A 226,517-nucleotide genomic window follows, 5' to 3' on the forward strand; every position below is an offset into this window, starting at 1 on the left:
CAGTTGCGTCGTGGCATAGCCGAATACATCCGGTACTACAATCACGACCGCATCAAGCTCAAGCTAAAAGGGCTGAGTCCTGTGCAATACAGGACCCAGCCCTTGGCCGCGGCCTAACTTACCCGTCCAACTTTAGGGGGTCAGTTCAGAGTAGCATTTCACCGGCACCTTTCTCAGTGCTACGTAGCGTCACCATCCTTGGGAGACGGCCATGGCGAAGTGCGATGCTTGCTTTTCGATCGTCCCGGACAGGCGCGGCGAACGGGGTCACGACGCCCTTGTTGAAACCGGCAGTGAGAAAATCCGTCCATTCGGGAAGGCGCCCGCCATCAAGACGTCGTTCACTTGCTCGACGTGCGGGACGAAATGGACGTACGAGAACAATATGAACGACAGCTACGCCGGTTGGCATGAGGTTGAGAACTGAGGTCATGTCGAAGCCTCCAGCAACAGCCCCGGCTGCCGCGTCCGTTCCGCCTGGAGCGCGATGTAGTCCGGGTTGAGTTCGGCGCCGAGCCACCGGCGGCCGAGTCGCTGAGCGACGCTGGCCACGGTCCCGGAGCCCATGAACGGGTCGAAGACGATATCGCCGGGCCGGCTGCCGGCGAGGATGCACGGCTCGACCAGCGCCTCCGGGAACGTGGCGAAGTGGGCACCGCTGTACGACTGCGTCGCGATAGTCCAGACGCTGCGCTGTTGCGGGTCTCGCTGTAATCGACATCCTCGCGCCCGGCGCGATGCTGCGCCTTCTGACAGTGGTCCGCTGAAGAGTACTTCGTCTCGCGCGCAAAGCTGTTTCGCTTGCTGCCGCGCGCCGCGCCGTCCCGGTGAAATGCGCCGTGCGCGCCATTGCCGATGCTTGTGTCCCAGCCAGCAGGCACAACGCGCGGCTTTGGCTGCCTGTCGTAGCCGCAGGCGAGCGCCAAGTAGCCGTCTACCGCACGGCCGCCGGCCACGCGCCTCAGAACTGGGCCGAGGGCAGCTGGACACTGGTGCCCGACTACCGCGGCGTGCCGCTGTTCCGCACCGCCGACGGATCGGGCTTCCAACTGGGCGACGAGTATTCGGGACTGGGGGACCTGCCGTCGTTCCTTACGGACGAGCCGCGCCCGTCGCCGGCCCATGTGTGGCAGGCGGACGAATGGACGCTGGACGCAGCGCTCGAGACGCAGCATCTGGCGTCGGCGGCCACCGCCCAACGCGACGCGCTGCTTGCCGAGGCTGACCAGCTGATCGCGCCGCTGATGGACGGCTTCGTGCTGGACGAGCTGACCGAAGAGGACTCGCTGCGTCTCAAGGCCCTGAGCCAGTACCGCAAGGCGCTGCGCGCTGTGACCAGTCAGGGCGGCTTCCCTCGCACCATCAACTGGCCGGTGAAGCCGGCGTAGCACCCGCCGCGTTCTGTACCGGCCGCCTTCGGGCGGCTTCTTCATTTTCAGGGGTTCACCATGACGATCGGTATGTCCACCGCCCTGCGGTGCAGCCGGCGCTGCCTAGTCCAGACTGAAGTCAGTGGCCTGGTCTAGGCTCCCACTTCAATTGGATGCGCCGAGCTGGCTCGCCGCCTTTTGATCAGGCGATCGGCGAGCCAATCAGCAAGGCGAACCGCTCTTGCGTCAACGTTGCGGTAGAAGACCTCGGACAAGGCGACTACTAGCAACAGCGTTGCCAAGTAGGCGCACAAACATGCGACCAAATAGGGGGCATCCATCTTCACGGCGCTTTTGATAGTCCAGATGGAGAATGAGAACAAGAGCGGCCAATGAAGGATGTACAGCGAGAATGATATGCGGCCGAAGTACGCGCAAATTTTATGGCTAAAGAACCGTGTTAGTTGCCTAGAGCCGATTGTGCCTGCGAGAACAAAGCTGGCAGCGAAGAGATACCAGAATGCGCGGCGATTGTATCCGGGCGGTACAACCGCCGCCATCAATTTAAATGTCTCGCTATAGTCAAATAGCCCGATGGCCAAGCCTGCCACGAAGAGTGCGGCGGAAACTTTCTGGTGAGATTTCAGCCACTTGGTGGCGCCGTTGAGGGAGGCGCCAATAGCGAAGGCGGCAAAGTACAGCGGCATGCCAGCGGCGAAGCCAAGCGCGACGAGTGCCAAGCCTGCCAGCAGCTTGCGGTCGCCAAACACGAAGTAGACCGCGAACAAGGAGATCGACGCGAGCAACTCGATGTTGATGCTCCAGAGAGGAGAGTTCCACCTTGAGAGGGTTGCATCGTCATGCAGCGAAAGAACGCTGATGAACGTGGCTCGCAACGCCGTCAAAGCATCCGGAGCATGGCTGTACTGCTGGCGCCAGAACACGTCGACATTTGATGACAGTAATGCGTACTGCTGGCTCCAAGAAGGGAAGTCTTGCAAGGCTCGGGCATCCATCAGGCCAGCTTTCATGAGTGCCAGTGCAAACAACACACTGCCCGCAACAGGCAAGACGAGGCGTGGGTAGCGCTTTAACGCGCCCGTCAGGAGGGAAATTCGATCACCTGTCTGCCAGTGTTTGCGCATGAGCACAAAGCCGCTGAGGACGAAAAACACAAGTACCGCGAGGTCGCCGTTGTAGATCAAGGTGAATGGGGCGCGCCCAAACCACACCTCCCAAGGCCAAGCTGGTTGGAATATTGACTGATCGATCCATCGCGCTCGCTGTAAGTATGGAAACGCGAGATAGAAGAAGTGGGACGAAAATACAACGAGGCACGCTATCCCTCGCAGTCCATCAAGGGAGCCGTCTTTTTTTGTAATGCTCATCGTGGGGAAAATCTTTTACTTATCACTTTTGCCTGAACCGAAACTATCCAGGGGTCACGCAGCAGAGCCGAGGCGCCGCGAAGAGCGCAACCAAGTTCGTGGCTTGGGCTTGGCTGGGTCTAGCCACTAGTTTCGGCTTGTGCCCGCAGACATTTGCATTGCGTTTGCCCTATTTATGTGTCGCGGATTCTAACCGTGTTTGTCAGATCCGACACAAATGACCCTCCCCGCCTTGAGCGGGGTTTTTTTGGGGAGTCAACTCATGAACTTGCAGATCTTCCAGGCTGCTGCTGGCCTGTGGCCGGTGCTGGCCGACCGCTGGTGGCCACACGTCAGCGTGGCGTGGCAGGAGTTCGACATTCAGACGGTGGAGCGGCAGGCGCATGGCTTGCGCAGGTCGGCCACGAGTCCGGCGGCTTCATCTACACGCGTGAGCTGTGGGGCCCGACGCCGGCGCAAGTCCGCTACGAGGGTCGCGCCGATCTGGGGAACACCCAGCCGGGGGACGGCAAGCGCTTCATGGGCCGTGGGCTGATCCAGATCACCGGCCGCGCCAACTACCGCGAGTGCGGGACCGCCCTCGGCATCGACCTTGAAGCCAACCCGGTGCAGCTGCAGGGCGACGCGCTGGCGGCGCGCTCGGCGGGCTGGTTCTGGCAGAAGAGGAACCTGAACGCGCTGGCCGATGCCGGCGAGTTTGTGCTGCTCACCCGCCGGATCAACGGCGGCACCAACGGCCTGCCCGACGCTGCCCACCCTGAAGCCCGGCGCCGGCCGAGCCGACATGCTCGACCACATCCGCGTCACGGCGGACCTTTACGCGCGCTGCGCGGCGACACCATGATCCACCTATCCAACGTCCTGCGAGAGATCGCCCCAGGGCAGCTCGCCTTCTGGTGTCCGGGTTGCAAAACCTCCCACACCATCCAGCACGGGGAGGGATCCGGGCCGCGTTGGGGCTGGAACGGCAATGCAGAGCGGCCGACCTTCACGCCGTCTGTGTTGGTGCGATCCGGTCACCACGTGCAAGGGTATGACGGTGGCGGATGCTGGTGCGACTTCAATGCGGAATTGAAGGCCAACGGCGAAGAGCCGAGCGGCTTCAACTGCGAGGTCTGCCATACGTTCGTGACCGACGGACAGATCCAGTTCCTCGGTGACTGCACCCACGCGCTGGCGGGTCAGACGGTGCCGATGGTCGACTTCCCGGAGGGTTCGGGATGCTGATGATGCTCAGGGCAATGCCATGGCGCGCGATCGGCGCGGCGCTGGTGGCCGCCGGTATTTTCGCCGCCGGCTGGGCCGCCAACGGCTGGCGCAAGGACGCGGAGATCGGCCGCATGACGACGGCCAGTTCCCAGGCGGATCTGGCCAGCGCCAACCAGGCCCTCGGCGATCTGTGCACCGCGGGCGAGACCATCCGCGCCAAGGCCGACGAGTTCGCCGGCATCAAGACCACCCTCGGCGCCAAGCTCGACGCCATCCGGAAGCACCTGAAGAATGCTCCGAAGCTGCCTGCTGATTGCCGCCCTGACGCTGGCCGGGTGCGCCTCATGTCCGACGCCGTCGACGCGGCCAAGCAAGCCGCCGCCGCTCGATAGCGCGCTGGCCGCGCCGTGCACAGTTCCCGACGCGCCGGCCATGGCCGACTATGACGCATGGCAGGAATGGGTGATGAAGGACTTGCTGGGCGCGCTTGGCGAATTGCGGCGCGGCACAGGAAGACCGTGGAAGCGTGGTCGCAGTGACTAAAGGCTGCGGAAGAGATAGAAGCCGCCCGCGACGTCAAATCCCAATCCCACCCACGCCAGCGATGTCACAAGAGGCGCAAGGTTTCTCGAAACGCAGTTCAGGCGCAGATACCGGGACGTGTCAGTGGATTCATCCTTCAAGATTTCCTCGGCTTCGAGGTGAATTTCGAGTACCGCTTCACGTTGAAAATATCCAGCGGCCATAGCGGCTACAGCGGAGATCGTGCCTCCCGCGAAAAGGATGGCGGGAAGCCAAGAGGCTTTAGCAGCAACAGGATCGGTCCCTGCCCTTATTGCGAAGCATGCCGCTGCGCCAGCACTGCCACCTATCGCTATATGTTTTAGCGTCTCGAGTCCCCAGAGGTCTGCGCTGTTAAATACTCCCAGCCGCTGCTGAAAGACCTCTTGCAGCTTTTGCTGCTTCTTTTCCTTGTCCATCGTCATTTGGGAGTGGTCCGCGCGGGATGAGGTGCTTCGATCAAAAAGAGGCCCGCTCATTGGCGGGCCAGCCGAAACAGAATTTCCGACGCATTCGCGGTAGCGCCGGGATGGAAAGCCTACGAAAGAGGGGGGGCGCGTGAATATCCCTCGGAAGAGGGGCGGAGGCCGGCGCGGCTACTTCGTGGCCCGGCCAGCCTTGCGCGGGCCCACACGCCGCACTTGCTGATCTAGAGCCCTCAGGATCGAGCCGCCACGCGCGCGGCGCTGGCCGGCAGAGTATCGGTTCAATCCGCCGCCAAAGCGCGCGGCATGGGCCTTAGCCCTTAACGTTGCGCGGGTCATGGCCGAAGGAGTTCCTCTCCCGTATCTGCCCGTCGCGGCCATGGATGAGCAGCTCGACCTTGTCACGCTTCGCGCGCTCGGTGCCCGCCTTGATCGCTTCCTCCTGGCTGAAGTACATGGTGCGGTCGCCGCCGCCCGCTGCCTCCACCGCCCATTCGTTGCCCGCCGGCACCACGTGGATGCTCGCTGCCATGACTGTCTCCTGAAGTTGGTCACGACAGTCTCACGCTGCCGCAGGGCAGAGCGGTATCCGGCTGGCGCCTACAAAGAAAAGCGCCGCGACCTGATCCAAGGGCGCGGCGCAACGATGCAAAAGGGTTGCCGATGCCGGCACAGTCACCTTAGCGAAAAGCCGGCAAAACAGGGGCAGATTCTGACAGCGCACTTTTTCGCGCCGAGGGAGTCAGGCCAGGTCGTCAGGCCTGACCGGCTCGGCCCGATAGGCTGACCAGAACTAGTGGGAGTGCCGGTGGTGGCGAACGCGCTTCTTTTCGATGAAGAGTCGGACCTTGCCGGCGGGGCCGGCGTCAATCTCCACCTCATGGTGGGCTGTCGCGTCGGCGGTAGCCGGGGAAGGGTGGCCAGGCCGGCTGCGATGTAGTCGCCTTGGACGCGGCCGAGAATCCCGTGTGCTTGGTTAGGCGCCTCCGAAGATGCCGCTGACCGCAGGTGGCACTTGGCCGCAAGCTTGCTGTTGCCCATGATCGAGGGTGAAAATACTGTATGAATATACAGTGTACCGCCTGCCGTTGAGGACGTGATGCCGGCGACGCCGGGTGAGAGCAGCCAGCGCTCGCATGGCAGCGCAACCGGCCTCCCTCACGAGACCGGTCGACCCCCCCCTCAATTCAACGGAAAGCGCTTCGCCAATGCCGTGAATCGCTCATCTTCCTTGCGCACCTGTGCCGCGAATTCCTCTGGCGTATTGACCAGCGGCTCGGCGCCGACTGCCGTGATCGCTTTTTGCAGCTCGGCATGGCGCATGGCTTCGCGCACGGCGGCGTAGATGCTCTGCGTGACGGCCGGCGGCGTGCCTTTCGGTGCGAACAGGCCAAACCACGTGGTGTACTCGTACTGCGGCATACCGGTCTCCACCACGGTGCGCACATCCGGTGCCTCGTTGAAGCGGTGGTTGCCCTGGTTGGCGACGATCTTCAGCGTGCCGGCCTTCTGGTGCGGCAGCGCCGAGGCCACGCCGGTCACGGCGAAGTTCACGTTGTTGGCGATCATGTCGGTGATGATGGCCGCGGTTCCCTTGTAGTTGACCACGATCAGGTTGGGCAGCGCTTCCGCCTTCAATTGCTGGCCGAAGAGCTTGGCCACGTTTTCGCCCGTGCCCATTGAGCAGGGCGTGACGGCCGTCTTGCAGTACTTGATCAGCTCGGGCAGGGAGGTGGCGGGGAATTTGCCGTTGGCGACGATCACGCCCGGCGATTGCGCGATGTTGGTTACCGGTACCAGGCTGGCCAGCGGGTCGGTGCCCGTGAAAGAGGGCGCGTGCTTGGTGAGGACGATGGCCGGCGTCTGCAGCAGCAGCGTGTAGCCGTCGGGCTTGGCCTCGGCGACCTTGCGCGTACCGATCAGGCCGTCGGCGCCAGGCAGGTTGACCACCAGCACGGGCTGGCCCCATTGTTCGCCGAGTAGCTTGGCCGTCGCGCGCGCCGAGGCGTCGGTGCCACCGCCCGGTACGTAGGGCACGACAATGGTGACGGGGCGATTGGGCTTCCACGCCGTCTGCGCCAGCGCGGGGGTGACAGCGCCCCAGGTGGCGGCGGCCAGGACAATGGCGCGGAGCAGCGGGCCCTGACAGGCGTGGCGGCGGCGTGTGGAGTGGGGCGTGGGGTGGGTGATCGGCATGTTGGGTCTCCTCCTATGATTTTTTTATCTCGATGGACGGGTCAGCGCGCCCAGCGCTTCTCGAAGTCCCAGACTTCTTCGAAGCCGATCAGCTTGCAGAACTCGTTGAAGTCCGCCATGGGAATCTCGGGCGACAGGCTGGTGCCCGCATCCTTGAGGTGGCGCAGGGACTTCTCCATCGCCGCAGCGGCGACCAGGCTGGTCATGGCGGGGAAGATGGCGAGCGAGTAGCCGATCTCCTTGAGCACGTGGGCCGGCAGGATGGGCGTCTTCCCGCCGTCAGCCATATTGGCCATCATGGGCAGGTCGAAAGCTTCGCAGGCGCGGCGCATTTCTTCCTCGGACTGGGGCGCCTCGAAGAACAGGATGTCGGCGCCGGCCTTCGCGTAGGCCTCCATGCGGCGCATGGCATCGTCCACGCCCAGGCTGGCACGGGCATCGGTACGGGCGATGATGAGGAAGTTCTCCTTGTCCTGGCGGGCCTCCGACGCGACCTTGATCTTCTCGACCATGTCCTCGATCGGCACGCAGCGCTTGTAGGGCGTGTGGCCGCACTTCTTGGGAAATTCCTGATCCTCGATCTGGATGGCGGTGACCCCGGCTTCCTCATAGCCGCGCACGGTGTGATGCACGTTGAGCAGGCCGCCGTAGCCGGTATCCGCATCGGCGATCAGGGCGGCCTTTGAGGTGCGGGTGATGGTGCGCATGCGGTCCACCATCTGGGTATAGGTGGCAATGCCGGCATCGGGCAGCCCCAGGCTGGAGGCGGTGAGCCAGTAGCCGGAGCCGTAGATGATATCGAAGCCGACCTTGTTGGTCATCACGGTGGCGATCATGTCCTGCACGCCGGGAATGACGATGAACTCGCCGGCGGCAAGTTTCTCTCGAAGAATGGGATTGGCCATGGCGGCTCCAGTAGGCAAGAAATGGAAGGGAAGTGCGGCTTAGTCCATCGAGGCCAGCCACGGCTGGTCGCGCTGCACACGCGTCTCGTAGGCGCGCAGCGCGGCGTCATGACGCAGGGTGCGGTCTACCTCGTCCTCGGCGGAAAGCAGTTGCTCGGCGTGCCCATCGGCGAGCGTGACGGGGATGACACTGCCATCGGGAAGCCGCAGGCTGCGTTCGGCCACCCGCAGGTGCAGCGGCGCGTCTCCTGCCTGGGCGAGTGCCTGCAGGAGTCGTGCGTGGTCGGCTGGCGTCACGGTGGCGGCCACCACGCCGTTCTTCACGCAGTTGTTACGGAAAATGTCGCCAAACGACAGCGCCACCACCGCTTTCACGCCGTAGTCGGACAAGGCCCAGACGGCATGTTCGCGCGACGATCCACAACCAAAATTCTGCAGTGCGACCAGCACCTGCGGTGGCGATGGTTGGGCCATGAAAGCGACTTCCGGGCGGCCTTCGGCCAGCCAGTCGGCAAACAGGTGCGCCCCCATGCCGGTGCGCTGTACCAGGCGCAGGAAGCGTCCCGGGAAGATGGCATCGGTGTCGATGTCGTCGCGCTGCATGACCGCGGCGCGGCCTTGGACTTCTGCAATCACGGTCTTCATGCGAGGTACTCCCGGGGGTCGGTCAAGCGTCCTTGCAGGGCGGATGCCGCGACGGCGGCGGGGCTCATCAGGTGGGTACGGCCGCCTTGTCCCTGCCGGTTCTCGAAGTTCCGGTTGGAGGTGGAAGCGCAGCGTTCACCCGGCGCGAGGCTGTCGCCGTTCATGCCGATGCACATGGAACAGCCCGATTCGCGCCACTCGAAACCTGCATCGACAAAGATTTTCGCCAGGCCCTCTGATTCGGCCGCGCGCTTGACGCTGCCCGAGCCCGGGACCACGAGCGCGCGTACGCCCTTGGCCACGTGGCGGCCGCGCACCACGTCGGCGGCGGCGCGCAGGTCTTCCAGTCGGCCATTGGTGCAGGAGCCGATAAAGGCCACATCGATCGGCACCGACGACAGCGCCTGGCCGATCTTGAGCCCCATGTAGGCAAGGTTCTCTTCCAGGCGGTTGCGCTCGGCTTCCTCGCCAAGCATGGCGCCGTCGCCCACGTAGCCGGAGAACGCAGCGCTGTCGGCAGGGGTGGTGCCCCAGGTCACGAGTGGCGCGACGGTTGCGGCGTCGAACTCGACGCAGCGGTCGTAGTCGCCCGCCGCATCGGTGCGCAGGGCGCTCCAGGCCTGCGCGGCCTGCGCGAAATGCTCGCGCGCGGCGCCCTGCACGCGGTCGCGCAGGTAGGCCAGCGTGGTCGCATCCGGTGCGATCAGGCCAAAGCGTGAGCCGGCCTCGATGGTCATGTTGCAAAGCGTGAGCCGCGCCTCCATCGACAGCGCTTCTACCAGGGGGCCGGAGTACTCGACGCCGTAGCCATTGCCGCCGCTGGTGCCGATGTGGTGGATGATGGCCAGCGCCAGGTCCTTGGCGTAGACGCCCTTCGCCAGCGCCCCCGAGATGGCGATGCCCATCGTACGCGGCTTGCGCATCCACAGGCTTTGGGTGCTCATCACATGCGCGACTTCCGAGGTCCCGATGCCCCAGGCCAGCGCGCCCAAGGCGCCCAGCGTGGCACTGTGCGAGTCGCCGCAGACCACGGTGCTGCCCGGCAGCACGTAGCCAAGTTCCGGCGCGATGACATGGACGATGCCCTGCAACGGGTGGTTCAGATCGAACAGGCGCATGCCGGTGGCCTGCGCATTGCGCCGCAAGGTGGCAATCTGCTCGCGGCTTTCGGCGTTGGGGATGTGCGTCAGGCGGTCTGCCGTGGTCGGTACGTTGTGATCCTGTACGGCGATGTGGCGCGGCGACGAGCGCAGCGTGTGACCGGCCTCGGCCATGCTGGCGAAGGCCTGCGGGCTCGATACCTCCTGCACCAGGTGCCGGTCGATATAGATCAGGTCCTCGCCGGCATCGTTACGGGCAACCGCATGGGCCGCCCAGATCTTGTCGAATAAGGTTGTCATGGTGTGGGGTCACTCTGCATGGGCGGTGGTGGTGCCACCGCCCAAAGTCAATCGAGCTTGATGTGGGCAGCCTTGACGATCGCCTTGTTCTTGTCCAGGTCACGCACGATCTCGCGGCCATAGGCATCGGGCGTGCCCGGCGTGGCGACGATGCCGAGCGATGCCAGGCGCTCACGCATGGCGGGGTCGTTCAACACCTTCTGCAGCGCAGCGCTGAGCTTGTCGATCACAGGCTTCGGCGTGCGGGCGGGGGCCATCAGGCCAACCCAGGAACTGATCTCGAAGTCCTTCATGCCGGCTTCGATCAGTGTCGGTACGTTCGGCAACGAGGGCGCGCGTTCGCGCGACGTCACGGCCACCGCGTCGACCTGGCCGCTCTTGACGAAGGGCATGGCGCCGGTGACCGCTGCGAACGTCACGGGCAGGTTGCCCCCGACCACATCCAGCAAGGCCTGGCCGCCACCCTTGTACGGCACATGAGTCATCGGGATGCCGGTGCGCTGGTGGAACATCTCGCCGGCCAGGTGGGTGGTGCTGCCATTGCCCGCGCTGCCGTAGGACATGCCCCCAGCCACCGTCTTGGCGTAGTGCTGCAAGTCCGCAATGTTCTTGATGCCCAGCTTCGGGTTGGCGGCGATCATCAGCACGGCGTCACCGATCTTGCCGATGGGCGTGAAGTCCTTGACCGGGTCGAAGGGCACCTTGGCATAGACATTGGGGTTGATCACCAGCGTGCCGTCATAGCCGAGCAGCAGCGTGTAGCCATCGGGATCCGCCTTCGCCACCATCTGCGTGCCGATATTGCCGCCAGCGCCGGGCTTGTTATCCACCACGATCTGCTGGCCAAGCTGCTGGCCGAGCTTCTCCGCCACGATGCGGGCGCTGGTGTCGGTCACGCCGGCATTGGCGAAGGGCACGATCAGGCGGATCGGCTTGGTGGGGTAGTCGGTCTGCGCGTGCGCGGCAGGCAGGCCGCAAGCGGCCAAGGCGAGGGTTGCGCCGAGCAAGCGGCGGCGAGTTTGGGCGGACAGGCTGAGAGGCTGTTTCACGATGGGTTGTCTCCGGTTTTGTTGGGGGAAGGCATCGACGTGCCGTTGCTGTGGCGATTGCAGTGGAACTTCGGACAGGGTGTGGCTCAGGCTCGCGGGTCGCGGGCGCGACGGGTGGCGGCAAGCGCCATCAGGTGTTCATCGCGCCAGGCCCGTCGCGATTCCAGGTCGGCCTGTGACAGGTGCTCGCGGCGTTGTGTCTCCACGTCCCGGATCAGCGCCGGCTCCCAGGGTGCCTCGTGGCCGCGTGATTGCGCGATGCGCTGGTACAGCGGGCCCAGCCGCACCGCATAGTCGGCGACGCCGCCCGGCGCATTCAGGTCGATGGTTTCGAACGGCCCCATGAATGACCAGCGCCAGCCCAGGCCGTCGCGTATGGTTTTGTCGATGTCCTCGCAACTGGCCACGCCTTCCTGCGCCAGCGCCCACGCTTCGCGCAACAGCACGGCCTGCAGCCGGTTCAGCACGAAGCCTTCCACTTCCTTGCGCACGTGGACCACGGTCTGGCCCACGGCCCGCATCAGCGCGTCGGCAAAGCTGACCGTGCCCGACGCCGTCTCCGGCGAAGGCACCAGTTCAACCACCGGGACCAGGTATGGCGGATTGACCGGATGGGCGATCAGCACGCGCGGGGAGATGGACAGGCCCAGCGCGAAAGCCGACCCCGGGATGCCGGACGTGGAGCTGCCGACGACCATATCGGGCGAGGCCAGCGCGTCGAGATCCACTATCAGTTGGCGTTTCACCTCCACCCGTTCGAGCACCGACTCCTGCACATAGGCCACGCCGTCCACGGCCTCGGCCAGCGTGGCAACCGGCGTGATGCGGGCCAGCACCGTGGCGGCGTCCTCGTCGATCAACCCGTGCCGCTGCAAACCGGACAGTTGTGCTGCGATAAGCGGCACGGCCTTGCGCGTGGTCTCGGGATTGGCGTCGAACATCTTGACGTTCAGGCCGGCACGGGCAAAGACGATGGCCCAGCCGGCGCCTACCAGACCGGCACCGACGATTGCTACAGGGCGGCCGGCGCATAGCGCCTGGATGTCAGGGGAATCGGTCATGTTGTCTTGCGTCTCCTGTTATGTGGCGTCGCGCCTGCGTACGGTGCCGCGCTCAACCAGCACGCAGGGCACATCCACGCTGCTCGCCATGACTTGTCCGCCGATCTGCTCGAACAGCAGGGTCCGCGTGGCGTCCACCATCTGTTCCACGTTCTGCTGCACGGTGGTCAGGTCGAATGACGGCCACGCGGCCTGCGGCACGTTGTCGAAACCCACCACGGAAACATCGCGCGGCACTTGCATGCCTAGCTCGGCACGCAGGGTCTCCAGCGCAGCGATGGCCATGTGGTCATTGGCGGCGAACAGCGCGTCCGGGCGGTTGTCCGGGTCTCGGAACAGCGCAAGCACCGCGCGCCGCGCCTCGCCGAAGTCGTAGTGGCCGACGCCGCGGGCATGCAGCGGCAGGCCGGCCGCGGCGAGGGCATCGCACAGCCCGGCCTCGCGGTCGCGGCTGGTCGATGCGTTCTCCGATCCGGCCAGCCAGGCAATGCGGCGGTGGCCGGTGCGCACCAGCAGTTCTCCGACCAGCCGGCCGCCCGCGCGGTTCTGCGAGGTGACCGAACTGGTCGAGTAGCCGCCCATCGGCCCCACCTGTGCCACCCGGTTGAACAGCACCACGGGAATGCCGGCGTTGATACAGTCATTGGCGAGCGCCGATGACAGCGTCGTAGAGGCCATCACGATGCCATCGACCTGGTACTGCAGGATGTCCGCCAGGACATTGTCGGCTTCTTCCGTCTCGCTGATAAACAGCAGTACGTGATAGCCATCCTGCTGTAGCGCCTGGCACAGGCGTTCGATGACCACCGGGTAGAACTGGTTCTCCAGGTAGCTCATGACCAGCCCGATGATCCGGCTGCGGCGGGTGATCAAGCTGCGGGCGATGGCATTCGGCCGGTAGCCCAGCTTGCGGGCGGCGGTCTCGATCCGTTCACGGGTCTCGGGCGCTACGCTGGCGCCGGGCGTGAACGTGCGACTGACGGCGGACTGCGAGACCTCCGCCAGGCGGGCCACATCGTGGGCGGTGACTTTTTTCATGCCGCGGTCCATCCCCCATCCAGCATCAGCGCGCTGCCCGTCATCAGGCTGGAGGCGTCGCTGGCGAGGAACACCACCGGGCCCATGACCTCGTCGATCCGGCCCAGCCGGCCCAGCGCGATCTTGTCGAGCACAAAGCGGCGGAACGATGCGTCCTCGAACATCGGCGCGGTGAGCGTGGTCTCGATAAAGGTGGGGCATAGCGTATTGACGCGGATGCCCGCCGGCCCCAGCTCCCAGGCCAGGGCCTTGCTCATGCCCTCGACCGCATGCTTGCTGGCGCAGTAGAGCGTGCGGCGCGGGCTGCCCACGTGCCCCATCTGCGACGAGACATTGATGAAGGAGCCGGGCAGGCCGGCTGCCTGCAAGCTGCGCGCCACTTCACGGGAGACATAGAAGGTAGCTTTCACATTCAACGCAAAGACCGCGTCGATATCTTCGTCGGGCGTCTCCGTCAGCAACTTGGGGCGGTTCATGCCCGCGTTGTTGACGAGGATCTGGAAGGGTGGGCGGCTGCTGATCGCGCGCTTGACCGCAGCGGGGTCCGTGACGTCCAGCACCATGAAGTCGGCGCGGGCCCCTTGCGCGCGAATGGCGGCGCAAGCGGCTTCCAGTTCGGCACCCGACCGGGCCGCCAGGGTGACCTCGGCACCGGCCTGCGCCAGTGCCACGGCCGCCGCCAGCCCCAGGCCCCGGCCTCCGCCGGTGACGAGGGCGCGCTTGCCGTCGAGACGAAAGCCGGTGAATGCCGGCAGTGGCGTCATGGCTGTCACCCCTGCAAGGCCGGCACCGGCGCGTACCACGGCACGTCCGGACGCTCGCCGTAGCGGCGCACGCGGATATTGGCCTGCTCGCCATGGCCGGCAAAGTTCTCCATATGGCACAGGCGCGAGCAGTATTCGCCGATCTCGGCGCTGGCGGCGTCCGTCGTCACGCGCTGGAACGTGCAGGTCTTCAGGAACTTGCCGACCCACAGGCCACCGGTATAACGGGCCGCCTTGTTGGTGGGCAGCGTGTGATTGGTACCGATGACCTTGTCGCCAAAGGCGACGTTGGTACGCGGCCCCAGGAACAGCGCGCCGTAGTTGGACATATGGTCCAGGAACCAGTCGGGATCGCGGGTCATGACCTGCACATGCTCGGAGGCGATCTCATCCGCCTTCTGCAGCATCTCTTCCCGCGTATCGCAGACGATCACCTCGCCGAAGTCGGCCCAGGCCTTGCCGGCGATCTCCGCCGTCGGCAGGATCTTGAGCTGCCGCTCGATTTCGGCCATGGTGGCGTGCGCCAGCGCTTCGCTATCGGTCAGCAGCACGGCCGGGGAGGTCAGACCGTGCTCGGCCTGGCCCAGCAGGTCGACCGCGCAGATTTCGCCGTCTACCGAGTCGTCGGCGATGACCAGGGTTTCGGTGGGGCCGGCAAACAGGTCGATGCCGACACGGCCGAACAGTTGACGCTTGGCTTCCGCCACGAACATATTGCCCGGGCCGACCAGCATGTCCACGGGCGCGATGCTGGAGGTGCCGACGGCCATTGCTACCACCGCCTGCACGCCGCCCAGCACCAGGATCTCGTCCGCGCCCGCCATGTGCATGGCGGCGACGATCGCCGGATGGGGCTCACCGTGGAAGGGGGGCGCCGTCGCCACCACGCGCTTGACGCCGGCGACCTTGGCGGTCAGCACGCTCATGTGGGCGGAGGCCAGCAGCGGATACTTGCCACCCGGGATGTAGCAGCCGACCGCATTGACCGGCACATGGCGGTGCCCCAGGAACACACCGGGGCGGGTTTCCACCTCAACGTCCAGCATGGAGTCGCGCTGGATCTGTGCGAAGTTGCGAACCTGAGCTTGCGCAAACCGGATGTCCTCCAACTCGCGTGCTGACAGGCTGTTCATCGCCTTCTCGATGGCGGCCTGCGGCAGACGGAAATCCTCGGGATCCCAGTTATCGAATTTCTTGCTGTACTCGCGCACGGCCGTATCGCCGCGCGCCTCGATGTCGCGGATGATGCCTTCAACGGTATTGCGGACGGCGGTGTCGTCATGGGCACGCGCCTGGACGTCACGTCCACGCTTGAGGTAACGAATCATGGGGAGTTCCGGGGTGGGTTGTGCATACGTATGCAGACTAACTTTCTTGCATTCGTATGCAAACTCGGTGTTTTCCCTAGCGATGTCCGCGTGACGGGTAAGGCTCAAGTATTCTCCGAACCTGCCGTTAGCCGTAGATCGCCCGAGGTCCTAACACTAATAACATGCTCGAAAAATCCTATTCCCCCCGACTGCTCGCCGGCCTCCTCGCAGCGAGCCTGGCGTTGTGCGGCGCCGGTGCCTGGGCCAGTACCGATCCGAAGGCAGCCGAAGTGCCGGCTGTGGAGGCGGACCGGTTGTCGGACGCCTCGCCGGCGCGTCTTGTGGCGGAGCTTCAGCAGCGCATCCGGGACAAGTCCGTTCGTGAGTTGCGGGCAAGCGCCAATGGCGAATACGCCACGACCCTGATGCTGGCGGAAGACGAAGTGGTGTGCTACGTGGGGCTGCTCTACCAGAACAAGCTGTGGCGCGTGTCGCGTTTCAGCTCGCTGGCGAGCGCCGAGTCGGCGTACCGCAAGGCCACCGCGCAGAGCGCGGCCCTGGCCGATCAGGCGATCCGGCGGCAGGTCTTGGCCACGGAGCAGCGCCAGGTCGAGCGTGCGATCCAGAGTGCGGAAGCTCAGGCCGATGCCCTGGCCACGGAATTGCGTGCCGAACAGACGCAGCGTGAGCAGTTCAACGAAGACCAGAAGATGGTTCGCGCCGAGAACGAATCCCGGGAGGCGGACAACCGCAGTGCGCGCAGCCAGCTGGCGAAGCTGCGGCAGGAAATTCGCCGTCTGGAGGCATCCCTGGCGGATTCCGGCCAGAAGCTGCCGGTGCCCGAGAAAACGCGGCGCTAGCGTCATCGCCCGGCCCGGGACGACAGCTCCCAGGCCGGGCCGGATGCATCCACGGAGGGGGGAGGGGCGCAAGCCGCTCCCCCCTCATGCCATACCGCCATACCAGTCAGGGATTGAACGTATCCCCGAGGACCACCCCCTCGCGGCGCGGATCCGTGCCGCCCATCCACACCGCCGCGCCGCCAGACTGGCTGCGCAGGACCGTATTGACCCCGCTCGATTGCGCGCCTATCGATACCGTATGACCCAGGGCGCGCAGGCCCGTGACCAGCGGATCGTTGGCGCCGTTGTTCGTGGCGTCGATATTCGGATGCTCGCCGCCGACGGTGGTGCTTGGGTTGTTGCTGGCGCCGAAGTCAACGAGTCCCGAGGACTGTTGGGCGTTGAGCCCCCAGTCGAGCACGCCCACGAGCGTCTTCACGACGTATTGCGGGATCGTGCCGCCGCCCGGCGAGCCGGTGGCCATCAGGAAGTCGCCAATCGACCCATCGGCGGCTTGACGGAACACCATCGTCGGCGCCATCGAGCTGCGCGGCCGCTTGCCCGGCTGCACCCGGTTGGCCACCGGTACACCGCCGCTGTCAGTCGGCTGGGCCGAGAAGTCGGTCAGCTGGTTGTTGAGCAGGAAGCCATTGGTCATGTGGAACGAGCCCATGCTCGATTCGACCGAGGTGGTCGCGCTGACCACGCTGCCATCAGCATCGACGATGGTGAACTGGTTCGTGCCATGCTCGATCAGCGACGCCACGCCGAGTGGCACCGAGCCGAGGTTCCCGGCCGTGGCCGTGCCCATGCTGACGGTTGGCGAGATCAACGCCGCGCGGGAAGCCAGATACGGCTTGTTCAGCATGGTGTTGGCCGAGCCGCCGGGCAGGGGAACGAAGTCGGTATCGGCCACGTATTTGTCACGGTCGGCGTAGGCCAGCCGTTCGGCTTCGCTGACGAAGTGCACGCCGAGCACGGTGGGCTTGCCGCCTTCGCCGTCGATGGCGCTCGGCTTCAGTGCGGCGAGGTCGAAGTTCTCCAGAATCCCCATCGCCGACAGCACCGTGATGCCGCCCGACGTCGGCGGCGGCGCCCCGCAGATCCAGTAGGCGCGGTACGTGATGCAGACCGGGTCGCGCTGCTTGGCCTGATAGTTGGCCAGATCGGCCAGCGTGGTCTTGCCCGGGGTGATCGGCGAGCCGTCCGTGGCGGCAGTCGTGCCGATCTTGGCGATGATGTCGCTGGCGATCTGGCCCGTGTAGATCGCATTGGCGCCGTTGGCGGCCATCTGCGTCAGGGTGTTGGCGTAGGCCGGATTCTTGAGCACCGTGCCGAGCGCCTTGGGCGTGCTGTCGGCGTTGAAGAAGTAGGCGAGCGCCTCCGGGTCGCGCCTGAGTGAGGTGGCATTGCTCTGGATGGCGGCGGCCAGGCGTCCGCCGATCGGAAATCCGTTGGTGGCCAGCGTGATGGCGTCGCCGAACAGGTCCTTCCACGCGAGCTTGCCGTGCTCCTTCTGCACGCGTTCGATCAGGCGTGGGATGCCGACCGTGCCGATCGAACGGCCGCTGGCCCGGGCGCTCGGCACGGGCGGGTTCGTGTTGGTGGCGTCGTCGATATAGCGCAGATAGTTCTCGGTGGCGGCGGCGGGCGCCGACTCCCGGCCATCGTAGGCCTGCACGGCGCGCGTGCGGGCGTCGTAGTAGAGCATGAAGCCGCCCGAGCCCATGCCGGTGGCTTCCGGCACGGTCAGCCCCAGCACGGACTGCACGGCCACCGCGGCATCCGCCGCGCTGCCGCCTTTCTTGAGCACCGCGCAGCCGGCCGCGCTGGCATAGGCGTTGGACGACGACACCATGTAGGTCTTCGCGTAGACCGGCTTGAGCCCCGTGCGATAGCCGGACGCTGGCTCGGGCAGGGACGGGTCGCCGGGCTGGCTCGATCCCACCACGACCGTGCTGCCGTCGCTGGCCAGTACCTGGCAACTGGTGTCGGCCTGTGGGGTGGTTGGGGTGGTGGGGGGTGTGGCGGGACTGTCGTCGCTGCCGCCGCACGAGGCGATCAGCAGGGTACTGGCAATGGCAATGGCGGTGGCCAGCGCCAGCGGGGTTTTCTGAATGCGCAACACGATCTTTCCTCCGAAACTACGACGTGAAAGAACAAGCCCGAGGGCTCGGACTGCGGTGCTGCTAGCTGGTTGGGCGTTGGCATGTCGTCGCGCACGGGCGTGCCCTGGCCCTGGCGGCGCGTGATTGGCTGCGATGTGAAACAACGCGAAAAGCGACCCCGTCCCCCGACGGGGCGACCTGTCGGGGGGATGCGGATTGGAGAACCGGATGGGGGGAGGGTGGCGCTACGACGAGTCGGTGTCAGTCATGACGCGCTAGACACTTTTTATGGGGGAAGTGTCTAGCGTAGTACACAACTATCGATATGCAAGTGCGCCAAGCCACGTTTCGTGGGCGGTCAGTCGGGCGCGCCTGCCATGACCTCGCCGTAGCGCTCCATGTGGAAGTCCGTATCGCCGAACAATACGTCCACCATGGCGAGCTGCTTGAAGTAGTCGCCGACCTCCAGTTCGTCGGTCATGCCCATGCCGCCGTGGAGTTGCACGGCTTGCTGGCCGACGAAACGCGCCGCCCGGGCCACCACCACCTTGGCGCCGGCGAGCATGCGCCTGCGCGCGGCGGCATCGGTCTCGTCGAGCGCCTGCGCCGCCACGTACGCCATCGACAAGGCGAGCTCCTTGTGCACCAGCATCTCGGCCATGCGGTGCTGCAAGGCCTGGAACGTGGCGAGCGGCGTACCGAACTGCCTGCGCGTGCGAAGGTATTCGCCCGTCAGTTCGATCAGGCGCTCCATCGCGCCCACCGCTGCGGCGCATTGTGCCGCGATGCCGTGGTCGAGACCATGTTCGAGCGCGGCCAGACCAGCATCCTCGTTGCCTACCCGCGCACTGGCTGGCACCGTCACGCCCTGCAGCCGCAGGTCGGCGCCGCGCAGGCCGTCCATGGTCGGATAGCTGGTGACGTGCAGCCCTTCGGCATCGCGTGGCACCAGGAACAGCGCGAGATCGCCCTCGGGCGACGGGAGCCGTGCGCTGACCAGATAGGTGTCCGCCGCATCGCCATGCCAGACCAGCGACTTGACGCCATCGAGCCGGTAGCCGTCGCCGTCATGCACGGCCGTGGCCTGGGCGGCGTCCGGTCGGTAGCGCGTGCCCGGTTCGAGATAGGCGAGGGCGAGCACGCGCTCGCCGCTGGCAAGCGCCGGCAGCCATGCCGCCTGTTGCGCCGCGCTGCCATGCTTGCCGAGCACGGCCGTGCCGACCACCGCGCTCGGGATCACGGGTTCGGACACCAGCCCGCGCCCCAGTTCCCGGTGCACCACCAACTGGCTGGCCGGGCCTTCGCCAAAGCCGCCGAAGTCGGCCGGCACGGTGAGGCCCAGCACACCCATCTCCGCCAGCGCCGCCCAGATGCCCCGATCGAACGCGCCGCCGTGGCGGGCGATCTCCCGGCGCCGGGAGAAGGGATATTCGGCCTCGACGAAACGCCGCAGGCTGTCCGCCAGCATCTGCTGTTCTTCGCTGTAGTGGAAGTCCATGACTGTGTCTCCCTTCAGAATCCGATGATCATCTTGGCGATGATGTTCTTCTGCACCTCGTTGGCGCCGCCGTAGATCGACGTCTTGCGCATATCGAAGTAGGTGGCCGCAGCCGGCGATGCCCAGTCAGGCCCGCTGAGCGGCTGCACGACACCCGCCTCGCGCCACGCCGGCGCGTACGGCCACGCATTCGGGCCCGCAACTTCCAGTTGCAGCATGGCGATGTCCTGTTGCAGCTCGGAGCCGCGGATCTTCAGGATCGAGGCTTCCGGACCGGGGCCACGGCCACCTTCCTGCGTGGCCACGCGCAGCAGGAGCATCTCCATGGCCATCAGGTCTATCTCGAGCCGGGCGATCTTGTCGCGCATGCGTACATCGTCGATCATCCGCCGGCCCTTGCCGTCGGTAGCCTGGGTGGCGTAGTGCTTGAGCAGGCGCATCTCGCGATGGCAATGGCCGATCCCCGCGATGGACGTGCGCTCATGGCCCAGCAGGTACTTGGCGTAGGTCCAGCCACGGTTCTCCTCGCCCACCAGGTTCTCGACCGGCACCTCCACGTCTTCGAACCACGTTTCGTTGACGTCGTGGCCGCCGTCGAGGGTGGTAATCGGGCGGATCGTCACCCCGGGGCTCTTCATGTCGATCAACAGCATCGAGATCCCGTCCTGGGGCTTCGCCTCGCCATCGGTGCGAACGAGGCAGAAGATCCAGTCGGCGTATTGTGCATACGACGTCCACGTCTTCTGGCCGGTCACGATATAGCGGTCGCCCTGGCGCACGGCGCGCATCTTCAGCGAGGCGAGGTCGGACCCCGCGCCGGGCTCCGAGTAGCCCTGGCACCAGAAGTCCTCCATGGTCGGAATGCGCGGCAGGAAGTGGGCCTTCTGTGCGGCGTTTCCGTACTTCTGCAGCACCGGCCCGATCATGGCCAGGCCGGTCGGCAGCAGACGCGGGGCGTCGGCGTTAAAGGTCTCGATCTCGAAGATCAGCCGTTGCAGGGCGTTCCAACCCGTGCCGCCGTACTCGACCGGCCAGTTCGGCGCGCCCCAGCCATGCGCCTGGAGGATGCGATGCCACCGCACGAAGTCGTCCTTGCCCAGACGTTGGTGGTTGCGGACCTTGTCGGCGATGTCGGCGGGCAGGTGGCTCCGCACGAAGGCGCGGACTTCCTCGCGGAAATCCAGTTCGGCTCGGGTGAATCGCAAGTCCATGCACGGCTCCCTGCTGGCTGTTGGTCGGATCAGGGGGACGAGCATAGCGGCCGGACCCCTTCCGCCACCCTCCCCGACATGGGTAGGGGCGAGGTCGAGGTGACCGATATGAAGCAGGTATCGGGGATACGGCAGGCGTTCGACGCAGCCGGCGACTGAGGCGGTCAGTCAGCTGGCCGCCACGGGCCGCCACTGGCCGGAGTCGTGGCGGACATCGACCTTTTCGCCATGCAGCCGCACTTGCTCGTCGTTCACCGTCGCGGCGGTGGCCGGGTCAATATCGAACTTCACGTGGAGCGCCTGTTCGACATGGGCACTTTCGACCGGAAGCTCCCAGGTTAGAAATAGCTGTGTCCAATCCTGGTCCGCGGGAAAGTCGGCCAGATCGAAGCCATGGCTGCCGCGCCGAATCACGCCATGCGGCTGGCAGGTATCGAAGATCATTACCGTCCCCCGGCGCAGGGGGATGCGAAGATCCAGCGCTGGAAAATGGACGTCCAGCCCTTTGTCCTCGCTCAGGAAGAGATTGCAGAAGGCGAGGCCGCCATATTGCTCTCCATCATGGTGATACCGCGCGCCGCGGCAAGCCATGAGTGCGATGTCGTTCGACAAAGGCATGCCGAACCTGCTCGCCCAATCTGAAACCGCCTGTACACAGTCCGGGTAATCGGGCCAGCGCATGCGGGCTCGTGGCAGGGACATCGGCTCGACGTCACCGGTTTCCAGCGACATATTGGACGCGATTTCCCGCGCCCAATCCGCGCGCAGGCGGGCGGGCGGCTCGGGAATCTCGACCGTACCGGATAACACGACGTTACTCACACTCCGGCTGCGGATGGCATCGTCACTCCAGAAATAGGAAATGAGGGGGACTGGAGAGGGGCGGGAGATGGGGTGCATGGCCAAGAGTGTAATGCGGCGCCTCTATTCTGCAGGGCAGCGCTTCATCGGTATTCCCGAGGATGTATTTTCATTGACGATTCAACGAAAATGGTACTTCCGGCCTGCACGCAGGCCGCTAATAACAAGAGCCCCCGCATGTCCCGTCTCGCCTCGCTGCGTCCCGCCCTGCCAATCCTGATTGGTGCCTCGGTCATGCTGTCGCTCGCCATGGGGCTGCGGCAGAGCCTGGGCATTTTCGTGCCGCCGCTGACGCGCGACATCGGGATTTCCGTGGGCGATTTCACGATCGCCGTGGCGGTACAGAACCTTACCTGGGGCGTGTTGCAGCCGTTTGCCGGCGCGCTGGCGGTAAGAACCGGATTCCGCCCCCTGATGGTCGGCGGCGCGTTGCTGTACCTGATCGGGCTGGTGCTGCTTGCCACGTCCCACGACCTCTGGGCGGTCGTACTGGGCGCCGGCGTGCTGATCGGCATGGCGATGGCTTCCACGGGCACGGCGATGGCCATGGCTGCGGCATCGAGCGCCGTGAGCCTTCAGGTGCGCAGCCTGGTGCTCGGTTGCGTGTCGGCCTGCGGCTCGCTCGGGGCGATGATCGCTGCGCCGCTGGGGCAAAGCATCGCCAGCGAATGGGGCTGGCGCATGGGCGTGGCGGCCTTTGTGCTGCTGGCGCTGGTGATGTTGCCCGCCGCCTGGTTTGCTGGCCGCACTGACACATCGCGCCAGGCGCCCGCACGGGCACAGCCGGAGCTGAGCGGCCGTCAGGCCCTGATGGGCGCGCTGCGGCATCCGCCATTCGTAGTCATGGCGCTGGCCTACACCGTCTGCGGGATGCAGCTGGTGTTCCTGACGACGCACCTTCCCGCGTACCTCGATGTCTGCGGCATGGACCCGATGCTGTCTGCCAAGGCGCTCGGCATGATCGGCGGATTCAACGTACTGGGCAGCCTGTTCTTCGGATGGGCGGGTGGGCGGGTCAACAAGCTGCTGTTGCTCGGCGGCATCTATATCTGCCGGTCCCTCGGTTTCATCTGGTTCTTCCACACGCTGCCCACCCCGGAAAGCACGCTGGTGTTTGCCGGGGTCATGGGGTTTCTCTGGCTAGGCGTATCGCCGCTGGTGCAAGGGTGGATCGCTCAGACGTTCGGCCTGCGCTGGCAGGCGATGATCGCCGGGGTGGCGTTCTTCAGCCACCAGATCGGCAGCTTTGTTGGCGCCTTTGGGGGCGGCTGGCTCTACGACCTGATGCACAACTATGCTCTCGCGTGGAAGGTGGGCGCTGGCCTGGGATTGACCGTGGGGCTGATGCAGATCGCCTTCGCGCTGCTTCCGAGAACGCCGTCCCCACATCTGGTACCCCAGGCGGAATAGGCTGGAATAGGCGGCCATGGGCGGCCATGGGCGGGCCGCCTGTTCCGTCGCCTTAGTCCAGCGCGCGATTCTTCGACTCCACGTTGACGGCGCCGATGGCGAATGCACCGGCGAGCAGCATGCTGGAGATCAGGGCCAGCGCCAGCGTGAAATGCGTGGCCATTACCGGGGCGATGATCGCGGGCGCGAACAGTCCGCCGAAGCGCGCCACGGCGCCGCAGGTGCCCATGCCCGTCGCCCGCAGGTCGGTGGGATAGACCTCGGGGGTGAAGGCATAGAGGGCGCCCCACGTACCCAGCAGCGAGAAACTCATGAGCAGGGTTGAGCCGACCACCACGATGGGATCGGTGCCAAAGCTGTACAGCATGCAGCCGGCCGCACTGAGCAGCAGGAATCCGATCAGGGTGGGCTTGCGGCCCCAGCGCTCGACGCCGTAAGCGGACAACGCGAAGCCGGGAAGCTGGACGATGGCGAGAACCACCAGGAACACCTGCCCGCGCATGAAGGCGAACCCTTCGGCGCCGAGCTTGATCGGCAGGTAGACGAACACACCGTAGTACGCAATCGAGATGAGCGCCCACGCCGCGAGCAGGGCGAGGCTGCGACGGCGCAGACCGCCGGAGAACAGCGCGAAGACCGACTTGGGCTCGACGTGCTCCGCCTGCAGCGGCGGGATGTCTACCTGCCTGCCGTTCACCTTCGCCACACGCTCCAGCACCTTGCGCGCCTGGTCGGACTTGCCGCTCCGGTTGAGGAACATCGGCGATTCCGGAATATAGAAGCGCAGGATGACGCCAATCAGCGCAGGCACGCCGGTGACGAGGAAGATCACGCGCCACGCCTGATCGCCATAAGCCAGGGCCGCGAGCGCCAGCAGGGCCAGGCAGATGGTGCCGAGCGCCCAGAAGGACTCCAGCAGGACCAGCCAGCGGCCACGGCGATCACGCGGCAGGAATTCCGCCATCATGGTGTAGTCGACAGGCAGCGTACCGCCGACGCCAATCCCTGTGAGCAGGCGCAGCACCAGCAGCCAGGTCATGTGCGGTGCGAAGGCGGAGGCGACGCCGCACAGCGCGTCGATGACCACCGCCATCATCAGCACTGGCCGCCGGCCGATACGGTCTGCCAGGCGCCCGAAGAAGAACGCCCCCACCAGCATGCCGACGAAGAAGAACGTGCCGGTTTGCAGCGCCTGGGGCACGGTGATGCCGAAGGTCTTGGCAATCGACGGGGCGCTGAAGCCGATGGACAGCACCTGCATGGCGTCGGCCAGCCATACCAGCCCGAAGATGACGAACAGTCGATACTGGAACTTGCCCACGCCAGCCGCCTCGATGCCGTTCTCCAGGGACACAGCGGCAGCCGAGGTGTGGCCAGCGGATCGATCGGAAGTGTCGCCCATGGGGTGAGCCTTGCGGTACGTAGCGGATGTCGGGGCCGCCACGGGGGGCAGGGCAGCCTCGGTGTCTTGATACGGGGATTGCATTGTCGCTCCTTATGGCGTCTTCGCCGTGCTTTGTCTACCCGGGATCTGGCCGCCGGGCGGCTCTGCGTTGTCGCAAAGTCCGCGCCAGCCGTCATGTGATCGATTTGGCATCGATTCTGTGTGCTGCTTGTGCTTCTCTACGGCCTGCATCAATGCGAGGACTTGCGGATCCTCGCGACGGTGTCTTCCACCCCATCCCAGCGGGGCTGGTCCGGTGCAAATCGTTCCCGCAGGTAGTGCACGAGCGCACTTACCTGGGCATCGTCGAGGCTGTCTGCAAAGCCGGGCATATAGCCGATGCCGGCGTGCGGCGGTGCCGAGGCACCATGCAGCACGACCTGGATCACGTTGTCCGGGCGCGCGCTGTGCAGATTGCTGTTCAGGGCCAGTGAAGGCTTCTCGCCGAACTGCGGCACGCCGGCGTTGCCCTGGTGGCATACCGCGCACGCATTCTGGTACAGCCGGTCCGTCGTGCCGGAGAGCCGCAGGGCGGCTGCGGCGCTGCGGGCCTCTACTGCCGCCACCTGCGCCGCCGCGACCTGCGGCGTGGCCGCCTGCGTGGGCGAGGCCGGGTTGAGCGATGCAACGTAGTGGGCGATTGCGCGCACATCGCCTTCCGGCAGTTCACGCAGGCTCTCCACCACCGGGGCCATCGGGCCCGCCGCGGCACCGTGTCGGGCGGCGAAGCCAGTGCGCAAGTACTGGAACAGGTCGTCCTCGGTCCACGGCACCGGTGCCTTCGAGAGTGCCGTCAAGGCCGGCGCTTCCCAACCCTCCGCTTCGCCGCCGGTCAGATAGGCCTTGCCACCCCGCTCGCCGCCCAGGGCGTTGCGCGGCGAGTGGCACGCGCTGCAGTGGCCCAGGCCGTCGGCCAGATACGCGCCGCGATTCCATTGTGCGGAGCGCGAGGTGTCCGGTACGTACTGCTCGTTGCGGTGGAACAGCATGTTCCATCCAGCCAGCAGCGGCCGGGCGTTGAACGGGAACGCCAGTTGCGTTTCGGGCGGGCGCGCTACCACTGGTTCGGCGGCCATCAGGTAGGCGTAGAGCGCTTGCATGTCGGCATCGCTGACCTTGGCAAACGCCGTGTACGGGAAGGCCGGATAGAGCCGGCGGCCGTCACGATGGATGCCTTCGCGCATGGCGCGCTCGAACGCCGCGTAGGACCAGTTGCCGATGCCGGTCTCGGCGTCGGGCGTGATGTTGGTGGTATAGACGGTGCCGAACGGCGTTTCGAGCGCCAGCCCACCGGCATTGCGCGTGCCGCCTGGTGCCGTATGGCACACCGCGCAGTCGCCGGCGGCGGCCACCAGCCGGCCGCGCTCGATGGTCGCCGCCGAATACAGGCCGGGCCCGGCCGGCGCCACCGGGGCGATGGGCGCGCGCCACGGCAGGACCGTGGCACACAGGCCGGCCAGCGCCGTCAGCGGCGCCAGGGTGGCCAGCAGCCAGGCGCGCTTGCGCGGCGACTTGTTCGCGCTGGGCTTGTGCGCGAGCGCCTGGCGGATCTGCCCGGCGCTGAACGGTGGCTCCAGCAGGCGCACGCCGGTGGCGTCGTGAATGGCATTGGCCACGGCGGCGGCGGCCGGCAGGGTAGCGGCGGCACCACCCGCCAGCGTGCCGACGATGTCGACACGGGTCTGCGGGGCAAGGTCGTGGCCGGCCCCGTCAGCCGCCAGGGCGGGCGAGGTCTCGGCGGGCGCACCATCGCCCCAGTCGTCGTAGCGTTGGCCGCCGGTGGTCAGTTGCCGCGTGGCGGTGGCAATGTCGTCGGGCAGCGTCGCGGCCGGCGCCTTGGCGCGCGACGCGATGTCTTCCCGCTCATGCCCGACGGTGACGCGCGTGACATGGATATCGCCGGTCCGGCTGTCGACCTCGACATCGGCCACCCAGGCCGACCACGTACGCGCGGGCCGGCCGTCTTCCATGTCGATCACGCTGGCATAGGCAAAGCCGCGCCCGCGCCGCACGCCTGCCGTGGCGTCCTTGTGGCCTTTCAGCGGGCCTTGCCAGCCAGATTGCTCGGCCACCCGCGTGATCAGGCCGCTGCCCGTGCGGTCATCGAGCCATTGCAGGCGCAGCGCCACGGGGTCGATGCCGGCCTGGGCCGCCAGTCCGTCGAGATGGGATTCATGCGCGAAGACCTGCCCGCGCGCGGCGATGTCCGGGGGCACGCCCAGCGGCTGCGCGGCCGATACGTCGAGGTGTTCCACGGCATACGGCGGCACCAGGCCCGGATCCACGCCGGACGCTTCGGTGTAGGGCGCGGCGCGGCCTGTCTGCGTGAGGGCGAGCGGGCTGCCCGCCCCGGGCGTGGCGGTCGCGGCGATCGTATAGGCCGACGCCGGGGCGAGGGTGGCGCTGACGTCGAGCCTCAGCTTCGGGCCGTCATTGCCCAGCTCGGCGGCACGAAACGTTGTACGTACCGGGCGGCCGATGGCGTGCGCCATCAGCGCCGCGTCGGCGGCGGCCTGACGGGCGCAGAAGGCGTCGTGCCAGGCCGGTGGGTCAGGGTCGCAGAGGATGAGGATGGACTCGGCGGCAATGTCGAGCAATGCGGCCAGCTCCAGCCGCAACGCGGCGGGCTGCGTGCAGGCGACCCACACATGCAGCGCGCCGTGCTGCCAGTCGGCGACGGCGCTGCCGCAGGCATCCGCCCGCGGGCTGGCCAGCGGCCAGCGATAGGTGGCATCGACGCGCCCGGCGCCTTGCGCCAGCACTTGCGTGGCGTTTCCGTGCGAGGTGACGGCACGCATCTGCGGCGGGGTGGTGAGGGCGTCGCGCGGTGTCTCCCAGCGGGCTTGCAGCGCCACGGCTCCGGCATGCGCCTGCTCCGGCATCGCCGCGACAACGGCCAGAAAGTTGCCACGCACCACCACATCGACCACACCCGCACAGCGGCGCGCGGCGTCCGCATCGAAGCCGGTCAGTCGGCCCATGCCCGCCGCCGGCCGCACGGCATGGCCGTGGAGCATGCCAGTTGGCGCCGCAATGTCCATCGGCTCGCCTGCGGAGGCGTTCATCCGGGCATTCATCGGATGCCCTCGATTTCCGCGTGCGCGTGGGCCTCGCGCTGCAGCACGGCGGCGCGTTGCACCGCGCGCAGGATTTCTACGTGCGTGCCGCAACGGCACAGGTTGAAGCGCAGCGCCTCGCGAATCTCGTTCTCGGACGGATCGGGATTGGCAGCCAGCAGCGCCTTGGCGCTCATGATCATGCCGTTGAGGCAATAGCCGCACTGGGCGGCCTGTTCCTCGATAAAGGCCTGCTGCACCGGGTCCGGTGCCGCGCGCGTGCCCAGTCCTTCGAGCGTGGTCACGGCCCGGCCCACGGCGGCGCTGGCCGGCACGATGCATGACCGGGCGGCCAGACCGTCGATCAGTACCGTGCACGCCCCGCACTGGCCCAGCCCGCAGCCGTACTTCGGGCCATTGCAGGCAAGGTCATTGCGCAGGACGTATAGCAACGGCGTTGCCGGGTCTACGCAGACTTCCTGCGTATCCCGGTTCACGCGCAACACGATCGGGCGGGGCGTGGCCATCAAGTGTCTGGGGGCGTTAGTGTTGCAATTCGTGCCGGCGCCGCTCGTCCCTGAAGGGATCTGCGCGGCGCCGCTACCAGGGGCGAAACTCAGGCTGCCGCGGCAACCGTCCGGGCCGCCGGCTCGCGCAGCGGTACGGAGAATACATCGTAGCCGAAGCACCAGTCGGGGTTCTCGTTGGTACGCAGCCACGTATTGTCGTGCGATACCTTCTGAACCTTGCTGGCGCGCTCGGCACGGTTGGCCTCATAGAGCGCGAACGTATAGGCGTGGTCCTGCAGGCCGGCCTCGACGAAGCAGCGCGTGAGCATGGCGGCGTCCTCGATCGCCATGGCCGCACCCTGCGCCATATGCGGCTTCATCGGGTGGCAGGCGTCGCCCAGGAGCACCAGGCGGCCACGGCTCCAGAGCGGTAGCGGGTCGCGTTCGAGCAGCGGCCACTTGGTGACTTCCACGGTGCCTTCGATCAGCGACTGCACCCCCTGGTGCCAGCCGTCGAAGGCCGCGCGCATCTCCTCGATGCTGCTCGGCACCCAGCTCCGGCTCATGTCCCACTCGGGCTCGGGCACGCCGGTCACGTAGTAGATCTCGTCGAGCTTGCTGGTGTCGAAGTACACCATCATGTGGCGGTCGTCAGACCACCACTTGGTGCAGCGGTCGTGCGTGAAGCCCTTGACGCGCGAGATCGGGAACACGGCGCGGTGCGCCACGTAGCCGGTGTACTTGGGCGGCTCGGCGCCCAGCAGGTGCTCGCGGATGCGGGAATTGACGCCGTCCGCGCCGATCACGATGTCGGCTTCCTCGACCGTGCCGTCCGTGAACGTCAGCTTCACCACGTCGCCAAGGTCTTCCACGCGTTCCAGCTTCTTGTTGAAGGCCAGGCGGGCCGGCTCCACGGCGTCGGTCATCAGGGCGTGGAAGTCGCCACGATGCACGGTCAGGTAGCTCGCGCCGTAGTGCGACAGCGCGTAGTCGCCCAAGGGGATCTGGGCGATCACCTCGCCGGTGTTCCAGTCGCGGCTGTACCAGTAGTCCGGGTGGCAGCCCATCTGGTTCATTGCGTCCTCGATGCCGATGCGCCGCAGGATCTTCATGACATTCGGCCCCACGTGAATGCCGGCGCCCAGCCGGGAGAAGCCTGGCGCCTGCTCATACAGCTTCACGTTGAACCCAGCACGCTGGAGCAGGGCGGCCGCTGCCGTCCCGCCCAGGCCTGCACCAATAACCGCGATCCGAGTATTGCCTTGCACGACGTCTCTCCTGAAGTTGGTCTGTCACCGTGAAATCGAGTGTACACACCATAAAAATCCAAGTAAAGATGACTTTCACCGTGCCTATGGAAAACCCTGATGCAAGTTCGTCATATTTAATTGAATGCCCACGAATGGCGAAATAATGCGCCAATAGCGGGATTCATTCATTCAGCAGGCACTGAATGAGTGCGTGTTTCGAGGCGATAAGTCTTGTTGTAAAAATAAGGTGTGTACACTAGAATTTCCTGAAAGGCGCCAAGGCGTGCGCCATAGGTCCCGCCCAGCAGAGGCGGATGGGTAGACAGACAACACAGTCGATGGAGTCACAAGTGCAGAAAGTTTTCCGGATCGGTCAGATCGTCCCGAGTTCCAACACCACCATGGAAACCGAGATCCCCGCCATGCTGGCCGCCCGCCAGCTGGTGCGCCCGGAACGTTTCACGTTCCATTCCAGCCGCATGCGCATGAAGACGGTCAAGAAGGAAGAGCTGGCCGCCATGGATGCCGAATCGGACCGTTGCGCGCTGGAGCTCAGCGATGCCCGCGTCGATGTGCTCGGCTATGCCTGTCTGGTCGCCATCATGTCGATGGGCCGTGGCTACCACCGCCAGTCGGAGGTGCGTCTGAAGTCCCGCACGGAAGAGAATGGCGGCCTGGCGCCGGTGGTGACCAGTGCCGGGGCGCTGGTCAATGCCCTGAAGGTGATCGGCGCCAAGCGGATCGCGCTGGTCGCCCCCTATATGAAGCCGCTGACCGAACTGGTGGTCGACTACATCGAGCATGAGGGCTTCGAAGTGGTGGAGTGGCGTGCACTCGAGATCCCGGACAACCTGGAGGTCGGCCGCCATGACCCGTCCCGCCTGCCGGGCATCGTGGCGGAGATGAATACGAAGGATGTGGACGCCGTGGTGCTGTCCGCCTGCGTGCAGATGCCGTCGCTGCCGGTGGTGGAGAAGGTCGAGGCGATGACCGGCAAGCCCGTGATCACGGCCGCGATTGCCACCACCTATGCGCTGCTCAAGGAACTGGACCTCGAGGCGGTGGTGCCGGGCGGCGGCACGCTGCTGTCGGGCGCCTACTAGGAAGGGGCGCGGCATGAGCACTTTCCTGTACGGCGGCAACGTCCACGCGAACGGCATCCGCCAGCACTACCTGCGCTACGGCGGCGCCGGCGCTGGGCGCGATGGGCGCGACGCGGTGATCATCATCCCGGGCATCACCAGCCCGGCCATTACCTGGGGTTTCGTCGGTGAGCGTTTTGGCGAGCGATTCGATACCTATGTGCTCGATGTGCGCGGACGGGGCCTGTCGTCGGCTGGGGATTCGCTCGACTACAGCCTCGATGCACAGGCGGCGGACGTGGTGGCATTCGCCCAGGCGCTGGGCCTTGCGCGCTACCAGATCGTCGGCCATTCGATGGGTGGCCGCATCGGCATCCGGGCGGCACGTGCCCGCCCGGCCGGGCTGACGCGGCTGGTGATGGTCGATCCGCCCGTTTCGGGGCCGGGGCGGCGCCCCTATCCGGCGCAACTGCCGTGGTATGTCGATTCGATCCGCCTGGCCGTGCAGGGCACCGATGCCGAAGGCATGCGGGCCTTTTGCCCCACCTGGGCCGAGGCGCAGCGCCAGTTGCGCGCCGAGTGGCTGCATACCTGCGACGAACGCGCGATGCTGGCCAGCTTCGAAGGGTTCCACGTCGATGACATCCACGCCGACCTGCCACACGTCGCGGTACCGACGCTGCTGATCACCGCCGCGCGCGGCGACGTGGTGCTGCCGGCTGACGTCGAGGAGTTGCGCACGCTGCGCCCGGGCCTGCTCGAGGTACGGGTGCCGGACGCGGGTCACATGATCCCGTGGGACAACGAAGCCGGCTTCTACTCGGCATTCGGCGATTTTCTTGGTGCATCGCTCGCAGGCTGAGCACAACCCGCAAGGAGCCAAGCATGGCTGTCAGTGACTATGACCTGACCTGCGCGTGGAAGCAGGTCCTTACGTTGTCGAAGCTGGAACCGGGGCAGACCGTGACGGTGCTGACCGGCGCCGACACGCATCCGCAGACGCTGCGCACCGCGCTGGTGGCCGCCGCCTCGATGGGCGCGATCGTCAACCGGCTCGACCTGCCGCCCGTCAATGGCGAGAAGGCGCTGAGCCGCGATGCGCTCGCTTATCTCGGCACCACGCCGTTGACCGGCAATCCGGCGGCAATTGCTGCGCTGAAGGCGAGCGATCTGGTGCTGGACCTGATGACACTGCTGTTCTCGCCCGAGCAGCACGACATCCTGTCTACCGGCACGAAGATCCTGCTGGCAGTGGAACCGCCCGAGGTGCTGGCGCGGCTGGTGCCCACGGAAGCCGACCGGTCGCGCGTGAAAGCCGCGACCGAGCGCCTGTCGCGCGCCCGGACGATGCACATCACGTCCGAAGCCGGCACCGACCTGCATTGCGTGCTGGGCGAGTTCCCGGCCATCAGCGAGTACGGCTTTGTCGACGAGCCGGGCCGCTGGGACCACTGGCCAAGCGGCTTCGTCCTTACCTGGCCGAACGAAGGCGGTACGAGCGGCCATCTGGTGCTCGATCGGGGCGACATCCTGCTGCCGATGAAGTCCTATGTGCAGGAGCCGATTCACGTGACCGTGAAGGACGGCTACGTCACGCACATCGAAGGCGGCCTGGACGCGGAATTGCTGGCGGACTACATGGCGTCGTTCAACGATCCCGAGTCGTACGCGATGTCGCATATTGGCTGGGGCCTGCAGCCGCGCGCGCGCTGGTCGACGCTGGCGATGTACGACCGCGAGGCCACCATCGGCATGGATGCGCGGGCGTACGAAGGCAACTTCCTGTGCTCGTTTGGCCCGAACAACGAGGCGGGCGGCAGCCGGACCACCGCTTGCCATATCGACATGCCGCTGCGCCATTGCACCGTCAGCCTCGACGGCGAGCCCGTGGTGGCCGCCGGCAAGGTGCTGGACGGCGCGCCACGAACCGAGAAGGAGTTTGCCCATGCATGAGGAAGTCCAGACCTACCGCCGCCAGGGCTTTGGCACGGCGATGGCACCGAAGGCCCCGTACGGCCTGCTGATTATCGATTTCGTGAACGGCTTTGCCGACCCGGCCGTGTTCGGTGGCGGCAATATCCCGGAAGCCATCGCCAACACGCAGCCGCTGCTGGCTACCGCGCGCGCCATGGGCTGGCCGGTGGCCCACAGCCGGATCGTGTTTGCCGACGATGACGCCGATCACAACATCTTCACGCTGAAGGTGCCGGGCATGCTGACGCTGAAGGAAGACGGTCCGGCCAGCCAGATCGTGCCGTCCCTGGCGCCGGCGCCCGGCGAGCTGGTCGTGCGCAAGACGGTGCCGTCGGCATTCTTCGGCACGTCGCTGGCCGCGTGGCTGGCGCAGCGTGGCGTGCAGACGCTGCTGGTGGCCGGCTGTGTGACCAGCGGATGCGTGCGCGCCAGCGTGGTCGACGCGATGTCGCACGGCTTCCGCCCGCTGGTACTGTCCGACTGCGTGGGCGACCGCGCCATCGGTCCGCACGATGCCAACCTGTTCGACATGGAGCAGAAGTACGCCACGGTGATGCCGCGTGACGCCGCACTCGCGGCGATCGGCGCACTCGGCGCAATCGGCGCAATCGGCGCAATCGGCACCACGGTGCAGGCGGCCGCCTAGGCGGTGCGACGCGGGCGCCCGCGCGGCCGGCGCGGCGTCTGCGTGGTGCTGACGGCGGGCACTTCCACGGCGTGGCACACGGCGTTGAGCACGGTGCGCTGGATCACATCGCGCCAGTGGGTCACCGCCGGCGCGCTCATGATCGGCTCGCCAAGGAAGGCGCTGAGCGTATGATGGTTCGAGTTGTAGAAGTAGCCGAGCGACGCGATGATCAGGTACACATCGCGCGCGGTGAGGCCGGGCTGGAATACGCCAGCATCGAGGCCACGCGCCAGAATGCCGTCGAGCACCGACAACGCGTATCCCGAGATCTCGTTGAGCCGGCCGGACTTCCTGGCATGGCGGGCGCGGCTCAGGTTCTCGCTGTTCAGGATGGCGACGAACTCGGGGTGATCGAGGTAGTAGCGCCAGACGAAGTCGACCAGCTGCGTGAGGGCGCGCACCGGGTCATCGGGGTCCAGCTCCAGGGCCTGCTCGGCTTGGTTGAGTTGCAGGTAGATGGTCTCCAGCACTTCGATGAACAGCTTTTCCTTGCTGCCGAAGTAGTAGTAGATCATCCGGTCATAGGTCTTGGCCAGCGACGAGATGGTCTCGATGCGTCCACCGTCGAAGCCGCTCTGGGCAAAGACCTTGATGGCGGCCTTGAGGATTTTGGCGCGCGTATCCTGAGCCTGGCGGGCACGGGTGCCCGGTCGGGCAGGCGCGGGGGCGATGTCGTTTGGCATGCTTGCCGTAGTCTGGAGAAACCAGCAGTGCGCTGGCGAAATGGCGTGGTTGCAAGTATAGCCGTGTGGTTCCTTGCCCCCGCCCGTTCCGCCGGCCGTGTATGCCGCCCGGCGCGGCAAGGACGAATGATCGATGCAAAAGACTTCGCGGACTCCGCGCGCATTGCGTGAGGCACTGTTCCAGGAACGTGGCGTGCTGCTGGTCACGCGGCCCGCCGCGGCCGCGCCGCGGCCATCGCCGGGACAGCCGGGTGCCGCCTCCGATTTCGTATCCGATCTGCCGGATATCTTTATCGCCATCCGCGCCAACGGCGAGATTCTTGCCTTCAACGGCCACGTCGACCTCGGCACGGGCATCCGGACCTCACTGGCGCAGATCGTGGCCGAGGAACTGGAGGTCGAGCCTGCGCAGGTGACAATGGTGCTGGGCCATACCGAGGCCACGCCCAATCAGGGGCCGACGATTGCCAGCGCCTCGATCCAGATTTCAGCCCTGCCGCTGCGGCGTGCAGCGGCCCAGGCGCGCGCATGGCTGGTGGCACGCGCCGGCGACGCCGCGCAAGTGGACGTGGCGAGCCTGCTGGCCGGAGAACAAGTGCAACTGACGCTGGCCGATGACGTCAAGACCAAGCCCGTCGAGCAATACCGGGTGGTGGGGCGGAGCGCGCCACGCGTCGACATTCCCGCCAAGGCCACCGGCGAACTGACCTTCGTCCACGACGTGCGCGTGCCGGGTATGCTGCACGGCCGGGTGGTGCGTCCGCCCTATGCGGGCCGCGACAGCGGCGACTTCGTCGGCACCAGCCTGATCGCGGTGGATGAATCGTCGATCGCCAACGTGGCTGGTGTGGTGCGTGTGGTGGTGGAGGGCGACTTCATCGGCGTGGTGGCGGAGCGCGAAGAACAGGCCATCGAGGCGGCCCGGCGGCTCAAGGTGCGCTGGCAGCCGGTGCCGGCATTGCCGGATCTCAACGCGCCGGAAGCCGCCTTGCGTGCCGCCCCGGCCCAGCGGCGGGAATTGCTCGGCACTGGCGACGTGCGGGCGGCGCTGGCGGAAGGCACCCATCGCCTGACCCGTACCTACGTGTGGCCATATCAGATGCATGGGTCCATCGGCCCGTCCTGCGCCGTGGCGGACTGGCACGACAACCGTCTGACCGTGTGGTCCGGTACACAGAACCCGCATGTGCTGCGGATTGACATGGCGCGGCTCAGCGGCCTTGACGAAGGGGCCATCGAGATCGTCCGGATGGAAGCCGCCGGCTGCTATGGCCGTAACTGCGCCGACGATGTCTGCGCCGATGCGGTGTTGCTGTCGCGCGCGGTCGGCCGCCCCGTGCGCGTGCAACTGACCCGCGAGCAGGAACATCTGTGGGAGCCGAAGGGCGCCGCGCAGCTGATGGACGTGGAGGGTGGCGCCACTGCCGATGGCACGCTGACCGCCTATGACTTCGTGTCACGCTATCCATCGAACGATGCCCCCATCCTGGCGCTGCTGCTGACGGGGCGTGTTTCGTCGGCGCCGCGCACGCTGGAGATGGGCGATCGTACGGCGGTGCCCGCGTACGGCTATGGGGCACTTCATATTGCCTGTGACGACACCCCGGCGATTGCGCGGGCCTCCTGGCTGCGCGGCGTGTCGGCGCTGCCCAACACTTTCGCGCACGAATCCTTTATCGATGAACTGGCGCACGCGTGCGGCGCCGATCCGCTGGCCTTCCGGCTGCGCCATCTGCCCGACACGCGCGCGCAGGAACTGCTCGTGGCGCTGGCGCAGGCTGCCGAATGGCGGGAAGGTGCGCGCGGCTCGCGCGGCAAGCCCGATGCCAATGGCCTGCTGCACGGCCGGGGTATCGCCTATGCCCGCTATATCCACAGTAAGTTCCCCGGCTTCGGCGCGGCATGGGCGGCATGGATCGTCGATGTGGAAGTCGATCCGCAGACCGGTAATGTGCGCGTGACGCGGCTGCATGTGGGGCAGGACACCGGCATGATGGTGAATCCTGACGGCGTGCGCCATCAGATCCACGGCAATGTGGTGCAGAGCCTGAGCCGCGTGCTGCGCGAGCAAGTACGTTTCGATGGCACCGGCGTGGCCAGCCGGGAGTGGGGCAGCTATCCGATTGCGGCATTTCCCGACCTGCCGGCCATCCAGGTGCTGCTGATGCCGCACCAGTCGGAGAGCCCGCTTGGGGCCGGCGAATCGGCCTCCTTGCCCGGTGCGCCGGCGATTGCCAATGCCCTGTTCGATGCCACGGGCCTGCGCCTGACGCACGCGCCATTTACGCCGGAAGTGGTGCGCCAGGCGTGCGCCGCTGCGCGGGTACCGGCATGACATTGCGCACCCCGTGACCACGGGGTGCGGTCCCTCCCTGACGTCAGAACTTGTGCCGGATGCCCATCACGGCGCCGAACTGGTTCGTGCCGGCGGCGCCGATGGCAGACGACGCGCCATTGAGGCCGATGCGCGAGCCATCGTCATTGTTGATGTACGCCACCTGAGCATACACATCCGTGCGCTTCGAGAACGCGTAGTCGAGCAGCAGCGATGCGCTCCATGCGTCGCCATTGCCGCGCCGGTCGTTCAGCAGGTAGCCGGCACCGCTGAGCGATAGCGCAGGGGTGAGCTGGTAGCCGGCGCCGATCCAGAACAGGTCCGCACGCCGGGCCGGCACGGCTGCTGTGGCACCGATGTCGCCGTTGAGCCAGCGGTAGCCCGCATAGACCTTGGCATTGGCAAACCGATAGCTGCCTGCCACGGCCAGGCGACGATCCTTCTGCGACGGGTTCTGGCCGGTGATGCCGGAGGTGCCCTGTTGCTCGTCATAGATCACCGTGACGCCGGCATTGCCGACGTTGTACTCGAGGCCGCCGCTGATCGCCCGATCGCTCTTCGGGTCGCCCGGCACTTCGGATGCCACAGCGCCGCCAGCCAGCGACGTGCCACGCGCGAACGCGTAGAGCCCCGTTACCGTCAGTCCGCCGAACTTGCCAACGTACTTGGCCGTGTTGTCGTAGCGGCCCGCCGTCATGGCATCCATCATGAAGATCGAGTAGCGCGGCGAGACCGCCATGGCGTCGTAGTTGATCAGGATGTCATAGAGGATGTTGTTCTGCCGGCCCAGCGTTACGCGACCGCACTGCGAGGACAACCCCGTGAAGGCCTGGCGCCCGAACAGGCGCCCGCCCTGGGCAGCGGTGCCGGCGTCGAGGTCGAAGCCGTTCTCGAGCACGAACAGGGCCTGCAGGCCGTTGCCAAGGTCCTCGGTGCCCCGGATGCCCCAGCGCGAGCCAGACAGGTTGCCCGATGTCATGCGGGTCAGGCTATGGTTGCTCGCGTCGGCATGGGTCAGGAACTCGATGCCGGCATCGGCAACGCCATACAAGGTGACCGATGACTGCGCCTGCGCGGCGCCGCTGACGCCAAGGGCCAGAAGGATGGCCGCCAGCGCGGTGTGGCGGAAGGTGGATTGTGGTTGGCTCATATTGGTTGGATGTTCTCGCGCGGTTGCCGCCAATCCCCGATCGACAGCGCGCAGGTAGCCAACGCCTGACGGCGGGCGTCAGGACGCAGGGACGAACGCGCTCTCACGGGGGCTGGCTTGCGCCCGTGTGGCAACGAAGGACTACGGGAAAGGTTCGGGGAATCTGCCTGCTGAAGTCCAGGCGGTGCCCCGGAAGGTCAGTCGACGAGCAGGTTGATCTTCGTCGCGAATTTCTGCCAGCGGTCGATGTCGGCCGTCACCAGCTTCTGGAATTCGGCAGGCGTGCTGGTGGTGGTGGCAAAGCCGAGCTGCGCCAGGGAAGCCTTGATCTCCGGCTTGGCCATCGCCTTGGCAATTTCGGCGTTGAGTTTCTGCACGATCTCGGGCGGGGTGTGCGCGGGGGCGAGGATGCCGAACCACTGGTCCACATCGTAGCCGGGCACGCCGAGCTCGCTGACCGTGGGCACGTCGGGCAGGAACGGCGAACGGGTCTTCGACGTCACGGCCAGCGCGCGCAGCTTGTTGCTCTTGAGGTAGGGCACGGTGTTGGTCAGCGTATTGACGCTGACGTCGGCCTGTCCGCCGAGCACATCGGCCATGGCGGGGGCGCAACCCTTGTACGGCACGTGGAGCATCTCGACCTTGGCCGAGACCTTCAGCAACTCACCCGCCAGATGTTGGGGCGTACCGTTGCCACAGGACGCGTAGCTGGGCGGGGCGCCGCTCTTGCCGGCCGCCAGCAGGTCATTGAACGTGCGGATCTTCGAGGTGTACGGCACCGCGATCACCGAGGGCACCGAGGCGAAGGTGATGACGGCGCTGAAATCGGCCTTCGGGTCGAACTGCAGCTTCTTGAACACGCTCGGATTGATGGCGAAGCTGCTGTTGACGATCAGCAGGGTGTAGCCATCGGCGGGGCTCTTGGCCACGAATTCGGCGCCGATATTGCCGCTGGCGCCGGGCCGGTTGTCCACCACCACGGGTTGGCCCATCGACTTGCCGATGTCGGTGCCGATCAGCCGCGCCAGGGCGTCAGTGCCGCCTCCGGCCGGGAATGTCACCACGATGCGGATGGGTTTCTGCGGGAAGGTACTCGCCATGTTGGCCTCGGCGCGCCCGGGCAGGGTGCCCAGGCTGCCTGCGACAAACAGGAGCGATGCCAGACTGCTGACGACGGATAGGGGTCTCATGGGGATTTTGCCTCGTCGGTTAGGGTGAAGGAAGGAAGAAAGCAGGTCAATCGGGATCGATACGGACCGCGTCGCGGCACACGCCGTCGTCGCGCGCCGCCACTACGGCCGCCGCAAGTGCGTCCGGCGTCTCGGCGTGGATGCGATACAGAGGCTGGCCCGGCACCACAGGCGTGCCGATCGTGCACAGCAGATCGACCCCTGCACCAGCACTACGCGGGGCACCTGCCGCGCGCGCCACGCCGGAGATGCCCAGGCCGTCGATGCCGGTCACACGGCCGGGCCGTTCGGCATGAATCACTTCGGTATGCGCACCCGGTGTCACCGGATCCGCCCGGCGGCCCTGCGCCGCCGCGATGCGCTCGAATGCCGCCTTCGCCTTGCCTTCGCTCAGGAGCTGCCTCGCAATTCGCATGCCTTCGTCGGGCGTGCCCACGCGCGGGTCGAAGGCAATGATTTCGGCGGCAAAGCGCAGGGCCTTGGCGCGCAGGTCAGCCGGGGCGTCGGGATCGTTGTCGAGCACCTGCAGCACATCGCGCACCTCCAGCGCCGGCCCGATGCCGCGGCCGATGGGGCGGCTGCCGTCGGTGGCCAATGCGTGCACGTGCATGCCCATGCCTTTGCCGACGAGCGCGAACAGCGCGCCCAGCGCCTCGGCATCGGCGCGCGAGGCCAGCTTGGTCTGCGGCCCGTACGGCAGGTCCACCATCACATGGGTGGCGCCGGCCGTGTACTTCTTGGAGAGGATCGAGGCCACGGACCAGCGGCGGGAATCGATGCCGAGGGGGCGGGTGATCGCATTCATGACGTCGTCCACCACGGAGTGGTTCAGGCGCCCGTTCCAGGCAATGCAGGCGGATGCCTGCGTCACGCAGCGGCGGACGTCGTCCTGTGTCAGGTCCACGCGGGCGACGGTCTCCATGGCGTCCGCCGTGCCGGCGGCGGAGGTGATCGCGCGGGAAGAGGTCTTCGGCATCGCCAGCCCGTAGGCCGCGACGATCGGCACCACAATCAGCGTGATGCGGCTGCCGGGCACGCCGCCCATCGAATGCTTGTCGACGACGAGTGGCCGGTCCCATTCGATGCGCGGCGTGAAGGCGGCGCGTGCCCGCGCCAGCGCCACGACTTCGTCATCGGTCAGGTTGCCGGCCGTGGTGACCAGGAATTCGGTCAGCGCTGCCTCGGTATAGCGTCCGGCGATGGCGTCGCGCAGGATCGCCACGTAGGCGGCCTCGTCGAGCGCTTCCCCGCGCAGCTTGGCCATCAAGCTGGGGTGGCTGGCAGGCGGCTCGGCGCCGATTTCCGGCCCTTGCCGCAGCGCCTCCACAAAGCGCGCCATGCCCACTTCGAGCGTGCAGTCGTTGGAGACGGTGATGCAAGGCACATCGGCGGGCAGGGGCGCCGCCTGGCGCGCCACGCGCCGCGCCACCTGTTCACCCGACTCCCGGCCGCGCCGGGCAATGCGCTGCGCGAGGATCTCCTGCGGCGCCGTCACCAGCACGACCACGAACCGCGGCAGCCGTGCCGCCAGAGCGGCGATGACGCTGCGCGAGCCGTTGGCCACGACGTGCATGCCGCGCGACAACGCATCGGTCAACGACGCCGGCAAGCCATAACGCAACTCGTGCGCGTCCCATGTCACCAGGAACTCGCCGGCTTCCTGACGTCGTGTGAACTCCATATCGGACACGCCTTCATGGTCCTCGCCCGGAGACCCTGTGGGCCGCGTGATCACACGTCGCGCAAACAGGTAGTTGTCGCCGAGGACCGCGCGTGCGCCGTCGATCAGGGAATCCTTGCCCGCGCCGCTGGGCCCCACCACAAGGAAGAAGATGCCGGTATTGTTCATCATTAACTTAGATGTCGAAGTTTGTAGGGCTATGCTAGCACCGGCTTGTCCACTGTCAAGATAAGTTCGATGTCTAAGTTAATGCAAGGGTCGGGCCAGCTCCCGCAAATCCAGTGTGTACGCGGGATTCCCGGCTTCCTCAGGGAAAACGCGAAGGTGGGCGATGCGCGGGGACGGTGCCCCATGCATCGTCGTTGCGCACGCCGCACTGATGTAGTGAGGGCACCATGCAAGGTGCGGACGGCGGCATGGCAGAGGCGCTATCATGTGCGCTGCCGCGCGCCCGCCGTGCTGTGCGGCGCCTGCGCATGCATTCCTCTGTCACGACTATGACCACGAAAAAGCCGGAGACCCCGGCCACGCTCACGCCTGCCGATGAGGCCGAAGAAGAACGTCTCGCCCACCTGGTGAAGGACGCCGCGCGCGCCTATATCCGCGCGCTTCAGTTGCGTCTGGCGGAGCATTCGGTGTCGTATGGCCACTGGACCATCCTGCGCATTCTCTGGCGCCGCGATGGCTTGTCGCAGCGCGAGCTTAGCGAACGGGCGGGCGTGACCGAGCCCACCACGTTTGCGGCGGTGAAGGCGCTGGAAGCGCTTGGCTACGTCGAGCGCACGCACCTGCCCGGCAACAAGAAGAAGGTGCACGTGTTCCTGAGCAAGACCGGGCGCGCGCTGCGCCGCAAGCTGGAGCCGCTGGCCACCGAGGTCAATGAACTGAGCGTGGCGGGGCTGAGCGAAGAGGACGTCCTCACCACGCGCCGCGTGCTGATCACGATTGCGCAACGCCTCGTGGCGGACGAGGTGGCGTCGGCCGAGCATGGCCGCCGCGTGCCGTCGACTCAGGAAGTCGGACGGTTGCTGTCCGATCTCTGACCGGCACGCCCGGACGGGGCAGCCAATGCAAAAGCCCCCCGCCGGATAAACCGGGGAGGGTGAAGCCCTCGGGTAGGAAGGCGCGAATCGTCAGGCGGGGCCTGGCCCCGCGACACATGCCGGACCGGCTCAGGCCTCGTCGAGGCCGATATCCACTGCCGGTGCCGATTGCGTGATCTTGCTCGTGGAGATGTAGTCCACCCCCGTTTCCGCCACGGCGCGGATCGTCTCCAGGCGGATGCCGCCTGACGCCTCGACCTTGGTGCGGCCATTGACGATCTGCACGGCTTCCTTCATGTCAGGCACCGACATGTTGTCCAGCATGATCACATCGACGCCGGCCGCGAGTGCCTCGTGCACCTGCTCCAGGCGGTCGCACTCCACCTCCAGCTTGGTCAGCACCGGCAGCTTGCGGCGTACACGCGCCACGGCGGCGGCAATGCTGCCGCAGACCGCGATATGGTTGTCCTTGATCATTACGCCGTTGTCGAGGCTCAGGCGATGGTTGAGGCCGCCGCCGCACGTGACGGCGTGCTTCTCCAGCGCGCGCAGGCCCGGCGTGGTTTTGCGGCTGTCGATCAGGCGGGCCTTGGTATGGGCGATTGCCGCGGCATAAGTCGCGGTGTGATTCGCAATGCCGCACAGGCGTTGCATGATGTTCAGCGCGGTGCGCTCGGCAGTCAGCACGCTGCGTGCGTTGCCGCTCACGTTGAGCAGCACGGCGCCTTTTTCCACCTTGTCGCCATCGGCGACGCGCACGTCCAGGGTCAGCGTCGGGTCATAGCGGGCAAAAATGCGCGCGGCGACGTCGATGCCGGCGATCAGCATGGGCTCGCGGGCATTCATGCAGAACGTACCGGTTTCTCCCGGCTCGATCATCGTATGGACTGTCAGGTCGCAGATGCCAATGTCCTCGGTCAGCCAGAGATCGATCAGTTTGTCGGTGGAAAAGATGTCATACATGGGAAGCGCTCCTGAGTAGTGGTTGCCGTACCAAGAATCTTAGAGATCGAAGTACATGGCGTAATACTAGCGCATGGCGCCCCCATGTCAATAAATATTCGAGATCTAAGTTATTGCGCGTGACCGGGTACCTGAGCGTGTGAGACGCGGCAGGGCGAAGGGGAGGGGAAGGGAGGTGAGGGGCGCTACGGCCCTGCCGGGCAGGGTGCCGCGTGGCGCCTAGATCGGGCTGTCGGTGTCGGCGGTATCCGGGGTATCGTCGCCCAGTTCGCTCATTTTCCTGAGCAGGTAGAGCAGTGCCACCCGTTCGGCCGGGTTCAGGCCGCCCATGGTGCGCTCGGTGATGTCCTGCGCGAAAGGCACCACCTCGTTGATCAGGGCCTCGCCGGCGGGGGCGAGTAGCACCACGACCTTGCGGCGGTCGCGCGCGTCGTGGGAGACCGCAATCAGTTCACGAGACTTCAACCGCTCGATAATGCCGCGCACGGTCGCCTGGTCGATGGCGGTGGCGCGCGCAATCTCGCTCAACGAGCATGGCCCCTGGGCCTGGATGGCGCACATGACGACGAACTGGCCGGCCGTCAGCTGCGAGTCTGGAATGGTCTGCTGGAAGATGGCGACGTGCCGTTGGTAGGCACGGCGCAGCAGATGTCCAACCTGCTCGGTGAATTCATAGTGAGCGGCGTGGGCTGACGCGTGGTCGGGCGGACTTTTCACGGTAGGAGATCAAAAGGAGCTGACCGGCGAAGTATAGCCGGCGTTACAAATAGAGGCGTGGAGCATCCGGGCGTCATTTCAGCGGGCGCCTGGACCGCGCGCATCCCTGCTCAGCCGCCGAACCGCCTGCGGCGGTTGCCCGGTAGTCCGGACAAAGGCGCGCCGCATTCGCTCCCGGTCAGTAAAGCCGACTTCCTGCGCGATCACGTCCAGCGAGAGGCGGCCTTTCTCCAGCAAAAGCCTCGCCGCCTCCACGCGCAGGTGTTCCACGGCCTTTGCGGGCGATTGGCCCGTCTCCGCGCTGAAGGCCCGGCTGAACTGGCGCGGGCTGAGCCCGGCGACATCGGCAAGTTCATCGACGGTCAGGGCTTCGCGCAAGTTGGCGTTCGCGTGGTCAATGGCTTTCTGGATCCGGTCCGACTTTGGGTCGAGGTCGAGCAATGTGGAGAACTGCGACTGGCCGCCAGCGCGCCGATGGTAGATGACCAGCTTGCGCGCGACCGTGCGCGAGACCTCCGGGCCGTGATCCTTCTCGATCATGGCAAGGGCCATGTCGATGGTGGCCGTCATGCCTGCGGAGGTCCAGATTGGCCCGTCCACGATGAAGATCTGGTCCTCCTCGACCGTGATCTTGGGGAACCGGCGCTGCAGATCATGCGCGAACCGCCAATGGGTGGTCGCACGCCGGCCATCCAGGACACCGGCTTGCGCCAGGATGAAGGCCCCCGTGCAGGGCGCGGCAATCCGCCTTGACGTCTTCAGCGAACGGCTGACGAACGCGGTCAACGCTGCGGACGTGATGTCAATCTCGACGCCCGAGCCGAACATGACCGTGTCATAGGCGTTGTTGCCGAAGGGCAGCGAATCGACCCGAATGCCTGCCGACGAGATCACCAGTCCGCCGCTCTCCGACAGCACTGTCACGTCGTACGCCCGCTCTTCGAGCACGACGTTGGCCAGCTCGAACGCGGTGACGGCCGCCAGGCCCATCAGATAGAAGTTCGGAAAGACGACAAAGCCGATCGTGTGCATGGATATACCCCGGGATCATGTCCTGAATTGACGGTATATATGACATTTGAGACACGGTCAACGGCGAATATGATCGACTCAACTGCATTTCACCGAGTGGGTCATATGGATCGTCGATTACTGATACTGGCGCTGGGCATGTTCGCAATGGGGACCGACAATTTCGTCGTCGCCGGCATCCTTCCCGGCGTCGCGGCATCGTTGCACACCTCCATCAGCATGGCAGGCTTGATGGTGACGTGTTACGCGCTGACCTACGCGGTGGCGGCGCCGGTGATGGCCGCAGTGGCGGGAAACCTGCCTAGAAAACGGCTGCTCGTTACCGCGTTGGGCATTTTCGTCGTCGGCAACGCCGTCAGCGCGCTCGCCACCGACCTCCAATGGGTGCTGCTGAGCCGGGCGCTGGCCGGCTTTGGCGCCGCGCTCTTTTCCCCCACCGCGCTGGGCGTCGCCGCGGCACTCGCGGCCCCTGAGAAGCGCGGCCGTGCGCTGGCTGCCGTCACGGCCGGCCTGACGGGCGCCACGGCCCTGGGGTCGCCGCTCGGCACGTTTATCGGCGGATTCGGCAGTTGGCGTTCGACGCTCTGGTTCGTCACAGCGCTCGGCATCGTCGCCATGATCGGCGTGTGGACGATGCTGCCATCCGTCCCGCTACCTGCAGCCGTCCGGTTGCGGGAGCGGCTTGCCCCCTTGCGCGACAGGCGGGTGGCGCTGACCTTGCTCACTTCGCTCTTCGCGTTCGGCGGGTTTCTGATGGTCTACACCTACGCAGGCGTGGTGCTGGCGCGGGTCACAGGCGGCGACGAACGCATCCTCGCCGGGATGTTGCTGGTGTGGGGCCTCGCTGCGACGGCGGGGAACCTCATGGCCGGCCGCCTCGTGGACCGGTTCGAGAGCCGCCACATCATTCACGCGATGCTCTGGGTGGCGATCCTCAACTTCTGTGCACTCCCGTGGACGTCCGGGCACATGGCCACCGCCCTGGTCGCGCTGGTAATTTGGGGAATCTGCGGGTGGGGACTCATCGTTCCGCAACAGCATCGGCTTGTCCATCTATCGCCGCCGACAGCACCGCTGGTGCTTGCCCTGAACAATACGGCTACCTACACAGGGCTTGCCTGCTCCGGCCTGCTTGGCGGAATCGTGATCCGATCGACAGGCGGGCAGTACCTGAGCCTGGTCGCGGCCGTGTTGATTGCCATGGCTTTCGGCTTTGCCGTGGCCGCGCACCGTTGCATGACGCGTCAGCGCCCGGCCATCATCCCAGCGGCAGTCTCCTGACCGCTCACGACATCCCGCCCCGGGAACGCCCGCAGCCCCTGCGGATTTCGTGATCCTCTCTGCATTCCTGCCGTCGCGGCGCACGCCAGCGACGGCTTTCGCACGTCCGCTCCCGCCTGAAAATTAAAGATTCGTCGATTTAACGGACGGGCAGTCCTCCCTATTATTCGCCCCATTGCAGCGAGTCGTTCCCGGCCAGGGCAACACGTCCTGCAAACAGGCTGGTCAGATCCGTACGCATGTTCGCGATGTCCAGATTTTCAGTCGTTTTACTTCTGCATAGATTCATACATGAAAAGCAAACTCCTCTCCGCCTTGATCATTGGTGGCACCTCGATGGCTTCGCAAATCGCATCAGCCGCGGATGGCACGATTACCTTCACCGGCAACGTCACGGCTCAGACCTGTGCCATCAACGGTGGTACGAGCAATTTCGTGGTTGCCCTGCCGACCGTGTCGGCGTCCTCGCTCTCCGCAGCCGGCAAGACCGCCGGCCGCACGCCGTTCAGCATTGCGCTGACGGGCTGCACGCCCACCTCAGGCAATGTGCGCACGTTCTTTGAAGCGGGGCCGACCACCGACGTCACCACAGGTCGCCTGAACCTCACTGCAGGCGGTGCCCAGCGCGTGCAGATCGGCCTGCAAAACGCCTCGGACGAAACCAATATCAACGTCGGTTTCGCCAATGCCCTGCAGAACTCGAAGTCGGTTCCCCTGGTTTCTGGTGCCGCCACGCTGCGCTACTACGCCCAGTACGTTGCCACCGGCGTAGCAGCTGCCGGCGCGGCCAATACCAGCGTGATGTACTCCATCGCCTATCAGTAAAGGCGCATCGGGTGGCGCGATGTCGCGCCACCTTTCACCCCTGTTTCCTGAAAATCGCGTGCAATGATGATGACCAACCAGAAGATCCGTTCCGTTCTGACCGCAGCCTTGCTCGTGCTGAGCCTGCCTGCCGCGTGGAGCGCTCACGCCTCGGTGGTGATCGGCGGCACGCGTGTGGTGTACAACGCCAGCGAGAAAGAAGCGACGATCAAGCTTTCCAATCAGGGAAATGCACCGGCGCTGACCCAGGCCTGGCTCGACAATGGCGACCCCAAGGCCACGCCATCCGCCGTGGAGGTGCCCTTCCTTGTCACCCCACCCGTGATGCGCATCGATCCGAAGAAGGCGCAGACCCTGCGCATCCTCCATACCGGCGAGCCGCTTCCACAAGACAAGGAGTCGGTGTTCTGGCTCAACGTGCTGGAGATTCCGCCCAAGCCGGAAGCCGGTGGCGCCAACGCCAACCATTTGCAGCTCGCTTTCCGCTCGCGCATCAAGATGTTCTATCGCCCCGCAAGCCTGAAGGGGAGCTCACTGGAGGCTCCGGGGCAGGTGGCATGGCGGGTGGTGGGATCCGGCAATCAGTTGAGCCTGGAAGCCCGTAATCCGACGCCTTACCACGTTTCCTTTACCGCGCTGGAAGTGAAAGGCAGCGACGGCAAGGTTGCCAGTTTCGATGACGGCGGCATGGTGAACCCGGGCGAAACCCAGGTGTTCCCGCTCAAGGGCGAGGTCAGCCCGTCAGCCGCCCTGAAGGTGGATTACACCGCCCTCAACGACCATGGTGGATCCATCTCCGGCGAAGCCGTCGCGACCCACTGATTAACGGCGTTTGCCGGCGACGCTGTCGCCGCGCAAGACGCCTCCGACGTATCCCCTATCCAGCTTTTTGCGATGCCGCTATGCGGCAGGGGATCGACTTGCCTGAGTTTTGTGATGAAGGTCCCCGTGTCCCGCCGAAAAAAACCCCTCGCCTCCCGCTTTCGCCTGCGTCCGACCATGGTCTCGCTCGCGCTGTTCACCAGCGCATCGGCGTGGGCGGATGCATCGACGGCGCCCAGTTCGGGCGAGGTCGCTTTCAACGACATCTTCCTGCACCAGTCCGGTCACGGGCAGGTGGATATCAGTCGCTTCAGCAAAGGAAATGCGGCCGTAGCGGGCACGTACCGGGTGGATCTGCATGTCAACGAAGTCTGGCTGGGCCGGACCGAGGTGGTCTTGCGCCAGGTGGGCGCAAGCCAGGAGGTGCATCCGTGTTTCGACCGTGCACTGCTTGAGCGCATCGGCGTGGACCTTGCCGCGTTGACCCCGGAAGCCAATGCGCTGCTGGCCGATGCCGATGCCTGCCCGACGCTTGCGCGGCTTGTGCCGGACGCCGTCGCGCACTTCGACAACAGCGAGCAGCGCCTCGACCTGAGCCTGCCGCAGGTTGCCATGAGCCGTCAGCCGCGTGGCTACATCGACCCGAAGTATTGGGATGACGGGGTGACCGCAGGACGTCTGCTCTACAACGCCAGTGTTTATCACAACGCCGGGCAGGGCTTTTCCTCCACGCAGGGCTTTGTCGGGCTGAATGGCGGCGTGAACGCCGGTGCGTGGCGTTTTCGGCACAACGGCAGCCTGACGCACCACGAGCGCACCGGTACCCGCTACCAGGCGACCCAGACGTTTGTTCAGCGCTCGATTGCCTCTATCAAGAGCCAGCTGGTCTTTGGTGATGCCTACACGGACGGCACCATGTTTGACAGTGTGGGCTTTCGGGGTGTGCAACTGTCGAGCGACGACCGGATGTATCCGGAGTCGCAGCGCGGCTATGCACCGGTGGTGCACGGCATCGCCGGCAGCAATGCCCACGTGGAGATTCGCCAGAACGGCAACACAATCTACGAAACCAACGTCGCGGCCGGCGCCTTCGAGATCAACGACCTGTATCCCACCGGGTATGGCGGCGACCTGGAAGTGCGGGTGACCGAGGCCGACGGCAGCGTGCACATCTCGAAGGTGCCCTATGCCGGCGCGGTGAACGCGCTGCGGCCGGGCGTGACCCGCTATGGCGTGGCCGCCGGCCAGTACCGAAGTGCCACGGGCAACAACAAGCCGCTGATGCTGCAAGCCACCGTGCAGCGTGGCTTCACCAACCTGATCACGGGATTTGGCGGGGTCACGGTTGCGCAGGACTATGCGGCCGGGGTGATTGGCGCCGCGGTCAACACCAGCTTCGGCGCGCTGGGTGCGGACGTTACCCATGCCTCCACACGTCTGCGCAATGAGCCGGACCGTCATGGGCAGAGCTTGCGCCTGAGTTTCAGCAAGCTTGTGGAGCCCACCAACACCAACCTGACCGTCGCCGCTTATCGGTACTCCACGGGGGGCTACCTCAGCCTCGCGGATGCCGTCGCACTGGGCGATCTGGATCGGAAAGACATGGGCGTGGCCTTGTACGGCACCCCGCGTGGCCGGCTGCAACTGGTGCTGAACCAGGCGTTGCCGGGCAACTACGGCAATTTCTACGTGAGTGGTTCTACTCAGGACTACTGGCGGCGCAACGGCCGCGATACGCAGTTCCAGCTTGGCTATAACAACACCTTCCGGCGGATGAACTACGGCGTCTCCGCGGCACGGCAGTTCGATGTGAACACCGCCAAGTGGAACAGCCGCGTGATGCTGAGCGTGGGCATTCCGCTGGGGAAGGCCCCGCAAGCACCGTACTCGACGACCAGCGTTCAGACCGGCTCGTCGGGGCCTACCTCGGTGAACCAGTCGGTGACAGGCTCGTATGGCGTCGACAACGCGTTCAGCTATGGCTTGAACGCAGGGTACACCGGTGGCGGAGGCGCGAGCCATGCGACCAGCTTTGGTGCGAATGCATCGTATCTGTCGACGCTGGCGGCATTCACGGGCAGTGCCAGCAAGAGCAACACCTATACCCAGGCGTCCGCAGGGATGTCGGGCGGCATCGTTGCCTATAGCGGCGGCGTCGTCCTGACGCCGAATCTGGGCGATACCCTGGCGATCGTCGAAGCGAAGGGCGCCGCCGGTGCGCGCGTCGGCGGTGGCAGTGGCTTGCGGGTGGATCCCTGGGGGCGTGCAGTGGTGTCGAGCCTGATGCCGTTTGCCCGCAACGAGGTGGAAATCGATCCCAAGGGCCTGCCGCTGGACGTCGAACTCAAGTCGACGCTGCAACAACTGGCACCTACCGCCGGGGCCATCGTGAAGGTCTTGTTCGAGACCGCGAATCCCGGCCGGGCCGCCATCCTGCGCGTGCGGACCGCGGATGGCAAGCCGCTGCCGTTCGGTGGAGAAGTGTTCGATGCCGCCGGGAAATCGGTCGGTATGGTCGGCCAGGGCGGGCGCCTCATCGTCCGCGGCCTGAAAGAGGATGGCGGCGAACTGACGGTGGCTTCGGCCGATGGCGCGGGGCAGGCCTGCCGGCTCAGCTATCGACTCCCGGCGTTGTCGGAGGCGCGCAAGTCGATTGGCGTTGCCTCAGTCGATGCGCAATGCCTGTAGCCGCGCGGCATTGGTCCGCAAGCGCCGCCGGGATGCCGGCGGCACATGCCAACAACGGAGAATTCATGATGTCAGTGATGACAGTAGCAAAGCTTGGGCGGACGATGGCGATCACGGCAGTGGCGTGGCTTGCGCTCGCCCAGGGACAAGCCCAGGCCCAGGCGATCAGGTGTGACGCGCCGAATCCCTCCGTGCTCAATTTCCAGTTGCCCTTGGGGAACTTCGCGGTGCCTAGGGATGCGCCGGTTGGCACCCGCATTTCTCCATGGACCAGCCGACAAACTGCGGGCAGGGAGGTGTGGCGATGCACGATCCCGGCAGACGTGAATGTCGGGCCCGCTTATCGGGCCACACTGCCGCGGGCCGGGGTGGGCTATTCGGAGGGCGGAGAGAACTATGCCGTCTTCAATACCAATGTCCCGGGCGTTGGGCTGGCAATCGGGGTCAATTCCGGGACGAAAGACGGCTGGTATGGCGGCGAGAACGCGAGGCTGCACGGCGTCCCGTCAAACTGGGAAGTGGCGGTCGGCACAGTAAGCAGTGGCAGCATTTCCATCAACTTTGGCACCCGAATGAGCTTCGCATTCGTCAAAACCGGGCCGATTACGGCCGGCGCCGTGAATCTTCCGGGCGCAGTCCTCCAGGTGGGTATCGACCAGTTCTATAACGCGAGTCCATTAGCTATCGTGGATGTGAGGGTAGGTGGCCAGCCCAGCTTTTCGGAAGTGGGTTGTATCACGCCCAATATCGCTGTGAATATGGGCACGCGGTCGCACACCGATTTCCGGGGAGTGGGATCTTCCGCGCCCCCCACTTCGTTCACCATCGATGTCAACAATTGTGCCGGGCGTTTGAATGGCATCCAGTATCGGGTGGACGCGGTGACCCAGGTGCTCCACAGCGCCAACTCGGTGGTGGCGCTCGATGGGAACTCGACCGCGCAGGGGATCGGTGTCCAGTTGCTGGACGGCGCCGGCGCGGTGCTGCCCCTTGGGGTGGACAAGCCAGTCAACGGCTATAACCGGTTGTCTGGCGGAAGCTTCAAGATTCCGCTAAAGGCCCGCTATTACCAGTCTGGCGAAGTGATAAGGGGAGGCACCGCGAATACGGCGATGACTTTCACCATGACTTACCAATAGTGCGGGGCGGGGAATGTGTGGCGCGCCACGCAGCCAGGCGCATGCATGCTGTTATTCTCTGGCGTAGTCATTATGTCGATGAAAACCGCCCAGTCCTCGTGCCGCGCCTGACCCCCACCCAATACCGACGGCTGTTCTCGATCTGCGCAGTGGCCGTGCTGGTCCTGTCGCTGCTGCCGACCTCGGTGCCGCAACCGACCACCGGCTGGGACAAATCCAACCATTTCCTTGCTTTTGGGGCGCTCGCGCTACTCGGCGTGCGCGCCTGGAGCGGCCGCGTGGCGGCCGTGCTGGCTGGCCTGATGGCCTATGGCGTGCTGATCGAATGGTTGCAGGGCATGACGCCCACCCGCTCGTCCGACTGGCATGACCTGATCGCCGATGCGGTGGGGCTGGCGCTCGGCCTGCTTGCGCATGCCGCACTGACGCGGGTCTGGCCCGGTCTGTCCGGCCATCGGAAAGAGCCCCGGGCCTGACGCGCCCGGCTCAGTTGTCGAGCGATTCCAGCGTGTAGCCTGCGCCAGCATCCTGGCCGAGCAAGTCCACCAGCAGCGGCATCGCTTCCTCGATCGTTTCCTTGAGCCGCCACGGCGGGTTGACGATGAACATCCCGCTGCCATGCAGGCCGAGTCCGCCTTCCACCGGGTGCTTCACGGTCAGCGTCACATGCAGCCAGCTCTTCAGCGGCAGGCGCATCAGTTGCGCCGGCAGTTGGGTCGATTCCCGCCGCTGCACCTGCGGATACCAGATGGCATAAACGCCAGTTGCGAACCGTTCAAGGCTGTCTTCCAGAGCCTGCACGGTTCGCGCGTAGTCCTGCTTGTCTTCGTACGACGGGTCGATCAGCACCAGCGCGCGACGCGGCGGGGGCGGCAGGATGGCCTTGATGCCATTGAACCCGTCACCGTCATAGAGCATGACCTTGCGGCCCGCACCGCGGAAATTGTCGCGCAGCACCTGGATCTCGGTGCTGTGCAGCTCGAACAGCCGCAGGCGGTCCTGATCGCGCAGCATCTGCCATGCCAGCCATGGTGAACCGGGGTAGTGGCGCAGAATGCCGTCCGGGTTCTGGGCGCGTACCTGGTCCAGGAACTCGTCCAGAAAGGGGGGCAGGGTCTGGCCATCGGCGGCGGCTTGCCAGATGCGCGAAATGCCGGTTTCGAACTCGGCCTTCTTCTGTGCATAGGCGTGGTCCAGGGCGTAGAGGCCGGCGCCGGCGTGGGTGTCGATGTACCAGAACGCCTTGTCCTTCTGCGTCAGGTGCTCCAGCAACTGGACCACGACGGCGTGCTTGAGGACATCGGCATGGTTGCCGGCATGGAAGGCGTGGCGATAACTGAGCATGATGAGGCGGGATAAAGCGGGATGACGGCGCGCAAGCGCCAGCGAAAAAGGCGCCGGCGGGCGCGTGGCGCGAAGGGCGCTATGCTACCATCCGCCGCCCCCGGAAGCCCGTTTTACGGCCCGTTCCTGCGGCTGTTGCCGTCCGAAGTGTCCCGTCCGCCGATGCCTGCCATGCCGCGTGCCCTCGAGTCCGCCGAGCCGATCGTTCCCCCCGACGGCATTCCCTTTTCGCCGCGTTACGACGACGTCTACCACAGCGCGGAAGGGGGGCTGGCGCAGGCCCATCACGTGTTCCTGGGCGGTAATGGCCTGCCCGGCAACTGGGCCGGGCGCGACCAGTTCGTGATCGTGGAAACCGGCTTCGGGCAGGGGCTGAACTTCCTCGCCACCTGGCAGGCGTGGCGCCAAGACCCGCACCGCTGCCGTCGGCTTCACTTCGTTTCCGTTGAAAAACATCCATTTACGCGCGATGGACTGGCGACGCTGCACGCCGGCCTCGGCGAGCTGCTGCCGCTCGCCGAACCCCTGCAGGCGGCCTGGCCCGATGCGCTGCCGGGCTTGCATCGACTCGAATTCGAAGGCGGCGCGGTTACCTTGACGCTGGCGCTGGGCGATATCGACGCGATGCTGCCCAAGCTCGCACTTGGCGCCGATGCGTTCTATCTCGATGGCTTCTCCCCGTCCCGCAACGCGGACATGTGGTCCCAAACCGTCTTCCGGGGTCTGTCGCGGCTCGCCCGACCCGGCGCCACGCTCGCTACGTATACAGCAGCTGGCTTTGTGCGGCGTGGCTTGCAGGCGGTCGGGTTCGAGGTCACCAAAGCGCCCGGTTTCGGCGGCAAGCGCGATATGACCGTGGCGCGCTTCGCGCCGGCCTGGAAGAACAGGCGATACGCCCCCGTACCCGCCGCAGAGTGGCGAGAAAGGCATGCGATCGTCATTGGCGCAGGGTTGGCCGGCTGCGCGGTCACCGAACGGCTGGCCGCACGCGATTGGCGCGTGACGTTGTTCGACGCCCACGACGGCCCGGCGCGCCAGACCTCCAGCCATCGCGCGGCGGCCATGCACGCGCATGTTTCGTCCGATGAAAGCCTGCTGTCCCGGCTCTCGCGCGCCGGCAATCTCCATGCGCTGCGCGCGTGGTCGGCCCTCGCGGCGGCGGGGCACCCGGTGAACTGGCATGGCTGCGGCGTGCTCCAGATCGGGGAGGACGATGCCGACAACGCGGCCCAGCAGGCGGCGCTGGCCGCCCTGGGCTTCCCGGAATCGTTCGTCAGGTGGATGGACCCCGCCGAGGCGGCCGCGCGCCACGGCGCCACGGTGGCGCGCGGCGGGCTCTGGTTTCCGCGTGGCGGCTGGGTCGCGCCGCCCGAAATCTGCCGCGCCCAGCTCGACAAGGCCGGCGCGGCCCTGGATGCGCGGTTCAACTGCCGCGTTGCCGCCATCGAACATGTGGATGGGGTCTGGCAGGCGAGGGCGGCCGATGGCAGCGTGCTGGCTGCGGCGCCGGTCCTGGTGCTGGCCAATGCCCATGAGGCCGAGCGCCTCGTCTCCAACCGCTTTCTGGCCCTGCGCCGGGTGCGCGGGCAACTGACCGATCTCACCCCGGCGCAGGTCGCGGCGATGGGGGGCTGGCCCGACTGCGTGGTGACCGGCGCCGGCTACCTGCTGCCGAAAGCCCCGGATGGCGGCGCGCGCATCGGCTCGAGCTACGACGCCGACGAAGGCCCGCTGGCCGAGCGTCCCGAGGTCCACGCCGCCAACCTGGAGCGCCTCGCCACGCTGCTGCCGGACCGTGCCGCCGACGTCGCGCATCTCGATCCCGCGCAGCTGACCGGCTACGTCGGCGTGCGCACGGTGACGCACAACCGCCTGCCGCTGATCGGGCCCCTTGCGGACGAGGCGCAGGCGCTGGCCCGGTCCGGCCCGCTGCGCGGCGCCCACCTGCGGGACCTGCCCCGGCTGCCGGGGCTCTACGCGGCACTTGCGTATGCGTCGCGCGGCCTCACATGGGCGGCACTGGGCGCGGAGTTGATCGCCAGCCAGATCGAGGGCGAACCGCTGCCCGTCGAATCGGACCTGGCCGATGCCGTCGACCCGGCCCGGCTACTATTGCGGGCGCTGCGCCATGGCGACACGGCGGCAGCACCGGCTATCGATCCCGGGGCGGCCTCGGACGCGTCAGGGTAAAAACTGCCGGAAGCGAACAAAAACCGTGCGATAATCCCCGTTTTCCGTTTGCGCGGAAGCCCTTCGTTCGCGTCGGGAATCCGTAGGTTTCACTGGCCACGGCCAGGCCGGTGCGCAGGCGGTTGCGCTTAAAACTACATTTCTGGATTGGATTAACGACCATGTCGAACGTCATTGAAAACCTCGGCAAGCTGGACCGTAAGGTAACCCTGGCTATTCCCAAGGCCGAAGTGCAGAAGGAAACCCAGGAACGCCTGGTGCGCCTGTCGAAGACGGTGAAGATGTCCGGCTTCCGCCCGGGCAAGGTGCCGATGAAGATGGTCGAGAAGCAATATGGCCAGCAGGTCGAGTTCGAAGTGCGCTTCGACAAGGCCGCCCGCAAGTTCTTCGACATCACGCAGGCCCAGGACGTGAAGGTTGCGGGCCAGCCCAAGTTCGACCTGAAGACCGACGGCGTGTCGGAAGACGAAGTGGCGTTCGAAGCCACCTTCGAGGTGTACCCGGAAGTCAAGCTGGGCGACCTGGCCACGGCTGAAGTGACCCGCACCAAGACGGAAATCGGCGACGCCGAGATCGACAAGACCATCGACATCCTGCGCAAGCAGCGCGTGCACTACCACGTGCGCGGCGAGGCCGGCGCCCATGGCGACGGTGGCGCAGATGAGGCTGCCAAGAACGGCGACCGCGTGACGCTGGACTTCGTCGGCAAGATCGACGGTGTGGAATTCCCCGGCGGCAAGGCCGATGACTTCGCATTCGTGCTGGGCGAAGGCCGCATGCTGCCCGAATTCGAGCAAGCCGCGCTGGGTCTGAAGCTGGGCGAGAGCAAGACGTTCCCGCTGGCCTTCCCCGCTGACTACCACGGCAAGGAAGTGGCCGGCAAGACCGCCGAGTTCACGATCACGCTGAAGAAGGTGGAGTGGGCGCACCTGCCGGAAGTGGACGATGGCTTCGCGAAGTCGCTCGGCATCGCCGACGGCAGCGTCGAGAAGATGCGCGCCGACATCCGCGAAAACCTGGAGCGCGAAGTCAAGCGCCGCACGCACGCCATGCTGAAGGACCAGGTCATGGAAGCGCTGCTGAAGGTGAGCGAGCTGGACGTGCCCAAGGCCCTGATCGAACAGGATCAGGAACGCCTGGTGGAAATGGCCCGCCGTGACCTCGAGCAACGGGGCATGCCGAACGCCAAGGACATGCCGATTCCGGCCGAGATGTTCACCCAGCAGGCCGAGCGCCGCGTGAAGCTGGGCCTGATCCTGGCCGAGATCGTCAAGGCACACGGCCTGCAGGCCAAGCCGGAGCAGATCAAGGCCGAAATCGAGGACTTCGCGAAGAGCTACGAAGACCCGAAGGAAGTCATGCGCTGGTACTACGGCGACCAGCAGCGCCTGGCCGAAATGGAAGCCTACGTGCTCGAAAACAACGTGGTAAATTTCGTGTGCGACAAGGCCAAGGTCACGGACAAGTCGGTGTCGTTCGAGGAACTCACCGCCGAGACCAACGCGCAGCAAGCCTGAGCGTTCGCATGACCGGATCGCGCCGCCTGAATGGCGCGGCGCGCCCCGGTTGCGCGGCATCCGGCTTGGCGCGCAAGCGCTGGCCGGGGCCGATTGGCGCATTCCCTGAATACCTGGAGAACCTGCATGACCCGCAATGATTTGCTTGACCGTCTCGCCACGACGCAGGCCTCTGCTCTGGAAACCCAGGGTCTTGGGCTGGTGCCGATGGTTGTCGAGCAGTCCGGCCGGGGCGAGCGCGCGTATGACATCTACTCGCGCCTGCTCAAGGAGCGCGTGGTGTTCATGGTCGGCGAAGTGAACGACCAGACCGCAAACCTGGTCGTGGCCCAGCTGCTGTTCCTCGAGAGCGAGAATCCGGACAAGGACGTGTCGCTGTACATCAACTCGCCCGGCGGCTCGGTATCCGCCGGCCTGGCGATCTACGACACGATGCAGTTCATCAAGCCGGACGTGACCACGCTTTGCATGGGCATGGCGGCGAGCATGGGCGCCTTCCTGCTGGCGGCCGGTGCCAAGGGCAAGCGCAGCGCGCTGCCGAACTCGCGCATCATGATCCACCAGCCGCTGGGCGGTGCGCGTGGCCAGGCCTCGGACATCGAGATCCAGGCACGCGAGATCCTGTACCTGCGCGAGCGCCTGAACAGCATCCTGTCGGAAGTGACCGGCCAGCCCGTCGAGAAGATTGCCCGCGACACCGATCGCGACAACTTCATGAGCGGCGACCAGGCCGTGGACTACGGTCTGATCGACAAGGTCATCACGCGCCGCGGTTGATCCGACGCCGGTGTGTCGGAGCGGGCAGCCCACGGCCCGGCGCCGGGGCTCCCGCCACCCAGCCTGTGCCAAATGACGCAGGCTACACCGGAACGAGGCTGTGCGCCTCGTTTTTGCGTTTTGCCCCACACGCCGGGGAAGCCGCCGACTGCGCCAATTGTTTTGGCGTATGATGCGTTTAATGCGTTTCCCGTGGGGCTCTCCCGCCGTGCGGGGACCACACTGCTAATGTGACTGATTCCTATGGCGGACAAAAAAGGTTCATCCAGCGAGAAGCTTCTGTATTGCTCGTTCTGCGGCAAGAGCCAGCACGAGGTCAAGAAGCTCATCGCGGGCCCGTCGGTGTTCATTTGCGACGAATGCATCGACCTGTGCAATGAAATCATCCGTGACGAGGCCGCCGCGACCGACAAGGACGCCACAGCCGCCACGCGCTCGGACCTGCCCACGCCCCACGAAATCCGCGAAAGCCTGGATCAGTATGTGATCGGGCAGGAGCAAGCCAAGAAGATTCTGGCGGTAGCGGTGTACAACCACTACAAGCGCCTCAAGCATCTCGGCAAGAAGGATGACGTCGAACTCTCCAAGAGCAATATCCTGCTGATCGGGCCGACTGGCTCGGGCAAGACATTGCTTGCGCAGACGCTGGCCCGGCTGCTGAACGTGCCGTTCGTGATCGCCGACGCCACCACGCTGACCGAAGCCGGGTACGTGGGCGAGGATGTCGAGAACATCATTCAGAAGCTGCTCCAGAACTGCAACTACGAGGTCGAGAAGGCCCAGCGCGGCATCGTCTACATCGACGAAATCGACAAGATCTCGCGCAAGTCTGACAACCCGTCCATCACGCGTGACGTGTCGGGCGAGGGCGTGCAGCAGGCCCTGCTGAAGCTGATCGAGGGCACGATGGCCTCGGTGCCGCCGCAGGGCGGGCGCAAGCACCCGAACCAGGACTTCCTGCAGGTGGATACCACCAACATCCTGTTCATCTGCGGCGGCGCGTTTGACGGCCTGGAAAAGGTCATCATGCAGCGTTCGGACAAGACCGGCATCGGTTTTGCGGCCCAGGTGCAGAGCAAGGAAGAACGTGACGCCAGCGAGGTGCTGCCCCAGACCGAGCCGGAAGACCTGATCAAGTTCGGCCTGATTCCGGAACTGATCGGCCGCCTGCCGGTGGTGGCCACGCTGGCCAAGCTGGATGAGGCCGCGCTGATGCAGATCCTGGTCGAGCCGAAGAACGCATTGGTCAAGCAGTACCAGAAGCTGCTGGCGATGGAAGGCGTGGAGCTGGAGATTCGCCCAGCCGCACTGTCCGCCATCGCGCGCAAGGCCATCCGCCGCAAGACGGGGGCACGCGGTTTGCGTTCCATCCTGGAACAGTCGCTGATGGACGTCATGTACGACCTCCCGAACTACAAGGGGGTGCAAAAAGTGGTGATCGATGAAAATACGATTACTGGCGATGCACCGCCGCTGCTCATGTACGAGGAGCAGCAGCCCAAGGTTGCGGGGTCCAACTGACGAACGCGCCGGACCACGTGGTGCATGCCACACCGGCTAAAAAATCAAGCGGCCGTTCGCGTGAAAGCGAACGGCTTTTTTTCTTCAATTCGACGATACGAACGGGAGGAAACGCGGGTATGCTGTTTCAGAGTGGGTCACAGGTGCTTTGCGCGGCACTTTTTTGCGCGGCCTGACGGCACAAAGAATCGGGGGCGGTACCTTGCAATCGATTCCCGTGACCCTATTTACGCCTTAAATGACTGACTGGGGAAAATGATGTCCGGAACACAACTCCTCCCGGCTGAGCCGATTCGCCTCCCACTGTTGCCGCTGCGCGACGTGGTGGTGTTTCCGCACATGGTGATCCCGCTGTTCGTGGGTCGCCCGAAGTCCATCAAGGCGCTTGAGACTGCGATGGAGTCGGGCAAGAGCATCATGCTCGTGGCCCAGAAGACGGCTGCCAAGGACGAGCCGACGGCTGACGACCTGTACGAGGTCGGCTGCATCGCCAATATCCTGCAAATGCTGAAGCTGCCCGACGGCACCGTGAAGGTGCTCGTGGAAGGCACGCAACGCGCGAATATCACCGAGGTGAGCGAGGACGATTCGCACTTCATGTGCGAAGCCGTGCCTGTGCCGCCTGCGCCGGTCGAATCCGCCGAGACCGAGGCCCTGCGCCGCGCCATCGTGTCGCAGTTCGACCAGTATGTGAAGCTGAACAAGAAGATCCCGCCCGAGATCCTGACGTCGCTGTCGGGCATCGACGAGGCCGGCCGCCTGGCCGATACGATCGCCGCGCATCTGCCGATCAAGCTCGAGCAGAAGCAGAAGATCCTCGAGATGGTCAACGTGACCGAGCGTCTCGAGAGCCTGCTGTCGCAGCTCGAGGGCGAGATCGACATCCTTCAGGTGGAAAAGCGCATCCGTGGCCGCGTGAAGCGCCAGATGGAGAAGAGCCAGCGCGAGTACTACCTGAACGAACAGGTCAAGGCGATTCAGAAGGAACTGGGCGAGGGCGAGGAAGGCGCAGACCTTGAGGAGCTGGACAAGCGCATCAAGGCCGCACGCATGCCCAAGGAGGCCAAGAAGAAGGCCGACGCCGAGTTCAAGAAGCTCAAGCTGATGTCGCCGATGTCGGCCGAGGCGACCGTCGTGCGCAACTACATCGACACGCTGGTCAACCTGCCGTGGCGCAAGAAGAGCAAGGTCAACAATGACCTCGCCAATGCCGAACGTGTGCTCGACGAAGACCACTATGGCCTGGAGAAGGTCAAGGAACGGATTCTCGAGTACCTCGCGGTGCAACAGCGCGTGGACAAGGTGAAGGCGCCGATCCTGTGCCTGGTTGGCCCTCCCGGCGTGGGCAAGACCTCGCTCGGCCAGTCGGTGGCGCGCGCCACGAACCGCAAGTTCGTGCGCATGGCACTGGGCGGCGTGCGTGACGAGGCCGAGATCCGCGGCCACCGCAGGACCTATATCGGCTCGATGCCGGGCAAGATCCTGCAGAGCCTGTCGAAGGTTGGCGTGCGCAATCCGCTGTTCCTGCTCGACGAGATCGACAAGATGGGCATGGACTTCCGCGGCGATCCGTCGTCGGCGCTGCTCGAGGTGCTGGACCCGGAACAGAACCACACGTTCCAGGACCACTACATCGAGGTGGACTTCGACCTGTCGGACGTGATGTTCGTGGCGACGTCGAACTCGCTGAACATCCCGCCGCCGCTGCTGGACCGCATGGAAGTGATTCGCCTCTCGGGCTACACCGAAGACGAGAAGGTGAACATCGCCACGCGTTACCTGCTGCCCAAGCAGATCAAGAACAATGGTCTGAAGGCTGGCGAGATCGAGGTCACCGAAGCGGCCATCCGCGACATCATCCGCTACTACACCCGGGAAGCCGGTGTGCGGTCGCTGGAACGCGAGGTGTCGAAGATCGCGCGCAAGGTGGTCAAGCTGCTGCTCCTGAAGAAGGAATCGGGCGCGGTGAAGGTCGATTCGGAGAACCTGGACAAGTTCCTGGGCGTGCGCAAGTACGACTTCGGCCTGGCCGGCAAGGAAAACCAGGTGGGCCAGGTGACCGGCCTCGCGTGGACCGAGGTGGGCGGCGATCTGCTGACCATCGAGGCCGCGATCATGCCGGGCAAGGGCAACATCACGCGTACCGGCTCGCTGGGCGATGTGATGAAGGAATCGGTCGAGGCTGCGCGTTCGGTGGTGCGTTCGCGGGCACGTCGCCTGGGGATCACGGATGAGATGTTCGAGAAGCGCGACATCCACATCCACGTACCCGAAGGCGCCACGCCAAAGGATGGTCCGTCGGCCGGTGGGGCGATGACGACTGCACTCGTGTCGGTGCTGACCGGCATCCCGGTGCGGGCGGACGTGGCCATGACCGGTGAGATCACGCTGCGCGGGGAGGTGCTGCCGATCGGCGGGCTCAAGGAGAAGCTGCTGGCGGCCCATCGTGGCGGCATCAAGCTGGTGCTGATCCCCGAGGAGAACGTCAAGGATCTCGCCGAGATTCCGGACAACGTGAAGAACGCCATCGAGATCGTGCCGGTTCGCTGGATCGACAAGGTGCTGGAGCTGGCACTCGAGCGCAAGCCCGAGCCGCTGCCAGAGGAAGAGGCCAAGCCCGCCGAGGTGGCGGACAAGGCCAAGGCCCAGGTCGAGATGATTCATCACTGATTGACCGAGTGCTGTCAGGAAGATGCCGCGGGTATTCCCCGCGGCATTTTTTTTTGCGCCGCCGGGGTTGGCAAAGCGAAAAGTCTCGTATTACAATCGCGGCCTCGCAACGCAAACAGCGGCAGCCAGGCAGTAACCGCCGAGTCGTGCGAAGCGAGATTACCCAGCGGGCGCGCAAGTCCGCGATGGTCTAGTGGGTGCTTAGCTCAGCTGGTAGAGCGGCGCCCTTACAAGGCGTAGGTCGGGGGTTCGAGCCCCTCAGCACCCACCACTTCACCATCCCAAGGGAACCCACGCAGGAGTGGTAGTTCAGTTGGTTAGAATACCGGCCTGTCACGCCGGGGGTCGCGGGTTCGAGCCCCGTCCACTCCGCCAAGCAAAATCGCCCGCGCAAGCGGGTTTTTTTGTATCTGTTGTCTTCCCAGCCATTCCCCTCACGTGACGCTGCCGCATCAGCAAATGACGGTTTCGTGCCCGGCACCTGATAGAATCGCGGAGTTTGTCTTCGTGCCAACCCCTTACCAGAATCAGCATGCTTGATTTCGTACGCAACAACCGGCGCCTGATGCTTTTGCTGCTGCTGGTGCTTGTCTTCCCGTCGTTCGTATTCTTCGGCGTGGAAAGCTATTCGCGCTTCATGGACACCTCGCACGACGTCGCCAAGGTCGATGGCCGCGCGATCACCGTGCAGGAAGTGGACAATGTGGTGCGCGACCAGAGCGAGCGCATGCGCCAGATGCTGGGCAATCAGTACGATCCGCGCATGTTCGAAGGCGCCGCAGCGCGCCAGTCCGTGGTGAACCAGCTGATCCTGCAGCGCGTGGTGTCCGACGCCACCGCCAAGAAGAATCTGACGGTGTCCGACGCCCAGGTGGCGGCAGCCATCCAGAACATTCCGGCCATCGCCCAGTTGAAGACGGCGGACGGCAAGTTTGACGACAAGGCCTACATCCAGTTGCTGGCAACGCAGGGCATGACGCCCGAGCAGTTCGATGCGCGCTTGCGCTTCGAGCTGGCCACACAGCAGCTTGGCGGCGCCGTGGGCACCACGGCGTTCGTGCCGAAGTCGCTGCTGGACCGCCTGATCGCCGTGCGCGACCAGCAGCGCGACGTGCAGACGCTGACGATCAAGCCGGCCGAGTTCACGGCCAAGGTCACGGCTGATGCCGCCGCGCTGAAGGCCTACTACGACGCACATGTGTCGGCCTACACCACGCCGGAGCAGGCGAAGGTGGAGTACGTGGTGCTGTCGGGCGATGCGCTGGCCGCCAGCCAGACCGTGACGCCGGAAGAACTCAAGTCCTACTACGAGAGCAACATCGCCCGTTTCCGGACGGACGAGCAACGCCGTGCGAGCCACATCCTGATCGCCGCGCCCAAGGACGGCAAGGACGCCGACCGCAAGGCCGCGAAGGACAAGGCCACCAAGCTGCTGGAAGACCTGCGCAAGCATCCCGAGACGTTCGCCGATGTGGCGAAGAAGCAGTCGCAAGACCCGGGTTCGGCGGAGAAGGGCGGCGACCTTGGCTTCATGGGCCGCGGCGCGCTGGTCAAGCCGTTCGAGGACGCCATGTACGCGCTCAAGGACGGCCAGATCAGCGACGTGGTGGAAACCGACTACGGCTACCACATCATCAAGCTGACCGGTATCAAGCCCGCCGAGACGCAGCCGCTCGAGGCCGTGCGCCCCGAACTGGAAGCCGAACTCAAGAAGCAGCTGGCGAGCAAGAAGTACACCGAGCTGGCCGATGCCTTCGGCAATACCGTCTACGAACAGTCCGAAAGCCTCAAGCCCGCCGCCGACAAGTTCAAGCTGACGATCCAGACCGCCGACAACGTCACCCGCACGCCGAACCTGGCGCTGGGCGCGCAGAACCCGCTCAACAACGAGAAGGTGCTCAAGGCCCTGTTCAGCGACGATGTGCTCAAGAACAAGCGCAACACCGAAGCGGTGCAGGTGGGCCCGACCACGCTGGTGGCGGCACGAATCGTCGACTACCGCCCGGCCACCGCGCGCAAGTTCGAGGACGTGGAAGCCCAGGTGCGCCAGGCCTACGTCGCCCAGCAGGCTGCCGAACTGGCCCGCAAGGATGGCGAAGCCAAGCTCGAGGCGCTGAAGAAGGCCGACAGCGCCGCCGGCTTCGGCCAGACTGTGACGGTCTCGCGTGCCAAGGCAGACGGCCTGTCGCCGAAGGCGGTCGAGGCCATCATGCGTGCCGACGCAACCAAGCTGCCCGCCGTGGTCGGCGTGGACCTTGGTGCAGATGGCTATGCGATCTATCGCATCGCCAAGGTCAGCTCGCCGACCACGGCGAACCCGGGCCAGCGCGATGCCGAGGCGCAGCAGCTGGCCCAACTGGCCGGCCAGACCGAGCTCGCCGCCTACTATGAGTCCCTGAAGGCGCGGGCGAAGGTCAAGATCCTGCGTCCGATCACGGCCACCGACGTACCGGCCAGCGAAGGCGCGGCGCAGTAACCGGCGCACCTTCTCAGGCAAAAAACCCCTGCGGTCATCGACCAGCAGGGGTTTTTTGTTTTTGGGCGCGGTGACGACTGCCGATGTCGGCCGGCCTCAGCGCTTCTTCGCAGGTGACTTCAGCAGCGGCTGCAATTGGGGCCAGACGTTGTCGAGCAGCGTGGCCTGGGCAGCCGAGGTGGGGTGGATACGATCTTCCTGGAACCACTCGGGCCGGGCGATCACCTTGTCGAGGAAGAACGGCACCAGATTCACGCGGTACTCGCCGGCCAGCTTGCCATAGAGCGCGAAGAAGCGCTCGGTATAGTCGGGGCCATAATTTGGCGGAATCCGCATGCCGACCAGCACCACACCCGCGCCAGCCTGGCGCGCCGCCGTCAGTATGCCGCGCAGGTTGGTTTCGGTAGCTTGCAGGGACAGGCCGCGCAGGGCATCGTTGGCGCCAAGCTCCACCACCACGACGGCCGGCTTGTGTCGGGCGAGCAGGTCCGGCAGGCGCGTCTTGCCGCCCGAGGTGGTCTCGCCGCTGATGCTGGCATTGACGACGCTATAATCGAGGCGCTCTTTGTGCAGGCGGTTCTGCAGCAGGCTGACCCAGCCCGTGCCCCGCGCGATGCCATACTCGGCCGACAGGCTGTCACCAAGCACCAGCACCGCGGGTGCGGCAGTCGCAGCCGGTTTCGCCGCCGTTGGCGTTGTCTGGGCCTGAGCCTGGGCACCAGCCGGCAGCGCCACCATCAACATCGCCGCGCCCAGCATCGCACCGCACGCCGCCAGCGCCCGGGGGCGCCAACCGTATCCAATCCTCTCGCTCATGTCCTCTTCCATTCTCGCTGTCGAGTCACTCGGAAAGACCGTTGCCGACACGACGGGTTCGCTGACGATTTTGCACGACGTCTCGTTTTCCGTCACGCCGGGCGAAACGCTGGCCATCGTCGGCGCGTCCGGCTCGGGAAAATCCACGCTGCTGGGGCTGCTGGCGGGCCTGGACCTGCCCAGCACGGGTTCGGTGCGGCTGCACGGGCAGGACCTGTTCACGCTCGATGAAGACCAGCGCGCCGCGCTGCGCGGCCGGCACGTGGGCTTCGTGTTCCAGTCGTTCCAGTTGGTGGGCCACCTGACCGCGCTCGAGAACGTGATGCTGCCGCTCGAGCTGCGCGGCGAGACCGACCGCGTGCGCGAACGCGCCACGGAAATGCTCGAGCGCGTAGGCCTGGGCAAGCGCCTCACCCACTATCCGCGCACGCTCTCCGGCGGGGAGCAGCAGCGCGTGGCGCTGGCGCGGGCGTTCGTCGCCCGGCCGGACATCCTGTTCGCCGATGAGCCGACCGGCAGCCTCGACACGAGCACCGGCGAGGCCGTGATCGCGCTGATGTTCGAGTTGAACCGCAACGCCGGGTCCACGCTGGTGCTGGTCACGCACGACCGCTCCGTGGCGGCGCGCTGCGCCCGCATCCTGACCATCGACGCCGGCCGTGTGGCCAGCGACGAGTGGATAGGCACCGAAGTCTGACGCGCCGGCGGGCGCGGCGTCAGCCGCGCGCCAGCACGCGGCGCGCGCGGGCGATCAGCGCCGCCGTGGACGCATCGTGGGTGGCGTGGGCGCTGCCATTGAGTTCGGCCTCGATCGGGCGCGCGAGGATCTTGCCCAGCTCCACGCCCCACTGGTCGAACGAATTGATGTTCCACACAACGCCCTGCACGAAGGTGCGGTGCTCGTAGAGCGCGATCAGCGCGCCGAGCACATGCGGCGTCAGGTCTTCCATCAGCAGCGTGTTGCTCGGGCGGTTGCCCTCGAACACCATGTGGGGCAGGCGGTCCTCATCGGTCATGCCGGCCGCCCGCAACTCTTCCGCGCTGCGTCCGCGCATCAGCGCCTCGGCCTGCGCGAAGCAGTTGGCCAGCAGCTTGGCATGGTGGCCGGGCAGGCTGCGCGGGGGCACCAGCGGGGCCACGAAGTCGACCGGCACGATCTGCGAGCCCTGGTGAATCATCTGGAAGTAGGCGTGCTGGCCGTTGGTGCCGGCCGTGCCCCAGACCACGGGCGAGGTCTGCACGTGCGCCGGCTGGCCGTCCAGTTGCACCGACTTGCCGTTGCTCTCCATCTCCAGCTGCTGCAGGAAGGCCGGGAACAGTTCGAGCGAGGTCGAGTACGGCGCCATGCAGCTGGTTGGCATGCCGAAGAAATTCCGATACCAGATGCCCAGCATCGCCATCACCACGGGCATGTTGCGCGCCAGCGGGGCGGTGCGGAAGTGGTCGTCCATGGCGCGCGCGCCGAGCAGCAGGTCGTCGAAGGCATCGAAGCCCACGGCCAGCGCAATCGACAGGCCCACCGAGGACCACAGCGAGAAGCGGCCGCCAATCCAGTCCCAGAATTCGAACATGTTGGCGGGGTCGATGCCGAACTCGGTCACCGCCTCGCGGTTGGTGGACACCGCCACGAAATGCCGCGCGAGCTGGTTCTCGGCCACGCCATTGCGCAGGAACCAGTCGCGCATGCTGCGCGCGTTGGCCATGGTTTCGAGCGTGGTGAACGTCTTGGAGCAGATGATGACCAGCGTGCGGGCCGGGTTGAGGCGGAGGAGCGTTTCGGCCAGCTCGGTGCCATCCACATTCGAGACGAAGTGGATGCGCGGCCCGGTCTGGTCGCCCAGATGCGCCAGCGCGCGGCAGACCATGCGCGGGCCGAGGTCGGAACCGCCGATGCCGATGTTGACGACGTCGGTGATGGTCTGGCCGGTGGAGCCTGTCCAGGCGCCGCCGCGCACGCGTTCGGAGAAGTCCTGCATGCGGCAGCGCACGTCGTGGATGGCTGGCATCACGGAGACGCCATCCACCTTGAACGGCGCATCGGGCAGCGCGCGCAGCGCCACATGCAGGGCGGCGCGGTCTTCGGTGGTGTTGATGTGTTCGCCCGCGAACATGGCGTCCCGGCGCTGCGTCACGCCGGCTTCCTCGGCCAGCTTCATCAGCAGCGCAAAGGTTTCGAACGTGATGCGATTCTTGGAGTAGTCCAGGTACAGGCCGGCGGCTTCCAGCGAGAAGTCCTCGACCCGTCGGGCAGCTTCCGCTTCGGCAAACCAGTCCTGCATCGGCGTGTGGCGGATGGCGTCGTGGTGTTGGCGAAGGGCGGTCCAGGCGTGGAGTTCAGTCGGCATGCGGTGTTCGGTTTGTCAGGGAGGGCAAACGCCCGGCGCGGCGGGCAGCGCTAGTATATCGCCGGAATTTGGCGGCACATGCGCGGTAACGGACGGATATTTCCCGTCTTTTGTTTCGATTGCGTCACCAAGGGCAGATGGGCGGACGCACAAGCTACCTTAGCAGCGATGGCGCCCGTGTTTTATCGGACATTGTCCGACGTGGTGCGTTCCCCCGGCGCCTCTCAAGTGCGCGGACGGGCGCGTGCCGCGAGCCGGCCCGCCACACGGCGCAGCAACGGCTCCCCGCCGGCCACGCAGACGCCGCCCGCGCAGATGACTGCAATGCCGAGCGCGGTGGTCCAGTCCGGCAACTGGCCGAAGGCGAAGTACCCGACCACGGTGGCCGAGAAGATCTGCAGGTACAGGAAGGGGCTCAGGAACGAGGCATCGGCGTACTGGAACGCCCGGATCACGAAGTAATGCCCGAGTGACCCGGTGATGCCGGCGGACAGCAGCAGCGCGGCCTGCGCCGGCGTGGGCACTGCCTCGAACCAGAAGAACGGCACGATGAGCGTGGTCAGCACCGCGCCGGTCACGCCGCTCTGGATCAGCGTGGTCATCGGTGCGTCATGGGCGGCAATGTGGCGCGTCAGCATTTGCAGCAGCGCAAACAACATCGCAGAGAGCAACCCGAGCCCCACGCCGAGCGCGCTCAACTCGCCGCCGGGCCGCACCACCACCAGCATGCCGGCGAAGCCGATGCCGACGCCTATCCAGCGCGTCCAGCGCGCGTGCGCGCCCGGGCGCTCGCCGAGCAGCCACGGCGACAGCGCCACCACGAACAGCGGCGCGCAGAAGTTGAGCGCGGTGGCCTGCGCTAGCGGCATCAGGCGCAGCACGCTGAAGAACACCAGCGTCGAGGCCAGCATCAGCACGCCGCGCAGCCACTGGAGGCGCGGCCGCGAGGGCCGATATTGCAGGCGCCAGCGCGCCGGCCCCAGCAACAGGAAGATGGCCACCACGTGGCCGAGGTAGCGCACCCATGCCACCGCGGCCACGGGCAGCCCCTGCTGGGTCAGCGTCTTGCCGGTGGCGTCGAGCAGGCTCAGGATCCATTGGCCGAGCACCAGCAGCGCGATGCCGGTCAGCAGGCGGCGGCGTGGATCGTCGCCCGTGGCGAGACTGGCGGCCTGGGTCATGCCGGCTGGCCCTGGATCAGCGCATTGAGGATGGCCCGGGCGGGCAGGTAGAGTTCGCTCGCGGTCATGCCGGCCGGACCGGTACCGCTGCCGACGAGCCGGTCGGCGGCGCGCCCATGGATCCAGACCGCCGCGCAGGCGGCGTCCGTCGGCGCCATGCCTTGCGCCAGCAGCGCGCCGATCATGCCGGCCAGCACATCGCCCGTACCTGCCGTGGCCAGCGCGGCGTTGCCGGTTGGATTGATGGCGATGCTGTCCGCGCCAGCCGCCGCGATGAGCGTGCCGGAGCCCTTCAGCACAATCGTGGCCTGCCATGCGGCGGCCAGCGCCCGCGCGGCACTGAGCCGGTCGCGCTGGATCTCGGCCACGGTGCAGCCGAGCAGCCGCGCCGCTTCCAGCGGATGCGGCGTCATCACGTGCGGCACGCCGCTGGCGCGCAGGGCATCAGCCAGCGTCTTGTCGCCAGCCAGCAGGTTCAGCGCATCGGCATCAAGCACGAGCGGCGGGGGAGAGCCCACCTGGGCGCAGGTGTCGATCCAATGCCCCAGCAGCTTGCCCGCCGCGCCGCCGGTGCCCATGCCCGGCCCGATGACCAGCGCGGACATGGTCTCGATGGCCAAGTCGGCCACTTCGTGCAGCATCAGTTCGGGCTGGACCGGGTCCATCAACGGCGCCGGCTGGGCGAGGAAGCCTACGTGCACGCGCCCCGCGCCCAGATGCAGCGCGGCGCGCGCGCCGAGCAGCGGCGCCCCGGCCATGCCGTGGTTGCCGCCGAGTACCGCCAGCGAGCCGAAGGTACCCTTGTTCACCGCATGCGGCCGCCCCGGCAGCGCATCGCGGAATGCGCCCGGCAGGTTCACATGGGCGATGGCGGCCTGCGTGGGCGGATAGGGCAGGCCGAGCGGGGCGATGTCGATCTCGCCTGCGCAGTCGCGGCCGTCTAGCGTCAGCAGGCCCGGCTTGGCGGCGATGAAAGTCAGCGTGCGGCGCGCGCGGATGGCCGGCCGGCCCGCGCCGGTATCGGCAAACAACCCGCTCGGGATGTCCAGCGCGTACACCGGCAGTCCGGCGGCGTTTACATGGTCGATCCAGCGCGCCACGTTGCCATCCGCCGGGCGATTCAGGCCGATGCCGAGCAGGCCGTCGACCAGGGCCGTGCAGCCCGCCGGCCAGGGCGGCAGGGCGGCGGTGGCGTTGGATGGGGCGGCCGGCACGGCCAGTAGCGGCACGCCGGCCGTGCGGGCCTCGGTCCATGCCCGCGAGGCATCGGGCGGGAGCCGGTCGGTCTCGGCAGTCAGCCAGACTTCGACCTGCCGCCCCGACTGGTGCAGCCGCGTGGCCGCGACCAGCGCATCGCCGCCATTGTTGCCGGCGCCGGCGAGCAGGACGATGCGGCCGTCCGGCACCTGCTGCGCCAGCCAGTCGGCGGCGGCATGGCCGGCGCGCGTCATCAGCGTGAAGGCGGGCAGGGCCGCCAGCGCGGCGTGCTCGATCTCGCGGATCGTGGCTACGTTATGGAGCGGCGTGGCATCGGTGCCAGCGGGGTCGAGCGGCAGCCAGTCGTGCGGTGAGGAAGACGCGGAAGGCGGGGAGGACGGGGAGGGGGAGGCGGTCATGGTCGGCATCCAGCCAGTATCGGGGCCAGTATCAGGCGGGGGCCAGGCCGTAGCGCGCGGGGGTGAGGCCGTCCATGTCGATGGCGGGCCCGTCGCCTTGTCCCGCGCTCGCGGCAATCTGGTCCGCCGCGATTTTGCCCGATCCGCAGCCCATCGCCCAGCCCGTGGAGCCGTGGCCGAGGTTCAGGAACAGGCCGGGCACGCGGGTGGCGCCGATCAGCGGCGGGCCGTCCGGCAGCATCGGCCGGGCGCCGGCCCACAGCGTGGCCTCGTTGTAGTGGCCGGCCACCGGGAACCAGTCGCGCGCCACCTTGATCAGCGTGTCGAGCGCGGCGGGGCGCGGGTCCAGCCGGCGCGAGCCGAGTTCCGCCGTGCCCGCCACGCGCAGCCGGTTGCCCATGCGCGTGATGGCTACCTTGTACGACTCGTCCATCAGGGCGGCGAGCGGCGCCTGCAATTCGTCGCGCACCATGACCGTGGCCGAGTAGCCCTTTACCGGATAGAGCGGCACGCGCAGCCCAAGCGGGCGCAGCAGCGCGGCGCTGCCGACGCCGGCGGCCACCAGCACGCGGTCCGCACGGAGCGTCTCGGGCGTGGCGCCGCGCGGGGCGGCCAGTTCGACGATCAGGCCGCCATTGTCGGCGGCGCGCAGCCGGGCCACGTCGGTATCGAGCCGGAATTGCACGCCCGCCGCCTCGGCATGCTGGTGCAGCCGTCGCACGAACATCGGGCAGTTGCCCGATTCGTCCTCGGGAAGGTGCAGGCCGCCAGCCAGCGCCGTGTCGGCGGCCAGGCCGGGTTCGATCCGCCGGCACCCGGCGGCATCCACCAGTTGATGGGGTACGTGGTTCTCGCGCAGCACGGCCAGCGCCGGCGCGGCGAGGTCAAGATCCCGCTGGGTGCGGAACAATTGCAGATAGCCGCGCGACTGCTCGTACTCGATCTCGAGTTCCGCGCGCAGCCCGTGCAGGCAGTCGCGGCTGTAGAACGCCAGGCGCTGCATGCGCAGCTTGTTGGCGCGATAGCGCTCCGGCTGGCACTCGCGCAGCCAGCGGCCGATCCAGCGCCACATGGCCGGATCGGCGCTGGGCCGGAAGACAACGGGGGATTCGCGCTGGCACAGCGTCCGCAGGATCTTGCCCGGCATGCCCGGCGCGGCCCACGGCGTGACATAGCCCGGCGCGATCACGCCGGCGTTGCCGAAGCTGGCCTCCTGCGCCGGCGCGCCGCGCCGTTCGATCACCGTCACGGAGAAACCGGCCTGGCGCAGGTACCAGGCGGAGCACACGCCGATCACGCCGGCACCGATCACGATCACATGCATCTTGGCGGTCTGTCCCTGTGTCGATGAATCCCGTCGATGGCGCCTCCGCTACTTCAGCTCCTTCGCCATCACCACGTCCGGCAGCCACGTGACCACGGCCGGCCAGACCGTCACGATGGCGATGGCAAGCACCATCATCATGAAGAATGGCAGCGATACCCGGGCGATGTAGTTGCTGTCCTTGCCGGTCATGCTCTGCAACACGAACAGGTTGAACCCGACCGGCGGCGTGACCTCGGCAATCTCCACCAGCAGCACGATGAAGATGCCGAACCATACCAGATCGAAGCCGGCCTGTTGCACCATCGGCAGCACCGTGGCGGTGGTCAGGGCGATCATCGAGATCCCGTCCAGGGCGGTGCCGAGGATGATGTAGATGATCGTCAGCACCCCGATCAGCGCCCACGGAGACAGGTGCAGCGCCGCCACCCACTCCGCCAGCGCGCGCGGAATGCCCGTGAAGCTCATGGTCACCGAGAGGAACGACGTGGCGCCCAGCACGAACATGATCATCGCCGTGAGCCGCGTGGCCGACATCAGGCTGTCCCAGAACGCGCGGCGCGTGAGCGAGCCGCCCACCCAGGCCAGCGCCAGCGACGCCACCACGCCATAGGCCGCGGCCTCGGTGGCGGTGGAGTAGCCGGCCATCATGATCCAGGTGATGAAAGCGATCAGCACGATGCACGGCATCAACTGGCGGATGGAGGCCAGCCGCGAGCGCCAGCCGAAGGTCTCGGCGGGCGGCACGCGCTTCGGGTTCATCAGCGCCCAAACCACGATGTAGCCCGAGAACAGCAGCATCAGCAGCAGCCCGGGCAGGAAGCCGGCCAGGAATACGCGGATGATCGACACATCGGCGGACACCGCGTACACCACCATGGTGATCGACGGCGGAATCAGGATGCCCAGCGTGCCGGCCGTGGCGAGCGAGCCGAGCGTGATGCGCTCGTCGTAGCCGCGCCGGGTCAGCTCGGGCAGCGCCGACTTGGCGATGGTCGCGCAGGTAGCCGCCGACGAGCCCGACACCGAGCCGAAGATGCCGCAGCCCAGGATGTTCACGTGCATCAGCCGGCCCGGCAGCCAGTTGAGCCAGGGCGAGAGCCCCGAGAACATCTGCTCGGACAGCTTGGTCCGGAACAGGATCTCGCCCATCCAGACGAACAGCGGCAGCGAGGCCAGCGTGTAGGAGGCGCTCGACGACCACCACGCGTTGGCCAGGTTGACCAGCGCGTCGTGGTCCGAGAACACCACCAGCCCCACCCACGATGTGACCGCGATGGCCACCGGAATCCACGCCCCCACCGCCAGGAAGACCACCAGCACCACCAGCAGGATCAATGCGACCAGAACGGTACTCATCAGATCGTCTCCCCGAAGTCGCCCGACGCCAGCTTGGCCTCCTGCGCCAGCTGGTAGCGCGGCTTCTGGCGCCGCACCACGCGCAGCCATTCGTCGGCCACGGCCAGCAGGAAGCCCACCGCGCCGATCACGGCGAAACTCTGCGGAATCCAGAGCGGAATCACGATCTGCCCCTGCGACACATCGCCAATGTCCCAACTCTGCCAGGCGAAGGTACCCAGCGCCCAGGACGCGTAGCCGGCGAACAGCAGGCAGATGGAGAGCGAGAGCAGCTCCAGCATCCAGCGGCGGCGCGGCCCGGCGGCCTCGAGCAGCATCTCCACGCGCACGATGCCGCCGTGCTGGAAGGTCTGCCCGAGGACGAGGAAGGCCGAGGCGGCGCAGAGCCAGGCGACGATGTCGTCGCCGCCCTTGAGCGTGATGGTGGTCTCGCGCGAGATCGACATCGCAATCATGACGATGCACACGGCAAGGATGCAGAGCGCGCCCAGCACGGCGCAGAAGTCCAGCCAGCGGTCCAGCCAGCGCTTGTCAGGCAACGGAGTGGTCATGGGGGTTACTTCTTGTAGGCGCCGAGGATAGCCTTGCCGTCGTCGCCGGCGCTCTTGGCCCATTCGTCGACCATGACCTGGCCCACCTTCTGCATGTCGCTCTTCAGCTGGGGCGAGGGCGGCGCGACGGTCATGCCGTTCTTCGCCAGCGTGGCGAGGTAGTCGCGCGTCTTCTGCTCGGAGACCTGCCAGCCGCGCTTCTCGGCATCGGCCACGGCCTTGAGCAGGGCGTCCTGCGTGGGCTTGTCCAGTGCGGCGAAGGCCTTCTTGCTGACCACCAGCATGTTCTTGGGCAGCCAGGCATCCACGGTGTAGAAGTACTTGACCGATTCCCAGACCTTGGTGTCCACGCCGGTGGCGCCGGAGGACATGAACGAGTTGACCGTGCCGGTGGCCAGCGCCTGGGCGAGGTCGGCCGCCTGGATCGTCACGGGCTGGGCGCTGACCAGTTCGGCGATCTTCGACGTGGCCGGGTTATAGGCGCGCCATTTCAGGCCCTTCATGTCGCCGGCGCTGTTGATTGGCTTGTTGGCGTAGATGCCCTGCGGCGGCCAGGCCACGGCGTAGAGCAGCTTCATGCCCTGGCGGTCCAGCACCTTCTCGGTGACGGGCTTGGAGGCCTCCCAGAGCTTGAACGAATCGGCGTAGCTGGTGGCCAGGAACGGCACGGCATCCACGCCGAAGACCGGGTTCTCGTTGGCCAGCGTCGACATCAGGATTTCGCCCATCTGCACCTGGCCGGTCTGCACGCCGCGCTTGATTTCGTTGGCCTTGAGCAGCGAGCCATTAGGATGGAGCAGGATCTTGAGCTTGCCGCCGGTGGCCTTCTCCACGTCGTTGGCCATCTGCTGCAGGTTCTCGGTGTGCAGGTTGGTGGCCGGATAGCCGGTGGGCAGGTCCCACTTGGTGTCCGCCCATGCTGCCGTGCTGCCCAGCAGCAGGGCTGCCGCCGCAACTGCCATTGCCTTGACTCGCATCTCGATCTCTCCTGGTGTTGCGCGTGGGCGCCTGCCCGACTGCGCGGGTTGGAACTCTTCCGGGCGTGCGTCAGGTGTCAGACATCAGGCAATACAGGGTTCGATTGTCTGAGACATGGCGCACGCCGCGATCACGCGCGCGGCTTCTGGCTCGGTCGCCGCACGGTGAACATTGCACGATGGCTTCGAATGCAAGGGCCGTGCCCAGTGGCTGCGCACCGGGCATGGCTTCGGGAATCCACAGGGTAGCAAGAAGCGTCCGGCGCCGACAGATAGGGTTCGTCTGGATGTGGCGGGCGCGCCGCGCGGGTCAGGGCGCGGCCGGCTCGCGGGCGGGCGGGGGGAATTGCATCGCGAAACGGGTGGTGCCGGGCTGGGAGTGCACCGAGATGCTGCCGCCGTGCGCGGCGACGATGGCGCGGGTGATCGACAGGCCCAGCCCCACCGTCTCGGATTCCGGCCGCGCGCGCGACTTGTCGCCCCGGAAGAAGCGGTCGAACAAGGCGGGCAGCAGGTCCGGCGCGATGCCGGGGCCGTCGTTCTCCACGGCGACTTCCACCTCGCCCGCCCGCTGCGTGACGGTGACTACCACGCTGCCGCGCTCGGGGGTGTACCGCAGCGCGTTCGACAGGAGATTGCTGAGCGCGCGCCGCAGCATCAGGCGGTCGCCGTCGATGCGCGCATCGCCCACCAGCCGCAGGGCGATGCCCTGGTCCTCGGCCAGCGCCTCGTAGAATTCGAACAGCGCCAGCACTTCGGTGCCGATCGAGATCGATTCCTTGTGAGGGAGGTCGAGCCCGTGCTCCATCTTGGCCAGGTAGAGCATGTCGGACACCATGCGCGACAGGCGCTGCAGTTCCTCGACATTGGAGGCCAGCACGTCGCGGTAGCGGGCGGCGTCGCGCGGCTGAGAGAGCGCCACCTGGGTCTGCGTCATCAGGTTGGTCAGCGGCGTGCGCAGTTCGTGGGCAAGGTCCGAGGAGAATTCGGACAGCCGGCGGAAGTCGTCCTGCAGGCGGGCCAGCATCGCGTTCAGGTCGGCGGCCAGCGCGGCCATCTCGACGGGCACGGCCTCCACGGGCATGCGCTGGTCGAGCTTGTCGCCGGTAACGGCCTTGGCGCGCGAGGCCATCGCACGCAGCGGCGACAGCCCGCGCCGCGCCGCCCACCAGCCGAAGAGCCCGCTCGCCAGCACCGCCAGCGCCACGTAGAGCACCAGCGAGCGGCGGAACGCGCGCAGGAAATGCTCGTGGATATCGGTGTCCATCGCCAGGATCACGCCGATGGGCTGGGCGGCATCGCCAGCCGGCACCGCTGCGCGCAGGCCCCGGTAGCGCTTGCCGGCCTGCTGCCAGGCGATGCGGTCTTCGCCGTCCTCGCGGACTGGCCGGGCGGCCAGCGCTGCCGTGAAGTCGAAATCCGGCGTGGCGTAGCGGGTGCGGCCATCGGCCTCGCGCAGGTGGAGCAGCACGCCGGCGTGGTGCGCGTAGGGGTCGCCGGAATGGCTGGATTGGCTGCTCTGGCCGAAATGGGGCGAGGCGCCCGGCGCCAGCGACTTTTGGATGACGCGGAGGTTGTCCCGCAGCAGCGCATAGTCTTCATCGGCGAAATGGCTGTCCATGGCCGAGAGGATCAGCCCGGCGAGCCCGAGCAGCACCACTGCCGACGACAGCGAGAACAGCACCGTCAGCCGCGTGGTGAGCGAGTAACGGCGCCTCACGCCTGGTCCTCCGGCACTTCGAGCACATAGCCCATGCCGCGCACGGTCTGGATCAGCTTGGGCTCGAAGTCATCGTCGATCTTGGCGCGCAGCCGGCGGATGGCCACGTCGATCACGTTGCTGTCGCTGTCGAAATTCATGTCCCAGACCTGCGAGGCGATCAGCGAGCGCGGCAGCACTTCGCCGCGGCGGCGGGCCAGCAACTCCAGCAGGGCGAATTCCTTGCCGGTCAGCACGATGCGGCGGCCGGCGCGCGTGGCCCGGCGGCGGGCGAGGTCGAGCACGAGGTCGCCGATCTCGATGCGGTCCAGCTGCACAATGGCCGTGCCGCGCCGGAGCAGGGTCCGCACCCGGGCCAGCAACTCGGAAAAGGCAAAAGGCTTGACGAGGTAGTCGTCGGCGCCCAGCTCCAGCCCCTTGACCCGGTCGGCCACGCTGTCACGCGCGGTCAGGAACAGCACGGGTACGGGGTTGCCGGCGGCGCGCAGGGTCTGGAGGATGCGCCAGCCATCCATGCCGGGCAGCATCACGTCGAGGATCAGGAGGTCATAGGCTTCGGTCATCGCCAGATGGCCGCCGTCCTGGCCGTTGACGGCCAGATCCACGACAAAGCCGGCCTCGGTGAGGCCCTGCCTCAGGTATTCGCCGGTTTTCGGCTCGTCTTCCACCACCAGCAGCTTCATGCCCACTCCCCATCCGCGCGAGGCGACAGTGTATGTCGCCCCATGAACATGACATAAAGATTACCGGAATGTAATGTTCGGGTCATTCGACGGTTACTGCGAAGTCCCTAAGCTGGCGTCGCCTATATAAGAGACACCAAGGATTCACTCCAATGCGACCCACATCTCCGGCGGGGCTTTTGCTGCCATCGCCGCGCGGCCTGTCAAGGCGTCGATTCGTTCAGGGCCTGGCGGCAGGCGGCGTGCTGGGGGCGGTTGGCGCCGTGCCGGCATGGGCGCAGGCGTCCGCCGGGCCGGCCCGCGCCGGTAGCGGCACCGCGCCGGTGCTGCGCGGCACCGAGTTCGATCTGGTCATCCAGGACGCCGTGGTCGACTTCACGGGCCGCAAGAGCATCGCCCCGACCATCAACGGCATGCTGCCCGGCCCCACGCTGCGCTGGCGCAAGGGCGACACGGTGACGATCCGCGTGACCAATCGGCTGAACGAGCCCACGTCGCTCCATTGGCACGGCATCCTGCTGCCCTATCAGATGGACGGCGTGCCCGGCATCAGCTTCCCGGGCATCGCGCCCGGCGAGACGTTCACCTACCGCTTCAAGGTGGCGCAGAGCGGTAGCTACTGGTACCACTCGCATTCCGGCTTCCAGGAGATGACCGGCGTCTACGGTGCGATTGTGATCGACGGCGATGACGACACGATCCGCGCGGATCGCGACTATTCAGTGCTGCTGTCAGACTGGACGGACGAAGACCCGATGCGCATCCTGTCCAAGCTCAAGACCCAGAGCGACTACTACAACTACCACCGTCCCACGGTGGGCGACTTCTTCCGCGATGTGTCGCAGGACGGCCTGGGCGCCGCGCTGGAGAAGCGCAAGATGTGGAACCAGATGCGGATGAATCCGACCGATCTGGCCGACCTCTCGGGCGCCACGCTGACCTACCTGATGAACGGCGTCACGCCGGCCGGTAACTGGACCGGCTTGTTCCGCGCCGGCGAGACGGTGCGGCTGCGCTTTGTCAACGGCGCCGGCAACACCTTCTACGACGTGCGGATCCCAGGGCTGAAGCTCAAGGTGGTGCAGGTGGACGGGCAGGGCATCGACCCGGTTTCCGTCGATGAATTCCGCTTCGGCCCGGGGGAGACCTGCGACGTGCTCGTGACGCCAACCGACGACGCCCACACGGTCTTCGCCCAGTCGATGGACCGGAGCGGCTACGCGCGCGGCACGCTGGCCGTGCGGGACGGCATCGAGGCGCCCGTGCCGCCGCTGGACCAGGCCGAGTGGCTCACCCCGGTCGACATGATGGGCAGCATGGACCATGGGACGATGGATCATGGGGCGATGGACCACGGCGCGATGGATCAGGGGACTATGGACCACGCGACCATGGACCACAGCCAGCATGGCGCGGCCGCCCCGGACCCGCTCCGGGTGCCCAGCACCAAGGCGCGCCACGCGCGTACCGAGTACGGGCCGAGCACCGACATGCGTGTCGACATGGCCCGCACCAACCTCGACGACCCCGGCATCGGCCTGCGCAACAACGGCCGGCGCGTGCTGACCCTCTCGGACATGTATACGATTGGCGGCCCCATGGACCCGCGCGGCCCGGGGCGTGAAGTCGAGCTGCACCTGACCGGCAATATGGAACGCTACACGTGGTCGTTCGATGGGGTCGAGTTCGGCAAATCCACGCCGGTGCGCTTCCGCCACGGCGAGCGGCTGCGGGTGATCCTGCACAACGACACGATGATGACCCACCCGATGCACCTGCACGGCCTGTGGAGCGAACTGGAGGCGCCGGACGGCTCCTTCCAGGCACGGCGGCACACCATCCCGGTCCAGCCGGCGCAGCGCATCAGCTTCCTCGTCACCGCCGATGCGCTCGGCCGCTGGGCCTGGCATTGCCACCTGATGATGCATATGGACGCCGGCATGTTCCGCGAAGTGGTGGTGGCATGATGACGCTGCAATTTAGGAAGACACTGATTGTCGCGGCGCTGTTTTCCGGGCTGGGCACGAGCGCCGCGCTGGCCCAGCACGATGCGATGCAGGGCGGCAGCGCGCCCGCCGATGCGCGCGATCCGCATGCGTATTCGGATGGCTACCTGCTGGGCGTCGGCGAGTACGCGCTGGGCGGGCATCGTTCCTTGCACATGGCGGACGAGCACCCCTTTGGCTCGGTGCTGATCGACCGGCTTGAATGGGCGCACGGCAACGGCAGCAACGCCGCCGCCTATGAGGCCCAGGCGTGGTTCGGCGGCACCTACAACCGGCTGGTGATCAAGGCCGAAGGCGAGGCCGCACAGGGCAGGGTGCACGACGCGCGCACGGAATTGCTCTGGGGCCATGCGGTCGGCACGTACTGGGACACCCAGCTCGGCTTCCGGAACGATGTGGGCCATGGCCGGCCTGCCCGGAACTGGCTGGCGATGGGTATCCAGGGGCTGGCGCCGTACTGGTTCGAGGTGGACGCGACGGCCTATGTCGGCACGGAAGGGCGCACCGCGCTGCGCCTGGCCGCGGAATACGAGCTGCTGCTGACCCAGCGGTGGATCCTCCAGCCTCGCATCGAGGCCAATCTGTACGGGAAGAACGATCCGGAGACCGGCGTCGGCAGCGGGTTGTCGAGCGGGACGGTCGGCATCCGGCTGCGGTACGAGATCAGCCGGCAGTTCGCGCCCTATATCGGCGTGGAGCGCTACCAGTCATTCGGCAATACCGCCGACATGGTCCGCACGGCAGGCGGCCGCAGCGGCGAGACCCGCTTCGTGGCCGGCATTCGTGCCTGGTTCTGAGCTGGTTTTTTGACTCTGGCGGACTTCACCTCGATAATTCGTCGACAATCTGTCGTGATTCGACGAAATTTATTCATCTTCGAAGGGGAGACCTGCTTCATGGCACGCAAGCCAGTCCAGGCCAGCGCGTCCGACGACGCGCCATCGGCCGCCGTCCGGCCTCCCGCCACGCTGGGCCGCGCCGCCGGCGTCAATATCGTCTCGTCCTCGCACCTCGTTTCGGTGCGGAGCCCTGAATTGTCCGAATTCGAGTTCGGCCTGAACACGGCCTACAACGCCTACAGCCGCTGGGTGGTGCGCTGCATGGGCGCGGCGGGCGTGCGCGACCTGACCTTCCTGGACGTGCTGGTGCTTCACCACGTCAACCACCGCGGCCGGGCCAAGCGGCTGGCCGACATCTGCTTCGTGCTGAATGTGGAAGATACCCATCTCGTCACCTACGCGCTGAAGAAGCTGGCGGGGCTGGGGCTGGTCGCCGGCGAGCGGGTGGGCAAGGAGGCCACCTACGCCACCACGCAGGCCGGGGCCGAGGCCTGCGCCCGTTATCGCGAGATCCGCGAGCAATGCCTGACCAGCAATTTCACCGAAGGTAGCGAGGAAAACGTCGAGATCGGCGAACTTGCGCGCCTTTTGCGGGTGTTGACCGGTCTGTACGAGCAGGCGGCGCGATCGGCGACGTCGCTCTGAGCCTCGTTTTCGCATGAAGTGACTCAGGGGGCACTAAAAGGGTGCGCCCGCTGCACTTGCCGGCGTCGCAGCCGATTTGGACGTTCATGTCCGCCTCTGTCCCATTGCGCAATGCAAAAAGCGGGCGCCGGCAAGGTACAATAGCGGTTTCCCGCCAGCCGGCTCCCCACTCAGCGGTGCCGGCGGCCGCCAGCCCCGACCTCCCTACGCCTCCCGACCGCTACGATCATGGCGCATTTCTCGTGCTTCCCCGGCGCTTTGGCGCTTTCCGCCTTCCGCCAGCAACGCCTGCTTGCCACGCTCAAACAGATCGATGCCGATATTGAATCGGTGCATGGCCAGTTTCTGCATTTCGTCGACACCGACACCCCGCTCTCTGCCGAAGACCAGTCACGCATTGCCGCGTTGCTGACCTACGGCACGCCGTTCACGGCCCAGTCCGAGGGCGACCGCTTCGTGGTGATTCCGCGTTTCGGCACGATCTCGCCATGGGCCAGCAAGGCCACGGACATCGCGCATAACTGCGGGTTGTCCCACGTGCACCGCATCGAGCGTGGCATCGAGATCACCGTGATCTGCAAGAAGGGCCTGCTGCGCGGCCGCAAGACGCTGGACGCCGACGTGCGCGCCGCCGTGGCCGCGCACCTGTTCGACCGCATGACCGAAACCGTGATCGCCTCGCGCGAGGACGCCGCCGGGCTGTTCCAGGAGCTGCCGGCCAAGCCGCTGCGCTTCGTGGACATCGCCACCGGCCGTGCCGCGCTGGAGGAGGCCAACACGTCGATGGGGCTCGCGCTGTCCGAGGACGAGATCGACTACCTGCTCGACGCCTACGCCAAGCTCGGCCGCAACCCGACCGACGTGGAACTGATGATGTTCGCGCAGGCCAACAGCGAGCACTGCCGCCACAAGATCTTCAACGCCACGTGGACGATCGACGGCGTGAGTCAGGACAAGTCGCTGTTCGCGATGATCCGCAATACGCACCAGCTGAACCCGCAGGGCTCGATCGTCGCGTATTCGGACAACTCGGCCGTGATGGAAGGCGACATGGCCGAGCGCTGGTTCCCACGCGGCGCGGACCAGCAGTACGGCCGCCACGAGGCGCTGACCCACACGCTGATGAAGGTGGAAACCCATAACCATCCGACCGCGATTTCCCCGTTCCCGGGCGCTTCCACTGGCGCCGGCGGTGAAATCCGCGACGAGGGTGCCACGGGCCGGGGCGCCAAGCCCAAGGCGGGCCTGACCGGCTTCACGGTGTCGAACCTGATGCTGCCGGACGCCATCGAGGCCTGGGAAAACGACCGCGATGCCGCCCAGCCGGTGGCCCACCGCAATCCGGACGACAAGGCCGGCGTGACCGGCAAGCCGGACCGCATCGCCTCGCCGCTCCAGATCATGATCGAAGGCCCGCTCGGCGGCGCCGCGTTCAACAACGAGTTCGGCCGCGCCAACCTGGGCGGCTACTTCCGCGTCTACGAGCAGAACGTGGCCGGCACGGTGCGCGGCTATCACAAGCCGATCATGATTGCCGGCGGCATCGGCAACATCGACGCCAGCCATACCCACAAGGACCCGCTGCCGGCCGGCACGCTGCTGATCCAGCTTGGCGGCCCGGGCATGCGCATCGGCATGGGCGGCGGTGCCGCCAGCTCGATGGCCACCGGTACGAACACGGCCGACCTCGATTTCGACTCCGTGCAGCGTGGCAACCCCGAGATGGAACGCCGCGCGCAGGAAGTCATCAATGCCTGCTGGCAGCTTGGTGAGGACAACCCGATCCTGTCGATCCACGATGTGGGCGCGGGCGGCATCTCGAACGCCTTCCCCGAACTCGTGGACGGCGCCGGCCGTGGCGCGCGCTTCGACCTGCGCCAGGTGCACCTGGAGGAGTCGGGCCTGTCGCCGGCGGAAATCTGGTGCAATGAGTCGCAGGAACGCTATGTCATGGCGATTGCGCCGGACAGCTTCCCGCGCTTCCAGGCCATGTGCGAGCGCGAGCGCGCCCCGTTTGCCGTGGTTGGCGTGGCCACCGAGGAGCAGCAGCTGCAACTGGTGGATGCCCACGTGGACGCCGCGCTCAAGGAGCACTTCGCGGTGGACATGCCGATGGACGTGCTGCTGGGCAAGCCGCCGCGCATGCACCGCGACGTGACCCGCGTGACCCGGGAACTGCCGCCGGTGGACGTGACCGGCATCGCGCTGGAGCAGGCTGTGCGCGACGTGCTGCGCCACCCCACCGTGGCCAGCAAGTCGTTCCTGATCACCATCGGTGACCGTACCGTGGGCGGCATGAACGCGCGCGACCAGATGGTCGGTCCGTGGCAGGTGCCGGTGGCCGACGTGGCCGTGACCACGCTCGACTACAAGGGCAAGGCGGGCGAGGCGATGACCATGGGCGAGCGCACGCCGCTGGCCGTGATCGACGCACCGGCCTCCGGCCGCATGGCGATTGGCGAGGCGCTGACGAACCTGGCGGCCGCGCCGGTCAAGGACCTCGGCAAGGTCAAGCTGTCGGCCAACTGGATGGCCGCCTGCGGCGTGGCGGGCGAAGATGCCAAGCTGTACGACACCGTGCATGCTGTCGGCATGGAACTGTGCCCGGCGCTGGGCATCAGCATTCCAGTCGGCAAGGATTCGCTGTCCATGCGCACCAAGTGGCAGGACGCCGATGGCGACAAGGAAGTGGTGGCGCCGGTGTCGCTGATCATCTCGGCGTTTGCCGCGGTGGATGACGTCGACAATACCCTGACGCCGCAGCTTCGCACGGACCTGGGCGACAGCGTGCTGATCGCCATCGACCTGGGCCGCGGCAAGAATCGCATGGGTGGCAGCATCCTGGCGCAGGTGACGCAGCAGGTGGGCGACCGCGCGCCGGACGTCGACAACGCCGACGACCTGAAGAACTTCTTCAACGTGATCCAGCGCCTGAACCGCGAAGGCAAGCTGTTGGCTTACCACGACCGCTCGGACGGCGGTTTCATGGCTGCCGTGGCCGAAATGGCGTTCGCGGGGCACTGCGGCGTGTCCCTGAACGTGGACATGCTCACGCTCGACCCGACGCAGGAGCAGGACTACGGCGACGCCAAGAACTGGGCGCAGCAGGTGGCGGAGCGCCGCAACGACCAGACGCTGCGCGCGCTGTTTGCCGAAGAACTGGGCGCCGTGATCCAGGTGCGACTCGACGAGCGCGACGCCGTGTTTGGCGTGCTCCGCGAAGCTGGCCTGTCGGCCTGCAGCCACGTGATCGGCAAGCCGAACACGACGGATCAGGTCGAGGTGTACCGCGACGCGAAGAAGGTGTTCGGCGCCGCCCGTGCCGAACTCCAGCGCAACTGGTCGGAAGTCAGCTGGCGCATCGCGCGCCTGCGCGACAACCCGGCCTGCGCGGACAGCGAGTACCAGCTGCTCCAGGACGCTACCGACCCCGGTATCAGCCCGGTACTGACGTTCGATCCGGCTGAAGACATCGCCGCGCCGTTCATCGCCACCGGCAACCGTCCGCGCGTCGCCATCCTGCGTGAGCAAGGCGTCAACTCGCACCTCGAAATGGCGTACAGCATGGACCGCGCTGGTTTCGACACGCACGACGTTCATATGAGCGACCTGATCGCCGGCCGGGCAAGCCTGGCCGACTTCAAGGGCTTCGTGGCGTGCGGCGGCTTCAGCTACGGCGACGTGCTGGGCGCCGGCGAAGGCTGGGCCAAGACCATCCTGTTCAACGCGCAGATGGCCGAGCAGTTCGCGGCCTTCTTCAACCGCCAGGACACCTTCGCGCTGGGCGTTTGCAACGGTTGCCAGATGCTGAGCAACCTCGCCCCGATCATCCCGGGTGCCAATGCCTGGCCGAAGTTCACCCGCAACCAGTCGGAACAGTACGAAGCGCGCTTCGTGACCGTGCAGGTCGAGCAGTCGCCGTCGATCTTCTTCGCCGGCATGGAAGGCAGCCGCATTCCGATCGTCGTGGCGCACGGCGAAGGGTTTGCCGACTTCTCGCAGCAGGGTGACATCCAGGCCGCCAAGGTGGCGCTGCGCTTCGTCGACAACAAGGGCGCGGTGACGCAGGCCTATCCGCTGAACCCGAACGGCTCGCCGGACGGTATCACCTCGGTCACAACCGTGGACGGCCGCTTCACGGCCCTGATGCCCCACCCGGAGCGCGTGTTCCGCGCAGCCACCATGAGCTGGGCCCCGGATGCCTGGAAGCAGGCCGCAGACGGCGGCAGCCCGTGGATGCGCATGTTCCGCAACGCCCGGAAGTGGGTCGGTTGATCGCTGCACGGCGCTTGACAGACTGAAGCCCCAGGAAAGCCCGCGCAAGCGGGCTTTTCCTATTTGAGGCCGCCTCTGGTCAGCACCGTGTAGGCCAGCGCGGACAGCCAGCAGAGGCCCGTGCTCCCGTACACAAGGATGACCACCATCTCGAACTTCCTTGCAAAGCGTTTGTCATCGCGCAGCCGGTTCAGGAATTTTTCCATGAGCGTTTCCTTAAGGTTGATAGCTATGAACCCAATGCGCGCACGGCCGAGCAACTGACCGCGGCCAGCATGGCCAGGACGACCGACAGCCGCAGGATATGGTTAGGTTGCAAGTCGGCGCCGCGCCGCGCGGGATGCGCGTCCATGGCGCCCACGAGGACGAGTCCGGACGCGCCAACAATCATGCCCACATGCCACGTGATGCCGAGCCAGACCAGCCGCTGTGGACCGGGCGGTAGGTCGACGTTGAATTGCCCTGCCAGTGCATGGCATGCGCTGGCGCTCATCGCAATCACGGTCCAGAGCAGTTGCCCGTCCTGGACGGCCCGTACGACAATGCCTCTGCTGTGCCGCCGATAGAAGCGGGGCACACGCGCAATTGGCAACAATGCCACCGGTGCCAGCAACGGTACGGCGATATTGATGAAGAGCCAGCCGAGCAGGTCGAGCGTCGCGGTCATGGGGCAGTGCCTTAGCCGCGCAGCGACCTCTGGTTCGGAAAGCGCCTGCCGATGGCGAAGGGCAGTGCAATGATTGGCATGATGGATGCTCCAGATCGAGGAATTCGGGCAGCCCATCCTAAGTCCACCTCACGCCGTCGCCAATCAGACAGACGTGAACATTTGTTGCCGATCCCTGCTGTCGCTACTGACTTTGCGCCAGATCAAACTGGCGTGGCTGGTGCGCCTCGGTCTTTGCTGATGCTGCTCTGGAAGTCGGGTGGCAAGAATGGGCGCGACCGGCCTGGCAATGACTCAATTCGGTGCATTCAGCCCAGCGCATACTGGGCCAGCAGGCCGGTGTAGGCCTTCGGCAGCGGCCGCGCCAAGTCTCCGCGCTTGCTGGTGGAGAGCCGCAGCGAGACCAGTGCCTCGGCCATCTTGACGGCGCATGAGACGCCGTCGATCACCGGGGCGCCAATCGCGTCGGAGATCTCCGCGCACAGGTCGGTCATGCCAGCGCAGCCCAGGACGATGCAGTCGCTTTCGTCCTCGGCCAGCGCCACGCGGCAGGTTTCGGCGATGATGCGGCGCGCATCCGAGCCGGGCCGCTCCAGCTCCAGTACGGGCAGGTCGCTGGCGCGCACGTTGCGGCAGAACCGCTTCATGCCGTAGCGCTCGGCCAGGTGCCAGGCGATATTGCAGGTGCGGGCCAGCGTGGTGACCACGCTGAAGCTCGTGCCGATCATACTGGCCGCGTGCATGGCGGCCTCGGCGATGCCGATCACTGGGCCGCGCGCTACCTCGCGCGCTGCGTAGAGGCCCGGATCGCCGAAACAGGCAATCACGTAGCCGTCCACGTGCTCCTGCTCACCAACCAGGACCTCGTCGAGAATGCCCGGCACGCTCAGCGCCTCATCGTAATGGCTCTCGATGGAGGCTGGCCCCATGCGTGGGCTGACTGCCACGATCTGCGTGTCCGGCAAGGCCACCGCACGGGCGCACTGGCCGATCTTGTCGGTCATGCTCTGGGTGGTATTGGGGTTGATGATCTTTAGCTTCATGACAACTCTCGGTGACAGGAATCAGGCGTTGTGGTCGCAGGGGGTAGCGGACCCAAGCAATGCCCATGCCGAAGACCTGGCTTCGCTGACAGGATCGTCAGCAATACCCGGGTTGTATGTGACGCTAGAATAACTTTTTGTGGGAATGGGGAAGGGGCAAAGCTAAGCCGTCGCCGGGTTCACAGTGGGATCGATGGGCGCCATATCCGCCTGGAGGCGGGCGCTCCAGGGCAGGTAGCGCGAGTACAGCAGGCGCATGCGGTCGGCGTCGGGCGGCACGGGCAGCTCGCCGTGCATCTCCATATAGGCAATGGTCGCCTGGAGCAGCTTGGTCTGCGCGTAACGGTCGCGCTCGGGCAGGTGAGGGTGCAGGTGGCGCCAGCGCATGCCCGTGCAATCGATATGCGGCATGCCCAGCGCACAATAGACGATGCCGCGCGAGTAGAGGTGCCACAGGTGCCAGTAGCCGCTTGTCACGCCCATGCTTGCGATGCGCTCCCAGGATGCCGGATGCCGGTCCGGAACGGCCCGGCGGCCCGTGGGAAACATCTTACCGAGCGCACGGTGCCGGGGAAACGTCGAAATCTTCCCAAAGTGTGCGCCAGCGCGCCCGGAAAACAAAAACCGGCGCCTGGGCGCCGGTTTCGGTATCGGGAAACGCCGGGATCCTTACTGGATCTTGGCCTTTTCCTTGATCGACTTCATCATTGCCTGGAACTGCTCGCGCTGCCAGGCCTGGTCGCCCATCAGCATCTGTTGCAGCTGCGGCTTCACTTCCTCGAATGACGGGATCTTGGCGTCGCGCGTGTCCACCAGTTCGATGATGTGCCAGCCAAACTGGGTCTTGACCGGCGTGTCGGTCATCTGGCCCTTCTTCAGCCCGGTCATCGCGGCCGAGAACTCGGGCACGTAGCTGGTGCTGTTGGCCCAGTCCAGGTCGCCGCCGTTGACGGCCGAGCCGGTGTCCTTCGACGAAGCCTTGGCCACGTCCTCGAACTTGGCGCCGCCCTTGATCTTGGCGATCAGTGCCTTGGCGTCGGCTTCCTTCTCCACCAGGATGTGGCGGGCGTGGTACTCCTTGCCGTTGCCGAACTGCGCCTTGATCTTGTCGTACTGCTTGCGCAGTTCGTCGTCGCTGGCGCCGTTGGTGCGCACGTAGTCCTCGAACACCGCGCCGGCCAGCACGTTGAGCTTGGCCTGCTCGAGCTGTTCCTGCACGTCGTCGCGCTGGGTGATGCCGCGCTTGTTGGCTTCCTGCAGCAGCAGTTCCCGGTCGATCAGCATGGTGCGGGCCCGGTCGCGCAGCTCGGGGCTGGCGGGCTGGCCGGTGCCGGCGATCAGCTTGTCCAGCTTGGCCGAGGGGATGGGCTTGCCATTCACAACGGCGGCGTTCTGGGCGATTGCGGGCAGGCTGCCAGCAGCAAGCACAGCCGCCAGGCTGAACGAGAGGACGGTGGTCTTCATGGAATCAGGTCTGAGAGTTGCGGGTAGCGTCGCGTGAAGCTTCGCGGGATTGATATTCTTGGTCGGTGTAGGCGCTGACGGCCAGCGCATGAATCTGCGCCGGGAACAGGGCGCGCAGCGCATCATACACCATGCGATGGCGGGCAACCCGCGAGTGGCCCGCAAACAACTCGCTGACGATCAGCACATCGTAATGCCCTCCGCCGGAGGCCGCGCCGGCATGGCCGGCATGGGCCGCGCTGTCGTCGCGCACGGTCAGGCGGGAGGGGGCGAGGGCCGCGCGCAGCAGCGCCTCGATGGTGGCAGGGTCGGCAGCCATCCGGGTTCCTTGTAGCGTGGCGTCCGGCTTATTCGGACGGAGTTTCCTGGATATGGCGCGACATCCAGATGCTCTGGAGCACGATGAACACCAGCATCAGCCCCATGCTGCCGAACAGCTTGAAGTTGACCCAGGTATCGGTGGAGAACGTGTACGCCACGTAGAGGTTCAGCAGGCCCATGGCGGCGAAGAAGCCTGCCCAGGCCGCATTCAGGCGGCCCCACATGGCGTCCGGCAGGGTGACCTGCTTTTCCATCATGGCGCGGATCAGGTTCTTGCGCCAGCCGATGACCGAGCCCACCAGCGTCACCGCGAACAGCCAGTAGAGCACCGTCGGCTTCCACTTGATGAAGGTCTCGTTGTGCAACAGGATGGTGGCACCGCCAAACACGCCGATGATCAGCAGGCTGACCCATTGCATCGGTTCCACCTTGCCGTGGCGGAAGCGCACCCAGGCAATCTGGAGCACCGTGGCAATCATCGCGACGGCCGTGGCCGGGTAGATGCCGAACAGCTTGAAGGCGATGAAAAACAGGATGACCGGGAACAGGTCGAAAAGAAATTTCATGCGGACGATGGTTGATTGGCGGGCTTGCCTGACGCAGAGGCCCGCGGCCGCGCCATTGTACTTGGGGAATGGCGCGTGGCGGGCGTCCCGGGCAACGATTACGTCACCCGGTGCATCACCCGCGATCGGAAGGATCGCGATCGTCGAATTTTAGCGCAGCCGAGTTGATGCAATAGCGCAGGCCGGTGGGGGCCGGGCCATCCTCGAACACGTGGCCCAGGTGGCTGCCGCATTCCTTGCAGCGCACTTCCACGCGCGTCATGCCGTGGCTGTGGTCCGTGTGCTCGGCGATCACCTCGCCGTTGATCGGCTTGAAATAGCTGGGCCAGCCGCAGCCGGCGTCGAACTTCGTGGCCGATTCGAACAGCGGCGTGCCGCACCCCACGCAGTGGTAGATGCCCTGGTTCCAGTGGTCCCAGTAGCGGCCGGTGAACGGGCGCTCGGTGGCGGCTTCGCGCGCGACGCGGTACTCGATATCGGAGAGTTGCTCACGCCATTCGGCGTCGGTCTTCTTGATGGTCATCTTGCGTCCTTCTCGTTGGGCGGTGGCGCGGGGCCCCGGTCTTGCTTGGTCGGACTCGCGCCGCAATCCTTACAGATTCAGAAATTCACGATTCTTCGATGTCACGACGAGCAGCTGACCTCGAGCCCGGACGCCCAGTCCGGCGGCAGGGCGGCATAGGCTTCCGCCTCGGGCTGCTCGTCGAATGGCCGGGACAGCACGGCCAGCAGGCGGTCCACCTCGGAGAAGTCCTTGTCGCGCGCGGCGCGGATCGCGGTTTCTGCGAGGTGATTGCGCAGGATGTACTTCGGGTTCACGGCGAGCATGCCGGCGGCGCGCGTGGCGTCGTCGGACTGCTCGGCCTGCAGCCGGGCGCGGTACTCGGCGGCCCAGGCGTCCCAGGCGGCGCGGTCCAGGAACAGGTCGCGCACCGGGGCGTCCGCGCTGGCATCCTTCCCCGAGATGCGGGCGAGGTTGCGCCAGAACAAGGTGTAGTCCACGCGGTTGGCGTGCAGCACCCGGAACAGGTTGGTCAGCAGCGCCTCGTCCTCGTTTTCCTGCCCGCCCAGCGGGCGCAGGCCCAGCTTGGCGCGATAGTGGCGGAAGAAGGCGGCGGCGTAGCGGTCGCGGAACGGGTCGAGTGCCTCACGCGCAGCGGCCACTGCGGCTTCCTTGGCGGCCTCGGGATCGGCTGCATCGGCCGCATCGGTGTCGCGCCAGAGCGGGAGCAGCGCCTGCGCCAGGCAATGCAGGTTCCAGAACGCCACCTGAGGCTGCTGGCTATAGGCGTAGCGGCCCTGCTGGTCGGAATGGTTGCAGATATGGTTGGCGTCGAAGGCGTCCAGGAAGCCGAACGGGCCGTAGTCGATGGTCAGGCCCAGGATCGACATATTGTCGGTGTTCATCACCCCGTGGCAGAACCCGACGGCCTGCCAGTGCGCCACCATGTCCGCGGTGCGCAGCGAGACCTCGCGCAACAGCGCCTGGTAGGGGTTGCCGGCGGCATCGCGGCAGGCGGGGTAGAAACGGTCGATGACGAAATCGGCCAGCTCGCGCAGCGCGGCATGGTCCTCGCGCGCGGCGAAGTGCTCGAAATGCCCAAAGCGGATAAAGCTCGGCGCCAGGCGCGTGACCACGGCGGCGGTCTCGATGGTCTCGCGGCGCACCGGGGCGTCCGAGCCGACGATGGCCAGCGCCCGCGTCGTCGGCACGCCCAGCGCGTACATGGCCTCGGAGCACAGGTATTCGCGGATCGACGAGCGCAGTACCGCGCGGCCATCGGCCATGCGCGAGTAGGGCGTCAGGCCGCCCCCTTTTAGCTGGATTTCCCACGGGCCGTCGTCGCGCGCTGCCTCGGCGAGGCGGATGGCCCGGCCATCGCCCAGTTGCCCGGCCCAGACGCCGAACTGGTGGCCCGAGTAGACCGTGGCCAGCGGGTCGGCCCAGTCGGGCACGCGGTTGCCGATAAAGGTGTCGAGGAAGTCCGGCTGGCTGGCTTCGGCGCCGATCGTCTCAGGGTTCCAGCCCAGCAGCGCGGCAGCGGCCGGGGCCACGCTGACCAGGTACGGCGAGGGCAGCGGCGTGGGCTGCAGGCGCGTGAAGAAGCGCTCGCCCAGCGCGGCGAAGCCGGGCGCGGTGCGGAACGGTACAGGGGACTCAGGGGGCATCGACGTTCTGCTTTGCGGTCTGCGGGGGTGAATGGGGGGTGCCGAAGTGCGCTTGCAGGCTAGGGGAAAACGACATATTGAGACGCATCAGGGCACGCAGTATTGTACTTGCACCGGTTTTCCCCTGTCGGCCGAGGGGGTGTCCACCGGGGCGCCATGCCTTATCGATAGCGGACATCAATCTCGTGCATGACGTGGACGCGCATGCGGCGAGGAGCACGGGAACATTCCGCCAAAAATAAGCACGGTTGTTCGTTTTTCTCAGGCCGACCACGACAAGACTGGAGACATTCCATGGCATTGATGGGTCAAATGATGAGCGCGCCGCTGCTCATTTCCTCCATCATCAAGCACGCTGCGCGGTATTACGCCAGCACAGAAATCGTCTCGCGGCGGACCGAGGGCGACCTCCACCGCTACACCTACCGCGACTGCGAGCTGCGGGCCCGCAAGCTGGCCCAGGCGCTCGGCGCGCTGGGCGTGCAGCAGGGTGAACGAGTCGGCACGCTGGCGTGGAACGGCTATCGCCACCTGGAGATCTACTACGGCGTCTCCGGCATGGGCGCCGTCTGCCACACCATCAATCCCCGCCTGTTCCCGGAACAGATCGCCTATATCGTCAATCACGCCGAAGACCGCTACGTGTTCTTCGACGCCACCTTCCTGCCGCTGGTGGAAGGCGTGGCGCCGCATTGCCCGAACGTAAGGGGCTGGGTGATGATGACCGACCGCGCCCACATGCCGGCCGATGCCAAGGTGCCGCTGCTCTGCTACGAGGACCTGATCGACGCGCAGGATGGCGACTACACCTGGCCGGAATTTGACGAAAACCTGGCCTCCAGCCTTTGCTACACCTCGGGTACCACCGGCAATCCGAAGGGCGCGCTGTACTCGCACCGGTCCACGGTGCTGCACTCGTACGCATCGGCGCTGCCCGACGCGCTCGGCTGCTCCGCGCGGGACGTGATCCTGCCGGTCGTGCCGATGTTCCACGTCAATGCCTGGGGCCTGCCGTACTCGGTGCCGCTGGTCGGCGCCAAGCTGGTGCTGCCGGGGGCCAAGCTGGATGGCGCCTCGCTCTACGAACTGTTCGAGCAGGAAAAGGTGACCTTTTCCGCTGGCGTGCCGACGGTCTGGCTGGGTTTGCTCCAGCATGTCAATGCGAATAATCTGAAATTCTCGACTTTCCGTCGCACCGTGATCGGCGGTTCGGCGGCGCCGCCGGCCATGATCCGCGCGCTGGAGGCGCTGGACGTGGAGGTGATCCACGCCTGGGGCATGACCGAGATGTCGCCGCTGGGCACCTCGTGCAAGCTGCTGGCCCGTCACGAGGACCTCCCCGAGGACGCGCGCCACAAGATCCTGGAGAAGCAGGGCCGGGTGATCTTTGGCGTCGACATGAAGATCGTCGATGGCGAAGGCGCCGAGCTACCGTGGGACGGCAAGGCCTTCGGCGACCTGTATGTGCGCGGTCCATGGGTGATTTCCACCTACTTCCGCAACGACAATTCGCCGCTGGTCGATGGCTGGTTCCCCACCGGGGACGTGGCGACCATCGACGAAGAGGGCTATATGCAGATCACGGACCGCAGCAAGGACGTGATCAAGTCCGGCGGCGAGTGGATTTCGTCCATCGACATCGAGAACGTGGCCGCCGCCCACCCGGCGGTGCATATGGCCGCGTGTATTTCCGCCTTTCACCCCAAGTGGGACGAGCGCCCGCTGCTGGTGGTGGTCAGGCGGCCCGGCATGGACATCACGCGTGAAGAGCTGCTGGCCTTCTTCGAGGGCAAGGTGGCCAAGTGGTGGATTCCGGACGACGTGGCATTCGTCACCGAGATTCCGCTCACGGCCACCGGCAAGATGCAGAAGCTCAAGCTGCGCGACCAGTTCAAGGATTACAAGCTGCCAACCGCCTGAGCCAGCCGGCGTAGACCGGGGCCGGGTGCAATTCCCATCCATAACAGGCAGCAACAGGCAGGCGGCAACCCCGCCCGCGGCGGTTCCAATCGCCATTCGATAACGAGAGTGAAGGAGACAGGTATGACGAAGATGCGTCCGCTGGTGGCTGGTGTGGCGGTATTTGCGGCACTGGGTTCCACGCTGGTTTCGGGCATGGCGGCGGCGGATACGGTGAAGATTGCCTTCATCGATCCGCTGTCTGGGCTGATGGCCCCGGTGGGGCAGAACCAGCTCAAGAGCTGGCAGTACGTGGCCGAGGTGGCCAACCAGAAGAACTGGGCCGGCGCGCACAAGTTCGAGGTGGTGGGGTTTGACAACAAGCTGTCGCCGCAGGAAAGCCTGACCATCCTCAAGCAGGCCGTGGACCAGAACATCCGCTATATCGTGCAGGGCAACGGCTCCTCGGTGGGGCTGGCGCTCGAAGACGCGGTGGCCAAGCACAACGAACGCAATCCGGGCAAGGAAATCGTCTACCTGAACTACGCGGCGGTGGACCCGGACATGACCAACAGCAAGTGCAATTACTGGCACTTCCGGCTGGACGCCAACTCCGATATGAAGATGGAGGCCCTGACCACGTTCCTGGCCAAGGATCAGAACGTCAAGAAGGTCTACCTGATCAACCAGAACTACTCGTTCGGGCACCAGGTGGCGCGCGCCGCCAAGGAGTACCTGAAGCGCAAGCGTCCGGACATCCAGATCGTGGGCGAGGATCTGCACCCGCTGGCGCAGGTCAAGGACTTCGCGCCGTATGCGGCCAAGATCAAGGCTTCGGGCGCCGATACGGTCATCACCGGCAACTGGGGTAGCGACCTGGCCCTGCTGATCAAGGCCGGCAAGGACGCCGGGCTGACCACGAACTATTACACCTACTACGCCGGCACCACGGGCGTGGCCACGGCCATGGGCGCTGCCGGCGCCGAGCACGTGAAGTACGTGGGCTACTACAACCCGAACAACAAGGGGTTCAAGGGTTCGGAGATCATCGAGGGCTTCAAGAAGAAGTACAACGACGATTTCTACGTGATGGCGTCCTATACGGGCATCGCCATGCTGAGCCAGGCCATGAAGAAGGCCAACTCCACCGATCCGGTGAAGGTGGCCCAGGCGCTCGAGGGCCTCAAGGTGGAAAGCATGAACGGCACCGTCGAGATGCGTAACACCGACCACCAGGCGCAGCAGCCGCTCGTGGTGGCCACGTGGACCAAGGTGGACGGCAAGGAAGTCAAGTACGACGCCGAGAACACCGGTTACGGTTGGAAGACGAACGCGGAGCTCGACCAGTTCGTCGCTGCCCAGCCCACGTCCTGCCAGATGAAGCGCCCGGGCTGACCCGGCGCGCCACCGGCATCTGAGCGGTCCGGCGCCGACGGGTTTCCGTCCGCGCCGGATCGGCGGACAATCACGCTTTTGCGCTGGGCGCCACACGTCCCACCGAAGGACCCGCCGTGGAATTTTTCGTCATTTCGCTATTGAACGGCATCAGCTATGGGCTGCTGCTGTTCATGCTGTCATCGGGGCTCACGCTCATCTTCAGCATGATGGGCGTGCTCAATTTCGCGCATGCCAGCTTCTATATGCTGGGCGCGTACTTTGCCTACACCATCGCCAGCAAGATCGGCTTCTGGCCGGCGCTGATCCTGGCCCCGCTGCTGGTGGCCGGGGCCGGCGCCCTGGTCGAGCGCTTCGGGCTGCGCACCGTGCACAAATTCGGTCACGTAGCCGAATTGCTATTCACCTTCGGCCTGGCCTACCTGATCGAGGAGGGGGTGAAGCTGGTCTGGGGGCTGGCCGCGGTGCCGTACCGGATTCCGCCGGAGCTGGACGGGCCGCTGTTCACGGTGTTCACCTCGTCCTTCCCCACCTACCGGGCATTCATGATGCTGGTGTCGCTGGGCATGCTGGTGGCGATCTTCCTCGTGCTGACCCGCACCCGCATCGGGCTGGTGATCCAGGCCGCGCTGACGCACCCCGAGATGGTCGAGGCCCTCGGCCACAACGTGCCGCGCGTGTTCATGATGGTCTTCGGCGGCGGCGCCGCGCTGGCGGGGCTGGCGGGGGTGATCGGCGGCAATGCCTTCGTGACCGAGCCGTCGATGGCGGCGGCGGTGGGCTCCATCGTCTTCGTGGTGGCCGTGGTGGGGGGCATGGGGTCGCTGGTGGGGGCGTTCATCGCCTCGATCCTGATTGGCGTGCTGCAAACCTTCGCGGTGACGATCGACGCCTCGCTGGCCGGCCTGTTCGGCAGCCTGGGGCTCAACGTCAGCGACGCCACGCCACTGAGTTCGGTCTGGAAGCTCACTGTGGCCCAGGTGGCGCCGGTGCTGCCGTACCTGCTGCTGGTGGTGATGCTGATTTTCCGCCCGCGCGGGCTCATGGGCACCCGGGAGAGTTGAGCGATGGAGACCACGACCATGCAACAGACTCCCAACGCGGTAGTGACCGGCCGCACCATGCGCTACCGCCCGCTCAACCTGGCCCGCTGGATCATCTGGGGCGCCACCGCGCTGCTGATGCTGGTGATGCCGATGATCTTCACGGGCGGCTTCGCCGTGACGCTGATGTCCCAGATGGGCATCATGATCATCTTCGCGTTGTCGTACAACATGCTGCTCGGGCAGACCGGCATGCTGTCCTTCGGCCATGCGGTTTACGCGGGCCTCGGGGCGTTCATCGCCGTGCACGTGCTGAACATGATCGGCGCCGGCAAGGTCTGGCTGCCGGTGTCGATGCTGCCGCTGGTGGGCGGGCTGGCCGGCGCGTTCTTCGGCGTGCTGTTCGGCTACGTAACGACCAAGAAGTCCGGCACGACCTTCGCCATGATCACCATGGGCATCGGCGAGATGGTGTTCGCCAGCTCGCTGATGTTCCCGGACTTCTTCGGCGGCGAGGGCGGCATTTCCACGAACCGGGTGGTTGGCGACCCCTTCCTGGGCATCACCTTCGGCCCGGGCCGGCATGTCTACTACCTGATTGCCCTCTGGTGCCTGGCCTCCATGGCGGCGATGTACGCCTGGACCCAGACCCCGCTCGGGCGCATCGCCAACGCCGTGCGCGACAACCCCGAGCGCGTGGAATTCATCGGCTACAACACCCAGCGGGTGCGGTTCCTGGTTGTGATTCTTTCGGCATTTTTTGCCGGCATCGCCGGGGCCTTGTCGGCCATCAACTTCGAGATCGTGTCCGCCGAGAACGTCAGCGCGGTGCGCTCGGGCGGCGTGCTGCTGGCCGCCTTCATCGGTGGCGCGGGGGTGTTCTTCGGCCCGGTGATCGGTGCCGTGGTCTTCGTGCTGTTCGCGGTGGCGCTGTCGGACCTGACCAAGGCCTGGCTGCTCTACCTCGGCCTGTTCTTCGTGATGATGGTGATGTTCGTGCCGGGCGGCATCGCCAGCCTGCTGCTGATGCAGGTGCCGCTGCTGGCGAAGAAGCGCCTCGGGCGGATGCTGCCCAGCTACGGGCAGGCGGCCGTGGCCGGGCTGGTGCTGCTGGCGGCGCTGATCCTGACCGTGGAACTGGTCTACAAGGTGCAGGTGGATAGCGCCAACGGCACCGCGATGCGGCTGTTCGGCGTGGCCTTCGACGCGGGCACGGTAGCACCGTGGATCGTCGCCGCGGCGCTCTGGGCCGTGGGCTACGTGGCGTGGCGCTGGGCGGCGGGCCGTGTGCGCGCCGAACTCGACAAGATCCAGGCGGAATTCGGAGGTCAGGCATGACGGCGGCCATGGCAGGCGGGGGCACGCCCGCGCTGGAACTTATCGACGTGCGCAAGAAGTTCGGCCAGACCGAGATCATCCGTGGCGTGACGCTGGCCATCGGGCGCGGCGAGCGCCACGCGATGATCGGGCCGAACGGGGCGGGCAAGTCCACCACGTTCAACCTGATCTCGGGGCGGTTCGCGCCCAGTTCGGGCACGGTGAAGTTGAATGGCGAGCCCATCAGCGGGCTGCGGCCGTTCGAGATCAACCGGATGGGGCTGTCGCGCAGCTTCCAGATCACCAATATCTTTCACCGGCTGTCGGTGTTCGAGAACCTGCGCTGCGCGGTGCTGTGGTCGCTCGGCTACAAGTATTCGTTCTGGCACCGGCTGTCCGAGTTGCGCGATGCGCGCGAGCGGGCCGAGGAGGTGCTGGAACTGATCGGCATGCAGCATCGGCGCCACTCGCAGGCCGGGCTGCTGACCTATGCGGAGCAGCGCGCGCTGGAGATCGGCATCACCATCGCGGGCGGCGCCGAGGTGATCCTGCTGGACGAGCCCACGGCCGGTATGAGCCGGTCGGAATCGGACCACGCGGTGGAGCTGATCCGCAAGGTCACGGTCGGCAAGACGCTGGTGATGGTGGAGCACGACATGAGCGTGGTCTTCGGCCTGGCGGACCGGATCTCGGTGCTGGTCTACGGCGAAGTCATCGCCACGGACACCCCCGAGGCCATCCGCAACAACCGCAAGGTCAAGGAAGCCTACCTGGGCACGAGCCTCGACGAACCCGTGCCGGAAGGAGCGCACTGATGGCCAAGCGCATGCTGGACGTTACCGGGCTGCACGCCTACTACGGCAAGAGCCACATCCTGCACGGCGTGGATGCCCATATCGACGAGGGCGAGATCGTGGCGCTGCTCGGCCGCAACGGGGTGGGGCGCTCGACCATGGCCAAGGCGATCCTCGGCATGGTCAAGGCCGAAGGGTCGGTGCGCTTCCGCGACGAGGAAATCCTGGGCCGCCGCACCTTCGAGATCGCCCATGCGGGCATCGGCTACGTGCCGGAGAACCGCGACATCTTCCCAAGCCTGACCGTGCGCCAGAACCTGCTGCTGGGCGAGAAGCGCAACCCGCGCCAGTCGTCGCCGCGCTGGTCGGTGAACGATATGTATCAAATGTTCCCGAGGCTGAAGGAGCGCGAGAACACGTCAGCCGGCGTGCTCTCGGGCGGCGAGCAGCAGATGCTGACCCTGTGCCGCACGCTGATGGGCGACCCCGACCTGATCCTGATCGACGAACCCACCGAAGGCCTGGCGCCCATGATCGTGGCGCTGGTCGGCGACTTCCTGAAGACACTGAAGGAGCGCGGCGTGTCAGTGCTGCTGATCGAGCAGAAACTGGCGATTGCGCTGGACATCTCCCAGCGCGTCTACGTCATGGGCCACGGCCACATCGTCTTCGAGGGCACGCCGACCGAGCTGAAGGCGAACGGGCAGGTGCGGAAGGAATGGCTGGAGGTTTGAGGGGGCTTTTTGCTGAAGGCGGTCGGCGTTAGCCGAAAAGGGAGGCCGCCACGATGAAGGCTAAGAGAGGTGCGGGCCAAAGCCACCGGCGCCCCGTATTCGTTCGCCTGAGCCAGAATCCGTAGAGCGCCAATCCGCAGAGAGTGAGGCACAGCAATATGTGCCAGAGGTATTGGAACTGCCCATCCAGCAGATGGCGGCACATGGCAATTACGATGAAGCCAATCACGGCTGTCGTCATCGTACGGCACGAAAGCTCAATACTTGACCACGACATCCATGTTCCTTCCATATTTGACGAAGGCGTCTACGAAGGACGGCATACCCGAGGTCAGGTCTATGCAGCCTGCGGATTGGGGGTCTGATCCACCGTGAATGCTAAAGCCGCTTCTGTTCAATGTGTTCGTCCCGACCGCAGGGTGTAGCCATACGCGGCGGTTACCCCAGGCACTTCGACAGCCGGGCCATTGACCACCGAGGTCCTCGTCGACGGCGCGGAGGACGCACAATCGACGATTCCAGAACGGTGTATTTTCCCATCGATCAAGCCTGTCCTGTCGCGCGATATAGCGGCCTTCAGGGATTGGGCCTTTTCCAGGTTGATCTTGATGCTGCGGCCCCATAGACCCGCGCCTCCCGGAGACCGCCCGCCAGTATCGTGACGGTTCTCCGCGCTCGACCCATTTCAACTGGCTCCCGTCAAATGTCAGATATGCGCTACGGGATTCCATTCGGCGAATGGTTTCGTCAACGCCAAGCAGCCTGACCACATCCACGGTGTGCTGCGCCGCCGAGCCGCTGTATCCCAGCCGGCGCATGGCGACAAGACGAAGCCGATCACGAAATAAGTCGTCTCCGTCAATCTCCCGGGCAATCTCTCTGGCGTCCATTTTGGCTCCCGCACAAATGAACGCCCAATCTACTGGCCTCATTGCCGGCCGCTTTGTGCCGGGTCAACCGCTCCAACACTGTCTCAAACCGCAACAACCTACTTCCGCCGCCCCGCGCCCGGGCGGCTTTTGGCTTTAGCGCGCTTCTTCGCGGGAGCCGCCGGAGTGAGGGCCGCCAGCCAGGCGTCGGTTGTGGCTTTCATCATGGCGGATGTGGCCAGCGTGGTCTGGCGTTTGGCTTCGGCGGTCGCCCGGCCCCGGGCGGCGCCCGCCGCGGCGTTGGCGCCGCTTAGCCACATGCTCAGCATGGGGTTTTTCTTCAGCCAGGGGTTTTTCATCGTCGGCTCCTTGGGTTGCGTCGATCAATAGTCGATCAATGGTCGATCAACAGGGAGCCGGGGCGCACGATGCGTGCCAGTGCCAGAAGCCCCCGGGCACGGCGGGGGCCGGGATGATGTTGCAGAATCGCCCGACCGTTCCGGCCACGCCTTGTAATGATGGCGGCAGCCTTACTGCTTTTCCGCGTTCGGCAGGTCGAACGGCATGTCCTCGTAGTCGATCAGCCGGGTCTTCCTGACGAGCCGGTAGCCGATCCACAGCGCCAGGAACATCGGCACGCCGATATAGGTTGCCAGGATCTCCGGCCAGCGGTTGGGGATATCGGCGAACGCCTGGTAATTCTGGCCGGCCACGATGACCACGCACAGCACGCCGGCGAAGATCGGGCCGAAGGGGTAGAGCGGGGACCGATATGCGAGGTCGCTGACGCTGTAGCCCTGGTAGACCAGACCACGCCGGAAGCGGTAGTGGCTCAGGGCAATGCCGAGCCAGGCGAAGAAGCCGGTCATGGCCGAGGTATTGAGCAGCCACAGGTACACCGCCTTGTCGCCAAACAGCGAACTGAAGAAGCACAGCGCGCCGATGCCGGTGGTGATCAGCAGTGCGTTGAACGGCACGCCGCTCGGCGTCAGCCGGGCGAACATGCGCGGGGCGCGGCCGCTGACGGCCAGGCCGTACAGGATGCGGGTGGAGACATACATGCTGGAGGTGCCCGCCGATAGCAGCGCCGTCAGCACCACCGCGTTCATCAGCCCGGCCGCGAAAGCCAGCCCGGCGTGGCGGAACACCAGCGCGAACGGGCTCACGCCCACGTCGGTCACGTCGTTGCGGAGCAGGCTCGGGTCGGTGTAGGGAATCAGCACGCCGATGATCAGGATCGCCAGTACATAGAACAGCAGGATGCGCCAGAAGGTCTGGCGGATGGCACGCGGCAGCGTGCGGGCCGGGTCGGTGGCCTCGCCGGCGGCCACGCCCACGGTCTCGGTGCCCTGGAACGAGAACCCGGCGATCATCGCTACCGCGAACATCCCCGGCACCCCGCCGACGAACGGCGCCTCGCCCGTGGTGAAGTTGTGCCAGCCCGACTGTGGCCCGCCGTTCATGATGCCGAAGATCATCAGCACGCCCACGCCGAGGAAGACCACCACCGTGACCACCTTGATCAGCGCGAACCAGTATTCGGCCTCGCCGAAGCCGCGCACGGAAAACGCGTTGAGCGCGAACATCAGCGCCAGGAAGCCGGCGCTCCAGGCCACGCCCGGCACGTCCGGGAACCAGTACTGCATGACGAGCTGGGCGGCGGTCAGCTCCACGGCAATCGTTACGGCCAGGCTGAACCAGTAGTTCCAGCCGAGCGCGAAGCCGAAGCCTTCCTCGACGTAGACCGCGCTATAGGTGACAAACGAGCCCGCCACGGGCATGTGCACGGCCAGTTCGCCCAGGCTGGTCATCAGGCAATAGACCATCAGGCCGATCAGGCAGTAGGCGAGCAGGGCGCCGCCGGGGCCGGACTGGGCGATCGAGGCCCCGGAGGCCACGAACAGCCCCGTGCCGATGGCCCCGCCGAGGGCGATCATGGTCAGGTGGCGCGCCTTGAGCTTGCGGCGCAGGTCGTCGTGCTCGACGACGGGATGTTGATGCGGATGTGGGTGCGAATGAGAGGAAGACATCAGGTAGACACAGGGTCGCTGCAACGTCAGGGAATACCGGCGGCCTCGTAAGCCGGCCGGGGCGCGCGGGGACGCCATACCCGTAAAAACGAAAAGGCGCGAGTCTAACCTGTCCTTTTTAGTGGATTCGAGTGCGGCGTCAAATAAAGTCGAGCCCGGGCGGCAGGGTGGGTGAAAAGTGCCTCTGCCGCCATGACGGCCATCAAGCCGGCCGATTCCCTACGGGTTCCCCCTGAGGGTTTCGGCACGCTGCGAGGGCCACCATGAACGCCGGATGGAGCGGCCATGAAGGCCGCGCATGACACGCAATCCATCGCAGAAAATTGAAATTGAACGACCGTGCTATTTTGTGTATGCTTGATCCGCTTTCGGGTCCGACAGCCCGTGGAGCAAGGGATTGCGGGGTGAGGAGACATTTCACGACACCGCCGCGCAAGGCCCCGGCAGTTACCAAAATTCGAGAATTCGAATCCCGAGATAACCAAAGACCAAAGGAACCAGCATGACAGCGCAGTATCAGGTTCAGGACGGCGTTGCCGTCATCACGCTCGACAATCCCCCCGTCAACGGCCTGGGTCACAGCACCCGGCTGGGCATCGTCGAAGGCTTGACCCGTGCGCTGGACGATGCGGCCGTCAAGGCCGTCGTCATCACCGGCGCCGGCAAGGCTTTCTCGGGCGGCGCCGACATCCGCGAATTCAACACGCCGAAGGCCACGCAGGAGCCGACGCTGCATTCGGTGATCCGCGCCGTGGAGGCCTCCGCCAAGCCGGTCGTGGCCGCGATCCACTCGGTTGCCATGGGCGGCGGGCTGGAACTGGCCCTGGGCTGCAACTACCGCGTGGCTGCCAAGGGCGCGCAGATCGCGCTGCCCGAAGTCAAGCTGGGCCTGCTGCCCGGCGCTGGCGGCACGCAGCGCCTGCCGCGCGTGATCGGCCTGGAGCATGCGCTGAACATGATTGTCTCGGGCACGGCCATCCCGTCCGAGAAGTTTGCCGGTTCGAAGCTGTTCGATGAAATCGTCGACGGTGACGTGCTGCCCGCCGCCATCAAGTTCGCCCAGAACGTTGGCGCGGCCCCCGGCCCGTACCCGAAGGTGCGCGACCTCAAGGTCCGCCACGAGAACGCCGAGGGCTTCCTGGCCTTCGCCAAGAACACCGTGGCTGCCGTGGCCAAGAACTTCCCCGCGCCGCTGAAGTGCGTGGAGGCCGTGGCGGCGTCGCTCAAGCCGTTCGAGCAGGGCCTGAAGGCCGAGCGCGAAGGCTTCATGTACCTGGTCGGCACGCCGGAATCGCGCGCGCTGCGCCATGCCTTCTTCGGCGAGCGCGCCGCCAGCAAGATCCCCGATGTGTCCAGCGACACGCCGGTGCGCAAGATCGAACGCGTGGCCGTGATCGGCGCCGGCACCATGGGCGGCGGCATCACCATGAACTTCCTGAACGCGGGTATTCCGGTGACCATGCTGGAAACCAAGCAGGAAGCGCTGGACCGTGGCGTGACCACGATCCGCAAGAACTACGAGAACAGCGCCAAGAAGGGCAAGCTCACGCAGGAGAAGGTCGAGCAGCGCATGGGCCTGCTGAACACCACGCTGTCCTATGACGACATCAAGGACGCCGACATGGTCATCGAGGCCGTGTTCGAGGAAATGGGCGTCAAGGAAATCGTGTTCAAGAAGCTGGACGAAGTGATGAAGCCCGGCGCGATCCTGGCCTCCAACACCTCCACGCTGGACGTGAACAAGATTGCCTCGTTCACCAAGCGTCCGCAGGACGTGGTGGGCATGCACTTCTTCAGCCCGGCCAACGTCATGAAGCTGCTGGAAGTGGTGCGTGGCGCCCAAACCGGCAAGGACGTGCTGGCCACGGTGATGCAGATCGCCAAGAAGATCAAGAAGACGGCCGTGGTGTCCGGCGTCTGCGACGGCTTCATCGGCAACCGCATGATCGAGCAGTACAGCCGCCAGGCCGGCTACCTGCTGGACGAAGGCGCGCTGCCCGAGCAGGTGGACAAGGCCATCGAGAAGTTCGGCTTTGCCATGGGCCCGTTCCGCATGGGCGACCTGGCCGGCAACGACATCGGCTGGGCTATCCGCAAGCGCCGCGCCGTGGACAAGCCGGACATCCAGTACTCGAAGACCGCCGACAAGCTCTGCGAGCTGGGCCGCTTCGGCCAGAAGACCGGCGCCGGCTGGTACGACTACAAGCCGGGCGACCGCAAGCCGTACCCGAACCAGCAGGTCAACGACATGATCGTCGAGCACTCGAAGTCGCTCGGACTCACGCGCCGCAAGATTTCCGACGAGGAGATCGTGGAGCGCCTGGTGTTCGCGCTGGTCAACGAGGGCGCCAAGATCCTGGACGAGGGCATTGCCTCGAAGGCGTCCGACATCGACATGGTCTACTTGACCGGCTACGGCTTCCCGCTGTTCCGCGGCGGCCCGATGCTGTACGCAGACCAGGTCGGCCTGTTCAACGTGGTCCAGGCCATGCAGCGCTACGCCAAGGGTTACCACGGCGAAGCCTGGAAACCCGCCGCGCTGCTGACCAAGCTGGCCGACGAGGGCAAGGGCTTCAACGGCTGACCAGCCATCCATATAGATCGTAGATGGCGTGAGGAAACGGATCGGACCATGACCTACGGCGCGCAGGACTGCCTGCTGGTGATCGACGTGCAGAACGACTTCATGCCCGATGGCGCGCTGGCCGTGCCCCGTGGCGATGAAGTGGTGCCCGTCATCAACCGGCTGGCGCAGGCGTTCGGCCATGTGGTGATGACGCAGGACTGGCATCCCGCCGGGCATGCGTCATTCGCCAGCAGCCACGCCGGCCGCGCGCCGTTCCAGACCACCACGCTGGCCTATGGCGAGCAGGTGCTCTGGCCGGACCACTGCGTGCAGGAGACCCCGGGCGCCGCGCTGCATGCGGACCTGTGCATCCCGCACGCCCGGCTGGTGCTGCGCAAGGGCCACCATGCGAACGTGGACAGCTATTCCGCGTTCCTGGAGGCCGACCGCACCACCCGCACCGGGCTGGCCGGCTACCTGCGCGAGCATGGCGTCACCCGCATTTTCTGCGCCGGGCTGGCCACGGACTACTGCGTGGCCTGGAGCGCGCTCGATGCGCGCGCCGCCGGCTTCGAGGTTGTGGTGATCGAGGACGCCTGCCGCGCCATCGACCTGAACGGCTCGCTGGAACAGGCCTGGGCGGACATGACCGCCGCCGGCGTGGTCCGGGCGACGGCCGCGCAGGTGCTGGAAGGCCATCCCGCCGCCCCACGCTGAACACACTGAACAACTCGCAAGAGACACCAAGATACCGAGGAGCAAGACATGAACGAGGCAGTCATCGTATCCACGGCCCGCACCGGGCTGGCCAAGAGCTGGAAGGGCGCATTCAACATGACCCACGGCGCGACCCTGGGCGGTCACGCGGTCCAGCACGCCATCGCGCGCGCCAAGATCGAGGCGGGTGAAGTGGAAGACGTGCTGATGGGCTGTGCCAACCCGGAGGGCGCCACCGGTGCCAACATCGCGCGCCAGATCGCCCTGCGTGCCGGCTGCCCGGTGACCGTGCCCGGCGCCACCGTGAACCGCTTCTGCTCGTCCGGCCTGCAAACCATCGCCATGGCCGCGCAGCGCGTGATTGCCGATGAAGGCGACATCTTCGTGGCCGGCGGCGTGGAGTCCATCTCGTGCGTGCAGCAGGAGATGAACCGCCACATGATTCAGGAAAGCTGGCTCAACAAGAACAAGCCGGAAATCTACTGGAGCATGCTCCAGACCGCCGAGAACGTGGCCAAGCGCTACAACATCTCGAAGGAGCGCCAGGACGAATACGGCGTGCGCAGCCAGCAACGTGCCGCCGCCGCGCTGGAAGCCGGCAAGTTCAAGGACGAAATCGTGCCGATGACGGTCCTGGCGGGCGTGGCAGACAAGGCCACCGGCCAGCTGATGACCAAGGAAGTGACCATCGACGCCGACGAGGGCATCCGCGCCGACACCACGCTGGAAGGCGTGGCGAAGATCCGCACCGCCATGCCCGGCGGCGTGGTCACGGCTGGCAATGCGTCGCAGTTCTCCGACGGCGCCTCGGCCGTGGTGGTGATGAACGCGAGCGTGGCGGCAGCCCGCGGCCTGCAGCCGCTGGGCGTGTTCCGCGGCTTTGCCGTGGCCGGCTGCGAGCCTGACGAAATGGGCATCGGCCCGGTGTTCGCGGTGCCCAAGCTGCTGAAGAAGGCTGGCCTGAAGGTGGACGACATCGGCCTGTGGGAACTGAACGAGGCCTTCGCGGTGCAGGTGCTGTATTGCGCCGACACCCTCGGCATTCCGATGGATCGCCTGAACGTGAACGGCGGCGCCATCGCCGTGGGCCACCCGTACGGCGTCTCCGGCGCCCGCCTGGTCGGCCATGCCCTGATTGAAGGCAAGCGCCGTGGTGTGAAGTATGTGGTCGTGACGATGTGCATCGGCGGCGGCCAGGGCGCTGCCGGGCTGTTCGAAGTTCTGTAAGGCGCGCTGCGCGCTGCCTCACCCCTCTCCCGCTCGGGAGAGGGGCGTCCCCTTCCCAAGAATTTTCAGCCCGGAGCCTCGCATTCCATGTCGCTGATTCTTTCCCGCCGTGACCTCAATTTTGTGCTCTATGAGTGGCTCAAGGCGGAGGACCTCACCCAGATTCCCCGTTACGCCGACCACTCCCGCGAGACCTTCGACGCCGCGCTGGACACCTGCGAGAAGATCGCCACGGACCTGTTCGCGCCGCACAACAAGAAGAGCGATGCCAACGAGCCGCATTTCGACGGCGAGACGGTCAGCATCATTCCCGAGGTCAGCACCGCGCTGCGCGCCTTCTGCGACGCCGGCCTGATGGCCGCCGGGCAGGACTACGAATACGGCGGCATGCAGCTGCCGGTCACGCTCGAGAAGGCCGCGTTCGCCTACTTCAAGGCGGCCAACGTCGGCACCAGTTCGTACCCGTTCCTGACCATCGGCAACGCCAACCTGCTGCTCACGCACGGTACGCCGGCGCAGATCGACACCTTTGTCCGCCCCGAACTCGAAGGCCGCTTCTTCGGCACGATGTGCCTGTCGGAGCCGCAGGCGGGCTCGTCGCTGTCGGACATCACCACGCGGGCCGACTACGAAGGCGAATCGCTGCTCGGCCAGCAATACCGGCTGCGCGGCAACAAGATGTGGATCTCGGCCGGCGAACATGAGCTGTCGGAGAACATCGTCCACCTCGTGCTGGCCAAGATCCCCGGCCCGGACGGCAAGCTGATTCCCGGCGTCAAGGGCATCTCGCTGTTCATCGTGCCGAAGTACCTGGTCAATGCCGATGGCTCGCTTGGCGAGCACAACGACGTGGTGCTGGCCGGCCTGAATCACAAGATGGGCTATCGCGGCACCACCAACTGCCTGCTGAACTTCGGCGAAGGCATGAAATATCGCCCGGACGGCAAGGCTGGCGCCATTGGCTACCTCGTGGGCGAGCCCCACAAGGGCCTGGCGTGCATGTTCCACATGATGAACGAGGCCCGCATCGGCGTGGGTCTGGGCGCGGTGACGCTGGGCTACACCGGCTACCTCCATGCGCTGGACTACGCGCGCAACCGTCCGCAGGGCCGGCCGGTGGGCCCGGGCGGCAAGGATCCGGCGAGCCCCCAGGTGAAGCTGGTGGAGCACGCCGACATCCGCCGCATGCTGCTGGCGCAGAAAAGCTATGTCGAAGGCGGGCTGGCGCTGAACCTGTACTGCGCACGGCTGGTGGACGAGGAACACGCCGCCAAGGCTGCCGGCGAGGCCGAGCGGCACCGCGAACTGTCGCTGCTGCTTGACATCCTGACCCCGATCGCCAAGAGCTGGCCCTCGCAATGGTGTCTGGAGGCGAACAACCTCGCCATCCAGGTGCATGGCGGCTACGGCTACACGCGCGAATACAACGTCGAACAGTTTTACCGCGATAACCGCCTGAACCCGATCCACGAAGGCACCCACGGCATTCAGGGCCTGGACCTGCTGGGCCGCAAGGTGGTGATGCAGGACGGCGCGGCGCTCCGGCTGGTGGGCGAGCGCCTGCGCGCCACGTGCGAGCGCGCCGTCGCCACCGGCGACAAGACGCTGGCGGCGCAGGCCGCCGCGCTCGGCAAGGCGTCGCAGCGGCTGGCGGAAGTCACTGCCACGCTGTGGTCGGCAGGGGACCCCAACGTCACGCTCGCCAATGCCTCGGTCTACCTGGAGGCGTTCGGCCACGTGGTGGTGGCGTGGATCTGGCTGGAGCAGGCGCTGGTGGCGCAGGCCGCGCTGCCGCAGGCGCAGGGCGAGGGAGAAGGCAACGACGCCGATTTCTATCGCGGCAAGCTGGCGGCGGCGGCGTTCTTCTTCCGCTTCGAGCTGCCGAAGGTGTACCCGCAGCTCGATCTGCTGGCCACGCTGGACCGCACGACGCTGGACATGCAGGACGCCTGGTTCTGAGCGCCACGGCCGCCGCATCCACAAGATAACAAGGAGACAAGCATGCATACCATCCAGCAACTGTTCGACCTCAAGGGCCAGACCGCGCTGATCACCGGCGGCTCGCGCGGGCTCGGGCTGCAGATTGCCGAGGCGCTGGGCGAGCAGGGCGCACGCATCGTGCTGTCCGCCCGCAAGGCCGACGAACTGCAGGCTGCGCAGGCCCATCTTCAGTCGCGCGGCATCGAGGCCGACTGGATCGCCGCCGATGGCGCGCGTGACGACGAGATCGCCCGCCTGGCCGACGAATCGCTGGCCCGGCTTGGCCACATCGACATCCTGGTCAACAACGCCGGCGCCACCTGGGGCGCCCCGGCCGAAGACCACCCCGTGGAAGCGTGGGACAAGGTGATGAACCTGAACATCCGCGGCCTGTTCCTGCTGACGCAGCGCGTGGGCAAGCTGTCGATGATCCCGCGCCGCCATGGCCGCGTGATCAACGTGGCGTCCATCGCCGGGCTGGCCGGCAACCCGCCGGGCAGCATGGAGACGATTGCCTACAACACCTCCAAGGGCGCCGTGGTCAACTTCACGCGCACGCTGGCGGCCGAGTGGGGCGAGCACAACATCACCGTCAACGCGCTGGCGCCGGGCTTCTTCCCGTCGAAGATGACCAAGGGCTCGCTGGAGCGGCTGGGCGTGGAGGCGATGTGCGCCGGCGTGCCGCTGCACCGCCTGGGCGACGACGAAGACCTCAAGGGCGCCGCGCTGCTGTTCGCCACGGCGGCGGGCAAGCACATCACCGGCCAGATCCTGGCCGTTGACGGTGGCGTGAGCGCGGTTTGAGCGCAGTCCGAGTACGATCCTAACCATGACGCAAGACAACGGCTTTAAGCTCCAGATCCCGTTCCTGGCCGACCTCGGCGTGCGCTGCAACTTCATGGAGGGCGGCCGCAGCGAGATCGAACTCGACCTGCGCGAACGCCACCAGAACAGCTGGGACATGGCCCACGGCGGCGTGCTGATGACGCTGCTGGACGTGGCCATGGCCGTCGCCGGCCGGTCGATGGACACCGATGGCCGGGGCGTGGTCACCATCGAGATGAAAACCAGCTTCATGGCGCCGGGGCGTGGCAAGCTTCGCGCGCGCGGGCTGGCCGTGCATCGCACCTCGACCATGGTGTTCTGCGAGGGCGAGATCGTCGATGAAGCCGGGGCGATCGTCTCCAAGGCATCCGGCACCTTCAAGTACATCAAGCGCACGCCGCCCCAGCGCAAGCCCGGCTCGCCTGACTCCGGCGCTGACGGCTGACGGCTGACCGTTGCGCCACGTTTTCACGTATTTTTCCTAACGTATCTCCTGATCGAGCGAAGGAACCCAATCATGTCGAAGCAAACCTATCAGCGCATCGTCCTGGCCTCGCGCCCCACGGCAGCCGTCACGCCCGACAACTTCCGCCTGGAGCAGGCGCCCGTGCCGGAACTGGCCGATGGCCAGGTGCTCGTACGCAACCATTACCTGTCGCTGGACCCGTACATGCGCGGCCGCATGAGCGAGGGCAAGTCGTACGCCAACCCCCAGCCGCTGGGCGAGGTGATGATCGGCGGCACCGTGGGCGAGGTGGCGGCGAGCAAGAATCCGAAGTGGAACGTGGGCGACAAGGTTGTCGGCATGTTCGGCTGGCAGGAATACGGCGTGAGCGACGGCGGCGGCATCCAGAAGGTCGACACCACGCATATCCCGCTGTCGGCCTACCTTGGCTCGGTGGGCATGCCCGGCGTGACGGCCTGGTACGGCCTGAACAAGATCATCGCGCCGAAAGCGGGCGAGACCATCGTGGTCAGCGCCGCGTCCGGCGCGGTGGGCAGCGTGGTGGGCCAACTGGCGAAGCTGGCCGGCTGCCGCGTGATCGGCGTGGCCGGCGGACGCGACAAGTGCGACTACGTGGTCAAGGAACTCGGCTTCGACGCCTGCGTGGACTACAAGGCCGCCAAGGACGCCAAGGAACTCTACGCGATGGTCAAGGACGTCACCCCGGACGGCATCGACGGTTACTTCGAGAACGTGGGCGGCGACATCCTCGACGTGGTGCTGGCCCGCCTGAACGCCTTCGCACGCGTGGCAGTGTGCGGCCTGATTGCCGGCTACGACGGCCAGGACATGCCGATCCGCAACCCGCGCGCGATCCTTGTATCGCGTGCACGCATCGAGGGCTTTATCGTCTCCGAGCACATGGACGTCTGGCCGCAGGCGCTCAAGGAACTGGGCACCTACGTGGCGCAGGGCAAGATCAAGTTCCGCGAGAGCATTGCCGAGGGGCTGGCCAGCGCGCCGGAAGCCTTCATCGGCCTGCTGAAGGGCAAGAACTTCGGCAAGCAGCTCGTGAAGCTGGTCTGACGCCAGCCGCCACTCGCCACACGTATACCTATATAGAGGGAGACACCCCATGAACGCCCCGCAATCCGCACCCCGCCCCGACGACATGGCCGAGGGCCTGTCCGAGGAGGTCAAGGCCCGCTATCGCAACCTGCCGCGCCCGCCGAAGTTCGACACCCCGGCACAGGAGCGGCTGCACCGCAAGCAGCGGCTGGCGGCGGCGTTCCGGCTGTTCTCGAAATTCGGGTTCGATGAAGGCGTGGCCGGCCATATCACCGCGCGCGACCCCGAGTTCGAGGACACCTTCTGGGTCAATCCGTTCGGCGTCCATTTCAGCCAGGTGACGGTGTCCAACCTGATCCGCTGCGATCACCACGGCAACGTGGTGGAGGGCGACTACCCGGTCAACGCGGCGGCGTTCGCCATCCACTCGCGCGTGCACCAGACCCGGCCGGACGCCGTGGCGGCGGCGCACTCGCACAGCACCCATGGCCGCGCGTGGTCCACGCTGGGCCGCAAGCTCGATCCGCTGACCCAGGATGTCTGCGCCTTCTACGACGACCACGCGCTGTACGACGACTTCGGCGGCGTGGTGGTGGAACTCGACGAAGGCCAGCGCATTGCCAACGCGCTGGGCGGCAACAAGGCCGCCATCCTCCAGAACCACGGCCTGCTGACCGTGGGCAAGACCGTGGACGAGGCGGCCTGGTGGTTCATCACGATGGAGCGCTCGTGCCAGGTGCAGCTGCTGGCCGAGGCCGCGGCGGCGCGTACCAACGCCCCGCTCAAGACGATTGGCGAAGCGGCGGCGCGGCAGGCATACTCCATCGTCGGTACCGCACAGGCGGGCTGGTTCCAGTTCCAGCCGCTGTACGCGCGCATCGTGCGCGAGCAGCCCGACCTGCTGGAATAAGCCCCCATCGATCCAACCCGACCTGACCGGACCCGCATCGCATGCCTGACATCATCCTGCATCAGTACGCCACCTCGCCGTTTTCCGAGAAAATTCGCCTCGTACTCGGCGCCAAGGGCTTGACCTGGAGCGCGGTGGAGATCCCGCCCATCCTGCCCAAGCCCGACCTGCTGGCACTGACCGGCGGCTACCGCCGCACCCCGGTGATGCAGATTGGTGCGGACATTTATTGCGATACGGCGCTGATCTGCGACGTGCTGGACCGGCTGTCCCCCCAGCCGCCGCTGTATCCGGCCATCCAGGCTGCCTCGGCGCGGCTGGCGGCGGCGTGGATGGACAGCGCGCTGTTCACGGCCTCGGTCACCTACACCATGCAGCCGGCCGGCGTGCAGGCGATGCTGGCGCACCTGACGCCGGGCCAGGTGCAGGCGTTCATCGCCGACCGCAAGGCCATGCGCGGCGATACCAACGCGCTGCGCATGCCGCTGCCCGAGGCCGCCGCCATGCTGCACGACACGCTGGGCCGCCTGCAGGAGCAGTTCGCGGCAGGGGTGCCGCATGTGGCGGGCCCGGAGTTGTCGATCGCCGATTTCTCGCTGTTCCACAACCTCTGGTTCATCCGCCGCGCCACGCCGCTGGCGGCGATCCTCGACGGCTACCCGCTGGTCAAGACCTGGTTCGCGCGGATGCAGGCGTATGGCCACGGCAAGCTGCGCGTGGTGCCCTCCGAGACCGCCATCGCCGATGCGCTGAACCACGACCCGCTGCCGCACGACACCACTATCCTGCCCGGCAGCGGCTTGTCGGCGGGCGACCCGGTCACGGTCACGCCCACCGATTATGCGAAGGACCCCGTCGCCGGCGTGCTGCTGACGCTGACCGGTCACGTGGTCACCATCCGCCGGCAGGACCCGCGTGCCGGCGCCGTCAACGTCCATTTCCCGCGGCAGGGCTACCACGTGCAGTCCGCCGCCTGACACCCCTATATAAGAAGGCATCTGCCGGAGGAGACGATATGAAGCAGTTCGAGAGCAAGGTGGCGGTGATCACCGGCGGCGCGTCCGGTTTCGGCAAGGAATTCGCCCGGATCGGCGCCTCGCTGGGCATGAAGCTGGTATTGGCGGATGTGCAGGAAGACGCACTCGATGCAACCGTCGCCGAATTCAAGGCGCAGGGCGTGCCGGTTATCGGCCTGCGTGCCGATGTGTCGCGCGCCGAAGACGTGCAGGCGCTGGCGGACGCGGCGATGACCGCGTTCGGCGAAGTCCACCTGCTGTTCAACAACGCCGGCGTCGGCGCGGGTGGGCTGCTCTGGGAGAACACCCAGAAGGACTGGGACTGGGTGCTCGGCGTGAACCTCTACGGCGTGATCCACGGCGTGCGGATCTTCACCCCGCTGATGCTGGCCGCCGCGGCGAAAGACCCGGCGTACCAGGGCCATATCGTCAATACGGCATCGATGGCGGGGCTGCTGAACCCGCCGGCGATGGGGGTCTACAACGTGTCCAAGCACGCGGTGGTGTCGCTGTCGGAATCGCTCTACCAGGATTTGAGCCTGGTCACGGAGCAGGTGCATTGCTCGGTGCTGTGCCCGTACTTCGTGCCGACCGGCATCAGCCAGTCGCAGCGCAACCGCCCGGCCGGGCTGGCCAATGACGCACCGCCCACGCGTTCGCAGCTGGTGTCGCAGGCGTTGTCGGACAAGGCCGTCCATTCGGGCAAGGTGACAGCGGCCGACGTGGCGCAGCTGACTTTCGACGCCATCCGCGACCAAAGCTTCTATATTTACTCCCACCCGCAGGCGCTGGAGACGGTGCGGCAACGCATGGAGGACATCGTCGGCCAGCGCAATCCGGGCGATCCGTTCGGCGACAAGAAGGAAGTGCGCGCCGGCCTGATCGCCGCGCTGCGCGGCTGAACCGAGCCACCCCACTGCAAAGGAGTGGCGATGGAGACCGCGATGACCGCACCCGCCGTGATTCAGCACCTGCAATTTGCCAACCTGCCCAACGGCACCCGGCTCCATTACGCGAGCGCCGGGGAGCAGGGCAGGCCGCTCATCCTGTTCGTGCATGGCTTCCCCGAGTTCTGGTACGCCTGGGAGCACCAGCTGGCGCAGTTCGGCCAGACCCATTTCGCCGTGGCGCCAGACCTGCGTGGATTCAACCTGTCCAGCAAGCCGGCCGAGCCGGAAGCCTACAAGCCGAAGCATCTGGTCGAAGACCTCGTGCAGTTCGTGCGCGCGCTGGGCTACCAGCGCTGCGTGGTGGTGTCGCACGACTGGGGCGGGGCAATCTGCTGGAACCTCGCCATCCAGCATCCGGATCTGGTCGAGCGGTTGATCATCATCAACTCGCCCCATCCGTACGTGTTTGCCCGGGCGCTGTCGGCCGATGCGGCGCAGCAAAAGGCGTCGGGCTACATGAACTGGCTGCGCAAGCCGGGGTCCGAGCAAGCGCTGGCCGCCGACGAATTCGCGCTGCTGGAAAAGATGCTGACGGGCGACGCAGACCGGCTGCCGGCCTGGTTCAACGGCGAGACCCGCACGCGCTACCACGCGGCGTGGTCGCAGCCGGGTGATGCGGGGAGCCATCCGCTCACGGGGGGCGTGAACTACTACCGCGCCTCGCCGATGCACCCGCCCGGGCCGGGCGAGGCCGCGCCGGACATCTCGCGGCTCGATCCGGCGGCCTTCGTCGTGCGCGTGCCCACGCTGGTGATCTGGGGCGAGAACGACCGCGCGCTACCGAAGGCGCTCGCGGACGGGCTGGAGGACTTCGTCCCCGAACTGCGCCTGGAGCGGATTCCGGAAGGCACGCACTGGATCATCCACGAGCAGCCCGAGCGGATCAACCTGCTGATCCGCAGCGCGCTGCCGTGATCGATGATGGAGAGGGGAGAAGGGTGATCAGGTGAGCCGCTCGCGATACAGGCGGTAGTTCTCGTCATCGAAGCAGACAAAGGTCACCTGCTCCAGGCTTGGCGCCTTGGGCAGGGCCTCCCGCACGGCGCGGATGGCGATGTCCACGGCGCGCTCGCGCGGGAAGCCGTAGATGCCGGTGCTGATGTTCGGGAAGGCGAGGGTGCGCAGGCCCTGCTCGCCGGCCAGCCGCACGCTGTTGCGGTAGGCGCTGGCCAGCAGGGCGTCCTCGTCCTGGCTCCCGCCCTTCCAGACCGGGCCCACTGCATGGATGACATAGGGCGCCGGCAGCAAGCCGCCCGTGGTGATCACCGCTTCGCCGGTCGGGCAGCCGCCCTGTGCATCGCGGATCGCCCGGCACGCGTTCATGATGGCCGGTCCGCCCGCGCCGTGGATGGCGCCGTCCACGCCCCCGCCGCCCAACAGGCCGCTGTTCGCGGCATTGACGATGGCATCGACCTCCATCCGCGTAATATCCCCGTGTACAACCTGCAAGTGCTCGCCTGTCATGGTGTCTCCCGATGGAATACGCTCTCAGCATAGCCGCTGATGTGGTCGATGATCGCGCAAAAGCGTCGCCAAAACACATCGCCACAGTGATTTCGTCATGCTGCAACCGCAAAACGCTGGCATGATACGGAAAACGAACGATCGTTCACTATTCGAACCTCGACAATATTCAGAGACAGCTTCCTCGGGTCAGTCCATGTCCGCCAAGCCTTTGCCGACCGATTCCGCGTCTGGCGTTCCTCCTGGCAAGTCCTCCCAGCCGCTCGACCCGCAGGTTGCGCAGTTGCTGGACCTGATCGCGCGCGCCAAGCGCCCGCCGATCCACGCGCTGGAGGTGGCGGACGCCAAGATTGCCTACGAGAAAAGCGCCCCGATCCTCGATATTTCGCCGCCGCCCGTCCATGACGTGGAGAACTTTGCCATTCCGGCGCGCGACGGCCATCCCATCCCGGTGCGGCTCTATGCACCGCGTGAGGCAAGCTGGGCCGATCCGCTGCCGTTGCTGGTGTATTTCCACGGCGGCGGGTTTACAGTGGGGAGTGTTAATTCGCACGATGCGCTGTGCCGCACGTTCTGCCTCGGCGCGGAATGCCTGGTGTTGTCGGTGGACTACCGGCTCGGGCCGGACTGGCAATTCCCGACGGCCGCCCACGATGCCTTCGACGCGCTCCACTGGGTCTTCGCCGAAGCCGAGCGGCTGGGCGCCGACCCGGCCCGGATCGCGCTCGGCGGCGACAGCGCTGGCGGCACGCTGGCCGCGGCCAGCGCCGTGGCCGCCCGCAACGCCGGCCTGGCGCCGGTGCTGCAACTGCTGATCTATCCGGGCACGAGCGCGCGGCAGGACACGCCCTCGCACCGCGCGCTGGCCGACGGCTACCTGCTGACCGCCGACATGATCCAGTGGTTCTTTTCGCACTACCTGGGACAGGACGCCGACCGCGACGACTGGCGCTTCGCGCCGCTGGACGGCGGCGGTACCGGGGCCGATGTGCGCGGGGTGTGCCCGGCCTGGATCGCCGTAGCCGGCTACGACCCCCTGCATGACGAGGGCGTGGCCTACGCAGCCAAGCTCCAGGCGGCGGGTGTGCCGGCCACGCTGGTCGACTATCCGTCGATGATTCACGATTTTTTCAAGCTCGGCCGCTTCGTGCCGGCTGTATTACAGGCGCACGCCGACGCCAACGGCGCGCTCCGTCAAGCATTCAAGACCTGAAGTCGCAATATTGCAGAACTGCAGCAGAAGAAGGAGACATAGACTTATGCAACGCCGCCATTTCATCGCCCGTGCGGGCATGCTCGCCGCCACGGCCGCGATTGGTTTCGCAGCCCTGCCGGCCCACGCGCAGGCGGACAAATTCCCCAGCCGGCCGATCCGCCTGATCATCGGCTATACGGCGGGCGGTTCCACCGACATCCCGTTCCGCGTGCTGGCCGATAACGCCTCGAAGATCCTCGGCCAGCCGGTGATCGTCGAGAACAAGCCGGGTGCCGGCGGCGTGCTGCCGGCCCAGTTGATGCAATCCACCGCGCCGGACGGCTACACGCTGGCCCAGGTGGCCATGCCGGTCTACCGCCTGCCGTACACCACCAAGATCAACTGGGACCCGGTGAAGGACCTGTCGTACGTCATCAACCTGGCCGGCTACTCGTTCGGTCTGGTGGTGCCGGCCGATTCGCCGATCAAGACCATGCAGGAGTACGTGACCTACGCCAAGGCCAATCCGGGCAAGCTGACCTATGGCTCGCCGGGCTCGATGACCACGCTGCACCTGACCATGGAAGAACTGGCCCTGCGCCAGGGCGTGCAGTTCTCGCACATTCCTTACAAAGGCAACTCGGAATCGATGCAGGCCCTGCTGGGCGGCCACGTGATGTCGGTGGCGGACACGCCGGCGTGGGCGCCGTATGTGGAGCAGGGCAAGCTTCGCCTGCTCTCCACCTGGGGCGAGAAGCGCTCGGCGCGCTTCCCGAACGTGCCCACGCTGAAGGAACTCGGCATGGGCATCGTGCAGACGTCGCCGTTCGGGCTGGTGGTGCCGAAGGGCACGGACCCGAAGATCGTGCAGAAGCTGCATGACGCGTTCAAGAAAGCGATGGAAATGCCGAACTACCGCGAGTCGCTCGCCAAGTTCGACATGGAGCCGTTCTACATGAGCAGCGAGCAGTACGCGGCCTTCGCGGCCGAGACGGTCAAGAAGGAAAAGGCCATCATCGAGAAGCTGGGCCTGGCCAAGACGCAGTAACTCGCTGAAATACGATGACATGCGGGCGCCTTCGAGGCGCCCGTATTTGCTTGGGGAGTATGAAACATGGCGAAAGAGGATTTCCGCCACAGCGTGCCGCTGCGCGTGCGCTGGGCCGAGGTGGACCCGCAGTCCATCGTCTTCAACGCGCACTACCTGACCTATTGCGATATCTGCGTGACCGAGTATTGGCGCGCGGTGGGCATCCGCTATCCCGAAGACGTGCTTCACGCGCACGGCGTGGACATCTTCGTGGTGAAGTCGACCCTGGAATACCACGCCTCGGCGCGGTTCGACGACATGCTGGAGATTCGCGGCCGCATGGCCCGGCTGGGCCGCTCCAGCATGCTGTTCCGCGTGGAAATGTATCGCGGCGACGAACACCTGATCACCGGGGAGGTGATCTACGTCTGCGCAGACCCCGCCACGCAAAAATCGGCCCCGATTCCCGCCCAGGTCAGGGAGACAATCGAGGCCTATGAGGTGGTGAAGCCGGAGCGGTAGGGCGGCGGCGTTCGGGGACGAAATCCTCCGCGGTCGGGCTGCAATCGAACGGCTTAGCGCCCGATCCCCGCGTCTTCGATATAGCCGCGGATCACGTCGTCGAAGCTTGCGTCGCTCTGGAAGCCCAGTTCCACGGCGCGGGTGACGTCCCATGCTGCCGGCCAGGTGCCGACGATATTCTCGATGCGCGCCTCGCGTTGCCAGGTGACGCGGTCGGCCACGGTGTCGCCGGCCACGCGCCGGAGCGCTTCGACCATCTGCTTGGCAGTCACCGACAGGCCCGGCAGGTTCACCACGCGGCGGTTGCCGAAGCGCGCGCCATCCAGTTCCAGGCCGTTGACCAGCGCCGTGATGGCGCCGCGCGGCGACAGCAGCCACAGCGACGTCTCGGGCGCCACCGGGCAGTTGGCGGCTTCGCCGGCCAGCGGTTCGCGGATGATGCCGCTGGCGAACGACGACGCCGCCGCGTTGGGCTTGCCCGGGCGCACGCTGATGGTCGGCAGGCGCAGCACGCGGCCATCGACGAAGCCGCGTCGGCTGTAGTCGGACAGCAGCAGCTCGCCGATGGCTTTCTGCGCGCCGTACGACGACTGGGGGTTCAGCGCGGTGTCGTCCTGCACCACAGCCGGCAGCTTGCCGCCATAGACGGCCACCGAACTCGTGAACACCACGCGCGGGCGGTGGCCCAGCTGGCGGCAGGTTTCGAGCAGCGCGCGCGAGGCATCCAGGTTTACGCGCATGCCGAGGTCGAAGTCAGCCTCGGCTTGCCCGCTGACCACGGCCGCCAGGTGGAACACGGCGCCGGTATCGGCGTCCATCGCGCGGGCCAGCACGGCCGGGTCGGAGAGGTCGCCGGTGACCACGCGCACGCGCGCATCGTCGATCTGCGGCGCTACCACGTCCAGTAGCGTCAGGCGGTCGATCGTGACGGCCTTGCCGTCGAGGTTCAGGCTGCCGCGCTTGAGCAGCAGGCGGGCCAGTTGCAGGCCGAGGAAGCCGGCGCCGCCGGTAATCAGTACATTCATGGTTGCAGCTCAGTCGGTGTAGACGATCAATTCAGCGATTGAGGTACGGCTTGAGCCAGCCGAGACCCGCCGAGGTGCCCGCGCGCGGGCGGTACTCGCAGCCGATCCAGCCGTCGTAGCCGAGTTCGTCGATCACATTGAACAGGTAGGGGTAGTTCAGTTCGCCCAGGTCCGGCTCGTGGCGGTCCGGCACGCCGGCGATCTGGATATGGCCGATGCCCGCGAAGTCGCGCTTGAGCTTGACCGTGAGGTCGCCTTCGACGATCTGGCAGTGGTAGCAGTCGAACTGCACCTTCAGGTTGGCAGCGCCCACCTGCTGGCAGATGGTCTGGCCGTCGTCCTGGCGGTTCAGGAAGTAGCCGGGCATGTCGCGCGTGTTGATCGGCTCGATCAGCACCGTCACGCCCTGCGCGGCGGCCGAGGCGGCGGCATAGGCCAGGTTCTCGAGATACGTGGCGCGCGCCCGGGCGCGGTCCGCATCGGCTGGCACCAGGCCGGCCATCACATGGACTCGGTCGTTGCCGATCACGCCGGCGTACTCGAGCGCCCGCGCGAACGCGGTGCGGAACTCGGTTTCGCGGCCGGGCAGGGCGGCAATGCCGCGCTCGCCCGCGCCCCAGTCGCCCGGCGGCGCATTGAACAGCGCCTGGGTCAGCCCGTTGTCATCGAGCCGCTTGCGGATCTCGGCGGCCGGATGATCGTAGGGGAACAGGTATTCCACCGCCTGGAAACCGTCCGCCGCCGCGGCGGCGAACCGGTCCAGAAAATCGTGCTCGGTGTACATCATCGAGAGGTTCGCGGCAAAGCGCGGCATGGCGGTCTCCTAGGAGGAATGGAATCAGCGGTTGACCATCTTCGCGGGCGTCAGCCACACCAGCAGCGCGCCCACCACCAGGATGCCGGACAGCACATACATCGGCAGCTGCGTGCTGTGGGTCAGGTCCTTCAGCGTGCCCACCATGTACGGCGAGACAAAGCCGGCGAGGTTGCCCACCGAGTTGACCACGGCGATGCCCGATGCGGCGGCGATGCCCGAGAGGAACGCGGTCGGCAGCGACCAGAACAGCGGTGCGCACGTCAGCACCCCGGCGGCTGCCAGGGACAGCGCGGCGATGGCTACCACGGTATTGTCGGTGAACGAGGCTGCGATGGCAAAGCCCGTGGCACCCATCAGGGCCGGCACGATCAGGTGCCAGCGGCGTTCCCGGCGGGCATCGGCGCTGTGGCCGAGGATGTTCATGACGACGATGGCGCAGATGAACGGGATGGCCGAGAGCAGGCCGATCTTCAGGTTGCCGCTCACGCCGCTGGCCTTGACCAGCGTCGGCATCCAGAACGTCAGCGCGTACTGGCCGGTCACGAAGCAGAAGTAGATCAGGCACATCCACCACACGCGGCGGTCGCTGAACACGGCGCCCAGCGAGTGCACGCCGCGCTGGCCGTTTGCCGTGGCCGCCGCGGTGGCGTTGCGCTCATCTTCCTCGATATTGCGCTTGAGCACGCGCTTTTCGTCGGCGTCGAGCCACGGGGCCTTGTCGATGCCGTCGCGCAGCACGAAGACCGTGACGACACCGATCAGGAATGCCGGCAGGGCCTCGATGAAGAACATCCACTGCCAGCCGGCCCAGCCGTGCGTGTCGTGGAAGGCGTCCATGATCCAGCCCGAGAGCGGGTTGCCGAACATGCCGGCCACCGGAATGCCCGACATGAACAGCGCGATCATCTTGGCGCGGCGGTCGGCCGGGAACCAGTAGGTCAGGTACAGGATCACGCCGGGATAGAAGCCCGCCTCGGCCAGGCCGAGCAGGAAGCGCATGATGTAGAACGTGGTCGGCGTCTTCACGAACACGAAGAGCGCCGAGATGATGCCCCACGTGATCATGATCCGCGCGATCCAGATGCGCGCGCCGATGCGGTGCATCAGCAGGTTGCTGGGCACCTCGAACAGGAAGTAGCCAATGAAGAACAGCCCGGCGCCGAGGCCGAACACGGTTTCCGAGAATTGCAGGTCCTGGGCCATCTGCAGCTTGGCGAAGCCCACGTTCACGCGATCGAGGTAGGCGATCACGTAGCAGAGCATCAGGAACGGCATGATGCGCCAGAACACCTTCTTGTAGGCGCGTTTCTCGATCACGGCGTCGGCGTCGAGCCGGCCGCTGGCGGAAATGGCGGACGGGCTGGCCGCCGCATGGGAAGTATTCACGTTTGAAGTCTCCAGATTCATGGCCGTCGGATGACGGCCGGCAATCGTTGGCGCGCACGCATCCCGCGCGGTGCTGGCGGCACCACGCAGCTTGCGTCGCGAAAATCGTCGCGTTTTGTCCTAGGGGGGCGTTCTACTGATCGACGTCGGGCCTGCCCGGCGCTACCAGCGCGCCTTGAAGGCGTCGCGGAGCTCGGTCAACGCAGCCTCATCGAGGCTTGCGCGGTCGGCAAAGCCGGCCTGGTCCTTGAGCATCATCCATAACTTGGCGGTCTCCTCCAGTTCTTCCAGCGCGTACGCCGCGCGCGAGACACTGTCTTCCCACACCACCGGGCCGAGGCGCGCCAGCAGCACGCCGCGCACGTCGTTGGCCAGCGTGGCCACGCGCGCGGCCACGGCCGGGTCGCCGGGACGGTGATAGGAAATCAGCGGTATATGACCCACCTTCATCACGTGGTACGGCGTGAGAGGGGGCAGGACATCGTCGGGCTGCCAGACGCCAGCCAGCGTCAGCGCCACCAGGTGCGTGGAGTGGGTATGGACCACGCCATGCACGTTCGGATTGTTGTCGTAGACGGCGCGGTGCAGCGTCAGCGTCTTGGACGGCTTGTCGCCGGATACCCAGCTGCCGTCCAGGCCGACCTTGGCCACGGCAGCCGGGTCGAGCGTGCCGAGGCAGGCATCGGTCGGCGTGATCAGCCAGCCGTCGGCCAGCCGGGCGCTGATGTTGCCCGCCGTGCCGACCGTGTAGCCACGCTGGTAGAGGCTGGCGCCGACGCGGCAGACCTCCTCGCGCAGCGCGGATTCCGTCTTGCCGCTCATTGCCCCGCTCCCAGCGCTTGCAGCGCCTCGTCGAAGAAGTTCTCGCCGCCGAAGTTGCCCGATTTCAGGGCCAGCGCCAGCGGCGCGGCGTCCAGCGTGACCGTGGCCGGCACGCCCGGCGCGATCTGCGTGCCGATGCGCAGCGCCTGCACGGCGAGCGACTGGACCACGGCGCCGGAGGTCTCGCCGCCGGCCACCACGAAGCGGCGCGTGCCCGAGGCCTTGAGCGCGGCGGCGATGCCGGCCAGCGCGGCCTCCACCAGATGGCCGGCGCGCTCCACGCCCAGTTCGGCCTGCACGGCCTTGACCTGATCCGGGGTGGCGGTGGCGTAGATCAGCACGGGTTCGGCGTGATCGGCGGCAAAGGCCAGCGCCTCGTCCACCACCGGCTCGCCACGGGCCAGCCGCAGCGGGTCGATGCGCAGCGCGGGGCGCTTCTGGGCAATCCAGTGGGCCACCTGTCCATTGGTGGCGCGCGACGCGCTGCCAGCCAGCACCACACCGTGCCCATCGACGGACGGCACCTCGGCGGCATCCACGCGTTGCGGCAGCAGGCCGGCGCGGCGGAAGTTCTCGGGCAGGCCCAGCGCGATGCCGGAGCCGCCGGTAATCAGTTGCAGGTCCGCACAGGCCTGGCCGAGCGTGAACAGGTCGGCATCGGAAATCGCATCGGCAATCGCCAGCCGCGCGCCTTCGGCACGCAGTGCGCCGATGCGCGCGCGGGCCTCGTCGGCGCCGCGCGCCACGCTGTCGTAGCGCAGCAGGCCCACCTTGCCCTGGCTCTGGCGTTGCAGTACGCGCACCAGGTTTGCGTCGGTCATCGGCGTGAGCGGGTGGTGCTCCATGCCCGATTCGTTCAGCAGCGTATCGGCCACGAACAGATGACCGCGGAAGATGGTGCGGCCGTTCTCGGGGAAGGCCGGGCAGGCGATGGTGAAGTCGCTGCCCAGTGCATCGAGCAGCGCCTCGGCCACGGGACCGATGTTGCCGGCGTCGGTGGAGTCGAAGGTCGAGCAGTACTTGAAGACGAACTGGCGGCAGCCCTGGGCGCGCAGCCAGGCCAGCGCGGCCAGCGATTGCGCGACGGCATCGGCAGCCGGGATGGTGCGGGACTTCAGTGCCACGACGATGGCGTCTGCCTGCACGGCGTCATTGGCGGTGCCGGCCGCCGGCACGCCAATCGCCTGCACGGTGCGCATGCCATTGCGGACCAGGGTGTTGGCGAGGTCGGTGGCGCCAGTGAAGTCGTCGGCAATGCAGCCGAGCAGGGGCGTGTGGCTTGATGCGGTCATCGTCGCGCTCCCTTACTTCGCCTTGGCCGCCGGCAGTTCGATGCCGGGGAAGATCTTGATCACGGCCGAGTCGTCCTCGCCGCCGTGGCCGGCGGTGGAGGCCATCATGAACATCTGGTGCGCGGCGGCGGACAGCGGCAGCGGGAATTTGCTGGTGCGGGCGGTGTCGAGCACCATCCCCAGATCCTTGACGAAGATGTCAACGGCGGACAGCGGGGTGTAGTCGCCCGAGAGGATGTGCGGCACGCGATTTTCGAACATCCACGAGTTGCCGGCGCTGTGCGTGATGACGTCGTAGAGCGCGTCGGGGTCCACGCCTTCGCGCAGGCCGAGTGCCATGGCTTCGGCAGCGGCAGCGATATGCACGCCGGCCAGCAGCTGGTTGATGATCTTGACCTTGGAGCCCGCGCCATGCGCGTCGCCCAGGCGGTAGACCTTGCCTGCCATCGCGGCCAGCACGTCCTCGGCCAGCGCGTAGGCTTCGGCCGGGCCGGAGGTCATCATGGTCATCTCACCGCTGGCGGCGCGGGCTGCGCCGCCGGAGACCGGCGCGTCCAGCAGCAGCAGGCCGCGTTCGGCCAGGCGCTTGCCCAGCGTCTCGGCAAAAACGGGCGGCACCGTGGCGCTGGCGATGACCAGCTTGCCGGCGGACATGGCCGGCACGGCGCCGTTGTCACCAAACAGCACGGCTTCAGTCTGCGCGGCGTTTACCACCAGCGTGATGACCACGTCGCAACGCTCGCCCAGTTCGGCCGGATTGGCGCACGGCACACCGCCGGCATCGGCAAAGCGTTGCAGCACCTCGGGGCGCAGGTCGCAGGCGTGGACCTTGAAACCGGCACGCAGCAGCGACTGCGCGACACCATTGCCCATTGCGCCCAAACCGATGACGCCGACATTGCGGGACATATTGAATCTCCTACGGAAGTGTTTCAGTGCGAGCGGAGGCCGTCGCGTTCGGCCGGCGTGTCCTCGCCCAGTTGGGAGAGACGGCGCGCGGCGTTGTACATGTGGGTCTGCGCGGCGTTGCGCGCGGCATCGGGGTCGCCGGCACGGATGGCCGCGACGATGGCCTGGTGTTCCTCGCGCACCTGGCGCGAGAAGTCCTCGCGGCGGGCTTCATTGGTGCGGGTCACGCGCGTGGCCGTTTCGAGGTACTGGCTCAGGAAGGCCAGCGTCTTCAGGAAATAGGGATTGCCGGTGGCTTCGGCGATGGCGCGGTGGAACGCCACGTCGGCCTGCACGCCATCGCCGCCTTCGGCCACGGTGGCATCGAGGTGCGCCAGCGCGGCGTCGATATTGGCCATGGCCGTATCGGTGCGGCGGCGCGCGGCCTGGGCGGCCACCTCGGCTTCGATCGATCGGCGCAATTCCACGATCTGGAGCACCGAATCGAGCGTGCCAGTATCGGTGTAGTCAATGCGCAGCGGCCGGATACCCGCCTGGTCAGTGACAAATACGCCACTTCCCTGGCGTGATTCCACCAGCCCCTCGTACTTCAACCGGGCAATCGCCTCGCGGATCACGGTGCGACTGACGCCGAATTCCTCGGACAGCACGGCCTCCGTCGGCAACTTGGCGCCGCGCGGGAACGCGCCACCCTCGATCTTCTCGAGCAGTTGTTCGGCAACGCTGTCGGTCAGGGCGCGGGCGGGAATTTTCTGGAAGACGGGCACGGCGAGGGAGGGTAGTGATCAGGTAGTCAGGTCATCATACAAATTTTCGGCGCGCCTGCCGACCGGGGAAACCCTAGGATGATTGGTGCATTGCGTTACGATTTGCCCGGCGCGCAGCGTATGATTGCGCCTTTCTACAGACTTCCTAGCTGGATCGAATCATGTCCGAGACCGTCATCGTCTGCGCCTGGGCCGAAGCCCGAGAGCGCGCCCGCGCCATCCGCTACAGCGTTTTCGTCGAGGAGCAGGGCGTGCCGGTGGAACTGGAATGGGACGACATGGACGAGCCCAGCTGGCACGCGCTGGCCTTCGCCGCCGATGGCACGCCCGTGGCCACGGGCCGGCTGCTGCCGGACGGCCATATCGGCCGCATGGCTGTGCTGAAGGTGGCGCGCGGCACCGGCATGGGCGCGAAAGTGCTGGACGCGCTGATGGCCAAGGCCGCCACACTCGGCTATTCCGAGCTGATCCTCAATGCGCAGACCCACGCGGCGCCGTTCTACGCGCGCGTGGGGTTCGAGCAGGTGGGGGAGGAATTCGAGGAAGCCGGCATTCCGCACGTGGAAATGCACAAGCGGATCTGAATCCCGGTAATCGTGCGATTACCGCACGATTACCGGGGCGCCGGCACGGTGCCCGGGTCGCGCGCCACGTTGAGCCGGCCGCGATACATGACCTCGCCGGTCGGTCCATTCGCGTCAAAGCTGCGCTCGCTGAAGTCGAAACGGCCATCGTGCCGCACGCGCAGCAGCGTGCTGGCGCGCGTGCCGTAGTTCGGTGAGCGGATGAACGACGACGACAGCAGCTTTTCCCATTCCGGCGCCACGCCCGTGCGCGGCAGTTCCCAGTCGGGCGCCTGACGGTCGTCGGCCAGCAGTTGCAGGTACGGTTCCGCGCTGGCGCTTGCCTGGCCGCTATCCGCCGCCAGCACTTCGCACAGCGCGCCCACGCGGCTGCGCACCTTGGGCCATGGCGTATCGAGCAGCGCGTTGGACAAACCATAGAGGCCCGGCTTGAGCCGTTGCGGCTGGCGCGACGGCGAACGGTTGCTGTACCACCAGAGGTCGTGCAGATCGCTCGCAAGCAGGTTGAAGCCGTTGTAGGCGCCGTGGTCGCCCGCCAGCGCATGCAGGTATTCCTCGGCGCTCTGGTCGCCGCGCAGGAATTGGGACACCAGTTCGCCGCGCGAGCGCGCATCGGTGCGCTTCTCGGACGGCGCGCGGTAATTGGTCAGCGCGGCAAAGCGCGCGCCGGCATGACCGTGACCCGCATGGCCGGCATGCTGGGCGTCGGCGCCCGCAATCCCCATCCACGTGCCGGGTTCGCCAATCACTTCCGCGAGGTCGCGGCCGCCCAGCACCTGGGGGGCATCCTGCCACCAGTGCGCAGCCGCCGCCGGGCGGGCGTAGAACTCGTCGCGGTTGCCGGCAACCACCAGGGCATAGTCTGGGTGCGATTGCCAGGCCACCAGAATCAGGCACATAGCACTTCCTTTACAACTTGATCGATCGATGTCTTCACGCAGCACACGACAAGACACCTACAAGACATCGAGATCCACGAACCGTTCCGCCATCCGCTCGCCGCTGACCCACTGCGACAGCCCGCTCTGGTGCCACAGGCCCGCGAGCGTGGCCTCGAAGGCGGGTGGGACATCGGCATAGCATTCCATCCAGGTTTGCAGGCCGGCGCGGGTCTCGGGCCTGCGCATGAGCGTACCACCAATCCCGGTAGCTTCCGCCACCGTTTCCATCCAGCGGTGCCAGTGGGGCAGGGCCTCGACGGCCCGCTCGTCCGGTACCTTGAAGTAGACGTACAGATGATCGCTCATGTCGGCGCTCCGGGGGGATTCAGCCGGCCGCCTCGGCCGCATTCGGCAGCGGCACTTCGTACGGGAGCGCACGCGTGGCCACGGCGGGGCCATCGGCGGCGCCCAGCCGTAGCGCGCCCGCCGCTGCATCGATCTTCAGTTCCGCCAGCGCGTCCCAGCCGCCCTCGGGCGACGGCGCCGCGTTGACGATCATCCCGCAAGGCTGTTCCGGGTCTTCCGGGCGGAAGATCTCGGCGGCGGCGGCCGGTACCTCGCCCTCGCCGTGCAGGCGCCACATGCGCCGCTTGAGCGTGCCGCGATACTGGCTGCGCGCCACCACTTCCTGGCCCGGATAGCAGCCCTTGCGGAAGTTCACGCCGCCAATCAGCTCGAAATTGATCATTTGCGGTACGAACTGCTCCTGCGTCGGCGTGCTGATGCGCGGCACACCGGACAGCACGTCGAGCCAGTCCCAGAACGCCGGCGCGGCGGCGTCGAGGTTGCCGGACAGCGTCTGTTGCAGGGCGGCGATGCGATCCGCCGGGGCTACGATCTGCCAGCGCGGGGCGCCATCGGCATCGGCCAGACGAATCACGGTGACGCCTTCGGCACTCGCCGCCTGGAGCGGACCCTGCGGCGCGGGCAGGCCCGCCACGGCGAGCGCGCCGGCGGCGGCCGGGCCGGCCACGCCCAGCATGCCATGCGTGGCGGAAAGATCAGACAGCTTGGCCTTGGCGCGCAGCACGAACATGGTCAGGCGCTTCTGGATGGCCGGCTGGATATCGGCCGAGATCTGCAGGACGATGCCGTCGGCATCGCGCCACATCAGGAAGCTGGCTTGCAGGCGGCCCTTGGGCGAGCAGTAGCCGGCCAGCCGCGCGGTGTCCGGGGACAGATCCTCGACGGCGTTGGTCAGCTGCGTGTGCAGGAAGGTGGCGGCATCGTCGCCGGCCACGCGGATCAGCCCGACGCCGGCAGGCGCGGCAATCACGCCGGTGCGGCGCAGCGATTCAAGGCTCGAAGCCAGGGTGGGAGTTGCGTTGGACATGCAATCAGGCCGGTTGGCGAACAGGTGATGGGGCGCGGCGGCACGCCTCAAGGGGTGCCGCCGCCTCCTCTATATAGGGACGCTTGCCGCCAGGGCAAATCGGCAACGTGACGATGCGGGCTCGTGGCGGCGCGGGGCTCCCGGTATTATATGGGGCTGTCGCCATTCCGGCCCGCCGCCTTGCCGATCCCGACCTGACGTTGGGGGCATGGCGTTGGCATCACCCTGGCGTCGCCATTTCACCCATCCTCCATGAAACGTATTGTTCTGCGTCTGGTCGGGGTCCTGCTGGTCTTTGCCCTGGCAGCCGCCGGCGGCTTTGCCTGGTGGGCACACCAGCCGGTCGGCCTGTCTGCCTCGCCCGTCGAGGTCATCATCAAGCCCAGCTCGGGCGTCGCCAGCGTCGGCCGCCAGATCCAGCGCGGTGGCGTGGCGATGGACCCGCGCCTGTTCCAGCTGCTGGCCCGCCTCACCGGCCACGGCGCCGACCTCAAGGCCGGCGGCTACCAGTTCGAAACCGGCATCACGCCGCTCGACATCATCGAGAAGATGGTGAAGGGCGAGGTCACGCACTATGTGGTCACCGTGATCGAAGGCTGGGAGTTCCGCAAGATGCGGGCGGTGGTCGATGCCAACCCGGCGCTCAAGCACGACACGGCGGGCATGTCCGACGCCGACCTGATGAAGGCGATCGGTGCGGCGGAACCGTCACCCGAAGGGCTGTTCTTCCCCGATACTTACCTGTTCGCGCGCGGCAGCAGCGACGTCGAGTTGTATCGCCACGCCTACCGCGCCATGCAGAAGCGCCTGAACGAAGCCTGGAACGCGCGCGCGCCAGATCTCCCGTACAAGACGCCGTACGAGGCGCTGGTCATGGCGTCCATCGTCGAGAAGGAAACCGGGCAGGCCGTGGAGCGGCCGATGATCGCTGCCGTGTTCATCAACCGGCTGCGCAAGAACATGATGCTGCAGACCGATCCGACCGTGATCTACGGCGTGGGCGAGTCGTTCGACGGCAACCTGCGCAAGAAGGACCTGCAGACGGACACCCCGTACAATACGTACACCCGCACCGGCCTGCCGCCCACGCCGATCGCGCTGCCGGGCATCGCCTCGCTGGCCGCGGCCACCACGCCGGCGCCGTCCGATGCGCTGTACTTCGTGGCGCGTGGCGACGGCAGCAGCCATTTTTCCAATTCGCTTCCCGAACACAATCGCGCGGTAGATAAATACCAGCGCGGCAAATAAGCCTTTCATGCACGGAAAATTCATTACCTTCGAAGGCATCGACGGCGCCGGCAAGAGCACCCATATCGACTGGGTGGCCGAGCGCCTGCGCGCACGGGCCGATACGGGCCGCGTGGTCACCACGCGCGAGCCGGGCGGCACGCCGCTGGGCGAGGACCTGCGCCAGTTGCTGCTGCACCGGCCGATGCATCTGGAAACCGAGGCGCTGTTGATGTTCGCGGCACGCCGCGAGCATATCGCCGAGGTGATCGAGCCGGCCCTGGCGCGCGGCGACTGGGTGATCTCGGACCGCTTCACCGACGCCACGTTCGCCTACCAGGGCGGCGGGCGGGGCCTGCCCACCGCGCGGCTGGAAGTGCTCGAGACCTGGGTGCAGGGCGGCCTGCAACCCGACCTGACCCTGCTGTTCGACGTGCCGCTGGAGACCGCCAGCGCACGGCTGGCCGGCGCACGTTCCCCGGACAAGTTCGAGGCCGAATCGCGCGCCTTCTTCCAGCGCACGCGTGACGAATACCTGCGCCGCGCGGCAGCGGCCCCGGAGCGCTTCCGCGTCATTGACGCCACGCGCTCCATCGACGAGATTCGCGTAATGCTTGAGGGAATCATCGCAAGCCTTTGATTTGGATGGCGTATATGGCAGCGATGATGTCCGCTGGTCACCCTCCGACAATACATGAGCGACCCCCGCTAACTAACTGAATCGGCATGCTTTATCCCTGGCAACGAGAAGACTGGCAACGACTGGCCGCGCTGCGCCCCCGGCTGCCGCACGCGATGCTGCTGCATGGCCAGCAAGGCATAGGCAAGCGGGACCTGGCGCTGCATTTCGCCCAGGGCCTGCTGTGCGAGTCGCCGCTTGCCGATGGCCAGCCGTGCAATACCTGCGGGGCCTGCCACTGGTTCAGCCAGGGCAACCATCCCGACTTCACGGTGGTGCGCCCCGAGGCGCTCGATGCGAGCGGCGAGGCGGACGGCGAGGCCGAGGGCGGCGCCAAGAAAAAGGCGCCAAGCAAGATCATCCGCATGGAGCAGGTGCGCGCCCTGATCGAGGCCGTGGGCGTGGGCACGCACCGCGCCGGGCTGCGCGTGGTGGTGGTCTATCCGCTGGATGCCCTGCAGACCGAAGGCGCGAACGCGCTGCTGAAGACGCTCGAGGAGCCGCCGCCGTCTACCGTGTTCCTGCTCGTGACCGACCGGCTGGATCGCGTGCTGCCGACCATCCTGTCCCGCTGCCGCCAGTTTTCCGTGGAGCGCCCCACGGCAGGCGCCGCGCTCGACTGGCTGCGCAGCCAGGGCGTGGCCGATGCCGAGGCGCAACTGGCGCTGGCCGGCGGATCGCCGCTGACGGCGCTTCACGCCGCCGAGGCCGAGGAGCAGCCGATGCAGCGCTGGCTGGTTTCGCAACTGGGCACGGGCGCCGCGTTCGACGCGCTGGCGGCAGCCGAGCAGCTCCAGAAGCTGCCGGTGCCGGCCGTGCTCGGCACGCTCCAGCGCTGGACCTATGACCTGCTGGCGCTCTGCGTCGGCACCGGCGCAGTCCGCTATTTCCCGAAGGAGCAGGCAGCGCTGGCGCGTTGTGCCGGCGCCACCGATGCCCACCGCCTCCAGGCGTTCGGCGCGCGGCTGGTCGGCCACCGGCGCAACGAGAACCATCCGTTGGCTGCGCGCCTCGTCATGGAGTCCGTTTTCCTCGATTACCGGCATTTGTTCCAGGGAAGTGCCGCCGGACGATAGGAATCGGGCGCTGCCCGTGGTAAAAGCTAACGCAGTCAAGCTGTCGATTTGTCAAACGCGCCAAATAGCGCCGCACCAAGCGGCCAGGGCGCCACGCAAAACAGGGGTCAAACCATGAATGCACCAGTCACCGGGGCGCCCGTGCGTCCGGCCGCACCCGCCGCACCCGCCACCGTGCCGGGCCAACCTGCCACGGCAGGCGCGGCGCAGCGGCCGAACGTGCTGTCGCTGTCTATCAAGGACCAGGCCGGGCTGTACGCGGCCTACATGCCATTCCTGACGCGCGGCGGTATCTTCGTGCCGTCCAACCGGCCGTTCCGGATTGGCGAGCAGGTGTTCCTGGTGCTGTCCCTGCTGGACCGCCCGCAGAAATACCAGGTGCAGGGCACGGTGGCGTGGATCACGCCGGCCGGTACGCCGATGAAGACCCCCGGCGTGGGGGTGCATCTGCCCGAGGACGACAACGGGCGTAACCTGCGCCGTGCCGTCGAGGAAATCCTGGGCAAGGCCATCGATTCCGGACGGCCGACCCAGACCTTGTAGCAATCTAATCATCTACGCGAAGTCTGCTTCGCAAGTATTTGTAATTCATGCGTATTTCCGATTTCACCCTGCGCCTGGCCACGCCGGCCGACCTGCCTGGCATCGTCGAGATCTATAACAGTACGGTGCCATCGCGCATGGTCACGGCGGATACGGAGCCGGTGAGCGTGGCGTCCCGCCAGGCGTGGTTCGATGCCCATCAGCCGGCGCGCCGCCCGCTGTGGGTGTGCGAGGATGCCGAGGGGCGCATGGCCGGCTGGCTCAGCTACTCGGACTTCTATGGCCGTCCGGCCTATGGGGCGACAGCCGAGCTGTCGATCTACCTGCACGCGGACCGCCGCGGGCAGGGGCTGGGGCGCCATCTGCTGGAGCAGGCCATCGCCCATGCCCCGAAGGTGGGCGTGACCACGCTGCTCGGTTTCATCTTCGGCCACAACACGCCGAGCCTGGCACTGTTCGAGCGCCATGGCTTTGCGCGCTGGGGCGACCTGCCGCGCGTGGCAGTGCTGGATGGCGTTGAGCGCGATCTCGTGATCGTCGGCCGCCGGCTCGACTGACCCGCATCCAGAGACTGACGATGTTCGTTGATTCCCACTGCCATATCGATTTCCCCGAACTGTCCGAGCGGCTGCCGCAGCTGCTCGAGAACATGAAGGCCAACCAGGTCACCCATGCGCTGTGCATTTCGGTGACGCTGGAGGACTTCCCGCGCGTGCTGGCGCTGGCCGAGCAGCATCCGAACCTGTACGCCTCGGTGGGCGTGCACCCGGACTACGAGGAGGGCGAGGACCCGACGCTCGAACGCCTGCTGGCACTGTCCGCGCATCCGCGCGTGGTGGGCACCGGCGAGACCGGGCTCGACTACTACCGGCTCAATGGCCGCAGCATCGCCGACATGGAATGGCAGCGCGAGCGCTTTCGCACCCATATCCGCGCCGCCAGGCAGACCGGCAAGCCGCTGATCATCCATACCCGCTCGTCGGCGGAAGACACGCTGCGCGTGATGCGCGAGGAAAACGCGCGCGAAGCCGGCGGCGTGATGCACTGCTTTACCGAAACCTGGGATGTGGCGAAACAGGCACTCGATGAGGGCTTCCATATCTCGTTCTCGGGCATCGTCACATTCAAGAGCGCGGCGGACCTCCAGGAGACCGCCAGGAAGGTGCCGCTGGACCGCATGCTGATCGAGACCGATTCGCCCTATCTGGCGCCGGTGCCGTATCGCGGCAAGACCAACGAGCCGGCCTGGGTGCGCCATGTGGGCGAGTTCATCGCCCAGTTGCGCGGCGTGCCGGTGGAAACCATCGCCGAACAGACGACGGACAATTTCTTCCGTCTCTTCAAGCACATAGAGAGGAATGCTCATGCTTGACATGAAGACGATGCGCGGCGCTGTGGCCGCCCTGATGCTGGGCGCCGCCACGGCAAGCTGGGCCGCCCCGGCAGACGATATGCGCAAGGCCGTGGAATTCGACGATGCCAACACGGTGCAGAAGCTGCTGGCGCGCGGCGTGGACCCGAACCTGACCGATGCCCGGGGCAACCCGATGCTGGTGGTGGCGCTGCGCGAGAAATCGATCAAGGCTGCCACGGTGCTGATCAAGGCCAAGAACATCGACTTCGACAAGACCAACCCGGCTGGCGAGAACGCGCTGATGATGGCCAGCCTGCAGGGCGAGCTGGACATGGTGAAGCTGATGGTCGACGGCGAAGAGGCCGAGATCAACAAGAAGGGCTGGGCGCCGCTGCACTACGCGGCCTCCAACGGCCATAACGAGGTGGTGAAGTACCTCGTCGATCACGCCGCCTATATCGATGCGGAAAGCCCCAACGGCACCACGCCGCTGATGATGGCCGCGCGCGGCGGGCATGTCGACACCGTGAAGCTGCTGCTGGACGAGGGCGCGGACCTGCGCCTGAAGAACCAGCAGAGCATGACCGCGATCGACTTTGCCGAGCAGTACAACCAGAAGGAGATTGCCGACGGGCTGAAGTCCCGCTGGCAGAAGCTCTATGGTGCGGTGCCGGCCCCGGCACCGAAGCCGGTGCCCTACAACCCCTCGGGCAGCCAGGGCGCGCCGAACAAGCAGCCCCAGCCCAAGCCGTACTAAGCCCGTACTGAGTGGTTTTGAGCGGTTACTGAGCCGGCGCCAGCCGGTTCAGGGGAATTCCGATTCCGTGATGGTCACGCTCTTCGACTTGCCCATCACGCTGTAGAGCGTGAGCGTGTTGTTGGCGAAGCTCGTGCCGTTGGCCTCCTGGATCTCCTTGAGGTCGAAGCGCTCGGAACGGAAGATCTCCCCGGAGTCGAGGCTCCGGTAGCGCACGTCGTAACGGCCGGGCGCAATATTCTCCATCGTGAACATCGACCCGCTGCGCACGAAGCTTGTGCGCACCGGAATCGCCGCGTCACCCTCGATCGATACCAGTTTCAGGAACACATCGGACAGATTGCGCGTGTTGTCCACGGTGACCGTGGAGAGCCCGTTGCTGTTCAGCACCGGATAGCCGGCCAGATAGCCCGAGCGGCTCGGCCACGGCATGCCGCGCGGCGTGTTGGCGGGCCGGCTGTAGCGGGGCGGCTGCGGTGGGAAGGCTTCCTCGGCGCGGGCCGGCTTGACCAGCGCGACGGGGGTGTCGGCGGTCGAACTGGCACTGGGCGTCCAGTCGCCAAGCAGAACCACGATGCTGGCCCCCACCGCGATATAGAGCAGGAATGCCAGATGAGCCGGCAGCGGCTGGCCGCGCGGGGGCGGGCCATCGGGGCGGGGTTCGGGTTTGGGGCGGAAACGGGTCTTTTCGCCGCGCGAGGGGCGGGCTTCCTCGGCTTTCTGCGAAGTTTTGCTGCCAGCGCTGCGCGCAGAGGCACCCTGGGCGGATGCCCCACCTGCCTTGGCCCCCCCAGTTGCCCCGGATGCGCCGCTGGCGGTACGAGGCTGCCGGGGCTGGGCCTGCGGGCGTGCCGTCTGGGGTCGTGCTGTGCCCGGTGCGGGGCGCGGCGGCGCCTCGCGGCGGCGGGCGCGCATGGCCTCGATCCGCTCCTGCTCCACGATCCACTGGTCATGCTCCGCGCGCCGGCCGGGGTCGCTCAGGACGTCATAGGCCACGTTCAGCAGCCGCATGATGCGATTGGCTTCCTCGCCGTCCGCATGGCGATCGGGATGATATTTCTGGCTAAGCGACTTGTACGCGGCCCGGATCACTTCCTGGGGCGCGTCGCGGGATACCTTGAGGTTGTCGTAATGGGTATGCATCAAGCAGGAAAGACGCAATAGCGGAGGCCGACAACAATTAACGGCAGAATGCCGAATTTTTCAAGGTATAGCGGCCCGGCGCGCCTGCGTATGCTGGTTGGGCAACAGATCGGCAGACTCCGGCAACGCTAGCCGGCCCTGAAGCGTGTCCAGCAGACGCTGCATGGCCGCGTCGATCTCGTCGATGCTGAGGCCGCCGTAGCCCATCAGCAGCCCCGCGCGGGGCGGCCGCCCCGCGAACATGCCGCCGATGCCGTAGAGGCCGATCGACGCCGCTCCCGCTTGGGCGATGAACGCAGCCTCGTCAGGCGCCTTCATGCCATTTGGGCGGATTTCGGCCACCAGGTGGATGCCGGCGGCCGTCGGCAGCGACGCCAGCCACGGCGACAGCTCGTTATCGAGCCAGCGCAGCAGCGCCGCGCGCCGCGCCGCGTATTCCTTGTGCATGCGCCGCAGATGCTTGGCGAAGTAGCCGTCGAGCATGAACTTGGCCAGCGCGGTCTGGGTGAGCGTGCAACTGTGCCAGTCGCCGGTCTGCTTGGCCCGGCGCAGCGCCTGCGCCAGCGAGGCGGGCGGAATCACGTAGCCGATGCGCAGCTCCGGAAAAATGGTCTTGGAGAACGTGCCCACATAGGCGACAACACCGTCGTGGTCGAGACTCTTGAGCGAGTCCATCGGCCGGCCCTCGAAGCGGAATTCGCCGTCGTAGTCGTCCTCCACGATCAGCGCGCCGCGCCGCTGCGCCCAGTCGAGCAGTGCCAGCCGGCGTTCCAGGCTCATCGGCATGCCGAGCGGAAACTGGTGCGAGGGCGTGACATAGACGATGCGCGCGTCCGCGGGCAGGGCGCTGACCACGATGCCGTCCGCGTCCACGGGCACCGGCACGACCCGCGCGCCCGCCGCCGTGAAGCTCATGCGGGCAGGCGGATAGCCGGGATCTTCCATCGCCACCACGTCGCCGGGCCGCAGCACCACGCGCCCCAGCAGGTTCAGCGCCTGCTGGGCGCCCTGGGTCATGATCACGTCATGCCAGTTACTGACCACGGCGCGGCTGAAGGCCAGGTAGCGCGACACTGCCAGCCGCAACTCCGGCTCGCCGGCCGGGTCGCGGTAGCCGGCCGGTGCGCGCGCCTGCACGCGTACCGCATGGCTCACGCAGCGGCGCCATTGGTCGAACGGGAACAGGCGCTTTTCGGTCACGCCGCCCATGAAGTCGTACTCGGGGGAGACGCCCTCCTGGCGCATCGGCAGCGCGTCCGGCATCGATTCCCAGAGCGGGTCCGCCGGCTGCAACGCCGTGGCGTGCGTGGGCACGTTACCGCGCCGGGTCATGGTGGCCGCCACGAAGGTGCCCTCGCCGGTGCGCGAGCGCAGATAGCCCTCGGCGGTCAGCCGCTCGAAGACATCGAGTGTTGTCTTCCGGGAAACACCAAGTTGCGTGGCAAGCTCGCGCGTCGATGGGAGCCGCTCGCCCGGTGCCAGGCGGCCGTCGAGAATGCCGGCGCGCAACTGGCGATAAATCTGACTGGCCAGGCCGTGGCGGCCTTCGATGGTCAAGTGGACGTTCATGGTCGGGGGCAATGGGGAACGGGGCGGAAAGCCGCGCTGGAGCAGGCGCTGGCGCCATTCTAGTTAAGTTGCATCTTTGATGCAATTTAAGGTAATTCGGAAAAACCGGGCTGCAAGGGCAGGGGCCGAAGCGGCCATCTTGCGGGCGATCACCTCGCATGGGTGCCCCGATTCAGTGCCCTCTGCGCGCCCCCTGTGCGTAACGCGCCTGCAACGTCCGGCGGCGGTGGTCACCCAAAAATCTCAGGAAGTGGCTATGGGCGCCAAATCGCCCCGTGCGTAATCTGCGCAGGACTCGTCTCATGCCTGCCGGCAATGCCATGAATACCATCGCCATTCTGCTCTCCGCGTTCCTCCTTTCGGTGATCGCGCTGGCGGCCTTTATCTGGAGCATGCAGAAGGGCCTGTTCGATACTTCGCCAGCCGCCGCGCGGGTGATCTTTGCCGAGGGCGAGGCCGGGCACCCCGAGGATCCCGCCTCGGCGCACCTGACCCCCGGGCTGGACGACCCTTCCCGCGATGCTGCCGATGCATCTTCCGCGCCAGTCGTGTTCCTGTTCATCTGCTGCGCCATGGTGTGGCTGGTGGTGGCGTCGATGGCCGGGCTCACCGCCTCGATCAAGCTGCACGAACCGGACCTGCTCGCCAGCGTGCCCTGGCTGTCCTTCGGCCGCATTCGCACCATCCACCTGAACGCCGTGGCCTACGGCTGGGCGCCGATGGCCGGGCTGGCCATCGCCCTGTTCCTGCTGCCCCGCCTGCTCAAGACGGCGCTGGTGGGCGCGCGCTGGGCGGTGCTGGGCGCGGCGGTGTGGAATGCGGGGCTGATTGCCGGCATCGGCAGCATCGGCGCAGGGATTTCCGATGGCTTGGAGTGGCTCGAGATTCCCTGGCAGGTGGACATCCTGCTCGTGGTGGGCGGCGCCTTCGTGGGCGTGCCGCTGGTGCTGACGCTGGTCAACCGGAAGGTGGATCACCTCTATGTGTCGGTCTGGTACATGGGCTGCGCGCTGTTCTGGTTCCCGGTGCTGTTCCTGGTGGCCAACGTGCCCGGCGTGCACTTCGGCGTGGAGCAGGCCACTATGAACTGGTGGTTCGGCCACAACGTGCTGGGGCTGTTCTACACGCCGCTGGCGCTGGCTTCCATCTATTACTTCCTGCCGAAGATCATTGGCCAGCCGGTCAGGTCGTACGGGCTCTCGCTGCTGGGCTTCTGGGCGCTGGCGTTCTTCTACGGGCAGGTGGGCGGCCACCACCTCGTGGGCGGGCCGGTGCCCGGGTGGCTGATCACGCTGTCCATCGTGCAGAGCATGATGATGCTGATTCCGGTGATCGCGTTCTCCATCAACCAGCATCAGACGCTGCGTGGCAACTTCCGCCGGCTGATCGACTCGCCGACGCTGCGTTTTGTCACCTTCGGCGGGATGATGTACACGCTGAGTTCCATCCAGGGCTCGTTCGAGGCGCTGCGCGCGGTCAACCGCGTGGCCCACTTCACGCACTACACGGTGGCCCACGCCCATCTGGGGCTGTACGCCTTCGTCAGCTTCGCGTTCTTTGGCGCGCTGTACTTCATCGTGCCGCGCGTGACCGGCCGCGAATGGCCGTACCGCTGGATGATCTACATGCACTTCTGGCTCGCGGCGGGCGGCATCGGCATCTATTTTGTCTTCTTGAGCATTGGCGGCTGGCTGCAGGGGCTGGCCATGCTGGACGCGGCGCGGCCGTTCATGGACTCGGTCGCCGTGACCCTGCCGTACCTGCGCGCCCGCTCGCTGGGCGGGGCGCTGATGCTGGCCGGCCACCTGTTCTTCGTGACGAACTTCGTCTGCGCAGTCTTCGGCCTCGGGCCCAATCGTGACCGCCCGGCGCTGTTCCACCAGGGCCGTCAGCGCAAAACCAGCCAGCCGGGCCAAAAACCTGCCGAGGGAGTCTGAACCGTGAACAATGAGAGCGCCCTGCTGGCGGGGGGCATGACCATGCTGGCGCTGGCCACCAGCGCGCTGGTCGTCCTGCCGTATCTGCAACTCCAGGACGTCAAGCCCACCGAAGGCACCAAGCCCTATACCGCCGCGCAGCTGCGCGGGCGGGAGGTCTATATCGCCAACGGCTGCATCTACTGTCATTCCCAGCAGCCCCGCGACAGTTCTTACGCGCCGGACGACAAGCGCGGCTGGGGCCGCGTGGCCGTGGCCGGCGACTATTACTACGACAAGCCGCACCTGCTGGGCACCATGCGTACCGGGCCGGACCTGATGAATATCGGCGTGCGCCAGCCCGGCGCCGACTGGCACCTCGGGCACCTGTACCAGCCGCGTGCCTACGTGAGCGGCAGCATCATGCCGAGCTATCCGTACTTGTTCGATGTGAAGGATGCGCCGGAGCCGGGCGACAAGCCGGTGACGCTGCCCCCGGGCTACGCGCCGCCGGGCAAGGTGGTGGTGCCAACCGCCGCCGCGTCTGACCTGGTGGCCTATCTCCAGTCGCTGAACCGCACCGGGGCGGTGTTGCCGCCCGCCGGCGGCGAGTCGAACCCGCGATAAGTACACGACAAGCGCATCCGCAGAGGAAACAGATGGCAGATCCATCGGAAGAACGTCAGGCCGCCGCGGCGCGTGCCCGCGAGAATGCCGATCCGCACGAGAACCGCGCGCCGATTCCCCGCTACGTGCTGGCCATGGTGGTGGCACTGGTGGCGTGGGGGGCGTTCTATATCGTGACGTCCGAGAGCGAGCAGCCCTCGGCGCTGGGCGACAGCCGCACCCTGGCCGACCTGCAAGGCAAGCCCAAGGGTGCCGGCGGCGGCGCCGTGGATGGCGCGGCGGTGTTCCAGGCCCGCTGCGTGGCCTGCCATCAGGCCACCGGGCAGGGTTTGCCGGGCGTGTTCCCGCCGCTGGCGGGCTCGGAATGGGTGGTGGGGCAGGAGGCGCGCCTGGCGTCCATCGTGCTGCGTGGCGTGACCGGCAAGCTGACCGTCAAGGGCGCTGCCTACAACGGGGCGATGCCGGCCTTCGCGGACCAGTTGTCCGATGCCGAAATCGCTGCCGTGCTGACCCATGTGCGCAGCCAGTGGGGCAATACCGCTGGCCCGGTGACGGCGGAAGCCGTAGCCGCCGCACGCACCCAGACCGCCACCATGGCGGCGCCGTTCGATGGTGACGCGGCGCTCGGCAGCCCGGGTGGCTAGCCTCGCCCACCGTGTTAAGCCCGCGCGCCCGCGCGGGTCTCCGGCTGTGCTGATGGTGGTGGGGGTGCTCTGTCTGGTGCTCGTGCTGGGCGCCAGCGCCATCTGGGCTGTCACGCATGGGCTGAGGGCCTGGACGCTTGACCAGCGCCGGGAGGCGCGCATCGCCGCACACCAGATGCGCCTGCCGCCCATCGCGGTGCATGACCAGCTCGGTCAGCCGCTCCGGCTTTTCGGCGAAGTACCAGCCGAAGGGCCAGCCCAAGGTGCGCCCAGCGTCTATCTCGTCGATGCCATCTACACCCGCTGCCAGACCGTGTGCCGCGCGCTCGGGGCCGCGTTCGCCCAGCTATCGCGCCAGTTGGAGGCGGACGGCATGACCGGCCGGATCGGCCTGATCTCGCTGTCTTTCGATCCGCGCGACACCGGCGCCGATCTTGCCGCCTACGCCCGCGAGCACGGCGCTAGGCCGCCGCAATGGCGGGTGGCCGCGCCGGACGCGCCCGCCGCCATGCAGGCGCTGCTGCGCGAGGCCGACATCATCGCCATTCCGGATGGCTTTGGCGGCTTCGTCCACAACGGCGGCCTGCAGGTAGTGGATGCGCGCGGCGTGGTGCTGGGCAGCTTTGAACTGGAAGACTTCCATGCGGCTTATGCGCTGGCCCAGCGCCATGCCTTGGCTGGCGGAGCCGGGCGATGAGAATTGTCCGGCCTCTGGCGCTGGTCGCCGGCTTTGTCACCCTGGCCGTACCAGCGCTGCGGGAGCCCCTGGAGGCCGCGATGGCCCTGCAAATGCTGGTGCTGCTGCCGGGTGTGTTCGCCGCCGGCTGGCTGTCCGCGCGGCTGGCCCCGGCACGCTGGCAGGCCCGGGCGATGGCGGTGCTGCGGCCGCACGCGCTGAGCTTGCTGGTGGTGGCGGCCCTCGGCTACGGCCTGTGGATGCTGCCGATTGCGCTGGACCTCGCGCGGTTGTCGCCGGCGGTCAACGCTGCCAAATTCGCTACGGTGTTCGTGGCCGGCTTGTCAACTGGCATTGCGCTGCGCGTGGCGGCGTGGCCGCTGGTGTTGTTCTTCGGCGGCAACATGGTCTGGATGGGCCTGACCTTCGGTATGCTCTTCATCGACGCACCCGCGCGCCTGTGCGCGAGCTACCTGATCGACGACCAGCGCATGGCCGGCGTCGGGCTGGTGGCGGGGTCGGTCGGGGTTGGGGTCTGGCTGCTGGCCTGGGTGGTGCGTCGCGCAGGATGGTCGAATTCGGAAGAGTCCGAAAAAAACACTAAAGATTGGCCGGCGATTGCCGTTAACGCGGGCCAAAAGGGTCTTACACAACAGGGTCGCAAACAACAACCGCGTGCCGCGGCAACGACCGCGGCGCCGGACAAGGGGCCTGACAGAGCCCCGGATTGACGGGTTCGCGGAGACATCCGCACCCATTTCAAGGGGCAAGTGCATGCTGAGAAGAATTCGCGCGGAACAGCTCCAGGTGGGCATGTTCGTGGCCAGGCTGGGCGGACCCTGGATCAACCACCCATTCTGGCGCTCGCGTTTCCTCGTCACCAGCGACGACCAGGTCACGCAGATCCAGTCGGCCAACGTGCAGGATGTGTGGATCGACATCCTCAAGGGCCGCAACCTCCCCACGCCGGCCGCGCCGGAGATGATGGAGGCCGACCTTTCCGATGACGATCCCGAGGCCAGTTTCGAGGAGGAACTGGAACGCGCGCGCGAGCTGATCAAGAGTGGTCGCTCTTTGGTAGGCAACATGTTCAGCGACGTGCGCATGGGCCGCGCGCTGGAGACGGCCGGGGCGCTGCTGCTGGTGGATTCGGCGTCGCTGTCGCTGTCGCGCCATTCGCAGGCGCTGCTGGCCATGGCCCGGCTCAAGGCCAAGGACGACTACACCTACCTGCACTCGTTCTCCGTGTGCGCGCTGATGATTGCCGTGGGCCGCACGCTCAAGCTGCCTGATGGCGAGGTCCGTGAACTCGGGCTGGCCGGGCTGGTGCACGACATCGGCAAGCTGACGCTGCCCGATTCGCTGCTGCACAAGGCCACCGACCTCACGCCGGCCGAGGAGGAGCAGATGCGCCGCCACCCGTCGGCGGGCTACCGCATCCTCAACGAGGCGCGCCTGTATACCAATATCCCGCTCGACGTCTGCGTGCACCACCACGAGCGCGTGGACGGGCGCGGCTACCCGTTCGGGCTGGTCGAGCACGAGATCAGCGTGCACGCCAAGATCGCGGCGATCTGCGATACCTATGACTCGCTGACCTCGCCCCGGCCCAACCATCAGGCCTGGGCGCCGGCGCGGGCGGTGGAGTACATCGCGGTGCGCGTGGACACGCTGTTCGACCGCCGGGTCTTCAAGGCGTTTACGCGCACGGTGGGCATTTACCCGCTCGGCACGGTGCTGCGGCTGCGCTCCAACCGCCTGGGCGTGGTGTGCGGCCAGAACGAGGACGAGCCGCTGCGGCCCCGCGTGATGACGTTCTACAACGTGGCGGCGTCCCAGGCGGTGCCGCCGCAGGTCATCGACCTGTCCCACAGCGAGGACACCGTGGTGGCGTTCGAGGACGCGCGCCAGTGGGGCTACACCGACGAGCAGCTGATGGCGATGTACGCGCCACACGGGTGAGGGCGGGCATCGACGATCGACCGATCCGAAATCGGCCGTGAGACGATTCTGAAAACGGCAGGCGGGGGCGAGAAAGCGGTCGCGGCGGGGCGGGTGGCTAGTACACTTGGCGCTTGTTTGTTGACCGACCTGCCTGCCGCATGAATTTCGATGCCCTGCTGGACCTGTTCCAGCAACGCCTTCCCGCCCACCCCACGGCCCAGATCGCGCTCTATGTGCTGGCGCTCGGCGTGATTGCCGCGCTGGCCCAGTGGTTGATCGCGCGCGTGGCGGGCCGCCTGGTTTACCGGGTGCTGAGCCTGTCCGGCCACCGCAACTGGGCCGCGGCGCTGCTGCGCCACCGTATCTACCGCCGGCTCGGCTTCGCCATCTTCCTGGCGGTGATCGCGCTCGGCATCGGCGAGGTGCCCAACCTCGGCCGTTTCTCGCAAGTGATCGAGCGGCTGGCCCATGCCGGCACGTGGGTCAGCGTGTTCCTGATGCTGTCCGGGGTGTTCTCGGCCTGGCAGACCGTGTTCGCGGGCAGCCAGCGGGCGCAGACACGCTCGATCAAGGGCTACGTGCAGGTGGCCCAGCTGGCGCTGTGGCTGGTCTGCGGCGTGCTGGTGCTGTCGATCCTGATCGACCGCTCGCCGCTCTGGATGCTCTCCGGCCTGGGCGCGCTTTCGGCGGTGCTGCTGTTGGTCTTCAAGGACACGCTGCTGTCGCTGGTGGCCAGCACGCAGCTGACCACCAACGACATGCTGCGCATCGGTGACTGGATCGAGATGCCGCAGTCCAATGCCGACGGCTTCGTGATGGACATCGCGCTGCACACGGTCAAGGTCAAGAACTGGGACAACACCGTGACCACGGTGCCCACCTACAAGCTGTTCTCGGAGAGCTACCGCAACTACCGGCACATGTTCGAGTCCGGCGCCCGGCGCATCAAGCGGACGCTGCGCATCGACGCCACCAGCGTGCGCTTTCTGGAGGACGAGGAACTGCACGCGCTGATGCGCTTCCGGCTGCTGCACGACTACCTGGAGATCAAGCAGGCGCAGGTAGCGCAGGCCAACCTTACCCTGAGCGGCCCGGACGACGACCCGGTGAACCGGCGCCGGCTGACCAACGTCGGCACCTTCCGCGCCTACGGCATGGCCTACCTGCGCGCCCATCCCGAGATCCACCACGATCTGCTGCTGAACCTGCGCATGATGGAGCCCGACTCGCAGGGCATTCCCATCGAGGTCTACTGCTTCACCACGCTGACCGGCTGGACGGACTACGAGCGCATTCAGGGCGATATCTTCGACCACCTGCTGGCGATCCTGCCGGAGCTGGGGCTGCGGCTGTACCAGGCGCCCTCCGGCGCCGACCTGAGCGGGCTGCGGGCCAACCCGGTGCTTGGCGCGCAGCATGCCGCACTTGCCGTGGCGGCGGGGGACGCGCGGGCGTAAGCGTTAAGGGCGTCAGAGCGTAAGAGCATTCATTGATCGGAAAGCATCAGACTTTGCAGGAAGCTTGCATGCGATCAACCCGTGTGCAGATGGTTCGGCCCCGGATTGGCATGTCGTTGCTCCATCGACTAGCCTGTTTATCTGCGGCAACCGTCGGGAGTGCGTCATGGCAAGCATGCAAGCGTTGGTCTTCAAGGGGCCCGGACAGATCGAACTCCGGGAAAAGCCGATTCCAGAGGTGGGGCCGACCGATGCGCTGATCCGCATCACGACCACCACGATCTGCGGCACGGATGTCCACATCCTCAAGGGCGAGTATCCGGTCAAGCCGGGCCTGACCATCGGCCATGAACCGGTGGGCGTGATCGAGAAGCTGGGCAGCGTGGTGACGGGTTACCAGGTTGGCCAGCGCGTGATTGCCGGGGCGATCTGTCCGAGCTTCCATTCCTATGCGTGCCAGGACGGGCGGCCTTCGCAGGATGGTCAGGCGCACGGCCATGGCTACAAGCCGATGGGCGGCTGGCGCTTCGGCAACACCATCGACGGCACCCAGGCCGAATATGTGCTGGTGCCCGATGCCCAGGCGAACCTCTCGCCGATTCCGGACGGCCTGACTGATGAGCAGGTGCTGATGTGCCCGGACATCATGTCCACAGGCTTTGCCGGGGCGGAGCAGGCCAACATCAAGATTGGCGATATGGTGGCGATCTTCGCGCAGGGGCCGATCGGGCTCTGCGCCACGGCCGGCGCGCGGCTGTGCGGCGCGGGGATGATTATCGTGGTGGACGGCCTCGACGAGCGCCTGGCCATCTCGCAGAAGATGGGCGCGGATGCCGTGGTGAACTTCCGCAAGGTGGATGTGGTGGCGGAGATCCTCCGCCTGACCGGGGGCCGGGGCGTGGACGCCTCCATCGAGGCGCTCGGCACGCAGGCGACTTTCGAGGCGGCACTGCGCGTGCTGAAGCCCGGTGGCACGCTGTCCAGCCTGGGTGTCTATTCGAGCGACCTGCATATCCCGCTCGATGCCTTCGCCGCCGGGCTGGGCGATCACCGCATCGTGACGTCGCTGTGCCCGGGTGGCAAGGAACGGATGCGCCGGCTGATGCAGGTGATCGAGACCAATCGCCTCGACCTCGGACCGATGGTGACCCACCGGTTCCCGCTGTCACGCATCGTCGAGGCGTACGACCTGTTCTCGAATCAGCGTGACGGCGTGCTGAAGGTCGCCATCACGCCCTGACCGGCGTTCAACCGGGGCCAGTCGTCCCTCAGTGACTCGGTCCCTCAGCCCTTGCGCGGCTTGACGCGGCTGGCCGCGTCCTTGGCGCGCTCGCGGGCCACGTCCACGTTTTCGGCGTAAGCCAGCGCCACGCCCATGCGGCGGCGCTCGAAGCTCTCCGGCTTGCCGAACAGGCGCAGTTCGGTCTGCGGCACGCGCAGCGCGTCGTCCACGCCGTCGAAGACGATGCCCTGGGCTTCCACGCCGCCGTAGATCACGGCGCTGGCGCCGGGGCTCTTGAGCGCCGTGCTGACCGGCAGGCCGAGGATGGCGCGGGCGTGGAGTTCGAACTCGTTCTGCCATTGGGTGATCATCGTCACCATGCCGGTGTCGTGCGGACGCGGGCTGACCTCGCTGAACCAGACCTGCTCGCCCTTGACGAACAGTTCCACGCCGAACAGCCCCTGGCCGCCCAGGTCGGCCGTCACCGCGCGGGCGATGTGCTGCGCCGTGGCGAGGGCCTGCGGGTGCATCGGGTGGGGCTGCCAGCTTTCCACGTAGTCGCCGCTGACCTGCACATGGCCGATCGGCTCGCAGAAATGCGTCTCTACCTGGCCATCGGCGCCCAGGGCGCGCACTGTCAGCAGGGTGATTTCGTAGTCGAAGTCGATAAAGCCTTCCACGATCACACGGCCGTGGCTCACCCGGCCGCCGGCCATGGCGTAGTCCCAGGCGGCCTTGACGCCCTCGGGGCCGTCGATCTTGCTCTGGCCCTTGCCGGAGCTGCTCATCACCGGTTTCACCACGCACGGGTAGCCGATGCCGCCGTCGATGGCGGCCTGGAGTTCCTCGAGCGAATCACAGAACTTGTACGGGCTGGTCGGCAGGGCTAGCGTCTCGGCGGCCAGGCGGCGGATGCCCTCGCGGTCCATGGTCAGCCGTGCGGCACGGGCGGTGGGAATCACGCGGACCACGCCGGCGGCTTCCAGCGCCTCCAGCATCGGGGTGGCGATGGCCTCGATCTCGGGCACCACCAGGTCCGGGCGCTCGGCCTCGATCAGGGCCTTCAGTTGCTCGCCGTCGCTCATCGTGATGGTGCGGGCATGGTGCGCCACCTGTTGGCCCGGCGCGTTCTCGTAGCGGTCCACGGCGATGGTTTCCACGCCCAGCCGTTGCAGCGCGATCAGCACTTCCTTGCCGAGCTCGCCGGAGCCGAGCAGCATCACTTTGGTGGCGGAGAGGGAGAGGGGCGTTCCGAGGGTGGTCATGGCGGGGCGGAGGTCTGGGGTGAACGGGTAAAGACCGCGATTGTATACGCGGCAGGATCGGCGCTCCAAGCTGCCCAAAGCAAAACGCCCTGCCAGGGCAGGGCGTTTCATAGGTGGCGCATCCGACTCACTAGCGCCTCAGCGCAGCTTAGTACGCGATCTTCGCGGTCAGGCTGATGGCGCGCGGGTCCGCCGGCTGGACGTAGCCAGCGTACTGGAAGCCCCAGTAGCGCTTGTTGGCCAGGTTGGTCAGCGCGGCGCGCAGCGTCAGCTCCTTGCCGGCCACGCGGGTGTTGTACGAGGCCCCCAGGTTGAACACCGTGTAGCCGCCCGCCGTCAGGTCGCCCTCGGGGCGGACCTTGGTGGTACCGGTGTACTTGCCGTCGAGGCCAACCTTCAGGCCCGGCACGAACGGCACGCGGTAGCTGATCCGGCCCGTCAGGATCCAGTTCGGGGCACCGGCCACGCGGTTGCCGATGTTCAGCTGGCCCTGGTCGTAGAAGCTGTCCAGGTACATCGCGCTGCCGCCCACTTCCCACTGGGAGCCGATCCGCGTGCTGCCGGCCAGCTCCACACCCTGGTAGATCGACTTGCCGTCCTGGACGAAGACCGGCAGCGTGCCGCCGTCGTTGCGGCCGAATTCCGTACGTTGCTCGATGCGGAACAGCGCTGCCGTGCCGGTCCAGAGGCCCTGGTCCGTCTTGGCGCCCACTTCGTACTGGCGGCTCTTGGCCGGCGTCAGCGCGGCACCTGCGTTGGAATAGAACGACGAGACGATGCCGCCGCCGTCGAACGACTCCACGTAGCTGGCGTACAGCGTGGTGCTCGGCATCGGCTTGAACATGATCGCCGCGGTGGGCGTGATCAGGCCGTTCTTGGTGAAGTTGGTGTTGCCGCCCGTGGTGCCCGGCAGGCCGTAGCCGTTCTGCTCGTAGTTGGTGACGCGCAGGCCGCCCAGCACCGACCATTTCTCGGTCAGGTGCATGGTGTCGCTGACGAACGCCGCCTTCTGCTCGGTGTCGCCGGCGCGGTACTTGTTGAAGCCGGTCTGGCTGTAGTACACGCCGGTGTACGGGGCGTAGATGTTTCCGTTGGCCAGTGGGGTGTAGACCGAGTTGGTGCTGTAGCGGTCGATCTGCTTCTGCCAGCTCAGGCCGGCCACCAGTTCATGGCGGAACGGGCCCGTGCGGAACTTGCCTTCGACCATCGACGTCCAGTTGCTGAACTGCTGGCTTTCGGCGCCGTCGTAGCGGAAATCGGTGTAGTCGCCTGCCGCATTCGTTAGATTGAGCGTGGTTTCGTTACGGCTGCGCGACTGCTTGCTGAAGCTGTAGGTTGTGCTGACGGTCCAGTCGTCGTTGAGCCGGTAGCGCAGGCCGGTCTGGTACACCTGCAGGTTCGAGTAGAAATGCGCGTCGGGGCCGGCGTACAGGCCGCCGCGGCCGCTGACCACGCCCGGCAACTGGCCGCCGGCAGGCAGGGAGCCGGTGTAGAACGTCGGCGTGGCGCCCCAGGTGTTGCGGTCCTGGTAGATGCCGTCGAAGGTCCAGGTCAGGTCACGCGTGATCCGCGCGTCCAGGCCCAGCGAGACCGAATTGCGGTTGATGCCCACGGCATTGCTGGGCTTGCCTTCCTCGTGCGTGAGGTTCAGGCGATAGCCGAACATGTTGTCCGGGCCGGCGCGCCCGCCCACGTCGACGTGCTCGGTCCACACGTGCGACGAGCGGTAGCCCAGTTCCACACTGGCCGTGAACTGGTCGGTCGGGCGCTTGGTGACGTAGTTGACCGTGCCGCCCGGGTTGCCGAAGCCGTACATGAAGCCGGAGGCGCCCTTGAGCAGTTCCACCTGTTCGAGCTGTTCGTAGGGCAGCGTCAGGCCGTAGCTGATGAACGGCATGCCGTTGATCTTGTACGCGTTACGCCAGTCGAGCTGCAGGCCGCGCACGGTGGTGTACGACGCCCACGCGTTGTTCGCATTGCTGTTGTCCGAGACCGAGGCGTCGTTGAAGAACACATCGCCGATCTTGGTCACCTGGCGGTCGGCCAGGTCTTCGCCGGTCACGATGGTCGTGGAGAACGGGGTGTCGAGTTGCGAGCGGTTGCCCAGCGCGCCGCCGGAGGCCTTCTTCTTCAGTTGCGGCCCAATTTCGATTTCCTGCGCCGCGCTCACGGTCACGGCCGGCAGCGCCTGTTCGGCCGGGGCGGCTGCCGCCGGCTCCGCGGTCTGGGCGAAGGCGACGCCACACAGCGGGAACCCGGTCAGGACAGCCATCCGGGCGAAAGCGGCCAGAGGGCGCACGCGCGACGGCGCGTGTTGCCGGCGCGCGGCATTGGGCAAGCAGGAAGTCATTGTTATGTTGGCTCGAAGGTGAGAATACTAACGTGAATACGAACGATTCGCGTTACTCGGAAAAGTCGAATGATCCTAGGCGGGCGTTGCGCCGTCAAGGAAAAGCCCGCGCGACGGCGGGCTTCTGTGGTGTTTTTGCGATGGTTTGGCCGCCGCGTCAGCGCAGCCCCAGGCGCATCTCAAGCTGGTTGGCCAGGGCCACCAGGCGCGGACCGACAACCTTTTCGACCGCATGGAAGGCCCCCGCCCGCGCCAGCACCCCACAGTTGAGCACGAACCAGCGGGAATCCACGCGCGCGCAGAGCGGCACCGCAAAGCCGAATACATCCGATCGCCATTCGTCCCGGCTGGTGCAGTAGCCATGGCGCGCCAGGTCCTTGCGCGCCTGGGCCAGCGCCGGCGCGGCGCGGTGGAACGCCTCGGGGTCTTCCAGCCGCAGGCGGTTCAGCACGGGCGCGCAGGCCTCGGCCGGCGCCTGGCACAGCCACGCCTTGCCGATGGCGGTGGCCAGCATCGGCATCGCGGCGCCCACATCGGGGGTGACCGCGAGGTCGTGGGTGGCAAGCGCGGTCTCCACGTAGATCATCTGGGTCCGGTCCCGCACGCCCAGCGACACCGCGCCGCCCACCTCGTCGGCCATCGCCTGCATCAGCGGGCGGGCAAGCTGGCGGATGGGCATGCCACACAGCAGCGGGTAGGCCGGCGCCAGCACCGCCGCGCCCAGGCGGTACTTGCCCAGCGCCACGTCATGGCGCAGATAGCCCAGCACGGCGAGCGTGTGGGTCAGCCGGGCGACGGTGGACTTCGACAAGCCCGTGCGCAGCACGAAATCCCGGTTGCCGAGCAGGGATTCGCCGGGGCGGTAGGCCAGCAGGATGTCGATGCCGCGCGCCAGCGTGGTAGCGAACTGGCGGTCGCGCTCGGGCGGGGCGGGGGGCCGGGGCGGACGGGGTGCCATCAGCCGGCTCCCGCCAGCAGCAATTCCACCTCGTGCACCATCTCCATCAGGCCCGGTCCCATGCGCTGCTCGAGCATGTCGGGGGTCAGGCGACTGGCCAGCACACCGCAGTTGAAGATCAGGATTTCCCCGTCGATCAGCGTGCGCATGGGCACGGCCACGGCGTGCACGTCGCGCTGCCAGGCGCCCGGCGTGCGCGTGAAGCCGAGCCTCGCCAGATGTTCGATGGCCTCCGGCACGGCCTGGGCATGGTCGCGCCATTCGTCCGTCGCGTGCGCGCGCAGCCCGGCGACGACTGGCGCGCGCACCGCTTCGGGCGCCTGGGCGAGCCAGGCGCGCCCCATCGCAGTGGTCAGCATCGGCAATGACGCCCCGATCTCCGGGCGGAACGCGATGGCGTCGTGGCCGCGGATGGTCTCCACGTAGACCATATGCAGGCGGTCGCGCATGCCTAGGGAGACCGTGCCGCCCATGCGGTCGCTGAGGCGTTTCATCAGCGGACGGGCCAGCTGGCGCACGCCCAGCGTGGCCAGCAGCGGATAGCCGAGCGAGAGCGCCGTGGAGCCTAGCCGGTAGCGGCGCAAATGGCTGTCGTAGAGCAGCAGGCCCCGGGCGGCCAGCGTGTAAGTCAGCCGGCTGATGGTGGCCTTCGACAAGCCGGTCCGGTCCGCCAGTTCCTTGTTGCTCAGCACCGTCTCGCCCGCGCAAAAGCACTGGAGCAGCCCCAGGCCATGGGCCAGCGTGGTGGCAAACGCGGGATCGGGATGATGGGGGCGAGAGGTCATGGGGTTAACCCTTGGTATGGTGTTGCCGCCGGGTCGTTCCATAAGGGTAGACGATGTTCAAGATAGCGAAACATCGATAGTGCAGACGATGCACCCACCGTACGCTCGACGCGATGCACTGCCTTTGGCGGTGCCGACTGGAGCGAAAAACCGAATGATCCGAGACCCGGAAGTCTTCGATCCCTTCCTGCACGCGTTGCAACGCTTCGTGCGTGAACGCCTGGTGCCGCGCGAGGCCGAGGTGGCGGAGCGCGACGAAGTGCCCGGTGACATCGTGGACGCCATGGCCGCGCAAGGCATGTTCGGCTATTCGATTCCAGAGGAATACGGCGGCGCCGGCATGACCACCGAGGAGCTGGTGCAGGCGGCGATGGTGCTGTCGCAGTGCTCGGTGGCGTTCCGGGCCCGCGTGGGCACCAACACGGGCATCGGCTCGGAGGCACTGGTGGCCGACGGCACGCCCGCCCAGAAGCGCCGCTACCTGCCGTTGCTGGCCAGTGGCGAGGTGACCGGCGCCTTCGCGCTGACCGAGCCGGAAGCCGGCTCGGACGCCACTGCGCTGCAAACCTCGGCCCGGCGCGACGGCGACCACTACGTGCTCAACGGCACCAAGTGCTTCATCACCAATGCGCCCATCGCCGGCCTGTTCACGGTGATGGCCCGCACCGATCCGGACACCCCCGGCGCGGCTGGCATCTCGGCCTTCATTATCCCGCGTGACACGCCGGGCCTCACCACCGGCGCACCGTACCGCAAGATGGGGCAGGCCGGCTCGCCGGTTTCCGAGGTCTATTTCCACGATTGCCGCGTGCCGGCGGACAGCCTGATCGGTGGCGAGCCAGGGCAGGGCTTTCGTACGGCAATGAAGGTGCTGAACAAGCAGCGCGTCCACCTGGCGGCACTGTGCACCGGGCCGGCCATCCGCATGCTCGACGACTCTGTGCGCTTCGTCACCGGCCGCAGGCAGTTCGGCCAGCCGCTGGCGGACTTCCAGCTCGTGCAGGGCCTGATTGCCGATTGCCAGACCGACATCCACGCCGCCCGCGCGCTAATCCTGGAGACCGCGCGCCAGCGCGACGCGGGCGCGGACGTGACCATGGAGGCGTCGATCTGCAAGTACTTCGCCTCCGAGATGTGCGGCCGTGTGGCGGACCGTTGCGTGCAGATGTTCGGCGGCTACGGCTATATCGCCGACTACGGCATCGAGCGCTTCTACCGGGATGTGCGGCTGTTCCGGCTGTACGAGGGTACCAGCCAGATCCACCAGCTGAATATCGCCCGGCGCACCATCGCGCAGGCGACGCCGCCGCGCTGAACGTGTAATGTCACATCCGGATAAAACCACCGGAGATGACAAAAATGTTCAAAGCATCTGTAGTCGTCGCAAGTCTTGCATGGGGGATGTTGGGCGTGGTGGGGGTGGCGCAAGGGCAGGGGCAGGGCGCGTACCCCAATAGGGTGATCCGGATCGTGGTGCCGTTCGCGCCGGGCGGCACGGCAGATATCGTCGCGCGCCTGCTGGCCGATCCGCTGCGCGAGGAACTGGGCCAGACCGTGGTGGTCGAGAACAAGCCCGGGGCGGGCGGCAATGTCGGCGGCGAAATCGTTGCCCGTGCCGCGCCGGACGGCTACACGCTGCTACTGGCCAGCGCGGGGCCGACGGTAATCAACCCGAGCCTGTATCCGAAGATGACCTTCGACCCCGCGCGCGACCTCGCGCCGGTGACGATGATCTCGCGCGACCACAACCTGATGGCGGTGAATGCCGCGCTGCCGGTGACCACGGTGAGCGAGTTCATCGCCTACGCCCGCACGCACAACGGGCAGGTCACCTTCGGCTCGCCCGGCAACGGCACGCCGGCCCAGCTGGCGGGCGAGCTGCTGAACCAGACGGCGGGCCTGCGCATGCAGCACGTGCCATACAAGGGCAGCGGTCCGGCCGTGGCGGACCTGGTGGCGGGGCACATCACGCTGTTGATCGACAACATGCCGCCGCTGTGGCCGCACGTGCAGTCCGGCAAGCTGCGCGCGCTGGCGGTGGCCAGCGACAAGCGCGTGCCGATTGCGCCGGACGTGCCCACGGCGGAGGAAGCCGGGCTGAAGGGATTCACGGTCACGGCCTGGAAGGGCCTGATGGCGCCGGCCGGCACGCCGCGCCCGATCATCGACCGGCTCAACCAGGCCACGCTGAAGATCCTGGCCCGGCCGGAGATGCGCAAGCGGTTGATCGACCAGGGCGCCGAGCCGGTCGGCAACACGCCCGAGCAGTTCGCCCAGCAGATCCGCGCGGATACCGCGTGGTGGGCGGCGCTGGTGAAGTCCACCGGCACGTCGCTGGATTGATTGGCAATGATTGGCAATGGATAGATAGGAAAGGCTATGTCCCGATTTCTGGCTTACCGGCTTCACGCGCCCACGGCAGGGGCCAGCGCGCCCGCCGCCCGCTTTGTCGAACTGGACGTTGACGATTTGTCCCCCGGCGAGGTGCTGGTGCGCGTGGCGTGGTCGAGCCTGAACTACAAGGACGCGTTGGCCGCCGCCGGCATCAACGCCATCGTGCGCCAGTACCCGCGCATCGGCGGCATCGACCTGACCGGCACCGTGGCGGCGTCGTCCGACGCGCGCTTCCGTGAGGGCGACCCGGTGGTGGTGCACGGCTTCGGCATCGGCGTGGACCATGACGGCGGCCACGCTCAGTACGCGCGCGTGAAGGCGGACTGGGCGATGCCGCTGCCGGCGGGGCTCTCGCTGCGCGAGGCCGCCACGCTCGGCGCGGCCGGCTACACGGCCGGGCTGTGCCTGCACTGGATGGAGCACAACGGGCTGGCGCCGGCGCGCGGCAAGGTGGTGGTAAGCGGGGCAACGGGCGGCGTGGGCAGCATCGCCATCGACATGCTGGCCGGGCGCGGCTACGCCGTGACGGCGCTGACCGGCAAGGCCGCCGAACTCGACTACCTGCGCACGCTGGGTGCGGCGGAGATCCTGCCGGCCGAGGTGGCAAAGGCGACGGGCAAGCCGCTGGACCCGGCGCAGTGGGCCGGCGCCGTCGATGCCGTGGGCGGGGAGGTGCTGGCGTGGATGCTGCGCACGCTCCAGCCAGACGGCGTGGCCACGGCCTTCGGCAACGCGGCGGGCGCGCAGTTCGACGCCACCGTGCTGCCATTCATCCTGCGCGGCGTGAAGTTGATCGGCATCAATGCCAATAGCCCGATGGCGCTGCGCAGCGAGGTCTGGGCGAAGATCGCCGACAGCTACCGGCCGCGCCACCTCGATCTGGTGGCCAACGAGATCGCGTTCCAGGACATCCCCGAAGCCATGGCCCGCATGCTGGCGCGGCAGTCGCGCGGGCGCTATCTGGTGCGGATGGGCGACTGACGCCGCCGTCTCACTGCAACGGCCCCAGCACGTTCTCGATCGCGTTCATCAGTTCCTGCAGCCGTAGCGGCTTGCCGCACACCGCGTCGAAGCCTGACTCGATGGCCGCGCGGCGGTCCTGCTGGCGCGTGAAGGCGGTCAGGGCGATGGCCGGCGTGCGCGCCTGCGAGGCCACCGCCTCGCGGATGCGCACTTCGCGGATCAGGTCGTTGCCGTCGCGGCCGGGCAGGCCGATGTCGCTGATGATGAGGTCCGGCGCGGCGGCCTCGATCTCGTCCAGCGCGGTATCGCAGTCGCGCGCGGTGCGCACCTGCGCGCCGTCGTTCGTCAGGATGGCCGACAGCGCTGCCGCGGCGTCGTCGTCGTCCTCCACCAGCAGCACGTCCAGCGCGTTCAGCGGCACGGCCGGCTGGATGGCGGTCACCTCGGCGCGCTCGGCGCCAGGTTCCGGCGAGCCCGGCTCCACCAGCGGAATCGAGACCTCGAAGGTCGCCCCCGTGCCCACTCCGCCGCTGGCGGCATGCACCGTGCCGCCGTGCATCTCGGCCAGATGCTTGACGATGGCCAGCCCCAGCCCCAGGCCGCCGTGCTGGCGCCGGTTGGCGTCGTCGCTCTGGGTGAAGCGGTCGAACAGCAGCGGCAGGAAGTCCGGGGCGATGCCGCGCCCCTGGTCGACCACGCGCACGCGCAGTGTGTCGGCATCGGATCTGGCCTCCACGCGCACCGCGCCGCCCTCGGGCGAGAACTTGATGGCGTTGGAGAGCAGGTTCCACAGGATCTGCTGGAAGCGCGCCGGGTCCAGCCAGGCGCGGGGAACCAGCGTGGCCGGCAGGTCCACATCCAGCGCCACGCGCCGCTCAGCGGCCTGCGCCTGCATGCTGTCCAGCGCGCCGTCAATCACATCGGCCGGGTTGGTGAGTTCGCGTTCGAGCTTCATCTTGCCGACGTTCAGCATCGACACATCGACCAGATCCGCCACCAGCCGGCGCTGGATGGCGATATTGCGCTCCACCGCCGCCAGCCCGCGCCGCCCCTCCTCGGAGGTCACGTGGCGGCTCAGCACATGGGTCCAGACCGAGATCACGTTCAGCGGGTTGCGCAGTTCGTGCGAGAGGATGGCGATGAAGTCGTCCTTCATCCGGTTCAGTCGCTCCACGGCGGCGCGCGCGGCCTGCTCGCGCTCGATCAACTGCTCGCGCTGGCGTTCCAGCAGCACGCGGTCGGTGATGTTGGACACCACGGCCACCTTTACGCCGTTCTCCAGCACGGCTGAAATGCTCCATTCCAGGTACATGGTCTCGCCCTGCGCGTCGCGCAGCGGAAACGCACCCTGCCAGCCGTCCTGCAGATGCTGGCCGGTGGCCTCGGCCACGCGCGCCACCCAGTCGGGCGGGGCGAAGGCGGCCACGGGCTGGCCGATCAGCGCCTCGGCGGGGCGCTGCAACAGGCCCAGCATGGCCGGGTTCAGGTCGACGAAACGCCCGTCCAGGTCCAGCGTGCAGATGCCGCCGATGGCCTGGTGGTAGATCGCGCGGAAGCGTGCCTCGCTCTCGCGCAGCGAGCGCTCGGCGGCGCTGGCGCGCAGCAGCGAGGAGATCGTGGCCACCAGCACGGCCGGCTCGGCCGGGTGGATCAGGTAGGCGCTGGCGCCGGCGTCCAGCCCGCGCACCTTGTCGTAGTCGGCCACGTAGGTGGCGGAGAGGTGCACCACCGGCACGGTGGCGGTCTCGGCGCGCTCGCGCAGGCGGCGGCAGACCTGGAAGCCATCGATGTCCGGCAAATTCACGTCGAGCACCACGGCGGAGACGCTGGTGTCGGCGCGTTGCAGCGCCTCCTGGCCGCTCTCGGCCTCGATGGTGCGGAAGCGGGCCGCGCTCAGCACGCGTACCGTGGCATAGCGCGTGACTGGGTTGTCGTCCACCACCAGCACCAGCGGCGGGGTGTCGCTCCTGCCGGTGGCCGGTGCATTGTGGTCAGCCATGATGGTCTCCGGCAGGCGCGCCCGGGGGCACGGGCAGCGTCACCGGCACGGTCACGTAGAAGCGCGAGCCCACGCCGACTTCGCTCTCGAAGCCGACATGCCCGCCAAGCAGCTCCGCCAGCCGCTTGCTCAGCGCCAGCCCGAGGCCCGAGCCCCGGTAGCGCCGTTGCAGCGGGGAGTCGATCTGCACGAAGTCCTGGAATACCTCGCCGTGGGACTCCGCCGGGATGCCGATGCCGGTATCGCGCACGGAGAACGTGATGGTGTCGTCGCCATCGCACACGGCCGAGACGCGGATCTCGCCGCTGGGCGTGAACTTCAGCGCGTTGGAGATGTAGTTGCGCAGGATCTGCGAGAGCTTGCGGTCGTCGCTGAACAGCTTGGGCACGTCGTGCGGCGCCTCGAAGATCAGCGACACCTCGGGGTTGGTCAGCACGGGCTTGAACATGCCGCGCAGGGCGTCGAACAGGGCCACCATGTCGAACCAGGCCGGCGACACATCCACGCGCCCCGCCTCCAGCCGCGCCAGGTCGAGCAGGTCGTTGACCATCTCGGCGAACTCGGCGGCGGTGTCGCGCACGAACATCACCTGCTTTTCCTGCTCGGGAGTGAGTGGGCCGTCCACGCGGTCGATCAGCAGCCGGGTAATGCTCTGGATGGCGACGATCGGCGTGCGGAACTCGTGGCTCATATAGGCCAGGAAGCGGCTCTTCAGCTCGGTGGCCTGGCGCAGCTGGTCGGCCTGGATGTCCAGCTCCGAATACAGCGCCAGCACGCCGCGATTGGTCTCCTCAAGCTCGGCGCGCAGCGCCTCCACTTCCTGGGTGCGCGCCGCCAGCGCGGCCTGGAGTTCGGCCGGATCGGTGTCGGGGGAGGACGTCGGGTGGGTCGGGTGGGTCGGGGGAGTCGAGTGGGTCATATCGCGGCCAGTCTCACGGTGTCTTGCGGGCCCGGGGGCATCACCGCTGCGCGCGGCGAACCACCACGACGGTGGCATCGTCGCGGCCCCGGCAGAATTTCCAGAACACGAACGCGGCCACCAGCGAGGGATCGCGCTGCAGCACGGCCGGATCGTCCAGCCGCCAGCGCGACTGGATGCCATCCGAATGCACGATCAGCAGCGCGTGCGGCGGCCACTCCACCTCCTGCTCCTGCACGGCGCGCATCTGCAGGCCGGCCGTGCCATTCTGGACCAGCAGCGTACGGTCGTCGATGCCGGACATCACGCGCGCCATGACGTTGCCGGCACCGGCATAGCGGATGCGCTGGGCGCCGGCGTCCGCGCGCGCGGCGGTCACGGCGGCGCCGCGCGTGGTGCGCAGCGCGCCATGCGCCAGTTCGAGGTAGCGGCCCGGATGGCTGCCCCGGGCCTGGGCGAACACGGCCAGTGCCACCGCGGCGGCCTCGGCGGCGTCGGGGCCGTGCCCCAGGCCGTCCGCCACCACCACGTCGGCGCGGTTGTCGTGCATGGCCACATTCCAGCCGTCGCCGCTGACCGTCTCGCCCGGCGCGGCCACGCATACGGCGCCCACATCGAAGCCGGCGCCGGCGCGGCGCGGCGCGCCGTTGGCATCGTGCTCGCGGTAGAAGCGGGCCAGGATCAGCGTGCCCTGGCCGGGGCGTGTGTAGACGTCGAAGTCATCGGCCAGCCGGCTGACCGCGCCCAGGCCCTGGCCGGCGCTGCCGCCGGTGGAATAGCCGTCGCGCAGGCAGGCCTGGAGGTCGGCCATGCCGGGGCCGTCATCGATCGAAATCAGCTCGATGGCGATGGCGTCCCCCAGCTGGCACGCGCCCACCAGCAGCCGGCCGCCCCGGGCGTGGCCGACGAGGTTGTTGCCCAGCTCGTTGACGGCCACGGCCAGCCGGCCGGACTGGATGGCGTCGAAGCCGTGCCGCCCGGCCAGTTCGGCGGCGGCGCGGCGGGCCTCGCCCACGCGGCTGCGGTCGCCCATCGGCACGGCGATGTGCGGGCCCAGGTTGTTACTTCCACCGAGTGATGCTGACACAGGTTCCCTCGCCAACTTTGGTATTGATGGCGAACTCGTTCACCAGCCGCTTGCTGCCCGACAGGCCCATGCCCAGCCCGCTGCCCGTGGTCCAGCCGTCGGTCAACGCCTGTTCCACGTCCGGAATGCCGGGGCCCTTGTCCTCGAAATGCAGCCGCAGGCCCTTGCGGATGCCCTCGGCCAGCATCTCCCAGCGCATCTCGCCGCCGCCGCCGTACACCACGGTGTTGCGGGCGAGCTCGCTGGCTGCCGTAATCATCTTAGTCTGCTCCACCAGCGAGAACTTCAGTTGGGTCGTCAGCGTGCGCACCATGGCGCGCGCGTGGACGATATCGCGCTCGTCCTTCAGCGGGGCGCTGCCCGTATCGGCCAGCGCGGTGGCCACGGCAGGGATGGCCATGTCAGGCTCCCCGCGCGGCGGCGTCCAGCATGTGCATGCCGCGCTCTACGCTCAGGGCCGTCTTCACGCCGCCCAGCGAAAGCCCCAGCTCCACCAGCGTGATGGCCACGGCCGGGCGGATACCCACCACCACCGTGGTCGCGCCCAGGATGCGGCTGATGTCCGAAATGCTCACCAGCATGCGGCCGATGAACGAGTCCACCATCTCCAGCGCCGAGACGTCGATCAGCACGCCGTGCGCGCCGGTCTGGTCGATGGAGGAAGCAATGTCTTCCTGCAACATCAATGCGGTCTGGTCCTGCATGTCGATCTGGATCGTGACCAGCAGGTTCTTGCCCATCCGCAGGATTGGAATCCGTTCCATGGCGCCTCCGGGTTCAGACGGCGCGGGTGACGGTGTGGCCGGTCATGCGCATGGCCGTGGCCAGCGCGTCCGCCAGCGTGGACTTGGTGATGATGCCCTGCAGGTCGATGCCAAGATGGACGATGGTCTGCGCAATCTGCGGCCGGATGCCGCTGATGATGCTTTCCGCGCCCATCAGGCGGATGGCCGTGACGGTCTTCATCAGGTGCTGCGCCACGAGGGTGTCCACGGTGGGCACGCCGGTGATGTCGATGATGGCCAGCTCGGCGCCGGTATTCACCAGGCGCTCCAGCAGCGTTTCCATGACGATCTGCGCGCGGCTGCTGTCCAGCGTGCCGATCACCGGCACCGCCAGCACGCCGTCCCACAGCTTGATCACGGGCGTGGACAGTTCCAGCAGCTCGTGCTGCTGGCGCACGATGATTTCCTCGCGCGTCTTCTGGTAGGTGGAGACCGTCCACTGCGCCATGCGGTCCACGATGGAGGAGGCCGCCCAGACCACCGCGATCTGGCCGTCCACGTCGCCGCGATGGCGCTGCAGGCCGTCGAACAGCGGGCGCTTGAGCGCCAGCACGAAGCCGCTGGTCATGTCGGCGGTTTCGCCCTGTGCCGCGCGCGCGGAGGACAGGCGCGCCAGCGTGTCTCGCAGGGCGTTCCAGGCGCTGCTGTCGAAGCTGCCGGTATCGGCATCCGCGGTCAGCCCGGTATCGAGCGCCTTGAGAATCGCCCGCTGCTCAGTCTCAAGGTTCTGGCTCAGGCCGCGGCCACCCGTGTAGGTGTGATATTCGGCGGTCCAGCCGCGCAAGATGGTGTCCTGGTCCTCGCGCAGGAGGTCCGCTAGTCGCTGATTTTCTGGGCGCATGAAGGTGTGGAAGATGGGAGGGATCGGGCTATGGACGCCCCGAGGCTGACCGCGCCCCAAGGCAGGACGTTGAGTCGATTCTAGGAGAGATTCATAGCCCACACTATCGGCGCCCGGCTGATTGACGTTGCATGGGAAATCGGCATCCCGCCTGTTAGGTGACTTATAGGTAACTTTGTGAGAAAACGCCGACAGCCGAACGGGACACCTCTCGCTGGCCGCCGGCACACCGGGCGGACTACGCTGGAGTGAGGGTGGTCAGGCTGGGAGGAAATTTCCGTGGATTGGCTCGATGCGCTGCAATGGCCCGCGATGGCGGTAACGGTGGCCGCCACCTGGCTGGTCGGCAGCCGCGCGGCGGGCCGGCGCAAGGTAGGCTTCTGGGTTTTCCTGATAAGCAACGCGATGTGGGTGGGCTGGGGCTTCCATACCGGCGCCTGGGCGCTGGTGGTGCTCCAGTTCGCGCTGGCCGCGCTGAACGTGCGCGGCATGGCGGAGGCCCGCAAGGCGCGGCGCGCGGGGCCGTCCGCTACCTGAACGCCACCGGAACGCTGCCTGCCGTATCTATATATAGAGAAGGATGCCGATGGCCGACCTGATCGTCGCGCGGCCGGAAGGGCTGTACTGCCCGCCCGGCGACTTCTACATCGATCCATGGCGCCCCGTGGCGCGCGCCGTCATCACCCACGCCCATTCGGACCACGCGCGCTTTGGCCATGGCAGCTACCTCTGCGCCGCCGCAGGGCGCGGCGTGCTGCTGGCACGGCTGCCGGGCATCGCGCTGGAGACGCTGCCCTACGGCAAAGCCATCACGCATCACGGGGTGCGGCTGAGCCTGCATCCGGCCGGGCACGTGCTGGGCTCCGCCCAGGTGCGGCTGGAGCATGGCGGGCAGGTCTGGGTGGCATCCGGCGACTACAAGGTTGAGGCGGACGGCACCTGCGACCCGTTCGAGCCCGTGCGCTGCGACACCTTCATCACCGAAAGCACTTTCGGACTGCCGATCTACCGCTGGCCGACGCAGGCGGCGCTGATGGCCGAGATCTTCGGCTGGTGGCAGGCCAACGCGGCGGCGGGGCGGGCGAGCGTGCTGTACTGCTACGCCTTCGGCAAGGCGCAGCGCATCCTGCACGGGCTGATGCGCCATGCGGGCGCGGACGCGGCCCTGCCGGGGCCCGTCGTCGTGCATGGGGCGATGACCGCGTTGAATAGCGCCTATGCCGAGGCCGGCGTGGCGCTGCCGCCCACCCTGACCACGGCGGACCTTCCGGCGCGCAACCCGGCACGCAGCCCGGCGCTGCGCCAGGCGCTGGTGGTGGCACCGCCATCCGCGCAGCGCTCCACGTGGCTGCGCCGCTTTGGCGAGTCCGCCGATGCCTTCGCCAGCGGCTGGATGCAGCTGCGCGGCACGCGGCGCCGGCGTGGCGTCGATCGCGGCTTCGCGCTGTCCGATCATGCGGACTGGCCCGGGCTGCTGTCGGCGATCACCGCCACCGGCGCGCCGCGCATCATCGTCACGCATGGCAACGTGCCGGTGATGGTGCGCTACCTGTGCGAGCAGGGCTGGCAGGCGCAGGCGTTCCAGACCGAGTATGGGGACGATGCCGGGGATGATGACGAGCCGGCGCAGGAGCAGGTGGAAACCACCCCGGAGTCAAGCGCGGAGCAAGGCGTATGAAAGCCTTCGCGGACCTCTACGCGGCGCTGGACGGCACCACCTCCAGCAACGCCAAGCTGGCAGCGCTGGTCGACTACCTGCGTGCCGCGCCGCCCGAGGACGCCGCCTGGGCGGTCTACTTCCTGTCCGGCGGCAAACCGCGCCAGCTGGTGCCGGTGGCGATGCTGCGCGAGCTGGCCCAGCAGGCCGCCGCGCTGCCCGAATGGCTGTTCGAGGAAAGCTATCAGGCCGTGGGCGATCTGGCGGAGACCATCGCGCTGTTGCTCCCGACCACGCCGCACGTGGACACGGCCGGGCTGGCCGAATGGGTGGAGCAGCGCCTGCTGCCGCTGCGCGGCCTGCCGCCCGAGGTGCTGCGCGAGCGGCTGGACGCGCTCTGGCGGCCCCTCGACGCGCGCGGGCGGCTGGTGCTGTTCAAGCTGATCACGGGCGCGTTCCGCGTGGGCGTGTCGCGGCTGCTGGTCACGCGGGCGCTGGGCGAGGTGGCCGGGCTCGACGCCAAGCGCGTGGCCGAGCGCATGGTCGGCTACACCGACATCTCGCGCCGCCCCGATGCTACGCACTACCTCGCCTTGATCGCCCCGATCGCCCCGGACCATGCCCGGACGGAAGCAGGCGAGGGCGCCAGCATCCAGCGCGGCGGCCAGCCCTATCCCTTCTTCCTCGCCCATCCGCTGCAGGCCCCGGTGGAGGACTTCGACACCGTGCTCGGCGTCCCGGCGCGCTGGCAGGTGGAATGGAAGTGGGATGGCATCCGCGCCCAGCTGGTGCGCCGGGCCGGCGCCACGTGGCTGTGGTCGCGCGGCGAGGAGCTGATTACCGAGCGCTTTCCCGAGCTGGCCGAGGCCGCCGCCACGCTGCCGGACGGCACCGTGCTCGACGGCGAGATCGTGATCTGGCAGGACCGGCGCGTGCAGCCGTTCGCCTTGCTCCAGCAGCGCATCGGCCGCAAGACGCTCGGCGCCAAGCTGCTGCGCGACGCACCGGCCATCCTGATGGGCTACGACCTGCTCGAATGGCAGGGCGAGGACTGGCGCGCCCGCCCGCAGGCCGAGCGCCGCGCGCGGCTGGAGCAGGTGATCGCCGCGCACGTCCACCCAGCACTGGAGCTGAGTCCGCTGGTCGATGCCGACAACTGGGCACGCTACGCCACGCTGCGCGAGACCTCGCGCGAACTGGGCGTGGAGGGTTTCATGCTCAAGGCTGCCGACGCCGCATACGGCGCAGGGCGGACCAAGGACGTGGGCGTCTGGTGGAAGTGGAAGATCGACCCCTACACCGTCGATGCGGTGCTGATCTACGCCCAGCGCGGCCACGGCCGGCGCGCCAGCCTCTATACCGATTTCACCTTCGCGGTCTGGAACGGCCCGCCGGGCACGCCGGATCGCGCGCTGGTGCCGTTCGCCAAGGCGTACTCGGGGCTGACCGATGCCGAGATGCGCGCGGTGGATGCCATCGTGCGCAAGACCACCGTGGAGTCGTTTGGCCCGGTGCGCAGCGTCACGCCGACGCAGGTCTTCGAACTCGGCTTCGAGGGCATCTCCCGTAGCGGGCGGCACAAGAGCGGCATCGCGGTGCGGTTTCCGCGCATGCTGCGCTGGCGCACGGACAAGCCGATCGAGGAAGCCGACACGCTGGCCACGCTGGAGGCGATGCTGCCGGGCGCCGCGCGCCCAGTGCCGGCCGAGGATGCGGCATGAATGACGCCTTCGTCCCTATTGTGCGCGCCCCGCCGGTGAGCGAAACGCTGCCGGCGCTGTTCGCGGCCCGTCACTGGCAGCCGTTCGATTTCCAGCGCGAAGTCTGGGAGGCCATCGGGCACGGCCAGAGCGGGCTGCTCCACGCCACCACCGGCACCGGCAAGACCTACGCCGCGTGGCTCGGCGCGCTGCTCGCATTCGCCGAGCCCCCGGCTCGTGCCGGCGCCACGCCCCCGCCGCTCACCGTGCTGTGGCTCACGCCGATGCGCGCGCTGGCTGCGGACACCGCCCGCGCCTTGCAGGCCCCGCTGGCCGAACTCGGCCTGGACTGGACCGTGGGCCTGCGCACCGGCGACACCGGCAGCAGCGAACGCGCCGCGCAGGCGCGCCGCCTGCCCACGGCGCTGGTGACCACCCCCGAGAGCCTCTCCCTGCTGCTGACCCGCGCCGACGCCCGCGAGGCGCTGGGCCGCGTGCGGCTGGTGGTGGTCGATGAATGGCACGAACTGATCGGCTCCAAGCGCGGCGTGCAGGTGCAGCTGGCGCTGGCACGGCTGCGGCAATGGCAGCCCGGGCTGATGGTCTGGGGGCTGTCGGCCACGCTCGGCAACCTCGACCATGCCAGCGATGTGCTCCTGGCCGGCCTGCCCGACGATCGCCGCGTGCGGGTGCACGGCCATACGCCGAAGACGCTGGTCATCGACACGCTGCTGCCCGATGCCGCCGGGCGCTTTCCGTGGGCGGGGCACCTCGGGCTGTCGATGCTGCCGCACGTGGTGCGCGAACTGGAGCGCACCAGCACCGCGCTGGTGTTCCTGAACACGCGCTCGCAGGCCGAACTCTGGTATCAGGCCCTGCTCGATGCGCGCCCCGAGTGGGCCGGCCAGATCGCGCTGCACCACGGCTCGCTGGACCGCGCCGTGCGGGACTGGGTGGAGGTGCATCTGAAGAACGGCGCGCTGCGCGCCGTGGTGTGCACGTCGAGCCTGGACCTGGGCGTGGACTTCCTGCCCGTGGAGCGCGTGCTCCAGATCGGCTCGCCCAAGGGCGTGGCGCGGCTGTTGCAGCGCGCCGGGCGGTCTGGCCATGCGCCGGGGCGGGCGTCGCGCGTGACCGTGGTGCCCACGCACAGCCTGGAACTGGTGGAAGCCGTGGCGGCGCGCAACGCGGTGCGCGCGGGCCGCATCGAGGCGCGTGAGTCCCCGGACAAGCCGCTCGATGTGCTGGTCCAGCATCTGGTGACGGTGGCGCTAGGCGGCGGCTTCCGGGCCGACGACCTGCTGGCCGAGGTGCACACCACCTGGGCCTACCGGGCCCTGAGCGACGAGGAATGGCAATGGAGCCTCGATTTCGTGCGGCAGGGCGGGCGCACGCTGTCCGCCTACCCTGACTATCACCGCGCGATGCCCGACGACGCCGGCATCTGGCGCGTGTCCGATGCGCGGCTGGCGCGCCGGCACCGCATGAGCGTGGGCACCATCGTCAGCGACGCCACGATGCAGGTGCGATTCTGGACCCGCGCGGGCAGTGGCGGGGCCTCGCTGGGCACGGTGGAGGAGGGCTTTATCGCGCGGCTGGCGCCTGGCGACTGCTTCCTGTTCGGCGGACGGCTGCTGGAGCTGGTGCGTGTGCAGGAGATGACCGCCTACGTGCGCCGCGCCGCCGGCAAGCGGCCCTCCGTGCCGCGCTGGAACGGCGGCAAGATGCCGCTTTCCACCGAACTGGCCGAAGCCGTGGTCGATACGCTCGAAGCCGCCCAGCTTGGCAACCTCGACCCGGCCAGCACGCCCGAACTGCCGCTGATCCAGCCGCTGGTGGACCTACAGGCGCGCTGGTCGGCGCTGCCCACGCGCGGCACGCTGCTGGCCGAGACCCTCCATTCGCGCGAAGGCTGGCATCTGTTCCTCTATCCGTTCGCGGGCCGCTCGGTGCATCTGGGGCTGGGCAGCCTGCTGGCGTGGCGGCTGGGGCAGCAGGTGCCGGCGACCTTCTCGGTGGCCGTGAATGACTACGGGCTCGAACTGCTGGCCTCGGCGCCGCTCGACTGGGCTCACTGGCTGCCACGGGTACTGGCCGAGGAACGCCAGCGCGACCTGGCCGCCGACGTGCTCGGCAGCCTGAACGCGGGGGAACTGTCGCTGCGGCGCTTCCGCGAGATCGCCCGCGTGGCCGGGCTGATCTTCCAGGGCTACCCCGGCGCCCACAAGAGCGCGCGCCAGTTGCAGGCGTCATCGAGCCTGTTCTACGAGGTCTTCCGCAAGCACGACCCGGCCAACCTGCTGCTTGGGCAGGCCGAGCGCGAGGTGCTGATGCAGGAGCTGGACGCCCACCGGCTGGCCGACACGCTGGCCCGGCTGGCCGCGCTGCGGCTGGACCTGCACGCCCTGAAACGTCCCTCGCCGCTGGCCTTTCCACTGGTGGTGGAGTTCCTGCGTGAAAAGCTGAGTACGGAGAAGCTGGCCGACCGCATCGCCCGCATGCTGGCCGAGCTGGAGGCGGCAGCTGGGCCGGTGGGCGATGTGGCGGCTACGGATACTGATACCGACGCCACGCAGGTAGCCGAGGTAGCGCGCTTCGGCATGGCCGATCACGTCAAGTCAGGCGGACGGACGGGTGGCAGCGGCCGCACGGGTGGCAGCGGCCGCTCAGGCCGCTCAGGCCGCTCACGCAAGCCATCGAAACCCCTCCCGCTGCTATGAGCCAGCCAGACGCCGCCACGCTGCATGCCTTCGGCGCCCACGCCGTGGAGGTGGCCGGCGAGACGCTGTGGCTGCTCCCCGAGCACGCCATCTGGTGGCCCGGCGCGGCGATGCTGCTGGTGGCGGACGTCCATATCGGCAAGGCCGCTGCGTTCCGGGCGCTGGGGCAGCCGGTGCCGCCCGGGACCACGGCGGAGAACCTGGCGCGGCTGCACGCGCTGGCCATGCGCTATCCGGCGCGGGAGCTGGTGTTTCTGGGCGATTTCCTGCACGCCCGCGCCGCGCGCACGGCGGCGGTCATCGTCGCGCTGCATGACTGGCGCCGGGCGCTGCCGGCCCGGGTGCGCTGCACGCTGGTGCGCGGCAACCACGACACCCACGCCGGCGACCCGCCGCCGGAACTCGGCATGACCATCGTCACGGAACCGCTGCGGGCCGGCCCGTTCGCGCTGTGCCATATGCCGGGCGCTTCCCCGGACGGCTATGTGCTGGCCGGCCACCTCCATCCGGCCGTGGTGCTGCGCGGCAGCGGCGCCGATGCGCTGCGGCTGCCGTGCTTCGTGCTGGGGGAGGCCGGCGCCATCCTGCCGGCCTTCGGCGCCTTCACGGGCCACGCCACGGTGCGGCGCGCGCCGGGGAACCGCATCTATGTGGTGGGCGATGGGCGGGTCTGGCCAGTGCCGGCGTAGTTCATTCTCGGCTGGCGCCGCGCTGTGCCAGTGCGTAGTAGTGCTGGATGCGCAGCAGCGCGTAGTCGGCGGCGGCGCAGCGCACGGCGTTGCGGTCCCCGTCGAAGCGCCGCGTCTCCGTGAACACGGCCAGCGGGGCGGTGCGGCCCGGCAGCCGGAGCACCCAGGCGAAGCACTGCGTGCCGGCCGGGGTGTCGTCGGGCGCGTTGCCATCGGCCACGCCCGTGTTGGCAATCGCCAGATTGGCATCGGCAAGGCGCAGCACGCCGTGCGCCATGGCCAGCGAGACCGCCTCGCTGGTCAGCCCGTGGCGGCGGATGACCTCGGCCGGCACGCCCAGCACGGAAGTCTTGATGTCCGGCGCATAGGCCACCACGGCGCAGCGCAACACGTCGCCGCAGCCGGGCACCTCGGCAATGCGCGACGCGATCAGCCCGGCAGTACACGACTCCGCCGTGGCCAGCCTGAGACCATGGCGCGAGAGGAAATGCGCTGTGTCCCGGATTTCCGGACTTTCCTTCATGTCGATGCCTGGGATGGATGGTGGGGTGGAGTGGAGTGGCAGGTTTTGTGCCAGCAGCGCAGCGGGCGCCGGCGACCGAGCGCGCGCAAAACTGCATCGCTCCCCGTCCATCCCCTTGTAAGACTTGCCCAGCCTGCGCACCGGCGCGGGCGCTGGGGGCGCCTGCCTTGCAGAGACCTATGCGTCACCACGGTTGGCGAATGCCCTGGCAACGACGGGGACGACGCCGGCAGGGCTAGTCGACGTCGATGGCCTGGAGCAGCGCCTCCAGCTCCACCGGCTTGACCAGATGCTGGTGGAAGCCGGCCTTCTGGGTCTGCTGGCGGTCAGATGCCTGCCCGAAGCCGGTCATCGCGATATAGCGCGTGTTGGCCAGCGTGGGCATCTGGCGCAGTGTATGGACCACCGCGAAGCCGTCCATGCCCGGCATGGCCAGGTCCACCAGCGCCACGTCCGGCCGCACGCGTGCCGCCGCGTGCACGGCTTCCATGCCATCGTAGGCAATCGTCACCGCGTGGCCGGACATCTCCAGCAGGATTGCCATGCTGTCGGCGGCGTCGCGGTTGTCGTCCACCAGCAGCACGCGCAGCGGCCGGGGCGTGCCGGCGGCGGCATCGGCGTTCTCGCCGGCCGGGTTGAACGCGGCTGCCAGCGGCAGCTGCACCGTGAAGGTGGCGCCCAGCCCGGGCCCCTCGCTCATGGCCGAGACCGAGCCGCCGTGCATCTCCACCAGCGAGCGGCACAGCGACAGGCCGATGCCCAGCCCGCCCTGCGCGGTGCTGCCGGGCCGGTCTTCCTGCACGAACAGATCGAAGATGTTGTCGAGCGACTCGCGGGCGATACCTCGGCCATGGTCGATGATCTGGATCACCAGCGTACGATGGCGCACCATCGACGTAATCGAGATGGACGCGCCCGGCGGCGAGAACTTGGAGGCATTCAGCAGCAGGTTCTGGATCACCTGCACCAGCCGCGTGCGGTCCACGAACAGCGGGATGTCCTCGGTGGTGGCGGTCACGTCCACCGGCTGGGACTTGGCGGCCAGCGCCGGCTCGGCGGCCTCGATGCCGAGCGCGATGATGTCGCGCGCCTGTATCGGCTCGCGGCGCAGTTCGATCTTGCCGGCGGCGATGCGGCCCACGTCGAGCAGATCGTCCACCAGCCGGGTGAGGTGGGTCATCTGCCGGTCGATCAGGCTCAGGCTCTTTTCCGTGACGGCTGGCTCCTGCGGGCGCAGCCGCATCACGGTCAGTGCGTTGCGGATGGGGGCGAGCGGGTTGCGCAACTCGTGCGAGAGCGTGGCCAGGAACTCGTTCATGCGGCGCTCGGACTGCTCCAGTTCCGCCAGCCGCTTGCGCTCGCTCATGTCGCGCGTGACCTTGGCAAAGCCGCGCAGGTTCCGGCGCTCGTCATAGACCGCCGTAATGGTCACGTTGGCCCAGAACAGCGAGCCATCCTTGCGCACGCGCCAGCCTTCATCCTCTACGCGGCCCTTGGCGCGGGCGATGGCCAGTTCGCGGCCGGGCTTGTCAGTCGCCAGGTCCTCCGCGGGATAGAACACCGAGAAGTGCTTGCCGACGATCTCGTCGCGCCGGTAGCCCTTGATGTAGGAGGCGCCGGCATTCCAGCTCATCACCCGGCCATGGGCGTCGAGCATGAAGATGGCGTAGTCCTTGACGTTCTCCACCAGCATGCGGAAGGTTTCCTCGCTCTGGCGCAGGGCCTCGGCGGCGAGGCGCTGCTCGCTCATGTCGCGCGTGACCTTGCCGAAGCCAAGCAGGTGGCCCTGGGGATCGCGCAGCGCGGTGATGACCACGTTGGCCCAGAAGCGGCTGCCGTCCTTGCGCACGCGCCAGCCTTCATCCTCGAAGCGGCCGATGCGTGCGGCGGTCTCCAGCTCCATGCCCGGCCAGTTGCGGGCGCGCGCTTCCTCGGTATAGAACCGCGAGAAATGCTCGCCGATGATCTCGTCGCGCAGATAGCCCTTGATCCGTTGCGCGCCGGCGTTCCAGCTGCTGACACGGCCCTCGGGGTCCAGCGTGAAGATGGCGTAGTCCGTGACGGACTCCACCAGCGTGCGCAGGCGTTCGCTGTCCCCGCCATAGGGCGAGGCGGCTGGCGAGGACGGCTGGGGCGGGGAGGGTGGGGCTGCAGGGCGCGGCATCGTGTTGGCTGGCTTCAGATCCTCCAAGGATACATAGATTTCCGCCGTTTCTCGCCCCCGTGGCCGCCCGCTGCTACCCATTGACAAGGGAATTCCACCCCTCGGGGCGGCCGGGGCTGTCGCCGCTCCGCAACACGTGGGGCGGGGCGTGCCGGGGGTGGGGTGACGTCGGAGAAATGCCGACATACCGGCGCGGCGCAATGGGGTAGACTCATTCGCTTCCCTGCCAGTACTGGCTCCACGGAGACGCCACGCATGTATGCCGAGTCCGCGCTTGACCGCCGTACCATCGATTCAGCTGTGCCGGCGGAGGCGCCCCCAGCCGCCATGGCGGCGCCGCAGCCACTGGCCGGTGACGTCGGCGTGCGGGACCTGCGGCGCGTGCCGATCCATCCCGACTACTGGTATCCGCTGGCCTGGTCGAAGGAGGTGAAGCGCGGCAAGGCGCACGGCGTGCGCTTCGCCGGCGATCCGATCGTGCTGGTGCGTACCGAGAGCGGCAACGTGTTCGCACTCGAGGACCGCTGCGCCCATCGGCAGGTGCCGCTGCACGCGGGCGTGGTGGATGGCGAATCGATCCGCTGCTGCTACCACGGCTGGACCTATGACTGCACCGGCCGCTGCATCGACGTACCCTACCTCGGCAAGGAGCGCCTGCCCAACGGCGTGCGCGCCTACCCGTGCAAGGAGGTGGCCGGCCTGATCTTCGTCTTCCCCGGCGACCCCGCGCTGGCGGACAGCAAGCCGCTGCCTGCCTTCGCCTCCGTGGCGGACAAGCAGTACAAGACCCGCCGCCTGGGCCGCGAGGTGAAGTGCCATTACTCGTTCATGCATGAAAACCTGATGGATATGAACCATCAGTTCCTGCATCGGCGCCAGATGGGCATGATGCGTGCCCGCTCGGTCGGGCGGCGGCGTGGCGAGGGCTTTGTCGAGGTCGAGTACACCTTCACCCGCGAGGGCGGCAAGCAGCCCGTGGGCGAGGCGCTGGTGTTCAGCAAGGACGGTGGGGAGAACAGCAAGGATGTGATGACGGTACGCACCGTCTATCCGTATCAGACGCTGCAGATTCGCTCGGGCAGCGGCACGCTGGTGATGGACCTGTGGATTGCCTATGTGCCGCTGGACGCGGCGCAGCGCACCAACCGGACCTTCGGCATGCTGTCGATTCGCCGGCCGGGGCTGCCGTTCGCGCTGGACCTGGCGTGGCCGCTGCTGGTCTGGTTCACCGAACGGATCTTCAAGGAAGACCGCGAGATCGTGGAGATGGAACAGGCCGCCCACGACAAGCAGGGCGCGGACTGGAACCACGAGGTGTTCCCGGTCATCCGCGACCTGCGCGACCTGCTGCGCGAGTGCGGCGGCCGGACGGTGATTCCGATCCAGAAGGTCTGAACCCCGTCCCGCCCTCCCTACGCTATTACGAAGCCAATTACGACGCCGACGCGGTTTCCAGCGTCGGGTAGTCCGTATACCCGCGCGTCTCGATGCCGCCCGTGCCGTACATCGTGGCCGGGTCGACCGCGTTCAGGTCGGCACCCAGCCGCAGGCGTTCCACCAGATCCGGATTGGCGATGTACGCGCGGCCAAACGCCACGGCGTCGGCATCGCCCGTTGCCAGCACGGCCGTGGCGGCGGCCTGGTCGAAACCATCGTTGGCGATGATCGCCCCGCCGAAGGCGCGCTTCAGCTGCGGCAGCAGCGCACCTTCGCCCGGCGTCTCGCGCACGAACAGGAAGCCCAGCCCGCGCTGGCCCAGCGCCCGCGCCACATGGCCAAAGGTCTCCGCCGGCTGGCTGTCAGCCATCGAATGGCTGGGCGAGCGCGGCGCCAGGTGCACGCCCACGCGCTTGGCGTCCCACACGGCCGTCACGGCATCCGCCACTTCCAGCAGGATGCGCGCGCGATTCTCGATCGATCCACCGTATTCATCCGTCCGCACATTGCTGCCGTCCTGCAGGAACTGGTCGAGCAGGTAGCCGTTGGCGGCGTGGATGGTCACGCCATCGAAACCGGCCGCCTTGGCGTTGGCGGCGGCCCGGCCGAAGTCGGCCACCACGGCGCGGATCTCGTCACGCGTGAGTTCGCGCGGCACCACGAAGGGACGCTGCGGGCGCAGCAGGCTCACGTTGCCGCCGGCCGCGATCGGGCTCGGCGCTACCGGCAGGCGGCCATTGAGCAGACTCGGGTCGGAAATCCGGCCCACATGCCACAGCTGCGCCACGATGCGACCGCCCGCCGCGTGTACGGCATCCGTCACTTGTTTCCAGCCTGCCACCTGCGCGTCGGACCACAGGCCGGGCACGTTCTGGTAGCCCACGCCGTCTTCGGAAATGGGCACGCCTTCGGAAATCAGCAGGCCGGCGGAGGCGCGCTGGGCGTAGTACTCGGCCATGACCGCGTTGGGCACATGCACAGGCTCGGCGGCGCGCAGCCGGGTCAGCGGCGCCATGACGATGCGGTTTGGCAGCGCCAGGTCACCAATTTGCAGGGGATCGAACAGGGTGGGCATAAGCATATCTGTCACGGTTATTAAGCTTGCAAAATGCAAGTAACGCAAGCTTAGCAGCGCGCGGTAAGATCGCAAACGTCGATTTCGACTCACTCAATTGTTGCGGGTGGAACAATCCAGGAGCGGTCCGATGCGCGTTGCACAATGGCTGATGGCGGCAGGAGCGATCGTGATGTCGATGCTGGGGGCGGGCTGCGCCAGCCTGCCGCCGCATCCGGCCCAGCCGCCGATCCTGGCTTTGGCAGACACCGCCGACACCGCCGATACCGCGCTTGGGCGCGCATTGGCGCCGCGCCTGGCGCAGCATCCCGGCGAATCGGTGTTCTATCCGCTCACCGCCGGCGCCGATGCCTTCGCCATGCGGCTGGCGCTGGCCCGCACCGCCCAGCGCAGCCTGGACCTCCAGTACTACATCTTCGATGCCGACGACACCGGCCTGACCCTGCTGGCCGAGGTCATGGCCGCCGCGGACCGTGGCGTGCGCGTGCGGCTGCTGCTGGACGACCTCCACACGGACGGCCAGGACCAGGCGCTGGCGGCGCTGGACGCCCATCCCAACGTCGAGGTGCGCCTGTTCAACCCGTTTGCCAACCGGGGCGTGCGGATGTTCGAGTTCGCCACCGATTTCCGGCGCGTGGACCGGCGCATGCATAACAAGTCGATGACGGCGGACAACCAGCTCACCGTGGTGGGCGGCCGCAATATCGGCGATGCCTACTTCGCGGCCAAGTCCGATGTCGATTTCAGCGACCTGGACCTGCTGGCGGCCGGCCCGGTGGTGCCGCAGGTCTCGGCCGTGTTCGACGATTACTGGAATGCCGAAGCCACCTATCCGCTCGCCACATTGGCGAAGCCCCAGTCGGACGCCGAGACCGCGGCCTTCCAGCAGCGCGTGCGCCAGTACCTCGATGACCGCAAGGTGAAGCTGCGCGCCACGCCGTATGGCAAGACCGTGCTGGAGTCCGGCGTGATCCGCGCCATCCAGCAGGAAGCGCTGCCAGCCTACTGGGGCCGCGCCACGGTGATTGCCGACCGCGCCGCCAAGGTCACGCTGCCGCCCGAGGACAACTCGACCCACGCGATTCCGGCGCTCATCAAGGTGCTGGGCGGCGCGCAGCACGACCTCACGCTGGTCTCCCCGTACTTCGTGCCCGGCGATGCGGGCATGGACTGGCTGGTCGGCCTGCAGCAGCGCGGCGTGCAGGTCCACATCCTCACCAACTCGTTCGGCGCCACCGATGTCTCGGCGGTACACGCCGGCTACGCGCCGCGCCGCGAGGCGTTGGTCCAGGCGGGCGTGCTGCTCTACGAACTCAAGCCCAGCGCCTACGCGGAGATGGCGAAGGAGAACAAGGGGCGCGGCATGGGCGGCAGCAGCCGGGCCAGCCTGCATGCCAAGACCTACATGGTCGACCGCCGGCTGCTGTTCATCGGCTCGCTCAACCTGGACCCGCGCTCGGCGCGGCTCAATACCGAGATGGGCATCGTGGTAGACAGCGCGCCGCTGTGCGACATGCTCGGCAAGCAGCTCGACGATGCCCTGCTGGACGCCGCCTACCAGGTGGTGCTGCTCCCCGACCCCCAGACCGGCCATCTGCAACTGGCCTGGATCACGCGTGAGGACGGCGTGCTGCGTACCTACACCAGCGAGCCGGACATGAGCGGCTGGAACCGCATCGGGCAGGGCTTCATGCGGCTGCTGCCGGTGGAGTCGGAATTGTGACGATTGGGTCGCATGCGTGTCTGTGCTTGCTATAACAAGCAGTAACGCCAATAATGCCTGTTATGACACGCTCCGTTGCCTCGCCGCTACCCCCTGAAGTCGGATTGCGCCTCGCCGCGCTCGGCGCCCGTATCCGGGACGCCCGGTTGCATCGCAAACTGCGCCAGGTCGATCTGGCGGAGCGCGCCGGCCTGTCCCGCTCGACCATCGAGGCCATCGAGCGCGGCAGCGCCGACACCGCCATCGGCGCCTTCGCCCGCGCCCTCTGGGTCATGGGCCTGGACCGCGAACTGGACGTAGTGGCCGACACCGCGCTCAACCAGGAAGGCGCCGCACTCGAATATCAGCCCGGCGAGCGCCGCGTGCGCATTCGACGGGCACTCGACAATGACTTCTGAGGCAAGGCCGTTGGAAACAGGGATTGATGGACGAGGGGATCGGCGAGCAGGAAGCTGACGACTGGGCCGTCTGCTTTACCCCGCTGCCGGATTCCCTCTGATCGGCCAGGCGACTAGGCGACTTGCCGGCTAGCGCTGCGTCAGTGCCTTGAAGCCGTCCACCAGCCGGTCGATGTCGGCCGGAGTGAGCGCGCCCATGGTGGAGATGCGGAACAGTTGCGCGGACAGGCCGCCCTGGCCGGCGTAGATCACGAAGCCGCGTGCCTTCAGGCCGTCGTGAAGCTGCTCGTACGTGACGCCTTGCGGCAGCTTGTACGCGCGCAGCACCACGGACGACTGCGTGGCGGGCCACAGCGGCTCGATGCCGAGTGCCGCCAGCCCCGCGCGGGCCTGTTCGGCCAGTGTCGCGTAGCGCTGGTGCCGTGCCCGCCAGCCGCCTTCTTCCTCGTGCTCGCGTAGTGCTTCCACCAGCGCGTAGTACGCGTGCACGGACGGCGTGAACGGCGTGTTGCGCTGGTCCTGGAGCTTGGCCAGCCGGCCGATGTCCAGGTAGTAGGTGCGGCTGGCCGCCTGCGCCAGCGCGCTGCGCCGGGCGATGACGAACGCCGCGCCGGGCACGCCGTGCAGGCACTTGTTGGCCGTGGCGGACACCGCGTCGATATTGCCGCCGAAGTCGATGGCCTCGGCGCCGAAGCTGCTCACCGCATCCACCAGCAGGCGCACGCCGTGCGCCTGGCAGACCTGGTCCACGGCGGCGATGTCGTTGAGCCGCCCGGTGGTGGTCTCGTGATGGATCACCGCCACGTGCGTGATCGCCTTGTCAGCCTTGAGGGCGGCGGCGATGCGGTCGAGGTCGGGCGCGTCCATCCAGTCGTGCTTCACCAGCACGTGCTCGATGCGGTACTGCGTGGCGATCTGCGCGATGCGCTCGCCATAGACGCCGTTCTGCACGATCAGCAGCTTGCCCTGCTCGGGGACCAGGCCGGCGATCATGGACTCCAGCGCGGCGGTGCCCGAGCCCGTCATCAGCACGGCGGACCATGCGGCGGGGTCGAGCGCGTAGATATTCAGCAGCCGCGCGCGGGCTTCGTCCTGGAGGTCGAAGAACTCGCTTTCGCGGTGGCACAGGTCGGTTTGCAGCAGGCTCTGGCGTACACGCTCGGAGAGCGTGACGGGGCCCGGGTTAAGCAGCAGCATGGTCGGTGCCTTGGCTTGTGCCTTGATCGGCGCCGATCTGGCGGCCGAGGCGGGTCTTGACTTCCACCGGCGTCACGGTCGGACGCGGCAGGCCGTCCGGCGTGCCGGCGCGGGTTTGCAGGCAGACGAAGGTCGGGCCGGCCTTGGCCGTGGCGGCGCCTTGCAGGACGCTGTCGAGCAGGTCGAGATGATCGCCCTCGGCCGCCGACGCGTAGCCGCACGCTGCCGCCACCGAGGCGAACGACACGTTGTGCGACACCGTCGACTGGCCGCCCGTGGAGTCGTGTGCGTTGTTGTCCAGCAGCACGTGCGTGAGGTTGGCCGGGCCGTAGGCGCCCAGCGTGGCGAACACGCCCATGCGCATCAGCGCGGCGCCGTCGCCGTCGATGGCCACCACGCGCAGGTCCGGGCGCGCCAGCGCGAGGCCGAGCGCGAACGGCGTGAGGCAGCCCATCGAGCCGACCATGTAGAGCTGGTTCGGCCGGTCATCGAGCGCATAGAGTTCACGGCCGCAGAAGCCGGTGGAGGCCAGCACCACGGTGCCGTCGACCGGCGTATGGGCGATCACGCGCGCCAGTGCGTCGCGGCGGCTGGGCAGTTCTGCGGCCGGCACGTTGCGGCGCGACACCTGCGGCGTGGCCTTGGGCCGGGCCTGCGGCGGCGTCTGGGCCGTCAGCGGGTAGGGCGCTACGCTGCCTTTCTGCATGACCAGCGCGTAGGGCCGGCCGGTGGCGTCCATATGGGCCACGGCGCGGTCCAGTGCGGGGCCGACGTCGGCCGGCTCGGTCGGGAACAGCTCCCACGGAATTTCCATGGTCTCCAGCATGGCCGGCGTGACCGGGCCCATCAGCGCGTGCTGGGGCTCGTCATGCACGCCGGGCTGGCCGCGCCACGTCACGATCAGCAACTGGGGCAGGCGGAACGTCCACGTCAGCGAGGTGAGCGGGCTCACGGCGTTGCCGAGGCCCGAGTTCTGCATCATTGTCACGCCACGCACGCCGTTTTGTGCGCCCTGCGTCACGCCGGCGATGAAGGCCACCGCATCGCCCTCATTGGCCGCCGACACGTAGTGCAGCGAATTGTCCTGCACCACGTAGTTGATGAACGGCGTCAGGTAGGAGCAGGGCACACCCGCGTACCACTGGAAGCCCCGCTCGCGCGCGGCCTCCACGAACTGGACCGCCTCGATCATCGGGCGGCCTCGCCGTTGGCCTCGCCGTCGACATTACCCAGCGCGTACGGCGTCTGCGTATGGGCGAAGTCGCCAGCACGGCGGAAATCGTCCAGATCGTTCACACCGCGCCAGTGGCCGTGCACGTACTTGACCTCGATCTTCTCGCCGGCTTCGACCAGCGCGTTGAGCAGGTCGGGCAGGTCGAGCTGGTCGAAGTCCGGCCGCTCGCGCAGCTTGGCCAGCAGCGCCTGCAGCTTGGCGCGGCCTTCGCCACGCACGCTGAACAGGCCGATCCAGCGGCCATTGGGCTGGGCTTCGCCGGCGGCGGGCAGGGTGTCCGAGACCTTCTTCAGGGTGATGGTCTGGCCGAACAGGTCGCGGTCGTCGCCGCCCGAGCACCACGCGAAGTCGCGCACGCTCTGGTTCGACGGGGCGGTCTGCGAGGAATCCACCACCACGCTGAACGGGGCATCGGACTCGAGCAGGTCGCGCAGGATGTAGCTGCGGAACAGCAGGTCGCCGTAGGCGATCACGGTGTCGGTCTGCATGGCATCGGCCGCGCAGGCCAGCGAGGCCAGCTCGCCGGTCTGGGCGTGGCGCTCGTTGACGGCCAGCTTGATGCCGGCCGTGTCGATGGCCTGCGCCTGGTAGCCGCCCACCACAGTAATGTCGTTGATGCCCTGCTTCTTGAAACCATCGACCAGCCAGCGCAGCAGCGGCTTGCCGGCCACCGGCAGCATGATCTTGGGCTTGTCTTCGGTCAGCGCCTCGAGGCCCTTGCCACGGCCCGCCGCCAGCACCACGGCGGCGCCCGGCACCTGCGCGCCGGACAGGTAGATCTTCTCGGCGGCCGAGTACTCGTCGGCGTCCTGCAGGCGGAAGATCTCGTTGACGGAGGCGATGCGGTCTTCCACGTTCACCAGCGTCTCGCTCTCGTGGATTTCGCGGGCCACGGCCTGCATCGACGAGGCGGCCACGCGGATCAGGTGGTTGGCCCAGATCACGAGGCTGATGCCCGCCTTGCGGAAGGCTTCGGTCGGCGTGCTGTAGTACTTCGTCGGCACGATGACCAGCGGACCCCGGCCCGCCCATTCGCGCGCGAAGGTCAGGATCTCGTCCGGCTTGGACAGCTTGCTGTGGATCAGGATGGCGTCGGCGCCGGCCTGGCGGTAGGCCTCGGCCCGGCGCAGGGCCTCTTCCATGCCCCAGCCCGCGATCAGGGCTTCCACGCGGGCGACGATCGAGAAGTCGTCGTCGGTCTGCGAGTCCTTGCCGGCCTTGATCTTGCCGCAGAATTCGTCGATTTCCGCCAGCGGCTGGCGCTCGCCGTCGATGAAGCTGTTGGTCTTCGGGAACTGTTTGTCCTCGATGCAGACGCCGGCAATGCCGCGCTGCTCCAGCTTGCGCACCAGCCGGCGCACATTGTTGAAATTGCCGTAGCCGGTGTCGCCGTCGAGCAGGATCGGCAGGTCACTGGCATCGGCCATGAACTCCAGGTTGTCTACCACCTGGGTCCAGCTGGCCTCGTTGTTGTCACGCACGCCGAACTGGGCCGAGATGGCCAGCCCGGAGGCCCAGATGCCCTTGAAGCCGGCCTCGCGCACGATGCGCGCGGACAGCCCGTTGTGGGCTTCCATGATGAATTCGAGCTGGTTGGACACCAGCATCTGGCGCAGGCGGGCGGCGCGGGAAGTGGCGAGCAGGTTCGGGTCGATGGCGTTCATTGTGCGAATCCCACGATGGGCAGAAGTTGGGGCAGGACTTCATTGGCGGCGCGTTCGACGTCGCCGGGGAAATCGATCTCGATCCACGGCGCGCCGGTCACGTCGGCCGTGTCGAACTGGTGGCTGCGCTGGGCCAGCGACTCGAGCAGCAGGTCGCGGACGGCTTCCTCGTGCGGCATGTTGGCGCGGCCCGAATCGACGTAACCCTTGACGATCTCGGCCAGCCGGCGTGCCGTGTGTTCCTGGAATCGGAAAAATCCTACGGATTCGCCGATGGTGTCGTACTGGAGGTCGGCCATCAGCTGCTTGCGCAGTTCCACCGGCACGCCGTCGCGCAGGCAGAGCTTGACGGGCTCGTCGCCGGCCTCGAAATCGCGGTCGATCAGCAGGCGGTTGACGGTCTCGCCGGCCACCAGCGCGTTGAGAATGCGCTCATCGTAGAGCACGTCGGCGTCCATCAGCAACACGTCGCCGCCGCGCGTGAGGGCGTCTGCCACGGTGTGCACGGTCAGCACGCTGCCGAGGTCGAAGCGCGGGTTCAGCACGATTTCCACCGGCGGGTGGCCGGCCGGGCGCGCGATGTTGGCCAGTTCGGCCTGCACCTGGGCGGGCTCGAAGCCCAGCGCGAGCACGACTTCCGTGACACCGGCTGCGTCGAGCATGCGCAGGTGGCGCTCGAGCAGGGTGATGCCGTCAAAGCGCAGCAGGCACTTCGGAAACTGCTTGCCCGGCTGTTGCTGAAGCCGCAGGCCCAGGCCCGCGGCGAGAATGATTGCTCGCATTATTGTCTGTTCACCTTGCTTGAGGATTTGCCTGGGAATTACCTGAGGATTGCCTAGGTCGACGGATGTTCGTTATTCGGAGCCCTGCCATGCCGCCTGCCGGGTGCGCCGGCGCTGGTATCGGCGCTCGCTGTGGTGCAGGTAGAGCAGCCCGGGGATGCCGAGCACCAGTTCGCGCACGCGCTTGGCCAGCGACATCGCCAGCGCGGCATCGGGCGGCAGGCCCACCAGCGGCGCCAGCAGCAGATAGCCGCCTTCCTGCGCGCCGAGCGAGCCCGGAATGGCGAACGCCGCGCCACGAATCGCCTGACCCACGCTCTCCAGCAACAGCGCCTCGTGCCAGCTCACGGGATGGCCCAGGAAGTAAAGAATCAGCCAGACCTCGCCCGTGCCGACAATCCAGCCGGCCAGGTTCAGCAGGAAGCTGGCAGCCACCTTGCGGCGGTCGCGGTACAGGGCGCGGATGGCTTCGTCCACGGCATCGGCACGCAGCGCCAGGCCGTCCCAGTTGCGCTTGCCGAACACGCGCGCGGCCACGCGCAGCACGCGGCCGAACATGCCGCGTCGCTGGAGGATGCAGAAGGCCAGCACGCACAGGGCGAGGACCACCGTCACGGCGATGATCGGCGTGCGCTGGTCGGAAAGGTTGCCTTGCGCCCCGAACAGCAGGATGCCGAGCAGCGCGAACAGCATCTGCGAGAGCGCCTGCGTGGTCGTGCTGACGGTGATGGCCGCGGCGGCGTCGCGCATGCGGGCGCCGTGATGGGCGAGGTAGCGCACCATCAGCACCGGGCCGCCGATCTGGCCGGCCGGCAGCAGGCTGTTGACCGACTCGCCGGCCCAGCGCGCACGCAGCGCGGTGCAGAACGAGCCATGGTGCGCGGAGCGGTCTACCAGCACGGCGATGGCGGCGGCGTCGAGCGCCAGCGGCACCACGTGGAACGCGGCGACCACGGCCAGACCCCAGCCGGCGGACATCAGCGTGGTCGTGACCGCGCCAAAGCCTTGCCAGGCGAGTAGCGCGACAAACAGCGCCGCGCCAATCGTCAGCAGAATAAATGCAGCGCGAGTCACTTACCGGACTTCCCGCCCGATAGCAGGCGCCTGAAGACCTGCCGGAAGCCGAAATAGGCCACCGCGTCTTTCATATTGGAGATAAAGCGCAGCCACGGTCGCATGCCCGGATCGGTCACGTATTCGAAGGTCAGCGACACGCGGATCTCGTTCGGGCCGGCGGGGGTAATGCGGTGGCGCAGCTTGTCGCCATCGAACAGCACGATGCCGCCCGGCGGAATCTGCACCGCGCCCGGTTCGTCGGGCACTTCGGGGTTGCGGGTGTGGAGTTCGTATTCGAGCCGGCAGGAGGACTCGTCCAGCACGCCGATCAGCAGCGTGTAGCGCCGGCCATCGTAATAGGAGGTGTCGTAGTGCCAGCCGATATGGTCGCCCGGGCGCGTGTAGTAATAGAGCGCGTAGGCGTGCGGGTCCGTGGGCGGGCAGACCTGGAGCTTGTCGCCGGTGACCTGTTCGAGCCAATGAATCAGCGCGGGCGATCGATAGAGTTCGGCAATAAATGGCGCCTGCTCGTCGATGGTGTGCCGGCTGACGCTGCCGCCCTGCTTGTGGCCGGGCAGGTAGTTGCGGTTCAGCCCCGGCTGGAGCGCGCGGGCCAGCGCCACCAGTTCGGCGCACTGCTCGGGCGGCAGGAATTTGTCCAGGTAGAGGAACGCGCCCTGGCGGTCGAAGTCGGCGCGCAGCGCGGGCGTGTCCAGCCCGGCTGCCGCGCGTGCCACGGCGGCATCGGGGTGGCCAGCATGGCGCGGAAGCGGCGCGGGGGCGTCGATGGTGGGATGGAGCCCGGGATCGAGCGGGGAATCGAGCGCGATGTCGCGGGTAGCCTGTTCCGTCATTGGCTGCCTCAATGTTTTGTTGGGGTGCCGACCGTCTGGGGGCGCCGCATGACGCGCCAGTAGTCGATGATGACAAGCAGGGCAAACAGCGGCGCGCCCACCGAGGCCAGCGCCACGAACGGTCCGATGCTGCTGGTCAGCGTGACCAGCGGCAACAGGTACAGCACGTCTTCCGTCTCGAAGCCGGCGGCAGAGGCCTGCTTGGTGCCACTCTTGCCAACCCGCGATTCTATACGCATGCGCAGGAAGAAGATCAGTGCCACGGCCAGCCCGGCCACGGTGCCGCGGCCTACCGGGCCAATCGCCTCGGTGGTCGCGGGCGCCGTCGCGCCAATCGCCATGCCCATGCTGACGAACAACAACACAGTAATCAGGGCGTCGCTGGCCAGATCGTAGAAATGCCCGATCTTGCTGCCTTTGCCGCTGATTCGCGCCAGTTCGCCATCGGTATGGTCGATGAAGTTGGACAGCACGACCAGCAGGGCGCCGTAATTGGTCCACGCGTAGCCCCCCTGCGCCAGACAGGCAACACCGGCGAGCCCGATAAGCAGGCGCAGCGTGGTCAGGTGGTTCGGGGTGACTCGGGTATTCCGGAGGGGCCGCACAAGGCGGCGGGCAAGGCGGGCATCCCAGGTGGGCGGCATGGGCGGCTCATCCGGGAAATTCGGGGATTTCTGGTTCATCCGTCAACAATCTGGAACGCATCCCGGCGCGGAGGAGCCGGGCGATGCGCAACACTACGCCGGTGGCGCGGGAATGACAAGCGCACCAGAATACGCCTTTTTGCGGGACGACGCACTGGGCGAGGGCCCGCCGGGCGGTGGCGCCGCGGCGTGGCGGGGGCCCCGCATGCGGCGCTTCTTCGATATTGCTAAAGTTCTTGCTTAACTATTTGCCGTCGCTATACTAAAGCACATGCTTAACCAATCAGATCCTCTCGACATGACGTTCCAGGCGCTGGCCGACACCACGCGCCGGACCCTGCTGGTGCAGCTGTCACGCGGCCCCGCGTCCGTGACCGATCTCGCCCGGCCGCTGGCGATGTCGTTGCCTGCCGTCATGCAACACCTGGCCGTGCTCGAACAGGCCGGGCTGGTGCAGTCGCAGAAGGTTGGGCGGGTACGCACGTGCCGGATGGCGCCGAACGCGCTGAGTCATGCCGAGCAGTGGATCAGCGCCCGGCGGGCCGAGTGGGAAGGCCACTTCGACCGCCTGGGCGATTACCTGGAAACCATGAAGAAGGAGGCAACCCCCAATGACGACGGCAACTGAAGATACGGCAAGCCAACTGGCGCAATCGCGCCCGCTGACGGTCTCGCGCGCGTTCAACGCCCCGAAGGAACTCGTGTTCCAGGCGTGGACGTCTGCCGAGCACGTCAAGCACTGGTTCTGCCCGCAAGGGTTCACGATTCCCGAGGCCGAGGTCGAGCCCCGCGTGGGCGGCAAGTTCGACTACTGCATGCGCGCGCCGGACGGGCAGTCGCACTGGGTGCGCGGCCATTTTGTCGAAATCCTGCCGAACGCGCGGCTGGTGATCGACATGACCGTGGTGGGCGGCGACGGCGCCGCGCTGTTCAACGCCCTGACCACGGTGTCGTTCGACAACATCTGCGGCGGCACGCAGCTCGATGTCGAGCAGCGCTACACGCTGCTGGACCCCTCCGCCGGCAACTTCACGCGCGGCGCCGAGCAGGGCTGGGCCCAGACGCTGGACCGGCTGGAGGTGGAGGTAGCCCGCATGGCCGATGCACCGCCCGCCGCGCGCTCGGTGGTGCACGGCATGTTCCGCATCGAGCGGACGTTCGAGGCCACGCCGGCGCAGGTCTTCCGGGCGCTCACCGACCCCAAGGCCAAGGCGCAATGGTTCGGGGGCGGCGAGGGCTATCAGGAACTGGCGCGGACCATGGATGCCCGCCCCGGCGGCCGCGAGCACCTGAAGGGCAGCTGGGCCAACGGGCTGGTCTCGACCTTCGATGCCATGTATTTCGATGTGGTGCCTGGCGAGCGTCTGGTCTACGCCTATGAGATGCACATGGGCGAGCGCAAGATCTCCGTCTCGCTGGCGACCTTCGAGATGAAGCCGGCCGGCGACGGCACGCGGCTCGTCATGACGGAGCAGGGCGCTTTTCTCGATGGCTATGACGATGCGGGCTCGCGGGAGGGGGGCTCGAAGCACCTGCTGGAGGCGCTGGCGAAGTATCTGGAGCCGGCAGCGTAACCCGCAGCACCACCAGCGCGCTGCGCACCGCCCGCATCTCTGTTTCTATTAGTGTGAGTGCGCCGATGCAGGCGAGCGCAGCGTCGATCTGGTCGGCAAGCCGGGCCGGCGGCGGCACCGCCGTGCCGGTCCTGAGCCGCCCCCGGTAGTGCCGGGCCACCCCGCTCAGCACGCGGCGGACCGGTTTGCGCGCCGGTGCCGGCAGCGTCGGCAGCGCGCGTTGCAGCGTCAGCGTGCAGTAGCCGACCTGTAGCTCCGTGAAGCCGTCCGAGGCCAGCCGGTCCGCACTGGCGCCGAGGCGCGGCATCAGTTGCCCGAAGCGGTCCCGCATGCGCGCGCCCAGCGGCGCGGGGTCGCCGCGCCACGTGGCGGCCTGCGCCAGATCCTGCCAGCTGGCGCGGATCAGCCGGTGCGCGGCCACATGGGCCCCGAACGGCCGCGCCAGCGTGGCCCAGAGCGGCGCGAACAGCATCGCCACCGCGTTTGCCAGACTCGTGTTGAAGGCGCCGAGCAGGTTGGCATCGTAGATGCTCTGGATATTGGCGAACGAGGCCGTGTTGACCGACAGCAGCATCGCAATCAGCTGGAAGCCGGGCCGCGAGATCAGCAGGCCGATGCCGAGGTAGGGCAGGGCGAGCATGCCGACCAGCGCCTCGAAGGTCTGCGCGTGCGGCACGACCAGAAACAGGTAGTACGACGCCACGGTCAGGCACGCCAGGCTCCAGCGCGCGAACACCGGCGCCACGCGGCGCGGTTCGTCGAGGGTGGCGAAGAAGCAGCACGCGATGGCCGCCACCGCCACTGGTCCGCCCCCATCCTCCCACCCGGAAAATATCCAGATCAGCCCCGCGCAGAACACGGCCAGCCCCGTGGAGGCGGCGCCGAACAGCAGCATGCCGTGGTCGTGATAGCGGCCTGCCGTGGGGCTTTCCGGCGGGGCGATGCGGGCCGGGGCGGGCGGGGCGGCTTGCGTGGGACGGTCGCCAATGCCGTGCTGGAGGGCGTCGCAGGTGGCTAGCAGTTCGTCCATCCGGCCGCGCAGGAAATCGGCTGCGTCTTGGAGGGCGGGGGCGGGGTTGGCATCCGGGGGCGTGCGCGGCTGGGCGCGCAGCACGCTCTCCAGCGCGGAGAGCGTGGGCATCAGTCGCGACATGGTCTCGCGCAGCGCCCGCGCGTGGTGCAGCGTGTGCCGGCTCTCGGTATCGAACGACAGGTGCGCGATCATCTGGTCCAGCGCGAGCATGTCCGCCGCCAGCCGGTGGCGGCTGGCGCTGGCGTGCGGGTCGGCGGCGAGGATATCGGCCGCCCAGGCGCGGGCATCGCGAATCCACTCCCCGGCGCGGTCGCGCAGCGCCGGCGCCACCTTGGCCGGCAGGACGATCGCCCCGACCAGCCCCGCGCAGACGATGCCGATCACGATTTCCTCGATACGCGCCACCGCCACATCGAAAATCTCAGCCGGATGGCTCACGGCCGGCAGTGCCACGATGGGCAGCGTGTAGGCCGCCAGCAGGAACACATAGCTGCGCGGGCCGCGCTCCAGCAGCGAGAGGTAGACCAGCCCGGTGATCCACAGCGCGATGGCGCCCGTCAGCACAATCGGCATATTGACCAGCGCCGGCACCGTCACCACGGCGGCGGTGGCGCCCAACACCGTGCCGGCCACGCGATAGGCGGCCTTCGAGCGCGTGGCACCCGTGAGCGGGTGCGAGACGAAATAGACCGTGGCCATGGCCCAGTAGGGGCGCGGCAGGCCGAAGGACAGGGCGATATAGAGCGCCAGCATCGCGGCCGCGAATGCCTTCAGCGAGAACAGCCACTGTCGGGCATGCGGCCAGCCAGCCATGATGGGAATCTTCCGGGGGCGGAAGTGTGTGGGAGCGTTGCGGAGCAGTGTAGCGAACTGGCGGTCATTCCCTGTATGATTTAAAATTCGCCGATTCAGTCGGAATTTTCATCATCATCGATCCCAGGGAATGCCATGCCCATCGACATCCGCGCGCTGCGCTACTTCGTGGAGACCGCGCGGCTCAAGAGCTTCACGCAGGCCGCGGCGTCGCTTTACGTCACCCAGTCCACCATCAGCAAGATGGTGCGCCAGCTGGAGGACGAGGTGGGCCAGCCGCTGCTGATCCGCGAAGGCAAGTCGGTGCGGCTGACCGACGTGGGCCGGGTGGTTTACGACCGGGGCCAGGAGGCGCTGGGCGTGGTGCATCGGCTGACGCTGGAGGTGGCGGATCTGTCGTCGCTCGGGCGCGGGCAGCTGACCGTGGGCCTGCCGCCGATGGTCAACCTGTTCTTCTCGCCCGCCGTCAGCGCGTTCCGCCAGCGCTATCCGAATCTGGAACTGACCTTGTCCGAGCACGGCGGGCAGGTGGTCGAGCAACAAGTGGCGAATGGTGAACTTGAGGTGGGTGCCACGCTGCTGCCCGGCGACAGCGGGCTGGACCTCGCCACGCGCGAGTTCGCGCGCTATCCGATCTGGGTGGTGGGCCCGCGCGGCGTGCCCTGGGCGGGTGGCAAGACGGTACGGCTCGAGGCGCTGCGCGAGACGCCGCTGGTGCTGCTGACCGACGAGTTCTCGCTGACCTGCAAGCTGCGCCAGGCGTTTGCCACGGCGCGCATGACGCCGCGCGTGGTCGCGCAGAGCGGCCATTGGGACTTCCTCGTGTCGATGGCGGCCGCCGGCCTCGGCACCACCTTCCTGCCCGAACCGCTGCTGGCGCGGCTGGACGCCGCCGACACCCTCGCCATGGCCCGGCTGACCGAGCCGACCATGGACTGGGCGATGGCCCACGTCTGGCCGCCGGGCCGCTACCTGTCTCACGCGGCGCGCGCGTGGCTGGCGGTCTGCGAAGAGGTCATCGGGTAAGCAGGCAAGCGGGTAAACGAAAAGAAGCCGGGCAGGTTCGGTGTCGTTCTCCTGCGCCATGTCGGGATCTACCCGATCCCCCGAACGGGTTCCGCTCAGTGCGCGCGCAGCGCATCGACGATATTCAGGCGCGACGCGCGCAGCGCCGGCAGGAATCCGCCGATGAAGCCCATCCCCATCGAGAACAGCAGCGTCTTGGCGGCGATGCCCGGCGTGAGCAGGAAGCGGAACGACAGGTCCGCAAAGGTCTGGAAGTTCGTCGTCGAAAATGACGCAAACTGCATCAGCGCCGCGCAGGCCAGCCCGGCCACGCCGCCGACGAAGCCCAGCAGTACCGCCTCGATAAGAAACGCCGCAAGCACATTGGTGCGCTGGAAGCCCAGCGCGCGCAGCGTGCCGATCTCGCCCACGCGGTTGGCCACCGAGGCATACATGGTGATCATGGCGCCGATCATCGCCGCCACGGAGAAGATCGTGGTCAGCGTGAGCCCGAGGATGTTGATGAAGGTGGAGAGCGCGCGCGACTGGTCGCTGTAGAACTGCTGCTCGCGCTTGGCCTCGTTGGCGAGGCGGGGGTCCACGTCGATGTCGGCCCGGAACTTGTCGAAGCCGTCCGCCTGGCCCAGCCGCACCACCATCGACGAATAGCTGGTGCGCCGGAACGACTGCATGAGCTGGTCCACATCACCCCAGATCTCGGAGTCGAAGCCGCTGCCGCCGGCGTCGAAGTGGCCCACCACGGTCCAGTCGCGCTGGGCAAAGCGCAGGTGGTCGCCAATGCGCACGTTGCCGAAGCCCTTGGCGATGCTGCTGCCGACGATGATCTCGGACGAACCCGGCCGGAACACCCGCCCGGCCGTGATGCGCACCTGCGGGCGCAGCGTCACGCCCTGCGGCGACACCCCCCGGATCACTACGTTGGCCGGGGTGGCCGCGCCGCTCTTGGTCAGCGAAATCAGCACTACGGCCTCGCGTGAGGCCATGGGCCGGCCGTCCCGGTTCATCGCCACGGCCGGATGCATCTCCATGGCGGCCGCCTGGTCGCGCGAAATCGCGCTCTGGATCTCGGTTTCGGCGCCCTTGCGGATCAACACCACGTTGTCCGGCTCGCCCGTGGTGACCAGCGTCTGCTTGAGGCCGGCGTCCAGCATCAGCATGGCGGCGAAGACAAACACCACCAGCGCCAGCCCGCCGGCCGTGAGCGTGGTGGTGAGCCGCCGGGCCCAGACGTTGCGCGCGATGTAGTGGAGCGGGATGACCATAGGGGGAGGGGGGGAGGGAGCCGGGCCGGTCAGCCGATGGCCCGCAGGCCCTCGACAATGCGCACGCGCGCCGCCTGCACCGCCGGCACGATGGCCGCCGCCGCGCCCACCACCAGCGCGCACGCGGCCTGCATCATGGCGGTGTCGTGGGACACCGTGAACACCGGGAACACGCCGCCCACCGCCTGCTTGAAGAAACTGGCCGCCGGTGGTGTCAGGAGCATGCCGATGGCACCGCCCACGATGCAGATCAACATCGACTCCCCGAATACCAGCATCGACAGGAAGCCCGGGCCGAATCCAAGTGCTTTCAACGTCGCATATTCGGTGGTCCGCTCCCGCGCGCTCATCGCCATGGCATTCGCCATCACGGCCATCACGATCACGATCACCACGTAGGACACCACGCGGATGGCCGCGATGATCTGGTTGGACATCGCCACGAAGCCGAGCTGGAACGCCTGCTCCGTCTCTGTCATGGTTTCGGCCAGCGAGTTGCGGAAGACGTCGTCCACGCGGCGCGAGACCGCGGCGGCGTTGTCCGGGTTGTCGATGCCGAGGATGAACACGCCCACCTGGTCCGGCTTGCCGGCAGCCTTCTTGCGGATGCTCTCGTTCAGGTATTCATAGTGGAACAGCATCTGGCGCGTGATGGTGGATTCCTCGCGGCCATCCATGATGCCGCGCACGACGAAGTCCCACGTGCCGGGGTAGATCGTGCCCTTGAGCGGGATCACGTCACCGACCTTGAAGCCGTACAGGTCGGCCAGCTGCCGGCCCACCAGCGCCCCCCGGCGGTCGCGCCGGTAGTCCGCGCGCTGCTCGGGCGGCACGATCAGTTCCGGATACAAATCGAGGTAATTGTCCGACACGGCGAACTGGGCGAAGAAGTTCTTCGGGTCGCGATAGGTGCCGGCGAACCAGCTGGAGCGCGCCACCTGCGTCACGCCCTCCACGCCCCGGATGCGGTTTTCGTAGCTCAGCGGCAGCGGAAACACCAGCGAGATCGAGTTGCGCGTGACCAGCCGCGCGTTGGATGCCGCCGCCGCGCCCGCGTACCAGGCATCCACCACGGTCTGGAGCAGCCCGTAGGCCAGCACGGCAATCACCAGCCCGAGCACGGTCAGCGCCGTGCGCAGCTTGTGGCGCAAGGCGTTGCGGGCGATCAGCCGGGGCAGGTACATGGCGATGGCGTCCTGGTGTCCTGATGTCCTGATGTCCTGGATCTGAGCCTAGCGCGGGCCGGGCAGCAGTTCGCCCTTTTCCAGGTAGACGAGCGAGCGCGCCGCCTCGGCCGCGTGGGCGTCGTGGGTGACCATGATGATGGTCTTGCCGGCCTCGGTATTGAGCCGTTGCAGCATGGCCAGGATCTCGGTGGCGGAGGTGCGGTCCAGGTCGCCAGTGGGCTCGTCGGCCACGATCAGCGTGGGATCGGTAATCAGCGCGCGGGCAATCGCCACGCGCTGCTGCTGGCCGCCGGACAACTCGGACGGGTAATGGTCCATCCGGTCCGCCAGGTTGACCATGCGCAGCACCATCTCCACGCGCTCGCGCCGCTCCTGGCGCGACAGGCGCGTCAGCATCAGCGGCAGCTCCACGTTCTCGTACGCGGTGAGCACCGGCATCAGGTTGTAGAACTGGAAGATAAAGCCGACGTGCGCGGCGCGCCAGTCGGCCAGCGAGGATTCCGGCAGCCCGGCGATGTCCACCCCGGCCACGCGCAGCTCGCCGCTGTCCGGGCGGTCGATGCCCGCGATCAGGTTCAGCAGCGTGCTCTTGCCGGAGCCGGACGGCCCCATCAGCGCGATGAAGTCGCCTTCGGCGATATCGAGCGTGATATCGGACAGCACCGGCACCGTCTGCGCGCCGCGCCGGTACGACTTGGCGAGGTGGCGGATGGAGACGAGCGGCTCCGGGCGGTGGGCGGGATTGTGGGTCACGTCAGTCGTCACGTCACTTCTTCGCCACGGTGACCTTGCTGCCATCGGACAGCTTGTCGGCCGGCGCCAGCACCAGCGTGTCGCCAGGCTTCACGCCCTGCACGGCCACCAGCTCGCCCACACGGGCGCCCTTGGTCACCGGCACCTGCTTTGCCTTGCCGTCCACCACCTGGAACACCACCGGCTTGCCGTCGCGCTCGACAATGGCGGCCGGCTGCACCGCCACCAGCGCCTTGCGGTCCTCGGGCGGCACCGGCTTGGAGAGGAAGGCGATCTTGGCGCTCATGTCCGGCAGCACGCGCGGGTCACGGTCGATAAAACGCACCTTGACCAGCACGGTGGCCTTCGAGCGGTCCACGGTGGGCACGATGCGCGACACCCGGCCGGCCATGCGCAGGTCGGGCAGGGCGTCCAGCAGCAGTTCCACGGGCTGGTCGACGATGATCCTGGCGATGTTGGACTCGGAGACATCGGCCTCGACTTCGAGGGTTTCCATGTCGGCGATGGTGACGACCGCGCCCTTGGTGTCGGAGGCGGCCGAGAACGGCGTGATGTTGTCCCCGACGTTGGCGTGCTTGATCAGCACCACGCCGTCGAACGGCGCGCGGATCACGGTCTGCTCGACGGAGACCTCCGCCGCGCGGGCGTTGGCCTGGGCAGAGGCGATGGACGCCTGCGAGTTGTTGATCGACGCGCGGGCCTTGTTGTAGCGGGCCAGGTCGGCGTCGTACTGCTGCACCGAGATGGCCTTGGGCGCCAGCAGCGTCTCGGAGCGGCGCAGGTTCACCTCCGCATCGCGCAGTTCGGCCTGCTGGAGTTGCAGGTTGGCCTGCGCCACCTGCACCTGCGCCCTGGCCTGGGCCAGCGACGCCTCCACGTCCCGGCTCTCGATCCGGGCGATGATCTCGTCCTTCTTGACGCGCGAGCCCTCCAGCACGCCGAGCCATTCAAGCCGGCCCTGCGCCTTGGACGCCAGCGCCGCCTTGCGCTGCGGCACCACATAGCCCGTGGCGTTCAGCAGGGTGTAGTTCTGGGAGGGGTAGGCGCTGGAAACGGTGACCACCTCCACCGCCTGCGGGCCGGCCAGCCGCGCGCCAATGCCGATCACGGCCAGCACGACCACGGCAATGGCCGCGTAGCGGAGCCAGCGGCGGCGCCCACGCGGCGCGGGCGCCATGGCACTGCGATCGATCTTCAGCCTGCTCAGGTCTTGATCAGCCAATTTTTCAACCGGTAGGGTGCGGAAAAGGGGCTGACAGTATAGCGCCGTGTGATCCCGGCGCCGGAAGCCGCCGGGAACTCAGAGCAGCTTGCCGGGATTCATGATGCCGCTGGGGTCGAACACCTGCTTGATGGCGCGCATCAGGCGCAGTTCGAGCGGGTCTTTCAGCGCCAGGAACGAGTCCCGCTTGAGCTGGCCGATGCCGTGCTCGGCGCTGATGCTGCCGTCGTACCGAGCCACTTCGTCCAGCACGTCCTCGCTCACCGCCTTGCCCTCGTTGAGCGCCCATTTCGCGTCCGCGCCGAGCGGGCGAGACAGGTTGTAGTGCAGGTTGCCGTCGCCAAAATGGCCGAAGATGAACGGGCGGATGCCGGGGTGCTTCGCCAGCAGCCGGGCCTCCATCGACGCCATGAAGGCCGGAATCCGTTCGATTGGCAGCGAGACATCGTGCTTCAGGTGCAGCCCGTCGGCGCGCTGGGTCTCGGAGATTTCCTCGCGCAGCCGCCACAGGCTCTGCAACTGGGCCAGCGAGGCCGACACGGCAGCGTCCAGGCACAGGCCCTGTTCCAGCGCATCGCCAATCACCGATTCCAGCAGGGCATTGAGCACCTCCTCGGGCGCCGTATCGGCGATTTCCACCAGCACATAGGCCGGATGGCGTTCCGGGAAGGGCGCCTGTACCCCTTCGGCATGGGTCAGCACCAGTTCCAGACAATCGCCCGTGAAGAACTCGAAGGCCTGGAGCCGGGCGCCGCAACGCGCGAACAGCAGCGAGAACAGCTTCAGCGCCTGCTCGGACGACGCCACCGCAGCCAGCACCACGGCGCGCGAATCGGCGCGCGGCAGCAGGCGCAGCGCGGCAGCCGTGATCACGCCCAGCGTGCCTTCGGAGCCAATCAGCAGTTGCTTGAGGTCGTAGCCGGTGTTGTCCTTGCGCAGCGTGCGCAGGCCGTGGAAGACCTCGCCATCGGGCAGCACCGCCTCCACGCCCAGCACCAGCTCGCGCGTCATGCCGTAGCGCACCACGTTTACGCCGCCGGCGTTGGTGGCGAGGTTGCCGCCGATCTGGCACGAGTCCTCGGCGGCCAGCGAAAGCGGGAACAGCCGGTCGGCCTCCTCGGCGGCGCGGCGCAGGTTGCCGAGAATGCAGCCGGCCTCCACGACCATGGTGTTGGCGATGGTGTCGATCGAACGGATCTTGTCCATGCGGTCCAGACTCAGGATCACGTTGACGGGCCGGCTGTCCGGCGCGGCACCGCCGCACAGGCCGGTATTGCCGCCGCGCGGCACCACCGGCACGCCGGCCTGCTGGCACAGCGCCAGCGCCTGGGAGACCTGCTCGGTAGTACGGGGCCGGATCACGGCCTGCGCCTGGCCCTTGTAGAGGCCGCGCCAGTCGCTGGTCCACGGCGCCACGTCATCGGGCGCGGTGGCCACCACGTCGGGGCCCAGGGTGTCGGTCAGGCGTTGCAGGAAGGCGGCGTCGGACATGGGATACCTATCTATATAGAGGGAGGGTTCAGGCGGCGGCCCGCAGCGGCAGGCCAAGCCGCGCGGCGGCATTGCGAAGATGGGCGGCAGCGGCCAGCCGGGCGGCCTCGGGGTCCGCAGCGCGGATCGCCTCGAAGATCGCCACGTGCTCGCCATGCACCTGCTCGGGCAGCCCCGGCTGCTGCTGCGAGTTGCCGCGCGCGGTGCGCACGGCGTGGTGCAACTGCAGGTTCAGGTACTGGAGCAGGTCCTGGTAGTACTTGTTGTGGGTGGCGGCGGCCACGGCCACGTGGAACTGGGTGTCGGATTCGGCACCCCGGTCGATGTCGTGCAACTGGGCGGCAAGGGTGCCGAGCAGGTCGGCCATGCGCTGGAGATCGTCTTCGGTCCGGCGCCGCGCGGCCATCGCGGCGGCGGCGCTTTCCAGGTCCAGGCGCAGCTCGTAGATCGCCGCCAGATCGGCGGCATCGGCGCCGGCCTGGCCGGAGAGCCGGAACCCGGCATCGCTGACGCGCGCGCGCACGGTGCTGCCCAGCCCCTGACGGCTCTCGATCATCCCTTGCGAGCGCAGGTGCTCGGTCACCTCCCGGATCACGGCGGTGCTGACGCCGTAGCGCTCGGCCAGCTGCTTGCCGGTGGGCAGGCGGGCGCCAACCGGATACACGCCATCGGCAATCTCGGCGCGGAGCTGCTGGATGACGCGTTCGGTGAGGGTGATAGGGCGGGTCGTCTGCATGGGTGAGACGTTACACTTTTATGGTTATATGAAAACTAGGGGTAAACGTTATGTTTTGGGTTTGGTGGCTGTGGCTTTTGGGCACAATAGCCAACACTGCTTACTTCAACGCCCCCCGAGCCGCCTCCAAATTCCCCCTGACCCGCCGAGCCGTCTCAGATTCCGCCGGCAGCAACCGATAAAGCCGCTCCCAATACCCAATCGCCTCCGCCAACGCCCCCCGCTCAGCCGCATCCGTCCCGGCTAAAGCCAGCGCCTTCGGCTCATCCCCATCCAGCGCCAGCGCCGCACGCACCTGCTCCATTGGCGCGCCCTCCAGCTGCCCCCCAGCCGCGCTGGCCAGCGCATCGGCATAGTCGGCCCGCAGCGCCGCCGCATCCGGCACCAGCGCCACGGCTTTCGCATAGGCCGCCGCCGCGTCGTCAAACCGTTCCAGCGCCGTGTACGACCTCGCCAGCATGTACCAGCCGTTGGCATCGCCCGGATCCTGCCGCAGGCGCAGTGCCAGCCGCGACACCATGGCGTCGATTTGCTGCATGTCTACGGTATGCCCATCGCCAGCCGGCAGCGTGGCCGGCGCGCTGGCCCAGGCTGCGTGCACCATGCCGGGGTTGCCGAGGTGGAGGTACAGCAGCATCGCCCCGCCCGGCAGCAGGGCCAGCGAGGCGGCGACTACCCAGCGTGAGCGCCCCGGCGGCGCCATGACATCGGCCAATTCCGGCGGATCGGTGCGAGGACGAAACACGGCCCGATGCCGCCGCCTCGTCCGCACCACGACCACGCCGGTGCCGAGCACCAGCAGCGCTGGCCCGAACCACAACAGCCACGTCAAGGGCCGCACCGGCGGGTCGTAGAGCACGAAGTCGCCATAGCGCTGCACGAGGAAATCCTTCACGGTGGCCTCGCTCGCGCCGCTGCGCAGTTGTTCGCGGATCTGGGCGCGCAGGTCCACGGCGAGGTCGGCGTTGGAGTCGGCCAGCGTCTGGTTCTGGCAGACCAGGCAGCGCAGCTGTTCCGCCAGCGCGTGCACGCGGGTGTCCAGCCGGGCGGCGTCCTCGGCGGCGTGCGCGGCGAACGTCAGCCAGAGCAGGCAGGCCAGCCAGATCAAAGCAAACCTACGCATGGCCGGGCTCCCGCTCCCGCTCCAGCGTGCGCAGCAGCGGCAGGATCTTCTGCTCCAGCACCTGCGGCGTCACCGGCCCCACCTGCCGGTAGCGCACCACCCCGGCGCGGTCGATGACATAGGTCTCCGGCACGCCATACACGCCCAGGTCGATGCCGGCCTTGCCATCGGCATCCACCAGCGACGCCACGTACGGATCGCCCATGCGCCGCAGCCAGTCGCGCGCGGCGTCGGGCTGGTCCTTGTAGTTCAAGCCGACCAGCGGCACCTCGGATTTGCCGGCGAAGTCGGTCAGCACCGGATGTTCGACGCGGCACGCCGTGCACCACGACGCCCACACGTTCAGCATCCACACCTTGCCCTTGAGATCGGATGTGGCACGTACTTCACTGGAAGCTTTCAGCAGCGGCAGCCGCAACGCCGGGGCGGGCTTGCCGACCATCGCCGATGGCAGTTCGCGCGGATCATGCCGCAGCCCGGCAGCCAGCGCGGCGGCCAGGGCCAGGAAGACGGCCAGTGGAAGCAGGTAGCGCGTCATCGCAGCGGCTCCCGGGTGGTGGCCAGCGGCACGGCGGGGCGCGGGGCCGGCGATGCAGCCCCCTCAACCACCTCAACCACCTCAACCACCTCAACCACCTCAACCGTCCGCCGCCGATAACGCCGGTCGCAAACCGCCAGCACGCCGCCGAGCGCCATCAGCACGCAGCCGCCCCAGATCCATCCGACGAACGGCTTCACGTGGAGCCGCACCGCCCACTGGCCGTCGGCCACCTGTTCGCCAATCGCCACGTAGAGGTCGCGGGTAAAGCCATTGTCGATGGCGGCCTCGGTCGTCGGCATGTCCTGGCTGCGGTAGACGCGCCGTTCCGGCGCCAGCGTGGCCACCGTCCGCCCGTCGCGGCTGGCCACCAGCGTGGCGCGGAACGCCGCGTAGTTGGGGCCGCGCACCGGCGCCACCCCCTCGAAGCGGAACGTATAGCCGCCCACGCTGACCACCTCGCCGGCCCGCATCGGCAGTTCGCGCAGGCTTTCCTGGCTTTTCACCAGCGTTACCCCGGCGATAAACACGCCCACGCCGACATGCGCGAGCAGCATCCCGTAATACCCAGCCGGCAACTGCCGCAGGGCCGCCCAGCCGCGATGACGCAGCCGGCTGGCGAGGCTGGTCAGTCCGCTGGCCACGCACCAGGTGGCCAGCCACAGCCCGAGCCCGGTCAGCGCGGAGCCGTTGCGCAGCGTCGCCAGCAGCGCCACGGCCACCAGCAGGCTGCCGATGGCGGCCCAGCGCAGCCGCGCGGCCAGGTCGGGCAGGGCGGCGTGGCGCCAGCGCACCAGCGGGGCCACGCCCATCAGCAGCACGGCCGGCGCCATCAGCGGCACGAAGACCTGTTCGAAGTAAGCCGGCCCCACGGAGATCTTGCCCAGGCCGAGCACGTCCAGCAGCAGCGGATAGAGCGTGCCGAGCAGCACCGTGGCCGCCGCCACGGCCAGCAGCACGTTGTTGGCCAGCAGGAAGGATTCTCGCGACACCGCCGCAAACGCCGCGCGCACTGACACCCGCGGCGCGCGCCAGGCATAGAGCGCCAGCGCGCCGCCCGTGATGGCGCCGAGCAGGGCGAGGATGAACACGCCGCGCGTCGGGTCCACAGCGAAGGCATGCACGGACGTCAGCACCCCCGAGCGGACCAGGAAGGTGCCGAGCAGGCTCAGCGAGAACGTGAAGATCGCCAGCAGCGCGGTCCACGCGCGGAAGGCGCCGCGCTTCTCGGTGACGGCCAGCGAGTGCATCAGCGCCGTGCCGGCCAGCCAGGGCATCAGCGAGGCATTCTCCACGGGGTCCCAGAACCACCAGCCGCCCCAGCCCAGCTCGTAGTAGGCCCAGGCGCTGCCGAGCAGGATGCCGAGGGTCAGGAAGCTCCACGCCAGCGTGGTCCACGGCCGCGCCCAGCGTGCCCAGGCGGCGTCCAGCCGCCCGCCCAGCAGCGCCGCCACGGCGAAAGCGAAGACCACGGCAAAGCCCACATAGCCCATATAGAGCTGGGGCGGATGGAACACCATGCCGGGGTCCTGCAGCAGCGGGTTCAGGTCGCGCCCCTCCATGGCCGGCGGCAGCAGGCGGATGAACGGGTTGGAGGCGAACAGCAGGAACAGCAGGAAGCCGGCGCTGATGGCGCCCAGCACGCCAATCACGCGGGCCCGCAGCGCCGGCGGCAGGGCACGGCTGAAGCGGGCCACGGCCAGGGTCCAGAGCGCCAGCATCAGCGTCCACAGCAGCATCGAGCCCTCGTGCCCGCCCCAGACCGCCGCCGCGCGATAGATTGCCGGCAGCGCGGTGTTCGAGTTGGCCGCCACGTAGCGCACGCTGAAGTCGTTGTCGAGGAAGGCCAGCGTCAGCGCGCCATAGGCGGCCAGCACCAGCAGCGCCTGGGCCACGGCGGCGGGCCGCGCCACCGCCATCAGCGTGGCGTCGCCGCCGGGACCCCGCGCCGCGCCGGCAATCGGCAGCACCGCCTGCATCACGGCGACGAACAGCGCTAGGATCAGAGCGAAGTGACCGAGTTCGACGATCATCGTGGCGTGGCCTCCGGAGTGCGTGCCCTGGTCTGGGCGGCCTGCTTCAGGGCCTCGGCGGCCTCGGGTGGCATGTAGTTCTCGTCATGCTTGGCCAGCACTTCGGTGGCCTGGAACACCCCGTCGCGCAATTGGCCGCGCGCCACTACGCCCTTGCCTTCGCGGAACAGGTCCGGCAGCAGGCCGCGATAGATCACGGGCACCTGCCGCACGGTATCCGTGACGATGAAGCGGATGGTCATGCCATCGCCCTCCCGGCGCAGCGAGCCGGTCTCCACCAGCCCGCCCAGCCGGAACGCGCGCCCGGCCGGGGCTTCCTGCGCGGCCACCTGCGTGGGGCTGAAGAAGAAGACGAGGTTGCCCCGGAAGGCGTTGAGCACGAGCGCGGTGGCCACGCCGGCGCAGGCCAGCGCGGCCAGCAGCCAGCCGAGGCGACGGCGCCGGGTTGTCGTTGTCATGCCCGGTGATCGTCGCCAGCCGCCAGCCGCCGCGCGGCCCGCGCGCGCCGTGCCAGCAGCACCATTTCCAGCCCCAGCGCGGCAAACGCCACCCCGAAGGCGCCAGCCACATAGCCCAGATGGGGCGAAGACAGCAGCAGGTTCAGCATGATCGGCTCCGGTTCTCGCTACGCCAGCCGTGGCTCGGCGCGCTCGCGCAGGATGCAGCGCACGCGCACCAGCGCCACGGCAATCGTGTACATCCAGCAGGCCAGCGTCATCAGCAGCATGCCGGCCAGCATGGTGTGCGCCATGGACGGCGCGGCGGTCAGGCTCACCGACGCGCCCTGGTGCAGCGTGTTCCACCACTGCACCGAGAAATAGATGATGGGGATGTTCACCACGCCGACCAGCGCCAGCACCGCGCAGGCACGTTCGGCGCGGCGCGGGTCGTCGATGGCGTTTTCCAGCGCGAGGAAGCCGAGGTAGAGGAACAGCAGGATCAGTTCGGAGGTCAGCCGGGCGTCCCAGACCCACCACGTGCCCCAGGTCGGCTGGCCCCACAGCGCGCCAGTCCAGAGCGCGATAAAGGTGAACAGCGCGCCGGTGGGCGCCAGCGCGGAGGCCATCATCGACGAGAGCCGCGTGCGCAGCACCAGCGCCAGCGCGCAGTAGGCGGCCATCACCAGGTAGATGAACATCGACATCCACGCCGCCGGCACGTGGATGAAGATGATGCGGTAGACCTCGCCCTGCTGGGCGTCCGTGGGCGCCACGCCGAAGCCGACATACAGCCCGGCGATCAGACACAGCGCTGCGGCCATGGCGAACCACGGCGCCAGCCGCCGGGCCAGCGGGTCGAAGCGGGCCGGGGAGGCGTAGGCCAGCCAGCGGGACCGCGCCGGGGACGGCTTGGGCAGGGCGGCGGAGCGGGGCAGGTCGGCGGTGGGTCCCATCGTCTCACTCCATGGCAATGCGCAGGCCGGCGGCGGCGGCCGGCGGGCACAGGCACAGCGCCAGCGCCAGGCAGGCGCCCAGCAACGACAACTGCGGCATGACGTCGAGCCCCGCATCCGCCGCCGCGCCGGCCCCGGCGCCAAAGACCAGCACGGGCACGCAGAGCGGCAGGACGAGGATGCACAGCAGCACCGCGCCGCCGCGCACGCCCAGCGTCAGCGCCGCGCCCACGGCGCCGATCAGGCTCAGCACCGGCGTGCCGATCAGCAGCGACGCCGCCAGCATCCACGTGGCCCCGGCCGGCAGCGAATACTGCTGGGCCAGCACCGGCGTCAGCACCAGCAGCGGCAGGCCGCTGGTCAGCCAGTGCGCGCAGATCTTGGCCAGCACCAGCAGCGCCAGCGGCGCCGGGGACAGCAGCATCTGCTCCAGGCTGCCTTCGGCATGGTCGGCGGCGAACAGGCGCGAGAGCGACAGCATCGACGCCAGCAGCGCCGTCACCCACAGGATGCCGGGGGCCAACGCGCGCAACTGCTGCGGATCGGGGCCGATGGCGAGCGGAAACAGGCTGGCGGCGATGACGAAGAAGACCAGCGTGGCGACGAGGCCGTCGCGCCGGCGCCAGGCCAGTTTCAGGTCATGGACGAGCGTGGCGCCGAAGGCATGCATCAGGCCGAGCCCTCCAGCGCGAGCCCGCGCAGGCTGCCGCGCGCCGTTGCCAGTGGCAGCGCCAACGGGCCATGCAGGGCGATCACGGCCATGCCGCCGGCGTCCAGATGGGCATCGAGGCGGGTGCGGAAGTGGTCGGCGGCGGGGGCGTCCAGCGCCGCCAGCGGCTCATCCAGCAGCCACAGCGGGCGCGGCGTGAGGGCCAGCCGCGCCAGCGCGATGCGCCGCCGCTGGCCCTGGGAGAGCGTGCGCAGGCGCGCATCGGCCATCCGCGCGAGCCCGGCGTCGGCCAGCGCCGCGCGTGCCGCCTCCGGCGTGACCCGGTGGCCGGCCAGCCGCGCCGCGTAGACCAGTTGCTCGATGGCGCTCATGTCGGCATCGAGCCCGTTGTGGTGGCCGAGGTAGGCCACCGATCGCCCATAGTCCGGATCGCCGCCGCGCACGGGCCGGCCTTGCCAGGTCACCGCGCCGGCCAGCGGCACCAGCAGCCCGGCCAGCACCCGCAGCAGCGTGGACTTGCCGCTGCCGTTGGGCCCGGTCAGGGCGATGGCCTGCCCGGGCGCCAGGTCGAGGTCGATGCCACGGAACACGGCGCGGCCGGCACGGGCAAAGGCGAGCTGGTGGGCCGCGAGCATGGGGCGGGCCTCAGCCGGAACGGGGTCGGGCGCGGGAGCGGGAACGGCAGGGCGCGGCGTGGCTCATTCGCTGCCCTCGGCCTTGGAGACATCGGGCAGCCGGTGCGCAATGCCCTTGTGGCAGTCGATGCAGGTCCGCTCCTTGTTGGCGAGGTAGGTGGAGTGCATGGTCTGGGCGCGCGGGCTCTGCCGGGTGAAGTCCATCGACTGGTAGTCATGGCAGTTGCGGCATTCGAGCGAGTCATTGGCCTTGAAGCGTGCCCACTCGTGCTGGGCCAGCTCCAGCCGGTGGGCCTGGAACTTCTCGCGGGTGTCGATGGTGCCGAAGATCTTGGCCCAGACCTCCTTCGACGCCTGCATCTTGCGGGCCATCTTGTCGGTCCAGTTGTGCGGCACGTGGCAGTCCGAGCATTTGGCGCGCACGCCGCTGCGGTTGGTGAAGTGGATGGTGCCCTGCAGTTCCTGGTACACGTTGTCGCGCATCTCGTGGCAGCCGGTGCAGAACTTCTCGGTATTGGTGAATTCCAGCGCCGTGTTGAACGCGCCCCAGAACATCACGCCCGCGACAAAGCCGCCCAGCGTCAGGAAGCCGAGGCTGAAATACGCGCTGGGGCGGTTGATGGTGCGCCAGTATCGTTTGAGCAGGTCGAGCATCGCGCTAGTCCGCCAGGTCTTATTTCTTGGCGGCGGTGCCTTTGGGCGCCGCCGGCTTTTTCAGCATCGTCTCCACGTCCGTGAACGTGTTGCCGACCAGCGGCTTGGCGTCGGCCTGCGGCACGTGGCACTGGGTGCAGAAGTAGCGTCGGGGCGAGACATCGGCCAGCACGTTGTTATTCCGGTCCATGTAGTGCGTGATACTGACCGGGATCGCCTGGGTCTCCTCGGTGCGGGTGCGCGCGTGGCAGAACATGCAGCGGTTGTAGTCCTTGTCGAGCTGGTAGCCGTCGATCTTGTGCGGGATGGTCGGCGGCTGCATGGTGTAGTTGCGCGTGCGGCGCACGTCCTTGTTCTCGGTGGGATAGAGCAGGGGCGGCTTGGACTCGCTGGCGATGGGCGTGGGGCCGCGCATGGCGTCGGTGAGCCCTTTGCCCTCGGACTGGGCCTGGGCGCCGGCCAGGACGAACTGGCTGGCGAGGATCCAACCCATCCAGACTGTTGATCGCATGGCGTGGCCCCCCTATACCTTCACGATCTTGACCGCGCACTTCTTGAAGTCGGTCTGGAGCGAGATCGGGCAGGTGGCGTCCAGCGTCACCTTGTTGATCAACTGGCTGGCGTCGAACCACGGCACGAAGACCAGCCCGCGCGGCGGCTGGTCGCGCCCGCGCGTCTCGATCCGGGAGCGCATGCGCCCGCGCCGGGACACCACCTCCACCTCCACGCCGCGCCGCAGCCCCATCGCCCTGGCATCCTCGGGATGCATGAAGACCACGGCGTTCGGGAAGGCGCGGTACAGCTCCGGCACGCGCCGGGTCATCGAGCCGGAATGCCAGTGCTCCAGCACCCGGCCGGTGGCCAGCCAGAACGGGTATTCCTTGTCCGGCGACTCGGCGGCGGGCTCGTAGGGCAGGGCGAAGATGACCGCGCGGCCGTCCGCGTTGCCGTAGAACTGGAAGCCGGTGCCGGCCTTCACGTAGGGGTCGCTGCCTTCGCGGTAGCGCCACAGCGTTTCCTTGCCGTTGACCACCGGCCAGCGCAGACCGCGCGCCTCGTGGTAGGCATCGAACGGGGCCAGGTCGTGGCCGTGGCCCCGGCCGAAGCTCGCATACTCTTCAAAGAGCCCCTTCTGGATGTAGAACCCGAACGCCTTGGCCTCATCGTTGTGGTATTCCGGGTTGACTTCCTTGAGCGGGAACTTGTCCACCTGGCCGTTGCGGTAGAGCACATCGAACAGCGTCTTGCCCTTGACCTCCGGCATCTTGGCGATCAGGTCCGCCGGCCAGACTTCCTCGATCTTGAAGCGCTTGGAGAACTCCACCAGCTGCCACAGGTCCGAGCGGGCCTCGCCGGGGGCATCCACCAGCTGATGCCAGAACTGGGTGCGCCGCTCGGCGTTGCCGTAGGCGCCTTCCTTCTCCACCCACATGGCGGCGGGCAGGATCAGGTCCGCCGCGAGCGCGGTCACGGTGGGGTAGGCGTCCGAGACCACGATGAAGTTCTCCGGGTTCCGGTAGCCCGGCAGCCCTTCCTCCATCAGGTTGGCCCCTGCCTGGATGTTGTTGTTCACCTGCACCCAGTACGCGTTGAGCTTGGCGTCCTTGAGCATGCGGTTCTGCAGCACGGCGTGGTAGCCGGGCTTCTCGGGGATGGTGCCGGCCGGGATCTTCCAGATGCGTTCGGCGGTCTCGCGGTGCTTGGGGTTGGCCACCAGCATGTCCGCCGGCAAGCGGTGGGAGAACGTGCCCACCTCGCGCGCGGTGCCGCAGGCCGAGGGCTGGCCGGTCAGCGAGAACGGGCTGTTGCCCGGCGTGGCGATCTTGCCGGTGAGCAGGTGGATGTTGTAGACCATGTTGTTGGCCCAGCTGCCGCGCGTGTGCTGGTTAAAGCCCATGGTCCAGAACGACACCACCTTGATGCTGGGGTCCGCGTAGAGGGCGGCCAGCTGCTCGAGCTTGTCGCGCGGCACGCCGGAGAGCTTGCTGACGGTGGCCACGTCGTACTTCGCCACGAACCTGGCGAAGTCGTCGAACGAGATCGGCGTGGCGGCGTTGGGGTCCGCCGCGTTCTTGGCCTTCTTCTGCAGCGGATGGTCCGGGCGCAGCCCGTAGCCGATGTCGGTCACGCCCTGCTTGAACACCGTGTGCTTGTTGACGAAGTCCTTGTTGACCTTGTTATTGCTGATGATGTAGTGGGCGATGTAGTTCAGGATCGCCAGGTCGGTCTGCGGCGTGAAGATGATCGGCAGGTCGGCCAGTTCGTAGGAGCGGTGGGTGAAGGTGGACAGCACCGCCACGCGGGTTTTGGGCGCGGAGAGGCGGCGGTCCGTCACCCGGGTCCACAGGATCGGGTGCATCTCGGCCATGTTCGAGCCCCACAGCACGAAGGCGTCGGCCACCTCGATGTCGTCGTAGCAGCCCATCGGCTCGTCCATGCCGAAGGTGCGCATGAAGCCGGCCACGGCGGAGGCCATGCAGTGCCGGGCGTTCGGGTCGATATTGTTGGTGCGGAAGCCGGCCTTCATCAGCTTGGAGGCGGCGTAGCCCTCCCAGATCGTCCACTGGCCCGAGCCGAACATGCCGACCGCCGTGGGGCCTTTCTCCTTCAGCACGCGCTTGAACTGGGCCGCCATCACGTCGAAGGCCTTGTCCCAGGTCACGGGCTGGAACTCGCCGTTCTTGTCGTACTGGCCGTTCTTCATGCGCAGCAGCGGCCTGGTCAGCCGGTCCTGCCCGTACATGATCTTGGAGAGGAAGTAGCCCTTCACGCAGTTCAGGCCCTTGTTGACCTCGCACAGCGGGTCGCCCTGGGTGGCCACCACCTTGTTTTCCTTGACGGCCACGGTCACGCCGCAGCCGGTGCCGCAGAAGCGGCAGGGCGCCTTGTCCCATTTCAGGCGGGTCAGGTCGCTGTCCGTGACGAAGTTGGCCGCGTCCGCAGCCAGCGGAATGCCGCCCACCGAGGCGGTGGCGGCCACGGCGGTCTGCTTAATAAAGTCCCGGCGAGTGACTTTCATCGACAATCTCCGTGTCCATGTCGCACGCATCCTCGTTGTGCTGGTAGACCAGGGTGGCCGCCAGCACGCCTTCCAGCTGATGGAGGAACGTCAGATGCGCCGCGATGGCGCGTGAGGTGGGGGCTTCCAGCGTGACGACGAGCTTGCCGGCGTCGCTGGCGGCGTGGATCTCGGCCCCGGCGATGCCGGCAATGGCGCTGCGCACGGCATCGAGGTTCGCCGGCTGGGTGTGCACGAGCACGCCGGCGATGTGCCACTGCTGCGCATCGGCGCCGTCGGTGCCGGCATCGGTGCCGGGTTTGGTGCCGTTAGCGCCGGCTTCTCCCGGCTGCGCCGTGGGGCGTGGCGGCTCGGGGGTGGAATGCGTGGTACCTGGCATGACTGTCCTTGCGGCGGCAGGCCGCGTCGTTCAGTGCTACAGGAACTGCGGGCGTCACCCCACCGGGCGACGTCGATCCATGCCAATCAATGCGTGGGCGGGCCGCTGACGAGCTGAGTCATCCAGACGATGAACCCGTACCCGGCCACGATGATGACGGACAGCACCGGCACCATCACGGCGGTCAGGAACAGGAAGCTCCGGAGTTCTTCTTTCTTGCGCTGCGGATCGTCGGCGACAGCCATCGCAAAGTCCGGCATGGATTTCGTGGAGACGGGATCATTTAAGGAAGCGCATCCGGTGGTGTCAAGCGCGCTTTGGGCCAATATGGCACGGCGTGATGTGTGTGGGGCGTGCGGGGGGCGTGTATCGAGCGATCTCTGATAAGTCAGAGACCGCCCCGGGGCGAGGTTCAGGGCTGGGCGCCGAACTCCGCCTGCGCGCGTGTCCAGGCGCGGGCCTGCTCGCTGATGGAAACACCCAGGCCGGGGCGCGTGGGCACGATGATGCGGCCGTCGCGGATCTCCAGCCGCTCGTTGAACAGCGGTTCGAGCCAGTCGAAATGCTCGACCCACGGCTCGCGCGGATACGCCGCCGCCAGGTGCACATGCAGCTCCATGGCGAAGTGCGGCGCAATCATCAGCCCGGCGTGGTCAGCCAGCGCCATCACCTTGAGGAAGGGCGTGATGCCGCCCACGCGCGGCGCGTCCGGCATCAGGTAGTCGGCGGCGCGGTGGCGGATCAGGTCCCAGTGCTCGGCGGCGCTGGTCAGCATCTCGCCGGTGGCGATCGGGGTGTCGAACTGCGTGGCCAGCGCGGCGTGGCCCTCATGGTCGTAGGCGTCCAGCGGTTCCTCGATCCAGACCAGGTTGAACGACTCGAAGGTGCGGCACATGCGCTGCGCGGTGGGGCGGTCCCACTGCTGGTTGGCATCGACCATCAGCGGCACGGCATCGCCCAGGTGCTCGCGCACGGCGGCTACGCGGCGCAGGTCCTCGGCGCGGTCTGGCTGGCCCACTTTGAGCTTGATGCCGCCGATGCCGCGCGCGACGGACGCCGCCGCGTTGACCTTCAACTGGTCCAGCGGGGTGTGCAGGAAGCCGCCCGAGGTGTTGTAGCAGCGCACGGCGTCCCGGTGGGCGCCCAGCAGTTTGGCCAGCGAGAGCCCGGCGCGCTTCGCCTTCAGGTCCCAGAGCGCTACGTCGATGGCGCCGATGGCCTGCGTGGACAGCCCGCTGCGTCCTACCGAGGCACCGGCCCAGCAGAGCTTGTCCCAGAGCCGGGCGATGTCGCTGGCATCCTCGCCCAGCAGGGCCGGGGCGATCTCGCAGGCGTGGGCGTACTGGCCGGGGCCGCCGGCCCGCTTGGCATAGCTGAAACCGAGCCCGGCGTGGCCGTCGGCGGTGCGGATTTCGGCGAACAGGATGGCCACCTCGGTCATCGGCTTCTGCCGGCCGGTCAACACCTTGGCGTCGCTGATCGGGGTGGCGAGCGGCAGGTAGCAGGAAGAAAGGCGAATCCAGGCGATCAAATCGGGAGACATGCGGGTTCCTTTTCAGGGTATGACACGCATCGGCCACGTTGTCTTGGTTCAAGGCGCAAACTGGCGCCAGTTCAGGCAATCGTCGATAGAATGCTAACGTTGTCATACGACTGGGTCAACCCATCCAATCCGCTCAACCCCGCCGAGCCCGCATGCCCCAAGCCCCTGCATCCAAGTCCGTCACGCTCCATGATGTCGCCCGCCAGGCCGGCGTCTCGCTGATTACCGCCTCGCGCGCGCTGAGCAATCCGGGCATGGTGTCCGAGGCAACCATCGCGCGCGTGCGCGAGGCCGTGGCGGTGACCGGCTACATCCCGAACCTGCTGGCCGGCGGGCTGAAATCCCGCAAGAGCCTGATGGTGGCCGCACTGGTGCCGGACATCGCCGTGCAGCAGTTCCTGCCGACCGTGAAGGCGCTGACCGATGCGCTGGACGCCGCCGGCTACCAGCTGATTCTCGGCCAGACCGGCTACGACCACGGCCGGGACAAACGGGAGGAGGCGCTGCTCGCCACGATGATCAGCCGCCGCACGGACGGCATCGTGGTCACCGGCCTGATCCATTCGCAGACCGCGCGCGACCAGTTGCGCCGCGCCGGCATTCCGGTGGTGGAAACGTGGGATTTGAGCGATCGGCCCGTAGACATGGCGGTGGGCTTCTCGCACCTCAAGGTGGGCAGCGCCATCGCCGGCTACTTCCTGGGACAGGGGCGGCGCCGGCTGGCTATCGCCACGGGCGACGACCAGCGGGCCGCCGTGCGGCGCGAGGGCTTCCTGTCCACCGTGGGTCACGCGGTGCCGACCGTGGTGGTGCCCGCGCCAAGCAGCCTCGAATACGGCCGCAGGGCGCTGGGCGACCTGCTGGCGCAGGACCCGCACATCGAGGCGATCTACTGCAGTTCCGACCAGCTCGCGCAGGGTGTGATGATCGAAGCACACGCGCGAGGGCTGCGCATGCCGCAGGATCTGGCGATCTGCGGCTTCGGTGACGCTGACTTTGCCGCGCACATGAACCCGCCGCTGACCACCGTCCACGTGGACGGCGCGCAGATCGGCGAACTGGCCGCGCGGCAGCTGCTGGCGCGCTTCCGGGGCGAGCCGGTGCCGGAGCCGGTGATCGACGTGGGCTTCCGCATCATCGAGCGGGGCACCACGTAAGGCCCGGTGCTAGTGCGCCGCTTCTGGCGGCGTGGCACCGGCCTTGTCATGTGTGCCGAAGCGCTCCACCATCGTCACGCTGGCCCGGTTCAGGCCGGTGACCTCCACCGCCACGCCGTTGCGGCGGAACTTGTGGACGATGCGGTCGAGCGCTTCGATGGCCGTGATATCCCAGAAATGTGCGTGGGACAGGTCCAGCCGCACCTGGCTGACCGGTTCGCGGAAGTCGAACGCCGCCACCAGTTGCTCGGACGAGGCAAAGAACACCTGCCCGCGCACCGTATAGCGGCGGGTCTGGCCGTCGGGGTCCAGCGTAGGATCCAGCGTGGCGTCCACGTGCAGCACACGCTGCACCTTGGCGGCGAAGAAGACCGCGCTCAGCAGCACGCCCACCAGCACCCCCAGCGCGAGGTTGTGCGTGGCCACCACCACGATGACCGTGGCTACCATCACCACCGACGAGCTTTTCGGATGGGTGGCGAGGTTGCGCACCGAGCGCCAGCTGAAGGTGCTGATCGACACCATGATCATCACCGCCACCAGCGCCGCCATCGGAATCTGCTTGACCCACGGCCCCAGGAAGACCACCAGCACCAGCAGCAGCGCACCGGCCACGAAGCTGGACAGCCGGCCCCGGCCGCCTGACTTCACGTTGATGATGGACTGGCCGATCATGGCGCAGCCCGGCATGCCGCCCAGCACGCCGGCGACGATATTGGCGATGCCCTGGCCCCGGCATTCCTTGTTCTTGTCGCTGGCCGTGTCGGTGAAATCATCGACGATGGCGGCCGTCATCAGCGACTCCAGCAGCCCGACCACGGCAATCGCCACCGAGTACGGGAAGATGATGCGCAGCGTCTCCAGCGTGAACGGCACCGCCGGCAGGGCGAAGCCGGGCAGGTGGTCTGGGAACGCGCCCATGTCGCCCACCGTGCGGACATCCAGCCCGAGCAGGGCGGCGATGACCGAAATCACCACGATGCAGACCAGCGGCGACGGCACCGCCCGGGTCAGGCGCGGGAACAGGTAGATGATGGCCAGCCCGCCCGCCGTCAGCGCGTAGACCGCCAGCGGCGCGCCGATCAGTTCCGGCAACTGCGCCAGGAAGATCAGGATGGCCAGCGCGTTGACGAAGCCGGTCACCACGGAGCGCGAGACGAAGCGCATCAGCCCGCCCAGCCGGAGCAGGCCCGCGCCGATCTGGAACAGGCCGGCCAGCAGCGCGGCGGCGAACACATATTGCACGCCATGATCCTTGACCAGCGAGGTGATCAGCAGCGCCACCGCGCCCGTCGCGGCGGAAATCATGCCGGGCCGGCCGCCCACGATGGCGGTGACCACGGCAATGGCGAAGGCCGCGTACAGGCCGACCTGCGGATCGACGCCGGCAATCAGCGAAAACGCGAGCGCTTCCGGAATCAGGGCCAGGGCGACCACGGTGCCTGCGAGCAGGTCGCCACGGATATTCGACAGCCATTCCTGGCGGAGGGTATGTAAAGACATTGGGGGCTTGATGCGGAGGGGGGGCGCGGGTTGTTGCGGCGCGTCATTGTAAGGGAATTCAGGCATCCGTTGACGGCTCAAGCGCCTCGCCATTGCAACCGAGTTGCGTTAATATCTGCGGCTCCTTCGCTGGTCCGACTCACCTCATGGCACTCCCAGACCCCGCGCAGCCTGTGGCTGCGCTCCGCGACATCGCCTTCGCCTGGCCGGGCCAGGACGGCCCTGGCCTGCGGGTGGACCTGCGGGTGGACTATTTCGAGGTGAGGTCCGGCGAGCACGTCTTCGTCTCCGGCGCCAGCGGCAGCGGCAAGAGCACGCTGCTGGGCCTGCTGGCTGGCGTGCTGACCCCGGCGCAGGGCCGAGTCGAGGTGAATGGGACGGATCTGAGTGCGCTGTCCGGCGCCCGGCGCGACCGCTTTCGCGCCGACCACATCGGCATCATCTTCCAGCAGCTGAACCTGCTGCCCTACCTCTCCGTGCTGGACAACGTGTTGCTGGGGTGCAAGTTCTCGGCCCATCGGCGCCAGCGCAGCGTGGCGCAGGGCGGCAGCCCGGCCGCGGCGGCGGGCATGCTGCTGGCGCGGCTGGACCTGCCCGAACCGCTGTGGCACCGGCCCGCGGCGCGGCTGTCGATCGGCCAGCAGCAGCGCGTGGCTGCCGCGCGGGCGCTGCTCGGGCGGCCGGAACTGGTGCTGGCCGATGAGCCGACCTCCGCGCTGGACGCGGATCGCCAGTCGGCCTTCATGGACCTGCTCCAGCGCGAATGCCGCGCGGTGGGCGCGAGCCTGGTGTTCGTCAGCCATGACACGCGCCTGATGCCGCGCTTCGACCGCCATGTCGCCATGCCGCACGGCTTTGTCGCGGTGCCCGCATGATGACGCTGACCGGCATGGCGGCCCGCAGCGCCTGGAACCGCCGCTACAACCTGCTGCTGATGATCGTGGCGATTGCGCTGTCGACGGCGCTGCTGCTGGGCGTGGAGCGGCTGCGCCATCAGGTGCGCGCCGGCTTCGCGCAGTCGATCTCGGGCACCGACCTGATCGTCGGGGCGCGCACCAGCCCGGTCCAGCTCACGCTCTCCACCGTGTTCCATCTGGGCGGCGTGACGCACGGCATGTCGTGGGCCAGCGCGCAGCGCATCGCTGCCCATCCGCTTGTGGCGTGGACCATTCCGGTCTCGCTCGGCGATTCCCATCGCGGGTTTCCGGTGCTGGCCACCTCGGAAGACTACTTCCGCTACTTCCACTACGGCGACCGCCGCCCGCTGGCGCTGGCGAACGGGCGGCCGTTCGGGGCCGTGTTCGAGACCGTGCTGGGCGCGGAGGTGGCGCGGCGGCTGGGCTACCGGGTGGGCGATCGCATCGTGTTGAGCCATGGCGGGCCCGCGCATGACGATCACCATGTGGACCATGTGGACCATATGGACCATGCGGACCATGCGGACCATGCTGACAAGCCTTTCGTGGTCACCGGCATCCTGGCCCCGACCGGCACGCCGGTCGATCGCACCGTCCATATCCGGCTGGACGGCATGGAAGCCATCCATCTCGACTGGCAGGCGGGCGCGCCGGTGCCGGGCATGTCGATTCCGCCGGCGCTGGTGGGCAAGTTCCGGCTAACGCCGGAGCACATCACCGGCGTGCTGGTGGGCCTGAAGCTGCGCTCACGCGTGTTCGCGCTGCAACGCGAGATCGACGAAGATCCGCACGAGGCCCTGATGGCGGTGCTGCCCGGCGTGGCGCTTGATGCGCTGTGGCAGATCGTCGGCGTGGGCGAGAAGAGCTTGCTGGGGATGTCCGCGCTGATCGGGGTGGTCGGGCTGGCGGGGCTGGTGTCGTCGATCCTGGCCGCGCTGGGCGAGCGGCGGCGCGAACTGGCCATCCTGCGCGCGGTCGGCGCTCGTCCCATCGACCTGTTGATCCTGCTGGCGACCGAGGGCTTTGTGCTGATGCTCGCCGGCACGCTGGCCGGCTACCTGCTGCTGACCGGGCTGTCGCTGGCCGGCGCGCCGTGGCTGGAGGCACGCCTCGGCGTGGCGCTGCCGGTGGCGTGGCCCCGGCCGAGCGAGCTGCCGCTGCTCGCTGGGATCCTTGCCGCCGGCGCCATCGCCTCCCTGTTGCCGGGCTGGCGCGCCTATCGCCTGAGCCTGAGCGACGGGCTGACGCCGCATATCTGATCCCTGATCCCTGATCCCTGATCCCTGATCCCTGACATCGATGAAGCTGCCTTCCACGCCGCGCCTGTCGGCGCCCCTCCTGGCCACCGCCGCCGTGGTCGGGCTGATCTGCATTGCCGGACTGGTGCGCTGGCTGGCGTGGCCGTCGGCTGACCAGCCGAAGTCCGGCCCGGCCTACACGGTGGGCCAGACGCTGACCCCATCGCCCGCCGCCCCGGACGCCGGCGCCACGTTCCGCGAGATCGACTGGCAGACCCTGCTGCCCAAGGGCTGGGACCCGATGGCGCCCTTCAAGGGGCTGCCGCTGCAGGAGATGGAGGATGGCGACCCGCGTGCGCAGGCCGCCCTGGAGAAAGCGCGGCAGTTCTGGCGCGACGCGCCCATCGAGACCGCGCTCGACGGCGAGGCGGTGCGGCTGCCCGGCTTCGTGGTGTCGCTGGACGGGGAGGGCGAGGCGATCCGGGAATTCCTGCTCGTGCCGTACTTCGGCGCCTGCATCCACGTGCCGCCCCCGCCGTCGAACCAGGTCGTGCACGTGCGCGCGGCCAAGCCGCTGGAGGGCCTGCGCACGATGGATACCGTCTGGATCAGCGGCGTGATGCGCGTGGAGCGCGCCGAAACCATGATGGGCGACGCCGGCTACGCGATGCACGACGCGCGGCTCGAACCGTATCAGCCCCCGCAGCCGCCGCAGCCAGCACGCTAGGCCGCGCCCCGCACTCAACCAACGATGATCCGATGCTCAGACTCGAGGACCTGAACCTGTTTGTCCGCAGTGCCGCGCTCGGCAGCTTTTCCAGCGCCGCGCGCGAGGCCGATCTGCCGCCCGGGCAAGTCAGCGCCGCCATCCAGCGGCTGGAGCGGGAACTGGACCTGCGCCTGTTCGTGCGCTCCACGCGCAGCCTGCGGCTGACGGCCGAGGGCGAGCGATACCTGCCGTATGCCACCGATGTGCTCGCGCTGCTGCACGAGGGCCATGAGCGCTCGCGGAGCGAGGAAGGGGATCTGAGCGGGATCTTGCAGGTGTCGGCGCCGTCCGATGTCGGCCGCAACGTGCTGCTGCCGTGGATCACGGCGTTCTGCGCGAGCCATCCGCGCCTGTCGCTGCGGCTGCTGCTCTCGGACCGCGTCAGCGATGTGTTCCGGGAGCCGGTCGATGTGGCCATCCGCTACGGACTGGCCGAGGACGCCAGCTACGTGGCGCTGCCGCTTGCGCCGGAGAACCGCCGCGTGCTGGTCGCGTCGCCCGGCTATCTGGCTGCACACGGGCGGCCGGCGAACCTGGACGACCTGTCGCGCCACCGCTGCGTGCTGTACCTGCTGGGCGGGCGCATCTATGACAAATGGGTGTTTCCGGTGGAGGGCAAGCGCCGACAGGTGGCGGTGAACGGAACGATGATCTGTGACGATGCCGATGTCGCGCGCCGCTGGGCCGTGGAGGGGCAGGGCATTGCCTACAAGTCGTGGCTCGATGTCTGCGCGGATGTCGAGGCGGGCACGCTTGAGGTGGTGTTGCCGCATCAGCCGGGGGAGAGCGCGCCGCTTAGCCTGATCTGCCCGCATCGCAAGCAGTTCTCGCCGGCGGTGCGGCAGTTGCAGGCGCTGCTGCGCGAGCGGCTCGCCCCGCTGGAGGCCCGGTTGCGCGACATTGCCACGCCCTAGGGCCCCCTTTTTCGTACTTGTCGTAGCAGTCTTACTGGTTTACTTCGAGGCGACCTTGCCGATGCGGTCCTGGATATGCTTGGCGCGGGCCTCCGAGCCGGGATGCGAGCCGAACATGCTCGACTTGCCGCCATCGAGCTTGGCCAGCTTCTCGAACGCGGTGACCAGCGCCTTGGTGTTGGCCTTGTTCTTGGTCAGCAGGTCGAAGGCGAAGTCGTCGGCAGCCGTTTCCTGCGCCTGCGAGAACTGCGCGTTGACCAGCTTTTCGCCGAGTTCGCCCAGTTGGGAGGAAGACAGCGCGGCCACCGCGCCGTTGGTGGCGCCGGCCATGCTGCGCGCGGCGGTGGCCGTGTAGGCCACCTGCATGGCCTTCTTGCTGTGGCCCAGCGCCACGTGGCCGAGTTCGTGGCCCAGCACGCCGCGGACCTCGTCGTCAGTCATCATGTCCATCAGGCCGCTGTAGACGCGCACGCAGCCGTTGGCCATGGCCCAGGCATTGACGTCCTTGGTCAGGTACACCCGTACGTTGAGATTGGGCACATCGCTGTTCTTCAGCCCGCCCATGATCTTGGTGAGGCGCCTGGCGTAGTTGGTGCGGGAGCCGGCGGTCTTGTTGGTCTGGTCGGCCTCGGCACAGGCCTGGTCCGACAACGATTTCACGTCCGCGTCGGTCAGCGTGGCGGCCTGCGCCAGCGAGGTGCCGGCGGTCACCAGGCTGTTGACATCGGTGCCGGCGCAACCGGCAAGCAGGGCGGTGGTGAGCAGCGGAAGTACGAGAAAGCCTTTCATAGCGGTTCGCGAGGTAGTGGCGGGATTTTCCCGGGAATGGGAGGCTATGCCACTTCATCGCGGGCGAACCCGCATCCAGATCAAGGTCCGCCGTGTTTCCGCGCGCCGGCTAAAGAAATCGGATTTCTGCCAATCGCATCAATCCTGAGGCAATCCTGAAGTCAATTCAGGCCGTGGCCCCGTGCGCGCCGCGCGGCACGAAGCGCCCCAGCACATGGCTGGTCATGCCCTTGGCCAGTTCCTCCTCGCCATAGAACACCGTGCCGAGCCCTTCCTTGCGCAGCAGCGCGGATTCGTCCTCGCTATGCGTGCGCAGCACGATCTCCACGTCGGGATTGAGCGTCTTGGCGGTTTCCACCATCTGGCGCACGTAGAGCGGCTCCGGCACGGCAATCACCAGCATCGCCGCGTGGGCGATATGGGCCTGGATCAGCACCGCCGGGTCGGCCGCATTGCCCGAGACCGCCGCGAAGCCCGCGCGGCGCAGGGACTCCACGCGCTCGCGGTTCTCGTCCGCAATCACGAAGGGAATGCCACGCTCCTGCATCGCCTGGGCAATCCGCTTGCCCACGCGGCCGTAGCCCACCAGCACCACCTGGCCTTCCAGATACTTGCGCTCGGTGGTCATCGGCAGTTCGGCGTACGGGTCGCCGCGCTGCTCCAGCCGCCGCGCCAGCGCCGAGCGCTTGAGAATCCAGTTTCGCATCGGCTCCACGCTGGCAAACAGCAGCGGATTGATCGCGATGGAAATCAGCGCGCCGGCCAGCACCAGGCTCATGCCTTCCTCGGGCAGCAGCCCCAGCGTGACCCCCAGCCCGGCCAGGATGAACGAGAATTCGCCGATCTGCGCCAGGCTGGCGGATACCGTCAGCGCCGTGTTGAGCGGATAGCGGAAGGCCAGCACCAGCGCGAAGGCCGCCAGCGACTTGCCGAACACGATGATGGCCACCACCGCCAGCACGTGCAGCGGCTGCTCGATCAGGATGGCCGGCTTGAACAGCATGCCCACCGAGACGAAGAACAGCACCGAGAACGCGTCGCGCAGCGGCAGCGACTCCTCGGCGGCGCGATGGCTGAACTCCGACTCGCGCATCACCATGCCCGCGAAGAAGGCGCCCAGCGCGAAGGACACGTTAAACAGTTCGGCCGCCCCATAGGCAATGCCAATCGCCACGGCCACCACTGCCAGCGTGAACAGCTCGCGCGAACCGGTCTTGGCCACCTGCCACAGCAGCCACGGCAGGATGCGCCGCCCGGCCACCAGCATCAGCGCGATAAACGCCACCACCTGGAGCAGCGTCTTGAGGATGGTGAAGCCGAGCGCCTGGGCGCTCTGGTCCGGCGCGGCGCCCGTGCCGCCGAGCAGCCCGGCCAGCGGCGGCAGCAGCACCAGCACCAGCACCGTGGCCAGGTCTTCCACCACCAGCCAGCCCACCGCAATCCGCCCGTTCATGGTTTCCAGCACGTTGCGGGTTTCCAGCGCCTTGAGCAGCACCACGGTGCTCGCGCACGACAGGGACAGGCCGAAGACCAGCCCCGTGCCCAGGCTCCAGTCCCAGATCCATGCCACCAGCATGCCCAGCGCGGTAGCAAGCGCCATCTGCACCACCGCCCCGGGAATGGCGATGCGTTTCACCGCCAGCAGGTCGCCCAGCGAGAAATGCAGGCCGACGCCGAACATCAGCAGCATCACGCCGATTTCGGACAATTGCGAGGCCAGATGAACATCGGCGACGAAGCCCGGCGTGCCGGGGCCGATGATGATGCCGGTGACGAGGTAGCCGACCAGGGCGGGAATCTTGACGCGTTCAGCCAGGAAGCCAAGCACGAGGGCGATGCCGAAGCCGGCGGCGATGGTGGTGATGAGGGTGAAGTCGTGGTCCATGCGTCGTCTGCGGGGTGCTGCGCAAGCGGCCAGTGAAATGCTGGGGCGAGGGGCAATTGTAACGGCAGGTGCCCGGCCTCGACGGCGGACCCCATGAAAAAACGGGCGGATTCCGGCCAGCGCCCGGCGCCGGGGGCTTGGCAAGGCGCGCCACTTCGACAACCATACACGCACCAAAAGGCGGATAAATGCGAGAGGAGAGGCGGGAATGACCCAGACGAAGACCAAGACCGCGACCAAAGCCCCAACCAAGGTCGCAACCAAGGTCGCAACCCAGGCCACAGCGCCGGCAGGCGAGTCGCCCGCAGCGCTGATCGACGCCCGGATCGCGGAACTGGGCGACTGGCGCGGCGAAACCCTGGCCCGCCTGCGCGCACTGGTGAAGGAAGCCGACCCCGACGTGGTGGAAGAGTGGAAGTGGCGCGTGCCGGTGTGGTCCCACGACGGCATCCTGTGCACCGGCGAGACCTACAAGAGCGCCGTGAAGATGACCTTCGCCAAGGGCGCCGCGCTGGACGACCCGTCCGGCCTGTTCAACGCCAGTCTGGACGGCAACACCCGCCGCGCCATCGACTTCCGCGAGGGCGAGAAGATCGACGCCAAGGCGCTGAAAGCCCTGATCCGCGCCGCCGTGGCGCTGAACCAGGGCAAGGGCTAGGCCCGGAATTCCCGGTTCAGGCTTCGCCGCCCCGCTCAAGCATCTTATATAGATGGGAGCGGGAGATGCCCAGCTCCAGCGCGGCCTGCTTCTTGTTGCCGCCATGCCGGGCGATGGCCTGGAGCACCGCGTCGTAGGCGAGGTCGCGCAGGCGCGGCGCCGCCGGGGCTGGGGTGTCTTCCGGGGCGAAGACCTGCCCGAGCGGATGGGTGGGCGGCGGCGTCATGGTTGCCACCATCGCCGCCACGTGGATTTCCTCGCCCCGCGCGAAGTCCTGCACCCGCAGCCGGCTGCCGTCGCAGAACACCAGCGCTTCCTCGATCTTCTGCCGCAGCTGGCGCACATTGCCGGGCCAGCGCCGTGAGGCGAGGTGCCGCGCCACATCGGGCATGACCTGCGGCACCGGCACGCCGTTGCGCTGGCAGAACGCCTGCACGAAGTGGTGGAGCAGCGCGGGAATGTCCTCCAGCCGCTGGCCCAGCGCCGGCACGCGCAGCACCACGCCGCTGAGGCGGTAGTAGAGGTCGAGCCGGAAGCGGCCACCGTCGATCAGCGCCTGGATGTCGCGGTTGGTGGCGGTCACGAGCCGGAAATCCACCCGCCGCGCCTGCCGGCTGCCCAGCCGCTCGACCATGCGGTCTTCCAGCACGCGCAGCAGCTTGACCTGCATCTCCATCGGAATATCGGCCACTTCGTCCAGGAACAGCGTGCCGCCGGCTGCCTGCTCCAGCTTGCCGGGCTGGCCATGCCGATGGCTGCCCGTGAACGCGCCCGCCGCATGGCCGAACAGTTCGGCCTCGATCAGCGTGGCCGGGAACGCGGCCAGGTTCAGGCTGACCAGCGGCGCGGCCTGCGTCCCCTCGTCATCGCCCTGCGTGCTGAGGGCGCCCCGGCCGGCACTGTGGATGGCCCGCGCGACCAGTTCCTTGCCCGTGCCGGACTCGCCCAGCACCAGCACGGGCACGTCGAGCCGCGCCACGGTCTCGATCTCCCGGCGCAGCCGCTGCATCGGCGCGCTCTCGCCGATCAGCAGTCCCACGCCCCCTGCGCCGGCATCGCGCTGGCGCAGGCCGTGCAGTTCGCGCCGGTAGTGCGCCAGTTGCGAGCGCAGTTCCTCCACCTCCTTGTGCATCCGCCCGATCGCTTCCGGCTCCTTGAATAGGACTTGTCCGATCGCGCCGACCGTCTTGCCATCGGCGACGATCGGCACCCGATTCACCACCCGCGTCACGCCATTCATCCGCTGGAGCTGGCCGATCTCGGCCTTGCCGGTGGCCACCACATGGCCCAGCCGTGAATTCGGGATGACCTGCTCGGCGGGGCGCCCCGTGCCTTCGCCAGTGCGCAGGCCGAAAAACGCCTCATGGACCGGACTGATGAAGCGGATATGCCCGGTGTGGTCCACCACCGTGATCGCCTGATAGGGATTGGTCAGGAAGTGCTCAAGGATGGCGTCCGCAAACGGCACCGCGCCGAGGAAATCGAACAGCGCCGCCCCGGCGGCCGCGCGGCGCAGCAGGAGGGTCAGTTGGCTGGCGTCGAGCAAGGCCAGCCCGATATGGCGCTCGCCATCGACCTCGAACTCGAAGATGCGGCCGGCGCGATGGTCCTCGGCCGGGGGCAGCGCGGCCACGGCGGCTCGCGCGGCCTGGGCGATGGCCGGATGGCGTGCCGTGCCCGAGGCGGCAAGGCTCTCCCCGCCGGCCCCGAGCACCAGCGCGCCCAGGCTTTGTGTCTTCATTGACGACATTGATTGTGTCTCCATGCGGGACATCTGGGTGTCCTCGTGCCGGACACTCTACCGGCCGGTCAAAAAAATCGCAATGAAATCAATGTGCTCGATGGCTGGCACGGGTAGTGCGTTAGCTGTCGGATAACACCCATACCCAAAAGCCCGAAGACACAGAGGAGACACATGTCCTGGCAGCCGGAAATCGACGAACTGGCCTATCGCAAGCGACTGGCCGCCCAGCTTGGCGGACCCGACAAGGTCAAGCGCCATAAGGACGCCGGCAAGCTCACCGTGCGCGAGCGCATCGAGGCCATCGCGGACCCGGGCAGCTTCCGGGAGGTGGGCGCGCTCACCGGCAGCGGCCAGTACGACAGCAATGGCCGGCTGGTGGGCCTGACCCCGGCCAATCTGGTGATGGGTCGCGCACATCTGGATGGCCGACCCGCCGTGCTGGTGGGGGATGACTTCACGGTGCGCGGCGGCGCCAACGATGGCGCGGTGGGCGACAAGCTGATCCACGCCGAGAAGATGGCCCACGACCTGCGCCTGCCGATGGTGCGGCTGGTCGATGGCACCGGCGGCGGCGGCTCGGTGCGCAATATCGAGAACCGCGGGTACACCAACATCCCGACCATGAAGGTGTGGCAGCACGTGGTGGAGAACATGTCGGTGGTGCCGGTGGTGTCGCTGGCGCTGGGTTCGGTGGCCGGCATGGGCGCCGCGCGCGTGGCCGCCAGCCATTACTCGGTGATGGTCAAGGGCACCGCGCAACTGTTCAACGCCGGGCCGCCGGTGGTGGCGCGCATCGGCCAGATCCTGGAAAAGAACGAACTCGGCGGCAGCCAGATCCACACCCGCAACGGCGTGGTCGATGACGAGGTGGCGAGCGAGGAAGAAGCCTTCGACCGGGCCCGCCGCTTCCTGTCCTACCTGCCGCCGTCCGTGTACGAGCTGCCGCCGCGCGCCGCGCCTGCCGACGACACGCTCCGCCGCGACGAATGGCTGCTCTCCGCCATCCCGCGCGAAAGCCGGCAGGTCTACAAGATCCGGCCGATCGTGCAGGCGCTGGTCGATCAGGACTCGTTCTTCGAGATCGGCAAAAACTGGGGCCGCGCCATCGTCACCGGGCTGGCCCGGCTGGACGGCTGGCCCGTGGCCGTGGTCGCCAGCGACCCGTACTACTACGGCGGCGGCTGGGACGGCCCCACGGCGGAGAAATTCACCCGCTTCCTGGACATGGCTGAAGCCTTCCACCTGCCCGTGGTCAACCTCGTCGATATCGCCGGGTTCCAGATCGGGCTGGAGGCCGAGAAGGCCGGGATCATGCGCTACGGCGTGCGCGCGCTGGCGGCGGTCTATCAGGCCACCGTGCCGTGGTGCTCGGTGATCGTGCGCCGCGCCTATGGCGTGGCGGCGGCCGGGCACCAGCACATGGGCCGCTTCAACTTCCGCTACGCGTGGCCGTCCGCCAACTGGGGGTCGCTGCCGATCGAGGGCGGGCTGGAGGTGGCCTACAAGGCCGAGATCGAGGGCGCCGACGACCCGGTGCAGAAACGGGCCGAGATCGAGCAGCGCGTGCGCAGCCTGACCTCGCCGTTCCGCAGCGCGGAAGCCTTCGTGATCGAGGACATCATCGACCCGCGCGACACGCGGGCGCTGCTGTGCGAGTTCGCCAACCTTGCCGCGCCGCTGCGCGAGGCGGGCGTGCGCAAGTTCGGCATCCGGCCTTGAGGCTGTTCGGACGGCACCCGTCCACACACTAAAAGAAGATTCAGGAGACAAACCGCATGCAACGCAGATCCCTACCTTCGCTGTGCCTTGGCCTGATGGCCACCACGACGGCCACCACGATGGCCACCACGATCGCCGCCACGCTGGCCGCGCCGGCCTTCGCGCAGGAGCACTGGCCCGCCAAGCCGGTGACCATCGTCGTGCCGTTCCCGGCGGGCGGCATGACCGACCTGCTGGCGCGCCGCATCGCCCGTGACATGCAGGCCGAGCTGAAGCAGCCCTTCGTGGTGGACAACCGCGCCGGCGCCAGCGGGCAGATCGGCACCGAGATGGTGGCGCGCGCCAACCCGGACGGCTACACGCTGCTGGTCTCGGCCACGCACCACGTGATCAACCCGGCGATCCGGCCCAAGCTGCCGTACAACGCGTCGAAGGATTTCACGAACATCGCGCTGCTGGCCACCACGCCCAACGTGCTGGTGGTCAACAACAGCGTGCCGGCCAGCAATCTCCCTGAGTTCCTGGCCTATGCCCGGAAGCAGAGCGAGGGGCTGTCCTACGGCTCGTCCAGCATTGGCGGCGCCACGCATATGTCCGGAGAGCTGCTGCGCCTGATGACCAAGGTGCCGATGACGCACATTCCGTACAAGGGCGCGTCCCCGGCGCTGGCCGACCTGCTGGGCGGCCAGATCCCCGCGCTGTTCCACGACGTGATGACCATGGCGCCGTACGTGAAGGACGGCAAGGTCAAGGCCATCGGCGTGACCTCGGCCAAGCGCAGCGAGGCACTGCCCAACGTGCCGACGATTGCCGAACAGGGCGTGCCCGGCTACGAGGCCACCACGTGGATCGGCTTCTACGGCCCCGCCAACCTGCCGCGCCCGCTGGTGGAAAAGCTGAACCGCGAAGCGGTCAAGAGCATGAACAGCGCCGAGGCCAAGACCTATCTGACCCAGAACGGCACCAGCCCCGGCGCGCTCAACGCCGAGCAGTTCGGCAGCTTCGTGCAGGCCGAACTCGACAAATGGAAGCGCGTGGCCACCGAGGCCAAGGTCAAGGTGGACTGAGCGATGGCGGATACCAAGGAGCAAAAGGAACCCGCTTCGCTGCTGTCGTTGCTGGCGCCGCGCTCGGTGGCGGTGCTGGGCGCGTCAGACAACCCGATCAAGGCGGGCGGGCGGCCCATTGACTATATGCAGCGCCACGGCTACGGCGGGCGCATCTACCCGGTCAACCCCAAGCGGGCCCAGAGTAAACGGGCAGAAATTCAGGGCCTGGCCGCCTACCCGAGTCTGGCCGCGCTGCCAGACTCGCCCGAGGTGGTCATCATCAGCGTGGCCGGCACCGAGGCCGAGCAGGCCATCGAGCAGTGCATTGCCGTGGGGGCGAAGGGCGCGGTGATCTACTCGTCCGGCTTTGCGGAACTGGGCGAGGCCGGGGCGGCGCAGCAGCAGCGGCTGGTGGCGCGGGCCCGTGCCGGCGGCCTGCGGCTGTTCGGGCCGAACACGCAGGGCGTGGCCAATTTCGCCACCGGCGCCGTACTGCATTTCTCGACCATGATCAACGAGGAAGCGCCGCAGGACGGCCCGGTGGCCATCGTCAGCCAGAGCGGCGCGGGCTCGTCCATCGTCTACGGCGGGCTGCGCCGCAAGGGTATCGGCGTGCGCTACATGGTGGCCACGGGCAACGAGGCCGACGTGACCGCCGCCGAAACGCTGCGCGCGATTGCCGAGGACGACGCCGTGCGCGTGATGCTGCTGTACGTGGAATCCCTGCGCGACCCGGACGTGCTGGCGCAGGCCGCACGGATCGCCCATGCGCGCGATGTGCCGATTCTCGCCGTGAAGGCCGGCCGCACCCGCGCCGGCCAGCTCACCGCCAGCTCCCACACCGGCGCGCTGGCCGGCGAGGACGCGCTGGCCGATGCCTTCCTGCGCCAGCACGGCATCCTGCGGGTGAACGATTTCCGGGAATTGTCCGAGTACGCGCAGATCTTCGCGGGCGGCCAGCGGCCGCGTGGCCGCAAGGTGGTGGCGATCAGCAACTCGGGCGCCACGTGCGTGCTGGCGGCGGACGCGGCGGAGTCCCACGGGCTGGACCTGTGCCAGTTCGACACCCCCGGCACCGCCGCGCTGCGCGCCGTGCTGCCCGGCTATGTCTCGGCGCGTAACCCCATCGACATGACCACGGCGCTGCTCGGCCAGCCGCAGATCTATGGCCAGACGCTCGACGCCGTGGCGGCCCAGCGGCAGGCCGACCTGATCTTCGTGGGCTTTCCGATTGGCGGCGAAGGCTACGACTTTGCCGATTTCTCCGCCCAGACCGGGCGGTTCGCCGCGGCCAGCGGCGTGCCGGTGGCGGTCAGCGCCAATCAGGAATGGGTGGCGCAGGCGTTCCGCGCGCAGGGCGTGCCGGTGTTCGACAGCGAGCGGTCCGCCATGCAGGCGCTGGCGCTGCTGGCCGAGTATGGCGAACGCCGCGCGGCGGCGCTGGCTGCGCTGACGGCGCCGTTGCCGGCTGGCGTGCCGGGGCAATCCGCCCCAGCCCATGCGCTCGATGAAGTCCGCAGCCTGGCCGAACTCGCGGCGGCGGGCCTGCCCGTGGTGGCGCACCGCCTCTGCCATAGCGCAGACGACGTGCGCCGTGCCGTGGCGGAACTGGGCGCACCGGTGGTGGCCAAGGGCGTGTCCCCGGACATCACGCACAAGTCCGAGCACGGGCTGGTGAAGCTGAACCTGTCCGGCGAGGCCGCTGCGGTGGCTGCCTTCGACGAGATCGACCAGATCCTGCGCCGGATGGAAGTCCGCCACGGCGGCGTGCTGCTGGCGCGCCAGCAACGCGGCGCGTTCGAGCTGGCCGTGGGCGCCCATATCGACCCGGCCTACGGCCCGGTGGTGATGGTGGGGCAGGGCGGCGTGCTGGTGGAAGCGCTGCAGGACGTGCAGTTCCTGGTGGCGCCGTTCACCGCCAGCCAGGCGCGGGAGGCCATCGGCCGGCTGCGCATCGCCCCGGCGTTCGCCGCGCTGCGCGGCATGGAGGCGGTGGATCTCGACCAGCTGGCCGACATGCTGGTCCGTCTGGGCGACTGGATGGTAGCAGCGGGCGGCACGGTGCATTCGGTCGATGCCAACCCGGTAATCGTCGCCCGTGGGGCGGTGGCGCCGGTGCTGGTCGATGCGGTGGTGATCCGCGCAGGAGAGACGGCATGAACCCAACCAGCAAGGTCCGCACGCTGCGCCGCGTGCTGGTGGCCAACCGGGGCGCCGTGGCGGCGCGGGTCATCCGCGCGCTGCGCCAGCTCGGCATCGCCTCCGTGGCGGTCTGTTCGGACGCTGACGCCGGCCTGCCCTACCTGCGCGAGGCCGATATGGCCGTGCGCATCGGCGAGGCGGCGCCGCTGGACAGCTATCTGCATCAGGACAAGCTGCTCGATGTGGCCCGGGAGACCGGCGCGGACGGCGTGCACCCCGGCTATGGCTTCCTGTCGGAAAACGCCGACTTCGCCGAACGGGTGGAGGCGGCCGGGCTCTGCTTTATCGGCCCGTCGCCCGCCTGGATTCGCCGCCTGGGCCACAAGACGCAGGCGCGCGACTTCATGGCCGGCCATGGCATGCCGATGGCGCCAAGTTCGGGCGTGCTGCCGGACGACATGGCCGTGGTCGCCGCCGCCGCCGGGCAGATCGGCTACCCGGTGCTGATCAAGCCGGCTGGCGGCGGGGGTGGCATCGGCATGCTGCCGGTGCGCGATGCGCAAGGGCTGGCCGCCGCGTGGCAGCAGGCCCGCTCGGTGGCCCAGCGCAGTTTCGGGCAGGCCGAGCTGTATCTGGAAAAGCTGATGGAGCAGCCGCGCCATATCGAATTCCAGGTGCTGGCAGACCGTTACGGCGGCGTGCGCATCATCGGCGAGCGGGACTGCTCGGTGCAGCGCCGTCACCAGAAAGTGCTCGAAGAGGCGCCTGCGCCAAACTTGCCGCCCGAGGCGGTGGCCGCCATGCGCGAGCGGCTGGCCGCGCTGCTGGGCCACGTCGGCTACGACGTGATCGGCACCGTGGAGATGCTGCATACGTCCGAGACCGGCTTTGTCTTCCTGGAGATGAACACGCGGCTCCAGGTGGAGCACGCGGTAACCGAGCAGGTCACCGGCATCGACATCGTGGCCGCGCAGGTCCGGCTGGCCTGTGGCGAGCGGATCGACGCCGTGCTGCCGGCCCCCATGCCGCAGCAGGGCCATGCCATCGAGGCCCGCGTCTACGCCGAAGACCCGGTGCGCTTCTTCCCGTCGCCGGGGCCGCTGGACACCTTCGTGCCGCCGCAGGCGCCCGGCATCCGCGTGGAGACCGGCTACGCGCAGGGCCAGCGCGTGACGCCGTACTACGACCCGATGATCGCCAAGGTGATCGCCACCGGCAGTGACCGCGCCGACGCCATCCGGCGCCTGCGTGCCGCGCTGGAGGCGTTCCAGATTGCCGGGGTCAAGACCAACCTGCCGTTCCTGCTGCGCGTGCTGGCCCACCCCGACTTCGCCGATGCCCGCATCGACACCGCGCTGACCCAGCGCGTGCTGGCCACGCCGGCCTTGACGTCGACGCTTACGCTGAAGCAAACCGAAACCCTTACCGAAAGAGCAGCCTGATGCCCCAGATCGACGCCGCAGTCAGCGGCCACGTGTCCTCCATCGCCATCGAAGCCGGCGCCACCATCTCCGCCGGCGACGTGCTGATGATCATCGAGTCGATGAAGATGGAAATCCCGCTCGAAGCCGAGGCGGATGGCGTGGTGAAGGCCATCCTGGTCCAGCCCGGCGACGCCGTGACCGAGGGCCAGCCAGTGGTGGAGGTCGAATAACGCCCCAAGCTCCCGGGCCTTACTCGATCGTCACCTTGCCGTCCTTCACCAGCTTGGCGAACTTGGCGGTCTCGTCGTCGATGCGCTTGGCGAACGCTACCGAATCGCTGGCCATCGGCTCGGCGCCGGCGGCGAGCATGCGCTGCTGGAAGTCCGGCGAATTGACGATTTCCACGATCTTGGCGCTGAGCTGGGCGACGATCGGCTTGGGCGTGGCTGCCGGCGCCAGGATGCCGAACCACGTGCCAATATCGAAGCCCTTCAGGCCCGCTTCCTCCATGGTCGGCACGTCCGGCAGCACGCTGGAGCGCTTGGCCGTGGTCACGGCCAGCGCGCGCAGCTTGCCGGCCTTGATGTGCGGCAGTACGGGGGTGAGCGTATCGAAGGACATGGTCACCTGTCCGCCCAGCAGGTCGGTGGTCAGCGGGCCGCTGCCTTTATAGGGCACGTGCAGCAGCGAGGTGCCGGTGGTGGCCTGGAACTGGGTGCCGATCAGGTGCTGCGCGGTGCCGTTGCCGTTGGACCCGTAGGCAAACTCGGTGGGCGACTTCTTGGCCAGCGCCACCAGTTCGGCCACGGTCTTGGCCGGGGTCTTGGCGGGGTTGATCACCAGCACGTTGGGCACCATCGCCACGGTGGCGATCGGCGCCAGGTCTTTCTGGAAGTTGTACGGCAGCTTCTTGTAGACGCTGGTGGCGATGGTGTGGTGGACGGCGCCCATCAGCAGCGTGTAGCCATCTGGCTTGGCCTTGGCCACGTAGTCCGCGCCCAGCGTGGCGCCGGCGCCGGGCCGGTTTTCCACGATCACGGGCTGGCCCAGCCGCTTGGAGAGCTGGTCGCCGATGGCGCGCGCGAGCACGTCGGTGGTGCCGCCGGACGGGAACGGCACGACCAGGCTGATCGGCTTGGCCGGCCACTCCTGCGCCACGCACAGGGTGGAGGCCCCGGCGCCCAGCATCAGCAGCGCGGCACGGAGGACGCAGGGAATGAAGCGGGGAAAGAAGCGGGGAAAGAAGCGGGGAAAGAAGCGGGGAAAGAAGCGGGGAAAGAAGCGGGGAAGGGTTTTGGTCGTACGCATGGTCTGTCTCCTGAATTTTTGATTTGTGCTTTATCAAGCGCTTATAGCGAGGTCAGTCGCTGACTGCCGCCATTGATGATGTTCATCATCGGCAGCGGCAGGCGCGCGTCGCGGCGCTGGCCGTCTTTGGCGCCGATGGTGCCGATGGTCCGATAGAGGGGCACGCCGGCCGAGGCCGCCGCCGCCTTCGCCGTGGCCAGCGACACCGCCAGCAGCGCGTTGGCGCCGAGCCGGGACTTCTCCGGCGTGCCGTCGAGCCGGATCAGGCAGTCGTCCACTGCCGCCTGGTCTGCCGCCGGCATGCCGGCCAGCGTGCGGGCGATATCGACGTCGATATGGGCCACGGCCTTGCGCACGCCCTTGCCGAAGTAGCGCCGGGGCTTCCCGTCGCTGTCGCCGTCGCGCAGCTCCAGCGCCTCGCGGGCGCCGGTGGAAGCGCCCGACGGCGCCGCCGCAAAGCCTTGCGCGCCGTCCGACAGCCGTACCTGTGCCGCCACGGTGGGGTTGCCGCGCGAGTCGAGGATTTCGTAGCCGCGAATGTCCTGGATGATGGGCATGGGGGTTCCTTTTTAGCGACTTACTGAACCTGCGCGATCCGCAGCAGATTGGTGGTGCCGGCCACCGCGAAGGGCAGCCCGGCGGAAATGACGATCGAGTCGCCCGCCGCGCCGAACGCCTCCCTGAGCACGGTCTGGCTGGCCAGCGCGGTCATCTCGACCACATCGACCACCTCGTGGCACAGCACTGCGTGCACGCCCCAGGCCAGCGCCAGACGGCGCGCGGTGGCCATGCGCGGGGTCATGCCGAGGATGGGCACCTCGGGGCGCTCGCGCGCCATGCGCAGCGCCGAGTAGCCGGAACTGGTGTAGGCCACCGTCGCCGGGGACTTCAGCAGCCCGGCCACATGGCGCACCGCCAGCCCGATGGCGTCGGCGGCCTCTGCGCGCGGCGGGGTGTGGGATGCCTGGATGGCATCGTGATAAAGCGGGTCCGACTCGGTGCGCGAGATGATGCTGTTCATCATCCGCACTGCCTCCACCGGATACTGGCCCGAGGCCGATTCGGCGGACAGCATCACCGCGTCGGCGCCGTCGTACACGGCCGTGGCCACGTCCGAGGCTTCCGCGCGGGTCGGCACCGGCGAGGCGATCATCGATTCCAGCATCTGCGTGGCCACGATCACCGGCTTGCCGGCCTTGCGGCAGGCCCGCAGGATCTGCTTCTGCAGCGAGGGCACCAGCTCCGCCGGCATCTCCACGCCGAGGTCGCCGCGCGCCACCATCACGGCGTCCGCTTCGGCGACGATGGCCTCCAGGCTCTGGATCGCGGCCGGCTTCTCCAGCTTGGCGACGATGCCGGCGCGGTCCTTGACGATATCCTTGATTTCCAGGATGTCCTCGGGCCGCTGCACGAAGGACAGGGCGATCCAGTCCACGCCCAGCGTCAGGCCGAATTCCAGGTCGCGCCGGTCCTTCTCGGTCATGGCGGACAGCGGCAGCACCACGCCGGGCACGTTGACGCCCTTGCGGTCGGACAGCGTCCCGCCGTTGACCACGGTGGTCTCGGCAAAGTCCTTGCCGCAGCGCTCCACGCGCAGGCGGATCTTGCCGTCATCGAGCAGCAGCTCGGTGCCTTCCTGCAAGGCGGCGAAGATTTCCGGGTGGGGCAGGCTGACCCGGCTGGCGGTGCCGGCCACGCTGGCGTCCAGGTCGAGCCGGAAGCTGGCCTCGGCCGCCAGCCGGATCGGGCCATCGGCAAACGTGCCGATGCGCAGCTTGGGGCCTTGCAGGTCCAGCAGCACGCCGATGGGGCGGCCACGGTCCCGCTCCACGGCGCGGATGGTGTCCAGCCGCTGCTTGTGGTCGGCGTGGCTGCCGTGGCTGAAGTTGAGCCGGAATACATCGGCGCCTGCCTCGAACAGCGCGTCGATGACTTCGGGCGACGTGCTCGCGGGGCCCAGTGTGGCCACGATCTTGGCATTGCGGGTGCGTCTCATCTGCTTGCTCCATTCACCGCGCGATCAGGATGGCGCGGAAGTCATTGACATTGGTCAAGGTCGGCCCGGTGACCACGGCATCGCCGAGCGCCTCGAAGAAACCGTGGCCGTCGTTGGCCGAAAGTGCATCCTGCGGGCGGATACCAAGCTGCCAGGCGCGCGCCAGCGTGTCCGGGCCGGCCAGCGCGCCGGCGATTTCCTCCTGGCCGTCCACGCCATCGGTATCGCCCGCGATGGCGTACACGCCGGGTTCGCCGCGCAGCGTCAGCGCCAGCGACAGCAGGTATTCCACATTCCGCCCGCCACGCCCGTTGCCGCGCACGGTGACGGTGGTCTCGCCGCCCGAGAGCAGCACGCAGGGGGCCGTGAACGGCTGGCCGTGCCGCGCCACCTCCAGCGCCAGACCGCCCATGACCTTGCCGACATCGCGCGCCTCGCCCTCGATGGCATCGCCCAGCAGGTAGGCGCGCAGGCCGGCGCGACGCGCCACCTCGGCGGCGGCTTCCAGCGCCAGCCGGGGCGTGGCGATCAGCGTGGTGTCGATGTGCGGCAGGCGGGTATCGCCGGGTTTGATGGACTCGGCTGCATCCGCCTCCAGCACGGCGAGCACATGCGGCGGCACGTCGATGCCGTAGCGCCGGACGATGGCCAGCGCGTCGGCCCGGGTGGTCGGGTCGGGCACGGTGGGGCCGGAGGCGATGTCGATGGGGTCGTCGCCGGGCACATCGGACAACAACAGGTTGCAGACCCGTGCCGGATGGCAGGCCGCCGCGAGGCGCCCGCCCTTGATCGCCGACAGATGCCGGCGCACGGTGTTCATCTCGGAGATGGTCGCCCCGGACTTCAGCAGCGACTGGTTGACCACCTGCTTGTCCGCAAGCGACATGCCGGCCAGCGGCAGCGGCAGCAGCGCGGAGCCGCCGCCCGAGATCAGGCAGATGACGAGGTCGTCCTCGGTCAGCCCGGACACCCGTTCCAGCATGCGCTGCGCGGCGTGGAAGCCGGCGGCGTCCGGCACCGGATGGGCGGCCTCGACGATCTCGATGCGCGCGCAATCCACCGCGTAGCCGTAGCGCGTGACCACCAGCCCTTCCAGCCGTTCGAGCCGCTCCAGGGGATGGGGCCAGGCGTCTTCCAGCGCGCGGGCCATCGCGGCCGACGCCTTGCCGGCCCCGATCACAATCGTTCGCCCTTTCGGCGGCGGGGGCAGATGGGCGGCCAGCGTGCGCGCGGGCTGGGCGGCGTAGATGGCCGCCTGGAACATCTCGCGGAGCAGTTGGCCGGCCTGGGCGGCGTCCATGGCGGTGGTCGCTGTGGGGCTAGTTACCGGTGTCATCGGGTTAATGGAGCAGCGAGGCATGGGCGTCGCCGATGCGGGCCAGACGGGCGCCGACCCAGCGGAGGATGGCCACGCCGGCGGCAACGCCGATCAACACCTGGACGTAGAGCTTTCCCAGTAGCCTTCGAATCATGGCTGTCTCCTGCTAATTCGAATCTGAGGCGCCTGCGGACCGGCTCTGATGGCCGTTTTTCAAGTCCGCAGGGCAGGGCGAGCCGGGATACGGCTCGCAAAGGCCGCCCGGCCAGTGCCGGGGCCGTTGGCGGGCAGGGGGGCGGAAGCCGGGCGGGTTAAGCCGCCTTGGCCTGCTGGTTGGCGGCCAGGTAGTCGCAGACCGCCCTGGTCACCTGGACCGTGGTGGCCTTGCCGCCGAGGTCGCCGGTGTGCAGGGCCGGGTTGGCGGTCACGGCTTCGATGGCGGCCATCACGCGCTTGGCGGCGGCGTCTTCACCCAGGTGTTCGAGCAGCATCACCACGGACCAGAAGGTACCCACCGGGTTGGCGAGGCCCTTGCCCATGATGTCGAAGGCGGAACCGTGGATCGGCTCGAACATCGACGGGTAGCGGCGTTCCGGGTCGATGTTGCCGGTGGGCGCGATGCCGAGGCTGCCGGCCAGCGCGGCGGCGAGGTCGCTCAGGATGTCCGCGTGGAGGTTGGTGGCGACGATGGTGTCCAGCGTCTTCGGGCGGTTGACCATGCGCGCGGTGGCGGCATCGACCAGTTCCTTGTCCCAGGTCACGTCCGGAAAGTCCTTGGCCACTTCCACGGCCACCTCGTCCCACATCACCATGGCGTGGCGCTGGGCGTTGGACTTGGTGATCACGGTCAGCAGCTTGCGCGGACGCGATTGCGCCAGCTTGAAGGCGAAGCGCAGGATGCGTTCCACGCCCACGCGGGTCATCATCGACACATCGGTAGCCGCCTCGATCGGGTGGCCCTGGTGCACCCGGCCGCCCACGCCGGAGTACTCGCCTTCCGAGTTTTCGCGCACGATCACCCAGTTCAGGTCTTCCCGGGCGCAGCGCTTGAGCGGGCCGTCGATGCCGGGCAGGATGCGCGTCGGGCGCACGTTGGCGTACTGGTCGAAGCCCTGGCAGATCTTCAGGCGCAGGCCCCACAGCGTGATGTGGTCGGGGATCTGGTTGTCGCCGGCCGAGCCGAACAGGATGGCGTCCTTGCCGCGCAGGGCGTCCAGGCCATCGGCGGGCATCATTACGCCGTGCTGGCGGTAGTAATCGCCGCCCCAGTCGAAGTTCTCGAATTCGAACTGGAAGCCGGCGCCACCGGCGGCCAGCGCTTCCATCACTTCGCGGCCGGCGGGAACCACTTCCTTGCCAATGCCGTCACCGGGAATCGTGGCGATCTTGTACGTCTTCATCTTGTGTCTCCTGGTCAGAATCATCGCTGTCGTGCGTGGGACGGATTCTTGACCGTGGACGCGGTGTTGGATCGACGCTAAAGTTAAACCATCTTTAACCTGACATTAACAATGCCATGGGCGCAACGAGCGGTATCCAACCGTCCGAACTGGGCTTTTTCGCGGCGGTGGCCACGGCGGGCAGCCTGAGCGCGGCGGCGCGGGATCTTGGGATCTCCACGGCGGCGGTCAGCAAGCGGCTGGCCCAGATGGAGGCGCGTATCGGCATGCCGCTGCTGACGCGGACCACGCGCCGGATGGGGCTGACGCCCGAGGGGGAGGTGTTCCTGGAGCACGCGCGGCGCATCCTGGGCGAGATCGACGACCTGAGCCAGTTGCTGACCAGCGCCAAGGGGCGGCCGAGCGGCCTGCTGCGCGTGAACGCCACGCTGGGCTTTGGCCGCATGCATGTGGCGCCGGTCATCGCGGAGTACAGCCGGACCTATCCCGATGTCGATGTGCAGCTACAGCTGTCGGCGGACCCGCCGCCGCTGACGGAGGATGCCTTCGATGTCTGCGTGCGATTCGGGGAGCCGCCGGACGCGCGGATCATCGCCAAATTCCTGGCCCCGAACCGGCGCCTGTTGTGCGCCTCGCCCAAATACCTGCGTGAGCACGGCGTGCCGGCCACGCCGGGGGATCTGGCGCGGCACAACTGCATCGGCATCCGGCAGGGCAGCGATGCCTACGGGGTGTGGCGGCTGAGCTCGGGCAAGGGTGCCAAGCAGCGCACCGAGGCGATCCATGTGCGTGGCAATTTGACGACCAATGACGGCGAAATCGCCGTGCAGTGGGCGCTGGAGGGCCATGGCATCGTGATGCGCGCCGAATGGGATATCGAGCGCTACCTGCGCAGCGGGCGGCTGGTGCAGGTGTTGCCGCACTACGCCACCCCCGAGGCGAACATCTATGCCGTCTACCAGCAACGGCACCAGTTGTCGTCGCGCATCCGCCTGTTCGTGGAGTTCCTGGGCTCGAAGTTCAGCGAGTTTGGAACCTGATCGTTTGGAACCTGATCAGGCTTGCTGGA

General features: G+C 67.4%; 206 protein-coding genes, 2 tRNA genes and 2 pseudogenes (1 of these 210 running past the window's edge). 94 read left to right on the plus strand and 116 right to left on the minus strand.

From position 1 onward, the window contains the following. On the plus strand, positions 1–117 hold a 117-nt coding region (locus AB4120_RS04700), incomplete at its 5' end, for an IS3 family transposase (protein ID WP_441641843.1). Positions 118–429: 312 nt separating this feature from the next. On the opposite strand, the gene AB4120_RS04705 is transcribed toward AB4120_RS04700, so the two are convergent. Further along, entirely contained in the window at positions 430–990 is a 561-nt protein-coding gene (locus AB4120_RS04705) for a DNA-methyltransferase (protein WP_392388494.1), read from the minus strand. Positions 991–992: 2 nt separating this feature from the next. Between AB4120_RS04705 and AB4120_RS04710 the strand changes: the two genes are divergently transcribed. After that, on the plus strand, positions 993–1,388 hold the full coding sequence (locus tag AB4120_RS04710) for a tail fiber assembly protein (protein ID WP_187645158.1): 396 nt from the start codon (positions 993–995) through the stop codon (positions 1,386–1,388). 134 nt (positions 1,389–1,522) lie between these two features. Here the strand turns inward: AB4120_RS04710 and AB4120_RS04715 are convergent, their stop codons facing one another. After that, positions 1,523–2,758 (minus strand): acyltransferase family protein, encoded by a 1,236-nt coding sequence (locus AB4120_RS04715; protein WP_149136141.1) that lies wholly within the window; start codon positions 2,756–2,758, stop codon positions 1,523–1,525. A 321-nt stretch (positions 2,759–3,079) separates the two neighbouring features. On the opposite strand from AB4120_RS04715, the gene AB4120_RS04720 reads away from it, so the two are divergent. Both AB4120_RS04720 and AB4120_RS04725 read left to right on the plus strand, forming a co-directional pair. Next, positions 3,080–3,985, plus strand: a complete 906-nt coding sequence (locus AB4120_RS04720) for a DUF6527 family protein (protein ID WP_441641897.1) — start codon at positions 3,080–3,082, stop codon at positions 3,983–3,985. After that, entirely contained in the window at positions 3,979–4,359 is a 381-nt protein-coding gene (locus AB4120_RS04725; protein ID WP_262389613.1) for a hypothetical protein, read from the plus strand. The genes AB4120_RS04720 and AB4120_RS04725 overlap by 7 nt, the downstream gene beginning before the upstream one ends. Before the next feature lie 147 nt (positions 4,360–4,506). Here AB4120_RS04725 and AB4120_RS04730 read toward each other — a convergent pair whose 3' ends face one another. From AB4120_RS04730 to hisD, 11 genes are all read right to left on the minus strand, one after another. Then, complete coding sequence (locus AB4120_RS04730) at positions 4,507–4,953, minus strand: hypothetical protein (RefSeq protein WP_441641898.1); 447 nt, start codon at positions 4,951–4,953, stop codon at positions 4,507–4,509. 313 nt (positions 4,954–5,266) lie between these two features. Continuing rightward, positions 5,267–5,485: a DUF2188 domain-containing protein gene (locus AB4120_RS04735; RefSeq protein WP_441641899.1), complete on the minus strand. Its 219-nt coding sequence runs from the start codon at positions 5,483–5,485 to the stop codon at positions 5,267–5,269. A 650-nt stretch (positions 5,486–6,135) separates the two neighbouring features. After that, complete coding sequence (locus AB4120_RS04740) at positions 6,136–7,149, minus strand: tripartite tricarboxylate transporter substrate binding protein (RefSeq protein WP_441641900.1); 1,014 nt, start codon at positions 7,147–7,149, stop codon at positions 6,136–6,138. Positions 7,150–7,190: 41 nt separating this feature from the next. Beyond that, a complete protein-coding gene (locus tag AB4120_RS04745; RefSeq protein ID WP_149136137.1) occupies positions 7,191–8,054 on the minus strand; it encodes an isocitrate lyase/PEP mutase family protein in 864 nt (287 codons plus the stop codon). A 39-nt stretch (positions 8,055–8,093) separates the two neighbouring features. Further along, entirely contained in the window at positions 8,094–8,699 is a 606-nt protein-coding gene (gene leuD, locus AB4120_RS04750) for a 3-isopropylmalate dehydratase small subunit (protein ID WP_441641901.1), read from the minus strand. Continuing rightward, positions 8,696–10,099 (minus strand): 3-isopropylmalate dehydratase large subunit, encoded by a 1,404-nt coding sequence (leuC, locus tag AB4120_RS04755; protein ID WP_441641902.1) that lies wholly within the window; start codon positions 10,097–10,099, stop codon positions 8,696–8,698. The genes leuD and leuC overlap by 4 nt, the downstream gene beginning before the upstream one ends. Before the next feature lie 47 nt (positions 10,100–10,146). Beyond that, positions 10,147–11,151 carry a Bug family tripartite tricarboxylate transporter substrate binding protein gene (locus AB4120_RS04760; protein WP_441642012.1) on the minus strand — a complete coding sequence of 335 codons (1,005 nt, stop codon included), beginning with the start codon at positions 11,149–11,151 and terminating at the stop codon, positions 10,147–10,149. A gap of 83 nt (positions 11,152–11,234) precedes the next feature. Continuing rightward, positions 11,235–12,209: a 3-hydroxyacyl-CoA dehydrogenase gene (locus AB4120_RS04765; protein ID WP_149136135.1), complete on the minus strand. Its 975-nt coding sequence runs from the start codon at positions 12,207–12,209 to the stop codon at positions 11,235–11,237. An 18-nt stretch (positions 12,210–12,227) separates the two neighbouring features. Next, a complete protein-coding gene (locus tag AB4120_RS04770; RefSeq protein WP_441641903.1) occupies positions 12,228–13,247 on the minus strand; it encodes a LacI family DNA-binding transcriptional regulator in 1,020 nt (339 codons plus the stop codon). Further along, positions 13,244–14,011: an SDR family NAD(P)-dependent oxidoreductase gene (locus tag AB4120_RS04775; protein WP_441641904.1), complete on the minus strand. Its 768-nt coding sequence runs from the start codon at positions 14,009–14,011 to the stop codon at positions 13,244–13,246. The genes AB4120_RS04770 and AB4120_RS04775 overlap by 4 nt, the downstream gene beginning before the upstream one ends. A 5-nt stretch (positions 14,012–14,016) precedes the next feature. Further along, positions 14,017–15,339, minus strand: a complete 1,323-nt coding sequence (gene hisD / locus AB4120_RS04780) for a histidinol dehydrogenase (RefSeq protein ID WP_149136133.1) — start codon at positions 15,337–15,339, stop codon at positions 14,017–14,019. A gap of 164 nt (positions 15,340–15,503) precedes the next feature. Between hisD and AB4120_RS04785 the strand changes: the two genes are divergently transcribed. Then, positions 15,504–16,181, plus strand: a complete 678-nt coding sequence (locus tag AB4120_RS04785; RefSeq protein WP_149136132.1) for a DUF2968 domain-containing protein — start codon at positions 15,504–15,506, stop codon at positions 16,179–16,181. A gap of 106 nt (positions 16,182–16,287) precedes the next feature. On the opposite strand, the gene AB4120_RS04790 is transcribed toward AB4120_RS04785, so the two are convergent. The 4 genes from AB4120_RS04790 to AB4120_RS04805 all read right to left on the minus strand — a co-directional run bounded on the left by AB4120_RS04790 (position 16,288) and on the right by AB4120_RS04805 (position 21,880). Beyond that, a complete protein-coding gene (locus tag AB4120_RS04790; RefSeq protein WP_441642013.1) occupies positions 16,288–18,282 on the minus strand; it encodes a gamma-glutamyltransferase family protein in 1,995 nt (664 codons plus the stop codon). A 347-nt stretch (positions 18,283–18,629) separates the two neighbouring features. Next, positions 18,630–19,769: an acyl-CoA dehydrogenase family protein gene (locus AB4120_RS04795; protein WP_441641905.1), complete on the minus strand. Its 1,140-nt coding sequence runs from the start codon at positions 19,767–19,769 to the stop codon at positions 18,630–18,632. A 14-nt stretch (positions 19,770–19,783) separates the two neighbouring features. Beyond that, the gene (locus AB4120_RS04800; protein ID WP_149136130.1) at positions 19,784–20,980 is read right to left on the minus strand and encodes an acyl-CoA dehydrogenase family protein; all 1,197 of its coding nucleotides are present in this window, start codon (positions 20,978–20,980) and stop codon (positions 19,784–19,786) included. 168 nt (positions 20,981–21,148) lie between these two features. After that, positions 21,149–21,880, minus strand: a complete 732-nt coding sequence (locus AB4120_RS04805) for a hypothetical protein (protein ID WP_441642014.1) — start codon at positions 21,878–21,880, stop codon at positions 21,149–21,151. Between the two features lie 138 nt (positions 21,881–22,018). Between AB4120_RS04805 and AB4120_RS04810 the strand changes: the two genes are divergently transcribed. Further along, positions 22,019–23,251 (plus strand): MFS transporter, encoded by a 1,233-nt coding sequence (locus AB4120_RS04810; RefSeq protein ID WP_441641906.1) that lies wholly within the window; start codon positions 22,019–22,021, stop codon positions 23,249–23,251. A 52-nt stretch (positions 23,252–23,303) separates the two neighbouring features. Here the strand turns inward: AB4120_RS04810 and AB4120_RS04815 are convergent, their stop codons facing one another. The 4 genes from AB4120_RS04815 to AB4120_RS04830 all read right to left on the minus strand — a co-directional run bounded on the left by AB4120_RS04815 (position 23,304) and on the right by AB4120_RS04830 (position 29,528). After that, positions 23,304–24,653: an MFS transporter gene (locus AB4120_RS04815; protein ID WP_441641907.1), complete on the minus strand. Its 1,350-nt coding sequence runs from the start codon at positions 24,651–24,653 to the stop codon at positions 23,304–23,306. A gap of 233 nt (positions 24,654–24,886) precedes the next feature. After that, complete coding sequence (locus AB4120_RS04820; RefSeq protein WP_441641908.1) at positions 24,887–27,760, minus strand: c-type cytochrome; 2,874 nt, start codon at positions 27,758–27,760, stop codon at positions 24,887–24,889. A gap of 8 nt (positions 27,761–27,768) precedes the next feature. Further along, complete coding sequence (locus tag AB4120_RS04825) at positions 27,769–28,278, minus strand: (2Fe-2S)-binding protein (RefSeq protein WP_149136127.1); 510 nt, start codon at positions 28,276–28,278, stop codon at positions 27,769–27,771. Between the two features lie 89 nt (positions 28,279–28,367). After that, positions 28,368–29,528: an FAD-dependent monooxygenase gene (locus AB4120_RS04830; RefSeq protein WP_149136126.1), complete on the minus strand. Its 1,161-nt coding sequence runs from the start codon at positions 29,526–29,528 to the stop codon at positions 28,368–28,370. A gap of 332 nt (positions 29,529–29,860) precedes the next feature. On the opposite strand from AB4120_RS04830, the gene AB4120_RS04835 reads away from it, so the two are divergent. From AB4120_RS04835 to AB4120_RS04850, 4 genes are read left to right on the plus strand one after another with little or no spacing between them, the layout of a single operon-like run. Beyond that, positions 29,861–30,613, plus strand: a complete 753-nt coding sequence (locus tag AB4120_RS04835; protein WP_144195641.1) for a maleate cis-trans isomerase family protein — start codon at positions 29,861–29,863, stop codon at positions 30,611–30,613. Positions 30,614–30,626: 13 nt separating this feature from the next. Beyond that, positions 30,627–31,454 carry an alpha/beta fold hydrolase gene (locus tag AB4120_RS04840; protein ID WP_441641909.1) on the plus strand — a complete coding sequence of 276 codons (828 nt, stop codon included), beginning with the start codon at positions 30,627–30,629 and terminating at the stop codon, positions 31,452–31,454. 23 nt (positions 31,455–31,477) lie between these two features. Continuing rightward, the gene (locus tag AB4120_RS04845) at positions 31,478–32,545 is read left to right on the plus strand and encodes a 2,5-dihydroxypyridine 5,6-dioxygenase (RefSeq protein WP_144195637.1); all 1,068 of its coding nucleotides are present in this window, start codon (positions 31,478–31,480) and stop codon (positions 32,543–32,545) included. After that, a complete protein-coding gene (locus AB4120_RS04850) occupies positions 32,538–33,212 on the plus strand; it encodes an N-carbamoylsarcosine amidohydrolase (RefSeq protein WP_441641910.1) in 675 nt (224 codons plus the stop codon). The genes AB4120_RS04845 and AB4120_RS04850 overlap by 8 nt, the downstream gene beginning before the upstream one ends. Here the strand turns inward: AB4120_RS04850 and AB4120_RS04855 are convergent. Beyond that, a complete protein-coding gene (locus AB4120_RS04855; protein ID WP_441641911.1) occupies positions 33,209–33,937 on the minus strand; it encodes a TetR family transcriptional regulator in 729 nt (242 codons plus the stop codon). The genes AB4120_RS04850 and AB4120_RS04855 overlap by 4 nt on opposite strands. 133 nt (positions 33,938–34,070) lie before the next feature. Between AB4120_RS04855 and AB4120_RS04860 the strand changes: the two genes are divergently transcribed. Next, a complete protein-coding gene (locus AB4120_RS04860; RefSeq protein WP_149136122.1) occupies positions 34,071–36,272 on the plus strand; it encodes a xanthine dehydrogenase family protein molybdopterin-binding subunit in 2,202 nt (733 codons plus the stop codon). A 43-nt stretch (positions 36,273–36,315) separates the two neighbouring features. On the opposite strand, the gene AB4120_RS04865 is transcribed toward AB4120_RS04860, so the two are convergent. The 3 genes and pseudogenes from AB4120_RS04865 to phnN all read right to left on the minus strand — a co-directional run. Further along, positions 36,316–37,422: a porin gene (locus AB4120_RS04865; protein ID WP_441641912.1), complete on the minus strand. Its 1,107-nt coding sequence runs from the start codon at positions 37,420–37,422 to the stop codon at positions 36,316–36,318. A 197-nt stretch (positions 37,423–37,619) separates the two neighbouring features. Then, complete coding sequence (locus tag AB4120_RS04870) at positions 37,620–38,612, minus strand: tripartite tricarboxylate transporter substrate binding protein (protein ID WP_149136120.1); 993 nt, start codon at positions 38,610–38,612, stop codon at positions 37,620–37,622. A gap of 46 nt (positions 38,613–38,658) precedes the next feature. Then, a pseudogene (gene phnN, locus AB4120_RS04875) lies at positions 38,659–40,539 on the minus strand (phosphonate metabolism protein/1,5-bisphosphokinase (PRPP-forming) PhnN); the annotation flags it as partial. Between the two features lie 251 nt (positions 40,540–40,790). Between phnN and AB4120_RS04880 the strand changes: the two are divergent. After that, on the plus strand, positions 40,791–41,336 hold the full coding sequence (locus AB4120_RS04880; RefSeq protein WP_441641913.1) for a MarR family winged helix-turn-helix transcriptional regulator: 546 nt from the start codon (positions 40,791–40,793) through the stop codon (positions 41,334–41,336). 129 nt (positions 41,337–41,465) lie between these two features. On the opposite strand, the gene nadC is transcribed toward AB4120_RS04880, so the two are convergent. The 3 genes from nadC to AB4120_RS04895 form a co-directional block, all read right to left on the minus strand. Further along, positions 41,466–42,299 carry a carboxylating nicotinate-nucleotide diphosphorylase gene (nadC, locus tag AB4120_RS04885; protein ID WP_144195623.1) on the minus strand — a complete coding sequence of 278 codons (834 nt, stop codon included), beginning with the start codon at positions 42,297–42,299 and terminating at the stop codon, positions 41,466–41,468. Between the two features lie 219 nt (positions 42,300–42,518). Continuing rightward, positions 42,519–43,016 carry a MarR family winged helix-turn-helix transcriptional regulator gene (locus AB4120_RS04890; protein ID WP_441641914.1) on the minus strand — a complete coding sequence of 166 codons (498 nt, stop codon included), beginning with the start codon at positions 43,014–43,016 and terminating at the stop codon, positions 42,519–42,521. Between the two features lie 78 nt (positions 43,017–43,094). Next, positions 43,095–44,048, minus strand: a complete 954-nt coding sequence (locus tag AB4120_RS04895; RefSeq protein WP_149136119.1) for a GlxA family transcriptional regulator — start codon at positions 44,046–44,048, stop codon at positions 43,095–43,097. Positions 44,049–44,153: 105 nt separating this feature from the next. Between AB4120_RS04895 and AB4120_RS04900 the strand changes: the two genes are divergently transcribed. The 6 genes from AB4120_RS04900 to AB4120_RS04925 all read left to right on the plus strand — a co-directional run bounded on the left by AB4120_RS04900 (position 44,154) and on the right by AB4120_RS04925 (position 51,279). Next, positions 44,154–45,329 carry an MFS transporter gene (locus AB4120_RS04900; protein ID WP_149136118.1) on the plus strand — a complete coding sequence of 392 codons (1,176 nt, stop codon included), beginning with the start codon at positions 44,154–44,156 and terminating at the stop codon, positions 45,327–45,329. A gap of 291 nt (positions 45,330–45,620) precedes the next feature. Then, positions 45,621–46,154 carry a fimbrial protein gene (locus AB4120_RS04905; protein WP_441641915.1) on the plus strand — a complete coding sequence of 178 codons (534 nt, stop codon included), beginning with the start codon at positions 45,621–45,623 and terminating at the stop codon, positions 46,152–46,154. Between the two features lie 66 nt (positions 46,155–46,220). Next, complete coding sequence (locus tag AB4120_RS04910) at positions 46,221–46,976, plus strand: fimbria/pilus periplasmic chaperone (protein WP_149137537.1); 756 nt, start codon at positions 46,221–46,223, stop codon at positions 46,974–46,976. 114 nt (positions 46,977–47,090) lie between these two features. Continuing rightward, entirely contained in the window at positions 47,091–49,664 is a 2,574-nt protein-coding gene (locus tag AB4120_RS04915; protein ID WP_441641916.1) for a fimbria/pilus outer membrane usher protein, read from the plus strand. A 65-nt stretch (positions 49,665–49,729) separates the two neighbouring features. After that, the gene (locus tag AB4120_RS04920; RefSeq protein ID WP_187645156.1) at positions 49,730–50,803 is read left to right on the plus strand and encodes a fimbrial protein; all 1,074 of its coding nucleotides are present in this window, start codon (positions 49,730–49,732) and stop codon (positions 50,801–50,803) included. A gap of 41 nt (positions 50,804–50,844) precedes the next feature. Beyond that, on the plus strand, positions 50,845–51,279 hold the full coding sequence (locus AB4120_RS04925) for a VanZ family protein (protein WP_149136115.1): 435 nt from the start codon (positions 50,845–50,847) through the stop codon (positions 51,277–51,279). A gap of 10 nt (positions 51,280–51,289) precedes the next feature. On the opposite strand, the gene AB4120_RS04930 is transcribed toward AB4120_RS04925, so the two are convergent. Continuing rightward, positions 51,290–52,147, minus strand: a complete 858-nt coding sequence (locus AB4120_RS04930) for a 23S rRNA (adenine(2030)-N(6))-methyltransferase RlmJ (RefSeq protein ID WP_441641917.1) — start codon at positions 52,145–52,147, stop codon at positions 51,290–51,292. Between the two features lie 171 nt (positions 52,148–52,318). Here AB4120_RS04930 and mnmC point away from each other — a divergent pair, with 171 nt between their 5' ends. From mnmC to AB4120_RS04970, 8 genes are all read left to right on the plus strand, one after another. Next, positions 52,319–54,337, plus strand: coding sequence for a bifunctional tRNA (5-methylaminomethyl-2-thiouridine)(34)-methyltransferase MnmD/FAD-dependent 5-carboxymethylaminomethyl-2-thiouridine(34) oxidoreductase MnmC (gene mnmC / locus AB4120_RS04935; protein ID WP_441641918.1), 2,019 nt, complete (start codon positions 52,319–52,321; stop codon positions 54,335–54,337). A gap of 161 nt (positions 54,338–54,498) precedes the next feature. Further along, positions 54,499–55,854, plus strand: coding sequence for a trigger factor (gene tig / locus AB4120_RS04940; protein ID WP_149136114.1), 1,356 nt, complete (start codon positions 54,499–54,501; stop codon positions 55,852–55,854). A 126-nt stretch (positions 55,855–55,980) separates the two neighbouring features. Further along, positions 55,981–56,631: an ATP-dependent Clp endopeptidase proteolytic subunit ClpP gene (clpP, locus tag AB4120_RS04945; RefSeq protein ID WP_144195613.1), complete on the plus strand. Its 651-nt coding sequence runs from the start codon at positions 55,981–55,983 to the stop codon at positions 56,629–56,631. 243 nt (positions 56,632–56,874) lie between these two features. Beyond that, positions 56,875–58,152, plus strand: a complete 1,278-nt coding sequence (gene clpX, locus AB4120_RS04950) for an ATP-dependent Clp protease ATP-binding subunit ClpX (protein WP_144195611.1) — start codon at positions 56,875–56,877, stop codon at positions 58,150–58,152. A gap of 258 nt (positions 58,153–58,410) precedes the next feature. Continuing rightward, the gene (gene lon / locus AB4120_RS04955) at positions 58,411–60,822 is read left to right on the plus strand and encodes an endopeptidase La (protein WP_441642015.1); all 2,412 of its coding nucleotides are present in this window, start codon (positions 58,411–58,413) and stop codon (positions 60,820–60,822) included. 195 nt (positions 60,823–61,017) lie between these two features. Then, a tRNA-Val gene (locus tag AB4120_RS04960) sits at positions 61,018–61,093 on the plus strand. Positions 61,094–61,120: 27 nt separating this feature from the next. After that, positions 61,121–61,197: transfer RNA gene (locus AB4120_RS04965), tRNA-Asp, on the plus strand. A gap of 157 nt (positions 61,198–61,354) precedes the next feature. Next, positions 61,355–63,298, plus strand: coding sequence for a SurA N-terminal domain-containing protein (locus AB4120_RS04970; protein ID WP_441641919.1), 1,944 nt, complete (start codon positions 61,355–61,357; stop codon positions 63,296–63,298). A 96-nt stretch (positions 63,299–63,394) separates the two neighbouring features. Here AB4120_RS04970 and AB4120_RS04975 read toward each other — a convergent pair whose 3' ends face one another. Then, positions 63,395–64,114 (minus strand): arylesterase, encoded by a 720-nt coding sequence (locus tag AB4120_RS04975; RefSeq protein WP_262389607.1) that lies wholly within the window; start codon positions 64,112–64,114, stop codon positions 63,395–63,397. Between AB4120_RS04975 and AB4120_RS04980 the strand changes: the two genes are divergently transcribed. Then, positions 64,113–64,811 carry an ABC transporter ATP-binding protein gene (locus tag AB4120_RS04980; RefSeq protein WP_149136112.1) on the plus strand — a complete coding sequence of 233 codons (699 nt, stop codon included), beginning with the start codon at positions 64,113–64,115 and terminating at the stop codon, positions 64,809–64,811. The genes AB4120_RS04975 and AB4120_RS04980 overlap by 2 nt on opposite strands. A 19-nt stretch (positions 64,812–64,830) precedes the next feature. On the opposite strand, the gene pgi is transcribed toward AB4120_RS04980, so the two are convergent. The 9 genes from pgi to AB4120_RS05025 form a co-directional block, all read right to left on the minus strand. After that, the gene (gene pgi, locus AB4120_RS04985; RefSeq protein WP_149136111.1) at positions 64,831–66,459 is read right to left on the minus strand and encodes a glucose-6-phosphate isomerase; all 1,629 of its coding nucleotides are present in this window, start codon (positions 66,457–66,459) and stop codon (positions 64,831–64,833) included. Between the two features lie 224 nt (positions 66,460–66,683). After that, entirely contained in the window at positions 66,684–67,640 is a 957-nt protein-coding gene (locus AB4120_RS04990; protein ID WP_144195603.1) for a DMT family transporter, read from the minus strand. Beyond that, entirely contained in the window at positions 67,637–69,256 is a 1,620-nt protein-coding gene (locus AB4120_RS04995; protein WP_441641920.1) for an NAD(P)H-hydrate dehydratase, read from the minus strand. Before AB4120_RS04995 ends, AB4120_RS04990 begins: the two co-directional genes overlap by 4 nt. A gap of 31 nt (positions 69,257–69,287) precedes the next feature. Continuing rightward, positions 69,288–70,580 (minus strand): D-amino acid dehydrogenase, encoded by a 1,293-nt coding sequence (locus AB4120_RS05000; RefSeq protein ID WP_441641921.1) that lies wholly within the window; start codon positions 70,578–70,580, stop codon positions 69,288–69,290. Positions 70,581–70,628: 48 nt separating this feature from the next. Then, entirely contained in the window at positions 70,629–71,939 is a 1,311-nt protein-coding gene (locus AB4120_RS05005) for a TRAP transporter large permease (protein ID WP_441641922.1), read from the minus strand. After that, a complete protein-coding gene (locus tag AB4120_RS05010) occupies positions 71,939–72,490 on the minus strand; it encodes a TRAP transporter small permease subunit (protein ID WP_149136108.1) in 552 nt (183 codons plus the stop codon). Before AB4120_RS05010 ends, AB4120_RS05005 begins: the two co-directional genes overlap by 1 nt. Before the next feature lie 5 nt (positions 72,491–72,495). Then, complete coding sequence (locus AB4120_RS05015) at positions 72,496–73,467, minus strand: TRAP transporter substrate-binding protein (RefSeq protein WP_149136107.1); 972 nt, start codon at positions 73,465–73,467, stop codon at positions 72,496–72,498. Between the two features lie 310 nt (positions 73,468–73,777). Then, positions 73,778–75,187, minus strand: a complete 1,410-nt coding sequence (locus tag AB4120_RS05020; RefSeq protein WP_441641923.1) for a heavy metal sensor histidine kinase — start codon at positions 75,185–75,187, stop codon at positions 73,778–73,780. Then, entirely contained in the window at positions 75,184–75,870 is a 687-nt protein-coding gene (locus AB4120_RS05025) for a heavy metal response regulator transcription factor (protein ID WP_441641924.1), read from the minus strand. The genes AB4120_RS05020 and AB4120_RS05025 overlap by 4 nt, the downstream gene beginning before the upstream one ends. A gap of 152 nt (positions 75,871–76,022) precedes the next feature. On the opposite strand from AB4120_RS05025, the gene AB4120_RS05030 reads away from it, so the two are divergent. The 4 genes from AB4120_RS05030 to purL all read left to right on the plus strand — a co-directional run bounded on the left by AB4120_RS05030 (position 76,023) and on the right by purL (position 83,635). After that, on the plus strand, positions 76,023–77,837 hold the full coding sequence (locus AB4120_RS05030) for a copper resistance system multicopper oxidase (RefSeq protein ID WP_441641925.1): 1,815 nt from the start codon (positions 76,023–76,025) through the stop codon (positions 77,835–77,837). Beyond that, on the plus strand, positions 77,837–78,673 hold the full coding sequence (locus AB4120_RS05035) for a copper resistance protein B (RefSeq protein ID WP_441642016.1): 837 nt from the start codon (positions 77,837–77,839) through the stop codon (positions 78,671–78,673). The genes AB4120_RS05030 and AB4120_RS05035 overlap by 1 nt, the downstream gene beginning before the upstream one ends. Positions 78,674–78,772: 99 nt before the next feature. Then, positions 78,773–79,360: a winged helix DNA-binding protein gene (locus AB4120_RS05040; RefSeq protein ID WP_144195585.1), complete on the plus strand. Its 588-nt coding sequence runs from the start codon at positions 78,773–78,775 to the stop codon at positions 79,358–79,360. A gap of 228 nt (positions 79,361–79,588) precedes the next feature. Continuing rightward, on the plus strand, positions 79,589–83,635 hold the full coding sequence (gene purL / locus AB4120_RS05045; protein ID WP_149136104.1) for a phosphoribosylformylglycinamidine synthase: 4,047 nt from the start codon (positions 79,589–79,591) through the stop codon (positions 83,633–83,635). Positions 83,636–83,694: 59 nt separating this feature from the next. Here purL and AB4120_RS05050 read toward each other — a convergent pair whose 3' ends face one another. The 9 genes from AB4120_RS05050 to AB4120_RS05090 form a co-directional block, all read right to left on the minus strand. Then, positions 83,695–83,841, minus strand: coding sequence for a hypothetical protein (locus AB4120_RS05050; protein ID WP_187645155.1), 147 nt, complete (start codon positions 83,839–83,841; stop codon positions 83,695–83,697). A gap of 23 nt (positions 83,842–83,864) precedes the next feature. After that, positions 83,865–84,302, minus strand: a complete 438-nt coding sequence (locus AB4120_RS05055) for a hypothetical protein (RefSeq protein ID WP_149136103.1) — start codon at positions 84,300–84,302, stop codon at positions 83,865–83,867. A gap of 308 nt (positions 84,303–84,610) precedes the next feature. Then, complete coding sequence (locus AB4120_RS05060; protein ID WP_441641926.1) at positions 84,611–85,345, minus strand: aspartate/glutamate racemase family protein; 735 nt, start codon at positions 85,343–85,345, stop codon at positions 84,611–84,613. A gap of 162 nt (positions 85,346–85,507) precedes the next feature. Continuing rightward, entirely contained in the window at positions 85,508–85,828 is a 321-nt protein-coding gene (locus tag AB4120_RS05065; protein ID WP_149136101.1) for a hypothetical protein, read from the minus strand. Positions 85,829–86,014: 186 nt separating this feature from the next. Beyond that, positions 86,015–86,809, minus strand: coding sequence for a peptidylprolyl isomerase (locus tag AB4120_RS05070; RefSeq protein WP_149136100.1), 795 nt, complete (start codon positions 86,807–86,809; stop codon positions 86,015–86,017). 4 nt (positions 86,810–86,813) lie between these two features. Further along, positions 86,814–87,128 (minus strand): BolA family protein, encoded by a 315-nt coding sequence (locus AB4120_RS05075; protein WP_149136099.1) that lies wholly within the window; start codon positions 87,126–87,128, stop codon positions 86,814–86,816. 28 nt (positions 87,129–87,156) lie between these two features. Beyond that, entirely contained in the window at positions 87,157–87,696 is a 540-nt protein-coding gene (locus AB4120_RS05080) for a septation protein A (RefSeq protein ID WP_149136098.1), read from the minus strand. A 115-nt stretch (positions 87,697–87,811) separates the two neighbouring features. Beyond that, positions 87,812–88,219: a peptide-methionine (R)-S-oxide reductase MsrB gene (gene msrB, locus AB4120_RS05085; protein ID WP_144195568.1), complete on the minus strand. Its 408-nt coding sequence runs from the start codon at positions 88,217–88,219 to the stop codon at positions 87,812–87,814. A 101-nt stretch (positions 88,220–88,320) separates the two neighbouring features. Further along, positions 88,321–89,865, minus strand: a complete 1,545-nt coding sequence (locus tag AB4120_RS05090; RefSeq protein ID WP_149136097.1) for a protein adenylyltransferase SelO — start codon at positions 89,863–89,865, stop codon at positions 88,321–88,323. A 294-nt stretch (positions 89,866–90,159) separates the two neighbouring features. Here AB4120_RS05090 and AB4120_RS05095 point away from each other — a divergent pair, with 294 nt between their 5' ends. The 6 genes from AB4120_RS05095 to AB4120_RS05120 all read left to right on the plus strand — a co-directional run bounded on the left by AB4120_RS05095 (position 90,160) and on the right by AB4120_RS05120 (position 97,047). Then, positions 90,160–91,785 carry a 3-(methylthio)propionyl-CoA ligase gene (locus AB4120_RS05095; protein WP_149136096.1) on the plus strand — a complete coding sequence of 542 codons (1,626 nt, stop codon included), beginning with the start codon at positions 90,160–90,162 and terminating at the stop codon, positions 91,783–91,785. Positions 91,786–91,908: 123 nt separating this feature from the next. Further along, on the plus strand, positions 91,909–93,159 hold the full coding sequence (locus AB4120_RS05100; protein ID WP_441641927.1) for a branched-chain amino acid ABC transporter substrate-binding protein: 1,251 nt from the start codon (positions 91,909–91,911) through the stop codon (positions 93,157–93,159). Positions 93,160–93,275: 116 nt separating this feature from the next. Continuing rightward, positions 93,276–94,223, plus strand: coding sequence for a branched-chain amino acid ABC transporter permease (locus tag AB4120_RS05105; protein ID WP_149136094.1), 948 nt, complete (start codon positions 93,276–93,278; stop codon positions 94,221–94,223). Positions 94,224–94,226: 3 nt separating this feature from the next. Beyond that, positions 94,227–95,540: a branched-chain amino acid ABC transporter permease gene (locus AB4120_RS05110; RefSeq protein WP_441641928.1), complete on the plus strand. Its 1,314-nt coding sequence runs from the start codon at positions 94,227–94,229 to the stop codon at positions 95,538–95,540. After that, positions 95,537–96,334, plus strand: a complete 798-nt coding sequence (locus AB4120_RS05115; RefSeq protein ID WP_262389605.1) for an ABC transporter ATP-binding protein — start codon at positions 95,537–95,539, stop codon at positions 96,332–96,334. The genes AB4120_RS05110 and AB4120_RS05115 overlap by 4 nt, the downstream gene beginning before the upstream one ends. After that, positions 96,334–97,047 (plus strand): ABC transporter ATP-binding protein, encoded by a 714-nt coding sequence (locus AB4120_RS05120; RefSeq protein ID WP_144195556.1) that lies wholly within the window; start codon positions 96,334–96,336, stop codon positions 97,045–97,047. Before AB4120_RS05115 ends, AB4120_RS05120 begins: the two co-directional genes overlap by 1 nt. A 257-nt stretch (positions 97,048–97,304) precedes the next feature. On the opposite strand, the gene AB4120_RS05125 is transcribed toward AB4120_RS05120, so the two are convergent. From AB4120_RS05125 to AB4120_RS05135, 3 genes are all read right to left on the minus strand, one after another. Then, entirely contained in the window at positions 97,305–97,979 is a 675-nt protein-coding gene (locus AB4120_RS05125; protein ID WP_441641929.1) for a tlde1 domain-containing protein, read from the minus strand. Positions 97,980–98,035: 56 nt separating this feature from the next. After that, positions 98,036–98,275 (minus strand): hypothetical protein, encoded by a 240-nt coding sequence (locus AB4120_RS05130; RefSeq protein WP_149136092.1) that lies wholly within the window; start codon positions 98,273–98,275, stop codon positions 98,036–98,038. Between the two features lie 171 nt (positions 98,276–98,446). Continuing rightward, entirely contained in the window at positions 98,447–99,946 is a 1,500-nt protein-coding gene (locus tag AB4120_RS05135; RefSeq protein WP_441641930.1) for an amino acid permease, read from the minus strand. A 502-nt stretch (positions 99,947–100,448) separates the two neighbouring features. Between AB4120_RS05135 and AB4120_RS05140 the strand changes: the two genes are divergently transcribed. The 11 genes from AB4120_RS05140 (at position 100,449) to AB4120_RS05190 (ending at position 112,565) form a co-directional block, all read left to right on the plus strand. Continuing rightward, positions 100,449–102,530, plus strand: coding sequence for a 3-hydroxyacyl-CoA dehydrogenase NAD-binding domain-containing protein (locus tag AB4120_RS05140; protein ID WP_441641931.1), 2,082 nt, complete (start codon positions 100,449–100,451; stop codon positions 102,528–102,530). Between the two features lie 48 nt (positions 102,531–102,578). Next, on the plus strand, positions 102,579–103,229 hold the full coding sequence (gene pncA, locus AB4120_RS05145) for a bifunctional nicotinamidase/pyrazinamidase (protein WP_441641932.1): 651 nt from the start codon (positions 102,579–102,581) through the stop codon (positions 103,227–103,229). A 48-nt stretch (positions 103,230–103,277) separates the two neighbouring features. Further along, on the plus strand, positions 103,278–104,456 hold the full coding sequence (locus AB4120_RS05150) for an acetyl-CoA C-acyltransferase (RefSeq protein WP_149136088.1): 1,179 nt from the start codon (positions 103,278–103,280) through the stop codon (positions 104,454–104,456). Positions 104,457–104,543: 87 nt separating this feature from the next. After that, positions 104,544–106,415, plus strand: coding sequence for an acyl-CoA dehydrogenase (locus AB4120_RS05155; RefSeq protein ID WP_149136087.1), 1,872 nt, complete (start codon positions 104,544–104,546; stop codon positions 106,413–106,415). Between the two features lie 42 nt (positions 106,416–106,457). Beyond that, positions 106,458–107,240 (plus strand): SDR family oxidoreductase, encoded by a 783-nt coding sequence (locus tag AB4120_RS05160; protein WP_092293158.1) that lies wholly within the window; start codon positions 106,458–106,460, stop codon positions 107,238–107,240. A gap of 25 nt (positions 107,241–107,265) precedes the next feature. Beyond that, positions 107,266–107,706 carry a PaaI family thioesterase gene (locus AB4120_RS05165; RefSeq protein WP_441641933.1) on the plus strand — a complete coding sequence of 147 codons (441 nt, stop codon included), beginning with the start codon at positions 107,266–107,268 and terminating at the stop codon, positions 107,704–107,706. Positions 107,707–107,778: 72 nt separating this feature from the next. Further along, positions 107,779–108,792, plus strand: coding sequence for an NADP-dependent oxidoreductase (locus AB4120_RS05170; protein WP_149136085.1), 1,014 nt, complete (start codon positions 107,779–107,781; stop codon positions 108,790–108,792). 49 nt (positions 108,793–108,841) lie between these two features. After that, entirely contained in the window at positions 108,842–109,684 is an 843-nt protein-coding gene (locus AB4120_RS05175) for a class II aldolase/adducin family protein (protein ID WP_149136084.1), read from the plus strand. Positions 109,685–109,725: 41 nt separating this feature from the next. Beyond that, positions 109,726–110,661, plus strand: a complete 936-nt coding sequence (locus AB4120_RS05180) for a glutathione S-transferase family protein (RefSeq protein WP_441641934.1) — start codon at positions 109,726–109,728, stop codon at positions 110,659–110,661. A gap of 38 nt (positions 110,662–110,699) precedes the next feature. Continuing rightward, positions 110,700–111,602, plus strand: coding sequence for an SDR family oxidoreductase (locus AB4120_RS05185; protein WP_441641935.1), 903 nt, complete (start codon positions 110,700–110,702; stop codon positions 111,600–111,602). A gap of 30 nt (positions 111,603–111,632) precedes the next feature. Further along, complete coding sequence (locus AB4120_RS05190) at positions 111,633–112,565, plus strand: alpha/beta fold hydrolase (RefSeq protein ID WP_441641936.1); 933 nt, start codon at positions 111,633–111,635, stop codon at positions 112,563–112,565. Positions 112,566–112,592: 27 nt separating this feature from the next. Here AB4120_RS05190 and AB4120_RS05195 read toward each other — a convergent pair whose 3' ends face one another. Beyond that, positions 112,593–113,114 (minus strand): O-acetyl-ADP-ribose deacetylase, encoded by a 522-nt coding sequence (locus AB4120_RS05195; RefSeq protein WP_149136081.1) that lies wholly within the window; start codon positions 113,112–113,114, stop codon positions 112,593–112,595. Between the two features lie 196 nt (positions 113,115–113,310). On the opposite strand from AB4120_RS05195, the gene AB4120_RS05200 reads away from it, so the two are divergent. The 3 genes from AB4120_RS05200 (at position 113,311) to AB4120_RS05210 (ending at position 115,861) form a co-directional block, all read left to right on the plus strand. Next, positions 113,311–114,327, plus strand: coding sequence for an alpha/beta hydrolase (locus AB4120_RS05200; RefSeq protein ID WP_149136080.1), 1,017 nt, complete (start codon positions 113,311–113,313; stop codon positions 114,325–114,327). Between the two features lie 46 nt (positions 114,328–114,373). Further along, on the plus strand, positions 114,374–115,357 hold the full coding sequence (locus AB4120_RS05205) for a tripartite tricarboxylate transporter substrate binding protein (protein WP_149136079.1): 984 nt from the start codon (positions 114,374–114,376) through the stop codon (positions 115,355–115,357). A gap of 66 nt (positions 115,358–115,423) precedes the next feature. Beyond that, positions 115,424–115,861 (plus strand): YbgC/FadM family acyl-CoA thioesterase, encoded by a 438-nt coding sequence (locus tag AB4120_RS05210; RefSeq protein WP_149136078.1) that lies wholly within the window; start codon positions 115,424–115,426, stop codon positions 115,859–115,861. 53 nt (positions 115,862–115,914) lie between these two features. Here the strand turns inward: AB4120_RS05210 and denD are convergent, their stop codons facing one another. The 7 genes from denD to AB4120_RS05245 form a co-directional block, all read right to left on the minus strand. Then, positions 115,915–116,886, minus strand: a complete 972-nt coding sequence (denD, locus tag AB4120_RS05215; RefSeq protein WP_149136077.1) for a D-erythronate dehydrogenase — start codon at positions 116,884–116,886, stop codon at positions 115,915–115,917. Positions 116,887–116,917: 31 nt separating this feature from the next. After that, entirely contained in the window at positions 116,918–117,700 is a 783-nt protein-coding gene (gene otnI, locus AB4120_RS05220) for a 2-oxo-tetronate isomerase (RefSeq protein WP_149136076.1), read from the minus strand. Positions 117,701–117,724: 24 nt separating this feature from the next. Further along, entirely contained in the window at positions 117,725–119,110 is a 1,386-nt protein-coding gene (locus tag AB4120_RS05225; RefSeq protein ID WP_392388492.1) for an MFS transporter, read from the minus strand. Positions 119,111–119,251: 141 nt separating this feature from the next. Continuing rightward, the gene (gene otnC / locus AB4120_RS05230; RefSeq protein ID WP_149136074.1) at positions 119,252–119,911 is read right to left on the minus strand and encodes a 3-oxo-tetronate 4-phosphate decarboxylase; all 660 of its coding nucleotides are present in this window, start codon (positions 119,909–119,911) and stop codon (positions 119,252–119,254) included. Continuing rightward, positions 119,908–121,203 (minus strand): 3-oxo-tetronate kinase, encoded by a 1,296-nt coding sequence (gene otnK / locus AB4120_RS05235; RefSeq protein ID WP_149136073.1) that lies wholly within the window; start codon positions 121,201–121,203, stop codon positions 119,908–119,910. The genes otnC and otnK overlap by 4 nt, the downstream gene beginning before the upstream one ends. 12 nt (positions 121,204–121,215) lie before the next feature. Further along, a complete protein-coding gene (gene ltnD / locus AB4120_RS05240; protein ID WP_092293190.1) occupies positions 121,216–122,112 on the minus strand; it encodes an L-threonate dehydrogenase in 897 nt (298 codons plus the stop codon). A 23-nt stretch (positions 122,113–122,135) separates the two neighbouring features. Continuing rightward, the gene (locus tag AB4120_RS05245; RefSeq protein WP_149136072.1) at positions 122,136–122,879 is read right to left on the minus strand and encodes a FadR/GntR family transcriptional regulator; all 744 of its coding nucleotides are present in this window, start codon (positions 122,877–122,879) and stop codon (positions 122,136–122,138) included. Positions 122,880–123,040: 161 nt separating this feature from the next. On the opposite strand from AB4120_RS05245, the gene AB4120_RS05250 reads away from it, so the two are divergent. Then, positions 123,041–123,463 (plus strand): GNAT family N-acetyltransferase, encoded by a 423-nt coding sequence (locus AB4120_RS05250; RefSeq protein WP_441641937.1) that lies wholly within the window; start codon positions 123,041–123,043, stop codon positions 123,461–123,463. 29 nt (positions 123,464–123,492) lie between these two features. Here AB4120_RS05250 and AB4120_RS05255 read toward each other — a convergent pair whose 3' ends face one another. From AB4120_RS05255 to ygfZ, 3 genes are read right to left on the minus strand one after another with little or no spacing between them, the layout of a single operon-like run. After that, positions 123,493–124,362, minus strand: coding sequence for an NRDE family protein (locus AB4120_RS05255; protein ID WP_149136071.1), 870 nt, complete (start codon positions 124,360–124,362; stop codon positions 123,493–123,495). Between the two features lie 57 nt (positions 124,363–124,419). Further along, positions 124,420–124,710, minus strand: coding sequence for a DUF4936 family protein (locus AB4120_RS05260; RefSeq protein WP_144195501.1), 291 nt, complete (start codon positions 124,708–124,710; stop codon positions 124,420–124,422). A gap of 19 nt (positions 124,711–124,729) precedes the next feature. Then, positions 124,730–125,737 (minus strand): CAF17-like 4Fe-4S cluster assembly/insertion protein YgfZ, encoded by a 1,008-nt coding sequence (gene ygfZ, locus AB4120_RS05265; protein WP_149136070.1) that lies wholly within the window; start codon positions 125,735–125,737, stop codon positions 124,730–124,732. Positions 125,738–125,989: 252 nt separating this feature from the next. Here ygfZ and mltG point away from each other — a divergent pair, with 252 nt between their 5' ends. From mltG to AB4120_RS05300, 7 genes are all read left to right on the plus strand, one after another. Further along, positions 125,990–126,985, plus strand: a complete 996-nt coding sequence (gene mltG, locus AB4120_RS05270; protein WP_149136069.1) for an endolytic transglycosylase MltG — start codon at positions 125,990–125,992, stop codon at positions 126,983–126,985. A 7-nt stretch (positions 126,986–126,992) separates the two neighbouring features. Then, on the plus strand, positions 126,993–127,604 hold the full coding sequence (gene tmk, locus AB4120_RS05275; RefSeq protein WP_441641938.1) for a dTMP kinase: 612 nt from the start codon (positions 126,993–126,995) through the stop codon (positions 127,602–127,604). A gap of 86 nt (positions 127,605–127,690) precedes the next feature. Then, entirely contained in the window at positions 127,691–128,719 is a 1,029-nt protein-coding gene (locus tag AB4120_RS05280) for a DNA polymerase III subunit delta' (protein ID WP_211944136.1), read from the plus strand. Between the two features lie 114 nt (positions 128,720–128,833). Beyond that, the gene (locus AB4120_RS05285) at positions 128,834–129,262 is read left to right on the plus strand and encodes a PilZ domain-containing protein (protein ID WP_441641939.1); all 429 of its coding nucleotides are present in this window, start codon (positions 128,834–128,836) and stop codon (positions 129,260–129,262) included. Positions 129,263–129,309: 47 nt separating this feature from the next. Beyond that, on the plus strand, positions 129,310–129,819 hold the full coding sequence (locus tag AB4120_RS05290) for a GNAT family N-acetyltransferase (protein WP_441641940.1): 510 nt from the start codon (positions 129,310–129,312) through the stop codon (positions 129,817–129,819). A 20-nt stretch (positions 129,820–129,839) separates the two neighbouring features. After that, a complete protein-coding gene (locus AB4120_RS05295; protein WP_441641941.1) occupies positions 129,840–130,634 on the plus strand; it encodes a TatD family hydrolase in 795 nt (264 codons plus the stop codon). A 1-nt stretch (position 130,635) separates the two neighbouring features. After that, positions 130,636–131,373 (plus strand): ankyrin repeat domain-containing protein, encoded by a 738-nt coding sequence (locus AB4120_RS05300; protein ID WP_392388512.1) that lies wholly within the window; start codon positions 130,636–130,638, stop codon positions 131,371–131,373. Positions 131,374–131,421: 48 nt separating this feature from the next. On the opposite strand, the gene AB4120_RS05305 is transcribed toward AB4120_RS05300, so the two are convergent. Together AB4120_RS05305 and pdxR are read right to left on the minus strand one after the other, a co-directional pair. Continuing rightward, the gene (locus AB4120_RS05305) at positions 131,422–132,516 is read right to left on the minus strand and encodes a J domain-containing protein (protein WP_149137533.1); all 1,095 of its coding nucleotides are present in this window, start codon (positions 132,514–132,516) and stop codon (positions 131,422–131,424) included. Between the two features lie 60 nt (positions 132,517–132,576). Beyond that, positions 132,577–134,085, minus strand: a complete 1,509-nt coding sequence (gene pdxR / locus AB4120_RS05310; RefSeq protein WP_149136062.1) for a MocR-like pyridoxine biosynthesis transcription factor PdxR — start codon at positions 134,083–134,085, stop codon at positions 132,577–132,579. Positions 134,086–134,405: 320 nt separating this feature from the next. Between pdxR and AB4120_RS05315 the strand changes: the two genes are divergently transcribed. The 8 genes from AB4120_RS05315 (at position 134,406) to AB4120_RS05350 (ending at position 142,589) form a co-directional block, all read left to right on the plus strand. Continuing rightward, positions 134,406–136,022, plus strand: coding sequence for a cbb3-type cytochrome c oxidase subunit I (locus tag AB4120_RS05315; RefSeq protein WP_149136061.1), 1,617 nt, complete (start codon positions 134,406–134,408; stop codon positions 136,020–136,022). Positions 136,023–136,025: 3 nt separating this feature from the next. Next, the gene (locus tag AB4120_RS05320; protein WP_187645153.1) at positions 136,026–136,628 is read left to right on the plus strand and encodes a cbb3-type cytochrome c oxidase subunit II; all 603 of its coding nucleotides are present in this window, start codon (positions 136,026–136,028) and stop codon (positions 136,626–136,628) included. A gap of 32 nt (positions 136,629–136,660) precedes the next feature. Beyond that, on the plus strand, positions 136,661–137,272 hold the full coding sequence (locus AB4120_RS05325) for a c-type cytochrome (protein ID WP_149136060.1): 612 nt from the start codon (positions 136,661–136,663) through the stop codon (positions 137,270–137,272). Then, complete coding sequence (locus tag AB4120_RS05330; protein ID WP_262389604.1) at positions 137,265–137,969, plus strand: SCO family protein; 705 nt, start codon at positions 137,265–137,267, stop codon at positions 137,967–137,969. Before AB4120_RS05325 ends, AB4120_RS05330 begins: the two co-directional genes overlap by 8 nt. A gap of 80 nt (positions 137,970–138,049) precedes the next feature. Next, positions 138,050–138,679 (plus strand): hypothetical protein, encoded by a 630-nt coding sequence (locus tag AB4120_RS05335; protein ID WP_441641942.1) that lies wholly within the window; start codon positions 138,050–138,052, stop codon positions 138,677–138,679. A 43-nt stretch (positions 138,680–138,722) separates the two neighbouring features. Further along, positions 138,723–139,910, plus strand: coding sequence for an HD-GYP domain-containing protein (locus AB4120_RS05340; RefSeq protein ID WP_149136057.1), 1,188 nt, complete (start codon positions 138,723–138,725; stop codon positions 139,908–139,910). A 140-nt stretch (positions 139,911–140,050) separates the two neighbouring features. After that, positions 140,051–141,349, plus strand: a complete 1,299-nt coding sequence (locus AB4120_RS05345) for a mechanosensitive ion channel family protein (protein WP_149136056.1) — start codon at positions 140,051–140,053, stop codon at positions 141,347–141,349. Between the two features lie 166 nt (positions 141,350–141,515). Then, the gene (locus tag AB4120_RS05350) at positions 141,516–142,589 is read left to right on the plus strand and encodes an NAD(P)-dependent alcohol dehydrogenase (RefSeq protein WP_441641943.1); all 1,074 of its coding nucleotides are present in this window, start codon (positions 141,516–141,518) and stop codon (positions 142,587–142,589) included. A gap of 44 nt (positions 142,590–142,633) precedes the next feature. On the opposite strand, the gene purT is transcribed toward AB4120_RS05350, so the two are convergent. The 4 genes from purT to AB4120_RS05370 form a co-directional block, all read right to left on the minus strand. Beyond that, positions 142,634–143,836 (minus strand): formate-dependent phosphoribosylglycinamide formyltransferase, encoded by a 1,203-nt coding sequence (gene purT / locus AB4120_RS05355; protein ID WP_149136055.1) that lies wholly within the window; start codon positions 143,834–143,836, stop codon positions 142,634–142,636. Between the two features lie 148 nt (positions 143,837–143,984). Continuing rightward, positions 143,985–146,108: a TonB-dependent siderophore receptor gene (locus AB4120_RS05360; RefSeq protein WP_441641944.1), complete on the minus strand. Its 2,124-nt coding sequence runs from the start codon at positions 146,106–146,108 to the stop codon at positions 143,985–143,987. 235 nt (positions 146,109–146,343) lie between these two features. After that, a complete protein-coding gene (locus AB4120_RS05365) occupies positions 146,344–147,144 on the minus strand; it encodes an IclR family transcriptional regulator (protein ID WP_441641945.1) in 801 nt (266 codons plus the stop codon). After that, positions 147,144–147,929, minus strand: coding sequence for an IclR family transcriptional regulator (locus AB4120_RS05370; RefSeq protein ID WP_441641946.1), 786 nt, complete (start codon positions 147,927–147,929; stop codon positions 147,144–147,146). The genes AB4120_RS05365 and AB4120_RS05370 overlap by 1 nt, the downstream gene beginning before the upstream one ends. Positions 147,930–148,083: 154 nt before the next feature. Between AB4120_RS05370 and AB4120_RS05375 the strand changes: the two genes are divergently transcribed. From AB4120_RS05375 to AB4120_RS05385, 3 genes are all read left to right on the plus strand, one after another. Further along, positions 148,084–149,244, plus strand: coding sequence for an acyl-CoA dehydrogenase family protein (locus AB4120_RS05375; RefSeq protein ID WP_149136051.1), 1,161 nt, complete (start codon positions 148,084–148,086; stop codon positions 149,242–149,244). An 86-nt stretch (positions 149,245–149,330) separates the two neighbouring features. Next, positions 149,331–150,272 carry a Bug family tripartite tricarboxylate transporter substrate binding protein gene (locus AB4120_RS05380; protein WP_262389651.1) on the plus strand — a complete coding sequence of 314 codons (942 nt, stop codon included), beginning with the start codon at positions 149,331–149,333 and terminating at the stop codon, positions 150,270–150,272. 36 nt (positions 150,273–150,308) lie between these two features. Continuing rightward, positions 150,309–151,304: an oxidoreductase gene (locus AB4120_RS05385; RefSeq protein ID WP_149136049.1), complete on the plus strand. Its 996-nt coding sequence runs from the start codon at positions 150,309–150,311 to the stop codon at positions 151,302–151,304. Between the two features lie 10 nt (positions 151,305–151,314). On the opposite strand, the gene AB4120_RS05390 is transcribed toward AB4120_RS05385, so the two are convergent. From AB4120_RS05390 to AB4120_RS05415, 6 genes are read right to left on the minus strand one after another with little or no spacing between them, the layout of a single operon-like run. Next, the gene (locus AB4120_RS05390) at positions 151,315–153,285 is read right to left on the minus strand and encodes a hybrid sensor histidine kinase/response regulator (protein ID WP_149136048.1); all 1,971 of its coding nucleotides are present in this window, start codon (positions 153,283–153,285) and stop codon (positions 151,315–151,317) included. After that, on the minus strand, positions 153,278–154,204 hold the full coding sequence (locus tag AB4120_RS05395; protein WP_441641947.1) for a sensor histidine kinase: 927 nt from the start codon (positions 154,202–154,204) through the stop codon (positions 153,278–153,280). Before AB4120_RS05395 ends, AB4120_RS05390 begins: the two co-directional genes overlap by 8 nt. A gap of 40 nt (positions 154,205–154,244) precedes the next feature. Continuing rightward, a complete protein-coding gene (locus AB4120_RS05400; protein WP_246118892.1) occupies positions 154,245–155,291 on the minus strand; it encodes an ATP-binding protein in 1,047 nt (348 codons plus the stop codon). Next, complete coding sequence (locus AB4120_RS05405) at positions 155,266–155,691, minus strand: anti-sigma regulatory factor (protein ID WP_187645152.1); 426 nt, start codon at positions 155,689–155,691, stop codon at positions 155,266–155,268. Before AB4120_RS05405 ends, AB4120_RS05400 begins: the two co-directional genes overlap by 26 nt. A 1-nt stretch (position 155,692) precedes the next feature. Continuing rightward, the gene (locus AB4120_RS05410; RefSeq protein WP_149136046.1) at positions 155,693–156,055 is read right to left on the minus strand and encodes an STAS domain-containing protein; all 363 of its coding nucleotides are present in this window, start codon (positions 156,053–156,055) and stop codon (positions 155,693–155,695) included. A 13-nt stretch (positions 156,056–156,068) separates the two neighbouring features. Beyond that, the gene (locus AB4120_RS05415; RefSeq protein ID WP_441641948.1) at positions 156,069–156,917 is read right to left on the minus strand and encodes an STAS domain-containing protein; all 849 of its coding nucleotides are present in this window, start codon (positions 156,915–156,917) and stop codon (positions 156,069–156,071) included. Between the two features lie 279 nt (positions 156,918–157,196). Between AB4120_RS05415 and AB4120_RS05420 the strand changes: the two genes are divergently transcribed. The 5 genes from AB4120_RS05420 to pdeM are packed head-to-tail and all read left to right on the plus strand — an operon-like array spanning position 157,197 to position 163,683. Continuing rightward, complete coding sequence (locus AB4120_RS05420; protein ID WP_144195438.1) at positions 157,197–157,454, plus strand: hypothetical protein; 258 nt, start codon at positions 157,197–157,199, stop codon at positions 157,452–157,454. Positions 157,455–157,503: 49 nt separating this feature from the next. Further along, a complete protein-coding gene (locus tag AB4120_RS05425; protein ID WP_441641949.1) occupies positions 157,504–158,595 on the plus strand; it encodes a ligase-associated DNA damage response exonuclease in 1,092 nt (363 codons plus the stop codon). Next, the gene (locus tag AB4120_RS05430; protein WP_441641950.1) at positions 158,592–160,295 is read left to right on the plus strand and encodes an ATP-dependent DNA ligase; all 1,704 of its coding nucleotides are present in this window, start codon (positions 158,592–158,594) and stop codon (positions 160,293–160,295) included. The genes AB4120_RS05425 and AB4120_RS05430 overlap by 4 nt, the downstream gene beginning before the upstream one ends. Next, complete coding sequence (locus AB4120_RS05435; RefSeq protein WP_441641951.1) at positions 160,292–162,994, plus strand: ligase-associated DNA damage response DEXH box helicase; 2,703 nt, start codon at positions 160,292–160,294, stop codon at positions 162,992–162,994. The genes AB4120_RS05430 and AB4120_RS05435 overlap by 4 nt, the downstream gene beginning before the upstream one ends. Continuing rightward, entirely contained in the window at positions 162,991–163,683 is a 693-nt protein-coding gene (gene pdeM, locus AB4120_RS05440) for a ligase-associated DNA damage response endonuclease PdeM (protein ID WP_441641952.1), read from the plus strand. Before AB4120_RS05435 ends, pdeM begins: the two co-directional genes overlap by 4 nt. Before the next feature lies 1 nt (position 163,684). Here pdeM and AB4120_RS05445 read toward each other — a convergent pair whose 3' ends face one another. Beyond that, entirely contained in the window at positions 163,685–164,206 is a 522-nt protein-coding gene (locus AB4120_RS05445) for a CinA family protein (protein ID WP_149136041.1), read from the minus strand. 235 nt (positions 164,207–164,441) lie between these two features. Continuing rightward, positions 164,442–166,370, minus strand: coding sequence for a PAS domain-containing hybrid sensor histidine kinase/response regulator (locus AB4120_RS05450; protein WP_149136040.1), 1,929 nt, complete (start codon positions 166,368–166,370; stop codon positions 164,442–164,444). A 255-nt stretch (positions 166,371–166,625) separates the two neighbouring features. Here AB4120_RS05450 and AB4120_RS05455 point away from each other — a divergent pair, with 255 nt between their 5' ends. Beyond that, entirely contained in the window at positions 166,626–167,765 is a 1,140-nt protein-coding gene (locus AB4120_RS05455) for an aromatic ring-hydroxylating oxygenase subunit alpha (RefSeq protein ID WP_149136039.1), read from the plus strand. A 37-nt stretch (positions 167,766–167,802) separates the two neighbouring features. Here AB4120_RS05455 and AB4120_RS05460 read toward each other — a convergent pair whose 3' ends face one another. After that, positions 167,803–168,882 (minus strand): alkene reductase, encoded by a 1,080-nt coding sequence (locus tag AB4120_RS05460; RefSeq protein WP_149137530.1) that lies wholly within the window; start codon positions 168,880–168,882, stop codon positions 167,803–167,805. A gap of 130 nt (positions 168,883–169,012) precedes the next feature. On the opposite strand from AB4120_RS05460, the gene AB4120_RS05465 reads away from it, so the two are divergent. Further along, positions 169,013–170,605, plus strand: coding sequence for a phospholipase D family protein (locus AB4120_RS05465; RefSeq protein ID WP_187645151.1), 1,593 nt, complete (start codon positions 169,013–169,015; stop codon positions 170,603–170,605). A 62-nt stretch (positions 170,606–170,667) separates the two neighbouring features. After that, positions 170,668–171,003 carry a helix-turn-helix transcriptional regulator gene (locus AB4120_RS05470; RefSeq protein WP_441641953.1) on the plus strand — a complete coding sequence of 112 codons (336 nt, stop codon included), beginning with the start codon at positions 170,668–170,670 and terminating at the stop codon, positions 171,001–171,003. A gap of 129 nt (positions 171,004–171,132) precedes the next feature. Here AB4120_RS05470 and AB4120_RS05475 read toward each other — a convergent pair whose 3' ends face one another. The 7 genes from AB4120_RS05475 to AB4120_RS05505 all read right to left on the minus strand — a co-directional run bounded on the left by AB4120_RS05475 (position 171,133) and on the right by AB4120_RS05505 (position 178,473). Beyond that, entirely contained in the window at positions 171,133–172,200 is a 1,068-nt protein-coding gene (locus tag AB4120_RS05475; protein WP_441641954.1) for a 2-aminoethylphosphonate aminotransferase, read from the minus strand. Beyond that, positions 172,187–173,392, minus strand: coding sequence for a phosphonopyruvate decarboxylase (aepY, locus tag AB4120_RS05480; RefSeq protein WP_144195415.1), 1,206 nt, complete (start codon positions 173,390–173,392; stop codon positions 172,187–172,189). The genes AB4120_RS05475 and aepY overlap by 14 nt, the downstream gene beginning before the upstream one ends. After that, the gene (gene aepX / locus AB4120_RS05485; protein WP_144195413.1) at positions 173,389–175,098 is read right to left on the minus strand and encodes a phosphoenolpyruvate mutase; all 1,710 of its coding nucleotides are present in this window, start codon (positions 175,096–175,098) and stop codon (positions 173,389–173,391) included. Before aepX ends, aepY begins: the two co-directional genes overlap by 4 nt. Then, on the minus strand, positions 175,095–175,880 hold the full coding sequence (locus AB4120_RS05490) for a phosphocholine cytidylyltransferase family protein (RefSeq protein ID WP_144195411.1): 786 nt from the start codon (positions 175,878–175,880) through the stop codon (positions 175,095–175,097). The genes aepX and AB4120_RS05490 overlap by 4 nt, the downstream gene beginning before the upstream one ends. 72 nt (positions 175,881–175,952) lie before the next feature. Continuing rightward, positions 175,953–176,954 (minus strand): flippase-like domain-containing protein, encoded by a 1,002-nt coding sequence (locus AB4120_RS05495; protein WP_149136035.1) that lies wholly within the window; start codon positions 176,952–176,954, stop codon positions 175,953–175,955. Further along, positions 176,951–177,790: a HalD/BesD family halogenase gene (locus AB4120_RS05500; RefSeq protein ID WP_441641955.1), complete on the minus strand. Its 840-nt coding sequence runs from the start codon at positions 177,788–177,790 to the stop codon at positions 176,951–176,953. Before AB4120_RS05500 ends, AB4120_RS05495 begins: the two co-directional genes overlap by 4 nt. 8 nt (positions 177,791–177,798) lie before the next feature. Then, positions 177,799–178,473 carry a CDP-alcohol phosphatidyltransferase family protein gene (locus tag AB4120_RS05505; protein ID WP_149136033.1) on the minus strand — a complete coding sequence of 225 codons (675 nt, stop codon included), beginning with the start codon at positions 178,471–178,473 and terminating at the stop codon, positions 177,799–177,801. Here AB4120_RS05505 and AB4120_RS05510 point away from each other — a divergent pair. The 3 genes from AB4120_RS05510 to AB4120_RS05520 are packed head-to-tail and all read left to right on the plus strand — an operon-like array spanning position 178,433 to position 180,008. After that, positions 178,433–178,678 (plus strand): hypothetical protein, encoded by a 246-nt coding sequence (locus AB4120_RS05510; RefSeq protein ID WP_187645198.1) that lies wholly within the window; start codon positions 178,433–178,435, stop codon positions 178,676–178,678. The two genes, AB4120_RS05505 and AB4120_RS05510, sit on opposite strands and share 41 nt — an antisense overlap. 27 nt (positions 178,679–178,705) lie before the next feature. Further along, positions 178,706–179,062 (plus strand): ArsR/SmtB family transcription factor, encoded by a 357-nt coding sequence (locus AB4120_RS05515; protein WP_441641956.1) that lies wholly within the window; start codon positions 178,706–178,708, stop codon positions 179,060–179,062. Continuing rightward, complete coding sequence (locus AB4120_RS05520; RefSeq protein WP_441641957.1) at positions 179,046–180,008, plus strand: SRPBCC family protein; 963 nt, start codon at positions 179,046–179,048, stop codon at positions 180,006–180,008. Before AB4120_RS05515 ends, AB4120_RS05520 begins: the two co-directional genes overlap by 17 nt. Here the strand turns inward: AB4120_RS05520 and AB4120_RS05525 are convergent. After that, positions 179,896–181,854 (minus strand): FUSC family protein, encoded by a 1,959-nt coding sequence (locus AB4120_RS05525; protein WP_441641958.1) that lies wholly within the window; start codon positions 181,852–181,854, stop codon positions 179,896–179,898. The genes AB4120_RS05520 and AB4120_RS05525 overlap by 113 nt on opposite strands. A 135-nt stretch (positions 181,855–181,989) precedes the next feature. Between AB4120_RS05525 and AB4120_RS05530 the strand changes: the two genes are divergently transcribed. Next, positions 181,990–182,880, plus strand: coding sequence for a LysR family transcriptional regulator (locus AB4120_RS05530; RefSeq protein WP_144195398.1), 891 nt, complete (start codon positions 181,990–181,992; stop codon positions 182,878–182,880). A 95-nt stretch (positions 182,881–182,975) separates the two neighbouring features. Here AB4120_RS05530 and AB4120_RS05535 read toward each other — a convergent pair whose 3' ends face one another. The 20 genes from AB4120_RS05535 to AB4120_RS05630 all read right to left on the minus strand — a co-directional run bounded on the left by AB4120_RS05535 (position 182,976) and on the right by AB4120_RS05630 (position 201,518). Continuing rightward, the gene (locus AB4120_RS05535; protein WP_441641959.1) at positions 182,976–184,142 is read right to left on the minus strand and encodes an ABC transporter permease; all 1,167 of its coding nucleotides are present in this window, start codon (positions 184,140–184,142) and stop codon (positions 182,976–182,978) included. Between the two features lie 29 nt (positions 184,143–184,171). Next, complete coding sequence (locus tag AB4120_RS05540; protein WP_149136032.1) at positions 184,172–185,326, minus strand: ABC transporter permease; 1,155 nt, start codon at positions 185,324–185,326, stop codon at positions 184,172–184,174. A gap of 48 nt (positions 185,327–185,374) precedes the next feature. Next, the gene (locus tag AB4120_RS05545) at positions 185,375–186,094 is read right to left on the minus strand and encodes an ABC transporter ATP-binding protein (RefSeq protein ID WP_149136031.1); all 720 of its coding nucleotides are present in this window, start codon (positions 186,092–186,094) and stop codon (positions 185,375–185,377) included. A 1-nt stretch (position 186,095) separates the two neighbouring features. Further along, complete coding sequence (locus AB4120_RS05550) at positions 186,096–187,304, minus strand: efflux RND transporter periplasmic adaptor subunit (RefSeq protein ID WP_149136030.1); 1,209 nt, start codon at positions 187,302–187,304, stop codon at positions 186,096–186,098. Positions 187,305–187,382: 78 nt separating this feature from the next. Continuing rightward, on the minus strand, positions 187,383–188,795 hold the full coding sequence (locus AB4120_RS05555) for an FAD-binding oxidoreductase (protein ID WP_441641960.1): 1,413 nt from the start codon (positions 188,793–188,795) through the stop codon (positions 187,383–187,385). Positions 188,796–188,823: 28 nt separating this feature from the next. Beyond that, positions 188,824–189,531 carry a FadR/GntR family transcriptional regulator gene (locus AB4120_RS05560; protein WP_149136028.1) on the minus strand — a complete coding sequence of 236 codons (708 nt, stop codon included), beginning with the start codon at positions 189,529–189,531 and terminating at the stop codon, positions 188,824–188,826. Positions 189,532–189,631: 100 nt separating this feature from the next. Continuing rightward, a complete protein-coding gene (locus tag AB4120_RS05565; protein WP_441641961.1) occupies positions 189,632–190,654 on the minus strand; it encodes a cytochrome c-type biogenesis protein CcmH in 1,023 nt (340 codons plus the stop codon). Continuing rightward, positions 190,647–191,192, minus strand: coding sequence for a DsbE family thiol:disulfide interchange protein (locus tag AB4120_RS05570; protein WP_149136027.1), 546 nt, complete (start codon positions 191,190–191,192; stop codon positions 190,647–190,649). Before AB4120_RS05570 ends, AB4120_RS05565 begins: the two co-directional genes overlap by 8 nt. Beyond that, on the minus strand, positions 191,189–193,225 hold the full coding sequence (locus AB4120_RS05575) for a heme lyase CcmF/NrfE family subunit (RefSeq protein ID WP_441641962.1): 2,037 nt from the start codon (positions 193,223–193,225) through the stop codon (positions 191,189–191,191). Before AB4120_RS05575 ends, AB4120_RS05570 begins: the two co-directional genes overlap by 4 nt. Further along, positions 193,222–193,683: a cytochrome c maturation protein CcmE gene (ccmE, locus tag AB4120_RS05580; RefSeq protein ID WP_441641963.1), complete on the minus strand. Its 462-nt coding sequence runs from the start codon at positions 193,681–193,683 to the stop codon at positions 193,222–193,224. The genes AB4120_RS05575 and ccmE overlap by 4 nt, the downstream gene beginning before the upstream one ends. After that, positions 193,680–193,832, minus strand: a complete 153-nt coding sequence (ccmD, locus tag AB4120_RS05585) for a heme exporter protein CcmD (protein WP_149136024.1) — start codon at positions 193,830–193,832, stop codon at positions 193,680–193,682. Before ccmD ends, ccmE begins: the two co-directional genes overlap by 4 nt. A gap of 18 nt (positions 193,833–193,850) precedes the next feature. After that, positions 193,851–194,618, minus strand: a complete 768-nt coding sequence (locus tag AB4120_RS05590; RefSeq protein WP_149136023.1) for a heme ABC transporter permease — start codon at positions 194,616–194,618, stop codon at positions 193,851–193,853. 4 nt (positions 194,619–194,622) lie between these two features. Beyond that, the gene (gene ccmB / locus AB4120_RS05595; protein WP_092301152.1) at positions 194,623–195,288 is read right to left on the minus strand and encodes a heme exporter protein CcmB; all 666 of its coding nucleotides are present in this window, start codon (positions 195,286–195,288) and stop codon (positions 194,623–194,625) included. Continuing rightward, positions 195,288–195,923, minus strand: coding sequence for a cytochrome c biogenesis heme-transporting ATPase CcmA (gene ccmA, locus AB4120_RS05600; protein WP_441641964.1), 636 nt, complete (start codon positions 195,921–195,923; stop codon positions 195,288–195,290). The genes ccmB and ccmA overlap by 1 nt, the downstream gene beginning before the upstream one ends. Before the next feature lie 63 nt (positions 195,924–195,986). Beyond that, positions 195,987–196,577, minus strand: a complete 591-nt coding sequence (locus AB4120_RS05605) for a NapC/NirT family cytochrome c (protein WP_149136021.1) — start codon at positions 196,575–196,577, stop codon at positions 195,987–195,989. A gap of 19 nt (positions 196,578–196,596) precedes the next feature. Continuing rightward, positions 196,597–197,070: a nitrate reductase cytochrome c-type subunit gene (locus tag AB4120_RS05610; RefSeq protein WP_262389603.1), complete on the minus strand. Its 474-nt coding sequence runs from the start codon at positions 197,068–197,070 to the stop codon at positions 196,597–196,599. A gap of 30 nt (positions 197,071–197,100) precedes the next feature. Next, positions 197,101–199,596: a periplasmic nitrate reductase subunit alpha gene (gene napA / locus AB4120_RS05615; protein ID WP_441641965.1), complete on the minus strand. Its 2,496-nt coding sequence runs from the start codon at positions 199,594–199,596 to the stop codon at positions 197,101–197,103. Continuing rightward, positions 199,568–199,975, minus strand: a complete 408-nt coding sequence (locus AB4120_RS05620; protein ID WP_441641966.1) for a chaperone NapD — start codon at positions 199,973–199,975, stop codon at positions 199,568–199,570. The genes napA and AB4120_RS05620 overlap by 29 nt, the downstream gene beginning before the upstream one ends. A gap of 86 nt (positions 199,976–200,061) precedes the next feature. Continuing rightward, the gene (gene napE, locus AB4120_RS05625; protein ID WP_144195360.1) at positions 200,062–200,220 is read right to left on the minus strand and encodes a periplasmic nitrate reductase, NapE protein; all 159 of its coding nucleotides are present in this window, start codon (positions 200,218–200,220) and stop codon (positions 200,062–200,064) included. Between the two features lie 167 nt (positions 200,221–200,387). Next, positions 200,388–201,518: an L-talarate/galactarate dehydratase gene (locus AB4120_RS05630; RefSeq protein WP_441641967.1), complete on the minus strand. Its 1,131-nt coding sequence runs from the start codon at positions 201,516–201,518 to the stop codon at positions 200,388–200,390. Positions 201,519–201,670: 152 nt separating this feature from the next. Between AB4120_RS05630 and AB4120_RS05635 the strand changes: the two genes are divergently transcribed. Further along, the gene (locus AB4120_RS05635) at positions 201,671–202,675 is read left to right on the plus strand and encodes a LacI family DNA-binding transcriptional regulator (protein ID WP_149136017.1); all 1,005 of its coding nucleotides are present in this window, start codon (positions 201,671–201,673) and stop codon (positions 202,673–202,675) included. 9 nt (positions 202,676–202,684) lie between these two features. Here the strand turns inward: AB4120_RS05635 and AB4120_RS05640 are convergent, their stop codons facing one another. Beyond that, positions 202,685–204,178, minus strand: a complete 1,494-nt coding sequence (locus tag AB4120_RS05640; protein ID WP_441641968.1) for a SulP family inorganic anion transporter — start codon at positions 204,176–204,178, stop codon at positions 202,685–202,687. A gap of 146 nt (positions 204,179–204,324) precedes the next feature. On the opposite strand from AB4120_RS05640, the gene AB4120_RS05645 reads away from it, so the two are divergent. The 4 genes from AB4120_RS05645 to AB4120_RS05660 are packed head-to-tail and all read left to right on the plus strand — an operon-like array spanning position 204,325 to position 208,016. Then, a complete protein-coding gene (locus AB4120_RS05645; protein WP_441641969.1) occupies positions 204,325–205,053 on the plus strand; it encodes an ABC transporter ATP-binding protein in 729 nt (242 codons plus the stop codon). After that, on the plus strand, positions 205,050–206,354 hold the full coding sequence (locus tag AB4120_RS05650; protein ID WP_441641970.1) for an ABC transporter permease: 1,305 nt from the start codon (positions 205,050–205,052) through the stop codon (positions 206,352–206,354). Before AB4120_RS05645 ends, AB4120_RS05650 begins: the two co-directional genes overlap by 4 nt. Positions 206,355–206,394: 40 nt before the next feature. Further along, the gene (locus AB4120_RS05655; RefSeq protein ID WP_441641971.1) at positions 206,395–207,060 is read left to right on the plus strand and encodes a DUF3299 domain-containing protein; all 666 of its coding nucleotides are present in this window, start codon (positions 206,395–206,397) and stop codon (positions 207,058–207,060) included. A 32-nt stretch (positions 207,061–207,092) separates the two neighbouring features. Continuing rightward, a complete protein-coding gene (locus AB4120_RS05660; protein ID WP_441641972.1) occupies positions 207,093–208,016 on the plus strand; it encodes a LysR family transcriptional regulator in 924 nt (307 codons plus the stop codon). Positions 208,017–208,055: 39 nt separating this feature from the next. Here the strand turns inward: AB4120_RS05660 and AB4120_RS05665 are convergent, their stop codons facing one another. Both AB4120_RS05665 and ybaL read right to left on the minus strand, forming a co-directional pair. Next, entirely contained in the window at positions 208,056–208,805 is a 750-nt protein-coding gene (locus AB4120_RS05665; protein ID WP_441641973.1) for a M48 family metallopeptidase, read from the minus strand. A gap of 166 nt (positions 208,806–208,971) precedes the next feature. Further along, positions 208,972–210,690, minus strand: a complete 1,719-nt coding sequence (gene ybaL, locus AB4120_RS05670) for a YbaL family putative K(+) efflux transporter (RefSeq protein ID WP_441641974.1) — start codon at positions 210,688–210,690, stop codon at positions 208,972–208,974. A gap of 208 nt (positions 210,691–210,898) precedes the next feature. On the opposite strand from ybaL, the gene AB4120_RS05675 reads away from it, so the two are divergent. Then, positions 210,899–211,348, plus strand: a complete 450-nt coding sequence (locus AB4120_RS05675; RefSeq protein ID WP_441641975.1) for a DUF1801 domain-containing protein — start codon at positions 210,899–210,901, stop codon at positions 211,346–211,348. Between the two features lie 16 nt (positions 211,349–211,364). Here AB4120_RS05675 and AB4120_RS05680 read toward each other — a convergent pair whose 3' ends face one another. Continuing rightward, on the minus strand, positions 211,365–213,098 hold the full coding sequence (locus tag AB4120_RS05680; protein WP_441641976.1) for a sigma-54 interaction domain-containing protein: 1,734 nt from the start codon (positions 213,096–213,098) through the stop codon (positions 211,365–211,367). 165 nt (positions 213,099–213,263) lie between these two features. Between AB4120_RS05680 and AB4120_RS05685 the strand changes: the two genes are divergently transcribed. Genes AB4120_RS05685 through AB4120_RS05705 form a run of 5 tightly spaced genes read left to right on the plus strand, consistent with a single transcriptional unit; the run spans position 213,264 to position 219,656 of the window. Further along, positions 213,264–214,811 carry an acyl-CoA carboxylase subunit beta gene (locus AB4120_RS05685; RefSeq protein WP_441641977.1) on the plus strand — a complete coding sequence of 516 codons (1,548 nt, stop codon included), beginning with the start codon at positions 213,264–213,266 and terminating at the stop codon, positions 214,809–214,811. Positions 214,812–214,867: 56 nt separating this feature from the next. Beyond that, positions 214,868–215,878 carry a tripartite tricarboxylate transporter substrate binding protein gene (locus AB4120_RS05690; protein WP_441641978.1) on the plus strand — a complete coding sequence of 337 codons (1,011 nt, stop codon included), beginning with the start codon at positions 214,868–214,870 and terminating at the stop codon, positions 215,876–215,878. Positions 215,879–215,881: 3 nt separating this feature from the next. Next, a complete protein-coding gene (locus AB4120_RS05695; protein ID WP_149136009.1) occupies positions 215,882–218,020 on the plus strand; it encodes an acetate--CoA ligase family protein in 2,139 nt (712 codons plus the stop codon). After that, positions 218,017–219,444 carry an acetyl-CoA carboxylase biotin carboxylase subunit gene (locus AB4120_RS05700; RefSeq protein WP_149136008.1) on the plus strand — a complete coding sequence of 476 codons (1,428 nt, stop codon included), beginning with the start codon at positions 218,017–218,019 and terminating at the stop codon, positions 219,442–219,444. The genes AB4120_RS05695 and AB4120_RS05700 overlap by 4 nt, the downstream gene beginning before the upstream one ends. Further along, the gene (locus AB4120_RS05705) at positions 219,444–219,656 is read left to right on the plus strand and encodes an acetyl-CoA carboxylase biotin carboxyl carrier protein subunit (RefSeq protein WP_092301205.1); all 213 of its coding nucleotides are present in this window, start codon (positions 219,444–219,446) and stop codon (positions 219,654–219,656) included. Before AB4120_RS05700 ends, AB4120_RS05705 begins: the two co-directional genes overlap by 1 nt. A 19-nt stretch (positions 219,657–219,675) precedes the next feature. Here the strand turns inward: AB4120_RS05705 and AB4120_RS05710 are convergent, their stop codons facing one another. From AB4120_RS05710 to AB4120_RS05735, 6 genes and pseudogenes are all read right to left on the minus strand, one after another. Next, positions 219,676–220,614 carry a tripartite tricarboxylate transporter substrate binding protein gene (locus tag AB4120_RS05710; protein ID WP_441642017.1) on the minus strand — a complete coding sequence of 313 codons (939 nt, stop codon included), beginning with the start codon at positions 220,612–220,614 and terminating at the stop codon, positions 219,676–219,678. Between the two features lie 164 nt (positions 220,615–220,778). Next, a pseudogene (gene eno / locus AB4120_RS05715) lies at positions 220,779–221,291 on the minus strand (phosphopyruvate hydratase); the annotation flags it as partial. A 20-nt stretch (positions 221,292–221,311) separates the two neighbouring features. Next, entirely contained in the window at positions 221,312–222,730 is a 1,419-nt protein-coding gene (pyk, locus tag AB4120_RS05720; protein WP_149136006.1) for a pyruvate kinase, read from the minus strand. A 13-nt stretch (positions 222,731–222,743) separates the two neighbouring features. Next, a complete protein-coding gene (locus AB4120_RS05725) occupies positions 222,744–224,030 on the minus strand; it encodes a glycerate kinase type-2 family protein (RefSeq protein WP_441641979.1) in 1,287 nt (428 codons plus the stop codon). A 40-nt stretch (positions 224,031–224,070) separates the two neighbouring features. Beyond that, a complete protein-coding gene (locus tag AB4120_RS05730; RefSeq protein WP_262389600.1) occupies positions 224,071–224,202 on the minus strand; it encodes a hypothetical protein in 132 nt (43 codons plus the stop codon). Between the two features lie 157 nt (positions 224,203–224,359). After that, the gene (locus AB4120_RS05735; protein WP_149136005.1) at positions 224,360–225,448 is read right to left on the minus strand and encodes a tartrate dehydrogenase; all 1,089 of its coding nucleotides are present in this window, start codon (positions 225,446–225,448) and stop codon (positions 224,360–224,362) included. Between the two features lie 116 nt (positions 225,449–225,564). Between AB4120_RS05735 and AB4120_RS05740 the strand changes: the two genes are divergently transcribed. Then, on the plus strand, positions 225,565–226,488 hold the full coding sequence (locus tag AB4120_RS05740) for a LysR family transcriptional regulator (RefSeq protein WP_149136004.1): 924 nt from the start codon (positions 225,565–225,567) through the stop codon (positions 226,486–226,488). Between the two features lie 15 nt (positions 226,489–226,503). Here the strand turns inward: AB4120_RS05740 and AB4120_RS05745 are convergent, their stop codons facing one another. Beyond that, positions 226,504–226,517: the 3' end of an NAD(P)H-dependent flavin oxidoreductase gene (locus AB4120_RS05745; RefSeq protein WP_441641980.1), read on the minus strand. The gene runs 1,096 nt beyond the window's last position; 14 of the gene's 1,110 nt are visible here — the last part of the coding sequence; the start codon falls outside the window, past its right edge; its stop codon occupies positions 226,504–226,506.

The sequence above is a fragment of the Cupriavidus sp. 2KB_3 genome, assembly GCF_052115685.1.
GTDB classification, from domain to species: Bacteria; Pseudomonadota; Gammaproteobacteria; order Burkholderiales; family Burkholderiaceae; genus Cupriavidus; species Cupriavidus campinensis.

Coding starts and splice junctions, on each gene's coding strand:
- AB4120_RS04715 (WP_149136141.1), bottom strand. CDS start 2,758: ATGAGCATTACAAAAAAAGACGGCTCCCTTGATGGACTGCGAGGGATA.
- AB4120_RS04725 (WP_262389613.1), top strand. CDS start 3,979: ATGCTGATGATGCTCAGGGCAATGCCATGGCGCGCGATCGGCGCGGCG.
- AB4120_RS04730 (WP_441641898.1), bottom strand. CDS start 4,953: ATGACGATGGACAAGGAAAAGAAGCAGCAAAAGCTGCAAGAGGTCTTT.
- AB4120_RS04735 (WP_441641899.1), bottom strand. CDS start 5,485: ATGGCAGCGAGCATCCACGTGGTGCCGGCGGGCAACGAATGGGCGGTG.
- AB4120_RS04740 (WP_441641900.1), bottom strand. CDS start 7,149: ATGCCGATCACCCACCCCACGCCCCACTCCACACGCCGCCGCCACGCC.
- AB4120_RS04745 (WP_149136137.1), bottom strand. CDS start 8,054: ATGGCCAATCCCATTCTTCGAGAGAAACTTGCCGCCGGCGAGTTCATC.
- leuD (WP_441641901.1), bottom strand. CDS start 8,699: ATGAAGACCGTGATTGCAGAAGTCCAAGGCCGCGCCGCGGTCATGCAG.
- leuC (WP_441641902.1), bottom strand. CDS start 10,099: ATGACAACCTTATTCGACAAGATCTGGGCGGCCCATGCGGTTGCCCGT.
- AB4120_RS04765 (WP_149136135.1), bottom strand. CDS start 12,209: ATGACCGATTCCCCTGACATCCAGGCGCTATGCGCCGGCCGCCCTGTA.
- AB4120_RS04770 (WP_441641903.1), bottom strand. CDS start 13,247: ATGAAAAAAGTCACCGCCCACGATGTGGCCCGCCTGGCGGAGGTCTCG.
- AB4120_RS04775 (WP_441641904.1), bottom strand. CDS start 14,011: ATGACGCCACTGCCGGCATTCACCGGCTTTCGTCTCGACGGCAAGCGC.
- hisD (WP_149136133.1), bottom strand. CDS start 15,339: ATGATTCGTTACCTCAAGCGTGGACGTGACGTCCAGGCGCGTGCCCAT.
- AB4120_RS04785 (WP_149136132.1), top strand. CDS start 15,504: ATGCTCGAAAAATCCTATTCCCCCCGACTGCTCGCCGGCCTCCTCGCA.
- AB4120_RS04795 (WP_441641905.1), bottom strand. CDS start 19,769: ATGGACTTCCACTACAGCGAAGAACAGCAGATGCTGGCGGACAGCCTG.
- AB4120_RS04800 (WP_149136130.1), bottom strand. CDS start 20,980: ATGGACTTGCGATTCACCCGAGCCGAACTGGATTTCCGCGAGGAAGTC.
- AB4120_RS04805 (WP_441642014.1), bottom strand. CDS start 21,880: ATGCACCCCATCTCCCGCCCCTCTCCAGTCCCCCTCATTTCCTATTTC.
- AB4120_RS04810 (WP_441641906.1), top strand. CDS start 22,019: ATGTCCCGTCTCGCCTCGCTGCGTCCCGCCCTGCCAATCCTGATTGGT.
- AB4120_RS04815 (WP_441641907.1), bottom strand. CDS start 24,653: ATGGGCGACACTTCCGATCGATCCGCTGGCCACACCTCGGCTGCCGCT.
- AB4120_RS04820 (WP_441641908.1), bottom strand. CDS start 27,760: ATGAACGCCTCCGCAGGCGAGCCGATGGACATTGCGGCGCCAACTGGC.
- AB4120_RS04825 (WP_149136127.1), bottom strand. CDS start 28,278: ATGGCCACGCCCCGCCCGATCGTGTTGCGCGTGAACCGGGATACGCAG.
- AB4120_RS04840 (WP_441641909.1), top strand. CDS start 30,627: ATGAGCACTTTCCTGTACGGCGGCAACGTCCACGCGAACGGCATCCGC.
- AB4120_RS04845 (WP_144195637.1), top strand. CDS start 31,478: ATGGCTGTCAGTGACTATGACCTGACCTGCGCGTGGAAGCAGGTCCTT.
- AB4120_RS04850 (WP_441641910.1), top strand. CDS start 32,538: ATGCATGAGGAAGTCCAGACCTACCGCCGCCAGGGCTTTGGCACGGCG.
- AB4120_RS04855 (WP_441641911.1), bottom strand. CDS start 33,937: ATGCCAAACGACATCGCCCCCGCGCCTGCCCGACCGGGCACCCGTGCC.
- AB4120_RS04860 (WP_149136122.1), top strand. CDS start 34,071: ATGCAAAAGACTTCGCGGACTCCGCGCGCATTGCGTGAGGCACTGTTC.
- AB4120_RS04865 (WP_441641912.1), bottom strand. CDS start 37,422: ATGAGCCAACCACAATCCACCTTCCGCCACACCGCGCTGGCGGCCATC.
- AB4120_RS04870 (WP_149136120.1), bottom strand. CDS start 38,612: ATGAGACCCCTATCCGTCGTCAGCAGTCTGGCATCGCTCCTGTTTGTC.
- AB4120_RS04880 (WP_441641913.1), top strand. CDS start 40,791: ATGACCACGAAAAAGCCGGAGACCCCGGCCACGCTCACGCCTGCCGAT.
- nadC (WP_144195623.1), bottom strand. CDS start 42,299: ATGTATGACATCTTTTCCACCGACAAACTGATCGATCTCTGGCTGACC.
- AB4120_RS04895 (WP_149136119.1), bottom strand. CDS start 44,048: ATGCACACGATCGGCTTTGTCGTCTTTCCGAACTTCTATCTGATGGGC.
- AB4120_RS04900 (WP_149136118.1), top strand. CDS start 44,154: ATGGATCGTCGATTACTGATACTGGCGCTGGGCATGTTCGCAATGGGG.
- AB4120_RS04905 (WP_441641915.1), top strand. CDS start 45,621: ATGAAAAGCAAACTCCTCTCCGCCTTGATCATTGGTGGCACCTCGATG.
- AB4120_RS04910 (WP_149137537.1), top strand. CDS start 46,221: ATGATGACCAACCAGAAGATCCGTTCCGTTCTGACCGCAGCCTTGCTC.
- AB4120_RS04915 (WP_441641916.1), top strand. CDS start 47,091: ATGAAGGTCCCCGTGTCCCGCCGAAAAAAACCCCTCGCCTCCCGCTTT.
- AB4120_RS04920 (WP_187645156.1), top strand. CDS start 49,730: ATGATGTCAGTGATGACAGTAGCAAAGCTTGGGCGGACGATGGCGATC.
- AB4120_RS04925 (WP_149136115.1), top strand. CDS start 50,845: ATGCATGCTGTTATTCTCTGGCGTAGTCATTATGTCGATGAAAACCGC.
- AB4120_RS04930 (WP_441641917.1), bottom strand. CDS start 52,147: ATGCTCAGTTATCGCCACGCCTTCCATGCCGGCAACCATGCCGATGTC.
- mnmC (WP_441641918.1), top strand. CDS start 52,319: ATGCCGCGTGCCCTCGAGTCCGCCGAGCCGATCGTTCCCCCCGACGGC.
- tig (WP_149136114.1), top strand. CDS start 54,499: ATGTCGAACGTCATTGAAAACCTCGGCAAGCTGGACCGTAAGGTAACC.
- clpP (WP_144195613.1), top strand. CDS start 55,981: ATGACCCGCAATGATTTGCTTGACCGTCTCGCCACGACGCAGGCCTCT.
- clpX (WP_144195611.1), top strand. CDS start 56,875: ATGGCGGACAAAAAAGGTTCATCCAGCGAGAAGCTTCTGTATTGCTCG.
- lon (WP_441642015.1), top strand. CDS start 58,411: ATGTCCGGAACACAACTCCTCCCGGCTGAGCCGATTCGCCTCCCACTG.
- AB4120_RS04970 (WP_441641919.1), top strand. CDS start 61,355: ATGCTTGATTTCGTACGCAACAACCGGCGCCTGATGCTTTTGCTGCTG.
- AB4120_RS04980 (WP_149136112.1), top strand. CDS start 64,113: ATGTCCTCTTCCATTCTCGCTGTCGAGTCACTCGGAAAGACCGTTGCC.
- AB4120_RS04975 (WP_262389607.1), bottom strand. CDS start 64,114: ATGAGCGAGAGGATTGGATACGGTTGGCGCCCCCGGGCGCTGGCGGCG.
- pgi (WP_149136111.1), bottom strand. CDS start 66,459: ATGCCGACTGAACTCCACGCCTGGACCGCCCTTCGCCAACACCACGAC.
- AB4120_RS04990 (WP_144195603.1), bottom strand. CDS start 67,640: ATGACCCAGGCCGCCAGTCTCGCCACGGGCGACGATCCACGCCGCCGC.
- AB4120_RS04995 (WP_441641920.1), bottom strand. CDS start 69,256: ATGACCGCCTCCCCCTCCCCGTCCTCCCCGCCTTCCGCGTCTTCCTCA.
- AB4120_RS05000 (WP_441641921.1), bottom strand. CDS start 70,580: ATGCATGTGATCGTGATCGGTGCCGGCGTGATCGGCGTGTGCTCCGCC.
- AB4120_RS05005 (WP_441641922.1), bottom strand. CDS start 71,939: ATGAGTACCGTTCTGGTCGCATTGATCCTGCTGGTGGTGCTGGTGGTC.
- AB4120_RS05010 (WP_149136108.1), bottom strand. CDS start 72,490: ATGACCACTCCGTTGCCTGACAAGCGCTGGCTGGACCGCTGGCTGGAC.
- AB4120_RS05015 (WP_149136107.1), bottom strand. CDS start 73,467: ATGCGAGTCAAGGCAATGGCAGTTGCGGCGGCAGCCCTGCTGCTGGGC.
- AB4120_RS05025 (WP_441641924.1), bottom strand. CDS start 75,870: ATGAAGCTGCTGGTGGTGGAAGACGAGCCGAAAACCGGCGAATACCTG.
- AB4120_RS05030 (WP_441641925.1), top strand. CDS start 76,023: ATGCGACCCACATCTCCGGCGGGGCTTTTGCTGCCATCGCCGCGCGGC.
- AB4120_RS05035 (WP_441642016.1), top strand. CDS start 77,837: ATGACGCTGCAATTTAGGAAGACACTGATTGTCGCGGCGCTGTTTTCC.
- AB4120_RS05040 (WP_144195585.1), top strand. CDS start 78,773: ATGGCACGCAAGCCAGTCCAGGCCAGCGCGTCCGACGACGCGCCATCG.
- purL (WP_149136104.1), top strand. CDS start 79,589: ATGGCGCATTTCTCGTGCTTCCCCGGCGCTTTGGCGCTTTCCGCCTTC.
- AB4120_RS05050 (WP_187645155.1), bottom strand. CDS start 83,841: ATGGAAAAATTCCTGAACCGGCTGCGCGATGACAAACGCTTTGCAAGG.
- AB4120_RS05055 (WP_149136103.1), bottom strand. CDS start 84,302: ATGACCGCGACGCTCGACCTGCTCGGCTGGCTCTTCATCAATATCGCC.
- AB4120_RS05060 (WP_441641926.1), bottom strand. CDS start 85,345: ATGAAGCTAAAGATCATCAACCCCAATACCACCCAGAGCATGACCGAC.
- AB4120_RS05065 (WP_149136101.1), bottom strand. CDS start 85,828: ATGGGCGTGACAAGCGGCTACTGGCACCTGTGGCACCTCTACTCGCGC.
- AB4120_RS05070 (WP_149136100.1), bottom strand. CDS start 86,809: ATGAAGACCACCGTCCTCTCGTTCAGCCTGGCGGCTGTGCTTGCTGCT.
- AB4120_RS05075 (WP_149136099.1), bottom strand. CDS start 87,128: ATGGCTGCCGACCCTGCCACCATCGAGGCGCTGCTGCGCGCGGCCCTC.
- AB4120_RS05080 (WP_149136098.1), bottom strand. CDS start 87,696: ATGAAATTTCTTTTCGACCTGTTCCCGGTCATCCTGTTTTTCATCGCC.
- msrB (WP_144195568.1), bottom strand. CDS start 88,219: ATGACCATCAAGAAGACCGACGCCGAATGGCGTGAGCAACTCTCCGAT.
- AB4120_RS05090 (WP_149136097.1), bottom strand. CDS start 89,865: ATGCCCCCTGAGTCCCCTGTACCGTTCCGCACCGCGCCCGGCTTCGCC.
- AB4120_RS05095 (WP_149136096.1), top strand. CDS start 90,160: ATGGCATTGATGGGTCAAATGATGAGCGCGCCGCTGCTCATTTCCTCC.
- AB4120_RS05100 (WP_441641927.1), top strand. CDS start 91,909: ATGACGAAGATGCGTCCGCTGGTGGCTGGTGTGGCGGTATTTGCGGCA.
- AB4120_RS05110 (WP_441641928.1), top strand. CDS start 94,227: ATGGAGACCACGACCATGCAACAGACTCCCAACGCGGTAGTGACCGGC.
- AB4120_RS05115 (WP_262389605.1), top strand. CDS start 95,537: ATGACGGCGGCCATGGCAGGCGGGGGCACGCCCGCGCTGGAACTTATC.
- AB4120_RS05120 (WP_144195556.1), top strand. CDS start 96,334: ATGGCCAAGCGCATGCTGGACGTTACCGGGCTGCACGCCTACTACGGC.
- AB4120_RS05125 (WP_441641929.1), bottom strand. CDS start 97,979: ATGAGGCCAGTAGATTGGGCGTTCATTTGTGCGGGAGCCAAAATGGAC.
- AB4120_RS05130 (WP_149136092.1), bottom strand. CDS start 98,275: ATGAAAAACCCCTGGCTGAAGAAAAACCCCATGCTGAGCATGTGGCTA.
- AB4120_RS05135 (WP_441641930.1), bottom strand. CDS start 99,946: ATGTCTTCCTCTCATTCGCACCCACATCCGCATCAACATCCCGTCGTC.
- AB4120_RS05140 (WP_441641931.1), top strand. CDS start 100,449: ATGACAGCGCAGTATCAGGTTCAGGACGGCGTTGCCGTCATCACGCTC.
- pncA (WP_441641932.1), top strand. CDS start 102,579: ATGACCTACGGCGCGCAGGACTGCCTGCTGGTGATCGACGTGCAGAAC.
- AB4120_RS05150 (WP_149136088.1), top strand. CDS start 103,278: ATGAACGAGGCAGTCATCGTATCCACGGCCCGCACCGGGCTGGCCAAG.
- AB4120_RS05155 (WP_149136087.1), top strand. CDS start 104,544: ATGTCGCTGATTCTTTCCCGCCGTGACCTCAATTTTGTGCTCTATGAG.
- AB4120_RS05160 (WP_092293158.1), top strand. CDS start 106,458: ATGCATACCATCCAGCAACTGTTCGACCTCAAGGGCCAGACCGCGCTG.
- AB4120_RS05165 (WP_441641933.1), top strand. CDS start 107,266: ATGACGCAAGACAACGGCTTTAAGCTCCAGATCCCGTTCCTGGCCGAC.
- AB4120_RS05170 (WP_149136085.1), top strand. CDS start 107,779: ATGTCGAAGCAAACCTATCAGCGCATCGTCCTGGCCTCGCGCCCCACG.
- AB4120_RS05175 (WP_149136084.1), top strand. CDS start 108,842: ATGAACGCCCCGCAATCCGCACCCCGCCCCGACGACATGGCCGAGGGC.
- AB4120_RS05180 (WP_441641934.1), top strand. CDS start 109,726: ATGCCTGACATCATCCTGCATCAGTACGCCACCTCGCCGTTTTCCGAG.
- AB4120_RS05185 (WP_441641935.1), top strand. CDS start 110,700: ATGAAGCAGTTCGAGAGCAAGGTGGCGGTGATCACCGGCGGCGCGTCC.
- AB4120_RS05190 (WP_441641936.1), top strand. CDS start 111,633: ATGGAGACCGCGATGACCGCACCCGCCGTGATTCAGCACCTGCAATTT.
- AB4120_RS05195 (WP_149136081.1), bottom strand. CDS start 113,114: ATGACAGGCGAGCACTTGCAGGTTGTACACGGGGATATTACGCGGATG.
- AB4120_RS05200 (WP_149136080.1), top strand. CDS start 113,311: ATGTCCGCCAAGCCTTTGCCGACCGATTCCGCGTCTGGCGTTCCTCCT.
- AB4120_RS05205 (WP_149136079.1), top strand. CDS start 114,374: ATGCAACGCCGCCATTTCATCGCCCGTGCGGGCATGCTCGCCGCCACG.
- AB4120_RS05210 (WP_149136078.1), top strand. CDS start 115,424: ATGGCGAAAGAGGATTTCCGCCACAGCGTGCCGCTGCGCGTGCGCTGG.
- denD (WP_149136077.1), bottom strand. CDS start 116,886: ATGAATGTACTGATTACCGGCGGCGCCGGCTTCCTCGGCCTGCAACTG.
- otnI (WP_149136076.1), bottom strand. CDS start 117,700: ATGCCGCGCTTTGCCGCGAACCTCTCGATGATGTACACCGAGCACGAT.
- AB4120_RS05225 (WP_392388492.1), bottom strand. CDS start 119,110: ATGAATCTGGAGACTTCAAACGTGAATACTTCCCATGCGGCGGCCAGC.
- otnC (WP_149136074.1), bottom strand. CDS start 119,911: ATGAGCGGCAAGACGGAATCCGCGCTGCGCGAGGAGGTCTGCCGCGTC.
- otnK (WP_149136073.1), bottom strand. CDS start 121,203: ATGACCGCATCAAGCCACACGCCCCTGCTCGGCTGCATTGCCGACGAC.
- ltnD (WP_092293190.1), bottom strand. CDS start 122,112: ATGTCCCGCAATGTCGGCGTCATCGGTTTGGGCGCAATGGGCAATGGT.
- AB4120_RS05250 (WP_441641937.1), top strand. CDS start 123,041: ATGTCCGAGACCGTCATCGTCTGCGCCTGGGCCGAAGCCCGAGAGCGC.
- AB4120_RS05255 (WP_149136071.1), bottom strand. CDS start 124,362: ATGTGCCTGATTCTGGTGGCCTGGCAATCGCACCCAGACTATGCCCTG.
- AB4120_RS05260 (WP_144195501.1), bottom strand. CDS start 124,710: ATGAGCGATCATCTGTACGTCTACTTCAAGGTACCGGACGAGCGGGCC.
- ygfZ (WP_149136070.1), bottom strand. CDS start 125,737: ATGTCCAACGCAACTCCCACCCTGGCTTCGAGCCTTGAATCGCTGCGC.
- mltG (WP_149136069.1), top strand. CDS start 125,990: ATGAAACGTATTGTTCTGCGTCTGGTCGGGGTCCTGCTGGTCTTTGCC.
- tmk (WP_441641938.1), top strand. CDS start 126,993: ATGCACGGAAAATTCATTACCTTCGAAGGCATCGACGGCGCCGGCAAG.
- AB4120_RS05280 (WP_211944136.1), top strand. CDS start 127,691: ATGCTTTATCCCTGGCAACGAGAAGACTGGCAACGACTGGCCGCGCTG.
- AB4120_RS05285 (WP_441641939.1), top strand. CDS start 128,834: ATGAATGCACCAGTCACCGGGGCGCCCGTGCGTCCGGCCGCACCCGCC.
- AB4120_RS05290 (WP_441641940.1), top strand. CDS start 129,310: ATGCGTATTTCCGATTTCACCCTGCGCCTGGCCACGCCGGCCGACCTG.
- AB4120_RS05295 (WP_441641941.1), top strand. CDS start 129,840: ATGTTCGTTGATTCCCACTGCCATATCGATTTCCCCGAACTGTCCGAG.
- AB4120_RS05300 (WP_392388512.1), top strand. CDS start 130,636: ATGAAGACGATGCGCGGCGCTGTGGCCGCCCTGATGCTGGGCGCCGCC.
- AB4120_RS05305 (WP_149137533.1), bottom strand. CDS start 132,516: ATGCATACCCATTACGACAACCTCAAGGTATCCCGCGACGCGCCCCAG.
- pdxR (WP_149136062.1), bottom strand. CDS start 134,085: ATGAACGTCCACTTGACCATCGAAGGCCGCCACGGCCTGGCCAGTCAG.
- AB4120_RS05315 (WP_149136061.1), top strand. CDS start 134,406: ATGAATACCATCGCCATTCTGCTCTCCGCGTTCCTCCTTTCGGTGATC.
- AB4120_RS05325 (WP_149136060.1), top strand. CDS start 136,661: ATGGCAGATCCATCGGAAGAACGTCAGGCCGCCGCGGCGCGTGCCCGC.
- AB4120_RS05335 (WP_441641942.1), top strand. CDS start 138,050: ATGGCCCTGCAAATGCTGGTGCTGCTGCCGGGTGTGTTCGCCGCCGGC.
- AB4120_RS05340 (WP_149136057.1), top strand. CDS start 138,723: ATGCTGAGAAGAATTCGCGCGGAACAGCTCCAGGTGGGCATGTTCGTG.
- AB4120_RS05345 (WP_149136056.1), top strand. CDS start 140,051: ATGAATTTCGATGCCCTGCTGGACCTGTTCCAGCAACGCCTTCCCGCC.
- AB4120_RS05350 (WP_441641943.1), top strand. CDS start 141,516: ATGGCAAGCATGCAAGCGTTGGTCTTCAAGGGGCCCGGACAGATCGAA.
- purT (WP_149136055.1), bottom strand. CDS start 143,836: ATGACCACCCTCGGAACGCCCCTCTCCCTCTCCGCCACCAAAGTGATG.
- AB4120_RS05360 (WP_441641944.1), bottom strand. CDS start 146,108: ATGGCTGTCCTGACCGGGTTCCCGCTGTGTGGCGTCGCCTTCGCCCAG.
- AB4120_RS05365 (WP_441641945.1), bottom strand. CDS start 147,144: ATGGCACCCCGTCCGCCCCGGCCCCCCGCCCCGCCCGAGCGCGACCGC.
- AB4120_RS05370 (WP_441641946.1), bottom strand. CDS start 147,929: ATGACCTCTCGCCCCCATCATCCCGATCCCGCGTTTGCCACCACGCTG.
- AB4120_RS05375 (WP_149136051.1), top strand. CDS start 148,084: ATGATCCGAGACCCGGAAGTCTTCGATCCCTTCCTGCACGCGTTGCAA.
- AB4120_RS05380 (WP_262389651.1), top strand. CDS start 149,331: ATGTTGGGCGTGGTGGGGGTGGCGCAAGGGCAGGGGCAGGGCGCGTAC.
- AB4120_RS05385 (WP_149136049.1), top strand. CDS start 150,309: ATGTCCCGATTTCTGGCTTACCGGCTTCACGCGCCCACGGCAGGGGCC.
- AB4120_RS05390 (WP_149136048.1), bottom strand. CDS start 153,285: ATGGCTGACCACAATGCACCGGCCACCGGCAGGAGCGACACCCCGCCG.
- AB4120_RS05395 (WP_441641947.1), bottom strand. CDS start 154,204: ATGACCCACTCGACTCCCCCGACCCACCCGACCCACCCGACGTCCTCC.
- AB4120_RS05405 (WP_187645152.1), bottom strand. CDS start 155,691: ATGGCCATCCCTGCCGTGGCCACCGCGCTGGCCGATACGGGCAGCGCC.
- AB4120_RS05410 (WP_149136046.1), bottom strand. CDS start 156,055: ATGGAACGGATTCCAATCCTGCGGATGGGCAAGAACCTGCTGGTCACG.
- AB4120_RS05415 (WP_441641948.1), bottom strand. CDS start 156,917: ATGCGCCCAGAAAATCAGCGACTAGCGGACCTCCTGCGCGAGGACCAG.
- AB4120_RS05425 (WP_441641949.1), top strand. CDS start 157,504: ATGGCCGACCTGATCGTCGCGCGGCCGGAAGGGCTGTACTGCCCGCCC.
- AB4120_RS05430 (WP_441641950.1), top strand. CDS start 158,592: ATGAAAGCCTTCGCGGACCTCTACGCGGCGCTGGACGGCACCACCTCC.
- AB4120_RS05435 (WP_441641951.1), top strand. CDS start 160,292: ATGAATGACGCCTTCGTCCCTATTGTGCGCGCCCCGCCGGTGAGCGAA.
- pdeM (WP_441641952.1), top strand. CDS start 162,991: ATGAGCCAGCCAGACGCCGCCACGCTGCATGCCTTCGGCGCCCACGCC.
- AB4120_RS05445 (WP_149136041.1), bottom strand. CDS start 164,206: ATGAAGGAAAGTCCGGAAATCCGGGACACAGCGCATTTCCTCTCGCGC.
- AB4120_RS05450 (WP_149136040.1), bottom strand. CDS start 166,370: ATGCCGCGCCCTGCAGCCCCACCCTCCCCGCCCCAGCCGTCCTCGCCA.
- AB4120_RS05455 (WP_149136039.1), top strand. CDS start 166,626: ATGTATGCCGAGTCCGCGCTTGACCGCCGTACCATCGATTCAGCTGTG.
- AB4120_RS05460 (WP_149137530.1), bottom strand. CDS start 168,882: ATGCCCACCCTGTTCGATCCCCTGCAAATTGGTGACCTGGCGCTGCCA.
- AB4120_RS05465 (WP_187645151.1), top strand. CDS start 169,013: ATGCGCGTTGCACAATGGCTGATGGCGGCAGGAGCGATCGTGATGTCG.
- AB4120_RS05470 (WP_441641953.1), top strand. CDS start 170,668: ATGACACGCTCCGTTGCCTCGCCGCTACCCCCTGAAGTCGGATTGCGC.
- AB4120_RS05475 (WP_441641954.1), bottom strand. CDS start 172,200: ATGCTGCTGCTTAACCCGGGCCCCGTCACGCTCTCCGAGCGTGTACGC.
- aepY (WP_144195415.1), bottom strand. CDS start 173,392: ATGATCGAGGCGGTCCAGTTCGTGGAGGCCGCGCGCGAGCGGGGCTTC.
- aepX (WP_144195413.1), bottom strand. CDS start 175,098: ATGAACGCCATCGACCCGAACCTGCTCGCCACTTCCCGCGCCGCCCGC.
- AB4120_RS05490 (WP_144195411.1), bottom strand. CDS start 175,880: ATGCGAGCAATCATTCTCGCCGCGGGCCTGGGCCTGCGGCTTCAGCAA.
- AB4120_RS05500 (WP_441641955.1), bottom strand. CDS start 177,790: ATGACGGAACAGGCTACCCGCGACATCGCGCTCGATTCCCCGCTCGAT.
- AB4120_RS05510 (WP_187645198.1), top strand. CDS start 178,433: ATGGGCGGCTCATCCGGGAAATTCGGGGATTTCTGGTTCATCCGTCAA.
- AB4120_RS05505 (WP_149136033.1), bottom strand. CDS start 178,473: ATGAACCAGAAATCCCCGAATTTCCCGGATGAGCCGCCCATGCCGCCC.
- AB4120_RS05515 (WP_441641956.1), top strand. CDS start 178,706: ATGCTTAACCAATCAGATCCTCTCGACATGACGTTCCAGGCGCTGGCC.
- AB4120_RS05520 (WP_441641957.1), top strand. CDS start 179,046: ATGACGACGGCAACTGAAGATACGGCAAGCCAACTGGCGCAATCGCGC.
- AB4120_RS05525 (WP_441641958.1), bottom strand. CDS start 181,854: ATGGCTGGCTGGCCGCATGCCCGACAGTGGCTGTTCTCGCTGAAGGCA.
- AB4120_RS05530 (WP_144195398.1), top strand. CDS start 181,990: ATGCCCATCGACATCCGCGCGCTGCGCTACTTCGTGGAGACCGCGCGG.
- AB4120_RS05535 (WP_441641959.1), bottom strand. CDS start 184,142: ATGGTCATCCCGCTCCACTACATCGCGCGCAACGTCTGGGCCCGGCGG.
- AB4120_RS05540 (WP_149136032.1), bottom strand. CDS start 185,326: ATGTACCTGCCCCGGCTGATCGCCCGCAACGCCTTGCGCCACAAGCTG.
- AB4120_RS05555 (WP_441641960.1), bottom strand. CDS start 188,795: ATGTCCGACGCCGCCTTCCTGCAACGCCTGACCGACACCCTGGGCCCC.
- AB4120_RS05560 (WP_149136028.1), bottom strand. CDS start 189,531: ATGCAGACGACCCGCCCTATCACCCTCACCGAACGCGTCATCCAGCAG.
- AB4120_RS05565 (WP_441641961.1), bottom strand. CDS start 190,654: ATGCGTAGGTTTGCTTTGATCTGGCTGGCCTGCCTGCTCTGGCTGACG.
- AB4120_RS05570 (WP_149136027.1), bottom strand. CDS start 191,192: ATGACGCGCTACCTGCTTCCACTGGCCGTCTTCCTGGCCCTGGCCGCC.
- AB4120_RS05575 (WP_441641962.1), bottom strand. CDS start 193,225: ATGATCGTCGAACTCGGTCACTTCGCTCTGATCCTAGCGCTGTTCGTC.
- ccmE (WP_441641963.1), bottom strand. CDS start 193,683: ATGACAACGACAACCCGGCGCCGTCGCCTCGGCTGGCTGCTGGCCGCG.
- ccmD (WP_149136024.1), bottom strand. CDS start 193,832: ATGCTGAACCTGCTGCTGTCTTCGCCCCATCTGGGCTATGTGGCTGGC.
- AB4120_RS05590 (WP_149136023.1), bottom strand. CDS start 194,618: ATGGGACCCACCGCCGACCTGCCCCGCTCCGCCGCCCTGCCCAAGCCG.
- ccmB (WP_092301152.1), bottom strand. CDS start 195,288: ATGCATGCCTTCGGCGCCACGCTCGTCCATGACCTGAAACTGGCCTGG.
- ccmA (WP_441641964.1), bottom strand. CDS start 195,923: ATGCTCGCGGCCCACCAGCTCGCCTTTGCCCGTGCCGGCCGCGCCGTG.
- AB4120_RS05605 (WP_149136021.1), bottom strand. CDS start 196,577: ATGCTCGACCTGCTCAAACGATACTGGCGCACCATCAACCGCCCCAGC.
- AB4120_RS05610 (WP_262389603.1), bottom strand. CDS start 197,070: ATGGGTTGGATCCTCGCCAGCCAGTTCGTCCTGGCCGGCGCCCAGGCC.
- napA (WP_441641965.1), bottom strand. CDS start 199,596: ATGAAAGTCACTCGCCGGGACTTTATTAAGCAGACCGCCGTGGCCGCC.
- AB4120_RS05620 (WP_441641966.1), bottom strand. CDS start 199,975: ATGCCAGGTACCACGCATTCCACCCCCGAGCCGCCACGCCCCACGGCG.
- napE (WP_144195360.1), bottom strand. CDS start 200,220: ATGGCTGTCGCCGACGATCCGCAGCGCAAGAAAGAAGAACTCCGGAGC.
- AB4120_RS05630 (WP_441641967.1), bottom strand. CDS start 201,518: ATGTCTCCCGATTTGATCGCCTGGATTCGCCTTTCTTCCTGCTACCTG.
- AB4120_RS05635 (WP_149136017.1), top strand. CDS start 201,671: ATGCCCCAAGCCCCTGCATCCAAGTCCGTCACGCTCCATGATGTCGCC.
- AB4120_RS05640 (WP_441641968.1), bottom strand. CDS start 204,178: ATGTCTTTACATACCCTCCGCCAGGAATGGCTGTCGAATATCCGTGGC.
- AB4120_RS05645 (WP_441641969.1), top strand. CDS start 204,325: ATGGCACTCCCAGACCCCGCGCAGCCTGTGGCTGCGCTCCGCGACATC.
- AB4120_RS05650 (WP_441641970.1), top strand. CDS start 205,050: ATGATGACGCTGACCGGCATGGCGGCCCGCAGCGCCTGGAACCGCCGC.
- AB4120_RS05655 (WP_441641971.1), top strand. CDS start 206,395: ATGAAGCTGCCTTCCACGCCGCGCCTGTCGGCGCCCCTCCTGGCCACC.
- AB4120_RS05660 (WP_441641972.1), top strand. CDS start 207,093: ATGCTCAGACTCGAGGACCTGAACCTGTTTGTCCGCAGTGCCGCGCTC.
- AB4120_RS05665 (WP_441641973.1), bottom strand. CDS start 208,805: ATGAAAGGCTTTCTCGTACTTCCGCTGCTCACCACCGCCCTGCTTGCC.
- ybaL (WP_441641974.1), bottom strand. CDS start 210,690: ATGGACCACGACTTCACCCTCATCACCACCATCGCCGCCGGCTTCGGC.
- AB4120_RS05675 (WP_441641975.1), top strand. CDS start 210,899: ATGACCCAGACGAAGACCAAGACCGCGACCAAAGCCCCAACCAAGGTC.
- AB4120_RS05680 (WP_441641976.1), bottom strand. CDS start 213,098: ATGTCGTCAATGAAGACACAAAGCCTGGGCGCGCTGGTGCTCGGGGCC.
- AB4120_RS05685 (WP_441641977.1), top strand. CDS start 213,264: ATGTCCTGGCAGCCGGAAATCGACGAACTGGCCTATCGCAAGCGACTG.
- AB4120_RS05690 (WP_441641978.1), top strand. CDS start 214,868: ATGCAACGCAGATCCCTACCTTCGCTGTGCCTTGGCCTGATGGCCACC.
- AB4120_RS05695 (WP_149136009.1), top strand. CDS start 215,882: ATGGCGGATACCAAGGAGCAAAAGGAACCCGCTTCGCTGCTGTCGTTG.
- AB4120_RS05700 (WP_149136008.1), top strand. CDS start 218,017: ATGAACCCAACCAGCAAGGTCCGCACGCTGCGCCGCGTGCTGGTGGCC.
- AB4120_RS05705 (WP_092301205.1), top strand. CDS start 219,444: ATGCCCCAGATCGACGCCGCAGTCAGCGGCCACGTGTCCTCCATCGCC.
- AB4120_RS05710 (WP_441642017.1), bottom strand. CDS start 220,614: ATGCTGGGCGCCGGGGCCTCCACCCTGTGCGTGGCGCAGGAGTGGCCG.
- pyk (WP_149136006.1), bottom strand. CDS start 222,730: ATGAGACGCACCCGCAATGCCAAGATCGTGGCCACACTGGGCCCCGCG.
- AB4120_RS05725 (WP_441641979.1), bottom strand. CDS start 224,030: ATGGACGCCGCCCAGGCCGGCCAACTGCTCCGCGAGATGTTCCAGGCG.
- AB4120_RS05730 (WP_262389600.1), bottom strand. CDS start 224,202: ATGATTCGAAGGCTACTGGGAAAGCTCTACGTCCAGGTGTTGATCGGC.
- AB4120_RS05735 (WP_149136005.1), bottom strand. CDS start 225,448: ATGAAGACGTACAAGATCGCCACGATTCCCGGTGACGGCATTGGCAAG.
- AB4120_RS05740 (WP_149136004.1), top strand. CDS start 225,565: ATGGGCGCAACGAGCGGTATCCAACCGTCCGAACTGGGCTTTTTCGCG.